Source organism: Haloferax larsenii (assembly GCF_024730625.1).
Taxonomy (GTDB): Archaea; Halobacteriota; Halobacteria; order Halobacteriales; family Haloferacaceae; genus Haloferax; species Haloferax larsenii.
On sequence record NZ_CP078065.1, the window covers coordinates 57,672 to 288,357 of the forward strand.

The following is a 230,686-nucleotide window of genomic DNA, read 5'->3' on the forward strand; positions in this document are numbered from 1 at the left end:
GCGGACTCGCACTCGGTGTGCTCTCGCAGTACACCGTCGTCGGAGGGACCTAACTATGCACACATTCGACTCTGAGACAGCCGTCACCGAATCAGACGTTGCATCGCTCGCCGCACGAATCGACGAACTGGAGGCCGAAAACCAGCGTCTCAGAGCGGAGACCAGAGAACTCAGACAGGTCAGATACCGACGTGTCGCGCTCGGATTCGCCGTGGTCGGCGTCTTGTCGTTCGTGGCGGGCTGGTACCTTCCCACCTCGCAGACCGTCCTCTTCGGTCTCGGTGGGGTCGGTCTCTTCGCGTCGCTGTTGATGGTCTCGCTGGTGCCGACAGACATCGTCGCCGCACCGACAGCCAGCCACCTCCGGGCGGCCCACGCCGCCACGGTCGAAGAACTCGTCTCCGACCTCGGACTGCACCGAACGACGGTGTACGTCCCGACACCGAGCGAGCGACCGGAGATTGCCGACGTTCGGCTCTACATCCCGCAACACAGGGAGTACGAGGTTCCGTCGCCGCCGGCGCTCCACGACGTGTTCGTCGTCACCGAAGACGAGCGGAACCGCGGCGTCTCGTTGCCGCCGAGTGGCGGGGCGCTTCTCGTCGCCCTCGACAGAGACGAAGACGTTCCCCTGCTCGACGCAGACGAGATAGTCGAACGACTCCCGGATGCGCTTGTCGAAGGGTTCGAACTCGCAAACGACGTCGAAATCGACGCAGATATCGACGCTGGCAGAGTCTCGGTCTCGGTGTCGGGAAGCGCGCTCGAAGACGCTGAACTGCTCGACCACCCGGTCGGGTCGCTCGTCGCGAGCGCCCTCGCACGGGCACTCGGTACCGAGGTGACACTCACTGTAGAGACCGACACCGAAGAACCAGTGTTCGTCTGCCGGTGGGACCCGAAAACGACGCAAGACGAGCGTCGGGCCGGAACAGAGACCAGCGAGTTGGCCGCGTAGACTACCGCGAAATCGACAACTGCCGTACTTTTTCTCGTGCTTCTGCCGTCGAAATCTCCCGATGATAGAACACGGAGCCTGGCTCTTGGAGTGCGCCGCCGTCCGCGAGACTTCCCGTGTCGACCGGCCCGAAGCCGATGTCTCTGACGAGGTCGGCGACGACTGCTTTCGCTTCGGGGTCGTCGCCCGCGAGGAAGAGAGCGAACCGTTCCGACTCGGGGAGTTCGGGATGCCCTCTGTCCCGAAGCGTCTCCCAGTACATGGTGTTGAACGCCTTGACGACACGTGCACCCGGCAGTTGCTCGGCGACGAGTTCCGACGACGTGTCGTCGCCGAGGTCCATCACGTGGTAGTCTTCGGTGTACGGATTCATCGCGTCGACGACGATGCGGCCGTCGAACAGCTCAGCGTCCGGGAGCGTCTCGCGCTCTCGAAACGGAATAGCGAGGAGAACGAGCTCGCCGAACTCGACCGCACGTGCAGGTTCGACGGGCGAGATTCGCGGCAGGTTCTCCGCGAGGTCGGCCAACGAGTCCGGACCGCTTCGGTTCGCAATCGCCACCTCGTGGCCCACCTCCACGAACAGTTGCGCTGCTGTTGCACCCACCTTTCCGGCACCGAGTACACCGATTTTCATGAATAAAGATTGACGTTAAGTGCATTGAATCTTGGGTGAGAACGAGTGTCCGAGACGCAAGCGGCCTTACTCGTCGGTGCCGCCGTCGGCGACGCCGGAGGCTTCGTCCGCCGTGTCGGCCACACCGGGCGGGGAGACGGATTCGACGACCTCGTCGACGACGCCGCGTTCGTCGACGTCGCCGAAGACCGCATCGGGCCGAAGGACGATACGGTGGGCGACGGTCGGCTTGGCGAGCGCTTTCACGTCGTCCGGGGTGACGTAATCGCGTCCGTGGAGGGCGGCACGGGCCTTGGACGCAGTGAGGAGGCCAATCGAGGCACGCGGCGACGCGCCGTAGGCTACCGCTGGGTGTTCGCGCGTTTCGGTCACGAGGTCGACGATGTACTGTTTCACGTCGTCGTCGACGAACACCTCGTCGACCGCGTTGCGGGCCGATTCGAGTTCGTTCATCGTGATGACCTGCTGGATGCGGAGCGGGCTGAGGTCCGGGTCGGCGTCGAACCGGTCGAGAATCGTGTGCTCTTCGTCGTCCGACGGGAGGTCGACGATGTACTTGAGTTGGAAGCGGTCGCGTTGCGCCTTCGGCAGTTCGAAGGTCCCCTCCATCTCGATGGGGTTCTGGGTGGCGACGACGAGGAACGGGTCCGGGAGCGCCAGCGTGTCGCCCTCGATAGTGACCGTCCCCTCCTGCATCGCTTCGAGGAGCGCCGACTGCGTCTTCGGCGTCGCCCGGTTGATTTCGTCGGCGACGACGACGTTCGTGAACACTGGTCCCTTCTGAATCTCGAAGGTGCCCGTCTGTTCGCGGTACACTTTCGTCCCCGTGAGGTCGGCGGGGAGCACGTCAGGCGTGAGTTGGATACGGCGGGTGTCGAGGCCGGTCGCTCGGGCGAACGACGCAGCGATAGTCGTCTTCGCCACGCCCGGGACGCCCTCGATGAGGACGTGACCTCCGGTCAGGAGTGCGATGGTCAGTCCCTCGACCACAGCTGCGTTTCCGACGAGAACTGTTTCCATTTCTTCGGCCAGCGCGTGGTAAATTTCGGAAACGTCAGTCATGACAGTAGTAACAACGGCAAAGGCCAAAACTGTTTGTCCAATAACGAGAGAATCGAGTGGTCTCAGGAGTCATCAAAGCGGGGAGAGACAATGACTCACGAGCGGTCAGAGCCGGGACGTCGCTCCCGACGCGGTGCGGCGAGGAAGCCAATCGCGAGCGCGACTCCCACACCGAGGATGACCTGAACGCGCTGGTCAGTTCGAACGACTTGCTCGACGACCGCGAGCGCCGGCGTCCCCGTGCTTCCAGTCTGGTCGATAACGACACGGTCGTGCTGTTCGACGAGGGCCGACGCGAACGCGCGGTTCCCCGGTCGGTCGAGCATCGCGTTGATGAACAGACTCGGGTCCGAGACGGCGACGACACGGCCGTTACCCACGGGTTCGACGGTCGCTACCGGGTGTGCCGCCATCGGCTCGCGCGGGTCCGGTTCGCCGTCCCCGTTGGTATCGAGATACGAGAACGTCGAGGCGCGAACGAGCGGCGTGAGACTCTCGGGGAGTGCTGCCGTGCCATTGGCGGCGACGACGGGCGTCCCGTTCTCGTCGAGCGTCGTCGCGCTGTCCGCGTAGATGGCCGTGCCGTAGTTGAGCGTCAGCCCCTCGACACCGGTCGTGAAGTTGTGCTGCGTGACGTTCCGCGCGATTGGAAGCGCAGGGTCGCGGTAGTACAGGCGTTCGTCTCTGAGAACGCGCCCGTCGAAGCGCGCGTCCGCGCCGACTCCCTCGAGGACGGCGTTGCCGCCAGTTCCGTAGTCGTCGGCGACGACGAGCGTGCCGCCAGCGCGGACGAACGACCGAAGGGCAGCGAGTTGCTCGGGTGACGGGTCGGACGGCGCACCGACGAACGCGACCGCGCCAACTGGTTCGACCCGGTCGTACTGTGCGGGTTCCGTGACAGTGAGTGCCCGGATGTCGGAGTCGGATGCAACCCCTCGAAGCGACGAAGAGCCGTCCCACTCGGTGTTGTAGGCGTCGAACGCGATAGAGGACGTGCCGGCCGCAACGCCGAGTGACGCGGCGACGACGACGACGTAGAGGACGAACGCGAGTTTCGGAATCCGGCGACGAGACGTCATAGCACCCCTCCTTCCTGCAGTATCGTGGACACCCGAGTGACGACGACGTAGCCGAACACGAGGAAGCCCGCGAGGATTATCCAGCGCAGGTGGTCCCGCCAGCGCTGGACGTGGTTCACCGGCTCGGTGAGCTCCGTGATGAACAGAAGTCCGACGAAGACGAAGACGAACAGTAAGTCGAGCGCGACGAGTTCGAGAACCGAGAGAACCGCGACGCTGACCAGTGTCCACGTCAACAGTGCGTAGACGAATCGGAGACGTCCCGGTACCATACCACATATGTCGTCACGTAGGTACTTGTACCTTCCTCGGAATTTCACACCATCAGACGCCATACCCGTCGATTTTCCTGAACGAATCGACCACAAGGTGGATACCCTTCGGGCGACAGATACCAGTCATGTGGCCGTGGGGACACCTCGCATTTGGCTACCTCCTCTACTCACCAGCGGTGCGAGCCAAGACTGGCCGCGCGCCGGAGGGGGTAGCCGCCATCGCACTCGCTCTCGGGACGCAGTTCCCGGACCTCGTCGACAAGCCGCTGGCGTGGTATCTCGACGTGCTTCCCCACGGTCGGTCGCTCATGCACTCCGTGTTCGCGCTCGTCGTGGTGTCGCTGGTCGTGATTCGTCTCGGTCGGCGATACGAATCCCCGGCGGGTGCGGCGTTCGCCGTCGGCCACGCGTCACACCTCGCAGGCGACGCACTGAGACCACTCCTCGCTGGCGACTGGGCGAACCTCACGTTCCTCGCGTGGCCGTTGCTTCCCGTCCCGCTGGCGACAATCGAAGACACGTCACTGGTGGCACTCCTCACGAGACTCACGCTGTCGAGCGCTGCGTTCGGTGAAGTACTGTTGGGGCTCAGCGTCGTGTTGCTGTGGGTCCTCGACGGCCGACCGGGACTACAGACGATTGGCCGCCTCGTTCGCGGAAGGTTGCGGGAGAATCGTCGTCACTGAAACGTCGTCACCGAAACGCCGTCACCGAAACGCCGTCACCGAAACGTCGTCACCGAAACGCCGTCACCGAAACGCCGTCACCGAAACGCCGTCACCGAAACGTCGTCACTGAAACGTCGTCTAAAACGTGCGTAAGCGAGGCCTATTCTCGTCGCTTCCGCGACCCGCGAAGTCCCCGGCGCTTCGACTCCTGAGAATCGAGAACCATGGCGAGCACCAAGCCGAGAGCACCACCAACCGCACGTTTGACCGAGCGACCCGATGGAGTCTCGAACGACGCGAGCGAGCGAAGGACGCCGAGGAAGCCGAGAAGCGTCACTACCGCGCCGACGACGTAGGAGATAGCGACGGGATTCCCGGAGGGAACGTACTTCCGCCAGAGCCGCCAGAGGAAGTCCTTGAGCAGGAGCATCGAGAGTTTCGGGACGAACGTCCGGTAGTCGATTCCGCTCTCCTCGTCGCCGTAGCGGGCCCGCATCGGAACGTTCACGACGGGCATATCGGCGACGTTGAGTCTGACGAGGAGGTCGTTGAGAAACCCGTAGTCGTCGTAGAGTGCACCGAGGTCGACCGCACGCAGTGCCTCCGCAGAGATTGCGGTGTAGCCGTTTTGCGGGTCGAGGATGTGCCAGTAGCCGCTGGCGATGCGGGTCAAGAGCGTGAGGATGACGTTCCCGAACAGCCGGTGGCCCGGCATATCTGCCCAGGAAGCGGGACCGGTGAGTCGGTTGCCGACGGCGTAATCGGCCTCGCCGCGAGCGACGGGGTCGATGATGTCTTCGAAGATGTCGGGGTCCATCTGTCCGTCCGCGTCCATGACGGCGATGACGTCGATGCCGTCTTCGAGGGCTGCACGGTAGCCGGTCTTGACAGCCGCCCCGCGACCGAGATTCGTCTCGTGACGAATTGGGACGACGAAGTCACCGGTGAGCGCGCCACCGTCGGAGTCACCAGTGAGCGCGCCACCGTCAGAGAGTGCCTCCGCGGGCGTACGCGAGTCGTCGTCGAACTCACTCCGGAGCACGGACTCGGTTTCGGTATCGCCGACACTCGGAGTCGCCGAACGTGCCGCGTTCGCGCGGGCGGCGTGGGCGCGAATGACTTCCCACGTGTCGTCGTTAGAGCAGTCGTCGACGACATACGCTCTGTCTGCGACCGACGGCAGGGTGTCGATGACGTCGCCCACAAAATTCGCTTCGTCGTGGCCCGGAACGACGACGGCGACTGTCTTACCGAGATACACGTGAGTCACCCCCCAAATATCGGGCGTTCCGCCCCTGTCCTCCTCTCTCCGGAGGTCGTGTGTCGGCAGTCATAGATATTCTCGACAGAATCTTTCGTGAGAGCCACCTTTGTTAAGCGGCAACTCCCCCCAAACATACATCTACAATACACATTAATTCCGGCGTAATTGACCCTCTACCTTCAGAATTTCACGAATAAACTGAAAACATGTCTGTCGCATTTTTCTGAATTTCAGGTATTCAATACACTCTTGAGAGTCGGAACATACACTATTCAAAAATCAATTATTTTGAGCGTCGAGAGTCCCTTCGTAGCGGGCGACGACACGACAGTCACAATACCGGGAGGAGGAACACAGGAACCGCCACAGTGACGAGATGGATGCGTGTACCGAGATAGATACGTCTCGGGCCGTGAGTGCGAGAAGAAAGAAAGGTAGAACCTAGTCGGGCCGATTCGAGGACACGTCGACGCCGCCATCGGAGAGCGGGGCGTCTCCGTGCGTGGCGTCCTCGACGTGTTCGAGCGTTGGCTGGCGGTCCTCGACCGGAGGTCGATGACCGTCGTCCAACACGGCTTCGTACAGAGAGACGATGTCGGCGGCGACGACGTCCCAATCGAACTGGTCGCGGACGTAGGCCCGGTTTCGCTCACCGACGGTGGCTCGGAGGACATCGTCCTCGACGTACCGTCTGAGCGCCGTTGCGAGTTGCGCCCGCGAGGGTGGAATGTTGAGCACCGCCCCGTGGGTTCCGTCCTGGATGACGTCTGCGAGCGCCCCTGCAGGGGTCGTGACGACCGGAAGCCGGGCGTTCATCGCTTCGAGAACGACCGTCGGAAGCCCCTCCGAGCGGGACAACGAGACGAACACGTCGGCGGCGTGGTAGGCAGCCTGCAACTCCTCGAACGGGAGGTTCGAGAGGAAGTGGAATCGGTCGTCCGCCCGCGCCTGCAAGTCGGCGACGAAGGACTCCTCACCGTGGCCGACGACGACGACGTTCACGTCGAGGTCCGCGAGTTCGTCGACGACGGTGTCGACGAGCACGTCGGGATTCTTGAGTTCGACCAATCGCCCGACGAAGAGAATCGTCGGTCGTGACGGGTCGATGCCGTGCGTTTCGCGGAACGCTTCGACAGTCGATTCCGGGACGTCGTGTTCGTCGGGATGGATACCGTTGGGGATGACGACGACCTTCTCCTCGGGAACGCGGTACTCGCGGAGGAGTCGCCGCTTTTCGGCCGCACCGAGGACGATAATCCGGTCCATTCGGTCGAAGATGAACTGTGCGAAGGGGCGATACGCGAACTCGACTGCCTTGGCGACGAGTCCCCCCATCGGTTGGAACCCGTGAATCGTCATCACCGTCGGCGCGTCTTTCGGAAGCGCGAGCGTGGCGGCGAGCGACGAGAGGTACCACGGACTGTGGAGGTGATAGACGTCCGCGTCGTGCTGGCGAACGACGCGAAACAGTTCGAGAGAAAGCGGGTTGCGCATCACCGTCGCCGTCGTCTTACAGTACGTCACCCCGGATTCCGGGCCGAGTGGACTCCGGTCGTTGGCGAGGCTCATGTCGGTCGTGACGACGTCGACAGCGTGCCCACCTGCCCGGAGTGACTCGGCGAGGCGGTGGCTGTAGTTCTCCAACCCGCCGAGCGAGGGGCGGTGGAGGTGGTTGACTTGAACGACGTGCATTGACAGGCGTCGATTGGTCGAGTGGGGCGTTAGTAAGCCGTCGGCTACCGCCGTAAACAGCCTCCTCAGTGCCGGTAGCAGTCGCACTTGGGGACCGGTACGAATCGCGTAACTATCCCGAACGACGGGCAAGAGTAGAGCAGAAGCCGACCGGCAGCAGACAACTATGAGCACCGACACACCCCCAGAGTACGAGACAGAGCGACGACCGGCGGCGACACCGGTCGAAGCGACCAGACGAGAGCGACCCGACGACCGACTCGAAATCTGGTACTTCATCGGTGCACTGACCGTCGGGGGGGCAGAGCGCACGCTCGTGGACCTCGTCAACGGACTCGACAGAGAGCGGTACGACCCGACCATCTGGACGCTGTTCGACGAAAACAGGCTCGCCGACACGGTCGACCCGGCGGTTCCGATTCGAACGCTGGGACTCGGCGCACAGACCCGGGCCGACGACGCCGCGTTCGTCGAGGGCGGGAGCAACCCCCTCGACTACGTCCGCGCACCGCTTCGATTCGTCCGCGCCGTCCGTCGCGAACAGCCCGATATCGTCCAGTCGTTCCTCTTCTACGACAACACCATCGCCCGTCTCGTCGGCCTCGTCGCCCCGAAGACGACAATCGTCACGGGCGCACGAGGACTCCAGAACATCTCGAACCCGGTGATTCGAGCCATCGACACTGCGCTCATCCCGCTCTCCGACCGCATCATCTCGAACTCGAACGCCGGGGCGGACGCCTACGTGGCGCGCGGAGCGAATCCCGAGCGCGTCGGTGTCGTCCACAACGGCCGCGACCTCACCACGTTCACCGACGCCGAACCGGCGGGGCTCCGCGCCGAACTCGGACTCGACGCGGACGCTCGGCTCGTCGGGGTCGTCAGTCGCCTCGTCGAGCGAAAAGGCCAGCGTGACCTCATCGACGCGTGGCCCGGCATCCGGCGCGCACATCCCGACGCGCACCTCGTCCTCGTCGGTGACGGCGTCCTCCGCGACGAGTTCGCCGACCTCGCGGTCGACCGCGGCGTCTCCAACTCGGTTCACTTCCTCGGGACGCGCGACGACGTGCCGAACGTCCTCGCCGACCTCGACCTCTTTGCGTTCCCCTCGCACTGGGAGGGGCTTCCCGGCGCGCTGCTCGAAGCCATGGCTGCGGGCGTCCCAATCGTCGCGACCGACATTCCGGGAAACGACGAACTCGTCACCGACGGCGAAACCGGCGTGTTAGTCCCGGCTCACGACCCAGCCGCGCTCTGTGGGGCAATCTCTGGAGTGCTGGCACACCCCTCGCAAGCCGAGCGCTACGGGCGTGCCGCACAGGCTGACGCCGTCGACCGATTCGGATTGGATCGGATGGTCAGCGAGTTCGAAGCACTCTACGAATCGCTTCGTGACGACTGAGAAGACGCTGGCCGAACCAGTGGGCCGGGCGGATGTCTAGCAGGCCGATAGGGACGGCTTTATGCGACTGTCACGCCTGGTAACCGGACCCAAACAAAGGCAGATACCGCCCCATCTCTCCTCATGCGAATTCTCGTCACCGGCGGTGCCGGATTCATCGGCGGCCACCTCGCAGAGGCCTTCGCACGAGAGGGCCACGACGTCGTCGTCGTGGACAACTTCACGCCGTACTACGACCTCGGAATCAAACACCACAACGTCGACGTCGCCCGACAGGCAGCGAGCGAATCGGGCGGCTCGTACGAACTCGTCGTCGGCGACGTTCGAAACGCCGAGTTGATGGAGAAACTCGTCCGCGACAGCGACATCGTCTACCATCAGGCGGCGCAGGCGGGCGTCAGGTCGAGCGTCGACGAACCCCTCCGGGTGAACGAAATCAACGTCCGAGGGACGCTGAACGTGCTCGAAGCGGCCAGAGACGCCGACCTCGAACGCGTCGTCTTCGCGAGTTCGTCGTCGGTCTACGGCACGCCCGAGTACCTCCCGTACGACGAGTCGCATCCGACCTATCCAGTCAGTCCGTACGGAGCCTCCAAGCTCGCTGCCGAATCGTACGTCAGCACGTACAACGAGGTGTACGACCTGCCGACCGTCTCGCTCCGGTACTTCACCGTCTACGGGCCGCGGATGCGCCCGAACATGGCCATCTCGAACTTCGTCTCGCGGTGTGCGAACGGCGAGCCGCCAGTCATCTACGGCGACGGACGGCAGACGCGTGATTTCACCTACGTCGACGACATCATCACCGCGAATCTGAGGCTGCTCGACACCGACGCGGCCGACGGGGAAGTGATGAACATCGGCAGCACCGACAACATCTCCGTGCTCGACCTCGCAGAAGCGGTCCGGGACCGGGTCGCACCGTCGATGCAAATCGAGTACGACGAGCGTGCGCCGGGAGACGCCGAGCACACCCACGCAGCCGTCTCGAAAGCCGCCGACCTCATCGACTACGAACCCCGAACGAGCATTCGAGAGGGAGTCAGCGCGTTCGTCGATTGGTACGACGCGAACCGCGACTGGTACGAACCGCTCGTGCGGTCGTCGATGGGCGCAGCCGACGCTGCGAGCGCCCAGTCGAACGACTGAACCTGACTGTCTCGTTTTATTAGGTTTCCAACTGCCCCGTTCCGACGACAGCGGTCCGATTAATCCGAACTTTTCTGTCGAGCGTTCAGGAAAAACAGCAGCTTATTCGTGAATGTTCGCGGTCGCGGTTCGGGGAAACTCGACAGGCCAGATTCACCCCACTACACATGCTACCAAACGACATATCCATATTCACTAATTCCTGACCGTCAGTCGTTAATAGCGTGTTAATACGCCTCAAACACCAGAATTCAGCCGTTTCGAGCACCCAATAGAATTCGTCGAATCCGTCGGAATTCGTGAAATTCGGCAATGTCTGAATATTTTACGAACAATAGATTTATGTAATTAATCCCCTGTTAACCGAGTGAATGGCATCCGAACGACAGCCCCAGACAGACTCTGACGACGGAGACGGGGACCGGCTCAGCTTCAGTCGGCGGTCGTATCTGCTCATGGCAGGTTCGGCCGTCGCGTCGGCTGCAGCAGCCGGCTGTCTCGGCTCCGACGACAGTGCATCCCTCCCACAGGAGATGCGGCCCGTTCAGGCCGTGTTTGGTTACGGTGGCGAAACGATGACGATGACCGAGTCGAGTTCCCTCTCGGGAACCCAACCGAACTCGTTGTCAGTCGCCTCCGAGTCCGAATCGAACGACACCCGTGCGACCGCAGACCCCGTCTCCGTGGGGACAGCGGTCACTGGGACGCTCGACTCCGCAGAAGTCGACTGGTTCGCGTTCGACGTCACCGCCGGTCAGACGGTGACCGTGACGCTCGACCGCGTTCCAACCAGCGGTATCACGTCCCTCATCCTGTACGGGCCGGGCGGCGAATACGTCGATCTCGTGTACGTCGGCACCGATACGCCGGCGACCGTCGATATCGACGACGCTGCTGTCTCCGGCACCTACTATGCACAGGTCGTGGACGTCCAGCAGGGCTCGGGCGACTACGAGCTCACAATCGCCGACGGCGCGAGTTCTGGCGACACGACCACCACGGACACCACCACCACGTCCACGGACACGACGACGACGTCCACGGACACCACCACAACGACGACCAGCACGACGACTACCACCACGGCCACGCCGACGACTACCACCACGACAACCTCCAGCGAGAGCGAATACGGCTCTCAGGCGTACGGTGAATACGGCTACGGTGGCATCACGCAGTAATCAACCCTCCAACACAGAACAATGAGCGAACGCTACAACACCCCCGACGCAGGAACCCTGAACTGGCACGTCCCGCTGAACGAGAACTTCAAGAACCTCGGCACCGACGTCGAGATTCGCGACGACGACGCGAACAAGTCGAACTACGACCCCGCGGTCGGCGCGAAGTTCTTTGCGAACGACACGAACAAAGTCTACCTCGGCGACGGTTCCCAGTGGAACTACATCGGCGACATCGCCAAACTCCCCGGTGACGTCGTCGTGAGCGACACGGAACCGTCGAGCGCGAGTGTCGGCGACATCTGGATCGAGACGAGCTCCACCAACTAAGCCAATGACGACCTACTACGTTGACCCGGCAAACGGGAACAACAGTAACTCGGGGACGTCACTCAACGACGCCTTCGAGGACCTCATGCCTGTCGAGGTCGACGGCAAAGTCGACCTCCAGGCGGGCGACGTCGTGAAGGTACGCGACACGGCAGTCATGTACCCACCGTCGAAGCCCACATGGTGGCAGACCTCGGGGACCGCCGACAACCCCATCGTCATCGAGGCGTACGAGAACGAATCGCCCATCATCGACTGCTCGAAGTACGACGGAACCCACGGTCTCGACCTCCTCGGGACCCAGCACATGGTCTTCCGCGGCCTCGAAATCCGCAACGCCGGGAAGAACGCCATCCGCTGTAACGGGACCGACGGACAGGACGCCCGCGAGTGCCTGTTCGAGGACCTGCACATCCACCACTACGGCCAGAACAGCCAGTGGGCCGGCAACGGCATCATCTTCTACGGCAAGTCGTTCGACCACGTCGTTCGGAACGTCGTCGCCCACCACGGCAGCACCGGCGGCGGCTCCGACGGCTTCTACGTCGGCGGCTCCTCGGGCGCTGGTCGCGGTGGCGGGCACCGCTACGAGAACTGTGAAGCCTACCTGAACGCAGACGACGGCTTCGACTTCTACGACGCGGACCCGAAGCACCCGAACGTGATGGTCAACTGTGTCGCTCACCACAACGGGCACGACGGCATGGGGACCTCCGGCGACGGGAACGGCTTCAAGGTCGGCGGCCCGGACTTCGAGACCGGGAACAACGTCCTGAAGCGGTGTGTCGCCTACAAGAACGACGAGCGCGGGTTCAACACCAACGGCGCACGCGTCCCCAACGAGTTCTACAACTGTACCTCGTGGGACAACGGCAGCTACGGCTTCCACTTCAGCGGAAGCGCCGACAACGTCGTCCGAAACTGCGCGTCGTTCGCCAACGACAAGACCGACGTGGAGTCCCTCTGGAACGCCGACTCGGCGTACAACTCCTGGGACCTCGACATCTCGAACCCCGAGTTCGAGACCACCGACCCGAGTTCGGACAACTTCCTCCGGCCAAAGGATTCCAGCCCGCTCGTCGACGCTGGGACCGACGTCGGACTGGATTACGCGGGCGACGCACCGGACCTCGGTGCGATTCGCTCGGAAGACTCCATCAACACCTCCGAACCCGAACCAACCAGCCCGACCGCGGCCCTGAAGTTCAACGACGGCACGCAGCACGTGTCGCCTGTCGGCGTCCGGTACTACGACGGCAGCCAGTGGGTCGCCACGAGTCTCAAGGTCATGATGGACGGCGGGTTCGTCGAGGCGTTCGGGAAGGTACCCTACGATGGCGGCTCGACTGGTGGCGACACCAGCGACGGGTCCGACTCCGACGGTTCGACGGGCGACGGCTCGACGTCGACGACCATCCTCGAAGACTTCACCAACGGTCTCGGGAACTACGTCGGCGACGTCAGTTCGTTCTCCATCGTCTCGTCTCCCTCGGTCCGCAGCAACGCGGGACTGCTGTACGACCAGACCGGGAGCGACAAACTCATCCTGCGCGACTCGCCCTCCACGACGGTCGTTCAGGACACCACCTACCGCGCCAACATCTACGCGCACACGGGTGGGAACTACGGCAAGGTGTACTTCTTCGCAAGCGGCTCCAGCTGGAGCGACGTGAGCGGGTACGCCATCGAGTACGACACCAACAAGGGTGTCTCGCCGCAGTTCAAGCTCCTCCGTCTCGACAACGGGAGCCTCACGGTTCTCGACGAGGTGGCAATCACGCCGAAACTCGAAGAGTGGATGGACGTCGAGTTCACTCCGAAATCGGACGGCAGCATCGTCGCGCGCCTGTACGACGCCAGCGGCACCGAAGTCGCCAGCGTCTCGGCGAACGACACGACCTACACCTCGGGGACGTACGGGTTCGGGTGTAACAACCCGAAGGTCAGCTTCGACTACCTCCGGGAAGTCTAAGCGACACGCTCCGGGCATCGGGCACAGCCCTCCACGCATCGACCACCAACCACCCTCCACCACACCGGGCAGACACCGGACACCCACCACGACCGGGCATCCATCGGGTGACTACCACAACCGGGCATCCCCGCTCACACGCTGTCAGAGGCACCCACTGAAAAACAGCCCTCCAACACCAGCCCTCCAACACACCAGCCCTCCAACACACCAGCCCTCCAACACACCAGCCCTTGCACGACGGGGCACGCCGGTCGCCCTCCACCGACGACCGACTCGAATTGCACGCTACCCACTGTCCATCACGCTCATCCGGCCGCATCCGCGGCCGAAAACTGACGTCCGGGTCGACGACTGTCGCCCGGGGGTCACGTCCCTGCTGACGCTTCGTTCGTACTTATTCCACCGACTCCACTCCCCGAGAGCCCCGCTGCAACTCAGCCAGCAGGGAACGTCTCGGTGGCGGCGTTCGGTTTGTCCTCGCCCCACCGGATGTACCATCCCTGGAACCCGCCGTTCGAATAGACGCGATTGACCGTGTGGTCGGCGTCCATCTCGGCGATGTCGGACTGGTCGTAGAGGAACAACTGCTCCCGCTGGTTGTCGGTGAAGTACGCCGCGTCGAGGAACCGACGGTCGTACTCGTGTGTCGCGGCGTACGAGTGCGTGTACGAAATCGACGCCCGTTCGTACTCGTCGTAGCCGAGCCCGGGCGTCAACGCGTATCGTTCGCTCTCCTCCGAGAACGTCCGACGCGGGAGCGTGATGTCCTCCCCGCCGCTGAGGTACCGTTCTGTCTTCACGGTCAGACTGAACGACCGAACGGGCAGGTCGGGGTTGTGATACTGGAGCATGAAGTCCGCGCCTTCGTACTCCGAGTAGGTCATGTGCTTGTTGGGGCCGTAGACCGTGAACGTCCCGAGGAGTGCCGCGGCGACGACGACGACGACGAGGACTGCCGTCCCGACGACGCGGAGACGGAAGTTCCCGCGGGCGACCAGAAGCTTCAGGAAGCTGAGGCCGACGAGGAGCGTCGCAAACACGAGCGCATAGCGAGCGATGCGTATCGGTCCGGTGGCGATGAGATAGGTCCCGAGGAAGACGACGCCGACAGCAGCACCGATTCCGAACTGGGTCACGAGGAAGCCGTCGTGGTACTTCACGTCGGTCTTGAGGAGACGGCGGACGAGCCAAAGCGAGAACACCCCAGCCACGGCGAAGTACAGGAAGACAGCCCCGTACAGTTGCACGAACCGCTGGACGAGTTCGAGAGCCGTCAGCCCGGCGTTGCTCGCGAGTTCCGCCCGTTGGCTGGCCGGGTTCGTCTCGCCCGCGAGCGCGAAGATTTGGATGAGGCTCAACTGCGCTCGGCGAAAGCCGATGTACCACATGAACGCCGCCGGGATGATTGCGAGGGCAATCATCGGCCGAATCGAGCGAACGGGATTCCCCGTCACGCGACGGTAGACGTTGCTGTAGCCGACGGTTCCGACGACGATGATGACGAAGAACAGCGCCGACACCGGGTGGAAGAAGACGAGCGCGAGACTCGACACGGCGACGAGGCCGATGTATCGCCGGTCGTTCGTCCGGCGGGCGCGTTCGACGAACGTGAGGAACACGGGAAACAGCATGAACGACAGCACCGCGGGTTGCAGTTGCGTGTAGAATTTCGCGAAGTACAGCGGCGTCGCGGCGGCGATACCGAGGGGAAGCGCCCGGTCGTCACCAGTCAAGGCCCGGAGGTACACACCGACGCCGAGGACGTAGATGACGGTGAAGACGAACGGTGTGAGTTGGATGAGCGTCGCGACGGGAACTCCGAAGAAGACGAGTTCGGCGAAGAGCATGTGCTCGAACGGGTAGAAGACGTCGCCCGGAAGCGACCCGAAGGCGACGAGGTCGCGGACCGCGCCGAGGTGGTACAGCGAGTCGGACGTGCCGCGCCCGTAGAGACGATAGCCGCGGACGCCCGGAATAGCGAAGAACAGCGCGTACTGCGCGAGCAGGAGCGTGACCGCGCGCGTCCAATTTCTGTTTCGGGTTACTGCGCTTCCGACCGAGACGAGGACCGCGGTCGCGATACCGAGCCCGAACGTGACCCAGTAGGTGACTGGAAACGCGGTCACTGGCGACGGTTCGTACCCGGCAGGCGGCGGGACGAGTATGAGAAGCGCGCTCTGTGCGAGCACTGCGAGGGCGGCGACGACGAGAAGCGCCCGTTGAACGGGCGGTGCGAGAAGCGTCGGGAGCGAGAGCTCCGGGACGGTTCTCGTTCGACGGTCTGTGGAGACCGCCATCTTAGCACCTCCGCCTCAATCCACCGAGACTCACGGAAGACTCACGGGAGGATACGTCACCGAACATGAATACTGTTCCGTGCCAAACACAGATGGTAATGGATTGATTAACTCGTACGAAACCAAAGTATACCAGACATTCTTGAAATTACAACATTCATAATTTACTAATTGTATCACGATGAATAGTTCATGCACAACAGACGCAGATTCCTCGGTGGAATTGGAGTTGGCATGATAGCGATTTCGGGATGTCTCGGAACGGGGCTCCTCGAAGGACCAGACGATGCAGACGACGGCGAAGCGAGCCAGAGCGGCGGCAGTTCTGGCGGGTCCAGTACCAAACAGACGGCGACTCCAGACGAGTCAACGCCCGAGCAGACGCCCGAATCGACGCCGGAAGCGACTTCAGACGAGTCGATGCCCGAACAGACGCCCGAAGAGGTCGAATCACTCGAAGACCGTATCACGTTCACGCGCGATGACGATGACCCAGCAGTCGTCGGGACGCTCCTGATGAAGGGACCGATTCCGGGCGTTATCGTCTCGACCGACTACCAGAGCGCGGACGCGTGGCAGAACTACGCCACACTCGACGAAGAAAACGGAACGTACAAAGTCGGCCTTTCGGTCACTGCGACCGCGACTATCGGTCGTCTGAGCGTCGCCGGAACGATGTACGACGCCGATGGCGACGTCGTGAGCAGACATACCGACGTGAGCAACAACATCCCAACTGACGAAAAGGCCCTCATCCACCTCAGGTTCGACGGTGACGTGAGCAAGATGCACTACTTCGAGATATCGCTGGACAACCCCGCGTAAGCGTGGTTAGGCACCGCCAGCATACGCCTCGAACTCTTCTCCGCGAATAGCGAAGTACGCGACACCGACGAGTCCGACGACCGATGCGACGCCGAACGCGAGTGTCGGGTCTGTCGCATAGAGCCATCCACCGAGCGCCGCGCTCGGGATGACGACCGTGTTTCGAACGAGGTAGTAGGTGCCCGTCACGCGACCGCCCGAATCCCGCTCTGCGGGGCCGACGATGAGCGCCTTGTGTGCCGGAAGCCCGGCGAACCGGAGTCCTGAAAACGCGAAGAGGGCGACGAGGACCCACTGGTTCGACGGCGCGAGGATGAGGAGAATCGGAAAGGCGGCGTAGACCGTAAAGCCGAGTCCGACGACGGGCTTGAGCCCGGTTCGCTCGGCGAGTTTCGAGACGGGGAGTTTCGTGAGAATGGCGACGACCATCTCGACGCCGAGGAGGATACCGAAGAACGCGTCCGGCCTGAGCGACACACCGAATCCAGTGAATCCGACCGCGAGGAAGTCGGTAACGACGATGACGAAGAAGACGTACACCATCCCGTTCGCGAATCGGATGAGCGTGTCGGCGACGAGAAGCGGCCGAAGCGTCGACGGGAGCGACCGAAGGTCTGCACGGATTTGGGTGAGTCCCTCGAAGGACTTCCCGATAGAGTCCTCGTCCGCGTCGTAGAGGAAGTGTTGGGCGACGGTGGCGACGATGCCGAACGCCGCGGCGACGACAAGCACGTACTGGAAGCCGACGACGAACGAGGCTGTCGCCGCGAGCAGGGCCGCAGCGATGAGCGGGCCGAGTAAGAACCCGATTCGACGGAAGATTTCGGTGCTGGCGAAGCCCATCGCGAGACGGTCCGGCGAGACGCTCTGTTTGACGATTGCGAACGTCGCGCCGAGTCCGAACGACTTCCACGCCTGCGTGAGAAAGAGACCGACGAAAATCCATATCCACGGTTCGAGGGAGACGCCTGCGAGCGTCACGGGGGGGACCGAGGGCGCGACGAACCAGAACAGAAAGCCAGCAGAAGAGATGGTACCGAACAGCGTCAGCGAGAGTCGCGAGCCGAGTCGGTCCGAGAGCGCCCCACCGGGATAGGGATAGAGCGCGCCGATGAGGTTGCCGACGCTCCCGTACAGGCCGACGACGGTGGCTCCCGCGCCGAGAACACGCAGATATTCGGGGATGTACCGACCGGTCATCTGAAACGAGAGGCTGAACGCGAGCATCGCCAGAGAGAGGACGAACACGTCGCGTTCGAGCCCGATAAACTGCCTGAAGGAATCGAAGACATCGACCGAGTCTCGGCGTGTTGCCATCGGTGTTGCACACGGCCTGTCGCAGAATGAAGGTAGGGGAATCGGAAGGTGGAGAGAGAATCAGAAGCGAGAGTCGTCAATTGGCGGCGTCTATGTGAAGACGCCAGCAGTGTCTGTTCGGAGACCCAGCAGTTCTATTCGGAGACGCCAGTCGGTGGCGACACCCAAACGACGAGGCCCTCATCGCGTCTGACGATGCCCTTCGTGTGGTCGCCGCCGAACGGCGCGTCGTCGACGTCTTCGGGGTCGATGTCGGCCACGCGCTCGACTTCGTCGACGAGCCAACCGTACACTTTCGAGTCCTCGTCGCCGTCGTCGAAGACGATGACGCGCGGTGCGTCCGGGTTCGAACCGACGTCGAGCAGACTGGCGGTGTCGACCACGGTCGTCGTCACACCCCGGTAGTCCATCGCGCCGACGACGTGCGGCGGCGTGTCGGGGAGCGCACGAACGGACTGTCGGTCGATGATTTCTGCGACGGCATCGAGTTCGACGCAGTACCGTTCGTCTCCGATGTCGAATTCGAGCACCTGCGTCGGTTCGTCGAGGTTCGTATCGGGCGCGTCGCTGGCGGCCATTAGGCACCACCTCCGTGGTCGGCCGCAGGTCTTCGCGTGCCCTCTACTTCGTCTTCGATGTGGTCCGTGAGCAGCGCGATTTCAGAGACCTTCGACGTCTGTTCTTCCGTCGCAGCGGCGACCTCCGTAATCTCGTTGGCGACGCGCTTCGCACCGCGAGCGGTCTCGTCGACGATGCTCGCGACTTCTTCGGTGCTCGCCGCCTGCTGGTCTGTCGCTCGCGCGACTTCTTCGGCACCGGCGGCGGCCTCTTCGACCGCGTTGTCGATGCTACGGAGCGCCGTCACGGCGTCGGCGACTTCAGACATCCCCTCGTTGACCTCGTCGTTCGCATCGGCGATGTTGGTGACAGTCGTCGAAGTCGAGTCCTGGATGTCCTCGACCATCTCCTCGATTTCGGAGACGCTGTCGCGGGACTGCTCGGCGAGGTTCTTCACTTCGTCTGCGACGACCGCGAAACCGGACCCCGCGTCGCCAGCGCGTGCGGCCTCGATAGACGCGTTGAGCGCGAGCAGGTTGGTCTGGTCGGCGATTTCGTTGATGACCTCGACGACCGCGTCGATTTGGTCGACCTTCTGGCGGAGGTCGACGATTTCCTCGTAGACTTCGGACGTGGCGTCGTCGACCGACTCCATCGCGTCGGCGGCGTTGTCGGCCGACGTGCGCCCCTCGGAGGCGAGTTCGCGCGCCTGGTCGCTCATCGACTTCGTCTGCTCGGCGCTGGAGGCAATCTCCTCGACGCTCGCACTCAGGTTCGAAATCTCGCCTGCAACCTCGTCCATGTTGTCGGCTTGGTCGTTCGCGAGGTCGCTAATCTCCTGTGCGCTGACGGCGATGTCATCCGAGGCCTCGCCGAGTTCGGCGATTGCCGCGTCAATCTCCTCCGTCGCGTCGTCAGCGTCGTCTACGTCGCCCAGAACGTCGTCAGCGTCTGCTGCGCCACCGCCGAGAACGCCTTCTGCGGCGACTCCGCCGTCGGACTTGGGGAGACTCTCGTCGCGTCTGCTGAATTCCCGCTCACTCGTCATACACGTCGATATACTACATCAGATGTTAAGCATTCGGCCAGATTATCAGAGAAGATATCCCCATGAATCCAATTATACCAGTACTAACGGCCAAATTTTCCCATACATTCCTATTTTCCCGCACACTCGTTCGAATTGTTGTCAATCAAGTGATGTCAGTGGCTCCAATCGACGGGGTGGGACCACTGTTTAATACCACCCAATCATAACTCTTTTCTCAATTCTCACGGAGTGCCAGACATGGCATTTACCGACGAGCTTCACGACGAGGCCGACGAGTTCTGGTCGGCCATCGTGGACCACCCGATGGTGCAGGCCCTCGGTGCTGGGACACTCGACGAGGAGCCGTTCAGATACTGGGTTCGGCAGGATTACGTCTATCTCGTCGAGTACAGTCGGCTGTTCGCACTCGGGGCCGCGAAGGCCCCGAACCTCGCGTCGATGGGGACGTTCGCCGAACTACTCGACGCGACGGTAAACGAGGAGATGGACCTCCACCGGTCGTACGCGGCCGAGTTCGGAATCGGCGAAGGCGAACTCGAAGCCACCACCCCGTCGCCGACGACGCAGGCGTACACGGACTTCCTCGTCCGAACCGCCTCACACGGTACGTTCGGCGACATCGTCGCCGCACTCCTGCCGTGCATGTGGGGCTTCAACGAGACCGGGAACCGACTGGCCGCGGCTGGGAAGCCGGACCACGAGCAGTACGCCGCGTGGGTCGAGATGTACTCGGGCGAGGAGTTCACCGAACTCACCGAGTGGTGTAAACTGCTCATGGACGACGTCGCCGAAGACGCCAGCGACGCGACCAAAGAGCGCTACCGCGACCTGTTCCGCACCTCGGCCCGCTACGAGTACCTGTTCTGGGACGCCGCGTGGAACCAACAGGAGTGGCCGCTGTGAGCGAGGAAGCGACTGGGACTGAGACTGAGACTGAGACTGAGACTGTGCAGGCCATTGCAGCAATCGAGGGGTTCCACTGATGGTCGGCACCGACCTCGCGCTCGGCCTCACCGTCGTGACCCTCGTCGTGTTCGCCGGACTCGGCATCTGGTACTCGCGAGGGCGAGTGACCTCGGTCGAAGACCTCGTCTCCGCCCGCGACTCGGCGGGCGAGCGACGGACGACAGCGACGCTCGTCGCCTCCGTGATGGGCGTCTGGATTCTCTTCTCCGCGCCGGAGGCCGGGGCCGGATTCGGTATCGCCGCGGTCATCGGCTACGCAATCGGCGAAGCGGTCCCGATGGCCGTCTACGCGAAGCTCGGCCCGCGGATTCGGGAGTTGATGCCCGACGGCCACTCGCTGACCGAATACGCCCACGCCCGCTACGGTGACGCGATGTACGCGTTCGTCCTCGTCATCAGCGCGCTCTACATGTTCATCTTCGTGGCGGCCGAGTTGACCGGTATCGCCGGTGCGCTCGCGTTCGTCGCGGGCGTCCCCCACTGGCAGACCGCGATTCTCGTCGGCGGGGCCGTGCTCGCGTACACGACCTACGGCGGCCTCGAAGCGAGCATGTTCACCGACACGGTGCAGGCGCTCGTCGTCTTCCCGCTTCTCATCGTCGCGCTCGTGGGCGTTCTCGTCTCGCTCGGCGGGGTCGGTCCCGTCTACGAGGGCGTCGCCGCCACGAACCCTGCACTCCTCGATCCCGGATTCGTACCGGGGCTCCAGTTCGGTATCGCGCTCGCCTTCGCCATCCTCGGCGCGGAGTTAGTGAACCAGACGTGGTGGCAGCGCATCTACGCCGGAAAGTCGAGCGAAACGGTCTCTCGGGGGTTCCGAAACGCGACCGTCGTCAACGGTGCAGTCGTCTTCCTCGCCGCGCTGGTCGGTGTCGTCGCCGTCGGGCACGCCGACATCGTCGCCGACGTGACGAGTGCGGGCTACAACGCCGACGTCGCCTTCTTCGTGCTCCTCGAATCGGCGGTCCCGTCGTGGGTCGTCCTCGCCGTCGTACTCGTGGCGCTGTTGCTCGTGATGAGTTCGGTCGATACGCTGTTCAACGCGCTTTCGTGTCTCGTGACGGTCGACCTCGCGCGGATGCTCCCGGACTCCAGCGACAAGCAACTCACGCTCGGCGCACGGGCCTTTACCGTCCTCGTCGCGCTCGCTGCCGTCTACGTCAGCTTGCGAGCACAGAGCGTGCTCCGACTGTTCTTCCTCGCCGACCTGCTCGGCGCGGCTGTCGCGTTCCCGCTCGTCTACGGGCTCTACTCGACACGACTCACCGGAGCCGGCGCGCTCGTGAGCAGTCTCACTGGCCTCGGCGTCGGCATCGCGTACTTCCCGGACTTCCGTTCGGTGACGACCGGAATGCCGGTGATCGGCGACCTCCTCCCGGCTGCAGACCCACTGTATCTCACGTCGTTCGCTGGCGCGTTCATCGTCTCGGCGGTCGTTGCCGTCGTCGCAGCGCGAGTTTCGACCACCGAGTTCGACCTCGGTGGCCTCACACAGAAGGTTCGCCGACTGGACGACTCGGCAGCCGACCGAGCCTCGGTCCAGTCAGACTGAGGAAAGACAGCAACGTCGGCGACCGACTTCCCAGGACCGACTACGAATCGGCACCCGGTGCAGGGTCGGGCCGTGAAGCCGGTTCTTCGGGCGTACTGATTCGCTGGCTGAACAGCCACTCGCGGAGCGTCAGCTTTGGCCGCGACGCGTCGCCCTCGGGGAAGCGATTTTCGGTCTGGCCGTAGTTGATGAGCGTCACCAGGAACACGCCACCGATGGTGTTTCCGAGCAACACCGGGACGGCGAACTCCCAGAGGCCGGTCGCGAGCGCAATGTTGCCCGTGAAGACGAGGTAGAAGACGTCTGCGGAGCTGACGACGATGTGGTAGAGTCCGGTCGCCGGGATAGTGTAGATGACGAGATAGATGAGGACGACCCGCGAGATGGAGTCGCGAACGGCGTGTTCGAGCCAGACGAGACCAGCGACGAGCCAGCCCGCGAAGATGGCTTTGAACACGAGGCTCCACCACGGTGTCTCGATTCCCTTCGCCCCGATTTCGACGGCCGCTGCGGCTGCCTCGGGCGAGAAGACACCCGCGTTCGCGAGGACGAACGTACCAATGAGCGCACCCGTGAGGTTCCCGGCGAGGACGCTCAGCCAGACGCGGAATAGCGAGGGGACACTCGCGACTCGGGTCAGCACCAACGTCACCGGCGTCAGCGTGTTTTCGGTGTACAGTTGGTACCGACCCATGATGATGTAGACGAACCCGATGGGGTACAGAAGCGGCGCGAGAAGCCCCGTCACATCGTTCGGGAACGCGGCTTTTCCGGTGGCGTAGACGAAGAACGTGAGTGTGATAGCAAGCCCCGCGGCGATGCCGCTGAGGTAGAGTTTCTGTATCCCCGAAGAGACCTCTTCGTCGGCGGTCGCCACGACGCGCTGGAATATCTCGTCGGTCGAAAAACGGTCGCCGACGGCCTCTCCCGCGGCGGGAGCGCCACTCCGCGCTCTATCGAACGAGGAACCGTGTTCGACACCGTCGTCGACCGGAAGTCTGGACGCGCCCATCAGTGGCTCTGGACCTCCCGGTCCGACGAGTCGACTGTCTGGCTGGCGTCGTCGGCGTGTCCGGATTCCTGTTCAGAGTCCGATAGCTCACGTGACGCGGCGAACCGAGCTAACCGATAGAGGACGTAGCTGAACGTGGTGAACATGACGAGTTCGACGAGGTACAGCTCGACGAGTTCGAGTGGCGTCAACTGGTCGACGATAGCACTCTGGGTGACGGTCAACACCGCAAAGGCGAAGATGAGCGTAATCGCCGGCATCGTCACGAGCGTGAGCGCGAGGATAAGCGTCCACAGGCGGTCGGACCGCAGGCGGTCAGGCAACAAGCCGTCCGAGGGTGGCCCGTCCGCTGCGGACATCTCACCCACCTCCGGTCAGAACGGTCGAGACGTCGGTCGCACAGGCGCGTGTATTGCTACTGGTTGGGTCCATGCCGGAGTATACCCCCACGAATACATAAATTAGCGGGTTGATTTGACCAGTATGGTCATATAGATACAGTTCGTTACCAATATGTGAATATTATGTATTCTGAATCCCAAATCAGGAATTTTCACTCACATGCAACGACCCCCGACCACCGCCGAGAGGAGCGGAGATGACACTCGACGGACTCGACGACCTAGACCGAGCGATTCTCTACGAGTTGCAGCGCGACTCGCGACACATCTCCTCGCGGGACATCGCCGAACACGTCGACGCCTCGCCGAGCACGGTTCGAAAGCGCATCCAGCGCCTCGAATCTGAAGGTATCATCGTGGGCTATCACGCCGACGTCGACTACGAGCGTGCGGGCTACCAACTTCACGTCCAGATGGAGTGTACCGCCGAAATCCCGAATCGGTCCGAACTCGGCGAGCGTGCGTTAGAGATTCCCGGCGTCGTCGGCGTCCGCGAACTCGCGACCGGAGAACACAACGTCCTCGTGAGTACCGTTGGAGAAGACGGGGAAGACCTCGCCCGTATCGCAAGGGAACTCAGCGACATCGGCCTCCACGTTGCCGACGAGCATCTGGTCCGCGGAGAGACGCGACGCCCGTTTGCCGGCTTCAAGTAGGTAGACGGAGAAGAGCTATCGAGGAACGCCCCCCACACGGATGACAGGCACTAAGACTGCTGTACCGCGTTCTTGTCCCCTGACTGCTGTGCTACGTTCTCGACTCGACTTGCTAACTCGTCGTCGAGGACCGCCGAGAGTTCGGGATGGATACAACTCGCGAGCACTTCGAGCGAATCGACGAGCCGTGGGCCAGGCCGGTTGAACAGCGCGTTTCCGTCGACTGCGTAGACGTGACCCTCTTCGACCGCAGTGAGGTCGTTCCACTCGTCGCGCTCGGCAAGCGTCGAGACGGTGTCGACCGCACGCTCTCGCGGGAATCCACAGGGCGCAACGACGAGTCGCTCGGGGTCGTACTCGACGAGCGCGTCCCACCGAATCTGTTCTGACCGACCGTCCGGTTGGAACGAACTGTCGCCGCCGGCGAGTTCGACGAGGTCGCGGACCCAGTGCCCACTCCGGTACAGCGGGTCGGTCCAGTCGAGTACGGCCGTCCGGGGACTGTCGAGACCGGCGACGCGTGATTCGACCGCATTAATTCGCTCGTGAATCTCGAAGCGGAGTGTGGCCGCGTCCATCGTCTTTCCGACCGCCTCACCGACTCGCAGGAGTGCGGTCAGCACGTCGTCGAGCGAGTGCGGGTCGAGAGCGAGAACCTCCGCGTCGAGATTACGGTCGCGAACGGCCTCGAACACGTCCGACGAATCCACCGCACAGATGTCGCACGTCGATTGCGTAACGACAAGGTCCGGGTCCAAGTCGTCGAGTCGGTGCGCGTCGAGGTCGTACGCTGCACCGTCTATCGACGAGACTTGGTCGTCAATCTCACGGCTCGACCGTCCTTCGTGGTCGATGGTAGTGCTCGTGAGCGTCGGTTGGGTCGTAACTCGCGGCGGGTAGTCACAACTATGAGAGATTCCGATAGGGTCTGTCCCGATGGCGGTCAGCAACTCCGTGGCAGAGGGGACGAGCGAAACGACGCGCATACAGGTGTGTATTTCTCATTGGATAAATATCTAATATTTCAGGCGAATAGATATGTGTGAATTTCTAGAATGGCTTCGTCCGGCGACTCACGGGGTGTACCCCCCGAATCAATACGCCCGAGAGCGGCGGAATTCGAACCGGGCACCGCCCTCGTCGCTTTCGGTCAGCGACGCCTCCCAGCCGTGGGCCTCGGCGATTTCTCTCACTATCGAGAGTCCGAGTCCGGTGCCGTACGTCGCCGTCGTGTAGCCGGTGTCGAACACGGCGGCGCGCTCGTCGGCGGGAATCCCGGTGCCGTCGTCTTCGACGAAAAAGCCGTCTTCGAGCGGCCCGACCGTGACCATCGTCGCGTTGCCGTGCGTGATAGCGTTTCGGAAGAGATTCTCGAAGAGGTGCTTACACCGCGTCTCGTCGGCCTCGACGAGGAACTCGTCGTTCGACTCGATGGCGAGTGCGGCACCCGGCGTGCTCACGTGTGACCAGCAGTCCGAGGCGAGCGTCGACATATCGACTATCTCCGTCTCTTCGACGCGCTGGCCTTGTCGTGCGAGTGTGAGGACGCCTTCGATGACCTCCTCCATACGCTGGTGTGCGCGCGTCATGCGGTCGAGTTGCTCCGTGAACTCGCGCATCTGTTCGAGGGTCCCTTCGGCGACGTTCAGCGGGTTCCGAAGGTCGTGCGAGACAGTCTTGGCGAACTGTTCGAGGCGTTCGTTCTCCCGCGCCAACTCCTGTTCGTGTTCGAGGCTCCGAAACACCGTCTCGGCGTTGGTCGCCAGAATTTCGACGAGTTTCACGTCGGTCTCTGTGAACGAGTCTGGTTGCGTCTGTCCGACGCTGATGACACCGTAGGAGCCAATGGGAACGTACAGCCACGAGTGAACCGGCCCGCGGTCGTAGTCGTCGTCGAGTTTCTCGACGTCCTCGTAGATGCGCGGTTCGCCCGCTCTGAACACCTCGCCGACCGGACTCTCGTCGAAGTGGTACGCCGGGCGGTCACCAATCAAATCGAGGGTCTCATCGTCGACGTGGACCGGCTCTAATCGGTCGCCGTTGCGGAGTCTGACCACGTTTATCGGGAAGTCGAGAATCGCGTCGGTAGCGATGCCGACGCCCGAAGCGACGTCGTCGAAGTTCTCGGAGTCCAGCAGTTCGCGCGTCGCCTCGTGGAGCGCCTCGATTTTTCGCTCCCGCTCCCACATGTCCGTGATTTCGTTGTTGACGGCGACGTAGCCGACTGTCCGCCCTTCGTGTCGAATCGGCGAAATCGTCTGTTCGATGACGTAGGGTTCGCCGTTCTTCCGAACGTTGTGAAGCACTCCTTCCCACACCTCGCCGTCGGTGATAGTTCCCCAGAGGTCACTGTAGAAGTCGGCACCGTGGACGCCCGACTTGAGGATACTCGGCGTTTCGCCGATAACCTCGCTTGCGTCGTAGCCGGTCGTCTCCTCGAACGCCGGGTTGACGTACTCGATAGTCCCGTCCAGCCGGGTGAAGACGATTCCGTGCCCTGCGTTGTCGACCGCCTCCTTGAACATCCGCGAAGGGAGTGTTCGCTCGTGGTCAGGGGGGATGCCGGAACCGTCGCATCGAAGCCACTCACCGGAGCCAGCCTCCCCGGAGAGTGAGGGCGAACGGCGCTTCATATCGTACCCGACGAAAATCTCATAATTGAACCTACCGGCGATGTTACGACAGTGGGAATGAGGCGAAGGCGGCCTCACCGCGCGGCCTCGACCGAGGCGAAAAAGCCGTAATGGGCGACGACGCCCGCAGCGAGACAGAGGTAAAACGCCCACTGAGGGCCGTCGACGACGTCGAACAGAAGCGACACCACCGTCACCCACGCGAGGGCGAACAGGAGGTCTGTCACCATCTCCGAGCGGTGGCTCGCCACGTGGTCACGAATCGTCTGGACGAGACTCATTGGTCAGCGCTACACCTCCGCATTCTGCTCGCCGTGCATATCGACGACGAGAACGGGCAGTCGCGTCCGGCGGAGCACCTTCTCGGTAACGCTCCCGAGAACGACCCGCGAGAGACCGGAGCGACCGTGCGAGCCCATCACCACGAGGTCGATGTCGTTGTCCTCGACGAACTTTCGAATGGCTCGTGCGGGTTCGCCGGCGGTGACGTGCTCTTCGACGACGAGGCCGTGGGCGGCGGCGACGTCGGCGACGTATCCCGTCGCTTCGTCGGCGTCAGCCTGCACTTCGGGCATCTCGTCGAGGTGTCCCTGTCGCAGTCGGTCGACCTGTTCGGTGCCCAGCGAATAGCTGGTAGCGTCCACGTCGATGACGTACAGGGCGTGAAGCGTCGCGTCGTACTTCGACGCGAGGTCGACTGCCTGGTCGACGGCCGATTCCGCTGCCGTACTCCCGTCGGTGGGAACGAGGATGTGGTCGTACATTGGTCAGTCGTCCGCGGGGGTCTGGCCCCCGTCGGTTGCCACCACGTCTTCGGCGGATTGCTGCTGTCCCATCGGTTCGGGGCTGTGACACTGCCGAACCATCTTCTTGATTCGCTCGGGTGGTTCGGACGTCGCCATCGAGACGGCGATGGTGACGACGAACACCAGCGGCGTGCCGACGAGTGCGGCCCCGATTGCGGGGACGAACTCGGCGAAGGAGTCGCTGAAGTGGAAGATGAGGTCGTTGACGACGGCTGCGACCCAGAGCGCGAGGCCGACAGACATCCCCGCGAGCGCGCCCTGTCGGTTGGTGTTCTCCCACCAGAGACCGAGGAAGAACATCGGGAACAGGACGATAGCCGCGAGCGAGAACGCCAGTGCGACAAGTTCGCCGACGAGCGCGGGCGGGTCGAACGCCGTAACCGTCACGATTGCACCGAGCACCACGATGGTCGCGCGGCCGACGAGCACCTGCTGCCGTTGCGTCGCGTCGGGGTTGACGATGTTCGTGTAGATGTCGTGTGAGACCGCAGACGAGGCGGTGATGAACAGTCCGGCGGTCGTCGCGATTGCGGCCGCGATACCGCCCGCGGCGACGAGGCCGACGAACCACGTCGGCAGGTTCGAGAGTTGGGCCGCGAGGACGACGATGAGGTCGCCTTCGCCGCCACTCATGCCGCCGTTCGCCGCGAAGGTCGGACCGTACTGCGAGGCGTCGTAGAGGTCGACGCCGAAGGCCGCCAGCGCAGGCGCACTCCAGTAGAGGAGGAGGATGAAGAACAGCCCCCAGACCGTGGACTGGCGCGCCGTCTTCTCGTTTTCGACGGTGTAGAACCGAACCAGCACGTGCGGGAGACCGCAGGTGCCGAAGATGAGCGAGAACGCGGTGGCAATCCAGAGGTAGAAGCCCGCGTTGGCGAAGGGTTCGGAGAACTCCGCCGACAGTTCACCGACGAGCTTTCCGTACTCGATTTGCGGGAGGACCGTCGAGTAGCCGCCGACGTAGCCGACGGTGTAGATGGCCGCGAGGAACGCGACGATGAGGATGACGTACTGCACGGCCATGTTCTTGGTCGCGCCGAGCATCCCCGAGACGGTCAGGTAGCCGACCGTGATAGCCATCATGACGACGACCATCGTTACGTAGTCGGTGCCGAACACGTAGAGACCGACAAGGCCCATCCCGCGGGCCTGTCCGACCGAGTAGACGAAGCCGATGAGGATAGTCGTCAGCGCGCCGATGGCGCGGGCGGTGTCCGAGTTGAATCGGTCGCCAACGAAGTCCGGGGCGGTGTACTTCCCGAATCGGCGCATCTGCGCCGCGAGGAAGATGAGCAGGACGAAGTAGCCCGTGGTCCAGCCGATGATGAACGCGAGGCCGTAGAAGCCCGCGAGCGCGACGAGTCCCGCTAACCCGAGGTACGACGCCGCGGACATCCAGTTGGCACCGATTGCCATGCCGTTCTCGATGTTGCCGATGGACCGCCCAGCGACCCACATGCCCTCGGTGTCGGCGACTTTGAACACGTAGCCGATTGCGAGAAAGAGGCTCAACATCCCGACGACCATGAGCGCCGGAATCGGTTTGAACGAGATGTTGAGTGCCTCGGGAAGCAGGTCGCCCGACTGGAGGAGAAGCGAGTTCATTCGGCAATCCCCCCGTCGGCCGCCGCTGCTTCGCCACCGTGGGCATCCTCTGCGTCATTCGCCGCCGTCCCGTGGTCGATGCCGTATCGGTGGTCGAGTTGGTCTCGCTTGCGCGAGTAGAGGAACGCGAGGACGAGCGAACTCGTCGGTGAGATGACCGCCACGGCGAAGTAGTGCGCCGGGAAGCCGATACCCGGCAACTGCGTCGTCATGAGGCCGGGTGCGAGATACGTCGCAACCGGCGGCCCGAAGGTGAGAATCGCCCACGCGATGAAGCCAGCCCAGATGACCTTCAGGTGGTCGCGCATAAACGGCGTACTCGGCTTCAGGAGGTTCACCTCCCGGTCGAGGTACTCTATCTGCTCGTGCTGTGCTGCTTTCGTCTGCGGTTCGTGTGAGTCTGCTGACCCACCCATGTCAGATGTCATCGTTGTGTATCGAATGTCGTCCGAATCCCGTGTCTCCCCGCTGGACGGCCCAGCCAGGAACCCGTCCGGCGGGGAGTGTGCCTGCTAGCCAGTCGCGCTGCCGTGTTCGTCGGCCAGTCAGGTCCGCTGCTGCTGTTGGACCTTCTGCTGGATGTCCTCGACGACGTCGGGGTTCCGAAGCGTCGAGGTGTTCCCGAGTTCGTCGCCGTTCGCGACGTCTTCCAGAAGGCGACGCATGATTTTGCCCGAGCGCGTCTTCGGCAGCTCGGGCGTGAATACGACCTCCTCGGGGCGAGCAATCGGGCCGATTGCGTCCTCGACGCCCTCGATGATACGGCCCCGAAGGTCGTCGTCGCCATCGTGACCGTCCTCGGTGATGACGTAGGCGTAGACCGCCTCGCCTTTCAGGTCGTGATTCGCGCCGACGACAGCGGCCTCGGCGACGCCTTCGACGCCGACGATTGCCGACTCGATTTCCATCGTTCCGAGGCGGTGTCCGGAGACGTTGATGACGTCGTCGACGCGGCCCAGAACGGTGATGTAGCCGTCGTCGTCGACCTTCGCACCGTCTTCGGGGAAGTACACCCAGTCGTCGGAGTCGTCGCTGTCGGTGTCTGAGTACTCCTGCCAGTACTCCTGGACGAATCGCTCGTCGTTCTTGTACAGCGTTCGGAGCATCCCCGGCCACGGCTTGTTGACCGTGAGGTAGCCAGCGCGTCCGGCCTCGACTTCTTTTCCGCCCGTATCGACGATTTGGGCGTCGATGCCCGGCAACGGCGGTCCGGCAGAACCGGGTTTCATCTTCCCAACGCCGGGGAGCGTCGTAACCATCATGCCGCCGGTCTCGGTCTGCCACCACGTGTCCACGATTGGGCAGTCCTCGTTGCCGATGTGTTTGTAGTACCACTTCCACGCGCGCGGGTTGATTGGCTCGCCGACCGTGCCGAGGAGGCGAAGGCTCGATAGGTCGTGCTGTTCGGGGAAACGGCTGCCCCACTTCATGAACGCCCGAATCGCCGTCGGCGCGGTGTAGAAGATATCGACCGAATACTTCTCGATAATCTCCCAGAGTCGGTCGCGGTTCGGGAAGTCCGGCGTGCCCTCGTACATCACCGTAGTCGTCCCGAGTGCAAGCGGTCCGTAGACGATGTAGGAGTGGCCGGTAATCCAGCCGATGTCGGCCGAACACCAGTAGGTGTCTTCTTTCTCGATGTCCAGTACCGCGTGCGAGGTCCACGCCGCATACGAGAGGTAGCCGCCGGTGGTGTGTTTGACACCCTTCGGCTGCCCCGTGGTTCCCGAGGTGTACATCAAGAAGAGCATATCCTCGGCGTCGCGCTGGACTGGGTCTACTCGGTCGCCCGTGTGGTCGGCCAACAGGTCGTCCCAACCGTGCTGATTACCCCGCAGGTCGTGGCCGAAGCCGTCGTCGCCGAGACGGTCCACGACCACAGTCGCTTCGACACCGTGGTCGACACCGTCGAGTCCCTCGTTCGCTTTGTCGAGGTGGTCGAGTGGGTCGCCGCGGCGGTAGTAACCGTCACACGTGACGAGGAACTCCGAGTTCGCCGAGTTCATCCGCGTCGCGAGCGCCTCGGCCGAGAATCCCGCGAAGACCACCGAATGAGGTGCGCCGATGCGGGCACACGCCAACATTGCGATGGGTAACTCGGGAATCATCGGCATGTAGAGCGTCACCACGTCGTCTTCCTCGACACCGAGCTCGCGGAGGGCAGCCGCGAATTCGTTGACCTCGCGGTAGAGGTCCTGATACGTGTACGTGCGCGTCGTTCCGTGCTCGCCTTCCCACTTGATGGCGACTCGGTTCTTGTCGCCGTTTTCGACGTGTCGGTCGAGGCAGTTGTACGAGGCGTTCAGTTTGCCACCCGTGAACCACTCGTAAAACGGCGGGTTCGAATCGTCCAGCACCGTATCGTAGTCGTCGTCCCAGTCGATGAGGTCGGCTGCTCGCTCCCAACACTCCGGCCAGTTCTCCTCGAACTCGTCGTATATCTCCGGGTCCGATACGTTCGCCTGCTCGACGAACTCCGCCGACGGTTCGAACTCCTCTTGTTCTGCGAGTCGTGCTTCGAGTTCTACCTGGGCTTCTTCCGACATGCTCTGTGATAGCGAGGAACAGACAAGGGTATAAGTCAGCCATCTAACTATCACGAACGATAAGATATTTTCTCGGAATGCTCTGCGATAGCCCCTCTGAATCGACTACAGCCCTCCTCCTAACTGTCGAGAATATTTAGTAATTCCTCATACAGAATCGGGAGGAACCCAAACCACGTTTCCGAACCTAACGATTTAGTGGTCCATCGAGGTGTCGAGGTCGTCGAAAAACGAGTGGAGCAACTTCTGTTGGGCGGTCCGAAGGTGTTGATGGAGCGTCGGCGACGACACGTCGAGGGAGTCTGCGAGGTCCTCGGCAGTGCTCTCACGGGGCCACTCGAAGTAACCGGCTAAGAACGCAGCGCGGAGTGCAGAGTGCTGCTTGTCGGTCAGTCGCCCCTCGACAGACTCGCGGAAATCGGTCGCGTGCTGTGGGTCGCGTTCGACCTCTCGTTTCGACCGGAGTTCGGTGTCCGGATAGGTGTCGGTCAACTCCGTGATGACCGTTCGGAGCGGGATTTCGTTCGAAAGCTCTACGACGAAACTGGCGGTGCCGTCCTCGGCGACGAACTCCGAGACGGTGCCGTCGCGTGCCGTGACGGCCGAGAGAAGCGACTCACCGGAGAGCACGATTTCGAGCACCGACTCCTCGCCGCGGTCGCGAACGAGACGGACGTTCGAGACTTCGGGGGCAGCGTCCAGTTCGTCGAACGCCCGGTCGGTCTTGACACCGCTCACGGCGAGGAAACAGAGCAAGGACCGGTCTGCGATAGGGGCGACGCCACGGAGTGCAACCGTACACCCGAGCGCATCGGAGACTCGGACGAGGACCGAACCGTCGTCGGTACACTGGAATCGGAGTCGAGTAACTGTATCCGCGAGTAGGAGTTTCTTCCGTTCGACCGCTGCGAGCGAAGCACCGGCCTGCTGTCCGAGCGTCGCCAACACGCTCTGTTCGCCCGTCGAGACAGTCCCCAGCGGTGTGCCGAGGTGTAACCGCCCGAACGTCGTCTCGCCGTGCACGAGCGACACAGTGGTGATATCAACCACGCCACTATCGGTCGAAACAGTCGCATTCGACGTTCGAACGAGGGCTTCGTCGCCATCTGAATCGGCCGATTCAGCACTGTCGGGAACGACGCGACGGACGTCCGACAACCCCGCTTCGTCGATGCCGACAGCAGTCTGTGAGCCACTAGATGCAGTATTGGCCGCGGAAATCCACGCGAAGCGATACGCGTTCGACCGACCGAGTCGTTCACAGAGCGTCTGTTCCAGTTCGTCACGGGTCGTCGCGTCCGAGAGTGCAGCGCTGGTTTCGCGGACGAGTTCGACGACAGACGACAGTCGAGACGAGGTGGACGTGCCGACACCAGTCGTGGAGTGGGCGACGTTCGGGCGACGGCCAGAACCGGTGTGAGCGACGCTACCGCCCGAATCGTAGCTGTCGGTATCGGACGAAAGCGCCTCGATAACTGCCGTCTCTGAGGGGTCGTCGACGAACGGGGAGAGACTCTCCAGTCGGTTCCAACCCCCGACTCGGAGTACTACACTCGGATGGACGCCGTCGGCGAGCAGTTGCTTCGCGTAGTAGTTCCGCAGGTCGCGCGAGGAGACGTCAGCCAACTCGTCCTGTTCGAATCGCTCGGCAGCGCGTTCGCCAACCGTCGAAACGAGCATCTGGAGTCGCCGCGCCGTGACCGGAAAGACACGGTCAGAGTCACTCACGTCGTTCGCGGCGACGAACTTCCGCAGGTCGTGTTCGACGTCGGCCGGGAGATACGCGGTTCGGTCGTCTTCGGGGACCGAAAGTGCGGTGAGGTCGGTGCCACGAGGTCGCCCACTTGCGACGTGTGCGGGCGTGAGGAGACTCATCTCGGTCGGTTGTAACCCCACTTCCGCGCCCAGTCTGACGACGAGGTCCTCGCGGTACGTCTCGGTAGCCCGACGCAGTCGGTCGTACGCGAGCGCCCACTCTCGGGCCCTTCCGGACGTATCTCTCGGCCAACTCATCTTTCGTAATAGTCGGAGAATTCGAACTAAATTGTTCCGATGGCAACTGGCTTTCTGCAGCAAAACTCGCGTAACTCCAGGATAACGCCCGAGAAGCCAAAGGGCACTATTTCGGTTTCGCTATTCTTCCGAAACATCGGTCCGATTTCGGACGATAGACTCCAGTTCGCCGACGACTTCGGGGTTGCGGAGCGTCGAGGTGTCGCCGAAGTCCTCACCGTTGGTGATGTTTTCGAGGAAGCGGCGCATTATCTTTCCAGACCGGGTCTTCGGCAGGTCCGGAGTGAAGACGATTTCTTCCGGTATCGCGATGGGACCGATACGCTCGCGGACGCGGTCCTCGATTCGTTTTCGGGTCGCGTCGTCGCCGGTGACGTCCGCCTCCACGGTGACGTAGGCGTAGATTCCCTCGGCTTGCGGGTCGTCGATGCTCACGACTGCCGCCTCGACGACGTGGTCGACGTCGACGATTGCCGACTCGACTTCCATCGTTCCGAGACGGTGCCCCGAGACGTTGATGACGTCGTCCACACGTCCGAGGACCGTGATGTAGCCGTCGTCGTCTCTTCGTGCGCCATCGCCCGTGAAGTAGAACCACCCGTCGATATCGGCGGGCACAGACTGGCCATCTGCCCACCGGGTCCCATCGAGGAGCGCGTGCGGCATCCCCGGCCACGGCCGACGGACGACGAGATATCCGGGTTCGTTCGGGCCACACTCCGACCCGCTCGCATCCACGACCTGTGCGTCGATGCCCGGAAGCGGCCGCCCGACGGAACCGGGTTTCATTTCGTCGACTCCCGGAAGCGTCGTGACCATCATGCCGCCGGTCTCGGTCTGCCACCACGTGTCCACGATGGGACAGCGGCCGCCGCCGACGTGTTCGTGATACCACTCCCACGCGCGGGGATTGATTGGCTCGCCGACCGTGCCGAGGAGGCGGAGGCTCGACAAGTCGTGTGCGGCCGGGTACTCGGAGCCCCACTTCATGAACGAGCGAATCACCGTCGGCGCGGTGTAGAACACGTCTACCGCGTTCGACTCGACGAGGTTCCAGAGACGGTCTTTCTCGGGGTAGTCTGGCGCGCCCTCGTACATCACGACGGTCGAGCCCACTGCGAGCGGGCCGTAAACGACGTACGAGTGGCCGCTAATCCACCCGATGTTCGCTGTACTCAGGTAGGTGTCAGCGGGACCGAGGTCGAGTACTGTCTCGGTCGTCCACGCGACGTGTGCGAGGTAGCCGCCGGTCGTGTGTTTGACCTTCTTCGGTTCGCCGGTCGTCCCCGAAGTGTGGATGAGAAACAGGCAGTCGTTTGCTGCGCGCTCGACTGGGTCGACCGCAGCGCCGGCATGTCGCTCGACGAGTTCGTGGTAGTCGTGTTGGGTCTCCCCGAGGTGGGTGTCGCCGTCGAGGCGGTCGACGACCACTGTCTCCCGGATGTCGTGGTCGACGCTCAGTCGCGCGTCGTCGGCCTTTCGCTTGAGGAGAACTGGGTTGCCCCGGCGGTAGTAGCCGTCGCACGTGACCAGATAGTTGGATTCGGCGCTTTCGAGCCGGGTCGCGAGCGCGTCGGCAGAGAGACCGGCGAACACGACGTTGTGTGGTGCGCCGATGCGGGCACACGCCAGCATTGCAATAGGTAACTCGGGGATGTTCGGCATGTAGAGCGTCACCACGTCGTCTTCCTCGACGCCGAGTTCTCGGAGTCCGGCCGCGAACTCGTTGACCTCGCGGGAGAGGTCCTGGTACGTGTAGACGCGCGTGTCGCCGGTTCGACTCTCCCACTTGATGGCGACGCGGTTCTTCCCACCCGCTTCGAGGTGGCGGTCGAGGCAGTTGTACGACGCGTTGAGCGTCCCGCCCGCGAACCACTCGAATGGCGGCCCATCGCCGGACAGGACAGTGTCGTAGGACTCGTCCCACGCGAGTCGCGCTGCTGCCGCCTCCCAGCAGTCGGGCCACGTCGTTTCGAACGTCTCGTAGATGGACTCGTCGGCCGCGTTCGCCTGCTCGACAAACGAGGTCGGCGGTCGGCGACCGCTCGATTCGGCCGCCTGCTCTGGCGTGTCCGACTCCCGACCGTTCGACATGGACCAACACAGCCGACCTCAGACCATAAAAGATTCGTACAACACACTCCCGATTCGACGGCGGCGAGTGGGTGCGTCGAGAGACCCCCACTTTAAACACGTCGCGGTGCAATCTTGTTCACGAAATGTCAGGGACGGACGTCGTCGAGTCGATAGAGATACAGAATGTCGTCGCCTCGACCGGCATCGAGCAAGAACTCGACCTCAAGAGCCTGTCACTCGATATGGCGGGCACGGAGTACAACCCGGACAACTTCCCGGGTTTGGTGTATCGAACGAGCGACCCGAAGTCTGCCTGTCTGGTCTTCCGGTCTGGAAAAATCGTCTGTACCGGCGCTGACAGCGTCGAGGGCGTCCACGCGGCGCTCGACATCCTCTTCGAGGAACTCAGCGACCTCGGCATCCCGCTTCCGGACGAACCCGAGATTACGGTCCAAAACATCGTGTCGAGCGCGGACCTGCGGAGTAACCTCAACCTGAACGCGCTGGCAATCGGTCTCGGCCTCGAAGACGTCGAGTACGAACCCGAGCAGTTCCCCGGCCTCGTCTACCGCCTCGAAGAACCGAGTGTGGTCGTGCTGATGTTCGGCAGCGGAAAGGTCGTCATCACCGGCGCGAAGGAAGTCGCCCAAGCGGAGCAAGCCATCGAAGTGGTCAGAGACGAAGTACAGAAGCTCGGACTGCTGGGCTGAAGACGACGCACTCTCCATATTCGGGTGCGACGACACGAGGCGTGGCGATAGCCAGCCAAGCAGACAGTCGCGTGTGGCGGATGCGCCGTCCGTCACCGACACAGTTCGCCCACCGCTCGGTGACGCGAAAACCGATTTTAGTGTGAATACGATTTCGAGACAGGAGTCACGCCGTTCCCGTCTCGAACTGCGAGAGGAAGACGCCCAGCGCCACGAGTAGCGCGAACGCCTTGACGACATCTCGCACGAGGTTCAACAGGTCGTCCCATACGACAACAAATACGTATCCAAGAACGTCCTCGGCGAGACCAGTGAACAAATCCAGAACGAAAAACACGATATCTGCACCGAGAAACCCCAGTGCAACCAGCGTGAGTGAATAGCACGCATATCGTCCGATTCGACGGAGTGGGACGAATTCGTTCGGGAGGAGCTTCGCAAGCGAGGGAGTAGGGGACATAGCTCAACAGAGACGACAAATGTCTAAAACCCTACTGGTCCGTCGAGAGGGATGGTGACTCCACGACTCGCTCGCCGGCTCCGTGCGTCGAAAAATCCGAAGGAACGAAATTGAATTATCTAACAGTCGGCTCGCTGACCGGCTCTGCGAACGCGACCGTCTTTTTTACGTCGGTAACCTTCACGTCGACTTCGTCGCCCGGCTGGGTGCCGGGGATGATGATGATAAAACCGCGTTCGACCTTGGCGATGCCGTCGCCTTGGTCACCGAGCGTGTCGATAGTGACAGAGCGAACTTCGCCTTCCTCGACCGGTGGGGTGCGCGACCGACGGGTGTACTGGTCCGACGACTGGTACTGTTCGGTCGACGATTTCGAGCGAGTCGTCTCTTCGGACGTCTGCTGTGTCGATTCAGTCGACGCCTCGGTCGACGACTCACTCTGGTCCGGCGTCAGCTCGGCATCCGGCGCGGAAAGCAGTGCGATACGGTAGAGTTCGTCGGTCGAGAGGGACCCACCCTCGACGAGTTCTTTCGGAATCGGGACGACGTAGCGGCCATTCTGACGCTCGATAGATGTCTCGAACAGGAGTCGGAGAGAATCTGAAATATCTGGCATTGGGTGGTTTATGTGGTAGAGGATGTTAAAATATGGTGAATCGTCATCGCTTGGCTCGACTCGGTGGACAGGTCGCAGCGAAACGACGAATTGGTCGACACCTACCGAGAAATGATTCGGGAGTTGGTAGGTTTGCTAGTGAGAGACCCGCAAACCGACGGCAACGGCGACAAACCCACCGATAGCGACGAGAACGATAGAGCCGCCTGCGGCCAGTCCGAACAGGTAGGCGAGCGTGACACCTGCAAATCCGGCGAACTCCCCGGCGACGATTCCGTACCAAATCGACTGTTTGAAACTGTGCCCGAGTCGGGACGCGGTGACGACGGGCACGACCAGCAGGGCCGCGACGAGGATGACGCCCATGATTCGCATCGCGCTGACGACGACGAAGGCGGTGAGAATCGACAGCAGCGTGTTCACCACGCGGACGTGGACGCGCGACGCGCGAGCAGCCGTCTCGTCGAACGTCACGAACACGAGCGGGCGGTACGCGACCGCGACCGCGACCGCGACGACGAGCGCCATCGAGACGAGCAGTCCGATATCGGCGCGCGAGACGGTTGCCAGCGACCCGAAGAGGTACTGATTGATACCCACCGAGATGCCGCCACCGGTGAGCGAGATGAGGACACTCCCGAGGGCGAACCCACCGGTCAACACCATCGCGAGGGCGGCGTCGCTCCGGGCGTCGGTGTACTCGACGAGTGCCTGCACGAGCAACGCCGCGATGACGGCGACGACGAGCGCACCGAGAAGTGGCGGGACGGCAATCGAAAGCGTGGCGTCGAGGAAGAGCGCGACTGCGACACCCGCGAACGCCGTATGAGCGAGCGTGTCGCCGACCATCGAGAGGTCGCGGTAGACGAGGAACGAGCCGACGAGCGGACCGACGACCCCGATACAGAGGACCGCCAGATACGCTCGCTGCATGTACGGATAGCCGAGGAACTGGAGCCCAGTCGCCTCCGCGACCCACGAGAATCCGCCGTCGACGGCGACGAGGAACCAATCGAGAAGGCCGGTGAGTACGTTGACGACTAGAAGCGGCGGGAGGAACTCGATGGCGGCCGTCACGACTTCGCCTCCGAATCCGGACTCGCGTGCGTTTCGGCATCGTGGTGGTCGTGAGAGTGGTCCAACACCCGTTGGTTGGCCCCGTAAGCTGCGGCGAGGGCGTCGCTCTCGGCGAAGTCTTCCGAATCGCCGTGGAAGTAGAGTTCTCTGTTCAGACACGCGATACGGGAGGCTCGTGCCGTGACGACCCCGATGTCGTGTTCGACCAAGACGATAGTCAGCCCGCGGTCGTTGAGGTCTGCGAGCAGGTCGTAGAACGAATCGCGGGACTCTGCATCGAGTGCGACAGTCGGTTCGTCGAGCGCGAGCAGGTCGGATTCTGCGGCGAGCGCGCGGGCGACGAAGACGCGTTGGCGCTGCCCGCCGGAGAGTGCACCGACGCGCCGGTCTGCGAGGTCGGCGATGTCGACTCTGTCGAGTGCGCCGTCGACTGCGGCGCGGTCGGCGTCCGAAAACCGGCCGAACAGGTTGCGCGGGTACCGTCCCATCCTGACGACCTCGCGGACGGTAATCGGCATGTCGCGGGCCGCATCGGTGACGTCCTGTGCGACGTAGGCGATGCGTTCTCCGTCTCCGAATTCGTGTGCTGGCTCACCGAAGAGGTGGGCCTCGCCGCGGTCCGGTCGTTCGAGGCCGAGAAGCAACCGGAGGAGCGTGCTCTTTCCCGACCCATTTGGGCCGACGAGTCCGAGGAACTCGCCGGCTTCGATATCGAGCGAGATGCCGTCGATGACTGGAACGTCGCCGTAGGAGAACGCGACGTCGCTGAGTGAGACGACCGTCATTCCGCTCCGAGTGCCGTCCGGAGCGACGGCAGGTTCACCTCGCGCATGATATCGACGTAGCCCCAGTCCTGTTCGGTCCACTCGGTGGTCAGCCCCGGAATCGACGTGAACGGAAGGATGTCCGTCGCGTCCGTTTCCGCGAGGAGTTGGGTCGCGGCACGGTCCGATTCGAGCGGGTCAGCGAGAATGTGCTGAATGTCGTGTTCGTCGATTGCGGCCTGCGCGCGTTCGATGTCGCGCGGCGTCGGGTCGTCGTCGGGGGACAGGCCCGAGAGCGTGACCACGGTGAGGTCGTATCGGTCTTCCAAGTAGCCGTAGGCGTTGTGTCCGGCGACGAGGACGACGTCTCGCGTTCGGGATTCGAGGCCGGATTCGAACGCCGAATCGAGGTCCGAGAGCGTCTCCTCGTAGGCCGCGGCGTTCGCCGCGTACGCGTCTGCGTTGGTATCGTCGATAGATTGGAACGCGTCACGGAGCGTTTGCGTCGCGGTTTGGACGCGTTTCGGGTCTAACCAGAAGTGCGGGTCGACGTTGCCGTGGTCGTGGTCGTGCTCGTCTTCGGTGTCGTGGTTGTGCTCGTCCTCGGTGTCGTGGTCGTGGGCGTCGGACTCGTCGTGGCCGTGTTCCGCTGTGGTATCGTGGTGGTCCTCCTCCGACGTGTTGTGCTCCTCGTGTCCGTCGTGAGATTCCTCGTGTGCGTGCGTTTCGGTGTGGTCGTCAGAGTGACCGTCGTCGTGCTCGTCAGTGTGAGTCTCGTCGTGTTCGTCGGCGTGGTCTTCCTCGTGGTCTCCGTGGGCGTGACCACCGTCTGGGCCGAGTTCGTGCAGGTCGATGTCGGCTGTGATATCGACACTCATCACGTCTGCACCGTCTGCGTCGAGCGACGTTCGGATGTCGTCGGCCCACGGTTGGAACCCGGACATGGCGTGGACGAACAGGTCCGACTGCAGGACGCGACCCTGAACGTCCGGTCCGGGCTCCCAGCCGTGTCCGTGCTGTCCCGTCGGGACGAGCGTCTCGGCGGTCGCCACATCGCCTGCCACGTGCCGGGCGATGTCGCCGAAAACGAAGAACGAAGCCGCTGCGCGTGTGCCGTCTGCCGGGTCGTCTCCACCAGTCGCGGAACCGAGACACCCTGCGAGGCTAGCGGCGACAGTTCCAGCGCACGTCGCAACGAAACCGCGGCGAGTCTGCTGTCTCATGTTAATAGAACTCTGTCTGAAGATAATAAGTGCTATTATTCAAATGTTGTGTGTTGTTATTGACTAGAGACTGCCGTGGTCGGCGAGAGACACTGGACCAAACAAGAGCGAGAAACAGGGAGCGAGAAGCAGGGAGCGAGAAGCAGGGAGCGAGAAGCAGGGAGCGAGAAGCAGGGAGCGAGAAGCAGGGAGCGAGAAACAGTGAGCGAGGCGTAACGGGAGAACCACGTGCCCGAACAGCAGCAACAGCGCGGCAGTTAGTCCGCCGTCGGCGACGCCCTCGAACGAGTCTGCCGCTTGTACTTCCTGATTGTGAAGTAGATGAGTGGCGTCCCGAGGACCGTCGGCCACAGCCACGCCGCGACGACCGGGAAGAAGTCGAAGTTGACCGCCGAGAATGCGGTTACGGTCGCGATGTAGGCAGTCCCCATCCGAGAGATGTGTTCGTAGAACCACTCCCGCGGCGTCGACTCCTCGCTCCGGAACTTCCGAATATCCTGGACACCGGCCCCGACTGCGAGCGCACCGAAGACCAGCATTATCGTCCCGAATTCACTGCCGTTAGTCAGGAAGTACCACCCCAGCCCGAGGAGTCCGACACCCGAGAGCGTGAGCAGGCCGACCGCAATCCAGTCGAGCGTTTCGGGACTATCGGCGGGTCGTTTCCGCGAGAGCACGCGGTCGCCCGAGAAGACGAAGTAGTAACTGAAAACAGCCAAGAGCGCGAGGAACGTCCGACCCAGGTCAGGTTCGATGACGAAGAGCACGAGTGACGTGACTGCGACGACAGCCATCCCGAGGACGTAGATTCGGCCCGCCCGACGGTGCCGGCGACCACCTTTCTTCGTGACGATAGCACCGAGTCCAGCGAAGAGCGCCGTGAACCCAGCGAGGATATGGATTCCGAGCGTCACGTCTTCGATAAGACTCATCGTTGACCACCACCGCGACGAGTGACTGATGCTGAAGCAATCGTCCGCCAGCGGGGGATGGACAGTAGTCGGGTGTGGTTCGTGGTGGTCAACATAACACCAAGTGCTACGAGCAGCGGCATAAATCTACTGAGTAAGTACTTACTTTGTGTTTGGACGATTCGTCTCGACCGGCTTGTCGTTCGCCGGAACAGTGGCTCGTGTACTCGTCAGCCCCTCAGAAAGCGATGTCGTCGAGAACAGGTTAGAGAGCGCAGCGAACTATTCCACCAGAAGCGAGTCGATGTACGCCGAGATAGCGTCTCTGAGGCCGTCACCGACGCCCTCCATCCCGAGTGCGAGTGCGAATCCGGTGTAGCCGTCGGTGGCCGAAAGGAGGAACGCGGCAGTTCCCTCGGGGTCGACGTCGCGGAAGACGCCCTCCTCGATGCCGTCCTGAAGGATATCCACAATCACGTCGAGCGTGTGACGTTCCATCTCCAACAGGGGTTCGCGAAGCGTCTCGTTGTGCGGCGCGTGCGACAGGAGTTCCATCACGGCGATGTTGACGCCGCGGGCGGCCTCGTCGTCTTCGTCGACCAGGAGTAAATCGCAGACTGCTCGGAGGCGTTCTTCGTGTCCGTCGGCGGCAATCTCGTCCAGTTCGCGGGCGAGATAGTCCACCGAGGTTTCGAGGAACGCGACAATCATCTCGTCTTTCGAGTCGTAGTAGTAGTACAACCCGGCCTCGCTCTTGTCACTCTCGGCGGCGACTTTCTTCGTCGTCAACCGTGCATAGCCGTGTTTGGCGAGTGCCTGACGGACCGCGTGAGCAATCTGTGCTTTCTGTTCTGGAGGGACGGCGTCGGCGGGCATCTGACTAAGTGAGTATTCGCTCGGCTAGGTACTTGTGTACGTTGCTTCGGCGAGTGACTGGGGCGTCGAGAAAGGCGCGTCAGCCCCCGAACCGAGCCACCCAAGTCGGGCCGACGAACCGGGCCGACGAACCGAGACTACGAACTCGACTGGTGACGGACGGAGACGACCAATTCGGAGAGCGCCCGGCGCTTAATGAGCGCGAAACCGACGAAGATAGAGACGAACCCGACCGCCGTCAGTGGGTCGATGAGGTGGCCGAGGAACGCCCAACTCAGGAGCGTCGCCGAGACGGGTTCGAGATAGCCGATGAGGTTTATCTGAGTCGGGCCGAACCGCGAGAGGAGTTCGAAGTAGATGAGGAACGCCGCGGCCCCGCTGATGGTTGCGAGATACGCGAGCGACCCGATGGCGGTCGGCGTCCACTCGATAGCCGCGACCGATTCGTTGGTGGCGACCCCACCGACGTGGAGGAGCACCGCGCCGAAGAGCATCGCCCACGCTTGCAGGGTTCGCGCGGGAATGTCGGACGAATACGGACGGGTCAAGACAGCGCCGAGTGCGAAACAGACGGCAGCGACGAAGACGATTCCCACGCCGACGACGTCGCTGGAGAGGAGCGCGTTCGGGTCGGGTTGGGCGACGAGTCCGACACCGAGGAAGCCGAAGGCGAACCCGGCGGCCCCGAGTGGGGAGAGTCGGTCGCCGAGGATACCGGTCGCAAAGAGGGCAGTCAGCACCGGCCCGAGACTGATGACGATTGCGGCGACGGCACCCGGAACGTACTGCTGGTCGATGTAGAGAAACGCGTGATGCCCGCCAATCATCAACCCGCCCGCGATGGCGACGAGCAGCAGGTCGGTCCGGTCCCGGGGTCGCCAGTAGTCGGTCGAGACGAGGGCGTACCCGAGGACGATGAGGCCCGCGAGGTAGTACCGAAACGCCGCGAAGTGAAGCGGCGGGAAGAATTCGAGGCCGATTTCGATAGCGACGAACGAACTCCCCCAGAGACCACCGAGGAGGGAAAACAGCCCGACCGCGACGCGCCTGTTCACCAGAACCGCCCCGTTACCGAGTCGAACGGCAGTTCGTGGTCGGTTCTAAATCGAGACGTCCGTGTGTGAGTTGGAGTTTCATCTAGCACGTGAGCGATTCATTACCATACAATCGATATTAGTCGTTTTGTTCGGACTGTGCTGAACTGTTCGGCGAAGCGTTCGTCGGTCTGTAATCGCGGGACCTAAACGCGCCGACGCTGTCTGTTCAGCCGACAGATGCGTGAAGACGAGTTGGCGACTCGTATCGTCGAGCACTTCCGAGCGGCCTTCGACGACGTGGAAATCCACCTCGAAGAGCCGTACGACCACTACGGGAACCGCGGCGTCGCCGACGTGTACGTCCGCGTTCGGACGCCAGAGCCGGTCGATTACCTCATCGAGCTCAAGGCCGACGCCGCCGTCCGTCACGCGACTGGGGCAAACGAGGTGCTTCGCCAATACCGCCGTATGGAGCGCTATTTCTACAAAGACGACGAGCACCAGGTTCGCCCGCGACTCGCCCGTGAGGGACCGGGTGTCAACGTCCTCCTGCTGTTCGCGCCGACGAGCCGGTGCGTTCGCCACGTCCACGAACATCGTGCACTCTACGAATCGGTAGACCCCGATGCAGTCGTCGAGGGCGTCACGGCCACGCGAAAAGTGGCGTTTCTCACGAAGCTCGACGAGGCCGACGACGGCACCCTCGGCTTTCTCTCGATAAATGGCGACGTGGGGTTCGGGTCCGAGGAGTTCGCCGCCGCCGTCCCGGAGGGGTCGCAACTGGCGAGTGCGCTCTCTGACTTCGAGGCGACCGCCGAGTGATTCGAGGTGGCTGACGCCCCCGATTTTGTGCCCGACTAGCGGACACTCTCATACATCCCCCCCTCATACGAGGGTGTATGGGAACGATTCGGAAGTCGGTTCGAATTCCGATGGGTGACCTCCGCCAGCAGGTCGCAGACTCGGTCGGCGTGGCGGCGTCGCTGGTGGACATCCACGACATTCGAATCGAGGACGGTGCGCTCGCGGTCGACGCGAGTTACCCAGACGGCGAGGACATCCCCGCAGTCGAGTTGTTCGTCACCGACCCCGACGGGAACACGGAATCGTACGCGATGGAGTTAGACGGCGCGAAGAACCTGCTCATCGCGGGCGAAGACGTGCTGATAGAACTCGTCGACCACGACCCCGAGCGCAACGAGGTGTTCGTCTCCGTGAAACACCGTCAGGACGACGAGATGGTGACGGTCCTCGGCTGTGGCGAACAGTGGGTAATTCCCGTCGAGCGCGACGGCGAAGAACAGGCAGTGAACTGCCGCATCCAGAGTGCGGTGTCGAGAGACGACTGATGGAGCCGACCGCTCGGGTCGGGACGTATAGCCACTGCTAGCGCTCGACTACGCCTCGTACTCGACGTACGAGACACAGTAGGCCTCGGGCGCAATCGTTCCTTCGACAATCGAACACGCACCGAGCCCATCGCCGTTCTTGTCTTCGATGTAAAACCGGCAGTTCGAACACTGCTGGCCCTCGTTCGGTTCTTCTTGATACGAGACGGCCTCTTTCGAGGAGAGGCGCTCCGGGTTTCGCTCGTTGCCCCCGATGGACGTTGCCGTGACATACTCCTCCGGAAGGCCGTCGCCGGAGTCGGTCGCCGTGGGTGCCTGCGTCTCGGTGTCACCAGTATCTCCACCGCCGTTTGCGCCCCCATCGTCACCACCGTTTCCGCTACAGCCCGCGAGTCCGGCCATCGCTGCCGTGCCGGTGAGCCACACGAATCGACGTCGCGTGCGAGGGTCGTCAACCATACGCTAAATTCGGAGCGGGGTCACTATGTGGAAGTGGCCGTTTCTCGCGGCCCAAGAATTGCACCCCGTTTGATACAATTTCGGACCGTAGATACACGATTCACCGATAACACGAGTCGCGACACTAGCCGCCACGCTTCACCGCTTCGACGGAGGTCTGACTCCCGCGTTCGGGGATACGTCCGCAGAGAGCTGTCGTAACCACTCGACGTAGCCGAGCGACTGGTCTTCCCCGAGTTCTACCGGGAACGACTCGCCGAACAATGCGTCTCCGAGAGCGTCGACGACGTCTTCGAGGTCGGCTGGCTCTCCAGCGGCCTCCACACAGCAGGTCCATCCCGTGGTCGAACGCGCCGTCACCTCCGTCACCTCGACGTGTGCCGTCGCGCCAGTCTCGGAGAGCCGAGGGTCGAGCGACCGAAGGACCGATTGCTCGAAGGGATGCAGAAGCCGCGTCTTTTCGACCGGGAGCCACAACCCGGTCCGGTCTGTCGACCAGAGGTCCGGGGCGTAATCCAGCGGAAAGCTCCACTTGTACCACTGCTCGACGGTTCCCGTCACGTCGGGGCCGAAAGTGTGTCGCGTTCCCGACCCGAGTCGATACTTGACTTCGACGGCATCGGCGTCGCCACCGCGCAGTTTGAGGTTGAACGTCGGGTCGAACGGCGGGAAGTACAGGTCGGTACGCCGTGCGGCATCGTTCGACTCGGTGTCTGCCGGGCCGAGTTCTGAAAGCCACGTACTGAGGGCTGTCGGCGGCGGTCCGGTTCCGAACCATCGCACCTCCAGCGAGTTCGTTTCGACTGTCTCTCCCATGCCAGAATGTCGCATGGGTCGCGCATGTATTTTTGGCCGCGAACTGACTCCTTCGAAAACTGTCAATAAGAGACGCCGGGGTTACAGCGGCGAGTCGTCGGTCTCGTCGGGCCGAATCCGGGCGAGGCGCATCGCGTTTCCAGTCACGCCGAGCGTCATTCCCGCATCGCCCGCGAGGACGGCCAGCGCGACGCTGACGTACCCGAACGGGACGCCAACAGCGAGGATAGCCTTGATAGCCAGCGACGCCCAGATGTTCTGCTTGATGACAGAATTCGCCTGATTGGAGAGTTCGTAGAGGTACGGAAGTTTGGAGATGTCGTCGGCCATGAGCGCGATATCGGCGGTCTCCAGCGCCGTGTCGGTTCCGGCGGCACCCATCGCGACACCGACTGTCGCCGTCGCGAGCGCGGGCGCGTCGTTGATGCCGTCGCCGACCATCGCGACCGACCCGTACTCGTCGAGCAGTCCCTCGACAGATTCGACTTTGTCCTCGGGGAGCAGTCCGGCGCGGAAGTCGTCGACGCCGACTTCGTCGGCGATAGCGCGAGCGGTCCCCTCGTTGTCGCCGGTGAGCATGACGACCGAAAGCCCGAACGACTGGAGTTTTTCGACCGTCTCGCGGGCGTCCGGGCGGACCTCGTCGGCGACCGCGACCATCCCTTCCAGTTCGTCTTCGGTGCCGACGAGGACGACCGTCTTCCCCTCGGATTGGAGGCGCGGGATGGTGTCTTCGACGAGGTTGAGACAGCCCTGCCTGTCGCACAGCTGGCGGACCTCGTCGGTGAGTTCACCGTCGCCGTGGGCGACGTGGGCGTGTCTGAGGTCGAATCCGAGTTCTTCGAAGAATCCGGGCTTCCCGGCGAAGTGTGTAATGCCGTCGAGGTCGGCACGAACACCCTTGCCAGTAATACTCGTGAAGTCGGTGACGTTGCGGTCGGCGACGTTCGCGCCGTCTGCGTGCGAGACGATGGCCTCGCCGATTGGGTGTTCGCTGCGGCGTTCCAGCCCGCGAGCACACCGGAGCACGTCGTCTTCGGAGTTCCCGTTGAGCGGGACGACGTCGGTCACGGCGAGTTCGCCCTTCGTCAGGGTGCCTGTCTTGTCCACGGCAATCGCTTCGACCGCACCCATCGCTTCGAGGTGCGTGCCGCCTTTGATGAGGACGCCATTTCGGGCCGCCGAGGTGATTCCCGAGACGACCGAGACGGGCGTCGAGATGACGAACGCACACGGGCACGCGAGGACGAGCATCGTGATGCCGTAGACGAACCACGTCACCCAGTCGAGACCGAACGCGATGGGCGGGACAGCGGCGACAGTGACGGCGATGACGACCATAAGCGGCGTGTAGTAGGACGAGAACCGCTCGACGAACTGCTCGCGGTCGGTCTTGTTCGCCTGCGCGTCCTCGACCATCGAGATGATGCGCGAGAGCGTGTCGTCGCCCGCGACGGACTCGACGCGAACGTCCAGCGACCCGGCCTCGTTGACCGTCCCGGCGTACACCTCGTCGCCGGGCGTCTTGTCGACCGGTACCGACTCACCCGTGATGGGTGCTTGGTTGACCGCGCTCTTGCCCGTGACGACGGTGCCATCGACCGGAATCTTCTCGCCGGGGGCGACGACGACGACGTCGTCGAGTTGGAGGTCCTCGACCGGCACGACCGTCTCGACGCCGTCGCGTCTGACAGTCGCCTCGTCAGGCGAGAGGTCCATTAGTTCGCGGAGCGAGTCACGGGTGCGACCCATGGAGAATCGTTCGAGGAGTTCGGAGACGCTAAAGAGGAACGCGAGCGTCGCGGCCTCGAAATAGAGGCTCGTCGGGCCGGAGATGAGACTCGCGGTGACGGCGCTGAGAATCGCCGCCGACATGAGGAAGTCGATGTCGAGACTGCGGTTTCGAGCCGAGTAGTAGCCGTTTCGGAGGATTGCCTGCCCACCGATGCCAGCGCCGACGATGTAGAGCACTTCGGCGAGCGTGAACGAGACGCCAACGAGTGACGCGACGACGAGTTCCAAGCCGAGGAAGAACTCCGCGGTGATACCGGCCGCGAGGAAGCCGCCGCTGACCCACGTCTTGAGTGCGCGAGTGCTTCGCCAGATACTCTCGGCGGAGCTGTCGGTGCCGTCGTCAGTGGCCGAGCCGTCGATGTCCTCGGCGTCGGTGCCGGTGACTTCGTAGCCCGCACGCTCGACGGCCGCGACGACCGAAGCGGGGTCAGCGTCGGCGGTGAGGGTGACGATGGCTTTCCCCGCGGTGGGTCGGGTGTCGTAATCGACGACGCCCGAAGCGTCGTCCAGCGCGTTTCCGACTTTTCCGGCACACGAGGGACAGTCCATCTCGGGAACCGAGAGCGTGAGCGTCCGCGTCGTCGGTTCGTCGGTGACCTCGTAGCCGGCGCTCTCGATACTGGTCCGAATGTCGTCGACGCTGGTCCGTTTGGGGTCGTACTCGACGGTGAGTCGCCCCGAAGTGATTCGAGGGTCGATGTCGCCGACGCCATCGAGACCGCGAACGCTCGATTCGACCTTTCCGGCGCACGAGGGGCAGTCCATCTCCGGGACGCCGAATTCGGCGCGTTGGGACGCGGTAGTCCCACCTGTGTCCGCGTCGTCTGCCGGTGCGTCTTCCGGTGTATCTTCTGGCGTGTCTTCCGGCGAGTTTTCCAGGACATCTGCCGTCGTGTCTTCCGGCGAGTCTGTCGCCGTCTCGGCAGTGACGTCACAGGACTCGTCACACCCGCAATCGTCTGGAGGGACGTCGGACGTGTCCGCCTCGTTTTCCGGGACACGACCGCGTTTTTCGCTCATAGCCGGCAGTAGTCACTGATTAGTTAATAATTCACCTGTTAGTACACGGCATTCTACTGCGAGAGATTAACAAATTAAGTCGGTTTGATTATTACACACTCACAAGAACGGTGGCGACGCAGTCGGAAGCGCGACGAGCCAGAGACTGACGATGGTGTAGAATATCATCACCACGACGAACGGCAGTTGACTCCGAATGGCCTGCATCCGACTCGGGAAGGTGTCGTACGCCTGCGAGTGGGCCACCCAGACCGCGAGAAGGTGTCCGAGGAGGACGAACACGACGTTCAGCGCGCCGAACCACGCCGGAAGCGTGAGGACGACCGGGTTCGCGGGTGGTGACAGCGGCGACGAGAGCGCCCCAGCGAGCATCGGCGACAGCGAGACGAAGAACCCGAAGTAGTGGGCGAGGTGGTAGCCGACGGCGATTGCGAGAAGCGAGGGAGCGAAGCGGACCGCGAGCGCCCGGGGCGTCTCGAAGGTCTCGATTCGCCGGACGGTGAGACGACTCGCGAGCACGTAGAGACCGAGGAATGCGGCGAATCCACCGAGGTAGAGGACGCCGTAGACGACGAGCACAGGGAGACCCGCCTCGACGACGGCCGTGATAGCGGCCGCACCCTGTTCGGTCGTCACGAAGCCGCTGAAGGTGAGTTCCCAGACGAGGACGACCGCGACCGCGACGTCTGCGAGGTCGGTCACTTCGTCGTCGGTGACGAGTCGCATCCCCGGCAGCCGAACCGAGAGCCCGTCTTCGTCGTTCCAGCGAATCGGAGCCACACGCCCGTAGAATCGAAGGAACACCGAAACGGGGTCGGCGCAGTCGAACCAGTCCTCTGGCCCGACGAGGAGTGCGCCGAGGAGCGTCAGGACCGAGTAGCCAGCGACGGCCACCGCGAGAAGGTTCGGTTGGCGCGTGACGCCGGCAGCGGTCTCGACCCACACGAGTGCGAGAATACCCGCGACAGCCGGCCATCGACCGAGTTTGTGCGGATACTCGACGAAGCCGTTCGGAAGGACCGTCGCCACCGTCCGCCACGGGTTGACCGCTCGCCAGGTGTCGCCGACGAGGTACGTGAACATCGTGTAGCCGGCGCGGAGTCCGGCGAAGGTGACGATGATAGCGAAGTTGAGCGTCGGTGTCTGCGGCCCGGTGACTCCGAGATACACGATGAATCCGAGCAGTGCGAGGCCGAGGATGCTGCCGACGATACCGAGGCCTCGGCGGACCACGTCGTCGAGGGCGACGCTCGCCCGCCACGAGTGGACCTGTTCGATGAACCGTCTATCGGTCACGAAACTCGCAAGCAGGGCCGACGCGCCGACTGTCGCCCCACCCGTCGCGAGATAGAGCCACTGCGGGACGGCGAGGTTGTCCTGTGACGCCCCGGTGAGGCCGACAGCGCCGTTACTGGCGGCGACCGGGGCCGCGAGGAGAGACACGAGACTCGCGAAGAGAAGCGAGACACCGAATCGTCGGAGTGTCGTCGTGCGGTTCATGAGGCAAAGAGGATGAACAGGATGAGGAATCCGAAGTACAGGAGGACGAGGACGCCCAGCGCCCGGATTCGGAACGATTTCAGTTCGCGCTCTTCGTCGTAGTACACCTCGCGGTACGCCTCGACCTCGTCGGCGGTGAGGTCGTCGGGGTGTCTCGCACCGCGGTGGAGCGTAAGCAATCGCGCCGAGGGATAGGCGTCGCCGCACCGCTCACAGACGTGGCGGTCGAGACCGTCGCCGTCGTTCCTGGTGTCGCTCATTCCGTGTTACGTCGAAGTATCGGTCGGGTGGTTCTGAACGTTTCTGTTGTTACTCGGGCGTCAGACCTCGAACGACAGGCGCTCAAAGTTCATGAACGCCGTCTCGTAGCCGTCGTGGCGGGCGACCTGCGGCGGGAAATCGACGACGAGTCGGACCACGTCGCCCGATTCGACCGCATCAACCGGAAGACCGTAGTGGTAGCCAACGTCGGGGTCGAGCGTCGGACTGGGTCGGTCTTCGGCGACTGTCTCTCCGTCGCGTTCGAGCGTCGCGGTGAGACCCATCATCGGGAGGATGAACTCGTTGTAAGGGGTGCGAGCGGAGACGTAGACGTACGCTCCATCGGCATCGAACCGCGCCCCGTCGTCGACGACGAAGGCGTCGAAAATCGCGTCGCCGCTCGTCTCTCGTCCGAGGTGCGTCCCCGGAAGTGACTCGACAGCGGGAGCCTTCCCCGTCGGGACGCCCATCATCTCCATCGCGGGGACTGTGGTGCGAGTGCCCGCCTCGTCGCCGTGGCGGGTGAGTTCGACGTCGTGGAGTTCGTCGGTCGCGAAGGTAAATTGGAACGTCGCCGTCTCTGCCGTCTCGAACCGACCGGCGAACGAGCCGGTTCGGTGGAGCGAGGTGCCGCCGATTTGAACGCGGGCTTCGTAGTCGCCCTCGCCGTCGAGTCTGTAGTTCGAGCCGTAGTGCATCCCCATCCGCTGGGAGAGCATCGGATAGGCGACTTCCTCGGTCACGAACGACCCGTCTTGGAGTACTTCGATGGTGACGCCAGCGTCGAGCGGGAGGACGGTCCCCGTCTCTCGGTCCCAGACGGAGGCCATAAGGTGAAGCGAATGGTCGGCCTCGACGACCGTCTTTTCGAGGTCGGTGCCAGCGACCGTCCAGAACCGGTGAGGGTACGAATACGTCAGTGCCACGTCGTACGGGCCCGCAGACGTTCGTCCGTACATCTTCATCCCCTCCGTGATTGCAGGGAGATACACCGCGTCCGGACGGTCCTCGACGAGCGGTGGGTCGCGCCACGCGGACTGTTGCTCGAAGCCGCCGAGACAGCCGGCTGTTGCTGTGAGCGCACCGATTCCGAGGGTTTTGAGGGCGTCTCGTCGTCTCATAGCGAATGTGATGCCCCGGTAGTGCCCGTCGAGGCAACTCGCCTACGCTATTGGCCGCGCAAAGATGTGCATTGTGTTTCGGAATCCGGTTTCGAGCGCCGCACAGAAGTTCTCACGGCGTAAGACTACCCACCACCTATTAATACACGACACACTCGCAAACTGCACAATGGACGATTCGCCGCTCGGTACACTCGATGCGCGAGCCATCGCGCTCGCGTATCTAGCGTTCGGGTCGGTCGGTATTCTCGGTGGTGAACTCGCACTGGCTGGCATCTTTGGAACACCGCTCGTATCGGCGTCAGCGCTGGCGAAAGGGCTGTTCTTCGTCGTCGTTTCGAGTGTGTTCGTCGGGATACTCGTCGCCCGGAAGAACCGACGAATCGAGCGCTACCAGACGTCAGTCGAAGCGTCGCTCGACCGCCTCCAGAGCGTCGTCTCCGCATCGCCGGTGCCGATTATCGCCATCGACGTCAGCGGCAGAGTGACCATCTGGAACGACGCGGCGACCGAGACGTTCGGATGGGAACGAGAGGAAGTCCTCGGGAGGCCGATTCCAACCGTCGCGGAGGACCAGGAATCTGAGTTCCAGCGCGCCGTCGAACGCTCCATCGAAGAGGACGGCCTCTCGAACGTCGCGGTCAAACGACAACAGCGAGACGGGACGATGCGCGAGTTCTCGCTGTCGACCGCGCCGATTTACGAGCCGGACGGCAGTGTTCGCGAGATTATCGGCATCTTCGTCGATACGACAGAGCAGAAAGCCCGCGAGCGTCGGCTTCGGGAGTTCGAGATGGCCGTCGAGCAGGCGGGCCACGCCATCTACCTGACCGACCGCGACGGTGAGATAACCTACGTCAACCCGGCGTTCGAGCAGACGACCGGCTACGAGAGAGACGAAATCGTCGGGCGAACGCCGAACCTACTCAACTCCGGGGAGATGAGCGACCGGTATTACGCGAGACTGTGGCGGTCCATCGAAGCGGGCCAGACGTGGCAAGAGCGAATCGTCGACAAGCGGAAGAACGGCGAGTTCTACACGGCCGCACAGACCATCGCACCCATCGAACAGGAGGAAGACTGTATCGGATACGTCGCTATCCAGTCGGACATCACCGAGACCGAACTGACCCGACAGCGCCTCGGCGTGCTCAATCGGATGCTCAGACACAACCTCCGAAACCGGATGAACGTCATCGCGGGATACGTCGAGATGATTCAGACCGAAACGGACGACCCACAAATCGACGACCACGCATCGGTTATCCTCGATGCGGCAGCGAACCTCACGTCACTCGCCGAGAAGGCCCGGACCGTCACCGAACTCCTCGAATCCGACGGCCATCCGACAGAAGTCGGAACGCTCGTCGAGAATGTGGTCTCGACGTCGCGTTCGGAGTTCCCTGACTCGACGGTGCGAGTCGCCGTCGACCCCGACTTGTCCGAACACGTCGACAACCGCGTCGGTGTCGCCGTCGAGGAACTCGTCGCCAACGCGCTCCAGCACGGTGGCGAGACGGTCCACATCGACGCGTACCGAAGTCCGACCGACGAGTCGCGGTTCGTCATCCGCATCGAAGACGACGGACCTGGAATCCCAGAAAGCGAGTGGGAAGTCATTCAACGCGGAGAGGAAACGCCGCTGGAACACGGGACTGGACTCGGACTGTGGCTCGTCCACTGGGTCGTCACGAAAACCGGCGGCAGCGTGCGACTCGATACGACGCCACTCGGCGGGTCCGCGGTGACGCTGGAACTGCCACGGGACACCCCCAGAGACTAGGTTATCTTCGCCGCGATGTCGCGGACCAGCGAGCGCATTCCGTAGTCGAACGTGACTTCGACAGCAACCATACACGCCGTGTAGACGACGACGCCAGTCACGACGAGCACCGCGAACCCGAGCGCGGTCCCCGACGCGGGGAGCATCGATTCGGTCGCTACCACCGCCGCACCCATGACCAGACTCGCCGTCAGCGGCGTGCCGACGGTGACGAAGAACTGGATGAACGACCCCTTTATCTCCCGAATCACGATGTAGTTGATGAGCGGTTCGGAGGTGAGTGCGCCTGCGAGCACGACCGCAGCGGCGGTGCCGACCAGTCCGTAGGCGTCGGTGAGGGGGTAGATGAGGACTGCGAGCGCGACCGTCTTGAGGACGTTCACCTTCGTGATGTAGTCCGGGCGACCGATGGCTTTCAGGAGCGGTCCCGAGGTTGCACCGATAGAGAGCATCAGTCCCCAGAGCGCGAGAATCTGGAGCGCGGGAATCGCTGGAATCCACTCGTCCCCGAGGAAGGCGTGCACGAACGGCCCGGCGACGACGATAATCCCGACCGCCATCGGCATCGAGACGACTGCTGTGAGTTTCAGCACCGTGAAGTACGTCTGTCTGAGTGCGCGGAGGTTCCCCTGTAACTTCGAGTACGCCGGAAACATCACAGACGAGATGACTTTCGTCACTTCGGACGAGGGCGTTCTCGCCAGTTGGTAGGCGAGTTGGTAGAACCCGAGCGCCGTCGCGCCGAGGAACCACCCGAGGAAGGCGTCGTCGCCGTTGGCGAAGAAGAACATGAAGATTCCCGACCCCGTAATCCAGCGGCCGTAGCGAATCATCTCGATGGCGCGAGCACGCTCGATGACCAGTCGCGGCAGGCGTCTGTCGATGAGATACGACACGAAGGTGCGAACGACGTTTCCGGTCAGCGTCCCGAAGACGAGCGCCCAGACCGTTCCAAAGATGAACCCGAGCGCGAGCGCGACTCCCACGTGGAACAGCGTTCCCGACACGTCGTAGACGAACTGCTTGTGGAATTCGAGGTTCTTCTGGAGATAGACGATACGGGGGTTTCGGAGGCCGACGAGAAGCGGCGAGAGGGCGATGACGCGGAAGACATCGGTCGCCCGCGGTTCGTTGAAGAAGGCTGCCAGATACGGGGCGGCGACGTACGCGAGCGCGAAGAGCACGATTCCGCGAATCAACTTGATGGTCCAGACGGTGTCGAGGTAGGCGTCGACATCCTCCTCTTCGCGCTGGATGAGCGAGGCGTCGAGGCCGAGTTCGGTAAACTGGTTCATCGCCGTCACCGTCAGGAGCGCAAGCCCCATCAGACCGAACTCTGTCGGGCCGAGGAGACCCGCGAGGACGACCACCATGAGCATCAAGAGAATGCGGTTCGAGACGTTGATGCCGGTCATCCAGAGGCCGCTTTTGACGGTTCGCTCGCCGACGGCACCTGACGGGATGAACCGACGAAGCAGAGAGCGCATGGCTCAGAAAGCGGTGGTCCGCCCCTCCATCATCGAGCGGTTAGTGTGAACACGATACAGTTCGAGAGGTTCGATACGAAGGAAGGGCGACTGCTCGTCTGCGAGAACGTCGGCAGAATCGGCACTGAGCACCGACCGACCGAGCGGGATGAAACACATAGAGTTACCTCGAAAGAGGGCTGCGTACGGGCATAACTATACCTCGTCTAACGGGTTTTGAACCCACTAACGAGCGCGAAATCGGGGCGACAAAATCGACTTCCCGCGAGGCGAGACACCAACTGTCTCAGAGGGAGTCGAGAAAATTCTTAGAGAGAGCCGAGAAGACCCTTAGAGATAACCGAGACTCTCCAGACGCGACAGCGTCTCCGGGTCGTACTCGGCAGTTGCATCCACATCTTCGACGGCCGGTGAGGAACCCACCCGCTCGTCGAGAATCTCGCCCAGCGTCTCGACCACGTCCGGGTACGACCTCGCGAGGTCGGTCTCCTCGTCGGGGAGTCGGTACAGATGGTGCTCGTCACCGTTTCGGAGGAGCTTCCACGTGTCGGTTCTGAGCATCGCGAGCGCGTCGGTCATGTACTCCCCCTCGTACAACGAGTTCTTCGTGCGAATCGCTTCGAGGTTCGACGGTCTGGGACCGCGTTCGGCGATTGCGAATCCGGGCGACTGCTTCAGAAGGTTGACCCCTTCGAACCCGGAGGCGTCGGCCCCCACTGATTCGAGAACCGTCTGCATCACGTCGATGTGCTGGACGATATCGTCGCCACGCGAGTCGAGTCCGGGGAGTCCGGAGACCACGAGCGGGACGTGAACGATGCCGTCCGAGAGCAGTAAGTTGTGTCCGACGACGCCCTGTTCGCCGAACAGTTCGCCGTGGTCGGCCGTGATGACGACGATAACCGGCGTGTCGAGCGACATCGCGTACTGGTAGAGTTCGGCGACGAGCGTGTCGTGGTACGCGATTTCGGCCTCGTAGACGGCCACGAGCGCGGTCTTCTCGCGCTCGGTGAGCGGTCGCTCTTCCGCCATGAATCCCCAGATGTCGTCGGTGATAGCGCGCGCCGTCCGTATCGCTTCTTTCGCGGTGAGGTCTGTGCCGGCGAGGTACCGCCGAAGCACCGTCACGGGCGGGTTGTACGGGTGGTGTGTGCTGTTGATGTGGTTGTAGATGAAGAACGGCCCGTCGCGGGAGAGCTTCCGCATCCAGCCTTTGACGACTTCGGTCTGATAGCGCGGGTGGATAGGGTCGAAGTGGTCGCGCAGCGACAGCGAGAACCCACCGCCAAGTTTCCTGACGTTGAGGAGGTATTTCAGGGCTGTCCGTATCCCGGCACCGGAGAGCATGTCGAGATGCGACGTGGACCAGTGGCCGACGTCGAATCCGCGGTCTAACCCAGTCACGGGGCCGAGGTACGGATTGGTGCTGAAGCAGGCCGTGTTGTACCCCGCTCTCGAAAACCGTTCTCCGACGGTCGTGAGATTGTCTGGTAACTGGGCGACCTGTGTCGTGTCGGCGAATCCGATGCCATGTGACGAGACCCGACGTCCGGTGAGAATCGACGCCGAAGACGACGGCGTCCAGTGGGCGTGGGCAAAGCACGAATCGAACGAGACCGCGTCGTCTCTGGCGGCGATTGCCTGGAGATTCGGCGTCGTCTCTCGGTCTGGCGTGCCGAGCGACGTGTAATCGTGCCGAACGCTGTCGAGTGTAATCCACAGCACGCTCGGGAGCTCTCCGTGAGTCGTCATCACCGAACGTACGCCAGCAGAGGTGTTGAGTATCGACTACGTAACGAGAAGCAGAACGACCTAATGGCGTACTAATTGGCCGTCAGTGGGTGGATACGGTCGCAGTCGGGCAATCACGCTGTCGAATCGGCTGCGACGACGACGTACGAAGCCATCGCCGCGCGTCCAGTTCGGGTCAAGAGAGTAGTCGCAAGTTGGGCACCCCAGACGAACGGATACTGAATCGGGACTGGCAGTCGATTCACGGCGGAGTGGAGACGGCGCGGATATTGAAAGACGAAGTCGAGCGCGACGACCGTCCACCCATCGGAGACGAGCGCGGTGGTCTCGTCCGGCGTGAGAAACCGGTTCTTGCCGTTGGCGAAGTACGGCGAGCGTGGGGTCGGAACAGAAAAGACGAACCGACCGCCCGAAACGACGACGCGTCGAATCTCGGCGGTGAGGGCGTCGATGTCGAGGAACGGCCAATCGTACGGCCCGATACAGACGACGGCGTCGAACGAGTCGTCGTCGAAGGGGAGTTGCGGGTCGTCGTAGGATGCGAGGGCGTAGTCGGAGACGGTGTCACCGAGGACAGCCTCTGCGGTGTCGCTGGCAGCCGAGGCGAAGTCGACACGAGTGACTTCGTTTGCGTCGATGCCGGCGGTGACTCCCGACTCCGAGGCGACATCGAGGACGCGGTCACAGCGGCCGAGGTGGTCGAGCGCCCGAACGCGTTCTTCGTCGCGGAGATACTGGACGTTCGGTGTCGCGGGAGGCTGGTCGACGAACCTGACGAGTCGGGCTTCGATTTCCGAGGACGTGGGCGAATTGCTGTCCGCCTGTGTGCGACCAGTCACATCTCGCTGGCTGTTGGTATCCTGCTGGCTGCCGGTATCCTGCTGGCTGCCGGTATCACGCGAGCTGCTGGCGTCGGCTCGGGAGTTCGTTCGAGTCACGGCGACGACGCAACCTCCTGGGCGCTCGGTGCCGTCTCGCGTTCGAGGTCACGGTACATATCGAGGAGGTGCTCGGACTCGACAGCCCAGTTGTACTTGGTTTCGACGGCTTCGCGGCCGTTCTCACCCAGTCGGTCGCAGAGTTCCGGGTCGTCTGAGAGCCGCTGGATTGCATCGGCCATCGCAACAACGTCACCGGCGGGGACGACCAGTCCCGACTCCGTCTCGTCGACCACGCGTCCGAGTGGCGCGACGTTGGTCACGATGACGGGCTTTCGAACCGCCATGTACTGGAAGAGTTTGTGCGGTATCGTGGTCGCCGTGTGCCCGTTGTCGCGGTGCGGGACGAGACAGACGTCAGTCGCGGCGACGTACTTCGGCACGTCGTCGAAGGGAACCCGGCCGGTGAACTCGACGACGTTCTCCAATCCGAGGTCGGAAGTGAGACGCTCCAGTTCGCGTTTGTAGTCGGAGCCGTCGCCGACGATGACGATTCGAAGCGACGGGACGTCGTCGACGACGTGGGGGACCGCTTTGATAACCGTATCCAGCCCGCGGTGGCCACCGCCGAGGGTGCCGACGTAGGACACGGCGAACTGGTCTTCGTAGCCGGGAACCGGGTCCGCCTCGCCATCGAACGTGTCCAAATCGACGACGTTGGACACGACGAACACGTCCGAAGCGTCGGCACCACAGTCGTAGATGTAGTGGTCGCGGCCTTCGGGAACGACGGCGATGACGCGGTCGGCCCGGCGAACCGCTTGGCGTTCGATGCGTTTGAGGCGGACAATCGGCGTCGTGAGCCGAGACGCGACGTATCGCGGGTTCAGGAAGTTCTGCGGACTGTGACCGGCGCGATACTGCCGCACCGCTTCGGGCCAGTTCTCGTGGAGGTCCAGCACGACGGGAATGTCGTACTCGTCGCCGATGGCGAGGCCGGTGTTCGCGAGCGGGAGGTCGTGGACGTGAATCACGTCGATGCCCTCCAGTTCGACGAGTGACCCGGCCTCGTCGACCCACACGCGCCGAACGTCGGTGACGAGGTCGACGAGGCCGCGGACCACACCACCGATTCCGCGGTTTACCTCGCTGTTAGCGAGTTGCCGACGGACGACGACCGACCCGTCGACCTCCTCGCGCTGTGGGCGGTCGTCGACGGCGCGCGAGAGAATAAACACCGTGTGCCCGTCGTCGACGAGCGCGCGGGCCTCCTTTGCGACGCGAATGTCGGTCGGGTACGCCGCGTCCAAGAGCATGCAGATGCGCATTAGTCTTCACGGAAAATGGGGCCGCGACGATGTAAGGTATAGACACCTTGTTCCAGACTTCACGGCGTTATACAGCGCCTACCAGTCGGATGTGGCCGTTTAGAAGGTGGCGTCTCCGCTTCCGGTCCAAACAGTCGCCAGTCGTCTCAACGTCGGTGTATTGGTTCTCCGAGAGAGCGCACCGACGCGCGAAACCGGTGATTTCGAGGCGTCGAGCGGGCGTATGCCGATTCATAATTATGCCTCTTTGCGGGCTTCATACAGGTCGAACACGCAGCCTTGCAAATCATGCGCCACCATCTTCTCTCACAACGTGCGACCGCGACCCCGACCGCCCGCGAGCAACTGCTCGCGCGGTGGGTGAAACAACCGCCAGCGAGCCCGATTATACAATATCTCCGGGATGAGGAGCGAACGACCGCACTGAAACGCCTCGGGCGGCGCGACCGCGTCCTCGACGTCGCCTCCGAAGCGACCGTCACCGCCGGTATCGACGCCCGCGAGGTCGTCCGCGTCGACTTCTCGCACGACGCTTCCGCTCGCGCCCGCGAGATACTCGGCGAGTCGGTCACGGAGTACGTCGTGGTCTCCCCGGAACGACCGACGATACCCTTCGCCGCCGGCGACTTCGACGGCGCGATATCAATCGGCCCGTACGATTGGCGCTTCCTCGACGTCGCGTCGCTGACTGACGAACTGCACCGGGTCGTCGCAGAAGACGGCCGCGTCGTCTTCTCGGTTCCCACACCGCGGTCGCCGTACGCGAAGACGCACCGAAACGTCCTCCAGTATTTCGACCCCGACGACGCGATGGACCTGCTCGCGCCGGGATACCACCCCACCGGCCGTGACCTGCTCTTCCAGTATCCGTACCCGCTTCACCTCGCTATCTCGAAGCTTCCCGACGCGGCCCAAGAGCGGTTCGTCGTCCTCGCTCACCGACTCACTGACGTTCTCACTGACGCCGACGCCGACGACTTCGCGTCGTATCTCGTCCTCGCGGGAGAACCGATACCCTACGCTCGCTATCTCGACGAGTCGCTGACCTGCCTCTTCCGTCCGATGAACGAAGCGGGGTTCTGGAACCACGAGCGCGCCCGAATCCTGCGCGCGCAGAAGTATCGCTTCGAAAACGGCCTGCTCACGTGGCGACCAGACACCCGCATCCACTGGCGCTACGCACCCTTTGCCATCATGGGTGCGATGCGCTGGCGTGCGTCCGCCCTCGCCGACGACCGCTACGACGAGCAACTTCGCGCCGAATTAGACGGGTTCGCCCGCGACACGAGCGACGACGACACACTGGTCGAGATGCCGAGTTACGGCCTCGGTCCTCTGATGGTGGCATTCAGCGTCGCCGCACGGGTGTTCGAAGACGACCACGACCGATACCTCGACGTCGCACGGAGACTCTTCCAGCACACAGTCGAACGCGTCTCGTTCGACCACTCAGAAGACACACTCGTCCTGATGGGGTGGGCACACCTCTACGAAGCGGCCCCGACGCCCGACGTGCGCGACGCAGTCGCCGACGGGCTTCACGCCGTCGTCGAGCGACAGGCACCCGAGGGACTGTTCCACTTCGAGAACCATACGACTCGACGCCATCAGAACCAGATGTACACGCTCTGGGGAATCGGGGCGGCCATCCGCGCGACGGGGTTGACCGGGTATCTGGAGGTGATGGAGCGCGTCCTCGACTACACCATCGAAGAGCGGATGTTAGACGACGGGGCGTTCATCTGGGAGGACCTTCCGGTCTGGAAGCGCTTGCGCCACGACGCGACGAAGCACCTGCTCGACCGGCGACCGCCGCACTGGGATTTCCTCTACGAGTGTCACCAGACGTTCTTCGTCAACGCCGTGATGTCGTACTACGCCGCCGGGGGAGAGAAGAACTACGACGGAGAGGTCGGCGACGCGTTCGCGTGGATATACGGTCGCAACTCACTCAGTCTCGACCTCCACGACTACTCGGGTATCGGCGTCCCGATGCGCTTCCTGACGCTCGGCGAACGCATGGACGTGGGTGACCAGATGTACAAAGGCTCCTACGAAATTGGCTCGTACATCATGGCGCTCTCGAACGTCCTCGACGGGGCGTTCGAGTACCGCGTCGGGTAGGAGAGGAGAGGAGAGAACGCAGGTCCCGTTCTTACGTACCCACCGCCGACAGCCGCGCCCGAACGTCGGCAAGTGCCTCGACCGGTTCTCGCGAGAGCGAGTAGGTGTCTTCGGACCCGTCGGTCAGTGCGACCGTGAGTTCGCCGGCGTCGTATCCAATCTCGGAGACAGTGTCGTACTCGTAGCGGTGAGCGTCGGCACCGACCTCGAAGAACCGGTGGGCGAGGCTGACCGATGCGTCGTCGTGGACGACGAACGCGTCGTCGCCGACGAGGAGTGTCGTCACCGCGTACGCCTTCGCGGGGCCGACGAACGCGAGACGCTGGTCGGCGGTGAGCACGGTGTAGACCGTCGCGTCCGCGTGTGCGTCGTCAACAGCGTCGAGGACCGCAGATTCGACGCGGTCGATTCCGGCGTCGAGCAACGGCTCGAACCGTCGGTCGACGTACCGGATGCCGACGGCGGCGATAGCTCCGCCACCGAGAATCACCGCCGCCCCCTGGAGCAGTTCGCCGAACTCGACGACGAAGTAGCCACCGAGAAACACCGCCCCGACGACGAGCCACTGCCACTGCCAGCCCGCCGCCCACAGCGGTTGGAAGACGTCGCCGTCGAGCGTATTCCTACGAGCCACGACGTCGCCTCCGTCTCCGGGTCGTCCTCGCTGTTCGGATTCGGGCCGGCGCGACGTTGCCGTTCATGCGTCGAGCAGTTCGACGAGGTTCCCTTCCGGGTCGCGGACGAACGCGATTCGCGTCCCGCTTTCTGTGGTCTGTGGCTCGCTGAGCGTTTCGACGTGTGCCGGGAACTGGTCGACGACGGCGTCGACGTCGTCCACGGAGAGGCCGAGGTGTGCAGCGCCCGGGCGGTTGAGAGATGCGTCCGGCAGCGACTCGCCTTCGGGGTCGTATTCGACGAGTTCGACTCGGACGTCGCCGCCATCGAGGTGGGCGAAGCGGCCGGTCGCGTTCGGAACGTCGACGGCAGTCGAGAACGCCTCACCCGACACGGAGAACGTGTCGAGGACCGAGAGACCGAGCACGTCGCGATAGAATTCGAGTGTGCGGTCGAGGTCCTGAACCGTGATACCGACGTGATGCGCACGAAGGCTGGTCATAGCTAGTCTGCGTGCGACACCCGCAAAATCGCTTCGCTCGGGAGACGCACACGAGGAAGCAGTCGGCCAAAACGTGACCCGCGTTCGGGGACGGACACCGATTCGAAGTGGCCGAAGCAGGTCGGATACCCCCGAGATAGAACGGTCTCGATGTCTGACTGTCAACATATGTATCGAATTAATGTATCACATTTTCTGAGCGGAATAGGAGTGCAGTCGTTCGATTTCGTCGGACGACCCGGGTTCTATCTCTCTAACTATACGAGACGAGCGTCATTGTCGTTGTATTTACACCATGCGTCATCTCGGCAGTCATGTCCGACCGACACGAATTGTCCTCGCGGTTTTCATGGTCCTCGTCGTCGTCTCGGGTGACGCAGCGCTCTTCGTCCAACCGGCGTCGGCGGCGTCCGGGTGGGCGATGGAAGACGACGATTTCCGCGAAGAGACGGTGCTCTCGGGACTCTCCCAACCGATGATGGTCGAGTTCCTCCCCGACGGTCGGATGCTCGTCCTCGAAAAGGCCGGGAAGATGTACATCGCCGACCCGGAGACGGGCGAAAAGCAGGTCTATATGGACCTCACATCGCAGACCGAGTCCGGTGGTGAACGCGGCCTCCTCGACATCGCGTTGGACCCGAACTTCGAGTCGAACGGCTACTTCTACGTCTTCTATAGCCCCACCGAAGGCGAGACGAAAGACCGCATCGCTCGGTTTACGCACCGCGAGAACGCCGGTGGGCTCTCCAGTCGCGGCGACAAATCGACCGAGAAGCTCATCTGGCAACACAACCGCAAGTGGGGCTGGAACGCCTACCACCACGGTGGCGGCCTGGACGTCGGCCCCGACGGCAAACTCTACCTGACGACCGGCGAGCTGTTCAACGGCGACTTCTCGCAGGACCTCGACGAGGCGGCGGGGAAGATTATCCGCGTCAACCGCGACGGGTCGGTTCCCAGCGACAACCCGTATGCCGACGCGAGCAACCCCACAACTCGATACATCTGGGCGCGGGGGCTTCGGAACCCCTATCGCTCGTTCTGGGACGACGGAACCCACTACATCGGCGAGGTCGGTGGCAACGACCGCGACGTTGCGCAAGAAGACCTCCACATCGGCCGGAAAGGCGCGAACTACGGGTGGCCGAACTGCGAAGGCAACTGCGAAGACCCCGCCTACGACGACCCGCTCTACACGTACCCACACGACCCCGAGGTCGGCGGGTCGATTACGGCCGGCTTCGTCTACCACGGAGACCAGTTCCCTGCGACGTACGACGACGACATCTTCATCGGCGACTACGCGCAGGGCTGGATTAAGGCACTAAACGTCGGGTCGAACGGCGAGGTGACCGACGTGACCAACTTCCACCGAAACGCCGGTGCTGTGGTCGCGCTCCAAGAAGGCCCGGACGGGTCGCTCTACTACGTCCAAATCGTCTCTCCGCCGACCTACGAGACGGGGTCCGTCAAGCGCATCACCTACGAAGGCTCGACCGGGAACAGCGCCCCGAATATCACGAGCGCGACGGCTAACACGTCGTCTGGGGAAACCCCGCTGACAGTCTCCTTCGACGGCAGTGCAACAGACGCCGACGGGGACGACCTCACCTACACGTGGCGATTCGGTGATGGAACTTCGGCGACGGGCGCGTCGGTCAGTCACACCTACGAGACGAGTGGGCAGTTCGACGCGGTCCTCGAAGTGTCCGACGACACGACGACAGCGACGTCGAACCCGATTCGAATTTCGGCCGGGAACGCGCCCACGGCGACCATCGAGACACCGGACGACGGCACCGTCTTCCGCGCCGGAGAGCACATCAACTTCAGCGGCAGTGCAACAGACGCCGAAGACGGCACGCTCGACCCGTCGATGCTCGAATGGACGGTCGTCTTCCTCCACGACGACCACACCCACCCGGTTCTCGGGCCTGTAAACGGCTCCGGCGGCGAGGTTCACGTCGAGGAGAGCGGCCACGACTACAGCGGCGACACCGGCTACCGAATCACGCTGAAAGCGACCGACTCGGATGGGATACCCGACACCGACGTGGTGACGCTCCAGCCCGACAAGGTCGACGTGACACTGGAAACGTCCCCCACCGGTTTGACGGTCGACCTCGACCAAATTCCGCGCGAGACGACCTACGTCGCGGATACACTCGTCGGGTTCAAGCACACCGTCGAAGCGCCCGAAGCACAGTGTGTCGCCGGAACGCGATACGAATTCGACTCGTGGTCCGACGGGGGCGAGCGCCAGCACACCCTGACCGTCCCGGACAGCGACCACACCCTGATTGCGACGTACACCGCAAACGGGTCCTGTGAGTCGCTTCCGAGCGGCGGTCTCGTCGCTCACTTCGAAACCGAAAACGGGGTCGTGACCAACGGTGACGCCGTCACGGCGTGGACAGACCAGTCTGGAAGCGGCAACGACCTCACTGCTGTCGGGTCCCCCACACTCGTCTCGGATATCGCCAACGGCCGCGACGTGGTCCGGTTCGACGGCACCGGCGACGCCCTCGAACGCGTGGGGGGACTGACGCTTCCGACCGGCGAATCGGACAGGACGGTCTTCTTCGTCGCCGACTACCGCGAGGGCGGCTTCGGTGGTGTCTCGTGGGGCGCACCGCAGCGCAACCGTGCCTTCGGCCTCGTCGCCGACGCGAACGGAAACCTCGCAGTGCAAGGCTGGGGCAGTGGCAACGATTTCAGTTCCGGCGTCGACGCGGTCGGCTCCGAGATGGTCGTCCAGTCTGCGACGGTCCAATCGGGCGAACTGACCCACTACAAAGACGGTGTCGCCATCGACTCGGCGACACACACCTTCGACACGGCCGATGACCGGTTGGTCGTCGGTGCCGAGATGACACCGCCACCGTATCTCGACATGGACGTCGCGGCACTCGTCGTCTACGACCGCGCGCTCTCGGCGACCGAACGCCAGCAGGTCGAAGCCTATCTCGAAGACCGCTACCTCGGGGACGAACCCGAACCGGGGCCGAGTGTCGATATCACGAGTCCCGACGACGGCGCGACGGTTACGGGGTCAAACGTAACCGTCTCGTGGAACGCGACAAGCCGGGTCGAAGGCGACCACGTCCACCTCACGCTCGACGATGCGAGCACCCACACGACGGTGCTGGAACTCGATGGCTCGCACACGTTTACCGACCTCTCACCCGGGGCGCACACCGTCCGAGTCGCGGTCGCCTCGGCGGGCCACGAGGCCTACCAGAACCCCGAAGCGAACGAGACGGTTTCGTTCGACGTGGTCGAGGGGGACTCGTCTGGTGACGGGACTGGCGACTCACCCGGAGACGGCACTGACACCGGTACTGACAACTCGACCGATAGCGGGGCTGACGGTGGAACAGCGGATGAGCCGACGACCGACGAGTCGCCAGCGACCGACGGCACAGGGGGGGAGGAAGATAGCACGTCAGACGAGGGAGATAGTGGAAACTCCGCCGGTGAAAGTAGCAGTAGCAGCAGTGGAGGAAGCAGCGGTGGCTCCGCGAACAGTGGAGGGAGCAGTAGTTCATCCAGCGGTGGGAGCAGTAGTAGCTCCTCCAGCAGCGGTGGCAGTGGAAGTAGCGATAGCTCGTCGTCAGCGTCTGAAACGGCCGAATACCAGTCAGAACCGAGCCCAACCATCGACGCGAACACGAGCGTCGGCGAAGTCGCGCTCGGCGAGAACATCTCCGTCGTCGCCACGGTCCGAAACACCGGCGACGCGCCCACCGAAGTCAGTCTCGACCTCCAGTTGAACGGCACGGTCGTCACGACCGAGACGATACAGGTCGCTGGCGGCGAGGAGACGACGGTCGAACTGTCCTACGCACCCGACGAACCCGGAGAATACGCCGTCTCGGTCGGTGACTCCTTCGCCGGGATAGTCGTCGTGAGTAGCCACAACCCGGCGATTCCCGAAGGCGGAGTCAACGCCATCGGTGGCGGCAACGACGCCCAAGGTGCCGCTGGGGGCAACAGCGGAGGGGTAGACGATGTCGCCGATGCAGAAGGCGAGGGCGAGGCAGAGGTTGAGGGTGAGGGCGAGAACGAGGGTGAAAGCGAGAGTGCGAGTGGGCGCGGAGAATCCGGTGTGAGCAACGACGCCGAAGGCACCGACGCGAGTGAGGAGCGCACCGAGACTCAGACGCCCGGATTCGGAATCGTGGCAGCGGCGCTTGCACTGCTTGCAATCGTCCTCGGCGTCGCAGTAAAGGTCCGAAAGCGACACTGAACCACCGCAACGATACTGAACCGCCGCAACGACACTGAAACCGCTGCAGTCTCGCCCGCCGAACTTCGTACAGTCTTTACCTCCCGAGCACCCGTCTCCGGGTACGATGGACGCTCCGCACGCACGAACCGAGGAGGGACGACGATGAGCGACGCAATCGTCGAGTCGCTCCCGCCGACGGCGGTCCCGGCGTCGTTCGTAGACGAACTCGAAGCGAACGAGGCAATCCAGCAGGCCGTCGCCGTACGCGGCTACAACCTCGAACGCGACGGTGAGACGGTGAAGCACGCCTACCAACTGGTGGTGAACGTCCGCGGGAAGTACATCCTCGGGCTCCACCTCTCGAACGGCGAGTGGCGAATCGTCTTCGACACGCGCGACCACCCGGAACTGGCACAAGAAGGGCCGGAAGCCGCCTACAAAGAGGTTCACGACGCCCTCTACGAGCACGCTCCTTCGGACGCCGAAATCGACTTCGAATCGACGCCGCGATTCTGGCACGCGCCGCAGTAGCTTTTTTCGACCGATACCGTCGATGCGTCTTCGAGGAGCGAGGAGGGCGCCACCTGCCACCGTCCGGCAGTAAGGTGGTGGTTTACGTCGAACGGGCGTCGTTAGGCGCTCTATGCTTAATCCACTCTCTCACGTTCGTCTAGCCGATTGAATGGTGTCCTTCATGTCTCCCCCAAAAGTACTCATCGTCGGCATCGACGCCGCGTGCTTCGAGCAACTCGACCCGCTCGTCGAGTCGGGGGCGGTCCCGACTATCGCCGACCTCCTCGACACCGGTGTCGTCGACGAACTCGAAACGACGCACCCACCGTGGACGCCCTCCGCGTGGCCCTCCGTCGTGACCGGGGCGACGCCGTGGCAACACGGAGTCTACGACTTCTACGGCTACGACCGCGACTCTGGTGGTGAACTCGTCTCCGCCCGAGACGTGCAGGTCCCTTATCTGTGGGAGATACTCTCCGCACACGGACTCTCGTCGGTCGTCGTGAACGTCCCAGTCACACACCCGGTCCACGAGTTCGACGGGAGTCTCGTACCGGGCTATCTCGCCACCGAGGGCGTCGATATCCTCGTCGATGGTGAGAAGCGACAACTCGACGAGGTGCTTCCGGACTACCAAGTCTACGCGGGCCAGACTGCGACCAAAGAAGACCGACTCGCCGAGTACGAGCGATTGGTGGACGCTCGTGTCGAAGCTGCCGAGACGCTCGCCGACGCGACCGAGTGGGACCTCATGATGGTCCAGTTCCAGAGCACAGACGGCGTCTTCCACACCGACGGCGACGACCCGGAGGCTGTCGAGCGCGTCTACCGCCGGGTCGATGCGGGTATCGAGCGACTAGTCGAACTCGCCGGGCCAGACGCTCACGTCGTCCTCGTGTCCGACCACGGAATCCACCAGTACGACCGAGTCTTCTACCTCAACTCGTGGCTGAAGGAGCGCGGCGACCTCGTCACGACGGCCGAATCCGTCCGCCACGCGTGGAACGAGCAGACCAAACACACCGCGACGAGCGAGGGCGACGACGCCGCCCGACAACCACTCGCGACGCGGACGCTCCGGAGCGGACTCGGCCTCCTCGGGCACGTCGGTGTCACCCCGACGCGAGTCGAGCGCGTGCTCGCCAACCTCGGCCTCGACCGGACCGTCGCGCGGGTGCTTCCCGACTCGGTGCTTCAGGAAGTCGTCGACGCGAGCGAATACGTGGATTTCGAGCGCTCTGCGGCCTTCACTCGGTCGCTCTCTTCCCTCGGGATTCGCTGCAACGTCGAGGGACGCGACCCCGGCGGCGTGATTCCCGCCGACGAGTTCGACGCCTACCGGACCCGACTCGTCGCCGACCTCCGCGAGGTCACGGCACCCGACGGGACACGGGTCTTCGACGCCGTCGAGGATAGACACACGCTCGTCGGGAGCGACGTGGCTGGTGAGCAGAGCGCGCCGGACATCCTGCTCTTTCCGGCACGAATGACGTGGAAGATTTCGGATATCGTCCGTGAGGAGCAATTCGGTGAGACCGACGAGTTCAGCCACACGTGGACCGGGCTGTTCGCCCTGAGCGGACCGGCAGCGTCGGCAGGAACGCTCACCGTGTCGGATGCGACAGTTATCGACGTGGTGCCGACGGTCCTCTCGCTTTTCGGCATCGACCCCCCGGACCACGTCGAAGGGGCGTCGCTGCTCGACGACTGGGACCCGGCTCTCGTCGGCCGCGACGCCGAGGAACCAACCGACATCGACGCGACCCACACCACCATGTCCGCAGAAAGACGGTTCTTCGACGACGAGAGAGACGAATCCAGCGACGGCGAATCGGCGGCCGAGGAGGAGTCGGAGTACGTCGCCGACAGACTCCGCGAATTGGGGTATCTGGAATGAGCGACTCGAATCCGCTCGTCAGCGTCGTCCTCCCGACGTACAACCGCCCCGACGGGCTTCGCCAGGCGGTCGCGAGCGTGGCCGCACAGACGTACGACCCGATAGAACTCGTCGTCGTCGACGACCACTCCGAAATCCCGGCGCGTGAGGTTCTCGACGAACCGACCGTCGGTGTCGACACCATCCAGCAGGTTCGCATCATTCGCCATCCGACGAATCGCGGTGGGAACGCCGCCCGAAACACCGGCATTCGCGCTGCAACCGGGCGATTCGTCGCGTTTCACGACGACGACGACGAGTGGTATCCCGAAAAACTCGCTCGCCAAGTGGACGTGTTCGGCGACGTATCCGAAACAGTCGGGCTGGTCTACACCGGAACCGAGTACCGCGAAGCCGGCAAGACCGTGCAGAAACAGACCGGCGGCGTCCGAGGGGACGTGACGCGTGACCTCCTCCTCGGCGGGTCGCTGTCGGAGTTTTCCGGCGTGATGGTCCGTCGGTCGGTCGTCGACGATGCCGGACTCCCGGACGAGCGGTTCCCGAGTTGGCAAGACCGCGAGTGGTTCGTCCGACTCTCACAGCACTGCCGCTTCGCGTCGGTCGACGAGGCACTGACGATTCGATACGTCGAGGGGGGCGACCGCGTCACGAAACGCTTCGAGACGAAGCGCGACGAGAGTTTCCCGCTTTTCGTCGAGCAGTTCCGCCCGTTGGCGAGACAACTCGGTATCGAGCGACAGTTCGTCGCGGCACACCGCGCGAAACTCGGGAAAGAAGCTCTCCGGACAGGCTACTATAGTGATGCGCGCCGTCTGCTGGCGCTCGCGTTGCTCGGTGGCCACGTCGATTCCGACACGCTCGTCCACCTGTCTGTCGCACTGGGCGGTCGCGTGACCTACCAGTCGGCGAAGCGACTTGCTCGCGCCGTCAGGGCGCGGGGGGTTCCGACGTGAGTCTCGACATGCCGACGGCGGAAGGCGTTGCGAACGACGATACGTCGAGAGGCAAGGTACCGGACGCGAACGCAAGATACCACGTCGCCTTCTACATCCCGTCGATGGGCGTCGGCGGCGCACAGAAAGTGACCGCGACGATTGCGAACGGCCTCGTCGAGGCGGGCCACCGAGTAGACATCGTCGTCTCCTACGGCGGCGGTGAGTTCACCGACGCACTCGACGACGCGGTTCGCGTGGTCGAACTCGGGACACCGCGACTCCCAGTTATTGGCGTGTTGGCCAGTGTCCCCGCGCTCCGCCGCTACCTCAACGAAGAACAGCCAGACGTTCTCGTCGGGGCGATGATGCACGCGAACGTCGTCTCGGTCCTCGCGGACGCGGTCTCCGGGGCCGAGACGACCGTCGCGCTCACCGAACACAACACCGTCGGCGTCAGACACGGTCGAAAAGAGGCGCTGACTGCGAGAATCGCCGCGCGGCTCTACGGAAGCGCCGACAGCGTCATCGCGGTCTCGGAGGGCGTCGCCGACAGCATCGCCACCGAGTTGGGAACGGACCCCGAGTCGATTGCGGTCCTGTACAACCCAATCGAGGTGGACGACATCGCCGCGGCCGCGACACACCCCATCGCCGAGCAGACGCCAGCACGAGCGTGGCTATCGGACTCGTCGGTGCGGGTGCTGTTCACTGTGGGGCGATTGGAGGCGGCGAAAGACCTCCCAACGCTGCTTCGGGCGTTCGCGCGCGTTCACGACGAGCGACCGGAGACGCGGCTAGTCGTCGCCGGGTCGGGGTCGAAGCGCGACGAACTGGAGTCGCTAGCCAGTTCACTCGGTATCCGCGAGCGCGTGTGTTTCCCGGGATACGTCGAGAACGCCTACGCGTACATGGGTCGCGCCGACGCGTTCGTCCTCTCCTCGCGGCACGAGGGCCTGCCGACGGTCCTCCTCGAAGCACTCGCGTGTGGACTCCCAATCGCGTCGACCGACTGTCCGAGCGGGCCCCACGAAATTCTCGACGGCGGCGAGTTGGGGCCGCTCGTTCCCGTCGGCGACGACGAGGCGCTCGCGGAAGCGATAGCGCGCGTCTTGGACGGCCCCGTCGAAGACGCACGCCTCCGTTCTCGGGCTGAAGACTTCTCGGTGCAGGCTGTCACGGCGGCCTACGAGTCGTTCGTCGCATCGCTGGTGGACGACCGATAAAGCCCAGGTCAACTCGAATCCACTGTTTTTCTGTCGTACGTCTCTGTTCCCCGTAGACGACAAGTGCAGACTGCGGGAGCCACGACTTCGAAGGCTGAGTGCGACGACTGATGACTTCCTTGTGTGGTATCCAATTGGAACATTCACATTAATTGGCCAAATCAGCCGTTAGGAACCACCTAACCACCCGAATTCGACAAGTAAGCCATTGCGAAATTAAGTACATCCGGAACATACGCATTGTTAACAGGAACCGGTGCGAGAACCGCTCGAAGCCCCACGGACGGGCGCGATGTGGAAACGATACCGGTCCTGGTGAAAAACGATGGATATCAAAGAATTCCTCAGCGAATCACGCGCAGTCTCGCCAGTCATCGGCGTCATCCTCATGGTCGCCATTACAGTCATCCTCGCGGCCGTCATCGGGACGTTCGTCCTCGGACTCGGAGACCAAGTGGGAGACACCGCACCGCAGGCGAGCTTCAGCTTCGACTACAACAGCACGGCGACGAACGTGACCGTCACGCACGAAAGTGGTGATGCGATTGCCACGGGCAACCTGAACGTCTCCGTCTCGTCCAACGCGAGCGCGACCGTGACGACCTACGACGGCGGTGACGGACAGATGAACGCGGGCGACTCCTTCGAAGTCGACTCGGGTGCACTCAGCTCCGGTGACACGGTCCGTGTCATCTGGACCTCCGAATCCGGTGCCAACTCTGCAACCCTGCAGAAGTACACCTACAACAACTGAGCGGCTTTCGAGCGACACTCGCCCGATCCACACCTTTTCCGTTTTTCAGCCATCGAGCGGCAGCACCGCTCGTGCAGCGACTGGCTGTCCGCTATGAGAAATGATACACAAGGTCATACCAGCGACGACGTTCCTGGTAACATGAACTTAAATATCTTCGAATCGTTCAATTCACCTGTAGGTTTCCCCGGCAAGTGTGTTGCCACCGACTCGATTTTTCTGTGAGTCACACACTCGTTGTCCGGCCACCATGGAGAATACAATGAACATCAAACAGCTATTCACAGACTCTCGTGCCGTTTCGCCGGTTATCGGCGTCATCCTCATGGTCGCTATCACAGTCATCCTCGCGGCCGTCATCGGGACGTTCGTCCTCGGACTCGGCGACCAGGTGAGCACCACGGCACCGCAAGCGAGTTTCGCGTTCGACTACAACGGAAGCAACCTGACGATTACCCACGAAAGCGGAGAAGCCCTCGTCGCATCCCAAATCAACGTGACGGGAGATAGCATCTCCGACGAGCAGTGGTCCACCAACGGAACGACCACCGGCGACAAAATCACGGCCGGAAACTACTACGACGTGGGAGCGACGTTCACGTCTGGTGACGTCGTCCGCGTCGTCTGGACCGCAGAATCTGGCACCAGTTCGTCGACGCTCCAGAAGTGGACGTACAACGGCTAGCGGAACTGTCCCACGCCAAACGGCTTCCTCCCCACCAAGTACACGTCTTTTCTGGACCGTTTTGACAGAACTAGCGAAAAAAACACCGTCGAGCCCCGCCCCCGGCGAACGTTCATACTGCAAGCCGCAGAATCCGTTTGCATGCACCCGACCGCCAAGCGGTTCGCCGACGAGGTTCGGGCAGAACACGGCATCGAAATCGACGTTCGCGAGTTCCCAGAGGGAACGAAGACGGCGGCCGACGCCGCCGACGCAATCGACTGCGACGTCTCCCAAATCGTCAAGAGCATCGTGATGCGCGTCGGCGACGAGACAGTCGTCGTCCTCACGAGTGGCGCGAACCGCGTCGACGAGGCGGCGCTCGCGTCCGAGTTCGACGTCGACCCTGCCGAGGTTCGGAGTGCGAACGCCGCCGAAGTAAAAGAGGCGACTGGGTGGAGTATCGGTGGCGTTCCGCCGACGTGCCATGCCAACGGCTGTCCGATACGTGCCGACCCAGTGTTCGACGAGTTCGACGAAATCTGGGCCGCCGCCGGGACGCCCGAAGCGGTGTTTCGACTGACGCCCAGTCAGCTACGCGAACTGTCGAACCCGCGGTTCGTCGACGTGTTCGAGTGAGTCGCGGTTGCTGTGGTCGAGTGGGTCGCAGATGTGACTTCGAGTGAGTCACCGCCGCTCCAGTAGCAGTTGGTGGGAGCGAACCGAATCAGACCGCCGACTCCCAGAACTGAATCAGACCGCCGACTCCCAGAGGCGAATCGTCTGGAGAACGATGACGATAGCTAACGCGGCGTAGGACAACGCGAGGGGCGTGAGTTGCTGGATTGGGATGAGAAGCCCGCCTGCGACTGCGAGCGCCGCGAACGTCACGACGAGCGCGCCCATGGTGCGAACGACGGGGGGGAACACCGACTTCACCCACCTATCGAACGGTGAGACGTCGAGGAGCATGGTCAACCCGACGAGTTCGAGCAGCGCACCGAGCCCGACGAGGAGACCGATGTACTGCGGTCGAGAGAACAACAGCGATTGCAACCCCACGCCGGCAAGGAGCGCAGTGAATGCGGCGGCCCGCTTGGCCGAGCGACCGAAGACAGACGTATCGAGCCACGACCGCCCGACGGGAGTCGTCTCGACATCGCCGTCGGGCGCGACCGGCGGCGAGTCTAGACCCGGCGACGAGTTTGCAAACAGCAGCGAGTTTGCAACCACCGGTGAGTACCCACCACCGCGGGCACCGTCCTCGACACGGCCGCGAACGGCGGCCATTCGAATCTCAGAGAGGACCGTGGCGACGAAGAAGAACCCGAGGAACAGCGCGGCGATTTCTTTCGAGTCGGTGGCGTCGAACGCGTCGAGCGCACCGTGACCCCAAAAGAGGTCCGCCGCGGCAGAGTCGTGGAGGAGCCGAACGAACGACCCGCCGACGGGTGAGACGTGGTAGAAGTCGGGTATCATCGCCCACAGACCCCCAAAGACGACCACGGTCCGGTGGAACCGGAATCTCGGGACGAAGAGCGCGGCCGTGAGTGCGGTCAGCGCCGCTCCGAACGCGAAGTGACCGATTGCGATAGACATGTCGTACCGAACAGATGTACACGTCCGAAGATTACTAGGCGGCTCCTAACGGCTGAGAGCCACGCTACGCCGAGTATTCGCACGTTTCGAGAGTACGCTTCGAGAGTGAAATTCCGGTCACGCCAACACCACCATGTCCGCTGTTCTTCGACGGGGAGTCGGTGGATTACACCCCGGACTATCCACCGAGAAATCGACCGAGAGCCGCGTCGATATCGTCGATACCGACTGTACCGAGAGGGTCGTGACTTCCTTCGGCTGGCGACTCCTTGAGACCAGTTCCGGTCGCGATGACTGCAACGTCGTCGCCGGGGGCGACGAATCCCCGTTCGACCAAGTGTTTGGTTCCCGCGAGCGCCGTCGCGGAAGCAGTTTCTACGGAGAGACCCGCCTGTGTCGCGAGGACACGCTGGGCGTCTCGAATCTCGTCGTCAGTGACCGAAACGACCGCACCACCGGTTTCGCGGGCGGCACGGAGCGCTCGCGTCCCGCTCGGTGGGTCGGCGTTGGCGATAGAGTACGCGATGGTGTCCCCGCCCTCGACGCGAGAGACAGCCGAATCGCCTCGTTCGAACGCATCGGCGATGGGAGAACAGGCCGCAGCCTGCGTCAAGTAGAGTTCCGGAACGCGGTCAATCGCCCCGGCCTCGCGGAGTTCCCGCACGGCTTTCCACACACCGCTCGCGTGCCCACCGCTGCTGACGGGGAGGACGATTGCGTCGGGCACGTCGGGAGCGAAGGCCTCGCAGAGTTCCACTGCGGTTGTCTTCTGGCCTTCGACCCTCAGCGGGACGTCGGAGTTGAGAAAGACGACGTCGTTGTCGGGACCGAGTTCGAGCGTTCGGTCGTAGAGACGGCTGTACTCGCCCCTCACGGTCAGTATCGTCGGGTCGAACTGGCCGATGACGTCGAGGCGTGCTTGCGGGACGTCGTCGGGGACGAACACCACACAGGGCACGTCCGCGGCCGTCGCGAACGCGGCGGTACCCATCGCCATGTTTCCGTGCGAGACGGTGCCGACAGCGGCGGCGTCGCCGACGAGACCGGACTCGATAGCAGCCAGCCCCACGGCACTCCCGCGGTCTTTGAAGCTCCCCGTCGGGTGACTCCCCTCTACTTTGACGTGGATGGTCGTACCAGCGTACTCGTCGAGTGCATCGTCGCGGAGCAGTGGCGTTCCACCCGCTGCCGCGGCGAGTCCGCCCGGAAACTCGACCGGGAGCAGTTCCTCGTATCGCCACATCCCCGGGGAGTCGGAGACGTCGTCCCACGAAAACGACCCCGGGTCGGTGGCGAGCCAGAGCGGCTCGCCGCAGTCACACCTCGCGACCGGTTCGGTCGTTCGTGCACCACAGTCGTCACAGACGCGTTCGAGCGTCATTGGAAATCGGCCACCATGCTCACTCGGACCCGACGGCGACCATCCCCTTTACGACGTCTGGTTCTTGCGCGCGTTCGAAGGCCGCCGTCAGGTCGGCCATCGACATCTCGAAGTCGATGACATCTTCCACGTCGATGACACCGCGTTCGAGGAGCGAAATCGCGTCCGGGTACGTGTTTCTGAAGCGGAACGACCCTCGGAAGTCGAGTTCCTTGTCGACCAGTTCGTTGGTCGCGATGGGTATCTCGTTGTCGCCGGAGAGACCGATACAGACGACAGTCCCGCCGCGACGGACGACAGTTGTCGTTGCGGCGATTGCCGGAGTCGCACCGGATGCCTCGACGACGACGTCGACACCGTCGCCCCTGGTGAAGTCGTCGATGGCGGCTTCGAGAGAGCGCTCGGAGACGTTCACCGTCTCTGTCGCCCCCATCTCGCGCGCCCGTTCGAGTTTCGACGGAACCACGTCGGAGACGACGATGTCTCCCGCGCCAGCTGCACGCGCGGCCTTCAGGACCATCGCACCGATTGGTCCGGCGCCCGTTACGAGGACGGTCTCACCGAGGTCGATTGCGGCACGGCGTGTCGCGTGCAGTGCGACGCTGAGTGGTTCACAGAGAGCACCCGCACGAGTCGAAACGCCGTCCGGAAGTCGGTAGGCGAAGTCGGTATCCCACGCGACGTACTCCGCGAACGCGCCATCGTCCGGGGGTGTCGCCATGAACTCGACGTCGGGACAGAGATTGTACGTCCCCGCTCGGCACTGGGCGCACTCACCGCAGGGAACACCGGGTTCGAGGGCGACCCGGTCGCCCGGTTCGAGGTGGCTACCGTCGCTTCCGACCTCGGCGACGACGCCGGCGCTCTCGTGGCCCAAGACGAGCGGGTCGGAGACGACGTAGTCGCCGATGCGGCCGTGTTCGTAGTAGTGAACGTCGGACCCGCAGATGCCGACGTGTCGTATCTCGACGAGCACCTCGTTCGGTCCGGGGGCCGGACGCTGGCGCTCTCTGTGCTCGAAGGTTCCGGGTTCTGTGAGTTCGACGACGTGCATGGGCAGTATCGAGACGACGCTCGGTGTTCGAAACACAGGTCGCCCGACAGTAAGTAAGCCTCGGCGGGCAGCGGTTTTCGGGTCGAATGGGCGTCTCAGTCGTCGTACAGTGGGAGTCGCATCGTAACGACCGTCCCTCTCGGGTCGTTGTCGTCGATGCGAACCTCGCCACCGAGTTCGGTGAGTATCCAATTGACGAGCCAGAGACCGAGACCACTTCCGTGAAGGAGCGGTGTCTCTTCGCCCTCTCTGAGGACACGACGTTCGTGAACCGGGATTCCCGGCCCGTCGTCGCGAACGGAGACGACGGCCTGTGTGACCGTCGCGTCCGCGTTCTCGACCGACGCCTCGCAGACGACGGTCGGGGCCGCGCTGTCGTTGTGTCTGACCGCGTTCGTGAGTATCTCGTTGAGTGCCGTCCCGAACTCGGCATCCACGGCAGCGCCGCACTCTGGGACCGACCACTCGACTGTCGCCTCCGAGAACCGAGTCCGAACCAAGTCACAGTGGGCACGGACGACCGACGAAAACGACTGCTTCGACGGCGACTCGGACGCGTCGTCCGACCTGACGAACGTCTGTTCGATGCGTCTGGCCTGTCGACTCGTCCGAAGGAGTTCCTCGGTCGACGACCGAATCTTGGACATCGCACTCTCGGCGGTCCCCTCAGGCGTCTCCTCGTCGACGATGTCGAGATAGCCCCGAATGACGTTCAATTCGTTTCGGATGTTGTGTCGCAGGACCCGATGGAGGGTTTGTAACTGCTGTTGTCGGCGTCGCTCGTCGGTGATGTCCATGCGGACCGCGACGATGTAGTTCTCCTCGTCACCGATGGTCGATATCGGTGCGACCGTCTGGTCGATGTGTTGCCGCCGCCCGTCTTTTCGCCGTCCGGTCGTCTCGTCTTGCCACGTGTCGCCCGTCGAGACCGATTCCCACAACTCCGTGTGGAACGACGGATTGTCTTCACCAGTTCGAAGGACCGAGTGGTGACAGCCGACGACTTCTTCGCGAGTGTATCCGGTGCTCTCCTCGAACGCGGAGTTGACGTACTCGATGGTGCCGTCTCCGCTGGCGATGTAAATCGCGTGGCCCGCGTGTTCGACCGCCTCTTCGAACCGTTTCGCGTCTCTGTGCGCCTGGAGTGCATTGATGGCGTGGCCGACGGTTACGCCGAGATCTGCGAGCACGTTGCGCTCTTTCTCGCCGAACGCGTTGGGTTCGTTCGCGTAGATTGTCAAGACCCCATACGTCTCGTCGTCGTGCCGAATCGGGACGCCGGCGACGGCGCCGACTCCGTATCGCGTTGCGAGGTGTCGCCACGGTTCGTACGCGGGGTCGGTCTGGGTCTCCTGGACGATACTCACGACGCCTTTGCGCAGGGCCGTCCCCGCCGGTCCACGGCCGGTCGGTGTGTCGTCGGCGCGGATTGTGACCGAATCCAGATACTCCGGAGCGTCGCCTGCGACAGTCTGTGGGACGATTTCTCCTGATTCCTCGTCTGCAGTTCCAATCCAGGCAAACTCGTAGCGGTCAGAGTTCGCCAACTGTTGGCACACCTTCTGTTCGAGTTCGCTTCGGGACGACGCTCTCGCCACCGCTTGTGTCGTCTTTCTGAGTGTTCGATTGATTCTGTGGAGTTCGTCGAGTTCGTCACGCCGTCTCTCGAGTTCGAGTTTCTGTGAGTGGCGTTCGGTGACGTTTCGGATACTCGCTACGAGTCGCGGCGAGTCGTCGAACTCGATGACGCTCACGGACACCTCAGTCACGATTTCGGTTCCGTCCCGTCTGGTAACGACGAGGTCGTCTGTCCACCCTCGACCGGTGTCGAGAGTGGCTTCGACGAACGCACGGTATCTGTCCGTGTCGGTGGAAAACAAAGACGCCGGTGAGAGCTGTCTAAGCTGTGTCCGAGAGTAGCCGAGCAGTTCAGTCGCACGCCTGTTCGACTCCTGGATAACGTCACGGACTGGGTCGAAGACGACGATTGCGTCGTTACTCGCTTCGAAGAGCGCCCGGTACTGATGTTCGGCCGTGCGAAACTCACGTGCGTGGGCGACTGAGAGACGCCGTCGCTCCAAGAGGTTGTTCAGCCGTCGCTCGAACACCGGGAGCCGTATCGGTGCTGCAATCGCCTCGTCGACGAGCGACCAGAGCCACTGTTTCAGCTGTCGTTCGTCGCCTGAGTGGACGAGTAACACCGGATAGAACTCGCGGTTCGCCGCCCGCTTCTGAGCCAACACCCACTCCCGATGTCGTGCGACCATCCGTTGGTCGATGATACAGATGTCGCCCCGTGGGCAGTCCGCGTCACCGTCCGAATCGAATGGGCTGGTGTCGCTGTCGTCCGAATCAACCCGATTGGTGCCGCTATCGGTCGAGCCAAACGAGACATCGCCCCCGTCTTCCGCGACCGGAAAAGACGCTTCCTCGTCGGGGACGAGCGGTACGTGAGGCGTCTCCTCTCGAATCCACTCCGCGAGCAACTCTCTATTTTCACGGTGGGCGAGAAGCAGCGTCACTCGATGGCTCCGAACGTCTTGGGTGTCCGGCCAGTCGAAATCCACGATTTAGAACTCACCACCGACCGTCGCAGACCCGTCGTCGAGGAACTGGACTCCCGTCACTTCGAACCGTGCGCCGCCTTCCGGACTCTCGGTCTGTGCGACGTCCCACGAGTGCGAGTCGGCGATTCGTTTCACGATTGCAAGCCCGAATCCGGTTCCGTCGACGTTCGTCGAGTATCCCGTCTCGAAGATGTCCCGGGTCGTCTCGGTGATTCCGTCGCCGTCGTCTTCGACGAAGAACCCCGTCCGAAGCGGGCCGACGGTGATAGTGACGTCTTCGTCGTTGTGTTCGCACGCGTTTCGAAACAGGTTCGAGAACAGCTCCTGCAATCGACTCGCGTCCGCGAGGACGGTGGTCGCTTCGGAAAGGTCCATCTTCAGGTCCGACGACTGAGTCTCGACTTGATTCCAAGAGCGGGACGCGACATCGGAAAGAGAGGTCGGGCCGATGTTGGGCTGTGAATACTCCTGTTTCGCGAACGAGAGGAGGTCTTCGACGAGTGTGTTCACTCGGTTCAACGCCTCTGATGCTTTTTCGAGGTGTTCGTCAGAGTCGCCTTCCCGCCCGAGTTCGAGGTTCCCGCGCGCGACGCTCAGCGGGTTCCGAAGGTCGTGTGAGATGATTGCGGCCATCTGCTCGACCTGGTCTCGTTGACTCAGTTCCTGTGAAAGCCGGCGGTTCCGAAGCAGCGATTCGATTCGCGGGCCGAGTTCGTCGAGAATCAGCGGAATCGTGATGACCTCGTCGACGATATCGAACAGCGACGGGTCAAGTTGGTCCCACTCGGGGCTCACGACGAGAAGAACTGGAAGAAAGACGGGCTCTTCGGATTGTTTCACGGAGACGAGTTGGGTTCGGAGTCGTTCCACGGAGTGTGCATCTAAGATACACAGGTCGAACTCACCGGCTTCGAGCGTCGATTCGTCGGTCGAGATGTCGTACTCCGGTCGCAACTTCTCGGAGAGCACTCGGCCGTTTTGCCCGTTCGAGAGCAACAACAACAACCGCATGTCGTCGGTCGAAGCCCGGCCTTCGTCGCCCTCCCACGACTCCTTCCGGGATTGGTTCGGTGTCATCGAATAATCAACTCTAATAGGTCGGAGTGTTACCGCTCGTTCGAATCTCGGCTCGAATCAGTGTACTCGGGTGTGCCCGACAGGATGCCTTGCGCACCCGTCATCGGGCCACCGACTTTCAGTCCGTGCTCCGTGATTTCGAACTGTCGGAGTGTGTGTTCGAACTGCGTCGTTCGTTTCTTCAACACGCCGATGACTTTCTGTAACCTGCCAGTCATCTCGACGTGTTGGAGGAAGACGATGTTATCGGCGAGATAACTGACACCCGAGTTCGTCGCGGTGAAGTCACCCGTGACGTTCTTGTGCTCGTCGACGAAGATGACTATCACCCCCATATTCTTGAGGTAGCGCCCCAACGCGTGGAGTTTTCGGATGAGCATGTCTTTCCCACCCTGGACGGCCAGTTGGTATCCGTTGATGCCGTCTATCATCACGATTTTCGTGTCGTGTGCTTCCACCTCGGCCCGGACGTGCTGGGCGAACTCCTGCGGCGAGAGATTCAGTGGTTCCATCTCTCGTACGTGGAGCGAGCCCTGTTCTTCCATCTGGGAGACGGGGATGCCAATCGATTCGTTGCGCTCGCGGAACGTCGAGTAGCTCTCCTCGAAGAGGTACAACACAGACCGCTCACCGCGACCCGCCGCCTCTTTGATGAACTGCGTTCCGAGCGTCGTCTTTCCGACACCAGTCGGTCCGCTGATGATGCTGACAGTCCCTCGTTCGAGACCACCGTGCAGTAGTTCGTCGATTTCCGGGACACCCGACGGAATCGACTCGTTCGGAAACTCCCGAGAGTGTGTCAGAGGCTTTAGCTCTGGGAAGACGACGAGACCGGAGTCAGTGATACGAATCGAGTGGGTTCCACCGACAGTGTCTGACCCCCGGAACTTCGGAACGTCGATGATAGCACCCATCTCTTGGGTATCCAGTTCGATTGAGCCATCGCTCATGAACTGCAGGTCATCGTCCGGGTTGTCGGGGGTGTCCTGCGACGTGAACATGACAGTCGCACCGTTGGCAGTGAGATATTCCATAAACCCGATTGCCTGCTTTCTGAAGTGGTGCGTGTCGGGCGTCAAATATCGCAGTTGTGTGATTGGGTCGACGAAAACGCGGTCAGGTTCGTACTGCGAGACGGCATCGGTTATCGACTCGATGAACGGTTCTTTCTCCACGTCGCTCGCAGCGAGGATGTCGTACGATTGGTCCTCGACGAAGACGCTCGCGTTCGGACTCATGTCGAGGAACTCGACACCCGAGAGGTCGATACCGAGCGAGGCGGCGTTGCTTCGGACGTCCGACTCGGACTCTTCGAGGTTGACGAACAGCGCGGACTCACCGTTGTCGATTCCTTCCTTCAGGAAGTGCATGCCGAGAATCGTCTTTCCCGTTCCCGGTGCGCCGCGGACGAGGTAACTTCGTCCGGTAATGAGACCGCCGTTGAGAATCGAATCGAGTCCGTCGACACCAGTCGAAATTCGGGGCGGGTCCGCTGAGGGAGTCATCTAGCCGAACCCATACCCCGGACGGACACAGACACCAGCGTGGACGAAGACATATGTCGCCGAGAATTACTAATTAGGTGCGCAGCAGGTGCGGCGCAATCGCGAAAAGCAGTCGAAACGGCAATTCCAGTCATTCTTTTCTAAGAGACACTCAACATAGACCATAAACATACCGCCGAGAGAGTATATAAATTACAAAACGAAAACGAGGCGTTTGGATAGGTATATGTCTATTTTTTGACATAGTGGAGACGGAGCTTTGTCAATTTTTCAGGACCCTCTCAGCGGAGCAGTCGCTGACTGACGGAAGTTATAGCAGACTGACTGGAGCCACGGCTAACAGTCGAGAAGAGACTCAGAACGTTCAGTAGAACCCTCTCGGGAGTAGTCTATTGGATGTGACCTTCGCGACGGAGCTGGTCGGCGTCGTCGTCGGTGTAGCGCCACTCGATGTTCGCCTTGCTGTCTTGCCAGTCCCACGGTTCGACGAGAACGACGTCGCCCTCGTTGATCCACGTTCGGTACTTCATCCGGCCGGGAATCCGGCCCATCCGATTCTCGCCGTCCTCGCAGCGGACTCGCACGTGGTTCCCACCGTTGTGCTCGGTTACGACTGCAAACAGCTCACTGCCATTGGGCATTCGAAGGTTTCGACGCCCTGTTTCTTCACTCACACACTTACTGAGAGTCCCAGACGGATAACTTATCGGATGTACGTGGTAACACAACACAGACATCTGGTGGAACTGCCGTGCGCGAACACCAGGATGTCCGCTGTTATTCGCGATTAATCACACCGTGATAAACCACATGACGCGATAAAATTCCAAATTATCTCTACGAGTACGACGAGAAACGACGGAGACACCGCTGCTACACACGAATCCGAACACTACCACTACTACACCGCAAATCCACTTACACACCGACCGTGGCCTGAACACCGGGCCGGCGAAGGTTACGGTACGTGCCAGGCCATCAATCAGAACCGACGTCGTCGAGCGACAGATTCGAGACAGAAGACACACTGCAAGAGGAAGAAGCCCCGCGACAGATACTGGAATAAACGGTTGGGCGAGTGCTCGAAGTGAGCGACGAGACAGGCTCACCTCAGTCGGGTTTCGAGACGACCAAGACCGGAACCTCTGAACGCCGAACCACGCGTTCGGTGACACTCCCCAGGAAGTAGCGGTCCAGACCGGTTCGGCCGTGAGTGCCCATCACCACGAGGCCGACGTCGTTCTCCTCGGCGTATTTGACGATGGCTCGATACGGCGACCCACTCATCACGGAGGCTTCGACCGCGGGCACGTCTGCCTCAGTGGCGAGGTCGATAACGTCGTTCAGCGCCCGCTCGCCTGCCTTCTCCAGTGCATCGAGGACGGAAGTAGGGTCGGCGCTGCCTGGTAACGCCCCGATGTCGACGACGTGAAGGATGTCGAGTCCAGCGCCGGTCGCGGTCGCTAGGTCGACCGCGTGGTCTGCAGCGGCGAGTGCGTGGGCGCTCCCGTCGGTCGGGACCAGTATCGACTCGAACTCGGGGTCGAACGTGATATCCTCGTGGACGGTGACGACCGGCACCGACGACGCCCGAACCGTCTGTTCCGCGACGCTTCCGAGGACGTACCGACCGAGTCCCGTCCGGCCGGTCGTCCCCATGACGATGCAGTCAACGTCGTGGGTGGCGGCGTATGCGAGGATGGTCTCCGGTATCGAGTCGTCGTGTTCGAGGACGTCACCCGTAGCTTCGAGACCCGCGCCAGTCGCCCTCTCGACGACCTCGTCCACGACTTCGTTTCCCCACTGGGTGGTATCTTCAGGACTCTCGGTGCCGTCAGGCAGGTGTTCATTGGGGTCGAGGACGTGAACGACAGACAACTCGGCGTCGAACCGGCGAGCGAGGGCGAGTGCTGCCTCGGCACCCGCCGCTGCCGCATCACTGCCGTCTATTGGAACGAGAATTCGGTCGTACATCGGCTCTCACACGTCAGTAAACTCTCTCCAGACGTGTCAAACGGGGCGTCTATTCCCGGTTCGTGGGAACGATTCACAGACAGGAACAGATGTCAGATAGCAGTCCGGGAACCGACCCCAGTTCGTCGGCAACACTGCCTACTGGACCTCGTGTTGTCTGTCGCCGCGATGGCGATTGGTGACACTATCCGGCACGGTAGTTGTGATTTAGCAGGGAAAAAAGGGGAGAGACGGGAGCGGGTCACTCGACGATGAACTGACCAGCGATTTCCAGAATTTCGTCCATCGACTTCGCCTCGTCGAAGGCAGCGGGGAACGGGTCGTCGCCGTTGAGGAGGTTGAGGTACGAGGCGTGGCGGGCTTCGACGGTGGCGACAGTTGCACCAGCCGTCTGCAGGTCGGGACTCTCGATGAGGTCGAGTGCGCCGGTGTAGGCCATCACGCCGGTGTTTTCGAGTGCCTGTGCGGTGGCGAAGAACTTCGTCGGGTCGTCTTGGACCATCGTTCCGAAGTCGTACTCTGCGGGGGAGACAGGCTCGCCACCTAACGTCGTGATGACGGTTTCGAGCACGTCAACGTGCGTTGCTTCGTGCTCGCCGACGTGCGTGAGGTGGTCGTAAGCGGTGGTCCGCACTTCGTCGCCGAACCCCGACAGCACGTCGCTGTTTTCGATGGTCTCTCGGCTGAAGAATCCGCCGAGAGATTCGAGGCTCTGTTTGTAGAACTGGTCTTCGAGGTGTTCGAGTGTGAGCGCGTAGTTCAAGACGTCGACGTCCGTACCGGGGACGTCCTGGTCACCGCTCGTCTTGTTCATTCCGTTGCCGTTTCCATTGGGTCCGTTGCCGTTGCCGTTTCCTTCGTGTTCGTCTGCCGCAGCCAGGCCCGAGAGTCCGACTGCTCCGAGGCCAGCTGCTGCAGTGCTGACGAGGAACGCCCGACGAGGGGTGGCTTGTTCACGGAGGGAGTCGAGTGTCCGGCCGAGCTCAGGGGCTGAGTCTGTTTTTTCGTCTTCCATAGGGTTCATGCGCCGAAGCGCGTCTAAACGTGGACGCGACACCGGGATTATGATTTTCCGAACTCTCTCCCAAATTCAACCAAAGTCAATCATTGTGAAATTATTGATGAAGTGAGCGTCGTTCGAGTAACAACGTAGAGTACAGTGTCGAAAGCACCTGAGCAGAACATATAAGAGACCCAACCATCTTGATGACAGTATGGTATCCACTTCCCGCGCCACGTGCTGGCGTTGGCGTTCAACTTGGGAAGTGGACAGTATCGCGGTCTAGAATCAGACGGGCTTCACCCGCCAGATTCGGCCGCGGTGCTCACTCCGTTTCTCGATTGTGCCGCTCTCAGAGTGACCACCAATCAGACATAGATGCCAGCAACAGACGACTTCACCGTAACCCCGTACGCCGTCGAAGGAGACATCGACTACGACCGACTGCTCGATGAGTTCGGAGCCGACCCCCTCACGGCCGACCAGAAAGCACAGTTTCCCAACCCCGTACACCAACTCGTCCGCCGCGGCGTCTTCTATGCGGAACGGGACGTCGACGACTTCCTCGATGCCGCAAACGAAGGTAAAACGCACTCTATCGTGACGGGTCGCGGCCCGTCGGGACCGATGCACATCGGCCACATCGTTCCGTTTTATTTCGCCAAGTATCTGCAAGCCCAGACGGGATGTCTCGTGTACATCCCGCTGTCCGACGACGAAAAGTACCTATTAAAGGACAAACCGCTCGGCGAGATTCACGAGTACACGCGAGAGAATCTATTGGATATTCTCGCGGTCGGGTTCGACCCCGAACGAACTCGAATCGTCGTCGACACGGCCGACGCCGACGTGGTGTATCCACTGGCGGCCGCCTTTGCGAAGGAAGTGACGCAATCGACCGTAAACGCGACGTACGGAGACCCCGAGAACATCGGACTCTCGTTCTATCCGGCTGTTCAGGCTGCCCACCTCCTCTTGCCGCAACTCGTCGAGGGACGACACCCAACACTCGTTCCGATTGCTGTAGACCAAGACCCTCACGTGCGAGTCTGTCGCGACATCGCAGCCAAACAACGATACGATGTCTCCAAACCCGGTGCCTTGCTCTCGAAGTTCCTTCCGGCCCTGGAAGGACCAGGGAAGATGAGTTCGTCGGGAGGTTCAGCGAGCATTCGCCTGTCTGACGACCGGGAGACGGTCTTCGAAAAGATTCGGACGCACGCGTATTCCGGTGGGCGACGCAGTGTGGAATCCCACCGAAAACACGGCGGAGACCCCGAGGTCGACGTCCCGTACCAGTTTCTGTATTACTTTTTCGAGGAGAGTGACGAACGCGTAGAGCGGTTGGCGCGAGAATATCGCGATGGGTCACTCCTGAGCGGAGAACTCAAAGAAATTGCCGCGACGAGTATTGCGGATTTCCTCGAAGCACATCAAAGCCGGCGCGAAGAACTCGGGCCGATAGCTGACGAACTCAAACAGTATCGCCTGAGCGAATCCGAACGGCAGACTGCACGACAGCAGGTCGGATACGCCAATACACGTCTGTTCGGAGAGAAAACCACACACGACTACTGAAGTCTATCTGTAACCCCCGGTGTAGGACACCACTCCGGCGTGGAACACCATCATACCGACGCAGAACAACACTATTCCGACGTGGAACACCACCGTGTCCGGAGCTCTTTGCCGAACCGGTGCCAGAACACTACCAACCCACACCACTGTGTCCGCTGTTCGAGTGACGAATCCTACGACTTACTGCGGACACGGTGGTGTCGCTCACCGGTTACTCCTCGCGAGCGACATAGAACAAGAAGAATCTGAGTTGACAGGGTGACTCTGACTTTCCAACTTCCGAGCAGGGAGTTCGAACACCACGTTGTCCGCAGTAATCGGGCGAATCTAGTCCTCAGTTGCAGTTTGCAGTTACAGTTTCTACTATCAGGTGTTACTCGAAGAGGAGTCCAACGAGACTTAGTTCCCGACGAAATCGTCGAGCGTGCTGGACGAGTTCTCGTTGAGGAATGGCTCGACCGTCTCGTGGACGCCGACGAGGTCGATGGTGTCGCGCATCGCCGAGACGATGAGCTCCACGTCCATATCCAGTGCGTACTCTCGGTACGTTCCACCGCGACGGCCTTCGTTGCGCTCGGTAACGGAAACGATACCGAGCATCGCGAGTTCGCTCAGGTGGTCGCGCATTCTGCGTGGGACGAGCGGGTCCCGGTTAGCGAGTTCGGCAAAGCGCGTATATCTCGGTCGAACATCGCGAGAGCGAATCGGGGTTTCACCCTCGAGGTCGAGTGTGAGAAGCGAGTACAGAACGAGATGACCGTGCTCGGTCAAGCCGTTGATTCCTTCTTTGATACGACCACGTTCGAGGTCTCTCCGACCGCGTTTGACGTGCTCTTCCGTGACAGAATCTGTCTCTTCGTCTCGGGCAAGGTCGCCTGCTTTCATCAACAGGTCGATAGACTGGCGAGCGTCACCAGCGTCTTTCGCCCCGTAGGCTGCACACAGTGGGATGACCTCGTCTGCGAGGACACCCTCTCGAAATGCGACAGTCGCCCGTTGTTCGAGGATGGCTCGGAGATTCTTCGCGTTGTACGCGGGGAAGTGAATCTCCTGTTCACACAGCGAACTCTTTACTTTCGGTGATAGGTCGTCTCTAAACGAGAAGTCGTTCGAGATACCGATGAGGCCGACCTTGGCGTTGTCCAAGTTTCCATTCGCGCGTGCGCGTGGGAGTTGGTAGAGGATACTATCGTCGTTGACGTGGTCGATTTCGTCGAGGACGACGGTGATTGTCCCGCCACACTCGTCGAGTTCCTGCCAGAGCATCTCGTACACCGAGCCGAGTGGGTACCCGGTCGTACTGATTTGGTTGGACTCCGAGCGGAACTCGTTGACGAGGCGGGTCGCGATTTGATAGGAACTCGTCAGCCCATCACAGTTCAAAAAGACGACTGTGAGGTCGATATCGTCGTACCGACTCGCATCTTCCCGAAGGTGAGCGAGGAGGTACTTCGTCGCTGCTGTCTTTCCGACGCCAGTCTTTCCGTACAAGAAAATGTTGTTCGGCTGCTCACCGTTGATGACTGGTTGCAGTGCTGCCTGGTAGGTTCGAAGTTCCTCGTCGCGCCCCACGAGTTCATCGGGCTGGTAGTCCTCGCGGAGGGCATCCCGGTCCCGATAGATTTCGGTGTCTCGTTCAAACAGGGGCATGAGAACACGGTTCGTCCACATCATTGATAAAACCACCGCGTCCGCAGTGTCCGCTGTTCTGAGAGTATATAAACAAACCGCGAACACACCCCCTCCACTTTGTCCGCTGTTCTCGTCTTCGAAGGGAGGAGGCCGCAAAAACATCGCTATTTGGTGGAGAAATCTTTATAATAGAGTAAGTTAAACCATACCTGTATGCCAATAATAACAACAATATTGATTGGTTGTTACTAGTAGACTGCGTGAAGTTGCTAGATTGTTTTGCCGATTTCGAGTGTGGTTGTGTTTAGATTGTTGTCAATTCTCCCCCAACTCGACTTGTTACCTGCAACAACTTCCGGCAGTTTGGACCGCCCCCTCACCTTCACACCGAGAACAGCGGACATAGTGGTGTGAGTGTTACATCGTCTCGGGGCGATACTCCTCGTGTCCAGGACTTCAGCTGACTTCCTCACAGTCAGAACAGCGGACACAGTGGTGTGAGTGTGGGGGTTCGCATTCACCGAGTTCCGAGTTGCACTCTCTCGAATTTTCGTTCACTGTTCGGTCGTCTCGTCTTTCTACGCTATCGATGACTCCGTGTAATCTATACCTCCAACGGCATACCGACCACAATTACAGCGGACTTGGTGGTGTTGCGAGTAGCCGAGACATACCCGGCAGTGTTCACTCACTACAGTCTGCTCGAAAATACATCGTTCTACAGACTTGAAACGGATTACTCCGGACATCGTGGTGTTCCTGCTTTCCGATTTGGCAGTTGGACGTCGATACCAACACCACTGTGTCCGCTGTTCTATCTACGCTGCTCTATCTCTTGCTTTATCTCTGCTGCTCTAGCTACGCTGCTCTATTCCTACTGTGCTATTCCTACTGTGCCATCCATCTCGTATCTCTCTCTCTGTGGTCGACAAAGAGAAACTCACACCAAACACACCGCGAACGACTTTTTTGATCTCCTGTTCAGTTGTCTCGGGTATCGAGAATGACGTCGACGATCTCCTCGGGATACTCGGCTGCCACACGAATGAGCGCGTCGTGGAACTCGCGTCCCGTCAGGTCGCGGACGTCGTGTTCCCGACGAAGAAGCGACTCGACTTCGAACTCGGCGTCGTCCATCACGTCTAGTGTCTCCTGACGGACGTAGACGCTCTTTGCGGTCGTCGCTTCGAATTCGAACGCTGGACCGTCGGGGTCGTCATCGTCACGTTGACTCGACTCAGTGGGCGGTTCGGTGTCTGAATCTGCGGATTGGTCTGCTCCGTCGTTGCTCTGATTCTCCTCGACGGCGTCTGTTTCAGGCGTCTCTGGCGAAGATTCTCCTTCCGGGCCCTCCGGCGTTTCTGTGGAGTCGTCTACCGTCTCGTCGACTGACTCTGCGTCTTGACTGGCAGTCTGGTCTGCTTTCTGTTCACCGTCGGTGTTGGCTTCGGCGTCAGCGTCAGCTTCGTCTTCTTCTCCGTCGATTGCTTCGCCGAGGCCGGCGAAACGGTTCTCTTTAGGCATCGGTCACTCCTCCACGCTCGACGATACCGGCCAGTTCGTCGAGTCTGCTCAGCATGTCGTTCGTCGGGTCGTACTCTCGAAGCGTCTTCCCGTCACGCCACGCCCGACTGAATGCGATTCGATGTCGAATTCCCGGCCCTTTCGACTCGGCGTCGTCGAATAGGCTCGACCGAGCGAACTGCGGGATGTACTTATCGAACGGCGAGTCTTCCAGGTTCTGGATGATTCGACGCTCTTCGTTGTTTCCGGTGAGGTCGTTCGGGACGATTGCGAGGATATCGAGGTCGACCTCTCGGCGAATCGGGCCGATTTGTTGTTCGAACATTCGCTCGAACCCACTCACGCTGGGTTCGCTCATGAGAAGCGGAACCACGACGTTCCCGGAACCGATGAGGGCAGCGTCGGAGAGCGGACCGAGACTCGGTGGTGAGTCGATGACGATGTAGTCGTATTCGTCGTCCAGCAGTGGGTCGATGATTCGCCGCCGGACCCACAGCACACCGAACGTCGAGTTCCGAACCCGGTCTTCGATATCGTCGAGGTCGACGTGTGCTGGAAGGACGTCGAACACCTCCCGGTCGCGGATAACCTCCTGAACGTCCACCGGGTCGTCGTCGGTCAGCACGTCTCCGATGTTTGGGCTTGCCGACTCGTAGGCATCTTTCATGCCCACTCCCTCGGTCGCGTTCCCTTGCTGGTCGAGGTCGACCAGAAGGACGTCGTTGTCTCGCGCTGCGAGCGCGTCGGCTAGGTTGATCGCAATCGTCGTCTTGCCGACGCCACCTTTCTGCAGGGAGACACTCACTGCACGCGACATCTACTGTCCTCCCGTCTGTCGAGACTGTTTACAATTCATACGCACTGTACCATTTGCACCATTTGCACAAATTGTACAATTTGTAGAATGCGTGGACCTACTAGCTGATCCAAATTGGCCTTGGTTGGTGGATTGGATGCGCATGACGTCGTTCAAAATCTGGTTCTTCGCACTGGTACATAATCCTATCCACAACTTTTGAACTGTCGTAACAGTTGGCCATTCTCAAACATTTTAGAATTTCTAAAAATTGTATGATTTTCGAATTATCGGGCTGGATTGTCTCATACTTTGTTCTGACCGAGTGTTTTCGCGTGTCCGCTCCCAGATATCGAGTACTTGTGTTTGGAAATAACCTATTCAGACGCAATGTCAGCGCTTCTGTCCTATGCTCTCCGCACCGACCCAACTGTGTGTAGTTGAGGTGATTAAAAATTGTACAAATTCTACACGCTGTTGATTCTCTGCAATTGGTGCGCTGTGAATACGGTGTGGAAACTCTGGAAAGCGTACGACGTGTGAAATCCGTTCGATACTGGTGCAATACGCTGGATTACTGCGGACATTGTGGTGTTGGTTGCGGGCACTGAGTACGACCTTCTCTGCTCAGCAATCCGTAACCACTGTCCGCCACGCCGTCTTGACTGTGTACAAATTCTAAAATTTGTGCACTTCGTAGAAATTCGAAGCTATCTACACTGCTCGGGACTCTCTCGCTGTCTCGAATCTGCTGACTGTCTGTACTGTGCACACTGCTCTAGATGTCTACGATGTTCGAGCATTTGACTGCCCTCCCCGCCAGGATGTGAGCACATCTTACAGTGTGCCCAGTGTCCAAAAATTTCACACATTCCAGACTGTGTTCACCGCGTCGATGGTGCAGCCCTGGCAACCGAGAGTTCCGCGAGGACGAGATGTCGCCGACGACTAGTCGTCAGTTAGCGAGTTTATCGGCGAACTTCTCGCGGACTTTCTTCACCTTAGGGGCGACGTTCACCGCACAGTACGGTTGGTTCGGGTTCTTCTCGAAGTAATCTTGGTGATACGCTTCTGCCTCGTAGAACGTATCGAGCGGTTCGATTTCGGTCACGATTGGGTCGTCGAATGCTTCTGCCGATTCGAGTTCGTCGACGAACTGCTCGGCCAGACGCTGCTGTTCGTCTGATTCGGTGTAGATAGCCGACCGGTACTGACTCCCCACGTCTGGTCCCTGCCTATCGACCGTCGTCGGGTCGTGGACGGTAAAGAACACTTCGAGGAGGTCCTCGTAGTCGAGGACAGCCGTCTCGAAGGTGACTCGAACGACTTCTGCGTGGCCGGTGGTCCCGTTACAGACCTCTTCGTAACTCGGGTTCGGAACGTCGCCGCCCGCGTACCCGGAGGTCACGTCTGTGATACCGTCGAGTTCTTTGAACGCCGCCTCGATGCACCAAAAGCACCCGCCGCCGAACGTCGCTGTCTCCGTGGTGGTCATACTCTTCCTTACGTCGCTGGTGAATTAAGCCCCGCGGCGGGGTGCGGCGAAAACGAGAAACGAGTGAGTGTCTCCGAAAGTCAGCGCCTTCGAACACGACCAATCGGATCCGCATCAACGACCAAACTGACGCCAAATCAACGACCAAACCGGACTCGGTCGGCACGATACCCGTCGTTTTCTCTGGGACACTAACATTTAACTCCTGGCTCTGTTAGCAATTATCATGGAAGATATATTCGTAGCTCGTCTCATGTCGTCGTCTCTTCACACGGTGACGACCGATACTCTCGTCGAAGATGCAGCACAGTTGATACTCGACAACAACATCAGTTCGGTTCTCGTCGTCGACGAGGACAACCAACTCGACGGAATCTTGACCACTACTGACTTCGTGCGCATCGTCGCGAAGAGTCAGCCAAAGGCACAGACGACCGTCCAGAAGTACATGACGACCGACGTCATCACTGCGAACGCACAGGACAGTATCATCGACGTCGCCGAGCAGATGACTGAACACGGATTCCACCACATGCCGGTCGTCGACGAGGACGAGGGTGTCATCGGAATCATCGCCACCTCCGACCTCACGGCGTACCTCTCGCGTGCAGACCAGCCGACGGTCGCGTAACGCGTCTACTACCCACCGGTAGCGTGACGCGACCATACCGGTCCAACGGTCGCGGAACGCCATCACCAATTGCGCTCATTCTTCGCTTCATCTCACTTCACGCGGAGTGCTTCGACCGGCCGCTGATTCGCCGCTCGCCACGCAGGATAGAGGCCGCTCGCCAAACTGACGGTGACGCCGAACGCGACGGCGAAGACGAGATACCCGGCAGTACGGAGGTTTGCGACGACAGGGAGCGTGACTTCCGGGACGACCACGTACAGTCCGAGCGCGACGAGGCCGCTGATTGCCGCGCCGCCGACACCACCGACGACCCCGAGGAGGCCTGCCTCGACGAGAATCGTTCGCAGGACGTCGATTCGCTGGACGCCAACTGCGCGGAGGACGCCGATTTCGCCGCGTCGTTCTGAGACGCTCATCAGCATCACGTTCAGAATGCTGACGCCCGCGACGACCAACGAGACGGCCCCGATTGCGACGAGAAACGCGTTCAAGAGGCCGAAGAACTGGTCGATTCTATCGACGATTTGAGAGAGTTCGAGAATCGTCACGCGCTCGCCGCGAGTGTTGAGCGCGTCTCGAATCGAATCCGCTGCCGCAGCGGCTTCGCTCCCCGAGTCGGCCCGGACGATGACCTGCGTGAACGATTCGTCTGCGAAGGCGCTCCGCGGAATCAACACCGCCCCGTCCGGTTGCAAGAGATTCACCCCGTCAGACTCCGCCAGTACAGCGACCACGCGGTACTCTCGGCCTTCGATAGTCACAGTCCGTCCGACGTCGACACCGAGGCTCGATGCGACGTCGCTACCGACGATTGCGCCCCGGCGGTGACGCTCGGGCAACTCACCACTGTATGCGGAAAACAGATCTCCCGGTCGCTCGACGGCATACAGCGCCGCAAACGTCTGCGACTCACCACGTTGGACCAGCGCCCCGCCGGTGACGATTGGAATGACGGTCGCGTCGTCGACTGCCCGAGAGATTAACGCGACGTCTCTATCCGTCAGTCGGTCCACGCCGGCGTCGGCGTTCGGCGAGACGATAACTTGGTCGCCCAATCCACCGAGAGCGTCGGTCGCAGTAAGCTGCACGACGCTTCCGAGGATACCGAGCGTCGCAATGGCGAAGACGCCGATGACGATGCCGAGTGTTGCGAGCGTAGACCGAAGCGGGTTGCGGGCGAGGCTCGTTCGGGCGAGATACACCGACGCCACGAACTGCGCTGTTATATCCGACGCAGCCTCCGACTGCTTCGCTGACTTCGGTTCCCGGTCGTTCATCGCGTCTCCCGACGGATTCGGAGGGCGGTCGCCACTGGGAGGGCGAGCAACACCACGAAGACGACGAGACCGACACCGTTCGTCGCTGGGCCGAGACGAGAGACAGCAGCGTGCTGTTCAGACCTGGAGACTGTCCCGAGGTCCCCAGCATTCCCAAGGTCCCCAGCATTCCCAAGGTCCCCAGCATTCCCAAGATTGCCGACAGTAAACCCTCCATCTTGTTCGGCTTCAGGAAGCTCGACGACGTGGTCGCGGACGACTTCCACGCCGTCGACAGTGTAATGGGTTCTGACCGTTACGTCGGTCGCACCCTCAGACACCAGCCCGGTGAGTTCGAACGGTGCGAAGTCGCTTGGTGCGACCCGCCCGACGAAGTAGTCTCGTTGCGGGTACTGCGGGGCGACAGACTCCTCTTCGACGAGTTCGACGACGACGCCAGACGCTTCTCCGAGACCGCGGTTGACGACGTTCCCAACGATTCTGAGTTCGCCGTCTTCGGCAGTCACATCCAAATCGGTGACGGCGACGTCGGCGACTGCGGGCCGGTAGTCGAGGGTCGTCGTTGCGGTTCCGGACGCCACGCCAACGCGGTACGAAGCGGTCATCGAGAGCGGTCCAGCCGTCCGAATCCCGGAGAGGTCGACGGTGGCGGCAGCGGACGCTCCCGGTTCGATGGGGCCGGGAATCGAGAGCCGTGGCAGCGTCCCGTTCGACCACTCCGTCTCGACGACGACGTCCGAGACCGGCGCGCTGCCGAAGTTCGTGACGACGACTTCGAATCCGGCCACGTCCTCGGTGGTGCTTTCGTCTGCCCCGTCGGTCACGCCGCCACCGCCGCCGAACGCGACACCCGCTGCACCCCCGCCCAGAAGCGACGCGAGTGTCGAGGCGTCTGTGGTCGCACCGTCGTCTTCTCGAATCGGTCTGAGCGAAAGCTGCACGTCGTCAGCGAACTCGACGACCTGCACTTGCGTCTCGGTGACGAGTGACTTCTCAGTCCCGGACGCGGTCGTGTAGTTCACACGCAGCGCGAGCGGTAGGTCTCCCGGGGCTGCTGGAACGACAGTCAGATTCCGGACTTCGGTCGCCCCTTCCGGGAGCGTCGCAACAGACGCCGTTCCGACCAGCGCCTCGCCATCGAACGAATCGACGGAGACGACGATATTTCGGATGTCGGCGGTCGTCGGGTTCGAGAGCGACACCTGAATTCGGGTTTCGCTCTCGACGACAGCGTCACTCACGGCGACGTCGACCAGCGGGGGCGCGTCTTCGACGGCGATGGGAACCGGGCGCTCGACGCGAACTCTGTCTCCATCTTCGTCAGTCCCCAAGACGGTGAGCGAGAGCGTTCGCGCCCCCGCGGTCTCGAACGTCAGTGCCATCGGGACAGTCACCGAGTCGCCCGGCGAGAGGCTCCCGAGAGTCCGTGCACGAACGTCGAGGTCGTCGACGGGGTCGGAGAGTCGAACCTCGTCGATTCGTGCGGCGTCGGGACTGGCGACAGAGTTCGCGATAGAGACGCTGACGACCACTTGTTCGCCGACGACGGGCGTCTCCGGCGACACTGCGGCGTCGCTAACCGTGAGTCGGGCGTCTGGAACGGCCACCACCGTCCCGACGCTCGACGTGAGAAGTAGTACGACAGCGACGAGGGCGAGGACGTGGCCGCGGGGACTCATCGTAAGATGTTAGCGGTGCAAGACGATAGCCGTGCCGCCACCCCCTCACTCGACCGTCTCAGAGAGACTCTCGACGACGCTCGCGAGTTTTGGGTCTTCGGTGTGTCCGTGGTGAACTGCGAGCGGTGAGACGCTCACCTCACCGTCGACCATCGCCCGGCGGTCGGTCCCGACGGGGTAGCGCTCTCGGTGTTCGTCGCGCGGCGGGAACGGGTTCTCGTAGCCGACGGTGTCCGGCCACGACACGTCTCGCAGGCGAACCAGAACCTCGTCGTTTCCGAGTTCAGATTCGTCACCACCGTCAGAGTGGGCGCTGGCGTCGTCGTGGTGGTCGACTCGCTGGTCGTAGTCCGCCAGCGGCTCGGTCACGCGCATTCGGGGGTTCGGAACGTCGATGGGCGCGTTGACGTTCAGCAGGTCGACTTCGTCGAAGATTCCGGCACCGCTGACGCGTTCGGTGACCGCGCGAGCGATACGTGCCGGGCGGGAGAAGTCGTACTCCTCGGGCGGGTGGCAGAAGAAATCGCGGGCGTGATAGCTAGAGACGGCAATCGCGGGTGTTCCGAGGAACGCCGCTTCGATTCCCGCACCGACTGTACCGGAGCGTCCGACCACGTAGTTTCCCGCGTTCGGGCCGTCGTTGATACCGGAGACGACGATGTCGAACTCCGTATCGAGGCCGCGGAGTGCGTACGCGACGCAGTCGGCGGGCGTCCCTTCGAGCGCGTATCCCCACGGATGGTCGCGGCGGACGGCGTGCTCGTTTCGGGCGCGTCCGACGCCGCTTTGGTTTTCCGCGGGTGCGACGACAGTCACCTCACCGATGGCGGTGAGTTCTTCGCGCATCGCGGCGAGGCCGGGCGCGTCGATACCGTCGTCGTTGGTGAGCAAAATACGAAACGGGGAGGACGAATCGCTCATCTACTGGGGGGTTCGCGTCACACGTGGTAGGTATTGCGGATTGCCGCTCTGGGCTCACACCCAACCATCCACAACCCACATTCGATTACGGACCGTACTCGGCTTCGACGTCTGTGAGGCGGTCGTTTACGGCCTCGCTTCGTTCGTGCATCTCGGCGACACGGACTCGAACGAGGTCGAAGTCGTGCGACTCGGTCAGTTCGTTCCACGCTCGTGACGCACCGACTGCGAGTGTCTGTGACTGCGGGCAGAACGGTGTCGTGGGTGTGAACTCCGCCCAGAGGACTGAGGGGTCGTCGGCGTCGACGGCGTACCGGAAGCCAGCGTCGGGATGCCGCGTGTCGAGGTTCAGCCGGGCGAGGTTGTAACCGAACGTCACGTCGTAGACGCCCCGTTCTTCGAAGAGGTCGTGGGCGGTCTGATGCACCGAGAGATGGTCGCTCCCAGCGAGGACGTGGTGGTCGGCGAGGAACGCCCCGGGAGTCGGAATCGTGGCCGAGTCGAACGAGTCCTCGTCCTCGAAGACGTCGTCGGGGGTCGGTGAGCCGAGTCCAAACATACTCGAACCTTTCGCGCACCGCGGGGTAGCTGTGGTCCCGAACACGTTCGTGGTTCTCTGACCCGACCGTTTTCGGCCCGAAAATCAGTCTAACTCGGCGAACTCGTAGGACAGTTCGTCGATGGTTGCGCGCCAGTACGGGACGGTCTCATCCGGCAGGTTCCACTCGACTACACCCGACTGCGGCACGAGTAGTCCGTCTACGTCGTGGTACTCCTCGAAGTATCCCGTCCACGGGTGTTTCTCGTACCCGCCGTCGTCTGTCTCGTACCAGCGGTCGGCGGTGACGCGCGTAATCTCGTCGTTCTCGTCGACGTGGAACACGGCGGAGACGCTCGTCCCCTCGAATTCGATGGTCGCCCGTGCTGCGCGCTCGTCGACGGGGTCCCACTCGACGTGCTGGCCGGGGAGGAAGGCCGTCGGGAACCACACCATCTCTGCGAGGTACCGATGAAGTTCGCCTTCGTCGAGTTCGGGACTCGGTTCGGCGTTCGCGACGGTGACGACCGAGAAGAGTTTCGCTCGCAACGTCCCGCAACCGCGGACGAACGCGTCGACCACGTGAACCGGCACGAACGGGAAGAGTTCGATTCGGGCGTCCCAGACGAATCCCGGAGGTTCGACGGAGTAGCGCTGTGTCGCTTCGAGCGGTTTCCACGGGGAGTCCGCATCGCCGAGTCTGAACTCGCCGGTTTGATGGAGCCGGGCCGACTGCACGTACGGTTGGCCGTCGTCGAGGACGTGTTTTAGGTATCGCTGAATCGGGTCCGGAAGGTCAGCAACGTCGTCGGGACTGAACTGCGGCCGAGTGACTGGCGTCTGTGCCGCTTCGAACTCGGCAAAGAGGGTCGCCTTGGTGTCGTCTTTCCACACGCGACTGGCGACGAGGGAGGCGATGCTTCCGACCCCGAGAACCCCGAGAAGTATCGCTCGCCGGGAGACGTTCATAGTTCGACTCTGTTCGCTAGCACGAAGAGCCCCGCTTACGCTCTCAAAAATTGGGAGTCGTGAGCTCCTCTCTTCTCTCCTCCCCGGACCCCTCCTCTCTTCTCTCCTCCCCGGACCCCTCCTCTCTTCTCTCCTCCCCGGACCCCTCCTCTCTTCTTTCCTCGACAACCCATCTTCCCCCGCCTGCTCAGGCGGCCCGAAGCCGAAACACTCCTTCAGGAACGTGGTTTCGAACCGTCTGGGCGAGGTTCACGACGAACGCGACAGCACCCATCGCTACGAGACCGCCCCCGACGACAGTCATCACGCCAGTTGCTGGTTCACCGAGTCCGACTGCCCCGAGAAGTACGACAGTCCCGCCAACGAGAAGGCCGAAATCGGTCAGTGCAACGTCGGCTCTGTAGAGGTCGTCGAGCATCGGGACCGGTCGTCGCCCGAGGTCGTCGCTGTAGCGGTCGACCCAGACGATGAACGGCACGACGTGATAGAGGGTTCCGAAGACGACGAATCCGACGACACCGAGACCGAAGAGTAGGGTTGCGCCCGGCGGTCCAAAGAGGGTCGTTCGACTGAGTGGAGATGCGACCCACGTCGCACCGGCGGTGAGCGCCCAGACGACCATCGCGACGACAGCGACGGCATACCGCCGGAGAACTGGCGACCACGGGACTCGCATCCGGCGGAGTAGCCCGGCGGTTGCTCCGGCGAATGCCAACGTCGCGGCGACGATTGCGAGGCCGCCGACGAGTGCCACCCATTCGACACCGAGGAGTCGACCACCTGCAAATACGACCGTTCCGGTCGGGTGAAGCAGCTCTTCGACCTGTCTGAGCCGACGCCCCCACGCCGAGTGCGTCGTCTGCGTGAACATCTCCGATAGCTGCCCGAACGCCCCGAAGATTGTCGTCAGGACGATACCGAAGACGGCCACCGTCGCATGCGAGAGGACGACGTTCGAGCGATTCAGACCCGCGTCACGGAGCACTGGGGTGGTGAAGTCGACCGCGAGCAAGAAGCCGAGAAGCGTCGCGAGCACGAGAAAGCCGAGTGCGTACGCGAAGTGTCGCTCCACGCTGTCGAACGGTCGTGCGCTGGCGAGCGTCCGGGCGATGTTGTACGCGAACACCCAGAAGCCGACGAGAGCAACCGCCCCCGATAGTGCGAGCGAGTCGAACGCGCCGGTGGAAAAGCCCGCGACGAGACCGGCAACACCGGCGCTCACGAGTCCGAGTGCGACGTACGCTAATCGTCGAGAGTGCAGGTTCACGCTCGACCAGACGGGGACGAACTGTGTCATCGCACCCATGATGCTGAGACAGACCCAGCCGACGAGGAGGGCGTGAACCTGGGCGACGTGGGCGAACACCAACCTTCCACCGACGATGGGGAGCTGCCCACCGAACACCGAGATACCTCCGAGTCCGATACCAGCGAGAAGGAAGACGGTGGCCACCGCGAAGTGGTGAAACGGGATTGCTATCGGTGGCCCCCCGTCGGTGTCGACTTCGGCGAGAATCGCGCTCATACCCTGAGTTGGGTCGCGTTCGACGTTGCTCTAATTCCGAACGTGTTCGGGGCTGGGCACGAGTCGACGAACGCGGAAAAACGGAAGAAAAGCGCGACGACCGAGCTTAGAGTTCGTAGCCCGCGTACTCCATCAGCTTCTTGAAGATGTCGGTGTCCATCGCCTCTTTGTAGACGACGCCACCGAGCATGCCACCGGGGTAGAAGTTCCCGTTCATGACGTGGTTGACCTTGTGGCAGTGCATGAGGTAGATTCCGGGTTCAGCGTCGGCCGTGAAGTCGATGGTGTGGCGCTCTGCGGGTGCGATGTTGGTCACGTCCATCTCGTAGCGGGCCGCTTCGGGAATCACGCCGCCGTCCTTCTCGGTGAGTTGGAAGCGGTGGTTGTGGATGTGCATGGGGTGGCTCATGTACCCCGCGTTGACGAAGTGGAGACGCACGTGGTCTCCCTGCTCGACGATGACCGGCGAGCCGTCTTCGGGGTGGAGCGTTCGCGGGGCGCTCTTTCCGTTGACGGTGAACACGTCGGACTTGCGGTTCCGCGGGTTGTACTGTACGTTCTCTCCGGCCATCATCCGGGGAAGGCGTGAATCCCAGTCTCTGAGCGTGAAGAAGTGTTCCTTGTCGGCAGGCTCGTAGCCCTTCGGGTCGACACGGAAGATACCGTACATCCCCATCTCGATGTGTCGGTGGGTCTGGTAGTGACAGTGATAGAGGTGCGTCCCGGGGACGTTCGCCGGGATGGTGTAGGTGTGTTTCTCACCGGGGTCGACGCGGATGCCCGTCGTCGTCGGCACACCGTCGTCCTTCCACGCCTTGCGTGCGCCGTGGAAGTGGAGCGTGTGTGCACGCATCCCGTCGGTGTTGTCGAGCGTGACCTCCATGTCCTCACCTTCGGTGGTTCGGAGAATCGGGCCGGGAACACTCGGATTGCCGTCGTCGGCTTGGAACGCCCACACCTGCGGGAGTTCGACGGGACCACCCATCGACTCACCCGGGTGGACAGCGTGCCGCGCGGGTGTCGAAGAGATAGTCACCTTTCCGCCCTGCTCGTCCACGTTCACGACTTCCGGCGGACTCGTGTACGGAAGCTCGGATGCGCTCGTCGACGCGGTGGTCTGTTGCTCCGTTTCGATGGCGGCGTTCGACCCGCCGTTGGTGGGTGCAGTGCACCCTGCGAGACCGACAGCACCGGCGCTACCGGTCGCCGCGAGAAATTCTCTGCGAGACATCGTCGAACCAGGGGCGCCTACGTATTTTCTCATTACAATTTGGCGTAGGGAGGAGGGGTCGGTATATGAGGGGGGCTGTTCTCACGGCGTCAGAAAGATTCGAACATGTTCGGGACTGCCGATACTACCCTGACTCTCTTACCCTCCGTTGGGGTGGCTGTGACACGACAGGGGTTGGTTCGTACCGAAGATACCCCACACATTTCAGACTCGACGACGACGAACTAACTATCCACGTTCGTTCATTCGAATCGGGCACGAACGGAACGAAGGGACCGAAACTCACACGATGCCAACAAATCCGCTGTCAGACGCTCTCGAACCGGACTTCCAGACGGTGTTCGACGCGCTGACGAACGAACAGTGCCGTACGGTACTGAGTGGGCTCGACCATCCGATGACCGCCAGCGAAATCGCCGAGGAGTGCGACCTCCCGCGGTCGACCGTGTACCGAAAGGTGGAGCTGATGGTCGAAGCCGGATTGCTTCAAAAACAGGAACGCGGTCGCGAGGCGGCGCGGTACTCGTTGGGATTCGACGAAGTGCTCGTCACACGCGAGCCTGGAGACCTCGAACTCTCCATTTCGCGTCCGTCACAATCTGCGTCCGAACAGCTGTCGGAACTCTGGTCTGAGGTTCGCAACGAGGCAGACCCGAACCGGTGACTGGGGACGTATGTCTCCTCCGGTAAGAAACGACTCGCAGACGCTCGGCTACTCTAGGCCGACATCGTCGTCCGCGAGGAACTCTTTCATGACTTTGCCCTCGGCCCGATGTAACTTTTCGCTCGTCGTCGACTTCGCGAGGCCGACCGAGTCAGCGAGTTCTGTGAGTGTACAGGTTCGTGGTGTGTCGTAGTAGCCGCGATTGGCCGCGGTTTCGAGCAGTTGTCGCTGGTCTTCTGTCAGGAGTGACTCGGTGTCGATAGACTGTCGAATCGACACGAGGTCGAACGGGATGCCGAACAGTTCGAGCTTCTCACCGAGGTCGGAAAGTTTCTCTCGGGGTGCCGTAATCTCGACTGTCACCTCGCCGTCGGAGATTGTAATCGGCAGTTCGAGTGGGATGCCCACCTCGCTCAGAGAGAGGATGAGAAGCGGTTCTGTCGTCTCGAACTGGACGAGTGCGCGGTTCGGCTGAGCTTCCAGAATGTTCACCGAGAGGACGGAGTCGTACCCGTCCATCGCCGTCACGACGTGTTCGATTTCGTCGGACTGTATCTCGACCAACCCGACACCGGTTTCGTCCGCTGGCATCGCCGCGAGGACCGTGAACTCGGCATCGGAATACTGGCGCGAGAGGTCGGAAACCCAGACTTCTGAAGGCAGCGTGATAGAGAGATTGGCGCGTGGCATAGGTAGGTAGTAGTTATTTGGTCTCCGGGAGGAAGTTAGTGGCGAACATGTTCGGCCTGTGAGAAACGGAATTCGATTCGAGACGCTGAAAGACACTCCACGAACCGAGACGTTCACGTGTCCGAACATATTCGCCCCGTGTCCGAAGATTGGTAGTCGGCGTCTGCTCTTTTTCACCCAGTTTTCGAACGCCCACTTGTATGAAAGTCTCTCGACAAACTCTCTGGAGGCTCTTGGCGGCGGTCTTCGTCGTGAACCTCGTCGTCATGGGTCTCGGAGCATGGTACTCAGCACAGCAAGTACCGCCCATACCGGACGAAGTCGTGGGCCCGGACGGCGAGTCGCTGGCGACGGGTGCCGACGTCCGTCAGGGGAAAGTCGTCTTCCAACAGAACGGCTTGATGAATCACGGGTCGATACTGGGTAACGGCGCGTACTTCGGGTCCGACCTCACCGCGGAAGCCCTCGACATGAAAGTCGAGTACATGCGCGACTACTACGCCCGAGAGAAGTACGGGACATCCTTCTCGGACCTCGATGCAGACGCGAAGGCGGCGGTTAGCGACCAAGTCCGCCGCGAACTCGACTCGGCAGTCGGCCGCGCAGGGACGATTGAATACTCCGCCGCCGAGATGTACGCTCACGAACAGGTCCGCGAGCGATACGTGGAACTGTATCACGAGGGCGAACTCGAACGTGGGATTCCCTCGGGGACCGTGAGCGACGAAGCAGAAGCACGACGCCTCGCCGACTTCGCGATGTGGACCGCGTGGTTCTCGCACGCTGACCGGCCGGGAAGTGACCACTCGTACACCAACGAGTGGCCGTACCAACCTGCTGCAGGTAACGAGCCCGCCGGAGCCACGATGACGTGGAGCGTCATCGCCATGGTATTGCTCGTCGCTGGCGCTGGCATCGGCGTCTGGCTCTACAAGTCCGTCGAGCTTCCGGAACCAAAGACCGGCGCTGTCGACGTGCCACACCCGCGGGATGTCGCACTCACGCCGAGTCAGCGGGCAGCGAGTCGATACGTGCCAATCGCGGCGTTGTTGTTCGTCGTACAGGTCATGCTTGGGGGGCTTCTCGCCCACTACTACATCGAGCGTGACGGGTTCTTCGGGCTCGGAGAACTGCTCGGCATCGACTTCCTCTCGATTCTTCCGTTTTCGATGGCGAAGACGCTGCACCTCGACCTCGGCATCCTCTGGATTGCGACCCTCTGGCTCGGTGCGGGGTTGTTCCTCCCGCCACTCTTGACGGGGTACGAACCGAAGAATCAAGACCGCTACGTCAACGGGCTGCTCGTCGCGCTCGTCGTGGTCGTCGTCGGTGGGATGTCTGGTATTTGGTTGGGCGCGAACGGCTACATCGACGGCCAGCTCTGGTGGATTCTCGGCAACGAGGGCTTGGAGTACCTCGAAGTCGGTCGCTTCTGGCAGTTCGGGCTCCTCGCCGGGTTCCTCATCTGGGCAGGCCTCGCCGCACGCGGGTTCAAGCCGCTTCTGGACAAGGAAGCGCCCTACGGCCTCGCGCACATGATACTCTACGCCGGTGGGTCGATTGCGCTCCTCTTCACCGCTGGACTCCTCTACACGCCGCAGACGAACATCGTGACGACCGAGTTCTGGCGCTGGTGGGTCGTCCACATGTGGGTCGAAGGCGCGTTCGAGTTCTTTATCATCGCCGTCGTGTCGCTCACGCTGGTCAGCATGAATCTGCTGTCCCGGCGGTCGGCCGAAAAGGCAGTCGCGTTCGAGGCGCTGTTCGTGATGGGAACGGGAGTCATCGGCGTTTCGCACCACTACTGGTGGGTCGGCCAGCCCGACGTGTGGCTCCCGCTCGGGAGTATCTTCTCGACGCTGGAGCTCATCCCGCTCGTGCTCATCCTCTTCGAAGCGATGAACGAGTACCGGACGCTCGCCACGAGCGGTGAGTCGTTCCCCTACACGCTCCCGTTCATGTTCATCATCGCAAGCGGGGTCTGGAACTTCGTGGGCGCTGGCGTCCTCGGGTTCTTCATCAACCTCCCGCTCGTGAACTACTACGAACACGGGACGTACCTGACGGTCGCACACGCTCACGCCGCGATGTTCGGGGCCTTCGGGTTCCTCGCGCTCGGCATGGCGACGTACATCCTCCGGCTGACCGTCTCCCCCGGGCAGTGGGTCGAGCGTCGCCTCCGGTGGGCCTTCTGGCTCTGGAACGCCGGCCTCGCGCTCATGGTTCTGGTGTCGCTTCTGCCGGTTGGCTTCCTCCAGTTGGAAGTCGCGTTCACTCAGAGTTACGCCGCGGCGCGGAGCCTCGAATTCTACAACGGTGGTCTCGTACAGGCGCTGTTCTGGGCACGACTGCCCGGTGACACGCTTCTCATCGCCGGGACCATCGTGTTCGCGTACGACGTGGTGAAAAAGCGGTTCGTCCTCAGGGAGACGAGCGACGTTCCGGCGCGGACGCCCGTCTCAGACCAGGTCATGTCTGACGACGACTGAGGTCGGCACGCGTTTCCGGTTCGGCCTCTCCTTTTCCTCTCCCCTTCCCGCACCCATCCCCACTCCTTTTCCTCTCCGCTTATCCGCATCGCCCCTCGGTTGGGCGTTCGAACACTCAAGAAGCCATGTTGGCTACCGCCAAAGACGGTTCCAATACCAGTCACCCAGCTAGACCACCGAGTCCCTCCCAATTCGCACAGAGTGCACCGAGACCGACACTCGGGTGTTCGACACCTCCCAGACTGTAGGCGCAGTCCTGCATTCTACAGATTTTCGAACATCCTAAAGACTGTACAAATTCTAAAATTCCCACAATTTGTAAAAATTGTATAATTTGTCTCTGTTGAAACCTCAATCAGTGATAGGTTTTCGCGGTCGTGGTGAATACAGAGCGCACGTCGGCCAGACGCTGTGTAGTGAAATGGGCGACTCTACGGCTCTCTTAGAATACGTGGGAGTACCCGGTTACTATGAGTCCAACACCGAGTATTCGATAGAGCCACACCTTCTCGCTTGATGGAGGCGAAGTATCACGTCCGAACTCGTGTGCTCTTCTGGGTCTCATCACGTATACTATCCCAAATAGAATCGTTCCCAGAGCCGCGATTTGTATGAGTATTCCCATCTCGACTATCAGTTGATGTGTAGTATATCTAAAAAATGGTCTAGTCTTTTCTGAACTCACGCGCTGCCTGTGTCACGGTATCCCCGCCAAGTTCTGAGGGATTCAGCGGAGCCTCTAGTTTGTAAAAATAGGAGAAGCCGTACGATGCGGGACCCGTCCAGTTGCTCGATATCGGGTGCTATTCGACGACCACTGCCCCCTTCATCCCGAGTGTCTCGTGGGGGACACAGGAGTACTTGTAGACGCCCGCGCTCTCGAAGGTGTATTCGAACGTGTGACCTTCGTCGCCGACGAGCTCGGATTCGAACTCACCGTCGGTGTGGACGACGTTGTGGGTGCCGCCCTTTCCGTTCCACGTCCACGTGACTGTGGTCCCCTTCGAAACGCGGACCGCCGCGGGACCGAAGCCGAACGCGCCGCCGTTGGCCTCGACGCCGACATCGACTTCGACGGCGTCCGAACCAGTCTCGTCGACGACACCGTCGAAATTCTCGACGTCGTCGAACCAGCCGTCGAAGTTCTGCGTTCCACCTGCTGCACCACTATCACTGCCCGAGGAGTCGCTCGTCTCCGTGTTCTCGGCTGGAGCCTCAGCCGTCTCCGGGTCCGAGGCAGCATCGCCGCTGGAACCTGTACAGCCAGCGAGTGCGGCCGAGATGGAAGTCGTCGCGACGAGTGCAGTAAACCGCCGTCTGCTGAGTCCAGTAGATGTCATCGTCAGTTGTTCGTCGTCGCCGAGACAAGCAGACGATCACCCCGAATATGTTCGGGGCGTATCTCGTCAGTCGTCGCTCGCCCGACCGGCTGGCATCGGACCGTCGTAGTCAGTCGGGACGTAGTCGCACAGCGGGTCGCTCGCCAGTGGGTCGCCGGTGTGAGCGTATGCTCGGGACCGGCTGCCGCCGCAGACGTGCCGAAACTCGCACGCGCCGCACTTTCCGCTGAATTGGTCCGGGTCGCGGAGCGACTGAAACAGGTCGCTCTCGCGGTAGCGTTCTACGAGACTCGATTCGCGGACCGACCCTGCCGACTTCGGGAGGAACCCCGACGGATAGATGTCTCCCGTGTGGCTCACGAAGGCGAAACCGTTGCCGGCGATGATGCCCAGTCGGCGGCCGATACCGTCTGTGTCAGGCGCGTCGGTCGAGTCGCGGCGGCGTTGAATCGCCACGCGGCGGTAGTGGGGCGCTTCGGTCGTCTTCACGCCGAACGGTGCTTCCTCACTCACCTCCGTGAGCCACGAGAGGATTCGTTCGGCACGCTCGGGAGTCACCGGGTCGAGGATGCGACCGCGACCAACCGGGACGAGGAAGAACACCGACCAGAGCACCGCGTCGAGGTCGGCCACGAGGTCACGAATCGCCGGGAGTTCGTCGGCTGTCTGCGCGCAGACGGTCGTGTTTATCTGGAGTGGCACGCCGGCCGCCCGCGCTGCACGGGCCGCTTGCACTGTCTGCTCGAAACTCCCGTCTTCGCCACGGAAGGAGTCGTGGGCCGCCGGACTCCCGCCGTCGATACTCAAAGCGAGTCGCTGAATCCCGGCGTCACCGAGGTCACGAACCGTCTCGGGCGTGAGCGACGAGGTTCCGCTGGGCGTCAGCGTCATCCTGAGTCCCTGTTCAGTCCCGTACTCGACGAGTTCCGTGAGGTCTGACCGTGCCAGTGGGTCGCCCCCGGAGAGAACCACGAGTTGCCCGGGACCGAACTCGCTGGCTTCGTCGAGCAATCGCTTGCCCTCTTCGGTGGTCAGTTCGTCGGGGTGTCGCGTCGGGGTCGCGTCCGCCCGACAGTGGTCGCACGCCAGGTCACAGGCCTGTGTGACTTCCCACACGAGGACGAACGGACGGCGACTCGTGTCGATAGCGGTGGGGTCCGGTCCGCGAGATGGACGAGACATAATCACTCGACTGTTTCGACCGACACCCAGTGAACCACGTGGCGAACATGTTCGCCTATCGCGGTGTTCGACGCAGCAGCCCCCACGTCGAACATCTTCGGGGAGAACTATCTACGATTTCCCGCCGATTTTCGACCATGGATGTGGAACCGCTTCTGCAGGAGGCCGATGCACCGACCGGGAAGGCTATCGAATTCCTCGACGCGCGCGACCTCCCGCCCCCGGAACCGCTGACGAAGACGATGAACAGCCTCGCGGAACTCGACTCGGAGACGGTCTTCGTCCAACTGAACGACCGCGCGCCGAAGTTCCTCTTCCCCAAACTCGACGACCGGGGGTTCGACTATCGGACCGTCGAGACCGACGACGGGACCGTGACGGCGATTTGGCGGCCGTAGGCTCCTGCGCCTACACGTACTCCTACACCTACGCTGGGTGACTGCTGTCGTCGTCGGATGGTTCCCACTCGACGAGTGTCGGCGACTCGGGGTCGATGTCGGCGACGAACCGCATCGTCGCGATGTTCAGTGCAAGCCCAAGGACGCCCCCACCGACGATACCGACGAGCAGTCCGACGACCGGGATGTTGACCACCATCGCGGATGCGACCAGCGAGACGCACGCGGTGAACGCGACGTATCCGAGGAAGTAGCTCACGTACGGGCCGCCACGAACAGCCAGCGAGTACGATTCTTGCAGCGCTGCCACGAGGCCCAGTTCTCGAAGGACGAGCAGATACGGCGTGGCGTAAAAGAGGTACGACACACCGAGAAACACGACTATCGCAGCGACGAATAACGCGGCTATTCCGCCTCCGAAACCCCCACTGCGGAATCCGACACCGGCCGCGAGTGGAAGCAAGACGAGTAACGGAAGAACGCCCAGTAGGAGAAACGGGACGAAGTAGGCGCGAACGTGGGTGAGAAAGTCGTAGGCTCCTCGCTCTAGATACGACGCGACACTTCCGAAGTATCCCGCCGCGAGGGCAGCTTTCACGACGGCTGTTGCGCCCACGAGAAGCAGGACAGCCGGTGTCACTCTGTCAGCGACGCCGAACCTGACTGTGTACCCAGTCGTCGGTACACTCACGAACGACCACATCGTCCCGACCGCGTGAGGGAATCCGAATTGGAGTCCGAAGTACACTCCATCGTGTGTGAGAACCGACTGTATCTTATCTATCTCCAGACACGCGAACAGGACGGGAATCAGGGTAAGTGGGGTGATATCGAGCGCACGTTCCCAACCGTCGGCGATGCGTTGTGTAAACCGCGGCATTAGTTCGACCCCCTTTTCGGGTGCTGGTGTGGTCGTCTTGTTCTGAAACTGGTTCGTTTGGAGGGCATCGTTTTCCACTCAATGATTAGAAGTAATACACTTTTTGTTGCGGTTGAGAGCGTTTGGACTTGTGCTGAGCCTCCGTTATAATGCCCCGCGGCGAGAGCCGCGATAGCTCTCAGTCCAGCGAGACGAACGGGAGAGTCGCCGGACTACCATCGCTGTAGTCGAGGACGGACGACTGCGACTCCTCGTCGGGGACGATGACGTCGGCAACGAGCGGCGCATCGTCGACTGCACCCGATTTCGCACCGCCGAAGACGTACGCACCGCGTTCCTCGCTGACCGGGCGAAGCGACCCGCGGTCTTCGGACTGCACCGCGGCGACGACCTCCAATTCCTTCGCGTCGACACCGTCGAAGGCCGCCCGGTTGAGCGTCAGTTTGACGGTGCTGTCCTCGGTATCGACTTCCTCCGTGAGCGCGATGGTGCTGCCCGATTCGTCGGTGAGCGGTGCCCCGGTCGCATCGACGGCGCTCTTGGTGAAGCCGCTCACTTCGAGGCGGTAGTGCCACGATTCTTCGAACGAGACGTTCGCCCCGAGGTCGTCGAGACTCTCGTCGGCACCGCCGGAGTTACTCGGGTCACGAACCCACAGGAGGAACAGTTGCGGCGAGAACCCACGGCCGCTCCCGAAGGCGTTGTACAGGTTCTCGACTTCGAAGGTCACCAGATACTCGTCCGGCGTCTGTTCGACCGTGACCGACTGGAGGTCGAACGCCCCGTCTTTGAAGGCACCATTGGTCGGATACGTGTAGGACCCCGGCCCGTCGTCGTCACCCGCCGGGTCCGACAGCGTCGCGACGGTCTCCGGCGGTTTGACCGTCACCGTCTCGGTGGCGAGCGTTTGCCCGTCTGTGGTTCGGACGGCCACGTCGTAGGTTCCGGGCGTGTCGATGGTGTACGACAGCGTGTCTTCTTGGTCAGTCGCCCTCGGCGAGAACCGGACGTTCGAGGTCGCTTCGACCTCGCCATCGACGACGATTTCGACCGTCGTCCCACCGATGTAGTCGCCGGTGTTCGACCCCGTCGCGGTCACGAACGTCGCCCGAACGAACGGGTCGTCTCGAATCGAGACATCGACATCCTGCTCGGGTCGCTGGTACGTCGGAAGCCGCTCTAAATCCTCGTTGGTAGCCGGTCTGAAGCGAATCGCCGTTCCACCGGTCTCTATCATCGACGCGAGAATCGTCGTCTCGGCCGTGACGATGGCTTCGTCGGTTCGGACCGCGTCGAGGTTCGCATCGTACGCTGCCTCGATGCCGTCCGAGTACAGTTCGGCGACGTACTTCCCTTTCGTGTGACCGAGACCGTTCGATTTGCTGTGGCCTTTCCCATTCGACTTGCGGTGGCCCTTACCGTTTGATTTGTCGTGCCCTTTCCCATTCGAACGCCCTGGATTCGACGAGTGGCCTTCGCGCACCCCGGGCGCGCTGTCGAGGAAGTCGAGCGGAATCTCCAGTGCACGGCCGTTTTCGTCGGTCATGGCCCCGACGAACCATTCTTCTCCCTGCTTTCGCGCGACGACCGAGTACGACCCGATTTCGGCGTCGAGGACGCGAGTGTCGTCCCACGGTCCGGCCGGAACCGACTCGATGAAGTCGAACGCCTCGACGGTCGGCCCGCGGGTCGGGTCGGTCTCGGGGTCTGGCATCGGTGCGTCGGGTTCCGTCACTGCTACCGAGTCGAGGTTGAAACCGCCCGTATCGTCGTCTCCGAGCGTGACGGTGACTTCGTTCGAACCGGCCGACAGCGAAACGCGAACGGAGACGGTGCTCCACTCGTCCCAGTACGTCGTCGATGGGAACGTCACCTGCTGTGCAGTGCCGCCGACGCGTACGGTCGCCGTCTGGGGCGTTCCCTCGGGCACCGCGTTCTTCGTCGCGTCGCTCGCATACCGGAGGTGAAGGTCGTACTCACCAGCGGTTGCGACGTCTTCGACCGTCCACGACAGGGAGGCACCGCTGTCGACGGTGTTCGGGTCGACAGGAACGTACGTTCCGCCGGAGGCACCGGCCCACTTCGCGGCCGTCGTGAAACCGTCTCGGTCTGCGTCTTCTGCCTGCGATACGCCCCCGACTTCGACCGTCTCTTCGCGGTCTGCGAGGTACGAACTCGGGAGGTCGGCGACCATCTGGAGGCCGCTGAAGTACGTCGGGTACATGGCGAGTTGCTTCGCGCGAGTCGTCTCGATGCCGCCGGACCCCGAGTCCGTGTCGAAGATTCCCGGTGTGTACTCGACGGGGCCGCCGAGCATCCGGGTGAAGGGGAACGTGACGTGGTGTGACGGGCTGACCCGGCCAAAGGAGTCGTATTCCTGTCCGAGGACGCCCTCTCGGGTCATCACGTTCGGGAAGGTCCGGCGCTCTCCGGTCGGCTTGAGCGGTTCGTGAACCTCCAGCATCTGTCGGTGTTTGGCCGCCTCCCGGTAGACGAGTCGGTGGTGGTTGACGAGGAGTTGGCAGTGGTGGTTGTACGTCTCGCCGTCGATGGTGACGCCGCTGTCGGCGACGTACCCCGTCTTTATCGAGTGGATGCCGAGCGAGTCGTAGAACGCGAACGGACTCGAATCTGACTCCAGTTGCGACTCGTAGTTCGAAATGTTCCCTGCGGTCTCGTTGTGTGCGGTCATCCTGACCGGCGGGTTCAGACTGTCTCCGTAGTCCGTCACCGCCTCGATGTCGAAGTCCGGATACGTCTCGTCGAAGTCCATCGCACTGCCGTCGCCGGGGTAGGTGCTCCACCCTTCGTTCCACCCTTCCACGAGGACGCTCGGGATACCGTGTTCGCTGGCGAAGTCCATGTAGCGCTTCATGCGCTTCGTCTGCGCGCCGTGGTTCCCGGTTTCGGGGCCGCGGTACTCCCAGTCGGCACGACCGGTAATCATGAGCCACCACACGCCGAGGAACTTCTGCGGCTCTATCCAGTCGGTTCCGTGAGGAAAGTTCGCGGAGTCGTGCGGTTCGTTGAGGTTGACGACGAGGTTCGATTCGACGAGGTCGCCCGGACTCGACCCGACTTGAATCGTCCGCCACGGGGTTGTATGCGGTGCGGTCGCTGTCACCTTCGTCCCGTCGGGAAGCGGTGCGAGCGTCGATTCGAACGTCGTCGACCCGGTGGACGCGGGTTCGACAGCCATCGCCGCGTAATCGACGAGACTCGCCTCGTGGACGCTGAGATACGTCTCGTCGTCGGCTTTCATCGTTATCGGAGTGTGCGCGCCACCGAAGGGGCTTCGGTCGCCGATTTCGCTCAGCGGAGTCTCCTTGTAGGCGTACTCGTAGCTGTTGAAGTCGTTTTCGACCCACCACGACGTGTAATCTCCGGCGAAGGCGAACTCGGTCCGCTCGGCAGTGACGACGAACTCGCCGAACCCACTGTCTTCGGGGAACACGTATCGGAGACCCACTCCGTCGTCGAACGCACGGATTTCGACCGTGAGGCTCCGCTCGGTGCCGGTTGTCTCGGCGAGGCCAACCCTGAGTTCGGTGTAATGTTCGTCGATTTCGTCGTACTGGTCCCAGACCGGGGTCCATCGCGTGTCTACTGTCTGGCGCTCGGTCCCGGTGACGGTCAGGTCGCCCCCGAATTTGGGTTGTCCGTCGAATTCGAACCCGAGCGAGGACGGCTCGACGACCTGCGTTCCGTCGTACGAGACTGCGTAGGTCGGCGTCCCCGACGCCACGTCGAACTCCACGGTGACCGCTCCGTCTGGCGACGAGACGGTTTGAACGAGGGAGTCGTCGGCGTTCGACACTGTCGACGCGACTGTGTCGGGGACGTCTAGCGTGTACGACGATGCCGCGGCGACTGAGGTGAGGCCGCCGAGAAATTGTCGTCTGCTGAATTCTGGCTCGTTGCCATTTGAGTGGCGTTGTCTATCAGACATCTGACGCTCTGTTATCCGTCATGATTGAAAGTTCTAATGGCGAAGAAATATGTGTTCACTATTTCACGACTCGTCGAACGAGACGAGTGAGTCGCGGTGAGGCGGCACTAACGAAGCAGTACAGGGTGAAACGAGGCTCCACAGCAGCCGAAAAAAGTGACCGGGTAGTGTACCGACAGCGACCTCAGAGATACGCCGAGTCCCAGCGTGACGGACGTCGCTTGTTACCACACTGGTTGCAGACGATCTTCCCCATCGAGTCCATCGTTACTTCGAAGCTCTCGCAGTTTCCACAGAAGAAGCCGTACCGCTCCGTGCAGTTTTCGTCGACGTAGCTGGCGTAGAGCGGCGCTTGTGAGCCGCGGTCGCTCTCGTCGAACGCGACGTAGACGGTCTTCCCGTCGACCGTGTGGGGGTCCAGCGGGGACACGACGTCACCGTCAGCTCCGGGGAACCGGGCGAAGACTCGTTCGTCGTACTGCTCCTCACCGAGTTCGATGCGGCGGCCTTCGACCTCCTCGTAGCCGTGGTGGTCGTAGAATTCGGCTCCCGGTTCGTTGAGTTCGAGGACTTTCCCCGTCAGTCGGGTTGCCCCCTCGTCGACGAGCGCCTCTTCGGTCCGGGTGAGGAGTCGAGCCCCGATGCCGTGGCCGCGGTGGTCTGGGTGGACGTGTATCCAACTGATTTGGCCAGTAACGACGCCGTCACCGCCGAGGTAGCTCTGCGAGAAAGCCACGACGTCACCGTCCTCTTCACAGACGAGAAAGAGCGCGTCATCGTCGTCGAGCTCATCTGTGAGCCCACCGCCGTACCACTCGTCGACCGAGGTTTCGATGACGTCCTCGTCGAGTGCGTGGCCGTACGACGCAACGAGTGAGTCGTGTGCAACGCTTCGGATGCCATCGATGTCTGCTGTCGTGGCCTCACGGATGTCCATAGTCCGTATGTGGTTTGATAACATAAAAAAGTAGTCGAGAACTGCTATTATCAGCGTGAATGTTTGATGTTCACTCAGTATCGGGGGAAATCAGTTGACGGTTAGCCGTGTTTCGGTAGCTCGACGACGAACACCGCGCCCTCGGGGTCGTTGTCTTCAATCCAGACCGTGCCATCGAACCTGTCGACAATCGTCTTGACGAGGTACAGTCCCAATCCTGTTCCACCGCTTTCCAGTCCTTTGTTTCCTTTTCCGAACACCGCTTCACGTCGCTCTGGCGGCACTCCCGGACCGTTGTCCGCAACGCGCAATTGGACCGTCTCGTCTGCCGGTCGAACGTCGACTGTCACCTCGGCAGTGTCTTTGTCGTTGTGCTGGACTGCGTTGCCGACGAGATTTCGGACGACCGGGCGTAGCATCTCGTTCGCCCACACAGTCACGTCTGGAAGTGGTTCGGAAACCTCGATTCTCGCGTCGGCGAACGTCGAACACAGGTGGTCGAGTTCGTCGCGAAGGAGGGACACGAGGCTGGTCGGCCCGTACTCCTGGTCGTCACCGAGGAAGATTCCAGCCATCATCTGTGCGTTCTCTGTGACCTCGACAGAGTGTCGGGCTGCCGAACTGATGCGGTCGAGATGCTCGTTGTCGTCGTCTAACTCTTCGTCGAGCAGGTCGGCATACGCGAGTACCAGTTGGAGGTCGTTTCGGATGTCGTGGCGAATCACCTGATTGAGAACCTCCAGACTATCTCGTTGGTCTTCGACCCGCTGTTCGCGGTGGACTCGTTCGGTGATGTCTTGGAACGTTCCCCGGGCACCCACCGTCTCCCCGTCGACGACCCACGGTTCACCGCGGGCGCGGACCCAGCGAACCGCATCGTCGGTCGTCACGATTCGAAGTTCGAGGTCGTAGGGCGTGTTGTCGGAGCGGAGTCGCTCGAAGGCGTCTCGTATCGCCTCACGGTCGTCAGGGTGGTAGAACTCGATAGCGTCGGAGAGGTCGATGTCCGCGTCGGCCGGCAGGCGGTGAATCTCGTACGTCTTTTCTGTCCACGTGAGTTCGTCCGTCCTGAAATCGACTTCCCACCCGCCGATTTCAGCCACCTCTTGGAGCTGTCTGAGGAGGTTCTGATGGCGATCTCGCTCCTTCTCGCGGCGCTTCTGTGCGGTGATATCCCGATATATCCAGAGGTTCGCATCGCCGTTCGGGAGTTCGTAGGGGACGTAATCACGGACGATGGTCCGGCCATCCGCGAGTTCGAGTTCCTGGCCTCGAACGAGCTCTCGCTGTTCGATGAACTCGTCGTTGCTGTCGATGAATCGTTCGGGGTCGGCGAACAGCCCCTTCATCTCTTCGGCGGCCTGTGCGCAGTCGCGTCCAATCATGCTCTCTGGGTCTAACGGGACCCCGAGTGCTTCTCCCAATGCCTCGTTTACCATCAACACATCGCGATTCTCGTCTTCGACGAGGGTGCCAAGCGTGAGGTTTTCGAGAATCGTCTTCAGCACGACCTTCGACTGGCCTGTCGTCGCGCCTTCTTGCGACGTTGTGTCTGCCTCCCGAGCCAGTAACAGCCGCAGGTCGCTGTCTCGCTGCGGGAGCTTCGAGACCGAGACGTCGGCTCGGTAGCTGGTCTCGTCCCCTCGGCGCAACGAGACCGTAACGCGGTCACTGCTTCCGTTTTTCAATAGTCTGCGAACGGTCGAGCTGTCGCCGTCGGGGACCAGCACTTCGACATCTTGTTCGACCAGCTTCTCGGCGGGATACTTGAGACGGTCGCAAGCGACCGAGTTGACATCGTGAACGGTCTCGCTCTGACTGTCGACGACGATTGCGGCTTCGTTGAGGTGCCGCCAGAACGCCTCCTCTGTGTGCTCCCCCGTGTGCGACATTGATACGACCTACTTGTGGGGATTTTGTCGTATAAGCATTCGGTGAATTTCGACGAACTGAAACTGCCGGGCGGAGCGTCGTGTATGCGAGGCACGCGGTCGCTTAAGAATTGGGTCTGTTACCGACTACTCTCGGCTCACACGGGTCTGTTACCGACTACTCTCGGTCCACACTGATTCTGACGAGAGGTGCCTTCTCGGCATCGACGACGACGTAGAGGTCACCCGAATCGGGGACGGCTAGTACGTCCCGGATACGCCATCCGCGGTCGGCCAACAGCGGTTCGGCCTCGGTTACGGTTTGTCCGTCGACGGTGAAGTGCGCGAGATACTGCGAGGCGAGACCAGCGACGAAGAGGTCGCCCTGCCACTCCGGAATCGCATCACCCGTGTAGAATGCCATCCCACTCGGTGGGAACCCGCCGCTGCCGCACGGCCACGAGAAGACCGGTTCGACGACGTCGTCTCGCTCGGCGTGCGAGACGCCAATCGGCTCACCGCTGCCGTAGGTACAGCCCTCGTCGGCGACGGGCCACCCGTAGTTCGCCCCGGCTTCGAGGACGTTTATTTCGTCGCCGTCTTGCTCACCGAACTCCGTCTCCCAGATATCGCCCGTCTCTGGGTGGGTGGCTAACCCCTGCGGATTCCGGTGGCCGTAACTGAAGATGGTGTCTCTGGCGTCTGGGTCGTCGACGAACGGATTGTCAGCGGGGACCGAGCCGTCGGCCTCGAACCGCAGTATCGCCCCCAGTTCGTTGGTCGGGTCCTGTGCGACGTGGTCCGGTCCGAAGTTTTTGAACTGGCGGTCGCCGACGCTCACGTACAGTCGCTCGTCGCTGTCGAAGGTGATTCGCGACCCGAAGTGGCCGGTCGAGTCGACGAACGGGGCGGCGGCGTGGAGTCGTTCGAACCCCGTAATACGCGCCGCATCTACGTCGAGGCGTCCGCGTCCGAGGTGAGTGCTCGACGTCCCGTCGTCTCGCGCAGCCGAATACGTGAGATACACCCACGGTTCGTCTGGGTACTGTGGGTGGAGCGCGACATCGAGTAGCCCGCCCTGCCCGCGTGCGTACACGTCGGGCGTCCCCTCGACGTGCGTCGTCGCGCCCGACTCGCGGTCGACGAGCAACAACTGGCCACCCTGTTCAGTCACGAGGAGACGCGAATCGTCGGGCAGCGATTCGAGCGCCCACGGGTACGTCAGTCCCGTCGCAACGCGTTCGGCTGTGAGGTCCGTTGATACAGTGTCTGTGCGCTCCGCATTCTCGGACTCTGATTGGCCAGTCGCTGTAGACTCTGTTTCGGTGTCCGAACCAGTACCGACGCCACCGACGCAGCCAGCGAGTGCGGTCCCCATGGCCAGTCCACCGAGTCTGAGGTACGTTCGTCGGTCCATCTCGATGTCGTACCGAAGGCCTCAGTGGGTTTCAATGGTGCGACAGTAGTTCACTGCGCTCGAAGACGCGCGCTCCGTAAGCCGCACGCTCCGTAAGCCGCACGCTCCCCATCGCTCGGGTCTCTGGGTCGTGGTTGGCCGGGGTCGTGCCACGCGAGTAGTCTCACCTATCTCGGCCCGTCGTTCACCCTGTTGGTGGTACTTCACCAACCGTCGGGTGTTGAAAGAACAGCAGGAGGACGAGCCTCATCAATGAACTACATTGACGACTGCTGCCATCGCACGAACTGACAGACCGAAGCAGGAACCGGAGTGAGACCAACGTGGGAATTCACCGCTCATGAATCTCTCTGTTCAGTCACAAATTCGAAACGCGCCCCGCCCTCGTCGCTGTCCGTGACCCCGATTCTCCACCCGTGTGCTGTCGCAATCTCCGCGACGATTGCTAAGCCCAAGCCTGTTCCGTCCTGCCCCGTCGAGTATCCGCTTTCGAAGATTCGTTCCTTGGCTTCGAGTGGGATTCCGCTGCCGTCGTCGGCGATGTAGAATCCGCGGTCGTCTTCGAGGGTACCGATTGTAATCGCCACGTTCTCTCCGCCGTGGTCGATTGCGTTCCGCAGCACGTTCTCCACTAGCTCTTGGAGACGGGTTGGGTCGGCGTGCACTGTCACGTCGGTATCGACAGTCAGCGTCGCGCTCGCTGTCTCGACGGTCTGCCAACAAGTGTGGGCGAGTTCGGCGATGTTGACCGGTTCGGTCTCGCTTATCGCGTTTCCAGACCGGGCGAGCGTCAAGAGATTCTCGATGAGGAGTTCCATCCGCTCGTGTGCCTGCGTGACTTTGGCCAGACTCTCACTGTCGTTGTCGTCTCGTGCCAGTGTGACCCACCCTTGGGCGACGTTCAACGGATTTCGGAGGTCGTGGCTCACGACCGACGCGAACTGTTCCAGTCGGTCGTTCTTGCGCTCGATTGCCTGCTCTCGCTGTTTTTGAAGCGTCACGTCCCGGAATACAAAGAGAAAGCCGAGCGACGAATCGAGAGCGCCCTCGGCTGTCGCGGTGTGAGCACTTCGGGGGACGATTGGTGAGACAGCCAGTTCGTACTGGTACTGAAGTCCATCGACCTCGGCCGTAATCTCGATTGGCTCTGTCGAGGTCCCGACCGGCGCTGTGGAGAGTTGGGGGTACTCTTCGAAGACTGCTGTCGTCGGCATTCCGATTGCGTCGCCGTCGACGTCGAACAGCGACTTCGCCCGGCCGTTGAGGTCGACCACGCGCCCGTCGGTATCGACCGCGACGACCGGGTCGGTCATGTTCTCGAACAGTGTCTCTCGGGCAACTGGAACGAATTCGAGAAAGTCGGCGTAGAACAGCGCCCACAGCACGATTCCCGAACTGAGGACGATGCCGATGACACTGAAATCTAACCCCGGAATCCGAACGAAGTCCATCAATTCGAGAAACCCGGTCGACACAGGTAGTACGCCGGTGAAAACAAGCGATGCTGTCTGAATTTTGCTCACGCCCCGGGCGCTCGCGTAGCGTTCCAAGAGGATGCTGAGACCAATCAGCATGAGCGTCACCCGCAACAGCGTATAGCCGTAGAGAATCACACCCGGTGTCGGGTCAATCAGTCCTGACTGTGGGAGGTTACTCGTCCCTGTCGCGTACAGGTGATGCAGCGGGTTTGTGAGGATACCTACCCATTCGAGACCGATGAACCCGAGGAGTCCTCCGACGACTGGCTTCTGTTTCCACCACTCGTGTCCACTGTACTCGACGACGACGTAGAACCACGCGACCGCGGTTGGGCCAATGACGATGAACACGACGGTCTGTGCTGCTCTCGTTACGTCTGGTGCGACGATGAGCGACGCCACCCCTGCCGCAACCGACCAGACGGCAGCCGAGAATGCCATCACGACGAGGGGAAAGCCGCCTGGTCGCGCGCGGTACTGCCAGGACAACGCTGTAATCACGAAGCAAACGCCCCCGATACCGAGTTCGAGGAACGAGACGACGAGTGTACTGGTGGTCATGTATCAGCCGAGTCGACAGTGGTGTCTGTCACCTACTCTCGTCGTACTCATCTCTCCATTATAATATGACTGCTCGCAGGGGTGAGAAGTATCCGATATTGGGGCTGTAGACGATACCCGAAGGCGTCGCAGCTTATGATTCGTAGTGACGAAAGAAGTCTTGAAAGCATCCCGCTGGTGGATGGCACTGACGACATATTGGGCAAAAGATACATTCTCCAGGAAACACTTTCACTATTAAATGTCGAAACGGCGCCACGTTCTGGGGTCCCGCGTGAAGCAGCTTCCACAGCTCATCATGGGGTTCGGGGGGTTGCTTTTGTTCTCTGTCCTCGGAGAGTGGGCGGTTCTCGGTGAGCTGCGGGTGGACTGGTTGCTGTCGACGGATTTTCTGGGGTATATCGTCACCACCAGCCCGTTCGTGCTCGGTCTTCTCTACGGAGGCTATTGGCTCGAACAGAGCGCCTTAGAGCCAGCCCGATACGCGCGAGTCGGTTGGTGGCTTCTCGCTGGGCTGGTCATCTATGTGGGAATCAACCTCTTTATCATCAGCGTGTTTCCCGCCGAAATCGACCTCTCGTTTTTCTTTGGCTGGGTGAGATTCGCGATTGCGATGGGTTCCGCTGGGGGACTCGTAATCGGTATCATCGAAGCGCGTGCTATCCAACGCGAGCGTGCAGCAGAACGCGCTATCGTCTCTGCGGAAGAACTCCGGTACCGTAGCGACCAACTCGAGTTTTTCAACAGCATCCTCCGACACGACGTGCTCAACGGCATGACAATCATTCGGGGTCACGCGGAGCTTCTCACCGAGGACCTCGAAACCGAAGAGGAACGCCGGTCCGCCGAGACGATTCTCCGCTGGTCTGACGAAGTCGTAGACGTCATCCAGCGCGTGCGGGCTATCATCCAGCGGCTGACCGGACAGTCGAAGCTTCCACTGACGAGCGTCGACCTCTCGACTATCGTCGCCGAGGAAGTCGAACGCGTGCAACAGACCTACCCTCGTGTCACCTTCGAGACGCGCGTGCCCGACGAAGTACACGTGAAAGGAGACGAACTGCTGAGTGAAGTCTTCGGCAACGTCCTCACGAACGCTGTCATTCACAACGACTGCGACGGATTAACCGTCACCGTGACGGTCGAAGTGGACGACGAGGCGGGGACGGTTAGAACGCACGTCGCGGATACCGGTCAGGGTGTTCCCGACGACGAAAAAGACGCTATCTTCCGCCGAGGAGAGTCGAACAGAGAGAGTGGTGGCTTCGGTCTGTTCTTCGTCGACACGATGGTGTCTGTCTACGGCGGTGACGTATGGGTCGAAGACAACGACCCACAGGGTGCCGTCTTCGTCATCGAACTCCCACTCGAAACGGAGACGCGTAATCTCGAAGCTCCACCCTACCTCGTCCGCCAATAACGACACCCCATCCCTTCGGTTTTGGTTATCTTTGCGGAGCCTCACATCGAACGAATGGCCGGTGAGACTCCTTGGATTCGGGCCGTGAGGGCAACTCTCATGTCGACCTACCCCCGTCGCGTCGGAAAGTTGAGTGGCAGAGATGTTCTCATATCACTCACACAAGTCTATTTTAGTTATCTAAACCAAAGTTGTTTTTACTGAGGCACATCGCGTGTCTGGTATGTCTGCTGAACACCCTCCGTCTGTCTCTCCGAGCGAGGACGTTCGGGTACAAATCTGTGGCTTTCCGGTAGCGCCAGCTGAGAAATTTGTCACACGGGGGGCTGTCGATGCGTAGGCGCTCTTCGAGACGGCGGTTTCTCGCCGGGCTCTCGGCTGGTGTGTCTGGACTGATTGCAGGCTGTACTGGCTCGCAACTCAGTCTCGGCTCCGACTCTGGCACGGGGGCCAACACCGACTCGCAATCCAGTTCTACCGAGTCGTTTAGTGTCGCACTCGCCCGCGACCCGACACGAGAGAAGTGGGACATCTACGGCGGTATCACGCCGTACTACACGCACGTCTTCGAACCGCTCGTGGACACGACAGCGGAGATGAAGACTGCACCGTTGTTGGCGACCGAGTGGGAGGCCGTCGACGAGACGACGTGGGAGTTTTCGCTTCGCGAGGGTGTCACCTTCCACAACGGTGATTCACTGACCGCCGACGCGGTCGTCAGCTCGTTCGACCGCGTCTTCGAGCAGTGGTCGTGGGTTCCGGGGTGGATTGGTGTCGAACCCGACGGCGTCACGGCAGTCGACGACACCACGGTCCGATTTCAGACGACGGAGCACTTCCCCGCGTTCCCGGGGACGATTTCGCACAACTACTTCGGTATTCAGCATCCCGACCCGGACGAGACACCAGTCGGAACGGGGCCCTTCCAGGTCGAACACGTCGAAGAAGAGCAGTCGATAACGCTCACGCCGTACGAGGACTACCGTGGAGACTCTGTGGACCCGACAGAACTCACGTTCGAGTGGGTCAAAGACCCGAATACGCGGGTGTTGTCGCTTCAGAAGGGTTCGGTCGATATTGCGGAGCAAATCCCGAAGAGCCGAGCAGCGGCGCTTGCCGACGCGGACGACACGGCTATCGAGACGCAACTCACTCCCGAGGCGGGACTCGTCGCGGTCAACCTCTACACCGCGCCGACCGACGACGAACAGCTTCGAAAGGCACTCAATTGGGCGGTCGACCAACGACAGATTGTCGAGCGCGTCCTGAACGGAACGGGAAAACCGGCCCGAGGGCCGATATCGTCGGTTATTCCCTGGGCTGTTCACGACGACCTCCCGACGTACGGCCCCGACAGAGAGCGGGCGCGGGAGTTGGTCGAGGACTCTTCTTACAGCGGCGAATCGCTCACGATTCTGATTAACAGCGAGAACACCGACGACAAGATGGTCGCACAGACGCTCTCGGGGTGGTTCGACGACATCGGCGTCGCGAGCGAGATTCGACAGGTCGACCCGGCGTCGTTCTACGACACCTTCACCGCCGGCGAGGCACACCTGACGCTCGTCAGTTTCGGCTCGAACAGCGCCGCCTGTGATTACCTCGTTCGGGCGATGTTCCACTCGGAGGGCAGCGACAACCGGAACCGCCACGAGCAAGATGGAACTGGAATCTACAACCCCGGACCCGAGGTCGACCGCCTCATCGAGCGCGGCTATCGAGCTGAGACGGTGGCCGAAAAGCGCGAGCACTACGGTGCAGTACAGAAACGAGTCGTCCAGACGGGTGCCGTTATCCCGCTGTACTACGACGAATCCGTCTTGGCCCGGCGAGCGACCGTCTCAGGAATCGACGGCCACCCAGTCAGCAAGATGACCGATTGGTCTGGGCTCTCTCGGAGCGACTAGCATGCGCCGAACCAACCAGACGGGGGAGTGGTCCGCCGCCGACTCGACAAGTGCATCAATCCGAAACCGAATGACAGCGATAGAGACGAAGCACATCAATGGTTGATATTACGAGACGACAGACGTTGTTCGGACTCGCAACCGGCGTGTCCGGTCTTGGTGGCTACTGGGCGCTCGGTGGCGACTGGGTATCTGGTGACGACGGGGCACCCAGTGGCGACGATGCGGAAGCCGACACGATTACCGTGGGGTCGCCGTGGACGCCGGATTCGTTAGACCCGGTCGTAAACGGGTGGCTCTGGCGTCGCATCAGCGTCCTCGAACCGCTGTTGACTGTCGATTACGACGCGACAGTGGCTCCCGGTCTCGCTACCGACTGGCGTCGAGTCGACGACGTGACGTGGGAATTCGACCTCCGTGAGGGGGTGACGTTCCACGATGGGACCGACCTCACGGCGACCACCGCACTCCCCTCGCTTCGGCGGGCGTTCGAGTCGAGTTCGATGGCTTCCGTGCCTGTCGAATCAGTCGAGGCGGCCGACGACCAGACAGTCGTGATTCGGACGGACGCGCCGTTTTCGCCACTCCCGGCACACTGTACCCGGGGCACGACGTGTCTCGTCTCACCGGCCGCCATCGCCGACGATGGGTCGGTCAGCGAGCCAATCGGAACCGGCCCCTTCCAGTTCGAACGCTGGCGACAAGGGTCCAGTATCACGGCGACGGCCACCCCCGACTACCACGGCGTGCCCCCTCGGGTCGAGACGCTCATCTACGAGGGAATCACCGACGACCAGACACGGCGGTTGAAACTCGAGAACGACGAGCTAGACATGGCTCGAATCCTCCCGAACGAAACGGCCGACACCCTCGAATCACGCGCCAACCTCACCGCCCACACGTACGAGATTCCGCGGGCACGGTTCCTCGTCTTCGACGTGGACTCGTCTCCGTTTTCGGACAGGCGCGTTCGCAGCGCGGTCATGCACGCGGTCGACCGCGACGCAATCGTCGAGAATATCCTGAGTGGCCTCGGCTCGGCGGCAGTCGGCCCGTTCCCGTCGAACATCACGGATTGGGCGGTCGACGACCTCGAACCGTACGAGTACAACCCGGAGCGTGCGCGAAGTCTGCTCTCGGAGGCAGGCTGGGAACAGGACGGTGAGACCCGAACTCGCGACGGAGAATCGCTCTCTGTGTCCATCTGGACCTACAACTCTCGTCCGAAGCTCCCCACAATCGCACAGGTGATACAGCGACAGCTTCAGGAAGTCGGGTTCGACGTCGAGGTCACGCTCATGGAGTCGGCGACGATAAAAGAGCAGGCGAAAAGCGGCTCCTTCGACGCCGTACTCTGGTCGAGTTCGGTACTGTGGTATCCCGACCCGGACCGACTGTCAGACTTCGTCCACTCGGAGGCGACGACGATGTTCAGCGGCTTCGAAAACGAGACGGTCGATAGACTCCTCGAAGAGGCGCGGCGCACGAGTGACCGTGACGAACGGTTCGAACGATACGCCGAGGTCCAACGCATCGTTCACCGTGAGGTCCCGATTGGCTGGCTCACGTACTATACGAACGTCGTCGGAACACGTGCCGATATCGACGGCTATCGCCCGCACCCGACCGAGTCCTGCTACCATCTGGAGAACGTCACACGGCAACGATGAACGGCTGGAAACTGGCCAGACGATTGGTAACGATGCTCGTCGTGCTCTTCGGCGTCTCGGTGCTCACCTACGGGCTCATCTTCGTCACGCCCGGTGACCCGGCGCGAACGATTCTGACTCAGCAGATGGGCGGCCAGACCCCGTCACAGGAGGCGGTCGAGCAGTTCCGTGCTGCCAAGGGTCTCGACGACCCGTTTCCTGTCCAGTACGCTCGCTGGGTGGGCAACGCGGTTCGCGGCGACCTCGGACAGTCGTACTACAGCGACCAAGCGGTCACCGCGATGATAGCCACGAGGCTCCCGAACACTATCGCACTCGGGGTCGCGTCGATGCTCGTCGCGGTCGCGATTGCCGTCCCAGCCGGAATCGCGAGCGCGGTCGAGCCGGGGAGCCAGACCGACTACGCCGCGCAATTTGGCGCGCTCGTCGGCGTCTCGATGCCGAACTTCTGGCTCGGCTATCTGCTCATCATCGTCTGTTCGCTCTGGCTCGACCTGTTTCCCGTCGCCGGTGCGGGTGGGCTCGAATATCTGGTCTTGCCGGCGTTGACGCTTGGTTCCGGTATGGCCGCCGTCATCGCCCGATTAGTTCGAACGGCGATGCTCGACGTGCTCGACGACGCGTACATCCGAACCGCCCGGTCGAAGGGGTTGCGCGAGCGAATCGTCGTCTACAAACACGCACTCAGGAACGCGCTCGTCCCCGTCGTGACGATTATCGGGCTCCAGTTGAGTTACGTCCTCAACGGGGCCGTCGTCGTCGAGGTGGTGTTCCAACGACCGGGACTTGGGACGCTCTTGGTGGACGCGATTTTCGCACGCGACTACCCGGTCGTACAGGGGGTGACGCTGCTCATCGGCGTCATCTTCGTGGTGACGAACTTCGCTGTCGACCTGACGTACAGCCGACTCGACCCGCGAATCGACTTCGGAGGTGAGCCGACGTGAGCGCCGCTCAATCTGACCCCCAGCAACGCACAGCCGACAGCCGAAGTCGGTTGACTGATACGATTCGGTCGAACCGCCTCGCACAGGTCGGTGTCGTCGTCGTCCTCTCGCTGGTCGTGGCCGCCGTGTTCGGCCCGCTCGTGTCGCCGTACGACCCAGTCGAGCAGAACCTCGCTCACCAGTTGGAACCGCCGTCGCCGACCCACCCACTCGGGACCGACCAACTCGGCCGCGACGTACTCACGCGACTGTTGTACGGGGCCAGACTGTCGCTCGGAATCGCCGTGGCCGTGACGGGCGTCCGACTCGTCGTCGGCACCGCAGTCGGCCTCGTCGCGGGCTATGCAGGCGGCTGGGTCGACGAAGCGTTGATGCGACTCGTCGACACGCTGTTGGCGTTCCCCGGAATCGTGCTCGCGCTGGTCATCGCCGGCGTTCTCGGGCCGAGTCTCGTGAACGTGATGCTCGCGCTGGCCGTCGTCGGCTGGGCGTCGTACGCCAGACTGGTCCGAAGCAACGTCCTCGCGCTTCGAAACCGGGAGTTCGTCACCACCGCCAGATTGCTCGGCCGGTCCCGGACACACGTCGTCGTTCGGCACCTGATTCCGAACGTCGTCGCTCCGGTCGTCGTGCTCGCGACGCTCGATATCGGCGGCGTCATTCTCGGGACCGCAGGGCTGTCGTTCATCGGGCTGGGCGCACAGCCCCCGACGCCCGAGTGGGGGACGATGCTCGCCTCTGGGCGCACGTATCTCCAGCAGGCGTGGTGGCTCGTCAACGCCCCGGGCGTCTGTATCATGATTACCGTCCTCGGGTTCAACCTCCTCGGTGACAGCCTCAGAGACGTGCTTTCGCCGACGCAGTCGGCGCAGATGGAGCAACTCTGAACAGATGAGCGACCCACTCCTCCGCGTCGAAGACCTGCATACTCAGTTCAACACCACCCGCGGGACTGTCCACGCCGTCGATGGCGCATCGTTCGCCGTCGACCGCGGCGAAATCGTCGGTATCCTCGGCGAGAGCGGGAGCGGCAAGTCCGTCACGGCGCGGTCGATCTGTCGCCTCGAAGACCCGGGACAAATCGTCGACGGGACGGTCACGTTCGACGGGACCGACCTGACGACCGCCGACGAGTCGGCGCTTCGCCGGATTCGCGGGTCCGATATCTCGATGGTGTTTCAGGACCCGACCGAGACGCTGAATCCGGTGTTTTCGGTCGGCGAACAGATTGCCGAAGCGGTTCGGATTCACGACACAGAAAAGCGACAGCGACTCCTCGATTTCCTCGGCGTGCCGCTGTTCCGAAACCGGTCGGCGTGGTCGGACGCACACGAACGCGCCATCGAGTTGATGGACCAGATGGACATTCCGAACCCCGAATCCCGGTCGTCGGCGTATCCACACGAGTTCTCTGGCGGGCTGCGTCAGCGTGCGGTCCTCGCTATCGCGCTGGCGAGCGAGCCGTCGCTCCTGATTGCCGACGAGCCGACGACGGCGCTCGACACGACGACGCAGGCCGACATCCTCCGACGGTTTCGCACGCTCCGAGACGAGCGTGACCTCGGTATCCTCCTCATCTCTCACGACATCGGCGTCATCGCACAGACCTGCGACCGCGTCGTCGTGCTGTACGGCGGGCAGGTGATGGAATCCGGCCCGGTCGAGACGGTGCTGACCGAACCGGCGCACCCCTACACTCGAACTCTGCTTTCGTGTTCGGTTCGAAACAGTGAGCCGGGTGAACGGGTTCGGTCGGCCGAGGGGAGCCCACCAGACCCTCTCGGTGGCCACGAGGCCTGCCCGTTTGCCGACCGCTGTCAGCACGCGACGCCGACCTGTCGCGAGGGTCGTATCCCGACGACCGAACTCGACGACGGGCATCGCGTGGCCTGCGTGGAAGCACCGCTCGATGCGTCCGCTGAATCGCCTCATCGACAGGCGCCACCGATGCCAGATGGAGGTGCAGAACGTGACTCTCTCTGACGGCGTGAAACAGCGTGTAGAGGGCGAGAGCAAACCGGAGTCGGAGCTTCCGGTAATCGAGTTGCAGAACGTCTCCAAGTCGTTTTCGGGCGAGCGGTCGCTCTTGGACCGCTTGCGTGGTCGCACCTCGACTGCGAAAGCGGTCTGTGACGCGTCGCTGGCTGTTCACAGCGGCGAGACCGTCGGTGTCGTCGGCGAGAGTGGCTGCGGAAAATCGACGCTCGCCAAACTCCTCACTGGCCAACTCACGCCCGACTGCGGACAGGTGCTCCTCGACGGGACTCCCGTTGGCGGGCTCGCGGAGCGGTCGCCAACCCAGCGCCGCCGAATCGGCGTCGTGCTCCAGCACGTTCGCGGGAGTTTCGACCCTCGGTGGCCGGTCCGTCGGTCGCTCTCGGAGGCGCTCGACGGCCCAAGTTCTGTCTCTCGCTCCACTTCTCCCTCTTACTCCAACTCTGCCACTCACTCGAACTCTGCCACTCACTCCACTTCTCCCTCTTACTCCAACTCTGCCACTCACTCCACTTCCCCCTCTCACTCCACCTTCGATTCTGCCCTCGACGACGTCGCTGGGTTGTTGCGCAGCGTCGACCTCTCACCACAACTTGCCGACCGCTATCCCCGAGAACTATCTGGTGGGCAACTCCAGCGCGTTGCGCTCGCTCGCACCCTTGCACACGACCCCGACGTAATCGTCCTCGACGAACCCGTCTCTGGACTCGACGTCGCGACCCAAGCGACGATTCTGAACCTGCTCGCCGACGTTCAAACCCGGTTCGGCGTCGGATACGTGTTCATCTCGCACGACCTCGACGTCGTCCGGTATCTTGCCGACAGGGTCGCTGTCATGTATGCCGGTGAGATTGTCGAGTCGGGACCAGCAACGCAGCTCTTCGACCAGCCGAATCACCCCTACACCGACGCGCTCCTCGGTGCGATTCCGAGTGACGACCCCAGAGACGACCCACCGAACCCACTCCACGGCGACCCTCCAGACCCAACGAATCGACCGACTGGGTGTTCGTTCCATCCACGCTGTCCCGCGGCGACGGCGGCGTGCACCGAGCGCCGCCCCGAGTTCGAGGCGATTGGCGGCACCCGCGTTCGGTGCCTTCATGCACCGGATGCCACGAGCGACCGCGACAGTGACGACCACGGCGGTGACGACCACCGCAGTGACGCACCCTCTGAAAGAGCGACTGGCCAACCGGACATGACCAACGCAAACCGACCATGACTGACAGCCCCAACACTGAGACGCCCGACAGCGACGACATCGCCATCGTCGGCGGCGGACCGGCCGGTTCGGCAGCCGGCGTCTTTCTGGCTCGCGCCGACTTCGACGTCCTCTGTTTCGACCACGGCCGCTCCGCGCTTCGGAAGTGCGCGTTCCTCGAAAACTATCTCGGCTTTCCGGCCGGTATCTCGCCAGCCGCATTCCGCGACCTGATGCACGAGCACACCGACGCGGTCGGGTGTGAACGAGTCGAAACGGCGGTCGAACGTATCTCGAAGCACCCCTCCGGTGACGGATTCCGCGTTCACAGCCGAGATGCGGCGTTCGACGTTCGCTACGTTCTCGCGACCTCGTGGGCCGAGACCGACTACCTCTCTCCGCTTGGTGTCGAGACTGTACAAGAGGAACACCCGGGCGATGTCGAGGTGGTCGTAACCGACGACGACGGCGAGACCACCGTCGACGGGGTCTATGCCGCAGGTCGAATCACCGAAACATATCACCAGGCGCTCGTGAACGCCGGTGACGGAGCACGCGTCGCACGGTCGATTATCGAGCGCGAGCGACCGAACTACTACAACGATTGGGTCGTTCCAGCGGGCTACTACGACCAGTTCGACAGGGCTGTTCCCGAGGGTGTCGAAGAAATCACGCACGACGAACGCCGCGACCGCGAGCAGCGTGCGACACGAGAGCTGGCTGCGTTCTTTTCTGACCGGGTGTAGCGGGTTCAGCTGTCTCTATCGAAGGAACTCGTGTTGGTCGGTGCGTGAGTGTTGCTTTAATCCCAATCGGTTCGTCTGTAACAACCGCTCAGGTCCGACCCGTCGTCAGAGATGCTGCTTCAACCCAACTAGGGTTCGTCTGTAACCATGGCCAATCCGGCCACTATAGCCCTCCTACACCCCGTTCCCACTCAAGTGTTTCCGTCGACCCCCAATCATCCCCAAACCCCCGGGGGTCGAAGCTACAGAAACCGCGCATCGTCAGTCGGGTCGTCGCCGATAACCGTCCGGTCGACGTATTGAGCAGCCCCAACGCGATAGATAATCACCGACTCCTCGGGGTTCAGCAGCGATTCAGTATGATTTCGAATCGTTTGGCTCTGTTGAAATCCTCAGATGCTGACAGTTTGGAGAGGCTATGCTGAATACACAGCGCGAGTCGGTCAGCGCCATCAGCACCGTTTCACGACCACACTATACTCGTCTTAGCGGCGGGTACACAAACCCAGCAATATTTGAACGTCGCCGGAGACAACACGCTTGATGCCCTCCATTATCGATGAGACCGTGTTCGGCGAGCCCTCTAGAGGGGTTGGACTGGTTTTTCTCTGTGGCGCACTTCTGATAGCCGGGCAGCAAGCGTACTACGTCATTCTAAAAGGGGCGACGCTCTACTATGCCACACTATTTATTGCTGCTGGGATGGTCCTCTCCGGCATTGCCGAGTCCTTGCCAAAATCTCGACGACGGGCTTCTGGTGCCCTGCGACTCACAGCGATCGCTGTACTGGCGGGATTTCTTGTGATCGGCTTCGTCAGGCCCGAGCTCCTCTTAGTGTGATTGAGCCGGTTGGGTTGAGTTCACCGCTCTTGTAAGGAGTTCATTCGCACGGAGGACTCATTGGGAGTGACCGAAAAGACAAGGGGTGAAGTTGCTACACGCACCCTCTGTATCTCGCACACCAATCCTATCAGCTCCTTAGGATTTCAACAAAGCCAATCGTTTCTAAATCACCTTCGGTAACCTCGCCCCCGAAGACCGAGTTTTGCACATGAGTGAGATACTTTCGGAGAAAATTCAGCATCAATCGTGTTCGGTCTGCTCGTATGTCGTACACAACGATGAGATACACCACAGTCACTACCACCGCTTGAATGGGACATACTCCTCTCCAGTGAGGAGATGCTTTTTCAGTTTGTAGGCCTCGATTCGAAGGAGATACTGGTAGCTCACCTTCCGGTTCAATTGCGGGTGGTTAACCGTCTGCTCTAGCGTCTCCTCGAACGCTTTTCCGCCACTCTCAGTCAACAAGCAGGAATTGAGCTCTGTTTCAAAATCTGGTCGCGTTCTATTGTGCTCGACACGCCTTCCTACTACCGGATAACATGGTGCGGTAGTAAATACTAAGTGACAGGAGAATGCATAGTCATGTCATGACAATATAGAACTCTGCCCAGAAGTAGACCACGCCAATGGTCTTGGAACCTGGGCACGAACGAGGCACAGACTTTCAAATAGCCTTCCAAGTGCCAGTTAGAAGCAAGATGCAATCAGCAATAGGAGTTTCGGGAGACACCGTTACAGATGCGCGAAAGTGCGATTGAAGTCTACTCCCGGAAACGTGTGCGGTTGTATCGTTTCAGCCGAACTCCCGTGAGATTTTCACAGACTCACTAATGACATTACATCGACAACCGTGGTGACAATTATGGACGTACAGCGTACAACACTGGTGGCTCCATGCGGTTATTAGCCCGCCTGTCGGCGCGTGCCGATACCGCCTACGACAATAGCTACCATCACAAGCTCCGTGGACGAATCTGGCGAGCCCTGAAAAACACCGAATATGAACAGTATCACGACGATAACCGGCCAGTCGGGTTCGCGTATAGCAATCCGTTCCCCTATGGCGACCTGTCCGAGGGAGACGAGCGGACGCTTCTGGTTTCAGCTCCCCAAGAGCAACTCCTCGCGGCTGTTGCAGAGGATTTCATTGCTGACCGAGAGCTGAATATCGGCGAGATGCCGTTCCATATCGATGAGCTCACCAGCCTCAATCCAGACGTTGGGGAGCCCGGAACGACCGGGACACTTGAAACGGGGACCGGCGTGCTCGTCCGAATCCCGCAGTGGAGGGCTGACGATTATGGAATCGAGCCTGCTGGTGACCAGGCTATCATGTGGCGACCAGAGCACTCGATGGAGCCATTCATCACACAGATTGAGGATAACCTCGACAAGAAGCACGACCTCTTCTGCGATGACTACCTTCCCGGACCCAGCGACACGGACTACGACCTGTTCGACAGTTACGAATTAATCAAGACCTTCGCCATTCCGCTGACGGTCACGCAGGGGACGGAAATCACGTGCGTCCTCAGTAAGTGGCGCTTTGAGTATCAGGTCCGCGACAACGACCACCGACGGCACCTGAACCTCGCATTAGACACCGGTATCGGCGAGCGCAATGGCCTCGGGCTCGGGTTCCTCAATATCAACCATGGGGGGTGAAGAGACCACAGCGACCGCCATCAGTCGGTTGCAAGACCGGATTCCGGCGTCGCTGTACGAAGTCGCGTGGCAGTACTCGCTGTTCGACTGGCTTGATGCAGCCCAGTCATCTGCCCTCGACTGGGACCTTGCACCCGAGCATTTGGCGTTTCTGACGCCACGTGCCAAGAGTGGCTTGTTCGGTGAGGGTGATAGCCTCATTACTGTCTACGCCGACCTCTCGGACCCAGCGAACCCGGCGCTCGGAAGTTCAGATGATGGGCGTCCAGTCACACTGTCGACGTACACCGAAGCTGACCGCTTCCGCGTCGGTCACTCCTATCCTGAAGGAAAAACGAGTAGCATGACTGACTACTCTATTACCACCCACAAGAGTGCTGATGCACACCATATTGCCGGGCTTCGTGATGACGCGTGGGGGACCAACAACATCCAAGACCGCTTCACAGACTGGGCACAGAGTGAGTATGCCGAGACAGTCCGCGAGGAGGCGTCTGATGCGGATGCCGCCATTCTCGACACCTTGGCGGCGCTCGGCGACGACTCCGAGGCGATGGACGCACTCGCCAGTGCGTTCCTCGAACTAGTCGGCGATGAAGATGAAGAACTTGATGCGCTGATTACCGTCGCTGTCCGCCTCCCAGGCGAAGACAACTACAAGCTTCCTGGTGAAGTGTCCGTTCTCAACGAAGTGATGCGAGCCAAGAAAGCCGCCCGCTTAGAGAACATCTCAGTCGATGATGCAAGCGGCGACGGTACAGGGTACGTAACCGACGAACCCGGTCGCGTAACCGGCGGCTCACCTGGGCTCTTCGGGATGTTCGGGAAAAAACAGCGCGAGCACTTCCCGGACCTCGATACCGATGGCAGTTCGGCGTGGCGGACCCGTCCGCTTTCGTTCGATGTTGCGGCCGCCGTTGCGATGGCTGGCTCACTGTTCGACGACTTCTACCGCGGACTCGGGAGTAGCCGCCGTCTGTACGTCCTTCCGTACCTTGCCGCCCGGCGAGACGAGGTCGATACAGAGACGTTCGAATGGTTCCACGAAGAGGTCTATGGCGCGATCCAATCCGCAGAAGGTGGGAGCGACGGCAACTTCGACAACGTTCTCGAGAACGTCATTCGAAAAGCACGGCTCAACAATGACCCGGACGCGCCCAGTGCAGACGATATCGACATGTCCTTCGGAGACACTAACCGGGCGAATTGGGACCTCGTCCGGATTGCGGTTGTCCATCAGGTGACGGGGAACCCTGATCGAGTCTACTTCGACACCCTAGATGGACTTTCTCCAGCGGCAGCACTCGAAGACACCCACAACGAGGTGACGGAGTCTGCACCCTTCAGGAACGACGGGATATTCGCCGCCAACCCGTCCCCTGACTCAAGCCCACTGTTAGGGCGTGCACTCCCACTTACTCGGTACATCCTCTACGGAGGCTACTTCCAACGAACGACCGAACCGACGCGGAGCAGCCGCGAAGCCTCAGAGACGCCCGGGGCCGGTGACGCCGACGACAGTCGAATGCAGCGCGTTCGGAGGCTGTTGACCGAGACGCGCTTGGATGCCAGGGGACTCCTCGAGGAGTACCTCCACCAGTTGGTCCAAGAACAGCGTGAACGCTTCGCCGAAGAGAGCGAGTACATCGCGTTTCCGACACGAGAAGTCGTCGAACAATACGTCCAGCTCCGTGCACTCACGCGGGCGGACGCGATCGACACCACAGACACACTCCAATTTAGCACGACAGAGATGCCCGACGAATTCAAAGACCGAGACGACCGACTTGAACAGTTCCTCAAGAACCATGACGCCCTCTCGGGCGATCCCGAGAAGGCGGTGTTCCTCCTGGGTGGACTCATTGGCCGTATCTCTGCGTATCAGAGTAGAGAAGGGATCTCATCGACCCTCATCCGCCGCTACCCCGTCGATTACCTGACCAAGCAGACGGCTGTTGAAGTCACCAAGGAAGTGTTGCAGATGAACAACTCCTACGGGGAGGCAGACGAGCGCCGGTCGTACTGGACGAACAGTCGATACACCGACAAACTACCTGACCTGATGCTCTCGGCGAAGCCGAATACGTGGTCACTCTCAGAAGCTGAACTACAGTGGCTGTACAGCCTCGGAATCGCATACGGGCTGAATGACACGAGCCTCTCCGAAGAGGATGAGAGTGCGGACGAGAACAGTGCTGAAATCGAAACTGAAGCCTAAACCAATGTCTGACGAAACTACCGCCGTAGACCCAACTGACCGAACTGACGCAGTCGAAAACCGCTCCGAGATCGTCTTCGCGTACGATGCTGAAGACACGAATCCAAACGGGAATCCGCTCTCTGCAAACGACAAGCCGCGAATCGACGAGACCACAGGGTCAGCCGTCGTCACGGACGTTCGACTGAAGCGCTACCTGCGTGACCAACTCGACGACGACGGACATGGAATCTACGTCAAGAATCCAACTAAGGCGGACACAGAAGATGTCCCGGGTCGTGACGAGTTGTTCACCCGGGTTACTGGACTGGATACAGACGACCTCGAAGAGATGGGTGGAAACGAGGCTGCAGTGAGTTTCCTGCAATACGCTGCCGACGTGCGGTATTTCGGTGCGACCTGCTCGTTCAGCAGCGATTTCCAAAAGCAACTCGGCGACGACTTCCCCGGGCAGTTTATCGGCCCCGTCCAGTTCAGCCACAGTCGCAGCCTCAATACGGTCGTTCAGAAGAGCGAGTCGAAGCAGCTCTCGACCGTCGTTTCGAGTAGTAAGGGGAACGAGCAGGGGACGTTTGCGACCGACAACCGCCTTCAGTACGCATTCTTACCCTTCCACGGAATAGTCAACGAAGTGGGGGCGGATGATACGCTTCTCAGTGCAACCGACGTCGAACGACTCGACAGTTTGCTTTGGCGTGCGGTCAAAAACCAGACACTCACTCGGTCGAAGATGGGGCACCAGCCTCGACTGTACCTCCGAGTAGAGTACGACACGGACGCGTTCCACATCGGGACGCTCGACGATGGGCTCGAGTTGACCCAAGAGATGCCCGACACTGAGCTCCGGAATATCACTGATGTCACGCTCGGCGTCGATGGTCTGCTTGAGGACCTCGAAACCTATAGCGACCACATCGACTCTGTGTACGTCACCGTGGACCGACATCTGACTGTCGAGGTTGACGGCGAAACTGGCGGTCCCGAAACACTCCTCGATGGCCTTGCGGACGCCGTTGGTTCAGACGCTGTGATTGAAGTAGACCCATACGCCTGACGATGACGACCGAGTTAGACGTCGCCGGTCGAGAGTGCCTCTCGTTTACCGTCGAGGGACCGTGGGCACACTTCCGGCGGATCGACGCGACCACCGAGAAGCTCACATACCGCGTCATCCCCCGGACAACCGTTGCCGGACTTCTCGCGGCAATCTTGGGTGAACCACGGGATTCGTACTACGACACGTTCGCTCCCGATGCCTCGGCGATGGCGATTTCCCCTGTGTGTAGCCTCGAGACACAGTCGGTACCGATGCTGACGCTTCCAACGAAAAGCGGCGACATCAAGTCTGCCGAGGGTGTGTCCGGCAAGACCGTCATCGACCCGGAGGTTATCGCAACCGAACGGAAGCGTCGGACATTCGAATATGTCGTTGACGCGGCGTACCGTATCGACCTCGTCCTCGAGGACCGAGAGACGTTCGACCGGCTGCACGACTTCCTTGCATCTGGTCGGTCAACCTACACTCCCACGCTTGGAAAGTCCGAGTGTCTGGCGAATATCACGGACGTTACTCGTTCGACGATTGAGGCCGACGGCAACACGGAAGCCGTTACTTCGACCGTTCCTGAGGAGTATGTCGTCCCAACGCCAGGCACGCCACTCCGCCTGGAGCGTACTCCAGCGTTCATGACCGCCGACGAGGGTGGTCGCCGGACGACTGGCTTTTCGTCCTACGCGTTCGCCCCCGGTGATGAGACACTCACAGCACCTGGCGCACCCGTGATGCAGGTTAGCGACCGGGCGGTTTGCTTCCGGTGAGAGTGAATTGAAATGACTGGACCTCCGCTCGACGCCTTCGATGCACGCCCCACCCAGACGCTCCCGCGACACCTGTCCGGTGTCGTCGCCGGTGTCGATGCACTCACACCGGCAGGAACGGAGACTCCCTACGAGGACCCGTGGCCAGTGGTCATGGAGACAATCGCGTGGACGCACGACATCGGGAAGCTGACGACGTACTTCCAGGCGTATCTGGAAACAGGAGACCGAAGTGTTGCTGACCCACCAGAGTTAACCTCCCATGGTGAGGTGAGTGCGCTCGTCACACTCCAAGCGTTGGAGAAACGTGGCTTCAGTGCGGAAACAGTAGCTGCGGGTTTCTTTGCTGTTGCAAAGCATCACTCTGTCCTCGGCAATCTCCAATCGTCGCTCCATGAGTATACGCAGAACAGTAAACGGGCACAACAGACGTTCGACCTCGCTGGAGAACAACTGAGCAACATCGACGATAACGCCGCAAGGGCCGCCAACACTGTTCTCAACCGTGCGACCGCTGGTGCCTTGAGTTGGGACGATGTCTGGGTTGACAACCCCCAAAACTACGCGAAAGCGCTATCCATGCTCGTCGGGGGTGTAGACGGCGAGGAGTTCTACGGCTGTGTACTCAAAGCGTGGTCGACGTTAGTTGCCGCGGATAAATCCGATGCGAGCAATCTCACTTCGCCAGACAACCTCACTGAGTTCACGGCTCCAAAACGGCCGTCTGTCACGGACTTGACCAAGGAAGTGCGGACAAAGTCAGACACGGTGCTGCCGAGTGGCGACACCGCAGCGGCGTATCTCTCTGACCCGTTTCGTGAACTCCCGGGTCAAGAGGCAACGACGGCACAACGACTCGCTGCCCTTCGGACTGCCGCGAACGCTCGCGCGACAGCGACGATTACGTCGAGCGAGCACGCTGACACGCAGGTGTTCGAGGTGACGCTTCCAACTGGGTTCGGAAAGACGTATACAGGGCTCCGAGCGGCGTTATCTCGCGCGAATGAGCGGGATAGTCGGGTTATATACGCACTTCCGTACACATCGATTATTGATCAGGTAGACACCAAAATAAACGACGTATTCGGCCTAGAGTCGGGGGCACTTGAGTACATCAAACACCACCATCTCACAGACACTCGTACGAGTCCAAGCACCCTTCGAAGCGACCACTACAGTACGGGCCAAGATACGGTTCATGCAGAGGCGTGGCGTTCGGGCCTTGTTCTGACGACGTTCACACAGTTGTTTGAGAGCGTTGCGGGACCGAAGAACGTCCAGTCGATGAAACTACCCGCACTCCAAGACAGCGTCATCGTCATCGATGAACCGCAGGCAATCTCTTTGGAGTGGTGGGCGCTTGTCGGTCGGTTGATCCGGTATCTCACGACAAAATACAACGCAACGGTCATTCTCATGACCGCGACACAACCCCGGATTCTTGATAATCTCGACGATGTCCCGACTCCCACGTCGTTGTGCAACCTGCAGGAAGAGTGCACAGACTTACTCGCTGCGACCCCCCGAATAACATTCAATTTACACCAGAGTCTTCGTGAGTTCTTGCACGGCTACTCGGCACCACCGCTTAGCCTCGAGGCTGCTGCCACAGAACTTGCGGAGTCAGCGACGAAACACCAGAATACGCTCGCGATCGTCAACACTGTTGAGTCGGCGGTCGAGCTCACCGACCACTTACAATCGGCCGAAACAGTCGCACTTGGCGAGCATCTCACCTCGTTCCAGCAATCGACCTCCGATTCGTCGTTCGACGCGGTGGCGTATCTCGAGGCGTTAGCCGAGCAGGTTGACACTGTCTCTCGCCTCACAGCTGTGTTGACGACGCGGCTTCGACCACTCGACCGGCGTGCACTACTTGAGGCACTTGAGGCACTTCTCGACCCTGACACGGATACTCCATTCGATAACATTCCGATTGTGACCATTTCGACGCAACTCATCGAGGCCGGTGTGGATCTGAGTTTCGACCGGCTGTATCGAGATCTCGCGCCGCTGCCTGCTATCGTTCAAGCAGCTGGCCGGTGTAATCGGTCCTTTGGTGAGACCACGAGTACCGTCACGATGTGGCGGCTCGATAGTCCAGCCGGTCGGGACTACATCCCCAGTGAGTTGATTTACGGTGAGCGGTCGTTGTTACGGCCGACGCGGGCAGTTCTCCAGTCGCTCTGGAAAGACGTTGGGGTACCACAATTGCCCGAGGCAGCTGTCGTCTCTGACGGTGTTGAACAATACTACGCATTGCTTCACGACCAACTCCGGACAGGCGAGACCGCTGACCGTCTCGTCAATGCATTCAATACTGCTCTTGGGAAGGTACTCCGCGAGGCGACGTTCATCAACCAAGAGTACCCAACTCAGGATTTCTTGGTCTTGGTAACTGACGATGAACATCAGACATATCGGCAGTATTGTGAGGAACGAGAGAATGAGAATTGGACTGCTGCGAAGCAGTTGTTTCAGCAGCTCAAACCGACGTTGGTCTCTGTGCCGGTTCGTGAGGCCGACGAAAGTCCGGAGTTGACGGTCGTTGACCGAGAGTTGATCTGTGAATACGAAATCACGACGGGCCGGGGTGTCACACTCGATCCTGTTGTAACTAACACGGAAGTATAAGATGCCCCCCTCTCTGGGGTTCGTTTGTAACCAGACGTGTGCACACCCGGACGTTCGACCCTCCTCCGACCACAAACCTCATCGCCGAAGCGCGCGAGCCGCTGTGTTTCTTCGTTGTCCGCTCTGCACCGGTCGTGACCTGCAAGAACAGGCCGAGTCCCTCAGGTGTGTAACCCTGACGTAGTGTACCAACTCAACAGAGGTAGAAGAACAGCCAAGCGGGAAGATAGATAACCCGTCCGTCCTCGCCAAAGATATTGCTGTTGTTGACGACCAGCCCCATCGGAAGCTCTTGCTGCTCGATGAACCGCCTGAGGGCAGTGAGGTTTGCATCTCGCGGGTCGCCGTGTTTGACTTCCACGGGGAGGGTGTAATCGTGGCCTTGCAGAACAAAATCAATCTCACCGGTGATTTCACTGTACTGCACCGCCGAATTCTTGAATTCTGAGAGGTTGAACTGGAGGCGCCGCAGATGATCACACACTGCCGTCTCAAGGACCGGTCCTCGTGTTGGTGCGTTCTGCAACTGCTGAGCAGTGGTGCCAGTGAGTGCGTTCAGGTGGCCGACGTCGTTCAGATAGGCCATCTGTTGCTTTGTCGACCCGGCTGCTTTTTCGGAATAGTGCGGGCAACGGTAGACGAGGTAGAAATCCTCGAGATACGTGATGTATCGGTCAACTGTCCCCCGTCCTAACCCGATTTCCTTGCTAAGGTTGTTGATACTCAGCTTACTGCCAGTACCATCCGCAAAATACTGCAAGATTTTCATCAACTTGTCTTCTTTCTCGATGTCATAGACGGACGGCAGGTCCCCCGTGACCACCCTGTATAAGTCTTCGTCGAGCTCTCGAAGGGCTTCTGTATCTTCCATCTCGAAGTAGCCTGGGTAGCCTCCACGGAGCAGATAGGTGTCAAGCGCATCCCGGAGTTCAGGTCGCTTTGAGTCTAACCGAGTCCATGCTTGGCTCAGTGCCAACACAACCGCTGGCTTGTCGCCCGATTTCAGACCGGTTTTCAGACTCTGTCGAAGGTCGCGACTCTTTTTATCGACTTCAGACGCATCGAGAATCTGTTCATAGCGCACATAATCGATAAATTTCATCGGCACCATGACCTGCTCTTTTGCCCGCCCAACCAGCGTTTCGCTCGTCTGTTTCGAGATTAACGTACTCACCGACCCTGTCAGAACGAACGTCAGTGAGTCGTACCGGTCAGAATAGAGCTTGACTGTGTCTGCCCAATTGTGGGCTTTTTGAATCTCATCAAATGCAATATAAATCTCTGAGTCGACTTCACTGAACGCCTTCCCGAGGATTCGCTCTTCGTACACTTCGAGTGCATCCCTGACGATCGTCTCGTAATCGGAGGAGACGGTGCCGGCTTCAGTCGTGAGGAACATCACGTGTTTCGGTGGCACGTCTTGTTCCGTAATCAGATGGTCAATCAATTGACCAACCATCGTCGACTTTCCGACCTGCCGCGGGCCGACGAGCGTAACGATATTTCGCTTTGCAACTCGGTCGACGAGGCGCTGAAAATCACGACGGTGATGCTCATCCGAATACAAACTCGGTTGTACCGGGTCGCCCTGCCACCACGGATTAAACCGCGACAGAATCCCCTGTAACCGTGTGTCGTCCATATGCGTACTCTCTCACCAAGCAGTATAACTTGTAGGATTGACCCCACAACTTTCAACCAAAGTTGTATGGTTGGGTCTACAACTATTGATTGCTGTTGTAGGATCAACCCTACAACGTTCAGTCAAAGTTGTAAAACCGACCCTGCAAGTCACTCCATCTGAATCAAGGAGAAAGTCCCACCGTTAGAGGGGTTGAATCCGACATTCTACGACATCCACCACGCTCGACGCTTACACCGGGGGACCCACTCTAAGTTTCGTCTCGTCTTCGAGGGGTCCTCCCTCCCACGGAAGTCTACAGTGCTTCTTCAGTTCTTTGAGTCGCCTGTACTGTTCGTCGTCGCCAAACTCGATGACTGGGCTCGTTGCACTCGACTGGACACCGCCAACGGAGTCGTCGTCTCCGTCTAACCCAGTGGCACAACACGCGAATATTCTACTTGTGCGTTCATGGTACTGCTTCAACCCAACTAGGGTTCGTCTGTAACACGATATCGACGCCCAAGAGCGCCGAGATCGTAGCCGCTTCAACCCAACTAGGGTTCGTCTGTAACGTCGCGAAGGCACGCCGAGACGTTCCAGCGGTCGCGGACGCTTCAACCCAACTAGGGTTCGTCTGTAACAGGCTACCGCCCGTCTGTGGGCGGCTCCGCCTCATGCTTCAACCCAACTAGGGTTCGTCTGTAACTCGAATCTGAGAGACGGCCTCTACGACGTCGACGAGCTTCAACCCAACTAGGGTTCGTCTGTAACCATATCCACGTCTAGGGCCGAGAGCTCGCTCCGTCGCTTCAACCCAACTAGGGTTCGTCTGTAACAACCGAAATTGCGTCGGGACTCGACACGTCTGTCGAGCTTCAACCCAACTAGGGTTCGTCTGTAACATGTCTTCCGTCCCGCTCAGCGGTCCTTTTTCGGTGCTTCAACCCAACTAGGGTTCGTCTGTAACAGTCATTCGTCATCGAGCAACACGGAACCTACGATGGGCTTCAACCCAACTAGGGTTCGTCTGTAACTGTGGGATGACCGGAACGTCTCGAAAGTCTCGGCAGCTTCAACCCAACTAGGGTTCGTCTGTAACAGCGGTCCTCGACCGCACCGTCGACGTCCTCGACTCGCTTCAACCCAACTAGGGTTCGTCTGTAACGCTGAGACAACGTTTGATGTCGTGCTGGTATCCTCGCTTCAACCCAACTAGGGTTCGTCTGTAACCATGGCCAATTCGGCCACCACAGCCCCCCTACACCCCGTTCCCACTCAAGTGTTTCCGTCGACCCCCAATCACCCCCAAACCCCCGGGGGGTCGACAGAGAGCGCAGACGTTTTTCACGGGTGTCGGTCCCTGCTAACCCCACCAGCAGGCTCGCAGCCAGCCCCACACGACAAAAATCCGTCAACCTAACTGCCCTGAGCCAGAAGCCAACCCAACCTCCAATGCAGTTCACCGACGGCGAGAAACGACGGGGCCGCCTCATCGCGTTGGCGGCGCTCAATGCGGTTCCACTAGTTGGTGTCGTCGCGCTCGACTGGTCGCTCGTCGCGCTCCTGACGGTCTACTGGATCGAACTCGGGGTTCGGCTTGCGTTTGCTGGACTCGAAGCCCTGTTCGCGGAGCGAAAACCCGACTACGACGCAAACGGGTTTTCGTGGCTGCTGACCGGTGCGCTCTCCGAGAAGCGTGGGAGCATCCCCATTCCGGTTCTCCCGCTGTCGATTCAGATTGCGAACATTCCGGGAACTGTGATCACACTCCTCATCACCGGCGTGATGTGGCTCTTCGCTGGTGGTGTCGGCGTCGGTGGGGTCGGTGAGGCCACGGGTGCGACTCTGGAGGGCGCTGCGGCGACCTCTGCTGGACTGGGCATCGTTGGCGTGACGATTGGCCGGGGCGTCGAGGCGGGTAGCTACTTCGTCACCGCGGAATACGAAGATGTCTCGGCCCACGAGCCACTCCGGGCGGCACTCATGTCCGTGGTGGGGCTTGGTTCAGCACTGTTCGTCGGTGGTGGATTCGTCATCGCGGGCGCACCGGCCACGTTCGTCTTGGCTGCTGTGTTCGCCGTGAAGTTGCTCGCAGATATCGTCGACGTCTACAGGGACCGACTGGAAGCATACGACGAGCAGTCGGCGGTCGAACTCGGATTCGACAGAGAGTGTCCGCGTTGGGAGCCAATCGACACTGAACTCGATTCGGTTCCGACGACAGTGCGCCCGAACCGGGCGGCGTTGTTCGTCGACGGAATCGTCCGGGGGGTTCGGTCACCGGCAGCACTGGTGCCAATCGGACTTCTCGTCGTCGTCGGGCTGCTTAGCGCTATGACCTCCGATGGCTGGCCACCTGGCCTATTCGGGATTCTCGCAGCGGTGGTGAGCGGAATATTCGCGACGCTCGGCATCGTCGACCGACTGTGCCGGTATCTGTGTATGGAGTACCGAGTCGCCGATGCCGTCGTCGGTTCCGACCGTCTGTTCGGGCCGCAGTGGCGACTGTCACCCGAGCAACTCGCCGACGCAGACCGGACTCGAACCGTGGCTGACCGAGTATTCGGAACCGAAACAATCCGTCTCGACGTCGACGACCGCCCGATTAGGCTGCCACACCTCCCTCGGGATACTGCTGGGCGTCTGGAACAGGATGTAACGCAGACGCACGACGATGCCCGAAGTACCCAGGCCGAAGAAGGAAGTACACAGGGCGAAGCACGAAGTACCTAGGGCGAAGAAGAAGCACCCAGGACGAAGCCCGAAGCACGAAAGTAAACAACTGACGACTGCCATCTCACACGGTAGCGACCGTTTCGGTAGGTATCGACCGTATCAACCGGTGGGTATATACTCTTTTAATTCAATCTCAGATTATGAGTATATTTTATCAGTTTTGGATACGGCACACTCAATATGGATGGCTGCGCCGCTTTGCGACGCCCCGGACGAAGGCAGCAGCGGAACGTCTCCTGCGACGTGTCTCAGAGACGACACCGCGCCTACACACCGCCGATACGCGGGGTGGCCTGATTGACTAGCGCGACTGGTGTGTGGACGCGACGAGCACTGAGCGTCCTCTTGGTCGTGACACTGGTCACGTCGCTCGTCGCCCCGGTAGCGGTCGCTGAAACCACGGCCGACACCACGTTCGTCGAGTCGGATATCACGGAGGATACGACGTGGTCGCCGGACGATGGTCCCTATCGGATTATTCAAGATATCCACGTCGAACCCGGTGCCACGCTGACGATACGCCCCGGGACGAACGTGCAACTCGCCGAGCAGATTACGCTCTCTGTGGATGGCTCGCTCTCTGTGAATGGCACCGAGGACAGTCCGGTGACGATTTCACGGTCGGATGGGGCCGACGCCGAGCGTCGGTGGGCGAGTATTCGATACAACGGCACGGACTTGTCTCGCCTCGAAATACGAAATGCGACGGTAGAGGGGGGAACGAGCGGTATTACTGTGGACAGTTCGGATGGGTCGATTACAATCGTTGATTCGACGCTTCGGGACTTTGCAGCAGCGGGGCTCTCGGTCGACGATACCGCTGTGACACCTTCTATCACGGTCAAACGGTCGGTGTTCCGGGAAATCGATGGACACGCGATTCGGGCGAGTCCGTCGATGGGGGCGACCGGAGACGTGTCACTGAGAGCGTCACCGAATGGGCGTGAGGAAAGTTCGGTACACACGTTCTCGCTCGACGCCGGCGTTGGTGTCGCGTTCGATACGGTCGCGTTACAGTATCCTGACGATGGGTCGGTCGAAAACATCGACGCACAGAGCATCGAGCGTATCGGACTCGACCGCAGCCGAAATGGCAGTATCGAGCGGTCCTTCTCTCAGTTCGTCACTGGCGTCTCAGTGAAGGACAACCGACTGGAAATCTCGTTCTCCCGACCCGTTCGCATCCCGAGCGACGGGCGGTTCATCGTCGAATACGAAGACGCGGTCAACCCACCGACGCGGGGAGTCTATCCAGTCGCGGTCGACCTGCGAAAAGGAACCACCTCACAGCTCTCTGACGGCGTGCAGGCCTCGCTCGCCGTCGGCGATTTCGCGTCACCGGTCGACAGACGCACAGCGTCGGGAACGCGTGTACAGCACCTCACCGTTCGCGGGTCGACGTTCAGCCAAATCGACGGGAACGGTATCTTCGCCGCTGCCGATTCGGTTCGTCAGTTCTGGTTGGTAGATAACCAGATAGACCGGACCAGCGGGAGTGGCGTTGCAATCCGCGCTGCGCGAAGCGAGACGAATCTCTGGTACAACGAGATTTCGGCTCGTGACGCTGGCATTCAGCTCGATGCCAAGTCTCACCTGTCGTCGACGGCGGTGAAAAACCGGATTCACGACGCCCGGACCGGCATTCGGGTTCACCAATCGGGCGCACACCCCTCCGGGGAGGCATCGCTTTCGGTCCGCGAGAACACGGTGACGAACAACACCGGCCACGGAGTCGGAATCACCGCACGCAGCACGAAACTCGAATTCGGGTTCGTCAACAACACGATACGCGACAACGGACGCGACGGCGTCCACGCCACAGCGTGGGTGACGAGAGGAAGCCATCTCCGTGGCAATCTGCTCGAAGCGAACGGCGACGATGGGTTCGACCTCGACGGGACTGGCGTGACGAAGCTCACGCTAGCGAACAACCATGTCGCGGGGAATGCCGACGCAGGGCTGACGGTCCAGACGGGGGCGGCAGCGCGCGAAATCACCATTCGCAACAACACGGTGAAGGATGGTGCCGGTCACGGTGTCGTCGTTCGGTCTGACCTGCTCGTCCATCAGGCCGACGTCAGCGAGAATCGGCTGGCGAACAACGCCGGGTCTGGACTGCTCGTTGCCAGTCCGATAACACACCGTGGCAACCTCACGGTTGCGAACAACACTATCGCCGCCAACTCCTATGGTGTCGTCGTCCGCGGGGTAATCGAGACCGCCGTTCGAGAGAACGACATCGTCTTCAACACGAATGCGTTCGCCGACCCTGTTCCGGTCGAAGACGTCAATCCGGGCACGGGAGTGTACGTTGCCGAAGGGTCGGCAGGTGCAATCGTCAACCAGGCAGAGACGTCGATTCCGCTCGAAGAACTCGTGGCCAACCCCGAGTTGACCGAGGACCTCGTGGTGGCTCGGCTCTGGCAAGACACGGTCGTCGTTCTGCGGACAGACGGACAGAGTCACATCCGGCCTGCGGACGCGAGTGCGCTCTCGATTCGCCAAGTGACCGGGACGCTCCCGAGCGAAATCGGGATTCAAAAGACTGCTGAGGGAAGACAGAGCCACCTCATCGCCAACAACAGCATCTACGGCCACAGACGCGGGCTGACCGTGGATATCGAGCCTCTCATCAGCGCGAACACGACGGCTCGAATCGTCGTCGACCAGCTTCGGACCGTCGAGGCCGAATCCAACTACTGGGGTGCCGAGAGCGGTCCATATCACTCCTCGATTCTGCCGGCTGGCGATGGCAACCCCGTCGTCACCGAGCGCGGCTGGGTCGACTTCACGCCATTCCGAACCGCTGCACCGGGGCCGACCTACGAACGCCCGATTTCACGCATCGAGGCACCGGCGACAGCGCCCGCGACGAGCCGACTCGGCGTCTCGGGTGCTTCCTCGACGAGCTCCCAACCACCAATCTCCCAGTATCACTTCGTCGTGAATGGCACCCCACACTCGGCACAATCCTCACCGGGTCTCGTCCTCACGATGCCCAATCAGTCGCTCGAAGTCGAGTTGGGGGTCGAAGACCGACTCGGCATCGACAGCGAGACCGTTGCGACGGCGACCGTCGACGCGGTGGAGGCGACAGCGACGACCGCACCGACGACGACATCGACTGGGGTGGCGACGACACAGCAGGCGCAATCACCGACACCATCTGATAGTGGGCTCTTCGCCGGGGGTGGACGCGGGGGCGGTGGCCTCTCCGCCATCTTAGGCTCGGTCTGGGGTCTGCTCGGAGGCGCACTCTATCTGGGTGCGTTGTTGCTCGGTGGGCACGGGATGGCGCTGACCTTACAAAATCGCTCCCCACCGGTCAGTGGCCTCCGAATACAGGGTCTCGCGGCGGCTGGTGTCCTCGTCTGGCTCGTCGGTGGACTCCTCAGCGTTGGCTCGTTGGTCGGTATCGGGCTCGTCGCGGCAGCCTCGTGGGGCGGTCTCACCGGGGTCGCATACGTGCTCGCCACGCGAGGGTGACACTGGGGAAGGACTATCGTCTTTTCTGTGCTATGTTCACGTATGACTATCCGACCTGCGACCGAAGCCGATACCGGTGTCATTCTCCGGGTAGCAGAGCAGTCGTGGAAACACGACTACCCGGAAATTTTGACGCGCGAGACAGCCGAGACGGCCGCCTCTGACTGGTATACCGCCGAGCAGGTTACGGCAGAACTCCACAAGAGTCAAGCGCAGATTCTCGTTGCGGAACGCGGAGAGACGGTCGTCGGGTTTGCACACACGACTTGGAATTACACCGAACGAGAGGGGTACATCCTCCGAATTTACGTCGACCCCGGCCACCGTCGCGAGGGTATCGGACGAGCGTTGCTCCAAGCGGCTCTCTCCGACCTCGACGAGAAGGGAATCGACCAAATCAACGCGATGGTCCTCGTCGCAAACGAGCCTGGAAACGACTTTTACGAACAGTTCGGGTTCGAACACGCCGACGAGCGTGAGACCACTATCGGCGACAAGCTATATCCCGAAAACAGGTACGTGCTCGAACGCCCGTTCGAACTCGATGCTGACTGACCGGGCCTGTTTACCAACGGTCCCGAAAGAGGTTGTTCAGCGATTCGATGTCTCGGCGGCCGTACGGCGTCAGTTTCGCGCCGACTTTCCGTCGCCACTCGGGCGTGACCTGTGAGTCTGAAAGCAGTTCACGCAACCGGGCGTTCAACTTTCGTCCTGCCGGGTCGAAGTCGGTGAGAATGACAACCTCTTCGTCGATTCGAGTCGCAAACGGGACCAGCCCTCCGGCCTCCGAGCAGGTGTAGATTCGTTTCTCGAAACCTGCGGCTCGAAGCCCGCGTCGGTCGTTTTCCCCCTCGACGATGGCGGCGTCGACAGCCCTACTCATCTCTTGAATCAATTCGAGAAGCTCCTGCCGCCAGGCTGCGTGCTCTCGGTACGTCACGACACGCAGTCTAGGTGGCGAGCACGCGAGTACTTCACGGTGGAACCGAGGCTCCGTCACTCGCCCCAAAGGTGTAGTCGAACTGAAACGCTGAAGTGGAGTGTCTGACTACCTTATGGCATGCAGTGGGAACCCGACCGAGCCCTCCAAGCCCGCATGGCACTCGCCATTCTCCTGTTGGCGGTTCTGCCGCTCGCGTTCGTGTACACGCTCAGTTGGGCATTTACTCACGTTATCGTCCCGCTCGCTGCGGTCCTTTTCGAGGCCCAAATCGACTGGCAACTGACGGTGAGTCTCCCGGTTATCTTCGCCCTGACGCTCGGTGGTTTGGGCGTGCAGTATCTGTTCGCCGACCGATTCGCGTTACGCTCGGTCGGGGCGTCACACGTCACTGCTGCGGACTATCCAGACCTCCACTCGCGACTCCAGCGTCTCTCCCAACAGGTCGGCCTCACGACACCGAAACTCGCCGTCTCACCCTCTTCGGTCCCGAATGCGTTCGCGACGGGACGGTCACAGTCGGCAGCGACCGTGGTCGTCACCGAAGGACTCCTCGAAACGCTCGACGGCGACGAACTTGACGCCGTGCTCGCACACGAGATTGCCCACGTGAAGAACCGCGATGCGGTCGTTATGTCCGTCGCATACCTGCTTCCCTCGTTTACCTACGCCGTCGCCGTCACGGCTTACACGCTCCTCGGTGGACTGTGGAACGTCGTCGGTCACTTCCACCACAGCGATAGCGACGATATCAGACCACTGCTCGCAGTAATCGTCCTGTTTGTCGTCTCTGCGTTGCTCACGATTCTCATCTCCGCCCTGTTCTGGATTGGCAGCTTTCTGTTGTTCCGGTTGCTCTCGCAGTATCGTGAACGCGCGGCCGACCGTGGCGCTGCCCAAATCACCGGGAACCCACTCGCACTCGCGAATGCGCTGGCCGAAATCGACGAGACGATGCCCACGATACCCGACCGCGACCTCCGTGAAATCGACGGCGGCGTCGAGGCGCTCTACATCGCCCCGTTAGATACGCCGATGTTCACCGACGGTGACGACGCGCTCATCAGCCGCGACATCTTTCCCGAGAGCCACCCACAGACCCGTGACCGCATCGCGTATCTGAAAGGACTTGCAGCGGAGTCCGAAGCGGTCGCATAACTTGTAGGGGAGTCCGAGGCGGTCGCATAGGTGGATTCATGTGTCAGACTATCGCACACCCGATATGACACAGTCGTCGCCATTTCCACACTCGGTCGGAAGCGAGCGCGTCACAGGGATGCGTGAGTCGGTCATTCGGGAGATGACGCGCGAGGCGCACAAACACGACGCGATAAATCTGTCACAGGGTATCCCCGACGAAGACGAGACGCCACCGCGGGTGAAACAGGCAGCGAAAGACGCCATCGACACGTCGAGCCAGTACACGATTACCTGGGGGCTGCCGGAACTCCGTGACGCTGTCGCCGAACGCTACGCCGAGTGGAAAGGCGTCTCCTACGACCCGGAGACGGAAATCACGATTACGACTGGAACGAGCGAGGGTATCGTCTCCACGCTGCTCGCGCTGTGTGACCCCGGCGACGGCGTCATCTACTTCGAACCGACCTACGAGAGTTACATTCCCGCCGTTCAGTTCGCTGGCGGTCGGCCGATGCCGCTCGATATCACAGATGGGCTCGAAATCGACGCCGACGAGCTTCGAGACGCCGCCGAAGACGCTTCGATTCTCATTCTCAACCACCCGCACAACCCGACGGGAACCGTCTTTTCACCCAGCGAACTCGACGCCATCGCGGACGTCGCTGCCGCGGAAGACCTCATCGTCGTCACCGACGAAATCTACGAACACATCGTCTATACGGACGACTACGTCAGCCCGGTCGAAATCGACGGTCTCGCCGAACGGACCGTCGTCTGTACGGGGATGTCGAAGACGTACTCCGTGACTGGCTGGCGCGTCGGGTTCGTGCTCGCTCCCGAACCGCTCTCTGCCGAACTTCGGAAGGTCCACGACTACACGAGCATCTGCGCGCCGACACCGTTCCAGCAGGCCGGGGTGGAGGCGCTGTCGCTCCCCGACGACTACTACACTGACTTGGCTGCATCGTACGAACACCGCCGGGAGACGCTCTACGACGGACTTCGAAGCGTTGGCTTAGACCCAGTCAAGCCGGACGGGGCGTACTACATGCTCACCAGATATCCGACCGACGTTGACGACACCGAGTTTGCACTCCGTCTCATTCGCGAGGCTGGCGTCGCGGCCGTACCCGGAAGTAGCTTCTACACCGAGGGAACTGCGGACTGGGTTCGGTTCACCTTCTCCCGCAACGAGGCCACCATCGAGGAAGCGATAGCCCGCCTCGACGAGAATCGGTTCTGGTAACTACAACCTCTGACGTCGCAGTTCACTGACTTTTGGGCCTTCTCCGGGACGGCATAAGTCGCAGACGCGACCGTCACGGTGGCACATTGTCCACAATCGTTAATGTAATAAACTCCTACTCGTATGGACGTGGTATGAGTACTGACCTCACACAAGACGGGTACTCTGAGTGGTGCCCCGACTGTGGCGCGGAGATGCTATTTAGTGGAACCCAGCCCGCTGGGTTAGCACAGTTCTTCTGTGAAAACTGCCGGTACCGCCGCGACCGGTTCGTGGGCACAGACTAACTTCCGTCGTCGGTCTTCGTTTCGAACGGTTGTGAGCGTCGTGTCGGTCCATTGTGAGCGTCGCGTCGGAGTTCACTCAAACGTACACGCGCGTTACAAACCCGCCGCAACCACACTGGTCGACGAACGCCACGTCGACATCGTCGAACTCGCGCTCGATGACTGGATAGAGGTATTCCTCGGGATGCCCGTGGTTCGCGTGCGTGACGAGGTTGACGTGGCATCCTGACTCGGTTCGTTCGATTGCGTCGAGCGCGTCGGTCACGACGCGGTCTTTACTTTCTGCGTGCTCGGGGGCTTCGAGATTCGCCGACCACGACGTGTCGTGTGTCCCTCTCGTCTCGTCTGTCCCTCTCGTTCCGTCTGTCGTCTCAGTCATCACAGGTGTCATTTCGTCCGGCCGTCTGATGTTCGAACCCCCGAACATGTTCTCTCACTCCGGTATCGACATCACCCTCAGAATGACGGGCGAACGTTGTCCCATACTTTACGAATATGTTCGGTACCCGTCTCTGTCCGGTGAAACCGTCTTCTGGGTATACCCAGTTCGGTGGCCTGTATCCAAATGGAAGGTGACACCAGATGGCGTATACAACTCGACGGCGGACGTTACAGGCACTCGGACTCGGTGGTGTGGCATCGATTGCGGGATGTTCGGCGAAACCACCGACGGCGGCACAGGCACTCGATGAGACACCAGAACCCAAACAGCAATCTGAACCGGTAACGTCGGACCAGGTCGCAGCAGACCCGACAGACATCCCCGAACCAATCGACCGCGACGAACCTGCAGAAGTCGACGTGACGCTCCGCCCGGAGGAGGTCACTGCCGAGGTGGAAAAAGGTGTCACGTTCACCTACATGACCTACAACGGAACGGTTCCGGGGCCGATGATTCGCGTCCGTCAGGGTGATACGGTGAACCTGACGTTCGAGAACCCCGAATCGAACAACATGCCGCACAACGTGGACTTCCACGCCGTGGCAGGACCGGGTGGCGGCGCCGAAGCGACGATGACCGCGCCCGGAGAGTCGACGAAACTCCGGTTCAAAGCGACCTACCCCGGCGCGTACATCTACCACTGTGCGGTGCCGAACCTCGACATGCACATCAGCGCGGGCATGTTCGGTATCATCCTCGTCGAACCGCCGGAGGGACTCCCCGAGGTCGACGAAGAAATCTACATCGGCCAACACGAGTTGTACACGGACAAGAAGGCAGGGAAGAAGGGACACCACAAGTTCGACTTCGAGGCGATGCGAAACGAAGAACCGACGTACGTCCTCTTGAACGGCGAGAAATTCGCCTGGACGGACGCCGGTCGCGGCCCAGCGACGACAGTCAAGACCGGCGAGACCGTACGCGTGTTCTTCGTCGACGGTGGCCCGAACCTCTCCAGTAGCTTCCACCCCATCGGAAGCGTCTGGGAGACGCTCTACCCGGATGGGTCGCTGTCGATGGACCCACAGACGCACATCCAGACGCGCCTCGTCCCGCCGGGAAGCACCACGATTGCGACGATGAACTCGCCGGTTCCGGGCGACTTCAAACTCGTGGACCACTCGCTGACGCGTGTGGCCCGCAAAGGTTGTATGGCCGTCGTCCAGGCAGAAGGGCCGGAGAATCCCGAAATATTCGACCCGAACCCGGAATAACGTCGGGGGTTCGGCCGTAGACCGGCGCACACTGGTGTAGACCCCCGTCGAACTTCGGCGGGGCCGAACATGTTCGTTTTAGAGTCAACTCACGGGAATCACGCTCTCCCGTTTTTTACACCGGGTCCATTGTCCTGACTGCCGATTGATTTACGGACGAAAATATTAAATATACAACACGTGTCCCCATGACAACCGATACGACCAACCCAACGATAGGACGGCGAAACGTACTCCGACTACTCGGCTGTGCAGCACTGTCTGGCGCGGCCGTCACAGGTTCGGCGTCGACTGCGAACGCACAGTCAGACGGCTCCGACCTCGACGCGTGGTTCGAAAACACGTCGAACTACGACGGCATCGTCGACAAGACCGGCACATCCGAAGTGACTGTCACCGTCGGGAGCCAGGCGAACGGCGGTGCGTTCGGCTTCGGCCCCGCTGCAATCCGCGTCGACCCAGGAACGAAAGTCGTCTGGGAATGGACCGGCGAGGGTGGCGACCACGACGTGAATGCCGAAGACGGGTCGTTCAGTAGCGACCTCGTCCGCGAAGAAGGCCACACCTTCACACATACGTTCGATTCGGAAGGCGTGTACAAATACAGCTGCACGCCGCACACCGGCATCGGAATGCGAGGTGCAGTCGTCGTCGGAGATGCGGCTTCTGGCGCGTCACAAGCGGAGTCTGACACGACCAGCGATGAGGATGGTTCAGATGACGACTCGGAAGGTTCCACCGACCTCGACGCGTGGATGGAAAACGTATCGAACTACGACGGCGTCGTCGACAAGACTGGGCTCTCTCGTGTCGAGGTGACTGTCGGGAGCGAAGCCAACGGCGGCGCGTTCGGTTTCAGTCCTGCGGCGATTCGCGTCACAGAGGGAACGACGGTCGTCTGGCGGTGGAGCGGCTCCGGTGGCTCACACAACGTCGTCGACGCCGACGATGCCTTCGAGTCGAAACTCGTCAGCGACGAGGGCCACACGTTCGAACACACGTTCGACGAGACTGGCACCTTCTTGTACGAGTGCTCGCCCCACAAGACACTGGGTATGAAAGGCGCTGTCGTCGTCGCCTCCGAAGAAGAGTCGGGAAGTAACGCGAAAATCGCCGAACCGTTCGACGACCCCGGCATGGCCGACCTCGGTGGTATCGCACTCGCGGGCATCTTCGGCACTGCGATGGCGACACCTGCACTCTACGGCGTCGTCTCGTGGCTCAAAGAGCAGTCGAGCGCAGACGAGTGAGTCTGAGCGACACAGCTACCACCCTCGAGTTGCTCATTTTTTAGCGTGTTCACACGCTGTTCAGTCGGTTGCCAGTGAGTCGTTGGTTAGGCGAGTCGCCGTTCAGTCGGTCGCCAGTGAGTACTCGGGTGTCGCTGTTGCTCGGTGGGGTAAAATCGAGACGAAGATGAGAGCGCGCTCCGAGTTACAGGACGTCGTCGTCCAGACCACCGGGGTCTCCAGCAGTGTCGAAGAGGTTGTTCTGTGCGCTCTCGACGAAGTCGGACTGGACGGCCGATTCGTCGTCGACGGGGGCACCGTACGCGTCCATTCCCATCGACAGGAGCTCTTCGACGGCCTGTTCTTCGCTCAGGAACTCTTCGTCGACTAGCTGTTCGAACTCGACCAACAACTCGTCCGGCAGGTTGACTTCTACGACGGGCATACAGGGGTGGTTCGTGTTCAACGTACTTGAGCGACCGGGTGTCGAATGTTTCTGCAACATCCCGAAGTCGCACCTGCGTATCCCCTCGTATTATACCCGCCCGGACGGACGGATTGGATACGACTCGGTGCCCGAGTTACTGCCGTCGCGGTGGGCACGCCGGAGGCGCACGCGTGACAGATGACAATACCGACACGGACGCTGGCCCTGCGGTGAGCGAGTTGGGGTGGCTCCCGGAGCGAGTCGCCCTCCCGAGTGACGAGTGGGTCATCTACCCACCGGGTGAACCCCGTCCGGCGAACTTCGCGCTTCGCTTCGAGAAGGCGGTCCCCGCGTCACTCGTCGGTACCGAATCCGGCGACGACCCTGGTGTGCACGTCCTTCCGCACCCCGGCGGTGTCTCTGTGTCCGCTCGTTTCGGTGGCATCGTCGACGACTCAGTCCGTGAGTTCGACCCGCCGAACTCTGCTGCCGACCGCACCGCTGTTGCCTCTTGGGTTCAGACGCTGGTCCAGCGCGTCGACGAACGAGTGGAACGAGAGCGGATTCGGTCTGCCTGCCGCCCCGTTCCGAACGCAGGCCAGCGGGTTGCGAGCGCGCTCTACGAGTACTTCGGGACTGCTGACGAGGTCGCTGCTGTCGTGTTGAACCGCGATACCGCCGCCCTCAGAAACGTCCCGGGTATCGCCGAACAGATGGCGACCGACCTCGTGGTCCACTACGGTTCTGACACCGAGTGGGACTACTACCGCAGTCGACGCCGAACCGACGATGCACCGTGACTCGAAGCGCCGTCTACACGACTTTCTTGGTGTGACTGAAACAGTCTTTTGACTCTCACGTACGGTTATTTTACTTCCTATCAAACGGTGATGTATGCCCCCGACCCGAAGACAACTCCTCCAAAGCGCTGGCGTCATCAGTCTCGGCTTCGCAACTGGCTGTCTCGGCGACGCCGGTGGAGGCAGCGGTAGCGACCCGAAGGAGACGACTGACGGCTCCGAGGACACGACCGAGGACACGCCAAACGAGACCACGACTGAGCAACCAGAAGACACCACAGACATGCCCGACGACACTGACACGCCGACTGACGAACCGACCGATACAGACGCGCCCGACGCATCGACGATGTCGCTCGCGAACGTCGACTCAGCGCCTGACATACCGCTCGAACCCGCAGTCGAGGTCACTAAGGCTGACGCGACTCAGGACCACCCACCGCAGGTCGAAATCACGCTCTCCAACACGAGCGACGAGATGGTCAGTGCGGGTGAGGGACGAGCAATCTTCTTCGAGCACGTGACTGACGAGTCCGGTGAACTCACGTTCCTCCCGGCTGAGAAGGACTACCCCGCCGAGCCCGGATGTTGGCGACTCTCTGAACCCCTGATGGTGACCACGGAGTACCGAATGGAGAGTTTCGATGCCGACGAATCGCGGTCCAAGCGTGTCGACCTGTATGGCACGTCACAGGGGAAGGGAGAAAGCGGATGTCTCCCCGCCGGAGAGTACCGCTTCGAGACGACGATTGCGGTCGGGAACGCCTCCGGGTCCGACGAGGACCGCACGGAGGCTACGTGGGGATTCTCGGTCACTCTCGACTAAGCCGGACGTATTGAAAATACATTGACAACTTTTCTGCGTACGCTTCTTTCATTCTGTAACAACCACCGATATACTCATCAACGGTGGTTCGAAATACCCGATTATGGTGGAACGTCACGGCCGCGGACTTGTAAGAAAACTGGGTGGTAGCCTCACGACGTTCGAAGAGGCTGTCGAGTCTGCGACCGTTGCGATATACTTCACCGGACCCGACGGAACGATATCGTACGTGAACCCGGCGTTCGAGGTTTTCACGGGCTACTGTGCCGACGAAGCAATCGGGGAGACACCCGCCATTCTCGATTCGGGCGAACACGACGAGGAGTTTTTCGAAGACCTCTGGGAGACGATTCTCGATGGTCGTGTCTGGGAGGGCGAGATACACAACCGCCGAAAAGACGGGTCGACGTACGTCGCGGACCAAACTATCGCACCCATCGTCAGAGACGGCGAGATATCGGGATTCGCCGCGATTCAAGTCGACATCACCGACCGGAAACAGGACAACCTCGAACTTCGGACGTTCGAGCAGGCGGTCGAATACGCCGGCCACTCTCTCATCGTCACCGATACGCAGGGACGAATCGAGTACGTGAACCCGGCGTTCGAGGAGATTACCGGCTACTCCCGCGAGGAAGCGATTGGTTCCACACCGGCAATTCTGAACTCGGGCGAACACGACGACGAGTTCTATCGCCGACTCTGGGAGACGATTCTCTCGGGAGAGGTCTGGCACGCCGAACTCGTCAACGAGCGCCGCGACGGCGAGCGATTCATCGTCGACCAGACTATCGCACCGATTCTCGACGACGAGGGCGACATCGAGCGGTTCGTCGCGGTCAACCGCGACATCACCGACCGAAAGGAGATAGAGCGGAAGTTGCTGAACCAGCGTGACGACCTCGAAATTCTCAACCAGGTCGTTCGTCACGACATCCGCAACGACCTGCAACTCGTCGTCGCCTACGCCGAGATGCTGGAGGACCACGTCGACGACGCCGGACAGCCCTTCCTCGACAAGGTCCGAACGAGTGCGGACAACGCGGTGGAGCTCACGAAGACCGCGCGCGTCTTGTCGGACGTGATGCTCCAGACCGACGCGGAGCGAACCGCCGTCTCGCTTCCCGGTGCTCTCGAATCCAAGGTCCGAGAAGTCGGCTCGGCACACGACCACGCGACCGTGTCGGTCACTGGTTCGGTGCCCGACGTGGACGTGTGGGCCGACGAGTTGCTGGAGTCGGTCTTCAGAAACCTCCTTCGGAACGCCGTCCAGCACAACGACAAGGACGAACCTGTCGTTACAGTCTCGGTGACGACTCACGACGACAGCGTCAGCATCCGCGTTCGGGACAACGGCCCCGGAATCCCGGACAGTCGCAAGGACGAAATCTTCGGAAAAGGTGAGAAGGGAATCGACAGCCCCGGAACGGGACTCGGATTGTACCTCGTCGGGACGCTCGTCGACCGGTATGGCGGTTCCGTGGACGTCTTCGACGCCGACCCGGAGGGAAGTATCTTCCAAGTCGAACTCGAACGCGTGTGACACCTGTTCGGCAGTATCTCCCGTCGACTCAGACCACCGCGGTGGTTTTTATCTCGACGGCCCCAACTTCGACGTGAGAACGACAGATGAGCGTCCAAGGACTCTGTCACCACTGCGAGTCGGCACTGGCCGAATACCGGTGCCAACGCTGCGGTGCGCAGGTTTGTTCGACACATTTCGAGCGACGCGCAGGCCTCTGTACCACGTGCGAAGGCGAGGGTGGGGGTTCGAGCGTTCGTAAGTGACGCGGGCGCTCGTAAGTGACGCGGGCGTTCGTAAGTGACGCGGGCGTTCGTAGTCCCACACCGACTCCGCGGAGCCTTTAGACCCTGCCCTCGTTCTCCCCCGTATGGACCCCGAAGAAAACCATCGCGGCTGGGCGACTCGCTCTGGTCAGTTTTCGCCCGCCTACTACGCCCAAATCGGGGCGAACGAGGTGAGCGAGACGCTCGCTTCCGTCTTCGACCACTACGTCGGCAGCAACGCGTCGGTTCTCGAACTCGGCTGTAGCTCTGGCCGTCACCTCGCGCACCTTCGGTCACACGGCTACGAGAACCTGACCGGCATCGACCTCAACGACGAGTCCTTCGAGGTCATGGCCGAGTACTTCCCGGAACTCGCCGAGACGGGCACGTTCCACACCAGTTCGCTCGAAGACTTCGTCGTCGACGTTCCGGACGACCACTTCGACGTTATCTACACCGTCGAGACCCTCCAACACGTCCATCCCGACGACGAGTGGGTCTTCGAGGAACTGACGCGAATCACGTCTGACTTACTCATCACCGCAGAGAACGAAGGGAACGGCCCCAAGCGTGGTCGCGAAGGCGCGGAAGTGAGCTACGTCAACGACGACTTCCCGCTGTATCACCGAAACTGGAAGCAGGTCTTTTCGAACCTCGGCCTCGCACAACTCCTTGAGGAACGCGGAAAACGTGATACTGTGCGTGTGTTCCGAGTGGTGTGAGAGTCCCCTCCGGTCACAAACTGTAGGACAAATACGATTTTATCTCGTCGCACTCCAAGCCGTTGTATGCGATATCTCACAGCTCTCGTCGAACCAAACGGACGGAGTGCATTCCATCCGCTTGGTGCGCAACTGTCTGCTGACCCTTCTATCGAGCGGCGGGCCATCCACCACGTCGAGCTTCTTGCCGACGACACTGTGTTGCTGTTTGCCGAGGCGAGCGGGAGTCAAGAACGATATGCGGAAATCATGGAGGACTCCCCGCACGTTCGTGATTTCATCGTCTCCGGTGACGACCACTGGATGGCCGTGAGTCTGTTTGACCCGTCACCGATGACTCGACAGACGCTCGAACTCCAGCGAGAGTCACACCTGGTCATCGACACGCCGATTCACTTCACGTCCGATGGTGCGATTAAAATCACGTGTTTAGGCACCGACGAAATATTCAAACGGCTGTCTGAGCACATGGTCGCGTCCGAGTCAATCACCTTTGAACTGCTCGAAATGGGCGATTACGAGCCTGACGAATCGTCGTTCAGCAGAATGTTCACGTCTCGACAGGAGGAAGTGTTAGAGACTGCAGTCGAACTCGGGTATTATAGCGTCCCTCGGCAAGCGACGCTCGAAGACATCGGCGAGGTCTTCGGAATCGCTCCGACCACGGCGGGCGAGCACCTCCGAAAAATCGAAGCACGTGTGTTCAGCGAAATCGTTCGCTGAGCTCTCTTCGAGCACTTGTTCAACTCAACTCAATCCAATCCAACCCGACCCAACGTGGCCAGACCGAATTCCGGGCTTAAAAGTGACCGTCTGACTGCGGCAGTAGCCGTATCCTCCCGTGCCGGGAAGTCTCTTCCAACCAGCTTTCCACTCATGTGTGTGGCACACCGACTGACTCTAGGTGTCGTTTCGAGCGTCCACTGATGACAGAGACAACAGCGTATCCGGCTACTGATGCATCGTTGCTCGCCGATGACCGCGTCGAGTCGACCTATCGCACGGTAAACGGGGTCCGGTTACACGTCGTGACCGCCGGCGACCCCGATGCTCCGCTGGTCGTCCTCCTGCACGGCCATCCCGATTTCTGGTACGGCTGGCGCGACCAACTCATCTCGTTCGTCGAAGCCGGTTTCCGTGTTCTCGTCCCGGACCAGCGAGGGTGTAACCTCAGTGAAGCACCCGACGGCATCGACGCCTATCGACTCTCGGAGTTGTCTACTGACGTTTGCGAATTGATACACAGCGAGGGTCGCGAGTCCGCACACGTTGTCGGCCACGACTTCGGCGCGTTCGTCGCGTGGAACGTCGCCCTTCGCCAGCCGTCTATCGTCGACCGACTCGGAATCTTGAACGTCCCCCACCCGACCGTGTTCGCGGAGACTATCCGGTCCAGTCCGCGCCAGCTTGCTCGAAGCTGGTACGTCTGGTTCTACCAGCTCCCGAAGCTCCCCGAATGGATACTTAGCCGCAACGACGCGGCCAACATGGTGAGCGCGCTCGAAAAAACGTCAAACCCCGGGACGTTTGACGACGAAACGATTCGTCGCTACCGGGCAGCGTGGCAGCACACTGGCATCAAGCCACGAATAAATTGGTATCGAGGGTTTCGTCGCTCGGAGAGGCCATCGCGGGACACCGTCGTCCAGCCAACACTGATTTGCTGGGGAGAAGATGATATCGCGCTCCGTCCGTCGATGGCCAAAGAGAGCCTCGACTACTGCGAAGACGGCACGCTTCGCCTGTTCCCTGATGCGTCACACTGGGTGCATCTCGAACGGGAGGCCGTAACTGAGGCGCTGCTCTCGCATCTCTCGTAGTACAGACTTGCCACATCGTCGAGTACTGATTTCGTTTTAGGCTGACAGTGGTCTCCGCTATCCTCGCCAGACGAGCGACGAAACGCGTCTATCACTGTTTCCCCACCGAGTGCTACCCTCGGTACCCTCTAACATTTGTATCGCCACATGAGGTTCATCGACTCTCGCATCCGAGTTCGTCCGCTACACCCGCCGAGTCAGGTGGTCGCGGACGGCACGCTGCCGCTCGGCGTACTGCTGGTCCAGTCGTGCTATCGTCGAGAGCACCGGGTAGTTTGCCGCACCGTCGCTATACAGATACTCCACGAGGTTGCTGTACGACACTCGAGCGTTCGAACAGCAAGCCGCAGTTCCGTGGATAGTTCGCTGGCGGTTGCGGCTCACTCGCTCACATCGCTCTCGCGCCACAGTCAAGCGGTCGTGAGCGGACTGTAACTCCTCGAAAGACCAGTAGAGAAGAGGCGGGTCTCGGGTTGGGTCCTCGAATTCGACGACCGCTTCGATATCGTCGAGTGCCGTCCGCAGTGACTCACGCTCGGCACGAAGCGCCTTCTCCATCGTCTGCAATTCGTCTAACCGGGTCGTCGCCGCCGTGAGAACGGCCGCCTGCAACGCGGGAGAATCGGTCGTCCCACTCGACGGCGAGAGCGCGACGGCAATCTCCTCACCAAGTTCCGCTTGGATGGTGGTGAGAAGTGATTCCTCCGAGTCGACGTCGGCGACGCTGTGCGGTCGAATCGTCTCCGCGAAGGTACGACAGACTTGCTGACACAGGTCTGGCCCCGTCCCCGACTGGGCCACTCGATGAACCATCGTGCCCGTCGCGGCCGTCGTGGCGTGTTCGGAACCACCTGCTTCGGAGGCGTGTGCGGCACCGACTGTCTGGCCGGACTGCGGTGAGAGCGCGCGGACACGCACGCAGAACTCGTCGACTGCCGCGGACTTGTTCGTCACGTGCGTCTCTTCGTCCGCAACGCGGTCGAGTGCCTCGTAGATAGTCTGTGAACAGTTCATCTGCGTCTCCTTGGGAGGCATCTCGCTACGAGCGGTCGAGATAGTCGGCGAGCCACTCGCTCGTCGCGTCTGTGGGGTCTCGCTGACCCACGGCTAGAGGCTCCGTCGTCGAATCAGTCTGGTTGCGATTCCGATGGGTACGACGACCCACGCCAGCGCGCCCGCGAGGAGCACCGGTGTCGAGAGGTTCGTCTCGGTGACGACAGCCGCCAGGCCGCTGCCGACCGAGTCGATGCCGGAGAGCACGAACACGCGGAAGATGTCCAGCGGGTTCGCGAGGACGAGTCCCGACAGGGCCACGTTGGGGAGGTCGAACGCGGCGACCATCCCGAGCGCGGCGAGGTCGTAGCCGAAGACCAGCCAGACCCACACGAGGAGCGCGATGCCGAGCGCGTGGGTCTTCTCCGCGGCGACTGTCGACACGAGGACGCCGAGTGCGAGGAACGCGAGTCCGAGACAGACCGCGCCGACGAGCACTGTCGCGTACAACTGCCACGGAACGGCATCGGTCCGGAAGAACAACGCGACGCCCCCGAATCCGAATCCGACGCTCGTCGCGGCCGCGAGCGTGGCTGCGCGCCCTGCGAACGTCCCGAGGACGACGCGGGACCGCGAGACGGGAAGCGCGAACACCATGTCCAGCCAGCCGCGGTCTTCCGCACCGACGATTGCGTCGTAGCCGTAGACTAGGGCCGCGAGCGGCACCAGATACGTCGACAGCGACGCGAGGCTGACGACGACTGCCTCGACGCGGACTGGTCCCGGGCCCGCCCCGCCGAACACGACGACGAGGAGCGAGAGCAGGCCGAACAGCGCGGTCAGTGCGACCGTCCAGCGATTCCGCAGCGAGAGTCGATACTCTAACTGGGCGAGTGCGAGCACCTGTCCACTGGGTGTGCTCGGAGTTTGCCGAGATTCCGACGTGGTTGCGTTCGACGTCGCTGTCGTCGCTTCCGACGCTGTCGTTGCCTGCGACGCGTTTGCCGACGCCTCGCGGCCTGTGACGACACCGCCGTCGGCTTCAGCCTCGTCGGGTGGGGTTGTCGTGGACTCAGTTTCTTCAGTCATGCACTCTCACCGGCCGTGAGCGACCCTGGTTGCTCGGCACCGACACGCCGCTCGCTTGGCTGTGTGTCGTCCTCGGACTCCGGCAGCGTCTCCTCGAATATTCGTTCGAGACCGGGTTCGCGGACGTCGTAGCCGTCGATTTGAACGGCCTCGGTGAGTTCAGTCAAGAGCTGTGGCACGTCGTCCGGGTGGCAATCGAAGACGACGCTGTGCCCGTCGGTCGAATTCTCTGACTGTGCCGAACCGGCAGCCGAGACGACCGAATTGACGTCATCTACCGAGGCATCCTCGCCCAGTCGGACACGAACGCGAACGTCGTCTGTCACCCGCCGCCGCAACTCGTCGATAGCGCCACTCGCGCGGAGTTGTCCCTCGTGAAGGATAGCAACCTTCTCGCAGAGTGTCTCTATCTCCGAGAGAACGTGCGAGGTGATGACGACCGTGAGGTCGGATTTGGCGTCGAGGCGCTCGACGACGCGATGGAACGCGGCGACCCCCCGCGGGTCGAGACCGGCGGTTGGCTCGTCGAGCAGGAGAATCCGCGGCCGCGAGAGGAGCGCAGCAGCTAACGCGAGGCGTCTGGTCATCCCGTTCGAGTAGCCACCGACGCGGCGGTCGGCGGCGTCCGAGAGGCCGACGACACCGAGGACGGCGTCGATTCGGGTCTCGGCGTTTGAGAGGTCGTGCATCCGCGCGTGGAACGACAGGACCTCTCTCCCGGTCAGTGCTGGCGGGAAGCCAGCGTGCTCGGGGAGGTAGCCGACGATACTGCGCAGTTCTGGCCCCGACGACGACACGTCGGTTCCGGCGACGGACACAGTCCCGCCGTCCGGCCGAATGTGGCCGACGAGAAGCTTGAACAGCGTCGACTTCCCGGCACCGTTCGTCCCGAGGAGACCGAACGTCGCCCCCGACTCGATTGCGAGCGAGAGGCCGTCCAGTGCTGTCACGTCTCCATACTCCTTCGTCACGCCGCTGACCTCAATCGCGTTCATAATATCGTCTCCAGCGTTCGTGTGGTGGCTCTGTGAGCGGATGGTGGTCGACGATGCCGGGCACGTCGATAACCGGGAACGAACTCTCGGCGAGTCTGAGCGCGTCGAACGCCGGGCTCGACGCGAAGACGGCCGCTTGCGGATGGTCGTAGACCAGTCTTTCCACGAGTCCCGCAGGCCGGTGTCTGATGTCGTTGACGCCGTCGGAGTCAACGTCGGACTCGCGTGCGTCGGACCAGTAGTTCCCGAGTTCGCTCCCGTTCCACGCCATGCGCTCGCCGACGAGGGCACGAACTGGCTCGTCGTTGTTGATGAAGCTGTTCTCCGAGACGTTCGGGCTCGTACTCCCGGCGGTGAAGTAGGCCCCGACCCGGTTTTCGAGGACGAGGTTCCCGGTCAGCGTGTTGTTGACCGAGTTGAAGACGTACAGGCCGTTTCCGTTGGCGACGACTTCGTTGCCCTCGACCACCGAGTGGTCGATTCGCTTCAAGAGGATGCCGTGCCCGCTCGTACCGCTGTTGTTGACCGCGGTGTTGTCCACCACTCGAATCCGTTCTGAGAGCATCACGGCGTAACCGGCGTCGTTGTCGAACGCGACGTTGTCGACCAGCGTGCAGTCGTCGGAGTACATGTAGTGGACGCCGTAGCGAAGGTCCCACATCGTGTTGTTGCGGGCGGTGACGCCTGACGCCCACGAGTAGTAAATACCGTCGCGCGCGTCCGTAATGCGGTTGTCGACGAGCGTTACGTCGTCGGCTTTCCAGACCTGAATCCCGTTGCCACGGTACGACCGCGGTTCGACGGACTCGCGGCCGACGATGGTCGTGTTCTCGATAGTCGCGCCCGCGACGCCGTTGAGCCAGATGCCGAACGTCGACGCGGTCACGCGACTGTCGATAATCGTCGTATTCGTTCCGTTGACCCAGATTCCGGCGTCGTTCTCGGACGTGTCGAAGCCGGAGTTGTGAACCCACACGCGCCGGAGCGTGATGTCCGCCGCGTCGAGCGTGAGTACGTCCCCGCTGCCGTTCCCGTCGATTCGAGCGACTGCTCCGGGTTCGCTGGCGAGCGTGACGTTCGGTGTGTCCACGACGACGTGTTCGTCGAATTCCCCGCGGAGTCGAATTCGGTCTCCTGGTGCTGCCGCATCGACGGCGGCCTGAAGCGACGGGTACGTGTCGCCGCCGACCGTGGCACGACCCGACTGGGTCGGCGCGTCGAACGCGTACTCGTTCGGGACCGGGGCGTCGAAGGCGATGTCTCGCTGCTGTTGTGCGCCCGGTGCGGCGGTGCCGACAGCGACACCGACGACCGAGGCGACGAGCACGACGCTCGCGACGGCCGCGAACAATCGACTCACGGTTGGGTTCATAGCCTTGCGTCCTCTATTTCGATGTCGCGTGTTGGTCGCTGTCCGGTACTGTGCTGTCGTCCTGTGACGGTCCGCGAGACGTCCCGAAGCGCTCTCGAAGCCCGGACACGAGCGTCGCGGGCGTGGCGGCGGTGTCGCGGTAGTAGTACGCGACGACGAGGAGGCCGATGGCGACCATCGCGAGATACGCCCCGGCTCCGAATCGGGAGTAGCTGGTGATATTTGCGACCTCGTATTTTCCCCACAGCGGCGGCGTGAAGGGGTCGACGCCGATGACTGGCGCGTCCGGGTCGAGACTGTGACCGGTCTGGTAGAGCCGGTACTGGATGTCGGCTACCATCACAGTGAACACCGCAATCGACCCGACGAGTTGGTACGTCAGTCCTCGCTTGAGTTTCTCGACGGTCGGCGCGATTGCGACGAATGCCCCCGAACCGGCCACCGCGATGAACGCGAGCGGTCCGAGAGACCACTCGGGGACGTCGACTGCGGCCGCCTTCGGTTCGTAATTCGGCTGCCAGTACACGGGGTCCGGGTAGTAGAACCCGATGTACTTGTTGAGACGGGCCATCTCGACGTAGTCGCCGCTGATGTGCGGGTACGCATAGAGGTCGAGGTGGAGTATCTCGTTGGGGTACTGTGCGGCGTGGACCTCGATAGACCACATCGGCAGCAGCAGGGCACCGACCAATAAGAGCGCCGCTAGCGCCGGTAACCCCCGGCGCAGTTGGGTGAACTCGTCGAGACTCGGTGGGCGGTTGGTCATTGGCTACTCTCTGGGTTCGACAATCATCCGCGAGCGCATTTCGAGGTGCAGTGCGCTGCAGAAGTACGTACAGTAGACCCAGTACACACCCGGTTTGTCGGCCGTGAACGTGGCCTGCCGGGTGTCCTGCGGCGCGAGCGCGAGGTGGACGTTGTGCTCGGGGATGGCGATACCGTGGACGATGTCCTGACTGCCTTCGACGTTCGTGGCAGTGAGCGTGACCTCGTCGCCCTGTTTGACCGTGAAGTCGCGGAGGCCGTACTCGCTGCGCTTGACCGAGGTGTACACCTCGACGGTCTCGTCGTCGATGCGCTCGACGCGTGAATTGCTTTCTTTGACGTACTCTTTTTCACCTTCGTAGTCCGCGGCGTCCCACGTCTTCGCCGGACTAATCTTGTCCTTCGAGGCGAAGATGGCGTCGTGCGGTTCGGGGTACACCGGGTGGTCGGAGACGAGTTCCATCCCGCCCGTCTCGTTGTCTTTGTCGTTGCCGATGTAGAGGAGTTGGTCGTTGTCCGGGTAGATTGGACCGACCGGCAGGAACCGGTCTTTCGAGAGTTTGTTGAGGACGACCAGCCAGTCGCCGGTCGGTTCGGTCGACATCGCCTGTATGGCCTGAATGTGACCGGGGTTGTAGTGGACGTCTATCTTGCCGAGGATGGCGTCTTCGGACTTCTTCGGCGAGTTGACGGCCGTCTCGATGTCCCACTTGACGACCTGCGAGTCGATGAAAAGCGAGGTGTACGCGTGACCCCGCCCGTCGTAGGTCGTGTGGAGCGGTCCGAGACCCAGCTTCGGCTGGCCGACGATGGTGTCTTTGGGGTCCGAAGCCGAGCCGAGCTTTTCGATGTCGATGATGGACACCGTCGGCGAGAGCTTTCCGGCGACCATCGCGTACTTCCCGTTCGGTTCGACCTCGACACAGTGCGGTGACTTGGGCGTCGGGATGTAGCGGACGATGGGGTTGTCGCCCTTGTTGAGCGAACTCGACTTCGTCCCGTCGACGACGGGAACTCCGTTTACTTCCTTGTAGTTGCCCGCGTCGACCGCCTTCTGAATCGCCGGCACGTCGAACGCCTTGACGAAGTCGCGGTCGTTCTTCGTCATCTCCTCGATTTCGACGCCCTCTTCGTCGTTGTAGGCGCTGGCGATGGCCCACCGACCGTCTTTGTCGGTGTCGAGAATGTCGAGGTTACCGTCGACTTCGACCTGCCAGAGCACCTCCATCGACTCGGGGTCGAGCGCGGTGAACAGCGAGACGTACTTGTCCGGGTTGTTGATGTCGCGTCCGTCGTTCGGCAGCGGCGTCCGGAACTCGCTGTTGGCGAAGACGTACTCGGTGTCGGGACTCTGGATACAGCACCCGTGGACGGACTGGACGTTCGGGACGTTGGTGATGGCGTCCGTCTCGAAGTACGTCAGATTGACGCGGGCGACGCGGCCGTGGGCCTTGTCGTTGACGTACAGGTACTCGCCGTCGTACTTTCCGTCGGTCTCGGAGAGGCTCGGGTGGTGGGAGTCGCCCCACGTGTAGTCGCCCGCCTCTTCGAGCATGTCGCTCGTCTTCTTGTCGAACCCGTAGCCTTTCGCCTGCTCGGGATTGAAGACCGGAATCCGGGTAAGTTCGCGCATCGACGGGAGGCCGTAGATGCGGATGTCGCCGGAGTGACCGCCGGACCAGAACCCGTAGTATTCGTCGTGTTCTCCCGGCGGGACGATGTGACTCGGCACGTCGCCGGAACTGGAGTGCGGCGTGTTCTCGCTGCCGCTGTTGGTACTTCCTGCCAGGCTGGTACACCCGGCGAGCGAACCCATCACCCCGGCTGCTGCGCCCGCTTTCATGAAGTCACGTCGGTTGAGTCCCAGCGTCGGGAGTTCGAGCGACACGTCGGATTCGTCGGCCGGCGTCTCGTCGATATCTTCGAGGACCGCGTTCAGTTGCGCCTCGTACTCCGAAATCGTGTCAGTGTGCGTCTCGTCGGTTGCGCCGTCCGTGTCTGCAGAATCGTGTGTCATTTAGACCACCTTGACCGTCCCGACCATCCCGTTCATCTCGTGGGGGATGCAGTAGTACTCGTAGGTGCCCTTCGTCTCGAAGGTGTGTTCGTAGGTCTCTCCGGCTTCGAGGTTGCCCTCCTCGGGATAGGCGTCTATCGCGGCCTGTTCGGAGTCGAACCCGCCGGTCGCGAAGTACGTCGCCCCGTCCGGTATCTTGTCCTCGTAGGCTGTCACCGAGTGCCCGATAGAACTCGTGTTGTCGAAGGTGACCGTCGTGCCGACGGGGACTTCGATGACCTTGGGGTCGAATCCGAGGTTCTCGGTCATGCCGACGGTGTCGGTCTGGGCAGCACCACTGCTTTCGCCGCCGCCACCGCTCGATTCTTCTGTCGTTTCAGTTCCGCCTGAGCCGCTTTCTGTGCTGGACTCTCCATCACTCGATGCCTGCGACGAGCAGCCTGCAAGCGCGAGTGTGGTCGCTGCGAAACCTGTCGCCCCGATACGCTGCAACACGGTCCGCCGAGTATGCTTTTGAGCCATCGTACAGATGGGCCTTTGCCGATGTGAGGTATGTATTAGAAACCCGCTTCCTAACCCTCTGGAGCGGCTTGAACATGTTCGGATTGCACGGCCGTGTCTGTATTTTGAGTGATGTATCGGTGGGTGTACTTTGGTAACTCCAGACTACTGTGGTCGTGACTTGGTCGCTACTCCACCAAGCTGGACTACAAATAAATGATAGAGAAAACAGGCCTTAGCGTCCTTTTCCTGGGACTGTCGGTATCGAACTTTTCAGCCCGCCACTGAATCAGAGATTACCATTGATTATCTCCACGACCCGCTGTCGGTCGAATAGCTGCTCCTCCTCAGGAACGTCGTAGATCGAACCCGGCCACTCACCGTACTCCTCGGGATACAGTTGCTTTGCGAGTGCCTCCGTCGAGAACAGGTCGATAATCGGCCCCATGTACTGTCCACCAGTTCTGACGAAGTTTCCGTTCTGTACGGCACTCAGTTTACTCAGCGTCTCGTGGTTCTGGGCTGCCTTGATTGTCTTCTGGAACTGCGCGTCGTCGATGTACGAGAGGTACCCAATCGTCCCAATGTAGTCGGGGTCGACTTCGAGGAGCTTCTCGTAGCCGATTGGCTTGAACGGGACGTACTCTTCGCCCTCGAAGGCGTTACCGACGCCGAGCATTCGGAAACTCCGCGTGTCGTTCCGGGCCGCATCGATGTTCGCAGCGAAGAACTTCCCGGACTCTGGCTTGAAGCCGAAGTTGAACGCGGCGACGGTCGGCGCGTCGTCCCCCGAGACGGGAACGCGAGATTTGATATCGGCGTAGAACGACTCCTTGAGGTCGACCCATGCCTCGTACTGGGCTTGGCGCTGGAAGATTTGTGCAGTTTTTTCGAATGCTTCGTAGAGTGTGTAGTGGGGTTCGCGTCCGCCGAACGGGAACCGGATTAGCGACCCGAGGATTGGACCGATTCTCGATTCGATTTCTTCGAGGTCCTTGTCTTCCCATCCCGAGTACTTCTTCAACATACGCGGGTCCATGAGGTGCACGTCGGCATCCACGTCGTAGAACACCTCCTTGTCGTACTTTGATTCGGCTGATTCACCGAGTGATCGGACGGCGTCGGCGTCGAACTCGACACCTGGGAGCGCATCGTAGTATTTCAGCGGAAGGCGGTCGAAGGCGGCAACGGCTGTCGGCTGGATGCCGAACCCCATTGCGATGTCCATCCACGCTCCGGGGATGCTCGCGTACGTTTCGGGAACGTCCTCGAATGTGTGGTTTCCAGCAGGTTTGACCGTCACATCGTACGGCGTCTGTTCGTCGGTCGTCTGTGGAGTCGTCGTGTCGTTCGCCTCTGTTGAAGCCGCATCGGGACTCTCACTGATACACCCGGCGAGTAGACCTCCCCCGAGGATAGCACTGCCGCCCTTGAGTGTCTCTCTCCGGGTCGGAATTTCGTGAACGTTGGTCTTGGCATCCATATTTTTAGGCCAGCCTAAAACAGTATAAATGTTTCCCTCTCACCGTAGAATGGTCATGAGACGACCACCGAGAGGCTAATCCACTCGGGATATCTGCGTATTACTGGCGACTACTCCGAGACACTATCTCAGGTGCTGCCTCGGCGTTTGCCGCGGACGCTACTCACTGTCTTTCCTCCTTTGCTCTACGTGTTCGTCCACGTACTCTAGCAATCGGTTGTCGTCGATGACTTCGAGGAGGAACTTCTCATCGAGCTGGGCCGCGAGCCGTCGGTGAGCACGTTCTCGTCTGCGCTCGATTTCCGATGCTTCGAGGTGAGCGGACTTCACGAACTCGATTTCCTGCTCCCGGACGTGTTCGAGCCGCTCCTGTTTGATATCGTGGTCGTTAGGGAGTCTGTGGTCGGCGAATCGCTGTTGCCAAACCTCCTCGTCGTCCCAGTCGTAGTTGAGACTTGCGCGACGCCGCATCCAGTCGTAGTGAGGTGCGGCCTCCTCCCAGTAGCCTTCGTCACGGCGGATGTTCGCGACCAGCTCACGTCCGACGGCCATTCCATGTCCTGCAGCGATGAGTACCTGCTCACCGTACCCAGCCAGCGCACCAGCAACGTACAGCCCCTCGATAGGTGTCCGGCCATCGGCGTCAGCGTATTCGCGGTCGAACTCTTCGTGTACTTCGCCGTGGTGCTCGTGGGTGTCGAACATCTTCTCGTCACTGTCGAGTCCGCGGAGGTACTCACCATCGTAGGTTGTCGCCGCCACAACTCGCGGAGCCTGCACGGACTGTCCATCTTGGGTTCGGACGCGGAAGCTACCGTCATCCGTTCGGGTAACGGACTCGACCATATCAGAAACCATCTCACACCCCACGTCGGCGACGTGGGCATGCATGAGTTCGTAGAACGTCTGGATGTCGATACCCGCAGGGAACCCTAAGTAATTCTCCAAGAAAGCACACCTGCGCAGCGACGAGTTACCCCGGTCGAAGATTACGACGTTGAGCCCGTACCGTGCTGTACATATCCCCACAGCACAGCCAGCAGGGCCACCACCAACGACGACGACGTCATAGTTGGATTTCGACATTTAGATACTGCCGTTTGACCGGGAAAATACACTGTCTCTCGCAAACGCTGTGCACGCAGTGTCGTGGTTGGACATTGCCTTTAGGCTAGCCTAAAACAGCATTAATGATTCGGTTCATGCCAACTCGACGCTAGTCTAGTGGGAGAGGCGTGAAAAAATAGGATTCACCGGAGTCAATGACGAAGAGTGAGAGAGACAGTCGAGAACCTAGCAGTTCGATACTGGCTTCGCAAAGACCCCGATTGACTCGTCTGTTCGGATTGCGAATGTGAGTAGCATACAACTGAGGTCCGTTTTGTCTTGATACGATTCCAACTCGCCTACTGAGGTTTCCACAGTTTCAATCTGGCTTACTGCAAGCTTGATTTCGTAGTCTCTCGGCTCGTTCATCCACGGTGCTTCGATAGTCGTGATTCCACCATTGCTCCCGTCCGACTGTGGGACTGTCCCTTCGTCTTCGAACACTTGCTCCCCAGCAGCGACAACCGAAATTTCGTACTCGTATGCTTCCGCTTTGAAATTCACAATGTCTATCGACTGTAGCGTTGGAACGCCCGGGGATAACAGATTTCTATCGGTGGTACAGCCACAAACCGGTGCAAGTGCGGAGACTGAAAACCACCGTAAGAGTTCTCGTCGGTTGACCATCACTATTGTGTTGGTGATATTACAGTATGTTTGGCTCTGTTGAAAATCTCTGGGTTGACTGGATTGGCGTGACACAGACAGAGGGTGAGTTCAGCAGGAACTCATTCGGGATTGCCCCAAAGAATTTACACATTCACGATTGGTGGATATTATGGCTCGCCGCTTCAGTAGCGCCCTCTTATTGACCGTATTCGGAGCTGCAGGTGGACTCATTTCAGTGGTTGCCGCGACTCAAATTGGGGACAGCCCACCTGAACGACTCGCAATCGGTCTTGCACTTATCCTCAGCGGTGTGTTACTACTGCTGGGTCTCGTGCGGGTGTACGGACACGAGATGGGTGCCAAACGGACGGCGACTTTACCTGCAAAAATCCTTCTCGTCATTGGTCTCTGTACTGCCATCGGTGGCATCGTTGTGTTCGAGCCATGGCGCGCTGACGTTTCTCAGGGGTTTCGAATGATTATCACTGTCATGTGGGTTTCCGTCGGAAGTGGCCTCGCTGTCGCCGGAAGACGCTGGGAACACCGACGAGAATCGCGATATCCACTTGCTGTTCTACTGACCGGCCAACTACTGAGTCTGTTCTACGTGGGGTTTGAATCGGTAGATAGTGTCCTCCCACCAATTCCCACCCCTGCCTTGCTTCTGCTCGGAGCGATTGCTGGCATCCCGGTTATCTGGGTGCTGTACCACCAACGAGCAACTGACACCTGGTGAATGGGTCTCAGTAATAGACGGCCACACTGTCTCGAAGGAATTGGGCCAACTGACTTTGGACGACGATTCCAATCGACTTGCACCCTCTGTTCAGTCCGTTCGCGATAAGCTATCTAATATCGGTCAGAGAGGCTCAATTCCCCTCTCGTTGCTGTTGCAGTGTTGCTTTTGCGCGTGCGACGTAGGAATTTGCAGACCAACTCCGGGCATCGCTCATCTCCCCGAGTAACTTCTCCGCAGAATCGGGAGAGAGCACGCCGTTCCGCACGAGGGCAGTGAGTAGGATCGGCGTCGTGACGAGGCGAGTGTCAACGAGTGATGCATGGATCACTGCGAGCCGGTTGAACTCGTCGCAGAGGAGTTGAACCGCGTTTACTTCGTTCGCCAACGTGACTGCTGCATTCTCGCCATCGTCCAGTGGAAATGTTTCGTCCAATTCGACAGGACGGACATCGAACGCGTTCTTACGGTCAAGCACAACTTGTGCTGCCTCTCCAGAAGCATCGTCGTAAGATGCTATTTCAGCCAATTCTTCGAGAACTTGCTTGGGGAGCAGGAGTTTGTGTGACTCAAGAAGTATGTCGAGTGGGTTTGTCGTGGCGTCCGCAGCGGTTCCCAAACTAACGAGAGCGGACGTATCAGCGACGATGCGCACCATCTATGTATCGGTCAACTCTTCCGCCACGTCGTCAACGAATGCCTCGTTCAACTGCTGTTTCAGGAGCCGGAAATTTGCGGCCTCCTCGTGACCGACGAGAGACTTTAATTCTTCAAAGGTAATGGCGTCGTCGTAGTACGCTTCTGCGACCTCCTGCTTCACTTCGTCGGAGTGTGCTGCGTCCCGAAGATACTCGCGGAGGGCTGAGATGAGAATGTCCGTCCGGTCTGTCTCGAACACCGCTGCGAGGGTGTCAGCCCGATCCACCAGCCCCCTCGGTGCTCGGAACTGCACTCGCTTCTTCTCCGATTCGGAACTCATGTGTGTACATTGTGAGTGCGGTGGTAAAATACTTGTCTCGCACAGTCGTCTGACCGTGTTTAATTCACCAAACCGCTTTGACCGACTTGCGCCCTCTATGCAGCACGGCCACAGAAACCTCACCAAATGCTGTCAGAACCGGCGTGACACAGACAGAGGGTGAGTCTGTCAAAAAAGAATATGAACTGACGATTTCAATTGAAGGACATGAGTGACAGTTCTCAATTGAACAACATGAGTGATAGTGTGTTTGACTTCGGTCTTCTCCTCGTTGTATTCGGGGGGTTTCTAATGCTTGGTCGAGACCTATTCGCGGCGGATTCAAACGCATTTGGTCAAATTGGGCTCCTTATTATGATTCTCGGAGTAATCGTCGGTTTACTTGGGCTCGCTGGTGATCTGCCTTCATAAACGAGGAGGTGTGAAGTATAGAGAACTCTGCAAGATACGCGCCCTCTATTCAGCACGGCCTCAACAACCTATCAGCGATTGGAATTTTCAACAGAGCCGAATACCTCTATTCACCTCATAGTTTCTCTTCGGGGGCTTGCAACACCTCACCCGTCGCTCACCGGCTGTTTTCCCGCCGAGAGAACTGTTCCGAACATCTTCGGGAGAGTGCATAGTGCTTCGTCGGAACTCAACGAAGACGAGAGACGTGACGCCCGCAACCGCCGGTGGAACGTCGGGAAAGCGGACCAGAACCATGACACCAGCTCTACAACCGAAACAGGGCGGTACAGGTGAACAGCAACCGAGAATCAGCGTCGGCGTGGCGGTTCCCGGCCCGGACCCCAACCTCGACCCGGCCCCCGTCCTCGCCCCCGCCCCCGACACCGCGAGACCGAGACAGACACGCGACCGCCGCATGACCTCGAACGGACGATGAACGGACTCACCGCTCTCGTCGTCGGGATGAAGACGGCGACGCTCCTGTTCGGTGGTCTCGTGACGCTCGTGACCTTCCGTGCTTACAGACACCGACAGACGCACGCGCTTCGGTCGTTGTGTGTCGGCTTCGCGCTCATCACCCTCGGTTCGTTGGTCGCGGGCATCGTCCACCAACTCACGCCGCTTTCGTACGACTATGCCCTCGTCGCCGAGAGTTCGCTCACCGTCGGCGGATTCGCGGTCATCGCGCACTCGTTGTACACCGACAACACCTGACCCCGCGAAAACCACTCCGAACATCATCGGGACAACGGACAGTTATCTTGCTTGCGATGTGTGTACTATGAGTAAGATGGACCCGGACCACACCGGAGAAACCCTCGACGCCCGAGAAATCGACGGGGAGCCGTTCAGCGACATCATGAGTGCACTCGACGGGTTGGGAGGTGAGGAGTCTGTCCTGCTCGTCAATAGTTTCGAACCCGTGCCGCTCTACGACGTGCTCGACGCCCGCGGGTTCGACTACGAGACGTTGCAGGTCGCCGCCGACGAGTGGCACGTCACAATCACGCCGCAGTGACTCGCACGCGAATCACCGCTTTCTGAACATATTCGGGGCAATACCCTCACGGTCTGGGCCGAAACGAACGAGCGCATGACAGAGACGAAACTCGACGTTCGCGAGATTCCGCCCGCGAAACGACACCCGAAGATTCACGAGGCGTTCGACGACCTCGAAAGCGGGGACATGCTCGTCATCGTCAACGACCACGAGCCGAAACCGCTGTTCTACGAGATGCAAGCCGAAGTACCGGCGTTCGACGCCGACAACTACGCGACCGAGCGGCGCGGCCCGACCGAGTTCGTCGCGAAGTTCCCGAAGAAGTAGTCGTCGGCAGCGGGTCGTCTGTCCAGTAGCAGTCAGGCAGTAGCAGCCACTCCCTGTCGTCTCCATTCGACACCTCCCTTCCTTCGGGTCACGTTGCGCCGCGTCTCACCCGGCACGGCGCGACCCGATTTCCACTAACAGACGCGAGAGCACGTAGCCGTAGCCGCCCGCACCGACGAGTGTGAAGACGTTTCCGAGCGTCACGATAGTCTGTTCGTTCAGCACCTGTCCGACCACGGCGACCCCGACGCCGACCGCAAGTGCTCCGATTACGGCACGAGTTGCTCGTTCGCTCGCACCGCGAAACCGCCCCGCAGACGGCGGAAAGAACTGCACGGCGAACCCGACGATGACGAGTCCGAGGAAGCCGAGCAGATTGAGGTCCCGGTGCGTCTGAATCGACCCGAGCGGGAACAGCGCGACGTCGAACAGCGACCCGACTGCCATCGTGAGTCCGATGGTGACGCCCGCGACGCCGCACATCGACCCGACGAGAATCGCTTCGGACCCAACCCGTCGTTTGTCTGCACGGAGATAGATACTGAGGTAGACCGCGGCAAATCCGACGAATGCGACCGACTCGGCGACCGCTCCGGCGACGAATGCCGGGCCACCGCCCAATCCGAACGCGACGAGGCCGGGGCCGACCGCACCGGCGACCAGCACGACGACGGTCGGGACTCTGGGTGCAGGCACACCCAGAAACCGCGGTGCGAGTCGGACACCGAGCGAGAAGACGAGGAGGACGACGAACCCCGCCGCGAGCAGGTGCGTGATTCGCGGGAGATACCCGTCGGTGAGTCCCGGAAGCGCCGACACTCGGGCGAGGAGTTCGTACGACCCGACTGCGAGGTACGCGAACGAAATCGGAATGAAGCGGTTGGCACGGCGGTCGACCCACTTGTGTGTTTTCCTGTGCGAACTCGTCCCCGTCTCGTCTCCGAACAGTGGCTCTCGAATCGACCACAGCAGCGCGGCGAGAAATGCGACGACGCCCGCAACCCAGAAGACTGCGCCAGCGACGCCGACAAACCGGGGCAGGTCGAAGAGCGTCCGTCCTGCGAGCAGTACCGTCCCGCCGAACGAGAACGCGAGGTGGACTGCCGGGACGCGGTCAGTCGCGAGGACGGTCCCGAAGTACGACGGCACGAGTAGGTAGGCCATCCCGAAGACGACGTGGAAGACGAAGCCGAACAGGGCCAATGTGACTTCGGCGCGGCGGGGTATGCCGACCACTGCGCCGAGTCGCCAGGCGACGAGAAACGCGGCGCTGAGGACGATAAATCGGCGTGACCAGCGACTTCGGCCTGCTCCCGTCATAGATATGTCTCGGCCGTGTTGGTCTCGTGAAAAGAGACGGCGGGCGTCGGTGTCGCGAGATTGGACATCGATGGCCGTCGATTGTGACCGACCCCAGCCGATTGGTCATCTGGAAGACGGATATCTTCACCGCCGAACATATTCACCGGTTGCGAGTCGCTGGCGGGCCGCTGCGAGTTCAGCACGCGTGTTTACGTTTACAGCCGACCGCAACACTCCGACGCCGTCAGGTGTTGATTCGGGGGGGACTGTTTCGACCGACAGCTCGGCGACGAGCGACCGCAGGCTGTGGCTGTCGGGGCGGCGCTCACAGTACGCTTCGAGCGCTGCCGTCTCGTAGACTGCGTGTAGCAACTGCGGGTGGCCGTCTTCGTCGAGCGGAACTGTCACGTCGGCGTCTGTGTCGGCGTGGCGGTCGCACAGCCACGAGACGGCGCGTGCAGACAGAAGCGGCATGTCGCACCCGCAGAGGAAGAGTGTGGGTGTCGTAACCGCTGGAACTGCTCCGCAGACGCCAGCCAGCGGTCCAGCACACCACTCGGCGTCCTCGACGTACCGGACTGAGTCTGAGAGCACGCCTTCGACGACCGGCCGCTTTTGGTCTCCTCCGGCAGCGACAACCGGCTTGCGTCCGGTGGCGTCTCGAACCGCCTCAGCGACGCGCTCGACGAGTGCTGACTCGCCGAGTGTCGCCGTCGCCTTCAGGCCGTCGCCGAATCGACTGCTCTGTCCGCCAGCGAGGACGACAGCCGTCGTCTCTCTACGCTGGGTCATCCGTACGATGCGTCGTCGAGCGACATGGATTCGAGGTCGCTCGGGTCCGCGTTCGGTTCCAGCGCGAGCGGTTCGATTTCGGCCACTCCCTTGACCGTCCGTGCCCCGTCGATTTTGCCACCGAGGAACCGCGTCGCGTAGGGTTTGTGCTCCGCGAGTGGCTCACCGTTCCGGGCGACTGCGACGATAGCATCGAGCGCGGCGACGATATCGACGCACACGGCGTACCCGTCGGTGCTCGTCACTCGCACGTGGGTCGTCTCGGGCGGCGTCTCGACGCGGTCGAGGAGGTCGGCGAGCAGGACGCCGGTCCACGTTCCCGTCGTGCGCGTCCCGGACGCACACTCGATGGTGCACTCGCGGTCGGTCGTCGGAAACGTCTCGAAGTCTTGGGGGCCGAGTGTGACCTGGTCGTCGTAGCCGACGATTTCGATGGCGAGTGCGTCTGCGTCCGCAGCGTCGGCCGAGGTCGAATCCGCGTCGGATGTCGTGTTGTGGGTCATTGCTCCTCTTACGGCCTCGTTGCTGTTAACACCCAGTCGTTCGGCGTCTGGCGCTCGACTTCGAATCCGGCTATCTCCTCGGGTCGACGGTCGGTGAGGCCGCCGAGGAAATCCCTGACTGGCGTCGGGTCGCGGTCGCTGACGAGGGTGAACGTCTCGCCGCTCTCCAGCGAGGTGAACCGCTCGGCGACGCGCTCGCGGCGCTTCTCCGGGGCTTCACCTCGAATATCGAGTGCGTCGTTCGGCACGTCGAGGTCCCACGCGGTGGCTGCGGCGTCGGCGACAGCGTCGGCGAGGTCCTCCATCTCGGGTGCGACGTCGCCGGGTGCTGGTGTCGCCTGGAACCGCGGCGAAAACGGTAGTTCGGCGAGGACGGGTGCGTCGAGGTGTTCTTCGTGCGAACTCCCCGGGAACATGTCGTGCGTGTCGCCACAGGAGGGGCAGGCGAACTGACCCATGTTGACGACCGCGCCGAGGACCGGAACGCCGTTGTCTCGGAACAGTTCGATGCTCCGAGCGGTGTCGTCGAGACTCGACTCGAAGGGCGTCGTCACGACTACGACACCGTCCACAGACACCTCTTGGAGCGTGGTCAAGACCACGTCCCCGGTCCCCGGTGGCAAGTCGACGACGAGCGTGTCGTCGGCCCGCCACGCGGTGGTTGTAAACAGCTCTGTCAGGGCGTCGTGCGCCATCGCACCGCGCCACGCGAGCGGTGCGCCGTCTTCCATCAGGCCGACGCTCATCACGTCGAGTGACGTCCCCGACTCGGTCGTCTTGACGGGAAGCGGGCTTCCCTCGTCGTCTGAGTGGATGGGTCCCGAAACGTCCAAGAGCGACGGAACATTTGGCCCGTGGATGTCGGCGTCGAACAGACCAGTCGGCCGGTCGGCCGCCAGCGCGCAGGCGAGCGCGGTCGAGACGGTCGATTTCCCGACGCCACCCTTCGCGCTGGCGACGGCGATGATGGTGTCGAACTCTGCGACCCCTTCGACTGCTCCGTCTGTGGAGGGTGAGACGGGTTCGACGTGGGCGCTCTCGACGGCCGGAACGTCCCGAACCGCCTGCACCATCGCGCGCATGATTCCGGTCGCGTTCTTGTGGTCGAACTCGGAGACCGCGGCTTCGACGGTGACGCTCGCGTCGTCTACGTCTATGGACTCGACTAATCCCGCCTCGAAGACGTTGACGCCGGCGTCCGGGTCGCGGACGGTTCTCAGTGCGGACTCGACGCGGTCTTCGAGTGGCGGGTCGTCAGAATCTGGGTTCGGGTGTCGATTGTTGGTCATGGGATGGTTGCTGTGGATTTGGTGTGGCTAGTATCGCGTGTCTGTCGTCACAGGTCCGGCGTCCGGTTGAGGTCGTCTTCGCCGGGGAGCGTCCGGTCGGATTCGTCAAGCACGCCGGCAAACTGCCGCCGGAAGCTTCCGGAATCGACCTCGCGGGCGCGAACGGCAGTCTCCCTGACGATGCTTTGCTCGTCGTCGGCTAACTCCGCCAGCGCCTCGTCTGCTCTCTCGTCTTCGATGCCGCCGAGGAGGTGGGCCGCCCACTCTCGAACGCGCTCGCTCGGGTCGTCTGCCGCATCGACGAGCACGGACAGCGCACCCTCGCCGCGACATTTGAACAGCGAGACGAGGGCGTTTCGGCGGGCGGCGTGGTGGTCGTCGTCGAGCGCGCGCTCGATTTCGTCTTCGTGTGCCTCTCTATCGAGTCGGTCGAGCGCGACGACGGCCTCCGCTCGGACCCACGGGTCGGGGTCGTCGGTCAATGCGCGTGCTGTCTCTGCCGCCAGTGAACCGCCGTGTTTGGCCAGCGCCTCGACGGCGAACTGCCGAACGTCGGCGTCTTCGTCGGTCGTCGCCGCGGCACTCAGGGCGCGCACGATTGTCTCGTCGCTGTCGCGCTCCGCGAGGGCCAGTGCCGCTCTGCGGCGCTCGACGACGTCGTCGCCGGCGAGCGTCTCGATGAGGTCTGCCACCTCGTCGTCTTCGACCGGCTCGGTGTCGCTGGCGCCGAGTTCGGCCAGCGACGCCTCGCCGATGGTTATGTCGCGGTCGACCTCGATGTCTTCGAGGCCGGCGGGATTCTCTCCGAATCCCGGACTGTGTTCTGGGTGCAGTTGCGGGTCTGGCGGTCCGTCTGTCGCTTCTTCTTCGTCTCTCATGCAATCTCACCTCGTGATTCGGTTGCGAGCAGTGCGACGGCGACGAGGACGCCCGCCGCGCTGAGGAGTGTTGCAGGGACACCCGCCACGAGGAGCAGCGCCGCGCCGAGAGCGCGGTCCACTCGTTCATCTCGGAGGCTGAACACGACGCCCGTGACGCCGCCACCGACTGCGAAGGCGACGAGTCCGAGCGGCGCGCCGACGACACCGCCGCCGACGAGCAGCACCGCGCCCGCAACGTACGGGAGACTCGTCGCCAACGCGAGCGTGACGAGTCCTGCCCCAACGCCAGCGCCGAGACTCGTCAGGTCCCAACCGGTCACGACGGGCGCGAGGCCGAGCGCGAGCAGCGTGAGGATGGTCCCCAGCGGGCGGAGCGTCGTGGGTGCAACGCCAACAGTCGCCGCCAGCGAGACGCCCACGCCGACAATCAGCAGGACCGTCGGTGTGACTCGTCTGATTTCGTCCCAGTCTTCTTCGGTCTTCAGTCGGGCCAGCCGACTCCAGACGACGACGCCCCCGCCGACAGCGATTCCGACGGCCGCCGGAATCCACGCGGTCGCAGACGCGAGCGAAATCAGGCCGAACCCACCGAGGAACGTCAGCCCGACTCGCTCACTGGCCGTCTCGGCGGTCGTCGCGAGCAGGAACCCCGCAAGTGCTGGGCCGAGGATGGCAAACGGGTACCAGAGCGCGACGAACTCGGGGACTCCTGCGGGAAGCCCTGCAGGCGTGTTGTGCGCGACTCGATACAGCGTCGTCGCGGCCACTGGGAGGAGTCCGAGCACGCCAGCGACCGCCCGCGTCGATTTTGGCGTGGCTCGTTCGACACGGTTCGCTGTCGCCGCGACGAGACCCGTCGGCTTCGCGGCGTCTTCGACTCGGCTGCCGCTCACGGGTCGCCACCTCCTTCGAATCGGTCGGCGAGGTCCTGTTGGTCGGCGGTGACGAACCGGTCGAGGAACGCGGCCAGTTCGCTGTAGAGACCGTCGACCGACAGTTCGGCCATCCGGTCTGCGAGACCCCCAGCGACGACGTGGAGATGTCGGTCGTGGAGGTCGAGTCGCGCGCGAGCGACATCCTCGGAACCCGAGGATTCGAGCCGCGCGAGGTAGCCCGCGAACTCCAGTTGATACGGGAGGTAGTCGTGGTTATCCCGCGCCGACTGGTCGATTTCGAGCCCGAAGTACTCGTACGCCCGGGCCAAATCGAGGTTTACGTCGTTCCACGCCGCCTCGGGTCGGTAAGACGTCTCGTACAGCGAGATTTGCGGGCCTTCGCTATTCAGCGAGCCGTCGGTTCGGTCGGTGTACTCCGCGTAGCCGACGGTGAACAGGTCGTTGAACCGCGCACAGAGTGTGTCGTGGTCCGCTTCGACCGTCAGGTCCGGCGGTGCGATGTCTAGGCCGGTCGCATCCAGCAGGTCGCGAACGGTCGCATCTACGTCGCCGGATTCGAGCTGAGCGTAGACCGACTCGTCGGGTTCGTCGAGGAGCGTCGCCAAGACTGTGTACACCCCGGCCCGCGCGACGGTCTGCTGGTCGATTCCTTGGGGGTCGAACTGCTCGTTAGCCACGGGCTGTGCGTCGGTTCCGGCCGCGTCGTCGTGTGAATCTGGTGTTGTCGTCATCGGTCTCTCCTCAGTTTTTCTGGACCGCTTTGACCGTCACCAGCGCGACGCCGACGATGGCGAGTCCGGCGATAGTCCACAGAATCGACTCGTACGGCGGTCCCTGCGGTCCGGGGCCGAACGGGAAGTGATACCACTCGCTGACGGACTTCCGCCCCGACCGCTCCATCTCCGAGCCGTTCCACACCGCGAACGCGACGTCCACGTTGTTTTCGACGGCGAACGGGGTTCGGTTCTCGGCGCTCGATTCGAGTTCGCGCGACATGACGACCGTCCAGCGGCCGTCGTCGTAGGTCGTCTCCGTCTCGACGGCCGACTCTTCGAACTTGGTCGTCGTTCCGGGGCCGCCAGCGAGGAGTTCCTCGGTCTTGCCGTCGGCGCTCCAGTACCAGACGTTCACGAGGTTGCGGTCGCTCCCCATCGAAATCGGGGGGCGCGCGCTGGTGTTGACCGGAACTTGCACGGCGAGCGCGTCGGCGAATCGCCGCGGTCCAGAGACGTTGCGGTCGGCGGTTCCGTCAGCCCACGAGAGCCGGAGGTACAGTCGCTTCTCGGTCCGGGCGGACTGGACGCGAATCGATTCGACGGAGGTCTCGCTGGCGTTCGGGACGCTACTGGGTGCACTGGCCATCGGGACGCCGACTGCCGGGACTGTGTCCCACGCCTCGCTGGTCGGGTCCTGTGGCTGTGCGTCGGCCGAAACCGACTCGACCGGAATCTGGTTGGCTGGCCGGGCCGACACCATCGCCGGACCGACCGATGCCGCGAGCAGCACGAAGCAGACGATGATAGTGGCTGCGGTCGCGGCTGTCCGCGTTCCACCTCGCTTACTCATCGTCAAACACCTCCAGAGCAAGCTCTGGCGAGCTTGACGATGCTTCGCTTTGCTCGCGGGCACAGCCCGCTCGCATTTTTGAGCCGCGAAGCGGCTCACCTTGCTCAGGCATCGTCAAACACCGCTGAGACAGGAGTCTCAGCGAGCTCGATGATTCGACGCTCCACTTACTCATCGTCAAACACCTCCAAACGGTACTTCCGGGCCGGATTCGTGTCGGTCAGCATATCGAGCAGTTCGCTTTCCCCACCGCGGTTGACTTTGTCGCGTTCCTTCTCGATGGTGTCGAGCGCGTCGTGAACTCGCTCGCCGAACAGCTCTTCGAGGTAGTTTCGCGGGATGCGCTCGACGTCTACCGACTCGCCGTCTTCAGAGTGCTGCGGCGGCGCGAACGGCGGGATGTAGTAGACGTTCGGCTGCGTCTGGTACTCCGGGTGCAGCGGCAGCGCAACCTCGTACTCGTTTACGAGCTTGTGAATCGGGCCTTCCTCGTCGTCGAGGAACCCGACGAGACGGAGTTGGGGCGGGCAGTCCTCCGCACAGGCCGGGGCGAACGTCTCGCCGTCCGGACCTTCTCCCTCGATGCGGGGGTAACAGAAGATGCACTTCTCGGAGGTCTTCTGCGTCGCGTTGTAGTACACCTTCTTGTAGGGACAGCCCTCGACGCAGTAGCGGTAGCCGCGGCAACGCTCCTGGTCGATGAGGACGATGCCGTCCTCTTCGCGCTTGTACATCGCCTTTCGCGGGCAGGCCTCCACACACGAGGGGTGCGTGCAGTGGTTGCAGATGCGCGGGAGGTAGAAGTAATACGAGTTGGGGTACTCGCCAGCGCCGCGGTCTTCGTCCCAGTTCGGCCCCCATTCGGGGTCGCTGTCGGGACGGAGCGGTTCGTCGCTGCCGTTGTACAGTATCTCCTCGTGGTTGAACTCCCACGCGTCGCCGTAGTCCTCTTGACTGGGTATCTCGCCGGGCTTGCGCTCGTTGTGCTCGCTGGACTTCCAGCCACCGCCCGAGTCTTCCCAATCGCGAGGGTAGCCCTTTCCGGGCTTGGTCTCGACGTTGTTCCAGTACATGTAGTCGCGACCGCCGCCTTCGGTCCACAGCGACTTGCACGCGACCGTACACGTCTGACAGCCGATACACTTGTTCAGGTCCATCACCATGGCGACCTGATGGTCGATTCCCTCCGCGAGGTCGACCTGTTCGGTCGTGGCGTCGTTGTCGGTGCTCATTAGTCGTCACCTCCGGCTTTCCGCACGTCGACTCGGACGTCGCTGTTGACGCCCGTCGGTCCCCAGTAGTTGGGGAAGAAGTGCAGGTGCTCGCCCGAATCTTCGGGGTACTGCACCAACTGCGTCGGTTTCATGTACATCGGCACGAGCGAGTTGAAGTTCGTGTCGTCCTCGAACTGGAACCGCTCCCACGCGAAGTACATTCGAGCCGTGCCGCGCTGGCTGCTCGGGTAGATTTTCGCCTGTAGCGTGACTTCCGCGAGGTCGTTGAACACCTCGACGGTGTCGCCGTCTTCGATACCGCGTTCTGCTGCGTCCTCGGGGTGGAGATACAACACTGGCTCACCGCGCTGGAGGCGGAGCAGTTTCTCGTTGTCCCGCCACGTGGAGTGAATCGACCACCGGCCGTGAGGCGTGTTGTACTCCATGGGGTAGTCGCCACCCGTGTTCTCCGGCCCCTCCTTGTGAGTCGGCAACTGCTCGCCGAGTTCGAGGAACCAGTCGTGGTCGATGTAGTACTGCTGTCTGCCCGTCGCGGTCGGCCACGGGTTCTTGTCTTGGACGAAGTCCTTCCACGGCGCGTAGGCCTCGCCGTCTTCGATATCTGAGGTCCAGTGGTCGCCCGCTTCGAGGAGTCGCTGGGGCTGTTCGACGGTGTCTGCGAACGTAATCTGGTCGTCGCTGTCGGCCGGGTTCGTCTCCTCGGAGTGTTCGAGGATGTACTCGCAGGCGGCGCGGTCCTCGGCGAGTGCGCCTTCCTCGTCGGTTTCCCAGTCGCGGACGAAGTCGTCGTAGATGGATTGCAGGTCGATTTCGCGGTCGAACTTCCTGTCCTGGATGGGTTCGACGCCGCGGTCGGTGGCGACTTCCTGAATCTTCGCGGCGAGTTCGCGGAAGATTTGCCAGTCGGTCTTCGACTCGCCCAGCGGTTCGACCGCGGGCGTGAAGGGATGCACGTAGGTGTGCATGTCCGTCATCGACAGGTCGTGTTTCTCGTAGTGGCTCGCCGTCGGCAACACGATGTCCGAGTACAGCGCCGTCGAGTCCATCCGGAAGTTGATGTCGACGACGAGGTCGAGTTTCGGCCAGAGTTGCTCTTCGACGGCGACGTTGCCCTTGGCCTGATTGAAGTAGTTGCCACGCCAGACGAACATCGTCGTCGGGTCGGGGCGAGAACCGTCGTCTCGCTCTTCTGGGTAGACAGGCATCCAGCCCTTGTCGATGGATTCCCGAATCTTGGCGGCGGTGTCGGGGTCGGTGTTGTCGAGGATGCCTGCGTGGTAGTAGGTCCACAGCGTCGTCGGCACGCCCCGGACCTTACCGGTCGGGAACGAGAGCGTCTTCCAGCCGTGGAACGTCCAAATCTTCTCTTGGCCGACGTAGTGGTCGAGGCCGGTTCCCTGCTCGCCGAGGTTGCCGGTGAGGGTGACGAGCAACTGGAGCGCGCGGTTCCCGAGGTCGTTGTGGTACCAGTCGTTGACGCCCTTCCCGTGGATAATCTTCGCCTTGTCTGCCTCGGCGAACTCGCGGGCGATTCGTTGGTAGGTCTCTTTGCCGACTTCGGTCACGTCGTGGACCGTCTCGGGGTCCCACGTCGCCAGTTCGTCTTTCAGTTCGGCCCAGACGGTCCGTACTTCGACGTTCCCGTCTTCGGTTCGAACCGTCGTCTCGGCGTCGAGTTGCGGGTCGAAGTCGAGTTCGATACTCTTCGAGTAGTCTTTCTGCCCGTCGCGCTCGCCGAGTGACCCCGGCGCTTCCCGCAGGCGTCCGTCCGAATCGAGCATGAGCATCATCCACTCGGGACGGTCCGCGCTGGAGTTGACGGACGGAACCTCGCTGGCCCGGAGGAACTTTCCGGTGTCCTGCCGGACTAAGAGGGGCATGTCGGTCTGCTCTTTGAGGTGTGCCTCGTCGTACAATTCCTCGTCGACGATGGTCTGTGCCATCCCGAGCGCGAGCGCCGTGTCGCTCCCGGAGTCGGGACTGAGCCACTCGTCTGTGTGGATGGCCGTCTGGGAGTAGTCGGTGAAGATGCCGACGCGCTTGGTCCCGTTGTACCCCGATTCGAGGAAGTACTTCGCGTCCGGGATGCGCGTGACGTTGATGTTCGACCCCCACGCGATAATGTAATCCGAGTTGTACCAGTCGGCGCTCTCGGCGTTGTCGGTCTGGGTGCCCCACGTGATTGGCTGTCCCGGCGGCAGGTCGGAGTACCAGTCGTAGAACGAGTGGCTGACGCCGCCGAGCAGGTTGACGAGACGAGAGCCGCTGGCGAACGACACCGGACTCATCGCCGGAATCGGCGTGAAGCCGCTGATGGCGTCGTATCGACCGGCCTGCACCTCGTCGACCACGTGTTCGGCAATCTCGGTGAGGGCTTCGTCCCACGAGATGCGCTTCCACTTGCCTTCGCCGCGCTCGCCGACGCGCTTGAGCGGGTGTTTGATGCGCTCGTCGGCGTTGACGTAGTCGGTGTAACACGCGCCTTTCTGACAGCCGCGGGGGTTCGGGTCCGGGAGGCTCTCGTCGAAGCGCGGGTAGTCGCCGGACTGCTCTTCGCGCCAGACTTGGCCGTTTTTGACGTAGACGTTCCACGAGCAACTGCCGGTGCAGTTGACGCTGTGGGTCGACCGAGAGACCGAGTCCCAGTCCCACTCGTCGCGGTAGAGGTCTTCCCACTCGCGGTACGGGTAGTTACCGATGGTGTCGTCGACCGGTTTCAGCCCGCCCATTTGGAACAGGCTGTCGTCGGACGCGGCCGAACTCCCGATACCGAGCAGCGACGCGATGCCGATGCCTTCGAGGAAGTTCCGCCGGGAGACGAGCCCATCGCTGGACGCCGGGTCGCCGGGTGGGTCGCCGACCTCGGGAGCGTCGTTCGCCTCTCTGTCTGCTGTCGATTCGCCTGCCGTCTCGCCGTCGTGGGATGCGTCGTTTCGACTCATTTCTCTATCTGAAGGAAGACTGTCGTCAGTGCCAGTGCCGCGCCGAGGAGCCCAACGGCTACTCCGAGGAGCGTGTCGCCGCCCATGTCGAGTCCGAGGGCGACGAGTCCCACGCCGAGGAGCTTGCTCACACGGTCGAGGTGTCGGTACGTCCGCGCCGAGAGCTCGATGCTGCGCGTCGCGGTCACGCCTGTCTCGGCGTCAGTCATCGTCGACCTCCTCGGGGTGTGGCTTCGCGTGCGTCTGTTCGTCGCGCTCGCCCAGCACTCGGTACACCACCAGCCCGGAGACGATGGGAACGAGGAACAACGCGACCGTCAGAATCGGGTTGATGACGCCCGTTCCGACGCCGAGGGCGCGTCCGAGCAGGTTGTTCATCCCCGCGATGGAGGCAATCATGATGAACTGGACGGCCGCGACGCCGACTGCCGTCTGCCACGGTCTGTCCAGTGGGTCTGCCGTGAAGTGGACCGACTCGTCGTGGTAGTCGACGAAGGGCCACACCGCGATGGCTCCGAACACCAGCGTCGGCAGCAGCACGCCGCCGACGAACTCGGTGGAGATGTGGATGTGAACGAACGGAATCGTGAAGCTCATCCACGATGGCAGGAGCTTCAGGAGACCGTAGACCCACATCAGGAACCAGTCCGGCATGATGAGTTCCGGCGTCCCTGCGGGGTTGTTCGGGCCGTACTCAGCGATGTTGTGAACCGGGAGGAACCCGGCCAGCGCCGAGAGCGTCGCCAGTGTCAGGAAGAAGACGACCGCGCTCACGGCCGTCTGGTTGGGGAACGCCGGAAGACCGACGACGACGCTGTCGTCGTCTTTCGGGAGGACGGATTCAGTACCACCGTCGGTCGTCGAGACGGCGGATTCGGTACCGCCGTCGCTCGCGGTGGCTCCCGCTTGCTGCCCTTCGGGGCTCGGTGTGAGGCCTCGAACGTCTTCGTCACGGGGTGCTTCGGTGTGCTTCTGGCGGATGAGTATCGCCATGTGTATCGCTAGCAACACCCCGATTGCGATGGGGATGACGAGGACGTGGATGAAGTACAACCTCGGAATGGTCGCACTCGACGGGAACTCCCCGCCGAAGAACGCCTTCCCGACGAGTCCACCGACGAGTGGTATCGAGGTTGCGAGGTTGTACCCGATTCCCGTCGCTGTCGCGGCGAACTCGTCGAACGGGAGGGCGTAGCCAGTGTAGGCTGCGCCCATCGAGAGTCCGGCGAGCGCGGTTCCGACGACCCAGTTCGGCTCGCGTGGGTTGCGATACGCCCCGGTGAAGAACACCCTGAGCATGTGCAACCCGATAGAGGCGACGAACAGGTGTGCCGCCCAGTGGTGCATCCGCCGGATGAACATCCCGAACGGGATGTCGTAGGTGATGTGCAGGACGCTGGCGAAGGCTTCCGGCACTTCTTCGCCCTGGAACTTCTCGACGCTTCCTTCGTACTTCACGTCGCTCGTGGATGGTTCGAAGAACATCCCGAGGAACATCCCCGTGAGAACGAGCAGTAGGAAGCAAAACAGCGCAACCTCGCCGAGGAGGAACGAGTCCTCCGCCGGGAACGCTTTGCCGAGGAACTGGCGGCCGGTGTCGAGGTCGAACCGGGTGTCCATCCAGTCGTAGGCGCGGCTCCCGGCGTCGGCGGTCTGGTCGGCGAGGCGGTCGATTCGGGACATCACTCACCCCCCGGGCCGACAGGCCCGTTGAAGTCACCGGTTGCGATGAGATACCCCTCGCTGGAGACGGTAATCGGGAGTTGCGGAAGCGCCCGCGACGGCGGCCCGCCGACGACCGCTGCACCGTCTGTCGAGTCGAACTTCCCGAAGTGACACGGACAGACGAGCGTCCCGTCTTCTTCGTCCGAAACCATGCACCCTGCGTGCGTACAGACCTTCGAGTAGGCCGTGTAGCCCGCGACCATGAACTCCTTTTTCACGGCGTCGCTGTAGGACCCCTCGGAGTGTCGTACGAGGAGCGTCGGCGCTTTCTCGATTCCCGGCCGTGGCTCGGGAAACACCGTCATCTTCTCGCCTTCCGCGAGGGCCGTCTCTTTGATTCGCTCCCCCTCGCCGTCGACGAGGTAGATGCCGTCTGAGTACACCGGCCCGGTGTACTCGCGTTCGAACACGCGCGTCAGCCCGGCTAACGGTGCTGTGAGGCTTGCGACCGCAGTCAGGCCGCCGACGCTGGCGAGAATTTTCGCGTAGTCGCGCCGAGCCAGCGACGCGCGGGTGTCGGTGAAGATACTCGGTCGATACTCGTCGTGCCCGTCGTCCGTACAGTCGGTACAACAGCTGTCACAGTCGCCGGATTCGGCTTCCAAATCTGTCGATTTCATCAGTGTCCCCTCCGTTCTGCGACTTCGACGTGGGGGAGGAACCACGCGTAGTACGAGACGGTAAGCAACGCCAGCGAGACGAACATCCCCATCGCGTAGACGCCGAAGTACTGCGTCCGCGCGAGGGTGAGATACTCGCCGGTGAACAACGCGGCGAAGACGATAGCGAGAATCGTCAGCCCGCCCATCGCTAGAATCCCCTCCATCGCGTCGGTGGCGTCGCGGTACTCGACGACCCAGCGGTCGTCGGTCCAGAACCACGGCAGGCCGACCTGTCCGCCGTCGGCGACTGCCGCGTCGTCGCGGTGGGTACGTCTCACTGCGGAGTCCATGAACCGATGGACCGCAGTCAGGACGGCGACGAGGCCGAACAGCGCGACCCAGACGATGACGCCGACCTGACTCGGTGCGAGTTTCTCCGGCGTATCGACGATTTCCTGGAGCGGCCGCATCTCGGTGACGCTCTGGTCGATTTCGATTTGCTCACTCGGCGGTTCGCCGTGCAACGCGACGTACCACATCGGCAGGAGCACGGCGACGACGAGGAGCAACACGACGATGGTCTCTCGTCTCACGGGTACTCACCCCGTCTCCTCCGCCGTCGGAAGTCGCTCCCGTCGGGTGTTTCCCCTCGGACACCACGTTCGATTGTCACCGGGCTGGAGTATGACATACTTCGACTCGTTCGAAGGTGACACGCGAGTCCGGTAACACCTCGACCATAAGGTGCGGGGTCTTTATATGGCTGATAGGTTCTTGCGACCCACCCGTTTCGGAGTGGGTGATCGACAGACAGCGGACTCGAATTCTCACCCGGAAAGAATGGGCAAAGCACTTTTTCGAACTGACAGCGAATCGCTCGGACATGGACGCTGGGGTACACGGCGAGGTCGAAATCACCGACTCGTCGGCTTGCCACGTTACCGAGGCGTCGGGGGAGACCGACATCGAGTCTGTCTCGCGCTCTGGGGTGACCAGCGGTGACACCGTCGCGGTCGATTTCACCGCGGACGCGGGGGCAGACATTACCGACGTGAACGAGGTGTTTCACCACGAGGACCAGACGGTGTACCGACTCATCTACGAGACCGAGGATTCTCCGGGGTGCGCATGCGAATGCATCGAGACGTCCGGGTGTCCTGTCCGCCACATCGAGGCTGAAAACGGTGCTATTATCCTCTCCTTTGTCGCGTCCGACCTTCAGCAACTGCGCGAAATCATCGTCGACCTCAAGTCGGCGTTCGACGGCGTCTCACTGCGACGACTCACTCAGTCGGAGTGCCCCGATTCGGGGGGGTCACTCGTGTTTATCGACCGCGATGCGCTCACCGCTCGCCAGCAGGAAGTGTTAGAGACTGCGCATCAGATGGGCTACTTCGAACACCCACGAGAATCGAACGCGACCGAGGTGGCCGAGGCACTCGGTATCAACCGTTCGACGTTCGCCGAGCATCTCTCGGCGGCCCAATCGAAGCTTCTCGGGACCATTCTCGACTGCTAAGTACATAATCATCTCTGCCGCGTCTTCGGCGAACCATTTTATTCCCCACCCTATGATGGGGTGGACTAGTTGTACGAAGTCGTCAGTTCTGATGATGGGGCAATCGTGTCAGACGAATATGTATTCGACTGCCCGGAGTGCAGCGTCGAGGTGGGTGTCGACGCCGGCATCAAGTCGAGAATCCTCGATGGGGGGTGTGTGCTGTGCCAAGCGGTAGTCGGACCCGGCGCGTTCAGCCGTCCGTCCAGTGGTGACGCGTGATTTGCAACACCGATTCACGGCACCCGCCTCCAAATGAGGCCTCAGGCTATATCCTTCCGACTGTCTAAGTAGCGGTCGTGAGCGCGCATGTCTAACGAGCAAGACGGTGTCGCGGGGGGGTTGACCGAGTCGGACACGTCGACGAAACCTTCGCTCGACCCCGAAGTCGACGTTGGCGAGGCAGGGGACGAGGCCACCGTTCTAGAGAGTGGGACGGAACTCGAACGAACAATCGACTTGCGCGGCGGGCTTGCCATCGGCGTCGGGACGATGGTCGGTGCGGGTATCTTTGTCTTTCCGGGGCTCGCAGCGGGGAACGCAGGCCCCGCAGCCTCGGTCTCGTTTGCTATCGGCGCGGTTATCGCGCTGTTGGTCGCCCTCCCGACATCGGAGTTGGCGACGGCGATGCCGAAAAGCGGTGGCGGCTACTACTTCATCTCCCGTGGGATGGGTGCGTCGTTCGGGGCCGTCGTCGGAATCGGACTTTGGCTCGGACTCGTCTTCGCGTCGGCGTTCTACCTCGTCGGCTTCGCACAGTACGCGATGGCTGTTTTCGCCGAAGTCGGTATTCCGGTGGCGTCGCTCGGGTCAGTCCCGCTTATCCCGATTTTGGGCGTCGGATTCGGTATCCTTCTGACTGGATTGAGCGTCTTCGGGACAGAGAACACGACGAAACTCCAAAACGGTATCGTCAGTCTGTTGCTCGGTATTTTGGTCGTGTTCCTTCTCTACGGCAGCCTCGACACGCTCGGACTGTTCGGCCGCGAGACGGTTCCAGAGCAGTTCATGCCGTACGGCACGCTCAACATCTTCACCACGGCCGCACTGGTGTTCACGTCGTATCTCGGGTTCGCGCAAGTCGCGACCGTCGCGGGCGAGATACAGAAACCCAGTCGCAACCTCCCGCTCGCCATGGTCGGGTCGGTACTGGTCGTCGGCGTTCTGTACGTGATTACCATCGTCGTCTCGACCGGCGCGTTCGGAAGCGCGCGACTCGCCACGTTCGGTGAGACGGCAATCGTCGAAGTCGCACGGTCGTACCTCGGCTTCCCGGGGGCTGTCGCGATTCTCATCGCAGGACTCCTCGCGACGGTATCCAGCGCCAACGCGTCGATTCTCAGTTCGTCGCGGGCGCTGTACGCACTCAGCCGGGACGCAATCGTCCCACCGCGTCTCGGGCGAGTCAACCTCAAATACGGAACGCCCCACATCGCGCTCGGCCTCGTCGGTGGGCCGACGGTCGTGTTGGTCGCGGTGGGCCGAACCGAAGTCTTGGCCGAGGTCGCGTCGTTCCTTCACCTCGTGACGTACGGGCTCATGTGCGTTGCGCTCATCGTCCTTCGCCGCTCGAACCCGGCGTGGTACAACCCGACGTTCACGGTTCCCGGATACCCCATCGTCCCGATTCTCGGCGCACTGGCGAGTTTCGGACTCGTCGTCTTCATGCAGCCCTTATCGCAGGCAATCGGCGTTGCCGTCGCGGTGGCCGCCATCGTGTGGTATCTCGGCTATGCACGCGACGTGCGCCTCAAGGGGGTGAAGACAGATGCCTGAGGACGTTCGCGTGTTGGTTCCAGTCGCGATTCTCTCGGGACAGGTGATTCCCGAGCCACTGATTCGGTTCCTCTCTCGGGGAACTATCGTTGTCCTCGCGTACCACGAGATTCCAGAACAGACCGCACCGGAGCAGGCTCGTGAACAGTTCGAACCGAAAGCTCGCGAGGAGCTTACAGACCTGGTCGAAACGATTGAGTCACTCGGTGGCACAGCCGAGACGCGATTGGTGTTTACCCACGAGTCCGAACAGACGATAGAGCGCGTCGCTACCGAGGCAGACTGCGACGTGGTGCTGCTCTCGAACCCCGCCCAGTCCGTCGAGCGTCTCATCGTCCCGGTCAAAGAACACATCTCTGTCGACCGTATCGCGACAGTCGTCTCGGGGTTGAGTCAGGACCCATCAATCGACATCACGCTGTTTCACGTCGCCACAGACGAGTCGGGTGTGGCAGACGGTGAGGACCTTCTCGGCGACGTCTCCGACGAACTCGTGGTCAGGGGCGTCCAGCGAGACAACCTCTCTCGAATGGTCACGGTGTCTTCGACTCCACTCCAGGCCATCGTCGACGCTGCAGACGACCACGACGTCATCGTCATGGGCGAAGAAGAACCAACGATTCGGGGGCGACTCTTCGGTGAGACGTCCGAACGAGTCGCTGAGCGTACCATCAGTCCGGTGTTAGTTGTCCGGAACCCGACAGAACCGGACGAAGGGCAGTAGGCTCTCTCGCCACCCCTCGGGTGGCTCTCATCGTCGACGACAGCTCACGTGAGGAACCATCACAATTCTACAGGAAGTGGTGAGTTATCGAAGCAAATTGAGATGTGTGAAAATTTTAAAATTTGTGAAATTTTTACTGTTACTATCTGATATATTCTATGCTACCTGACAAAATTAGGTCGGAATTCGGTAACTAGAACTAGTGTCGTCGTCGTGTGCACACTGCTATAACTCGAACCGTTTCTCATATTGTGGTATCTTGACAATCACAACCGGGGAGTGTGGAATTCCGTTCACCCCAAGACCGACGTTACTCGTCGGTCGAGCAGTCGCACCCACCGCGCTCGACGAGGTCGTCGAAACCGTACTGTCTCCCACAGTCGGTACAGAGCACCTGCACGTCGACGAGGACGTCCGGTGAGCCGACTTCGAGGTCGCCGTTGTTCCCGGCGGATTCGATGGCACTCTCAGAGACCGCAGCCAATCGGCCACGGAGACGCTGAACGCGTTCTGTCGGGTCGCTTCTGCGTCGTTCTTTCGAGGCACCGCGGAAGGTTGTCAGATACGTGTGAACCGCTTGGTGAGAGACGAAGTCCGAGAGTAACTGGTCGACGTCGACGCCAGCGCGTTCGAGTCGCCCGCGTGCCCTCGTTCGCTCACCGCCCGTCACGTCGTCGTCCGTCAGTGCGTCGTACAGCGACTCGACTTCACCGCTCAGGAGGTCGAGACCGGCGTCCATCGCCGCCGCCTGAAGGAGTTCGTGGTTGAACGATTCTGCGAGCGCTCGGAGACTTTCGGCTTCTTCGTCGTCAGTCCAGCGTTGTTCTAACTCCGCGCCCAACCCGTCCAAATCGTACGATTGGATGAGGCGACCGACCTTCGAATTGGTTGGGTCTGGCCGTTTGTCTGTCATACATTAGGTTGTGGGTGACGAGCCAAATAAGTGTGGCCATTACACTTGTACCGATGTAATCTTTTACAAACATTTATCTGTCGTGAGTTGATGGATAAACGCATGACTGTTACGAACCGTGTCGCCGACATCACGGTCACTGCACGGAATATCGGCGGCATCGAGGAAACTCAGGTGTCGTTCGAACCCGGTATCACGATACTCGTGGGTCGAAACGCGACGAACCGAACGTCGTTCCTTCAGGCGGTCATGGCCGCGCTCGGAAGCGACAGAGCCTCGTTGAAAGCCGACGCAGACGAAGGTGACGTGTCGCTGACCATCGGCGACGAGACGTACACGCGATATCTCAAGCGGGAAGGGTCGAGTGTCGTCACACGCGGCGACCCGTACCTCTCTGACCCGGAACTTGCGGACCTCTTTGCGTTCCTCTTGGAGTCTAACGAGGCACGTCAGGCCGTCGAACGCGGCGACGACCTTCGGGAACTCATCATGCGGCCCGTCGATACGACCGCCATCGAAGCGCAGATTACGCAGTTGGAAGCCGAGCGACGCCAAGTCGACGAGCAACTCGGCGAGAAGGACGCGGTAGAGCGGACTATCGGCGAGTTGGAGCAGCGTGAGGCGGAACTTGAGACGAAAATCGACGACAGCCAGGAACGACTCGAAGCGCTGGAAGACGAAATCGAGTCGACAGAGCGTACCACCGAGTCCGAAGACGACGAACTACTCGACGAACTCAACGAACTGCGGTCGACGCTCGAAAACGTTCGGTTCCGACTCGAAACCGAACGCCAGAGTCTCGAAGCCCTACGAGACGACGAAGAAGACATTCGCGAGGCGCTCGACGAACTGCCCGAAGAGACCGCAGACTCACCGGAGCAACTCGAATCGAAACTCGCAGACAAGCGCGAACGAGTCCGGAACCTCGAATCGAAGATGAACGAGATTCAGAACATCGTTCGCGTGAACGAGTCGATGCTCGCGGAGACGGACGACGATATCGGCGATGCACTCCGCGGCGACGACGATGGAGGGGCAGTGACAGATAAGCTCCTCGCCGACGACCAGGTCGTCTGTTGGACCTGCGGGTCCGAGGTCTCTCCTGACACCATCGAATCGACTATCGAGCACTTGCAGTCGTACCGGGCGAGTTTGGCTTCCGACCGCCGAGACGCGCGCGATGCGATAGACGAACTCTCGTCGCGCCTCGACACGATAGAAGAGCGGCGAGAACGCCGGCGTGAACTCGACGCGCGACTCGAACAGACGCTCGCCGAACGAGACGAAACCGAGGCACGCATCGAAGAACTCGAAGCCCGGCAGTCGACGCTTCGCGACGAAATCGAGGACATCGAATCCGACGTCGAAGAGACCGACGACGAGGGCGACGAGTTAGTCGAGCTTCACTCGCAGGCAAACCGCGTCGAACTCGAACTCGAACGTCTCGAAGACGAGCGCGAGCGGGTCCGCGAACGTCTCGACGAGGCCAGAGCCCGGCACGAAGAACTCGAATCCCTCACGGGACGGCGCGAGGAAATCGACGAAGAGATTCGCGAACTCCGTGGCCGCATCGACCGAATCGAAGAGGAGGCAGTCGAGGCGTTCAACGACCACATGGAGCGCGTCCTCGACACGCTCCAGTACGAGAACATCGAACGCATCTGGATCGAACGCATCCATCAGGAGACGAGCGGGCGTGGGAAATCGGGCGAAAAACGGGCGTTCAAGCTCCACATCGTCAGACAGACCGAAACGGGGTCGGTCTACGAAGACACTGTCCAGCACCTCAGCGAGAGCGAACGCGAAGTTATCGGCCTCGTCTTCGGACTCGCGGGGTATCTCGTCCACGACGTCGCCGAGCAACTCCCCTTTATCCTCCTCGACTCGCTAGAGGCTATCGACTCCGAACGTATCGCAGCACTGGTCGAGTACATCCACGAACACGCCGAATACGTCGTCGTCGCCCTCCTCCCCGAGGACGCGTCGGCACTCGACGACGACCACGAGCGGGTCCTCGAAATCTAACGGGCATCCCGTTCGCATCTGATTCGCTTCAACTGATTCGGTTCACCCGGTGATTCACCCGGTTCGACTTACCCGGCGGTTCACCCGGCGATTCACCGACTCGAAGCCGGCATCTCACTCGTCTCGTTTTCTCGGAGGTCAGTTGGCTACCGAGTGTCTCCCAGTCGAGGTGCTGTCACCAGATTCCGATAGAATTGCTGTGACACTCGCCCCGGTTCGGCTGGCCCGTCGGGAATCGTCTCGGCGATGGCGTCTCCTGACGGTGTTGACGCGTCGGCCTGGGCAGCGAGTTCACGGGCTAATCGCGGTGTGACCTCGGGATGGAACTGAATCCCGACGACGGGCGCATCTTGGAGCGCGAAGGATTGAACCGTCTCTCCTCTCCGTGCCAACACGGTTGCGCCGTCTGGAACGTTGGTGACGTGGTCGAGGTGCCAGAGGAACGTCTCGAATTGGTCTGGGACATCGTCGAAGAGCGGGTGTTCGCGTCCGTCTTCCGTGAGTTCGACTTGTCTGTACCCTGCCGCACCGTCGGGAAGGCTATCGACGCTCCCGCCGAGTGCGCTGGCGACGAGTTGGTGTCCGAAGCACACTCCGACTGTCGGCCGGCGTGCCGCGACTCGCTTCCGGATGTAACGCTGGAGTGTCTCGATCCAGTCGCTGTCGTCACCGATGCGCGCGTACGACCCGGTCACGATGACGACGTCGAATCGGTCTGGGTCTGGAAGCTGATTACAAGGGTCGAATCGCCCCGTTTCGACGGCGTCTTCCGGACTATCCGCCACTACAGCCTCGATACCACCGGCATAGTCAACACGGCTTGGAGGCGTAACCAGCGCGACGCTGCGTTCATCTGGTGGCTGAGTGATGGACATATGTCCAATACTAAGCGCAATATTTGGTAAATAACTTTGGATTATAAAACTACATTCATTGACAGCTGCTCAACCCTGTTAGAAATGTCAGATAGATGGCTATCGAGCGGATATCGTTTGCAGAGCCACGAGTAGCAGGGCAGGGTCACTTCACTCTCGTCTCCGTGCTTTCGAGATGGACGGTGACTGTTCGCAGAGAAATCTTTAGATTTCTACAAAATTTAAAATTTCTACAAATTTTGAAATTTGCGTAGAGGAGGGACAACACGGATTTGTCCTCCCCAACCCTCGCTGATTCAACTGTCTACAGAAGCGAATTTATTGCAGGTGAGTGGAGACTTACAGCAAGACGACCGATACGAGTCTGCCTGCCGAACGAGTTTACAGTCGCGGTATCGGTGCGCGACCGTTTCGCCGCAGCCGTCACACGAGAGGACGTATTTCGGCGTACTGAACCGTCGGACCCGTACCGGTGCGTCTACCGCTTCGGCCCGGCGTTTGAACGCTGGTCCATGGTCGGTCGTTCCGTACGCCTGGAATTGCTCGACGTGAACGAGTTCGTGCCGGAGCGTGGCGGTCCACTCGCTTCTGTCGAACGATTCGAACGCCCGCCACGAAAGTGAAACCGTACAACTCGGTGGGTCTCCCGAAGACAGAGCGGTTTGCGAGTGGGACGCCCAGTCTATCGGCTCGCCAACGGTGGCGTCGTCGATTTGTGGTGTCTTGACCGCCGCCGCCCGCCGCTTCGCCCGAGTCGAAACTTCCCAGTCCAGAGAACCGAGAGAGACGTCGAACTCGTACGTCTCGATAGCGCGCGAACAGTACTCCTGTGACCACTGAGTCAGGGATTCGTGTGTCTCTATCGCGCCGTAGGCGTCAACGAGTTCGTAGCCGTCGCGACTCACGATATGCACCGCTGTTTTGCGTCAGGGGCTATGGGTGTTTGGGTGAGGCGAATGAAAGTATGCCGAGAGTTCTGCGAGCGACTTCTCTCGTCTCACCTTCAATTCGGTGTTTATCGACGGATTACTGCGGACATGGTGGTGTCGGTCTGTGGAACTGCACCGGCGAACATCGCCCACGCCAGAATGGTTGATTGACTATTACAACAGAAGTCTACGACATATGCGAACTGCAGACACTACGTTTATGTGTTCTACTCAATTCTACGTGGATGTTCAGATTCTGATGACTGCGGTTCTCAAAGGCACGATATGATATAACATGACTTGGCAACAGACGATATTCGCGTACCCGACCCTCCTTGCGACGCTGATTTCGGTCATCCTCGGTGTCTACGGTCTTCGGTACATCCTTCAGCACGGGCGAACCCCGGTGCTGTCCGCGTTCTTTGCGGTGAACGTCGGTCTCGCGCTGTGGGCAGGATTCGCCGCACTCAAACTGTTGAGTACAGTGCCGAGTGTGAAGCTATTGGCGTACAAGCTTCTCTATATCGGGGTCGCACCACTCGGCGTCTTCGCGCTGCTGTTTGCACTCGCGTACACCGGCCGTGAACAGTGGTTCCGACCTCGCGTAATCGCTGGACTCCTCGCTGTTCCAGCTCTTTATCTCGGGCTTCTGTTTACGAACCCGTCGGGCGTCGCGTTCGAGTCGACGAGGCTCTTCCAGACCGCCGGTGTCGTCGTGATGCGTGTCGACGTCGGGATTGGGCACCTCGTACTGCACACGTTCTACAACGCGCTCTTGTCGATGCTCGCGATTGCAATCGTCGTGTACGAGGCGGTACGCCTCGGGCGGTCGTACATGCCACAGGCGGTTCTGATTAGCGCGGGCATCGCCGCTCCGTTCGTCTTCGTCATGTTCTCTTCGCTCGGCGTGCCGCCGTTCGGCAGCGACGGGGTGAACCTCATCCCCACCTCTGCGGCAGTCACCTCGACGCTCCTCGGGTTTGCCATCTTCAGATACCGGTTTTTGGACCTGCCACCGATTGCCTACACGACTGCGATGGAGGAGTCGCCCGACGGGGTGCTCGTTCTCGACTCCAACGAGCGAATCGTCCACGCGAACGACCGCGGGATGGAGTTGCTCACGGACTTCGGTGCGGAAGTCGGCGATTCGGTCGACGAGATATCTTCCGGAATCGACCTGACGTCCTCCAGAAACGATAGCGTTCAGGTCGACTCGAAGGACGACGAGTCGGTATTCCTCAGCGTGCGCGCACAGGAACTCGTCAGTCAAACCCGTGCCATCGGATGGGTAATCGTTCTCAGAGACGTCACCCAACTCCACCGACAAAAGCAGATTATCGAGGCGAAAAACGAGAAACTCGCCTTACTCAATCAAATCGTCAGCCACGACATCCACAACGACATGGGAATCGTCATGGGGAACGCTCGGCTCGTCGAAGAGATGGTCGACGACACGGCCGTCGAAACGCGTCTACGGACGATAATCCGGAACAGCGAGCACGCTTCCGAACTCACCGACACGGTCAGGAGTCTGATGAAGACGATGCTCGATGGCGACGACGAGCCAGCGAAACGCGTCTCTGTCGGGAGTGTTCTCTGGAGTGAAATCGAATCAGTCCGAGTTGGCAACGAATCCGCCGAGGTTACTCTCTCGAACGACGTCCACGGTGTTCGAGTCCTAGCCGACGATATGCTCGGTACTGTCTTCCGCAACCTCCTGACGAATGCAGTCCGTCACAACGATACGGACGCTCCCGAGATATCTGTCACTGTCGACGAGGAGCCCGACCACGTTCTCGTTCGAATCGCCGATAACGGCCCTGGAATCTCCGACGAGAAGAAAGACGCAGTATTCGGTCGCGGAAACAAGGGGCTCGAAAGCCCGGGTACCGGCATCGGTCTCTATCTCGTCGATACGATTGTTTCGGGATACGGCGGTGAGGTCTGGGTCGAAGACAACGGCGAGTGTGGTGCTGTCTTCGTCGTCAAACTTCGGAAGGCCTGAATCGACGGTTCGACGACCTACTGGTGTGTTGGTTGATTCTCTCTTGTGGTCTTGTTGAGTAACTGGAGGCGGTGCGGTGTGTGGTGTCTTCGTGGAGTAGTTGTCTGTGGTCGCTTTGGGAGTGAATCAGCCGGTCTCTTGCACCAGACAACACGCTCGCTCTGTGCTGGTTCGTTGCTGTGAGTTGGATATTCCGCTTGTTGAGATATTGTGTTGGTTCGTTGTCTGGTTTTATGATTCGGTTGTCTCCACCAGACAACTGAATTTAGCATGTTGACGCGTCTCTTCGTTTTGAGATGGATAAATTGTATAGTGCTATACCAAATTTGAGCGCTGATTCCAACGAAGTAGCTGATTATCGCTATGGTTGTCGAGCGCCGTAAGGACATCACTCGTCTCTACGACCTCCCGCTCGGATTTCTCCGCGCTCTTGATGGCTGATATTATTGGGTTGACGAATACGGAGTGTCGGCCTTGTTTAGATACCGAACGATAACATCCATATCGGCTCTGTTGAAATCCTCAGTCACTGATAGTTTGTTGAGGCCGTGCTGAATACAGCGCGCAAGTCGGTGTGAGTTACTTCGACCGTAGTTGGTAGAATATGGTGACGAGTAGGACCACACCAGATAAGAAGAAAACCGCTGTAGACAGACCATTCGTTAATTGAATGAGACCCTGCTCTTCTGAGTAGTAGAGAAACAACAGCCCTGACGCGAGCGCGACTCCAACGAGACTCTTTCGTGACCGATTAGTCGAACTCTCGTTATTCATTTCAGGTTAGCGTACTCTAGTTAGGGATAATTCACTTTCGTTATCACGCACTATCAGAAATTATTGGGGGCGGTTTGCTGCATACGCCCCCTGTCTGTGTCACGCGAATTCTGTCAAAATCTGAGGATTTCAATAGAGCCTCTATCTCTTAACCAAAAATACGACCTGTCACGTTCTCAGTTGGTGTGCGGTATGGCAACCGAGAAAATTATTAACTATTTGTGCTGTTTACGATCATCTATGATTGCCCTCCCCTCAATCCGTCTCACCGTCACGGCTTTTGTGTACTCTACGGCGATCTCTCTCGGTGCTGGTATCTTAGTGGTGAACCCTGCTCGGTACCTCCTTATCGTACCACTTCTCACCAGCATAGTTCTTCTCGGTCACGCTATAAAAACTGCCAACCTCGACGAACTTGGATACGCAACTATGTGGTTATGGGCTGGTGTACTCGCCCTCGTCATCGTTGGAGCGGTAACTGAGACCGTTCTTCAAGCAGATGTTTCTCCATTGGCCGAAATCCCAGTTGCTCGTGTTCTTGGTACGTTTAGCCTCATCACTATTCTCATCGCAGCATACATACGTGGCATACAGAGAGCACCAACAGAAGGGCGTCAAAATTCAACTATAACCTGAATACGGACAGCTGCACTGAACCATTAAATAGCGACTTCAACATTTCTGACAGCCGTTTTCAAAACGAGTTCTCGGAACTGCCCGAACCACGTACGAGCCCGAAGTGTTTCGCTGTACCGCTGCTTAAGTGCGAAAAAGACAGACTCACCCACTGATCGCTGGTGATCGGTGTCTGCGTCGTGACGAGCGTTGTGCGCTACATCTAACGAAGAAAACCAGAAATAGCTTGACGAAACCGTTCAACGCCGAGATAACGAAGAATTTCTTTTGTCTCTGAGTGGGGACGGGCTCCCGTGAGCGTACCCACACGCGACTTCGGTTTTCCTGCCTTATTTGTCCTCCTGATGAGACTGATTTCTTGGTTTAAACGTGGTGAAGTGCTCTTAATTGACAGTTTTAGGCATACCTAAAGTCCGGAATGCTTTTAACTGTTTAGGCGGGCCTAAATCGTATGGCAGACGATTCCAGCGGACACGAGGCACCGACACGGCGTGATTACATGAAGTACGGCGGGGCAGTCATCGGTGGTGGATTGCTCGCGGGTTGTGCCGGGCAGTCTGAGTCCAGTGCGACGCCGAATCAGACGAGCACTGAGACTGCAACGGCGACGGCAACGGACACCGAAACGGAGACCTCGCCTGAGGAGGGGCCGTACACGGTCGAGATGTTCCCCGTCGGCGAAGTCGAGTTCGAGTCCGTCCCGGAGTCGGTCACGACTTACTCCATGGCGTGGGCAGACATGGTAATCTCGCTCGGGCAGGCAGACAAACTTCAGACAGACAGGCTGAGCGGCCCTACGCTGTTCTATGACCGGTTCGATATTGACTACGACAGAAACTGGCCGCCGCTGTGGCAGGACGGTGGGATGCCGAAGGAGGTCTTCTACGAACACGACCCTGACGCGTTCCTCATCGACCCGAACCTGATTCAGGCGTGGGACAACAACTGGGACGACTCGGATATCGAGGAAATCGAGTCGAACGTCGCGCCCTTCTTTGGGTGTATGAACCGTCGCTTCCGTAACGGGTGGCAAAAGGAGATGGGTTACTCCGAGAAGGCCCCGTCGATGCTGGAGGCGTTCGACAAGGTCGGGACGGTGCTCGACGAACGAGACAGGGTCGATGCGTGGTTCGACCTGCACGAGAGCCTCCAGACCGAAGTGCAGTCCCGGCTCCCTGACGACGGCGATACGCCATCGATTGGGCTAATAAACAGCGGCTCCTCACCGGAGAAAGGCGAGTTCTACGTCCTCTATCTTGAGGACGACGGCTACGAGATGAAGCCCTACCGCGACCTCGGACTCGTAGACGACGACGCCTTCGCTGGTTTCGAAACCGGGCAGTACGGGAAGACCGACTACGAGACGCTGCTGGAGGCCGACCCTGACGTCATTGTCGTCCACTGGGGTATCACCACGGGCACTGTGACTTGGGGTGGCGACGGCGCGTTCGACGCCCAGAAGTTCCGTGAGAAATTCGTCACGCCGATGGAGGAGCATGAGGTCGGTAGTCAACTCACCGCCGTCCAGAACGGACGCGTGATTCCTGGCCCGACCGCGGAACAGGGGCCGCTCATCAACGCGTTCCAGACAGAACTGACTGCCCGCCTGTTTTACCCCGAGGAGTTCGGTGAAATCGACTTCGAGTCACCGCTCGATGTTCCTGAGGAAGACCAGTTGTTCGACCGCCAGCGCGTCCGCGATATCATCAACGGCAACATCTGAAGAGCACATCACCAAAACCGAATCGACACACAGCTCCCCGACGTGGTCGTCGTCGGCGGTGAACCGGCAGGCTACCTGACGGGATGACGCCCATCGACTCAGAACCCGGCTGATTCTGGTGGGTTCGGGAGACGGATGATGGTGGCTCACTCTCGTGTACGTCCTCCTGAAGAGATTGACGAGCGTGCTGCTGAAAGCCAAGACCCGCCCACATGTTTATTCTGTACGCCTCGTATTCTCCTTTGTGAAAAGAACAGCCCTCCGACAGTGGCCTTTCAACAGTACAGCGTGGGCAGGACAGCGAACACAGCCAATTCGCTCCAGTTCTGACGAAAAAGCAACACACAGTTAATCTAGCGTGGCAATGCTAGCTCAACTGTGACCGACTACGACTATCATACCCACTCCATCTACTCTGACGGCCGGTTTCTCCGTCAGATGCTGAAGGCGGCCAGCGAGGCCGGACTCTCGGGAATCGGTATCTCGGACCACTGCAACGTCTCCGAGCGCGACGCGATGGTCGAGACCCGCAGCAATCTCGGATTCAATCTCGACATAACCTACGACCGACGCCGGTCGGCAATCGAACGATTCCGCGAGCAGTTCGATATCGAAATCTACGACGCCGTCGAGATGGATTACGACCCCCGAGACGAGGACGCAATCGGCGAGTTTCTCGACGAGGCGGGCTTCCAGTACGCCATCGGGAGCGTCCACCACCTCGAAGATGTCCACGTCCACTACGAACCGTACTTCGCCGACAAATCCGAACCCGAGCGAGCCGCGTTGGTCGATACGTACTTCGAGAAACTCGTCGCACTAATCGACTCCGAACTGTTCGACATCGTGGCTCACATCGACTTGTTCGAACGTAACTCCGCCCTTCGAGGATTCGCAACAGAGACTCACTACCGACAGGTCGCCGAGGCGCTCGAACGCTCGAAGACGAGTGCCGAACTGAATGCTGGCCGCGTCTTCGACGACTTTGGGCACTACCACCCGACGCCACCGTTCTTGCAGGTGCTCCGTGAGTACAACGTCTCGTTCACCGTCGGGACTGACTCGCACGCGCCCGGTGAACTGACCAAGCGCGTTCCCCACGTCGCTGATTTCTTCGGCGAACTCGGGATTGAACCCGCCAGACTCTCGGTATGACGATTCCTCTCTGAGTGGCCGGGAAAGCGTCTATAACTACGAGATGGTTGTTCCCCGGCCGCCGAACCGGTATCACTGCTCGAATCCGAACCTTTAGGCGTGCCTAAATTTCGACGGGCTTTTATATGTTTAGGCAGGCCAAAAACATATGGACCTGAACCGAAGGCACTTCCTTGGTATCGGCGCGAGCGCACTGACAGCCGGACTCGCTGGCTGCAGTGCCTCCTCGTCGGAGGAGACGGCGACGACGACCAGTTCGACCACGGAGTCGTCCCAGACGGAGACGGCGACGAGCACGCCCGAAGACACAAGTTACTCGGTGTCGATGGAGCCGGTCGGCGAAGTGACGCTCGACGAGCCGCCGGAGACGGTCGCGCACTACTTCCCCGACTACGGTGACATGGCAGTCGCGCTCGGCCACGGCGACACCGTAACCAGTATGGGGCTTCCCTCGCGCTTCCACGTGAACCACTACGACGAACTCGACGGTGTCAGCTTCGACACGGACTCGCTGACCAAGCTCGTCGGCGACTCGGGCATCTCGAAGGAGGTCTTCTACAATCTGGATAGCGACCTCCACATGATCGACCCGCAGTGGCTCATCAACAACAAGGGCTTCAAGCTCGAACCTGCCGACATCGAAGAGATTACGAACAACGTCGGCCCGTTCTTCGGCAACACCATCTTCCGGCGCACGGACACGTGGCACAATTATCGCTACTACTCGCTGTACGAGGCGTTCCGGAAGGTTGCAGAAGTCCACCAAGAGGTGGAGAAGTACGAACAGATCAAGGCCTTCCACGAGGAGTACATCACGGACATCCAGACGAAGCTCCCCGGCCCGGACAGTCGTCCGAATGCGCTCCTCTGTTGGCAAGGCAGTAACGAGCCAGAGTCGTTCTACCCGGCCCGACTGAGTGGGAAGGGGGCGAACAAGAAGGCGACTGACGACATCGGTCTCACCGACGCACTCTCCGACACGGGTATTCAGGGACTCTCCGAGAGTAACCGTGGTACCATCGACTACGAGACGCTCCTGCAAGTCGACCCGGACTCGATTCTCCTGCGCGGACACGAAGACAAGACGCGCGAAGAGTTCAGAAACACGGTCCTCGAGTTCATGAAGAACCACGAGGTTGCGTCCGAGCTGAGCGCCGTCAAGAACGAGAAGGTGTTCCGCGGCGGCCCCATCTACGCTGGCCCGCTGCACCACTTCTTCCTCGTCGAGCGGTACGCCACCGGCTACTTCCCCGACACGTTCTCGGGCGAACTGTTCGACCGCGACGAACTCGCGTCCATCATCACGGCGTAAGCCGACAGCGGAGTCACTTCCGCTCGCTTCGTTTCAGTTGTGGCGGACAGCCCCCGCCAGTGTGAGTCGCTACGCTCTGTTGCTCATCTCGACACCCAGCCCGACCGTTCGGTGACGGCGTCCGCGACGAACTCGAACTCGTCGCCGAGGTGCAGGAGTCGGTATCCTCGCTCGGCCGCATTGCGGGCACCGTCCGGTCCGACGAAGTTGCTGTTGTGGAAACCCAGCAGGGGGACGCCGTGTTCGACACATGTCTCGCGGACGCGCTCGATGAGTGCTTGCACCTCCGAATCGTCGTATTCGAGGGTGCGTCCCATCGAGACACCGAGGTCGCCGGGTCCGGGGAAGACGAACCCGAGTTCGGGCACGGTCACGATTTCGTCGATGTTCTCGACGGCAGTCCGGTTTTCGACGAGGACACCCACCTGTACGTTTTCGTCTTCGACCTCGTGATACGGACGCTCGCCGCCGAACGTCGTTCCGTATCCACTCACTCGACCCTGTGCGAGACCGCGGTCTCCCGGTTCGCCGTCGAACTCGAAGCGACCGGCTCGCACGGCGCGTTCGACGTCGCTGGCAGTCTCGACTCGCGGGACGACGACGTTGCGGACGCCCGTATCGAGGGCTTTTCTGACTGTCGATGGGTCGCCGTTCGGAAGTCTGACGACGAGTTCGGTCCCCCCGCACTGTGCGGCGCGAACCAGCCGTTCCAGTCGTGGTCCGTCGAGTGGCGTGCCGTTTTTGTGTTCGAGGTCAAGCCAGACCCAGTCGAGTCCGAGCGTTCCGTACAACTCCACGAGCTGCTCCGAGGCGGTTTCGACTCCCGCCCCGAGGTACACGTCGTCAGTGTCTCTGATATTTGCGAGGCGGTTCTGCTGCTGTGGTCCGCTCATGCTCGAACCACCCCGACTGTTCGCCCTTGTCCTGCGCTTCGAGGTAGTTGGTTGAATTGACTCATATTTTTAGGCTAGCTAACTATGCGAAGGAGTTTCGGCCCCCTCGCTGCTATCGATTCTGCTTCTGCTTCTGCTTCTCTTTCCCTTCTCCTTCGGGCAGGGAAGTCACTCTTCTCTCAGTGTGACCGAGTCTCCGACTCGAATCGTTCCGTCCGTCGTCGACTCTTCGAGACGCGTAATGGTCGTCAGCGCGAACCAGTGGTCGAAGGCGTCCTCGTTTACCCACTCGGGGACTGTCTCCCGGCGCTTCTCGATGAACCGCTTTCGGAACTTCGGTAGCGGTTCTCCGGTGTCTGGGTCTCGCCCGGGGACGACGCACCGGCCGCAGGGGATCGCCCCTTCGAACCGGAGCCCACCGACCTCGAACGCAGGCGCGTCGTCGCCGACGAATTGGTCTTCCCAGAACGCTGGCACGCCTGAGACCTCCACGTTCGTTCGAAGCCGTCGGCGCGTCCCTTCGACGGTCAGTTCGTCGAACCACGAGGCCACCGTTCGAATCGTCGCGGTACTCACGACCGACAGGCCGAGTTTCGGGCGGTCTGGCATCCCTCGGTCGGTGTCTCTCCGTATCGTCACCGGCTCGTCGAAAACGTCCATGAACCACGTTTCCGCCGCCTCGGTGTCGTGTACGAGGTCGAACTGTGCGGGCGTCGCCGACGGTGTATCGACGGTGAGCACACCTGCGTCCGGGTCGTAGTCGGCCGTAATCGCGTGCAACCGCTCGTCACGCTTCGCATTGAGGACGTTTCCGTTGGCGTCGAACAGTGCGAATTCCCTGTCGTGTGCGAGTGTTCCGTTCGCCCGGACGTCGGCGACGTCCACCTCGACGCCGTCGAGCGACTTGACCGGATACACTCGCAACTTCTCGATTTGTGGCTCGGTCGGCATAGGTTGATGTCGTGCGGCAGTGGCTTTTCTCTTTTGCAATTGACAAATCGAACTCCTCAGAAGCGCTCGCGGTACGTCCCACGCATCCACGTATCGGCGTGCGCGGTGAACGCCTCCCACTGGCTTCGTTTAATCTCGACGTAGGATTCGGTGAGCGTGTCACCGAGTGCGGCGGTGAGTACCTCGTCGTTTCCGAGTTCGCGAACCGCTTCCCCGAGCGACCGCGGCAGTCGCTCGATGCCACGCTTTCGGCGGGTGTCGTCGCTGAGGTTCTCCGGGTCTTGGTCGACCGACGGACCGGGGTCGAGTTCGCGGTCGATTCCGTCTCGACCGGCCGCCAGCAAGCCGACGACCGCAAGGTACGGATTCGACGTGTTGTCTGCGGGTCTGAACTCGATTCTGGTGCCGCTGGTCCGGTTCGACGGTCGTACCTCTGGAACTCGAACTGCTGCTTCGCGATTCCCGATACCCCAGCAGTTGTACGCACAGACGCTCTTGGCTGGTTGGAGTCGCGCATAGGAGTTCACCGTCGGCGACGTCAACGCGAGGAGACCGGGCATGTGTTCGAGGATGCCACCGACGAAGTACCGACCGCGTTGGCTCAGGGCTGCGTCGTCGTCTGCCGGTGCGAAGACGTTCTCCTCACCATCCCACAGCGAGAGGTGGAGATGACACCCGTTCGTGGCCCCGTCGAACGGATAGGGTGAAAACGTCGCGCTAGCACCCGCTCGTTCAGCAACGCCTGACACCGTCTCGCGGCAGAACACGGCGTTGTCGAGCGGTTCGAGACCCGTTCCGTGCCCGACGACAATCTCGTTTTTGCCGGCGGTGTACTCCGGGTGGTGCTTTCGGACGTCGATGCCTTGGGCCTTCAGCGCGTCGACGATATCGAGTATCACCGACCGACTCGCGCGCATACTCGCCGACGAGTACTCTCCTCGCGGGTCGAGAGGTTCGATTTCACCATCTGACTGCTCCGAATAGAGGTGAAACTCCTGTTCGACGGCGATGGTCGGCGCGAGACCCTCCTCTTCACACGCTGTGAGCATGCGCTTCGCAGCGGCCCGCGGGTCGGCATCCCACGCAACGTCCCTGTCGTGTTCGACTAAGTCGCACAACACTGCGGCAGTTCGGTCTTCGTAGGGGAGCACGCGGAACGTCGAGGGGTCGGGCAGCAGTCGGACTTCACCGACTGCGTCGAACCGCCCGTCTTTCACCCGGTAGCCGATTGCGTTGAACGACTGGGTCATCTTCGGGAGCGGGATGCCCGACGAGAGCGCCGATTCGAGGTGGTCGACGTTCACCGCTTGTCCACGTATCATCCCGTCGTTCGTCACACAGAGGAGTCGGACGAACTCGACGTTCGCTTCGCTGCATCGCTCACGGATAGACGCGGCCATCACCCGAACCCATACTCGGGGGGAAGAAATATCCATGGGTCGCGTCAGACGATTGAACGCAGGCAGCCGACGAGAACCCTCTCATGCGTCTGCCGAACCTCACGCAAGCAGTGCTGGCGAGTCGTCGAGCAGCGCCGCTTCGAAATCGTCGTACTCGCACATCAGCAACAGCGCGTCTTTGTCGGCTTCTTCGAAGTAGAACTCCTTGTGTGGCTCGAAGCCGCATTGTTTCAGGATGTTGATGACGACGTCGTTCTCGACGTCGGGTTCGCCGACGACCCGGTCCGTCTCGGGGTGCGAAAATAGCATGAGACCCATGGCCCGGAAGAGTGCTTTCGCGTAGCCGTTACCCACGTACTCCGGCGGACCGACAAGCAGGTGTGCCGCGCGGTCGCCGGGGTCTGCGTCGTAGTAGTCGTCGAGTTCGTACTCGCTGGGCCAGTAGACTTCCCAGTAGCTCACCGGTACGTGGTCGATATAGCCGATAAACGGCGTCAGGTGGTCTTCCGCGAGCTTTTCGGCGAAGTGGTCGCGGAACGCTGGCAACGGGAGGTCGAGTTCCCAGAACTCAGTCACGTGGTCGTATCCGAGCCACTTGTGGAGTCGGCCCAGGTCGCGTTCCATCGTCGCCGGCCGAAACGAGATAGTTCGGTCTATCGTCTGGTCGTACCGCTGGAACACGTAGTTCGACCTGATGGTTGCATCTGGCCCAAGCGTGGGCGTCACGTCGTCGCTATCGGCTGTTCGGTCGGAGCTACCGTTTGTCTGGTCGTGGTTATCGGTCGTCTGTCCGTCGTCGTCACCTGTCGGTGCCATCACCGTTTAGGCCTGCCTAAAAAGTGATAAGCCCGTCGATATTTAGGCACTATACGGCTAGATTTGTTGATTTATTATCGTGTTTTGGCCGCCTCAGACAATGACACTCGTCATCGTCTCCCGTGAACGATAAACCTACAACAGCGGGACATCGACGCAGTGACGATGAACGTAGCGTCAGCGTCTGCGACAGAAATCGCAGCGAAGGTTCGACGAGGAGCGCTTTCGCCTTGTACGGTCGTCGAGAGGGTGCTCGAACGAATCGACCGCCGAAACGACGAGTTGAACGCGTATATCGAAGTCGCAGACGACTACGCTCGAACGCGGGCAGTCGAAATCGAACGGGCGATAGAACGCGGGGAATCGGTTGGTCCACTCGCCGGTGTCCCCGTGGCGTTGAAAGAGTCTGCCGCCTCGAAGGAGGGTCTCCGCCGAACGATGGGCTCGGTCGCCTTCCGCGAGTCCGTTTCCGAATCGGACTCGACGCTCGTCACGCGGTTAGAGGACGCGGGTGCAATCGTCGTCGGGACGACGAACACTCCCGAGCTAGACCACAAGGGGACGACTGACAACCCACTCCGCGGACCGACTCGGAATCCGTTCGACCCATCGCGAAACGCCGGTGGCTCGTCCGGCGGCAGTGCTGCTGCTGTCGCCGCCGGGCTCACGCCTGTCGCACACGGGAAAGACGCAGGCGGGTCGCTTCGCATCCCCGCAGCGTGGTCTGGCGTCTACGCGTTCAAGCCGACGTTCCGACGGGTACCAGACCTCACTCGTCCGGACGGGTTTGCCGACGACCTCGGTATTCGGTCGAGCCACGGGCCGATAACGCGTACCGTCCGTGACGCGGCGCTCGTCTTGGACATCATGGAGGGACACCACCCCCGAGACCCGTCGAGTCTCCCGGACCACGGCGGACGATTCCGTGATGCAATCGGGCGTTCTCTCGACGGCATCGATATCGCATACACGCCGGATTTCGGGACGTTCCCGGTCGAGCACACAGTGCGAACGACAGTCGGCGAAGCGGTCGAGACCTTCAGCAACGCGGGGGCGACAGTCGAGCACGTGGACGTCGAACTCGGCTATTCGCACACGGAGTTGACGGATGCGTGGTTGGACCTCGTGGGTGCCAATCTGGCGGCGATGAACGACTGGCTCGCCGAACACGAGGGGGTCGATCTGCTTCGAGACCATCGCGAGGAGCTGACAGACAGCCTCGCCGACTTGCTCGAATCCGGAGCTGGAACGTCCGCGACGGAGTACCTCCACCAGCACGTCATTCGAACGTCGGTCCACGACGCGCTCGAAGACGTGTTCGAGGACTACGACCTGCTGGTCTCGCCGACTGTCACTCATCCACCCGTGAAGAACGCCACAGAAGGGTCGACACTCGGACCTGACGAAGTCGACGGCGAACCGGTCGACCCGCGAATCGGCTGGTGTCCGACGTTCCTCCTCAACTTCACGGGGCACCCTGCCGCGTCTGTTCCGGCGGGGACCGTCGCCGACGGGCTTCCGGTCGGAATGCAGATTGCCGCCCCGCGCTTCGAAGACGAGTTGGTTATCACGTCGAGCGACACGTTCGAACGGCTTCAGCCGTGGAATGAGTGGTACTCTCGGACGTAGTAGATAGGATTGGTACCTCCGGTCGTAGCTGGTGGGTAGCGTGGGGGTGGCAAGCCCCGCCACTCGGCTCCCCATACATCGAGTCAACCACCAAATATATACTTTTAGGCCAACCTAAATCCCCTGGGTTTTATTGCGCTTTAGGCTAGCCTAAAAAGCTGTATGCAAACGCAGAGTACACGAGTGCACTCCGCAGCGACGTGGTGTCAGTGCGCCACGTCTACTGAGCGGGTGAGACAGCCGTGTCGGTCGAATCGGGGGTGGCCGCATGAGCGCTGACGCCGAACTTCGTGACGGAGACCACGACAGTCACGAGGTTGACCCCGCCACCCGGGCTGACGATGCGACTATCCACGCGTTCTTCAACTGTTATCTCCGCGACGCGGCGGACTACGAGGTCACGACGGACGCAGTCGCTGGCGTCGACCCCGGGAGCGACGGGCTCCTTCGAACGACGCTCCCCGCACAGGGTATCGATATTTTGGCACCACTGGTCCACCGCTCGCCGACAGAGGGCCATCGATTCGAGACGCCTCTCAGCTATCGGCTACCGGATGGGACAGTCTATCCAGCGGACGCGGCCACGCTCTCGTCGCTTATCGTGAAGGACCTCACACTTTCGCGGGGCGGGAGCGCGGTACCGGACGCGCTTCTCGAACGCGTCCTGCGAAGCAAGGCGAACATCGAGCAGTTCGTCGATGCGCGGATGGGTGACACGGAGACGCTCTACACCGACCGTCTCTCGTTCCGCGACGCAGAACAGGCGCTCGTCTTCGGTCACCAGCGTCACCCGACGCCGAAGAGTCGGCAGGGAATCGCGGCCCACAACCGGTCGACATACGCTCCCGAACTCCGGGGGTCGTTCCCGCTGCACTACTTCCGTGCAACTCCCGAACTGGTGTCTCAGGAGTCGGCGCTGGAGCATTCCGCGGGCGAGTGGGTCAAAGACGAGTTGCGGGACGACCCGACCGTCGGCGAGTCGTTCGTCGCCGACCACGTCGAAAGCGACGACGTGCTCCTGCCCGTCCACCCGTGGCAGGCCGACTACCTGCTCGCACAGGACCACGTGCAGTCACATCTCGGCGATGGACTCGACTATCTCGGGGCAGCCGGTCGAGAGTATTTCCCGACGACGTCCGTTCGGACGCTCTACAGCCCCGACTCGCCGTTCATGGTCAAGTCGTCGCTGAACGTCACCATCACGAACTCCGTCCGGACGAACAAGCGCCCGGAACTCGAACGCGGCGTCGCTGTCGCGGAATTACTCGACACCGAATTCGGCGACGAACTCGCGGCGGAGTTCCCGTCGTTCGACATCGTCCGCGACCCGGCGTATCTCGCACTCGACGTTGGAGACAAGCCAGAGTCCGGCTTAGAGACCGTTCTTCGAGCTAACCCCTTCCGTGGCGAGGACGCGGTCGGTGCCACGCCATTGGTTTCGCTCTGTCAGGACGCCATCGACGGCCAGTCGCGCCTCGGTCGCATCGTCTCGTCTATCGCCGAGCGCGAGGGCCGGGAGACGGCCGCGGTCAGCGAGGACTGGTTCCGCCAGTATCTCGCACTCAGCATCCGGCCGGTACTGTGGCTCTACCTCGTCGGTGGCGTCGGCGTCGAGGCTCACCAACAGAACTCGGTCCTCACGCTCGACGACGAGGGCTACCCGAGTGCGTTCGCCTACCGAGACAATCAGGGGTTCTACTTCCCCGAGTCGCAGTACGACCGCGTTGACGACTACCTTCCGGGCGTGGGAGAACGAGCCGGGACCGTCTGTGCGGACGAAATCGCCGACGAACGGCTCCGGTACTACGTCGTGCTCAACAACGCGCTTGACGTCATCAACGCCTTCGGATGCGCCGACCTCGTCGATGAGCGCAGACTGCTTTCCATCCTCCGCGACGAGTTGACTCACATCCACGAGCAGTACGACCGTCCGTCGTCGACGCTGCTGGAGACGCTTCTGACCGAAGAGACCGTGCCGTGCAAGAGTAATCTGCTCACGCGCTTCCGCGGGCTGGACGAGCTCGAAAACGACCTCGAAAACCAGTCTGTCTACACGGAGATTGCGAACCCAATCGTCACCGAGGTGGAACGATGACGGGACCGGACGCGACCATCGCACGCGACTACGAGTACCAGACGTACGCCCGTGATATCGACAGAACGATTTCGCTCCGACAGGCGTCGGTCGAACGCGACCTCGGGCGACTCCACCAGTGGCTCGGTAGCGACCACGTCAAGCCCTACTGGCAACTCGACGAGCCACTGCCGACGTTCTCCGAGACGCTCCGCGAGAAACTCGCCGACGACCACTTGACGCCCTACGTCGGGTGTCTCGACCACGTGCCGATGAGCTACTGGGAGTGTTACTGGGCGGCAGACGACGCTGTTTCGAACTACTACGACGCCGACCCGGCCGACCAGGGCGTCCATCTGCTCATCGGCCCCGAAGAGTACCTCGGCCACGGCTATGCACTCCCGTTGATGCGGGCGGTCGTCGCGATGCAGTTCCGCCATCCCGAGACCGACCGGGTGATTGCGGAACCGGACGCTCGGAACGAGCGCGTCATCCACGTCTTCGAACAGTGTGGCTTCGAACCCAGAGAGACGTTCTACTTCGACGAAGAGGACAAAGAGGCGCTGTTGATGGTCTGCGACCGCGACCGATTCGAATCTGACGTCCTCGCGGACACCTCCGCAGCGCCAGCACAGGAGGTGCGCGCAGATGACTGACGACCACGTCTACGACGTCGTCGGTATCGGTCTCGGCCCGTTCAATCTCGGTCTCGCGGCCATGCTCGACAGCGTCGACGAGGACGTCGATGCCGCGTTCCTCGAACGCGACGCCGAGTTCCAGTGGCACGAGGGGATGCTCCTCGACGGCACGACGCTCGAAGTCCCGTTCCTCGCGGACCTCGTGACACTCGCCGACCCGACCAGCGAGTATAGCTACCTCAACTACGTGCGGGAGACCGGCCGAATCTACGAGTTCTACTTCTACGAGACCTTCCAGGTTCCCCGTCGGGAGTACAACGACTATCTCCGGTGGGTCGTCGACCGACTCGACACGTGTCGGTTCAATCGCGACGTGACCGAGGTGCGCTGGGACAGCGAAGCGTCGTGTTACGTGATTACCGCACATCATCCCGAAGCCGACGAGCGCTTCGAGTACCGCGCGGAGAACATCGCTTTCGGAATCGGCTCCCAACCGTCTATTCCCGAAAATCTCCGCGGACACCCGGAAGACGACGTGTTCCACACGGCACGGTATCGACACAACCGCGAGCGTGTTCTCGATGCGGACTCGGTCACCGTCGTCGGGTCCGGACAGAGCGCTGCCGAGGTGTTCCAAGACCTGCTCCAGCGCCAACCCGGTCACGGCTACCGACTCGACTGGCTGACGCGCTCGGACGGCTTCTTCCCGATGGAGTACTCGAAGCTCGGTCTCCAGCACTTCACACCCGAGTACGAGCAGTACGTCTACGACCTTCCGCAGGAAGTCAAAGACGACCTCGTTCCGAACCAAGACCTGCTCTACAAGGGCATCGACCCAGAGACGAGCGGTGAGATTTACGACCTGCTCTATCGCCGCTCCATCGGCGACCGCGACCCCGATGTCGGCCTGTTCGCGATGACCGAGGTCGAACATCTTGCAGACGTCGGTGGGGCCTACGCCCTCGACTGTCACCAGTGGCAGACCGAGGAGTCGTTCGTCCACGAGAGCGAGGTCGTGATTCTCGGAACCGGCTACGAGCGCCCGATTCCGGACTTCCTCGACCCGCTTGAAGCGGCGATTAGTTGGGACGAACGGGGCCGATTCGAGGTGACTGCCGACCATCGTCTGGAAATCGACGTCGCTGGCGACGTCTTCCTCCAGAACGCCGAAGTCCACACCCACGGCGTCGGCGTTCCCGACCTCGGACTCGGGTGCTATCGGAACACGAAGTTCGTCAACCGCTTGGTCGGTCGCGAGGCCTATCCCGAAGACGTCGATACGGTCTTTCAGGACTTCTCGGTCGAGCAGTTCGCCGAGCATGCACCGAACACCTCTCGCAAGAGCGAGCGTGAACTGACCCAGACACCCACGCAGGACGACTAACGATGAATCCGAACGACACGACACTACAGGACGCACTGGACGACGAGATTTGGGAGACGGTCGAACGCCGCCTCCTGACGAAGATGCTCGAAGAGTTCACTTACGAGGACATCATCTCGCCGCGGAAAGTCGACGCCGGCGACGACCGCAGCGTCTTCCGGTTCGACCTCGGTGAGACGAGCTATCGGTTCGAAGCGACCGAACGGCTGATGGACAGCATCCACGTCTACAGCGACACCATCGAGCGACAGGCGGGCGACACGTGGGAACAGCATCACGACCCGCTTCGGCTGCTGCGCGATTTGGGTGACGCGACTTCGCTGAACGGACTCACAGAGGGGAACCTCGTACGCGAGTACAAGCGAACGTTGCTCGCGGACGCCCACATCGAGGCGCGAAAGCGGGGCCGTGAGGACTTCGACCCCACGAACCTCGATTACGCCCTCCTCGAAGGCGAGATGGAGGGTCACCCGTGGATTACCTACAACAAGGGCCGGCTCGGATGGGGATACGACGATTACAAGCAGTACGCACCCGAGCGCAAACAGCCCGTAACGCTCTCGTGGGCGGCCGTGAGCAAGGAGCAGGCAACGTTCGTCGGAACCGAAACTGTCGACCACGATTCGCTCGTCCGGCGCGAACTCGGCGACTACTACGACCAGTTCAGAGACCGACTCGTCTCCAAAGGTCTCGACCCGGACGACTACTACTTCATGCCCGTCCACGACTGGCAGTGGGAGAACAGTGTCGTCCCGCTGTTCCCCGACCACATCGCGGCCGACGACATCGTCCCGCTGGGTGAGGGCCCGGACGAATACCTCCCGCAGCAGTCGGTTCGAACGTTCGTCAACGTCGACGACGAGGAGAAACACCACGTGAAGGTCCCGATGCGAATCCTCAACACGCTCGTCTGGCGTGGTCTGCCCGGTGAGCGCACTGAACTCGCTCCGACAGTCACGGAGTACATCAAAGGAATCTACGAGGGCGACGACTTCCTGCAAGACCAAGACCTGATTCTCCCCGGCGAGATTGCGGGCATCAACTACGACCACGGTGACTTCACCGACATCGACGACTCGCCCTACCAGTACCACGAGCTACTCGGCGTCGTCTGGCGGGAGTCCATCTACACCTACCTCGAAGACGACGAGCGGGCGATTACGCTCTCGTCGTTGATGCACGTCGATGGCGACGGCGAACCGTTCATCTCACGGCTGGTCGACCGCTCTGGACTGACGCTCGACGAGTGGCTTTCGGAGTTCTTCGATACCGTCCTTCCGCCACTGCTTCACTTCCTGTATCGCTACGGTACCGTCTTCTCCCCGCACGGCCAGAATACGATTCTCGTCGTCGAAGACGGTGTTCCGACGCGACTCGCCGTCAAGGACTTCGTGGACGACGTGAACGTCAGCGACCAGCCACTCCCCGAACTGGAGGCGCTGCCGGACGAGATGCACGAGGTACTCCGAAAAGAGCCACCCGAGGGACTCTGTCAGTTCATCTTCTGTGGCCTGTTCGTGTGCGTCCTGCGGTACGTCGCAGACATCCTCGAAGAGCACCACGACTACGCCGAAGAGCAGTTCTGGACGCACGCCCGGGAGGCAATCCTCGACTATCAGGCGCAGTTCCCGGAACTCGAAGACCGGTTCGAGCTGTTCGACATGTTCCAACCCGAGTTCACGAGGCTCAGTCTCAACCGGAATCGAATCTTCGACTACGGCTACGACGACGCTCCTGGCCGACCGCACGCCTCGGAGCACGGAACCGTCACGAACGCCCTCTACGAAGTCGCCGACGAGCAGGTAGGCGACCTGACACAACCGAGTCCGGCTGACGACTAGTCACGCCGACGTGGCGGCGACTTCGCGTGACTGACTCGCCATTACACTCGTACCGGTGTGATGGCACGGAGTGGAATCACTGACTGGCATGCGTTTATTCTATTTTTGTAGGTATCGAAGGGGTAGTTTCTCCCGACGAAGTTGGTGTCGACAGCACAAATGGAATTTTGAGATATATACAATACTATCTGGTGGAGAATGAATACTGCCATGATGGAGGAGACTACAAAATCCATTCTGTGCTGGCTTCAAACTCAATTTATTACTGTTCTCGCCGCGAATAACAAAGTAGAAATTTTTACAATTTGTGGAATTTCTACCGCCTTGTCCCTGTATTATTGTGTGGTAAATAAACAATTCTATTTCTCGAACAACCAACTCCAATATTCAGAAGACACTCAGAACACCAATAGATATCATATTTTGAATCAAAATCACTCCCCTCGACAACCCGCGTCGGCTCCCACGACTCCCGAACCAGTTCGGGACAACGCTGAATCGTGTCTCCCGAGTTGCATCGAAGAGATGCACACAGTCGCAACTGCGTTCTCAGCCGACCGACCGAATCGTACGTACCGAGGTCACTATCGCCGGTTCACACAGAGACACGGAGGCGAATGCTGATGCCACGCATCGACTTCGATGCGGAACGTGTGTACGACGACGACCGATTTTCCGCACAAGCAGGGTTTCGAAGTGAGCGTGTGAAAGTCATCTGTGGCTTCTTCGAACCCGGTCAGTTCATCCCGGTTCACGCGCCGTCGAGCGACCTCGTGGTCGACGTTCGCTCGGGGACTGGTATCGTTCGAGAGGGTGAGACCGACCATCGTGTCGAATCGGGTGACGTCATCACCGTGCCGGCAGACACGAAACGCGGCATCAAAGCGGACGACGACTCCCGACTGGAAGCCCTGTTGGTGACTGCGCCGCCGCCGACAGACGAGGAACACGACCCGGTTCGGCGTGGGCTCGCTACCGGCGAGTTCGAACCCATGGCGGTCGACGACTAGTTCGAACCCACCGCAGCCGACGACTAACTGCTGCTGTGGCGTCCGCTGTTCGTCGTTTTCACCACGTCTAAGCAGTCGCCGGGGCCGAACGTGTTCGGCCAAATTGCTACGTCCGCGTCGAAACGAGTCTTTCGTACGTTCGACACATCATGATGACAGATACAATCGACCCAAGCCGGCAGGTGAGTTCGTTCGTGGAAGAGTCACTGGCGTTCGCCCCCGTCTTCGAGGAGTTCGGCATCGACTACTGCTGCGGCGGCGACGTGTCGCTCGCGGCGGCCTGCGACGCTGCTGACGCCGATATCGACGACGTTCGGTCAGAGCTTCGAACCGTACAAGAGACTGAGACCGACGAGTCGTTCGACTGGGAGTCGCTGTCCGAACTCACGGACCACATCGTTTCGACACACCACGACCGACTGCGTGAGGAACTTCCCGCGCTGGAGGCGCTCGTTCACAAGGTCGCGAACGTCCACGGTGAGGACCACCCCGAACTCGAAGCTGTCGAACGGGAGTTCGTCGCCCTCGCCGAAGAGATGCAGACCCACATCCAAGAGGAGGAAGACGACCTCTTTCCGATTGCTCGAAAAATCGACGCCGGTGAATCGCTGACCGGCGACGAGATTCGTACAATCGAACGCGAAGTCGAAGGCTTCGAAGACGACCACGAAGCGACCGCCGAGCGTCTCGAACGACTTTCCGAGTTGACCGACGACTATGCAGTTCCTGAGAGTGCGTGTGCGAGCTACCGGAGCATGCTCGACCGGCTCGCGGAGCTAGAGCGGGACACGCACCTGCACGTGCACAAAGAGAACAACGTGTTGTTCCCCGCCGTCGCGTCCACTTTCGGTGCCGACACGTGAGTTGTCAGCGACCAGTTTCCCACAACACAGTGGTGTGACGCAAGTCGCAGGAGAACCCCTAATATTTGACAATGAAACTGTAATTAATTTTGGGATATTCTCCAAAAGACAACTTTTTGCCACGTGGTTCTCAACCTCCAAACAGGTTCCCGAGTAAACATGAGTCAGGAAGACCAATCCGTCGACGAGGAAATCCGAACTGACGGGACGGGGGTGGTCGCGCCGGACAACGAAACACCGGCGTGGCACGAGCGAAAAGAGCGCTCGACCGGCCTCTCACGGCTGACCTACGAGTACTTCGAACGGTCCCGAAGAGAAGACCAGGACCTCCGCATGGAATCCGATTACGTCGAGCGCGACGTCCTCGGATTCCCGACGTGGCCACACGAACTCGTCCGCAACTTGTCGATTGCATCGTTCTTCGTTGGCATGGTGCTGTTTCTCGCGGCGACGATGCCGCCGCACATCGGCGCACCGGCAAATCCGAGTCAGACGCCGTCGATTATCCTGCCCGACTGGTACCTCTACTGGTCGTTCGGGCTGTTGAAACTCGGTCCGCTGAACCCCGAGATTGCCGTGCTCGGCGGCCAAAAGCTGCTAGGTGACCGAGCGTACGGCGTCCTCGCGAACGGTGTCGTCGTCGGTGCAATCGCCATCGTCCCCTTCCTCAACAAAGGAAGCGCGCGCCGACCGGTCGAAGAACCGTTCTGGGCGTCTATCGGCGTCGGCGGTGTCATCTTCGCTCTCACCATCAGTATCTACTCCGCGAAGAACCTCATCCCGATGAACGTCGACTTGCTTTTCGACCTGACGTTCCTCCTCCCGCTCGTGGCCGGCGTCGTCACGTATGCGGTGCTGAAGACGATGCAGGAGGGGTACATGTACGACCTCAACCGCCGGTACTACCGGCTTCGACCACCGAAGTAGGTCGATACCGAGGCGCAACTCAGCTTTTCTATCGCCGATACTCACGAGGACGTTATCGCTCGGAGTGCCCCAATTACCATCCGGTCGAGGACGTGAGTCACCACCCCGAACGAGACGAAAAAGACAATCATAACGGCGAAGTCGACGACCGGAACCGCTGCGATATCGAGGGTGGCGACGACCCGAATCATCGAGATTCCGGCGTCGATAGCGCTGTCGAACGTCCACATCGAAACGAGGCCACCGACGAGGAGTGCGACGAGATACAGCACCACTCGTTCTGTGGACGGAACCCCCCGACTTCGCCTGCTTTCTCGGATGTCCGCTTTCGACCCCACGCCGAGCGCTGCAAGTTGACGCCGAACTTGGTCGAACGTCGTCATCAAGAAGACGAACCAGAGAAACGCTGCGAGCCCGAACTGAACCACTGACGCAGACACGTCCGGCAGCACCGTCGTCAGCACGTCCACAATCGTCGGCGTTGCCCGCGTGAGAAAGATGTAAAAGACGACGAAGCCCAAAATAGCGTCGATAGGTCCGTACGCTGGAAAGGTGCGCTCCGCCCGAGCGTTCGCGGAAATCACGGACGACCTCATGTGTACTGAGACGAATCGCAGGCGTATCAAGAGGAGACGTGATTGTCACCGATTGGGAGTGGCGCGTGGGAGCGGACACCGCTTCGAATTCGTCGAGAACGTGATATTGGGATAACACTCTCCGTACGGGTAGTATTTTATATATCAATAACCGACTGTGAGTATGTACCAAGCCACGCTCAGAATCGACAGCGATACGCCGTACGAGCGGGCGACGGCAGGGTCTGACGCTCGCATCGAACTCTGGTGTAACAGCCACTGTGACTTGCTTTCTATCGACGGCGACGTCGACGACGACGTCTTCGACTACATCGAACGAACCGTCGGTGTGTACAACGAGTTACGGGGCGAACACGGTCGCGTCATCATCACCGGCGCGTGTTTGAAGGCGCACAGTGACCACAACGTCGAACCGTATCTGGAGGCTAACAACTGCCTGCTCGTCCCGCCGATTCGGTACGAAGGCGGGACCAAACGCGTCCGCGTCCTCGCATCGCGGTCGGAAGACCTGACGAGCTTTTACACCGACATCACCGAGTCGTACGACGTCCACGTCGACTCGAAGCGGGCGATAACTGAGGTGTTCGCGGACCAACCGCTCTTGTCGCTCGAATCGCTCCTCCCGTCGCTCTCGCCGCGGCAACGAGAGACGTTCACCCTCGCGTACGAGGAGGGGTACTACGAGATTCCGCGCCAGACAACGACGACTGAACTTGCCGAGGTCGTCGGCATCGAGCGCCGAACGCTCGAACACCACCTCCGTCGGGCGGAACAGAAACTGGCCGAGGCGTTCGTCGGGCTACTCTGACAGCGACTCGGTGAAAACCGGTGGGAGTGTGGCGTCAGCCGAGAAGGCCGAGTGCGGGGTCTGCTGAGTCGGTATCAGCCGAGAAGGCCGAGTGCGGCCGCGGCGTGTGTCATGCCGGCGATGAGCGGAATCAGGATAATCGTCCGCATGACGAACATCGCGACGAGGTCGCGGAAGCGGATGGGGACGTCGCTGAACATGTCCATCGTCATCGGGCCGACGCTGGAGAAGAAGATGAGTTGCGAGACGGCCAAGACGGCGATGAAGAACTTGGCCTTCAGCGCGGTCTCGGTGACGAGGAGGACCGGGACGTACATCTCGGTGATGCCGACGATGGTCGCGGGCGCGACGGTCTCGGCGTTCGGAATCCCGAGTGCGGCGATGACGGGCGTCAGCGGCTTTCCGAGGATGTCGAATATGGGCGTGTTCGCCGACAGCAGCGTCGCCGCGAGACCGACAGTCAGAATCGTCCCGAGGATGAGCATCGTGAGCTTCAGTCCATCGACGAACCCGCGCTTCGCGGCTTCGAGGAACGACTCGCCTTCGTCTGCTTTCTGAACGGCTTCAGAGAGAGCCAGGCGGATGTATTCGCTCAGCGACCCCGAAAATGCCGTCTCCGGGTCTGGCTCGGTGATGTACTCTTGCGGCGTCGTCGAGATGGGAGGGACTCGAACCAGAATCGCGGCGGTGATGATAACACAGAGGAAGTACGCACCGAAGACGACCGGGAACAACTGCAAGATGTCGAGCGTCGCGGCGACGACGCCGACGAACCCGATGCTCACCGTCGAGAAACAGGTCGCGATGGTGAACACGTCGCGTTTGTTGTAGCCGCCTTGCTCGAACACGTTGCGGGTGACGTACAGGCCGACGCTGTACGACCCGACCCACGAGGCGAGGCTGTCGAGGGCGGCCCGGCCGGGGATTTTGAAAAGCGGGCGCATTATCGGGCGAGCGAGCGTCCCGACGAATTCGAGGCCGCCCAACTCGACGAAGATGGTGATGAACACCGCGCCGATGGGGATGATAACGCCCACGCTGTACACGAGCGTTCCCCACATCAACCCACCAGTTCCGGGAGTGTGGAGCCACCCCGGGCCGAGTTTGAAGAACATGAGTGGTGCGACGACGATACCGGCCACTCTGAGGAGCCAGAACGCGGTCGACGTTTCGAAGTACGAGAGGTCGTACCCTGCGAACTCCCCGTCACCGAGTGTTGCCAACGTGGTCAACACGCCCCCGGCGACGATGATGCCAAGCGCGTAGACGCCGACGGCGTTGGGAAACGTCCCCGTAATCGTACTGACCACGATGTCGAACGGAACGGTGAGTTCCCCGTTGTACGGGACTGGAACGAGGAAGAACACGGCCCCGATGAGGAACGCGGTGACGAACTTCACCACGGGTTGCCCACGAATCTCGTGGAGGTCGATGTCGTCGATGCTCTTGTCGCGTGGTTCGGTGTCTACGGTCCACGTCCGGTCTTGTTCTGTTGCCATCGACTCTGTGTTTGTGAATATATTGCATAGGCGTGGAGTCTCCCCGTGGACAGTCCTTTATCTATCCTCCATAGCTATTGGTGATGATTATGCTGTCCCGGTGGTCCCTCTTCGAGGAGCTAAAAGACTGGTCTCGCCCCGTTAGCGTCGGATTTTCTGAAGCGTCCTCCTGAGTGACCAACTCAGTTTGAACCTCGACGTGGAAGAAACTGTGTCGTTTACGAATCGTCTCTAGGGTCCGACCTCGGACGGCGTCCCCGGCTTTTCACAGACTCGCGTACGGGCCGCCCTTCGCCTCGGTCAGCCGTGCGACCTGTTCGGTAGAGAGGTCGATAGACGCAGCAGCCAGGTTCTCAGAGAGTTGCTTCGTCGTTCTCGCGCCTACGATTGGCGCAGTCACGCCGTCGCGGTGCATGAGCCACGCGAGCGCGGTCTGGGCGGGCGTCGCCCCGACTTCTTCGGCGACCGCGTCGAGTTCGTCGTGGACGTCGAAGTTCTCCTCGGTCAGGTAGGTGCTCTCGAAGTGGCTCGATTCGACGGCGCGTGACTCCCCCGTGAGCCCTTCGTCGCGCGTGTACTTCCCGGTAAGAAAGCCCTGCCCCAGCGGGCTCCATGGGCAGACTGCCATCCCGTAGGAGCGAGTCATCTCAAGATAGTCGCCTTCGACTTCGCGGTCGACGAGGTTGTAGCGCGGTTGCGTGACGGTAAACGGTTCCCAGCCCATCGCGTGAGCGATTTCGTTCGCCTTCGCGACCTTCCACGCGTTCGGTCGAAGCGTCGACGCGCCGAGGTAGTGGGCCTTCCCGTCTTCGACGAGGCCGTTGAGCGTCTTCATCATCTCGCGTGTCGGCGTGTCGTCGTCCCACCGGTGGATGTACAGGACGTCCACGTAGTCGGTGCCGAGTCGGTCGAGCAGGGCGTCGATGCGGTCGCGGACGTTCTTGCGGTTCGTCCCGCGACTGTTCGGGTCGCCGGTGCGAATCTGCCAGTAAATCTTCGACGCGATGGTGTAGCGTTCTCGGTCGCGCTCGGAGAGCCAATCGCCAATCCAGCGCTCGCTTTCGCCGCCGCCGTACACGTCCGCGGTGTCGATGAAGCGTCCTCCGGCTTTCTCGTACGTGTCGAGAAGTTCGTGAGCGCGCTTCTGGTCGATTTCGACGTTTCCTTCCTCGGTCTCTTTGCCGAATCGCCACGTGCCGAACTGGAGTTCGCTCGTCTGCAACCCGGTCTCTCCAAGTGGGACGAAGTCGAGTTCGACGTCTTCGGGAACGCTCATTGTCGTCTTCTCGTACGGCGAATCAGACGAAAAGCCTTGGGTGGAGTTGGTCTCGTGTTCTCGGTCGAAATACCGGGGTCGATTCCGAAATTCTAATTATCAAAATTAATATTTAATAACACAACCTAAGAGTGGCTTAGAGGGCCTATACTAATCAGAAGTGGTGCTTTTGGGTCCAAATGTCGGGATTTGAATCATCGAAGCCTAGGACTCATTTTGTATAATTAGGGTGTCCACCCTTCCGCGAACACACCTTGCGTCTAATCGATGAGTCGAAAGATATTGTGCGTCGACACCGACGACCGGGTCGGCGCAGTTGCGGACGCGCTCGATTCCGAGGAGACGATGACCACGGTTCAAGCGACGACCGTGGAGGAGGCGCGGACCGCCCTCGACGAGCAGGCAATCGTCTGTGTCGTCACCGAATACGAACTTGCTGACGGGAGTGGCCTCGACGTCGTGCGAGCGATTCGAGAGACCGCCCCGCAAACCCCCTGTATTCTCTTTACCGACGTTCCCCCGAACGAAGTCGAGACCGACTCGTTCGAGGAGGTAATCATCGAGTACGTCAACCGAGACCTGCCGGATGCGCACGACCGGCTTGCCTTCATCGCCGACGACGTCATCAACCACAGCGCGCAAGTCGGGTTCCTGAAACCGGACGACGAGCAGGAACGTCTCGACGCGCTTTCGCGGTACGACGTGGACGAACTCCCGGTTCAGGAGAGTTTCGAGCGACTGACGGACCTCATCGCCAGCCACTTCGACGCCGCAATCTCGTTTATCGGACTGCTCGAAGAAGACGAAGAGAACTTCCTCGCGTGCCACGGCGGCGACTGGGATAGTCTCACCCGCGAAAACACGATTTGCACCCACAGTATGCTCCAAGAAGACGTGATGGTCGTCGAAGATATCCGTGAAGACAAGCGCTTTAGCCAGAACCAGCAACTGGAGAACCTCGGTATCGTCTCCTACGCGGGTGCGAACATGACCACGCCGGACGGTCACGTCATCGGACAGGTGTGTCTAATCGACCACGAGGTTCGGTCCTACTCGGACGCGCAACGACACGAACTCGAACAGTTCGCCGAGACGGCGATGGAGATTCTTCAACTCCGGCAGTCACTACTTGAGTCGCGTTCCCTGGAGGTGGCACAATGAGCATCTCGTCCGAGGAAACGTTCGCCACCGGGTCACTGCCACTCGACCCGATACAAAAGGGGACGAGCATTCTGCTCACGGGTGAGGATGCCGACGCCCTCGAATCGGTCTTCTACAAACTCTCTGCACCGCAAGCGGACGAGCGGGGTGTCATCGTCTCGACCGACGAAAGCGGCCGCTCGACCTTGCGGTCGCTCGACCGGGTGTCCCGCGGTTCGAAGTCTCGGTCGTCCGTACTGGCCGCCGCGGGGTCCGGCCGAGACGACAGCGTCGAAACCATCTCTGACCTGAGCGACCTGACCATGCTCGGGATGACGCTCTCGTCGGTGCTGGCCGAGTCCCAACAACTGGAACCGCGGTTCCGGTGTGGTATCTACCTCTGTTCGACTATCTGTAGCGAAGTCGAGGACGTTCGGTCGGTCTACCGTCTCTTGAACTCGAATTTCCTGTCCGAACTCCGTCGCGGTGACGGACTCGGTGTCTGCGCAATCGACACGAGTGCAGACATCGGCGCGAATATGCAGAGTATCGTCGCCGGGATGAAGACCTCGTTCAAAGTCCACATCGACGTCGAAAAGACGGGAAGTCGCGAAGCGACGCTGTCGATTTCGGGGTTGGCTGACTCCGACGACTCCGTGACTGTCGCGCTCTAACTCGACTGGTGTCGTTCCGTCACGTGGACGCTCCGTCCCAGTAGCATTTTTTCCTCCCCCGGGGTTACGTTTCACACGATGGTGCCCGCTAACCGACACCGAAACGCTCGCTTCTGGACGGTGTCGCCGTGAGCGACCCCGACGACCCAATCGAGTCACTTCGACGCGCTGCGGAGCGCCGCCGCGAGAAACGCGAACAGGTCGCGGATATCGGCCTCGAAACGCTTCGAACGGTCGCCGACGCCTACCGCGACGTCGAATCACTCCTCGACCGGTACGAAGAGCGAATCACGGACCGAGACGACCTGCAAGGGTACATCGAGTTCCGGGAGCAACTCACCGAGGTCCTCGAAGCACTCGACGCCGACATTCGTCACAGCGAGGCCTTCGTGGACGCCAACGACGCACTGACGACCGGCGTCACCTCGACGCTCTCGACGTCCGACGTCGACCGTGCGCGTGCGGCACTCGAACCAGTCCGAAACGACGCGGCGTTACTGGACGCGTGGCAGTCCGCGCGCGACGACTACCGGTCTGCGCGCCACGAGGCAAAGCGCCACGAGGCGGAGCTACGAGACCGAGTCGAAGCACTCGAACGCGTGCGAGAACTCGGTGCGGCAGACCTCGACGCACCGACGCAGGACATCCGCGAGCCTATCGAGTCGTACAACGACGCCGTCACCGACGCGTTCAGCCAGTTTCTCAGCGACGCGTCGGCGCGTGAGGTTCTCGAATTTCTGGAGACGGCGACGGCGTATCCCCTCGTCGAGTTGCCTGCCCCACCGACGCCGCTCCGAGACTATCTGCACGCGGCGAGCGTCGGGACGGAACCGCTCTCGGTTCTCGTCGAGTACGCCGAATACTCGCGGTCGAAACTCGACCACTACGTGGCCGACCCGCAGTCGTTCCAGTCGGCGGTCGGCCCCAACACTCGGCTCTTAGCGACTCTCTCTGCCGACCCGCTTACTGTCGAGTGGCCGCCGAAACCGGCGTCGGAACTCCGCTGGCGGATGCGCGAACTCGTCGCCGTCGTCGGTCGATTCGCGGACGAGGAGACAGTCGCACGAGCGCGGACCGTTCGCGACCTCACCGAACGAGACGACTACGACCGTCTTCGCGACGCGGCGGTCGCCAAAGAGGCGCTCACCGACGAGCAGCGAGCGCGACTCCAACGCGGCGCTGTGGAAGAAGAACTCGAAACGAAGCGCGCAGCGGCCGAAGACGTTGCGGCGTGTCTGGACGAACACCCGCCGCTGGACGAGTGAGTCTGTTCACGCAGAAAGTGATGCGGGCGTGTCGTCACCGAGTATGACGCAACCGGGTGACGTAATCGAACGTGGCACAGTCGGACGTGACACAGCCGAGTGACGCAACCGAACGTGACGACAGCCGTCTCTGTCAGCGGTGACGGCGTTAGTTGACGTCGATAATCTCGACTTCGAATTCGAGCGTCTTGCCTGCGAGCTCGTGGTTGAAGTCGATGCGGACGACGTCGTCGTCGGCGTGGACGATTTCGCCAAGTCCGCCCTGCTGGGTCTGGACGTACATGCCGGCTTCGGGGTCGTCGCCGAGGACCTGACGCAGTTCTTCGGTGTCGTGTTCCTGAATCATGTCCTCGGACGGCTGTCCGTAGGCCTTCTCCGGCGGAATCTCGATGGTCTCCTCGTCGCCGACTTCCATGCCGACGAGCGCCTCGTCGAGACCCTCGATGACCGCTCCAGAGCCGACTTCGACTGTCAGCGGTTCGTACTCTCGGTCGGGCTGTTGTTCCGCGAGACCGGACTCTTCGGCAACGTCTGGGCGAGAAGTGTCGAACAGCGTTCCGTCAGTCAGTCGGCCAACGTATTCGAGCGAAACTGAGTCGCCAGTAGCAATCGTCATACTGCCATTCGTTTCTGGGGACGGATAAACGGTGGCATCGAAAGACAGGGTACCGTCGCGTATTCGTCACCGGTTTGTCGCGTGCTCGCCACTGCTCTGTCGCGCCTCTCTCACGCGGATCATTCGGCTGCGGACGCGAGGTTGTCGAGGAAGCGGTCACCGAACACGAGGACCAAAAGCGCACCCACGAGGTTGAACACGAGGTCCCACGCGGTGTCTTCGTGACCGTACGAGACGAGTACCGGGTCGATATCGAGCCGTTCCGCCCCGGTGTGGATGGCGAGTTCGACGAGTTCCCACAGGAGTCCCAGACAGACGACGACCGCGAGCACCCGCGTGTTGGGGTCGCGTCCGCGACGACGCGCGACGACGTGGACGAATCCGGCGAGAATCGACGCCGAATGCGTGTGCGTCAGGTGGTCCCACCACCAGACGTCGTCGTACGGGCCGAGCATCCCCACCGAGTGGGTGAACATCGCCGACTCGATGTACACGCGTTGCCACGGGCGGAACTCGACGCCGCACAGGCGCTCGACCACTGATGGGACGTACGTCCCAAGGAGCGAGATGACGGCGTTGACGACTGCGGCTAACTTACGCCGCCGGAGTCCGACGAGGAAGACCGCGACGATAGCGTATCTGATACCGCGTTCGACCTTTTCGACGCCCGTTTGGTGAGTGGGTTTTGTCACGGCTATCGTTCGTGAGAAGAAACGAATCCGACCGAGAAATAGTTTCACACTCGCCGGACGCCCACCCCTCGATGTCCAATAGAAATTTACCTACTGAAAATGGATTTGCTCTTTACGGTGGCGGTCGGTTTGCACCCCCGCGACCGCAATACGCATGACCAACATCGACGACACAGACACCGAGTCGACGAGAGCGAACACGCCCGGCAGAGGGGTTCGCCCCGAGGCCGAAGCAATCGACCCCGCAGCACCGGACGAGTTCGGACTCGTTCAGGTCTGGTGGGGCGACGGGAAGGGGAAGACGACCGCCGCGATGGGGATGGGATTCCGCGCCGCCGGACACGGCTACCGCGTCCACATGCTCCAGTTCATGAAGGGCGGTGCGGACTCGGTTGAGGCGGTGCGCGGCGAGTACAACGCCATCGCGGCGATGCCGGGGTTTTCGTACGAGAACCTCGGCCACTACGGCTGGGCGGGAATGCGCGACGGGAGCGACGACGCCGACCATCAAAAGCAGGCTGACGCGGGACTCGACAGGGCACGCGAACTGCTCGACGGGGCCGATGCCGCCGACCTCGAATCACCACTGCCGCTGGATGGGCCGCCCGAAGACGGTGTCCACTTGCTTATCATCGACGAGGTTCTGTACGCCGTCGCCATGGGGCTACTCTCGGAGTCGGACGTCTTGGACCTCGTCGAGCGCAAACCAGACGGCCTCGAACTCGTGTTGACGGGGAGTCACGACGAACCTGACTACATTCTCGACGCGGCCGACCTCGTGACGAACGTCCGCAAGATGAAACACCCAATCGACGACGGACAGCGGGCGCGTAAGGGAACTGAATACTGAAATTCGGTCGTTCCAGCTTCTGTGCTACTCGTTCGCTGTGTGGCACTCCAGTACCGAACTGACTATCAGCGGCGATACCATCAGGGTAACTGATTTGTTCGTTCCCGAGTTACGATGAGTAATTGAAATCGAATCGATGACACTGGACGCCTTCTTACACGAAATCGACGCGCCGCCACGGTCGCTGACCGTCGTCAATCGCTCGGCACCGAAACCGATACAGCGGATGCTCGAAACGACGTTCGACGGTCAACCGGTCTCTATCGACGAGGAGGACGCTCCGCAGAGTGACACCGACATGCTCGTCCTCAGCGAAGAGACCGAAGACGGCGTCGAGGTCATCGCGACGTCCCCGCTCGAAGAGTTCATGAACTCGATTCTGATGGTCAACTCCGACCTCTACATCACGGGCCAGACAGACCTCGAAAACTTCGAGCTACCGTCGGTGTTGACGCAACTGGACGACGTCCCGTTCTCGCTTCGGGGCTACCCGGAGTCGGACAAGGAGAAACTCCTCTTGATAGCTATCTCACGCTATATCGAGCGCCACGCGTGGCGTTCGGGTGCAGGCCGTCTGCGGTCGTCGTTCCAGCGACTCTCTCGAATCAACGACGAGCGCGGAACACGGACAGTGTACGAGAGCATCGCCGAGGCTGGCGTGCAGACGCACGTCTATGGGATTCCAGATTGGCAACCGCCGCTCGAATTCGGACTCGTGAGCCACGGTGGGTACACCGAAGACTTCCGCGATTCGTGGTTCGTCGTCTACACGCCGCCCGACGGTGACAGTGACGGTAACGCTGACAACGTCAGTTCGACACCCGACGACGAACCTGCGCCTACTGATGCTGCTCGCTCCGACGACCACGAGGTTGGCGCACCTGTCGCGCTACTCGCGTTGGAGACCGAGCCGAGGCGGTGGGAGGGATACTGGACCTTCAGGCCTGACCTCGTCGAAAAAATCGACGGGTACATCACGCGAAATATGTGAGCGCCCGGCTACGGTTGCGGGAGAGAGCCCGGCTACGGTTGCCGGTTGGAGACGGTGATGACCGGCACTGGCGCGGTTCTGACGGTTTCTTCGGCAACGCTTCCCAGCAGAATGCGGTCGACACCGCTCTTCCCGGTCGTCCCGAGGACCACCGCGTGGACGTCGTTCTCTTCGACGAACTCCTGAATCGCGGCGGACGGTTTTCCGTGTACGACGTGTGTTCCGACGTCTGTCACCCCTCGCTCGTCCGCTTCTGAGACGACTGCTTCGATTGCTTCGTTCGCGCCGCGTTCGGCCTCGCTGCTCGTCACCATCGACCGAATATCGGGGCCGAGCGACGAGTCGTCGACGACCGAGAGGATGTCGGCTTTCGCATCCAGCGCCGCCGCGAGGTCGAGTCCGTACGCGGCCGCCTGCTTCGACGCCTCACTCCCGTCGGTCGGGAGAAGGATGCGCTCGTACGGGAATTTCAGCGTCTCGTCCGGGTTCATCCGAGCGGCCAAAACGGGACGGTCGGACAGCCGAACCACCTTCTCGGTGACGCTCCCGTAGACGCTTCGAGCCAGTCCTTGTCGGCCGTGTGTCGGCATCACGATGAGGTCGAAGTCGTACTCGTCTGCGTACTCGACGATTGTGGGTGCTGGGTTCCCCTGGACGACGTCCGTCTCGCACTCGACACCGAGTGTGTCGAACGTTTTCGTCGCCTCCTCGACGATGTCTGCGCCTTTCTCTTCGAGGGCGTCGACGACACCGCGATTGACGACAGTGACGCTATCGCGGGTCGTGTCCGCGACGTACAGCAGTCGGACGGTTGCGTCAGCCCAGTGGGAGATTTCACTCACGTGGTGGAGGACGTGACTCTTCTCCGTGCTGTCGTCGATTGGGAGGAGGATTTTGTCGAACATAGATAGCTGTTGTACCGGTGGCACGTAAGGACTTTCGTCGGACGGGTGTCGGGTTCCGCCGCTCGACCAGACCGTATTTCAGGATGGAGTGTTATCTGTTTGATATATGTTCGGTTGGATGAGTTCGTCAGTGATGAACACGATTCAGGCAGTTGATTCCGGGACCGCGTTGTTCGGCGCGGGATTCCTCGTCGTGGGTGGATTCGTCGTGCTCGTCAGTGGCCGGTACGTCTGGAGAACGCTCTCTGTCGCTCGGGCCGACGAAGTGTCGGCGGTTGGAACACAACACGCCGGCGACGTGGTCAAAGTGACTGGCACTGCGTCCCGTGCCGAAGACGGAGCCCTCGTCTCGCCGTTTAGTGAGCGGCCGTCGCTTGCGGTCCGATACGAGATTGCAGAACGGCGCATCTCTCCGATAGTGGTCCCGTGGTTCGTGACCATCTTCACCAATTCGGCGTCTGTCCCGTTTACCCTGGACACGGGGTCACAGCGCGTTACGGTCGAGTCCCCTCCACGGACCGTAACCACTTCCACGGACGTGGTCGCGACAGTCGGGCCGGACGAGGCCCTCCCAGACCATATCGCGTCGTTCGAACGTGAGACGGACGCTGTGGCCGCTTCGACGTGGTGGCGGACTCCACCTCGTGTCGTTCGCCGTCTGTGGTCGGTCATCGGGCTTGGTGCACGCAGGTACACCGAAGAACGCGTCGTGCCAGGGGACAGCGTAACCGTGGTCGGCCGTGTTTCCGGCGACTCTGCGACTCTCTCTCCGGTCGTCGTGTCGTCCTTCTCGCCGATGCGAAGTGTCTACCGGATGGCGTCGACATCTGTCGTGGGGCTTTCTATCGGCCTCGTCTGTCTCGTCCTCGGAACTGTGCTCGTCACGCTGTCGTAGTCGGGTCTCTCACCGCGCGAAGTCTTTTGGTACGTTGTCACGAACTTCGAGTGATGGAGCACTCGAACACCGACGGCCCCGTCCTCGTCGCAGTCGAAGACCCGGCCCACGTCCAGCAACTGGTTCGGACGGCGGGCGACCTCGCGCGGGCGCGGTCGGGAGCCGTACGACTCGTCACGGTTCTCGTCAAGCCGTACGACTCTCCGTTCGGCGTGTTCGACGACGAGACCATTCTCCGTAATTTCTCAGGTGACTCGCGGGAACTCCTCGCGAAGGCGAAACCGCCTGAGGGGGTCGTCGTCGAACGCGACGTCGTCGTCGCTCGGTCGGTCGCGGGTGGAGTGTTGAAGGCCGTCGGAGAGACAGCGCCGTCGGCCCTCGTGGTCGGATGGCTTGGCCTCTCGCGGCGGTCGGACGCCGTCTTCGGGACGACCGTGGACAAACTCATCGAGAAAGCTCCCTGTGACGTCTACGTCGAACGAATCGGACAGGAAGCAAACGGCGTCGATTCGATACTCGTGCCAGTCGCTGGCGGCCCGCACGTGGAGGCCGCAGCGGCAGTCGCCAGCGCCATCGCCGACCGCAACGACGCCCGAATTCTCGTCTACTCGGTCGCGACACCGTCGTTCGGCACGGAAGGTGCCAGAGAATTCGTCGAGGCGGGGAGCGATACGGTGAAGATGACACCGCCCTTCGGCGGTCCTATCGAGACGAAAATCGAGACGGCAGACGATGCGACGACGGCTATCATCGAGGAGTCGGCCGCCCACGACATCGTCGTCTTGGGGGCGACTCGAAAGGGGCCACTCCGGCGGCGACTCGTCGGGTCGGTCGCCAAGCAGGTCGTCGCACGAACCGACACGACGGTCATTCTCGCACGAGATGCCGACGTCGTCAGAACGCCGCTCCAACGACTTGGTGAGTTGCTCCGACGGTGATGGACGCTGGCTTCTGGATTCTGGTTGCGATGGCGACTGCGACAGGCGTCGCTACCGCGTGGACGCTCGGGGCAAACAGCAACTCACCCCCGTTCGCCCCGGCTATCGGTGCCAACGCGATTTCGACGATGCGCGCCGCGTTCATGATTGGCATCCTCGCCATGCTGGGCGCGCTCACGCAGGGTGGGAGTATCTCTGAGACGGTCGGTGTCGGCCTGATAGACGGCGTCGCTATCACGTCGCTCGCGGCGACAGCGGGCTTGCTGACCGCTGCGA

The 230,686-nt window shown here is 61.2% G+C and carries 202 protein-coding genes, 3 pseudogenes and 1 CRISPR repeat array (2 of these 206 only partly in view); of the genes and pseudogenes, 89 read left to right on the forward strand and 116 right to left on the reverse strand.

Annotated features, from left to right (window positions below):
* Both KU306_RS17755 and KU306_RS17760 read left to right on the forward strand, forming a co-directional pair.
* Positions 1-53, forward strand: partial view of a DUF8163 family membrane protein gene (locus KU306_RS17755; protein WP_258303794.1) — the final stretch only. Its footprint begins 367 nt before the window's first position; the window shows 53 of its 420 coding nt (coding positions 368-420); its start codon lies off the left edge, out of view; it ends in the stop codon at positions 51-53.
* Between the two features lie 2 nt (positions 54-55).
* On the forward strand, positions 56-958 hold the full coding sequence (locus KU306_RS17760) for a bZIP transcription factor (protein ID WP_007541158.1): 903 nt from the start codon (positions 56-58) through the stop codon (positions 956-958).
* 1 nt (position 959) lies between these two features.
* Here KU306_RS17760 and KU306_RS17765 read toward each other — a convergent pair whose 3' ends face one another.
* From KU306_RS17765 to KU306_RS17780, 4 genes are all read right to left on the reverse strand, one after another.
* On the reverse strand, positions 960-1,595 hold the full coding sequence (locus KU306_RS17765) for an NADPH-dependent F420 reductase (protein WP_007541160.1): 636 nt from the start codon (positions 1,593-1,595) through the stop codon (positions 960-962).
* 66 nt (positions 1,596-1,661) lie between these two features.
* Positions 1,662-2,657, reverse strand: coding sequence for an AAA family ATPase (locus KU306_RS17770; protein ID WP_007541162.1), 996 nt, complete (start codon positions 2,655-2,657; stop codon positions 1,662-1,664).
* 95 nt (positions 2,658-2,752) lie between these two features.
* Complete coding sequence (locus KU306_RS17775; protein ID WP_258303795.1) at positions 2,753-3,736, reverse strand: DUF4350 domain-containing protein; 984 nt, start codon at positions 3,734-3,736, stop codon at positions 2,753-2,755.
* The gene (locus tag KU306_RS17780) at positions 3,733-4,008 is read right to left on the reverse strand and encodes a DUF8044 family membrane protein (RefSeq protein WP_007541165.1); all 276 of its coding nucleotides are present in this window, start codon (positions 4,006-4,008) and stop codon (positions 3,733-3,735) included. The genes KU306_RS17775 and KU306_RS17780 overlap by 4 nt, the downstream gene beginning before the upstream one ends.
* A gap of 128 nt (positions 4,009-4,136) precedes the next feature.
* On the opposite strand from KU306_RS17780, the gene KU306_RS17785 reads away from it, so the two are divergent.
* The gene (locus tag KU306_RS17785; protein ID WP_258303796.1) at positions 4,137-4,697 is read left to right on the forward strand and encodes a metal-dependent hydrolase; all 561 of its coding nucleotides are present in this window, start codon (positions 4,137-4,139) and stop codon (positions 4,695-4,697) included.
* 142 nt (positions 4,698-4,839) lie between these two features.
* Here KU306_RS17785 and KU306_RS17790 read toward each other — a convergent pair whose 3' ends face one another.
* Entirely contained in the window at positions 4,840-5,940 is a 1,101-nt protein-coding gene (locus KU306_RS17790; protein ID WP_258303797.1) for a glycosyltransferase family 2 protein, read from the reverse strand.
* Between the two features lie 444 nt (positions 5,941-6,384).
* Positions 6,385-7,635: a glycosyltransferase family 4 protein gene (locus tag KU306_RS17795; RefSeq protein WP_258303798.1), complete on the reverse strand. Its 1,251-nt coding sequence runs from the start codon at positions 7,633-7,635 to the stop codon at positions 6,385-6,387.
* A 166-nt stretch (positions 7,636-7,801) separates the two neighbouring features.
* Here KU306_RS17795 and KU306_RS17800 point away from each other — a divergent pair, with 166 nt between their 5' ends.
* The 5 genes from KU306_RS17800 to KU306_RS17820 all read left to right on the forward strand — a co-directional run bounded on the left by KU306_RS17800 (position 7,802) and on the right by KU306_RS17820 (position 13,669).
* A complete protein-coding gene (locus KU306_RS17800; RefSeq protein WP_258303799.1) occupies positions 7,802-9,037 on the forward strand; it encodes a glycosyltransferase in 1,236 nt (411 codons plus the stop codon).
* A 123-nt stretch (positions 9,038-9,160) separates the two neighbouring features.
* Positions 9,161-10,186, forward strand: a complete 1,026-nt coding sequence (locus tag KU306_RS17805; RefSeq protein ID WP_007541175.1) for an NAD-dependent epimerase/dehydratase family protein — start codon at positions 9,161-9,163, stop codon at positions 10,184-10,186.
* A 371-nt stretch (positions 10,187-10,557) separates the two neighbouring features.
* Positions 10,558-11,367: a PPC domain-containing protein gene (locus tag KU306_RS17810; RefSeq protein ID WP_007541176.1), complete on the forward strand. Its 810-nt coding sequence runs from the start codon at positions 10,558-10,560 to the stop codon at positions 11,365-11,367.
* 21 nt (positions 11,368-11,388) lie between these two features.
* Positions 11,389-11,697, forward strand: coding sequence for a hypothetical protein (locus KU306_RS17815; protein WP_258303800.1), 309 nt, complete (start codon positions 11,389-11,391; stop codon positions 11,695-11,697).
* Positions 11,698-11,701: 4 nt separating this feature from the next.
* A complete protein-coding gene (locus KU306_RS17820; protein ID WP_258303801.1) occupies positions 11,702-13,669 on the forward strand; it encodes a right-handed parallel beta-helix repeat-containing protein in 1,968 nt (655 codons plus the stop codon).
* A 437-nt stretch (positions 13,670-14,106) separates the two neighbouring features.
* Here the strand turns inward: KU306_RS17820 and KU306_RS17825 are convergent, their stop codons facing one another.
* Entirely contained in the window at positions 14,107-15,969 is a 1,863-nt protein-coding gene (locus KU306_RS17825) for a hypothetical protein (RefSeq protein ID WP_258303802.1), read from the reverse strand.
* 234 nt (positions 15,970-16,203) lie between these two features.
* Here KU306_RS17825 and KU306_RS17830 point away from each other — a divergent pair, with 234 nt between their 5' ends.
* Positions 16,204-16,794, forward strand: a complete 591-nt coding sequence (locus KU306_RS17830) for a hypothetical protein (protein ID WP_258303803.1) — start codon at positions 16,204-16,206, stop codon at positions 16,792-16,794.
* Between the two features lie 6 nt (positions 16,795-16,800).
* Here the strand turns inward: KU306_RS17830 and KU306_RS17835 are convergent, their stop codons facing one another.
* From KU306_RS17835 to KU306_RS17845, 3 genes are all read right to left on the reverse strand, one after another.
* Positions 16,801-18,111 carry an MFS transporter gene (locus KU306_RS17835; protein WP_007541185.1) on the reverse strand — a complete coding sequence of 437 codons (1,311 nt, stop codon included), beginning with the start codon at positions 18,109-18,111 and terminating at the stop codon, positions 16,801-16,803.
* Between the two features lie 134 nt (positions 18,112-18,245).
* Positions 18,246-18,689 carry a chemotaxis protein CheW gene (locus tag KU306_RS17840; protein ID WP_007541186.1) on the reverse strand — a complete coding sequence of 148 codons (444 nt, stop codon included), beginning with the start codon at positions 18,687-18,689 and terminating at the stop codon, positions 18,246-18,248.
* A complete protein-coding gene (locus KU306_RS17845) occupies positions 18,689-19,717 on the reverse strand; it encodes a methyl-accepting chemotaxis protein (protein WP_258303804.1) in 1,029 nt (342 codons plus the stop codon). Before KU306_RS17845 ends, KU306_RS17840 begins: the two co-directional genes overlap by 1 nt.
* 240 nt (positions 19,718-19,957) lie before the next feature.
* On the opposite strand from KU306_RS17845, the gene tenA reads away from it, so the two are divergent.
* Positions 19,958-20,623, forward strand: a complete 666-nt coding sequence (gene tenA, locus KU306_RS17850) for a thiaminase II (RefSeq protein ID WP_258303805.1) — start codon at positions 19,958-19,960, stop codon at positions 20,621-20,623.
* 79 nt (positions 20,624-20,702) lie between these two features.
* Positions 20,703-22,238: a sodium:solute symporter family transporter gene (locus KU306_RS17855; protein WP_258303806.1), complete on the forward strand. Its 1,536-nt coding sequence runs from the start codon at positions 20,703-20,705 to the stop codon at positions 22,236-22,238.
* A 40-nt stretch (positions 22,239-22,278) separates the two neighbouring features.
* Here KU306_RS17855 and KU306_RS17860 read toward each other — a convergent pair whose 3' ends face one another.
* A complete protein-coding gene (locus tag KU306_RS17860) occupies positions 22,279-23,250 on the reverse strand; it encodes a formate/nitrite transporter family protein (RefSeq protein WP_258303807.1) in 972 nt (323 codons plus the stop codon).
* Positions 23,250-23,609: a hypothetical protein gene (locus KU306_RS17865; protein ID WP_049918640.1), complete on the reverse strand. Its 360-nt coding sequence runs from the start codon at positions 23,607-23,609 to the stop codon at positions 23,250-23,252. The genes KU306_RS17860 and KU306_RS17865 overlap by 1 nt, the downstream gene beginning before the upstream one ends.
* Positions 23,610-23,848: 239 nt before the next feature.
* Between KU306_RS17865 and KU306_RS17870 the strand changes: the two genes are divergently transcribed.
* Positions 23,849-24,307 carry an Lrp/AsnC family transcriptional regulator gene (locus tag KU306_RS17870; protein ID WP_258303808.1) on the forward strand — a complete coding sequence of 153 codons (459 nt, stop codon included), beginning with the start codon at positions 23,849-23,851 and terminating at the stop codon, positions 24,305-24,307.
* Positions 24,308-24,357: 50 nt separating this feature from the next.
* Here KU306_RS17870 and KU306_RS17875 read toward each other — a convergent pair whose 3' ends face one another.
* The 9 genes from KU306_RS17875 to acs (KU306_RS17915) all read right to left on the reverse strand — a co-directional run bounded on the left by KU306_RS17875 (position 24,358) and on the right by acs (KU306_RS17915) (position 36,004).
* Entirely contained in the window at positions 24,358-25,293 is a 936-nt protein-coding gene (locus KU306_RS17875; RefSeq protein WP_258303809.1) for an ABC transporter substrate-binding protein, read from the reverse strand.
* 108 nt (positions 25,294-25,401) lie between these two features.
* Positions 25,402-26,940 carry a PAS domain-containing sensor histidine kinase gene (locus KU306_RS17880; protein ID WP_258303810.1) on the reverse strand — a complete coding sequence of 513 codons (1,539 nt, stop codon included), beginning with the start codon at positions 26,938-26,940 and terminating at the stop codon, positions 25,402-25,404.
* 74 nt (positions 26,941-27,014) lie between these two features.
* Complete coding sequence (locus KU306_RS17885) at positions 27,015-27,221, reverse strand: DUF8119 family protein (protein ID WP_258303811.1); 207 nt, start codon at positions 27,219-27,221, stop codon at positions 27,015-27,017.
* Positions 27,222-27,230: 9 nt separating this feature from the next.
* Positions 27,231-27,704, reverse strand: coding sequence for a universal stress protein (locus KU306_RS17890; RefSeq protein ID WP_007541210.1), 474 nt, complete (start codon positions 27,702-27,704; stop codon positions 27,231-27,233).
* A gap of 3 nt (positions 27,705-27,707) precedes the next feature.
* Complete coding sequence (locus KU306_RS17895) at positions 27,708-29,351, reverse strand: VC_2705 family sodium/solute symporter (RefSeq protein ID WP_258303812.1); 1,644 nt, start codon at positions 29,349-29,351, stop codon at positions 27,708-27,710.
* Positions 29,348-29,779: a DUF4212 domain-containing protein gene (locus KU306_RS17900; protein WP_049918641.1), complete on the reverse strand. Its 432-nt coding sequence runs from the start codon at positions 29,777-29,779 to the stop codon at positions 29,348-29,350. The genes KU306_RS17895 and KU306_RS17900 overlap by 4 nt, the downstream gene beginning before the upstream one ends.
* A gap of 117 nt (positions 29,780-29,896) precedes the next feature.
* Positions 29,897-31,897: an acetate--CoA ligase gene (acs, locus tag KU306_RS17905; RefSeq protein WP_258303813.1), complete on the reverse strand. Its 2,001-nt coding sequence runs from the start codon at positions 31,895-31,897 to the stop codon at positions 29,897-29,899.
* Between the two features lie 195 nt (positions 31,898-32,092).
* Entirely contained in the window at positions 32,093-33,910 is a 1,818-nt protein-coding gene (locus KU306_RS17910; RefSeq protein ID WP_258303814.1) for a bacterio-opsin activator domain-containing protein, read from the reverse strand.
* A 120-nt stretch (positions 33,911-34,030) separates the two neighbouring features.
* Positions 34,031-36,004 carry an acetate--CoA ligase gene (acs, locus tag KU306_RS17915; RefSeq protein ID WP_258303815.1) on the reverse strand — a complete coding sequence of 658 codons (1,974 nt, stop codon included), beginning with the start codon at positions 36,002-36,004 and terminating at the stop codon, positions 34,031-34,033.
* Positions 36,005-36,129: 125 nt separating this feature from the next.
* On the opposite strand from acs (KU306_RS17915), the gene KU306_RS17920 reads away from it, so the two are divergent.
* Positions 36,130-36,696: a TATA-box-binding protein gene (locus KU306_RS17920; protein WP_007541224.1), complete on the forward strand. Its 567-nt coding sequence runs from the start codon at positions 36,130-36,132 to the stop codon at positions 36,694-36,696.
* Positions 36,697-36,862: 166 nt separating this feature from the next.
* Here KU306_RS17920 and KU306_RS17925 read toward each other — a convergent pair whose 3' ends face one another.
* The 8 genes from KU306_RS17925 to KU306_RS17960 form a co-directional block, all read right to left on the reverse strand.
* The gene (locus KU306_RS17925) at positions 36,863-37,156 is read right to left on the reverse strand and encodes a hypothetical protein (RefSeq protein WP_007541226.1); all 294 of its coding nucleotides are present in this window, start codon (positions 37,154-37,156) and stop codon (positions 36,863-36,865) included.
* Positions 37,157-37,271: 115 nt separating this feature from the next.
* The gene (locus KU306_RS17930) at positions 37,272-37,772 is read right to left on the reverse strand and encodes a TRAM domain-containing protein (RefSeq protein WP_007541228.1); all 501 of its coding nucleotides are present in this window, start codon (positions 37,770-37,772) and stop codon (positions 37,272-37,274) included.
* A 135-nt stretch (positions 37,773-37,907) separates the two neighbouring features.
* A complete protein-coding gene (locus tag KU306_RS17935) occupies positions 37,908-38,849 on the reverse strand; it encodes a metal ABC transporter permease (protein ID WP_258303816.1) in 942 nt (313 codons plus the stop codon).
* A complete protein-coding gene (locus KU306_RS17940) occupies positions 38,846-39,634 on the reverse strand; it encodes a metal ABC transporter ATP-binding protein (RefSeq protein ID WP_258303817.1) in 789 nt (262 codons plus the stop codon). The genes KU306_RS17935 and KU306_RS17940 overlap by 4 nt, the downstream gene beginning before the upstream one ends.
* A complete protein-coding gene (locus KU306_RS17945; protein WP_258303818.1) occupies positions 39,631-40,836 on the reverse strand; it encodes a metal ABC transporter substrate-binding protein in 1,206 nt (401 codons plus the stop codon). The genes KU306_RS17940 and KU306_RS17945 overlap by 4 nt, the downstream gene beginning before the upstream one ends.
* Before the next feature lie 257 nt (positions 40,837-41,093).
* Positions 41,094-41,768, reverse strand: coding sequence for a DUF2306 domain-containing protein (locus KU306_RS17950; protein WP_258303819.1), 675 nt, complete (start codon positions 41,766-41,768; stop codon positions 41,094-41,096).
* Positions 41,769-42,029: 261 nt separating this feature from the next.
* A complete protein-coding gene (locus KU306_RS17955; RefSeq protein WP_007541238.1) occupies positions 42,030-42,623 on the reverse strand; it encodes a TetR/AcrR family transcriptional regulator in 594 nt (197 codons plus the stop codon).
* Between the two features lie 137 nt (positions 42,624-42,760).
* Positions 42,761-43,678: a DMT family transporter gene (locus KU306_RS17960; protein ID WP_258303820.1), complete on the reverse strand. Its 918-nt coding sequence runs from the start codon at positions 43,676-43,678 to the stop codon at positions 42,761-42,763.
* 219 nt (positions 43,679-43,897) lie between these two features.
* Here KU306_RS17960 and KU306_RS17965 point away from each other — a divergent pair, with 219 nt between their 5' ends.
* On the forward strand, positions 43,898-44,482 hold the full coding sequence (locus tag KU306_RS17965; RefSeq protein WP_258303821.1) for a hypothetical protein: 585 nt from the start codon (positions 43,898-43,900) through the stop codon (positions 44,480-44,482).
* A gap of 77 nt (positions 44,483-44,559) precedes the next feature.
* Positions 44,560-45,009: a hypothetical protein gene (locus KU306_RS17970; protein ID WP_007541244.1), complete on the forward strand. Its 450-nt coding sequence runs from the start codon at positions 44,560-44,562 to the stop codon at positions 45,007-45,009.
* 48 nt (positions 45,010-45,057) lie between these two features.
* Here the strand turns inward: KU306_RS17970 and KU306_RS17975 are convergent, their stop codons facing one another.
* From KU306_RS17975 to KU306_RS18000, 6 genes are all read right to left on the reverse strand, one after another.
* The gene (locus KU306_RS17975; protein WP_258303823.1) at positions 45,058-45,468 is read right to left on the reverse strand and encodes a high-potential iron-sulfur protein; all 411 of its coding nucleotides are present in this window, start codon (positions 45,466-45,468) and stop codon (positions 45,058-45,060) included.
* Between the two features lie 138 nt (positions 45,469-45,606).
* On the reverse strand, positions 45,607-46,284 hold the full coding sequence (locus KU306_RS17980; protein ID WP_258303824.1) for a hypothetical protein: 678 nt from the start codon (positions 46,282-46,284) through the stop codon (positions 45,607-45,609).
* A gap of 81 nt (positions 46,285-46,365) precedes the next feature.
* Positions 46,366-49,098: a heavy metal translocating P-type ATPase gene (locus KU306_RS17985; RefSeq protein ID WP_258303825.1), complete on the reverse strand. Its 2,733-nt coding sequence runs from the start codon at positions 49,096-49,098 to the stop codon at positions 46,366-46,368.
* 99 nt (positions 49,099-49,197) lie between these two features.
* Positions 49,198-50,598 carry a hypothetical protein gene (locus tag KU306_RS17990; RefSeq protein WP_258303826.1) on the reverse strand — a complete coding sequence of 467 codons (1,401 nt, stop codon included), beginning with the start codon at positions 50,596-50,598 and terminating at the stop codon, positions 49,198-49,200.
* A complete protein-coding gene (locus KU306_RS17995) occupies positions 50,595-50,858 on the reverse strand; it encodes a DNA-binding protein (protein ID WP_258303827.1) in 264 nt (87 codons plus the stop codon). The genes KU306_RS17990 and KU306_RS17995 overlap by 4 nt, the downstream gene beginning before the upstream one ends.
* Before the next feature lie 60 nt (positions 50,859-50,918).
* Positions 50,919-51,980: a DUF7350 domain-containing protein gene (locus tag KU306_RS18000; RefSeq protein WP_258303828.1), complete on the reverse strand. Its 1,062-nt coding sequence runs from the start codon at positions 51,978-51,980 to the stop codon at positions 50,919-50,921.
* A gap of 169 nt (positions 51,981-52,149) precedes the next feature.
* Between KU306_RS18000 and KU306_RS18005 the strand changes: the two genes are divergently transcribed.
* Complete coding sequence (locus KU306_RS18005) at positions 52,150-53,763, forward strand: PAS domain-containing sensor histidine kinase (RefSeq protein WP_258303829.1); 1,614 nt, start codon at positions 52,150-52,152, stop codon at positions 53,761-53,763.
* Here KU306_RS18005 and KU306_RS18010 read toward each other — a convergent pair.
* The 5 genes from KU306_RS18010 to KU306_RS18030 form a co-directional block, all read right to left on the reverse strand.
* On the reverse strand, positions 53,760-55,250 hold the full coding sequence (locus KU306_RS18010) for a lipopolysaccharide biosynthesis protein (protein ID WP_007541258.1): 1,491 nt from the start codon (positions 55,248-55,250) through the stop codon (positions 53,760-53,762). The two genes, KU306_RS18005 and KU306_RS18010, sit on opposite strands and share 4 nt — an antisense overlap.
* A gap of 3 nt (positions 55,251-55,253) precedes the next feature.
* A complete protein-coding gene (locus tag KU306_RS18015) occupies positions 55,254-55,409 on the reverse strand; it encodes a hypothetical protein (RefSeq protein ID WP_258303830.1) in 156 nt (51 codons plus the stop codon).
* A 171-nt stretch (positions 55,410-55,580) separates the two neighbouring features.
* Positions 55,581-57,002 (reverse strand): sulfatase, encoded by a 1,422-nt coding sequence (locus KU306_RS18020; protein ID WP_007541260.1) that lies wholly within the window; start codon positions 57,000-57,002, stop codon positions 55,581-55,583.
* Between the two features lie 113 nt (positions 57,003-57,115).
* Positions 57,116-57,940 (reverse strand): class I SAM-dependent methyltransferase, encoded by an 825-nt coding sequence (locus KU306_RS18025; protein WP_258303831.1) that lies wholly within the window; start codon positions 57,938-57,940, stop codon positions 57,116-57,118.
* Complete coding sequence (locus tag KU306_RS18030; protein ID WP_258303832.1) at positions 57,937-59,208, reverse strand: glycosyltransferase family 4 protein; 1,272 nt, start codon at positions 59,206-59,208, stop codon at positions 57,937-57,939. Before KU306_RS18030 ends, KU306_RS18025 begins: the two co-directional genes overlap by 4 nt.
* A gap of 288 nt (positions 59,209-59,496) precedes the next feature.
* On the opposite strand from KU306_RS18030, the gene KU306_RS18035 reads away from it, so the two are divergent.
* Positions 59,497-61,332, forward strand: a complete 1,836-nt coding sequence (locus tag KU306_RS18035; protein WP_007541265.1) for a class I SAM-dependent methyltransferase — start codon at positions 59,497-59,499, stop codon at positions 61,330-61,332.
* A gap of 31 nt (positions 61,333-61,363) precedes the next feature.
* Here the strand turns inward: KU306_RS18035 and KU306_RS18040 are convergent, their stop codons facing one another.
* A complete protein-coding gene (locus KU306_RS18040; RefSeq protein ID WP_258303833.1) occupies positions 61,364-61,966 on the reverse strand; it encodes a hypothetical protein in 603 nt (200 codons plus the stop codon).
* Positions 61,967-62,029: 63 nt separating this feature from the next.
* Positions 62,030-62,449 (reverse strand): VOC family protein, encoded by a 420-nt coding sequence (locus tag KU306_RS18045; protein WP_258303834.1) that lies wholly within the window; start codon positions 62,447-62,449, stop codon positions 62,030-62,032.
* 349 nt (positions 62,450-62,798) lie between these two features.
* On the opposite strand from KU306_RS18045, the gene KU306_RS18050 reads away from it, so the two are divergent.
* The 8 genes from KU306_RS18050 to KU306_RS18085 all read left to right on the forward strand — a co-directional run bounded on the left by KU306_RS18050 (position 62,799) and on the right by KU306_RS18085 (position 73,305).
* Positions 62,799-66,698, forward strand: coding sequence for a PQQ-dependent sugar dehydrogenase (locus KU306_RS18050; protein WP_258303835.1), 3,900 nt, complete (start codon positions 62,799-62,801; stop codon positions 66,696-66,698).
* Positions 66,699-66,842: 144 nt separating this feature from the next.
* A complete protein-coding gene (locus KU306_RS18055) occupies positions 66,843-67,211 on the forward strand; it encodes a DUF7964 domain-containing protein (RefSeq protein ID WP_258303836.1) in 369 nt (122 codons plus the stop codon).
* Positions 67,212-67,374: 163 nt separating this feature from the next.
* Positions 67,375-69,090 (forward strand): alkaline phosphatase family protein, encoded by a 1,716-nt coding sequence (locus tag KU306_RS18060; RefSeq protein ID WP_258303837.1) that lies wholly within the window; start codon positions 67,375-67,377, stop codon positions 69,088-69,090.
* On the forward strand, positions 69,087-70,043 hold the full coding sequence (locus tag KU306_RS18065; RefSeq protein ID WP_258303838.1) for a glycosyltransferase family 2 protein: 957 nt from the start codon (positions 69,087-69,089) through the stop codon (positions 70,041-70,043). Before KU306_RS18060 ends, KU306_RS18065 begins: the two co-directional genes overlap by 4 nt.
* Positions 70,040-71,248, forward strand: a complete 1,209-nt coding sequence (locus KU306_RS18070; protein WP_258303839.1) for a glycosyltransferase — start codon at positions 70,040-70,042, stop codon at positions 71,246-71,248. Before KU306_RS18065 ends, KU306_RS18070 begins: the two co-directional genes overlap by 4 nt.
* Positions 71,249-71,573: 325 nt before the next feature.
* Positions 71,574-72,002 carry a type IV pilin domain-containing protein gene (locus tag KU306_RS18075; RefSeq protein ID WP_007541279.1) on the forward strand — a complete coding sequence of 143 codons (429 nt, stop codon included), beginning with the start codon at positions 71,574-71,576 and terminating at the stop codon, positions 72,000-72,002.
* A gap of 262 nt (positions 72,003-72,264) precedes the next feature.
* Complete coding sequence (locus tag KU306_RS18080; protein ID WP_049918655.1) at positions 72,265-72,687, forward strand: type IV pilin domain-containing protein; 423 nt, start codon at positions 72,265-72,267, stop codon at positions 72,685-72,687.
* A gap of 141 nt (positions 72,688-72,828) precedes the next feature.
* Complete coding sequence (locus KU306_RS18085; RefSeq protein WP_007541283.1) at positions 72,829-73,305, forward strand: YbaK/EbsC family protein; 477 nt, start codon at positions 72,829-72,831, stop codon at positions 73,303-73,305.
* Positions 73,306-73,419: 114 nt separating this feature from the next.
* Here the strand turns inward: KU306_RS18085 and KU306_RS18090 are convergent, their stop codons facing one another.
* The 9 genes from KU306_RS18090 to KU306_RS18130 all read right to left on the reverse strand — a co-directional run bounded on the left by KU306_RS18090 (position 73,420) and on the right by KU306_RS18130 (position 84,838).
* A complete protein-coding gene (locus KU306_RS18090) occupies positions 73,420-74,265 on the reverse strand; it encodes a hypothetical protein (RefSeq protein ID WP_007541285.1) in 846 nt (281 codons plus the stop codon).
* A gap of 178 nt (positions 74,266-74,443) precedes the next feature.
* Positions 74,444-75,646 (reverse strand): threonine synthase, encoded by a 1,203-nt coding sequence (locus KU306_RS18095; protein WP_258303840.1) that lies wholly within the window; start codon positions 75,644-75,646, stop codon positions 74,444-74,446.
* A 19-nt stretch (positions 75,647-75,665) separates the two neighbouring features.
* Complete coding sequence (locus KU306_RS18100) at positions 75,666-76,700, reverse strand: NAD(P)-dependent alcohol dehydrogenase (RefSeq protein WP_258303861.1); 1,035 nt, start codon at positions 76,698-76,700, stop codon at positions 75,666-75,668.
* A gap of 95 nt (positions 76,701-76,795) precedes the next feature.
* On the reverse strand, positions 76,796-79,267 hold the full coding sequence (locus tag KU306_RS18105) for a PAS domain S-box protein (protein ID WP_258303841.1): 2,472 nt from the start codon (positions 79,265-79,267) through the stop codon (positions 76,796-76,798).
* Between the two features lie 3 nt (positions 79,268-79,270).
* Complete coding sequence (locus KU306_RS18110; protein WP_258303842.1) at positions 79,271-80,344, reverse strand: sensor histidine kinase; 1,074 nt, start codon at positions 80,342-80,344, stop codon at positions 79,271-79,273.
* A 29-nt stretch (positions 80,345-80,373) separates the two neighbouring features.
* Positions 80,374-81,849, reverse strand: coding sequence for an ATPase domain-containing protein (locus KU306_RS18115; protein ID WP_258303843.1), 1,476 nt, complete (start codon positions 81,847-81,849; stop codon positions 80,374-80,376).
* A gap of 389 nt (positions 81,850-82,238) precedes the next feature.
* Positions 82,239-82,523, reverse strand: a complete 285-nt coding sequence (eif1A, locus tag KU306_RS18120; protein WP_049907669.1) for a translation initiation factor eIF-1A — start codon at positions 82,521-82,523, stop codon at positions 82,239-82,241.
* A gap of 436 nt (positions 82,524-82,959) precedes the next feature.
* On the reverse strand, positions 82,960-83,823 hold the full coding sequence (locus KU306_RS18125) for a universal stress protein (RefSeq protein WP_258303844.1): 864 nt from the start codon (positions 83,821-83,823) through the stop codon (positions 82,960-82,962).
* A 241-nt stretch (positions 83,824-84,064) separates the two neighbouring features.
* On the reverse strand, positions 84,065-84,838 hold the full coding sequence (locus KU306_RS18130) for a ferritin-like domain-containing protein (RefSeq protein WP_258303845.1): 774 nt from the start codon (positions 84,836-84,838) through the stop codon (positions 84,065-84,067).
* A gap of 363 nt (positions 84,839-85,201) precedes the next feature.
* On the opposite strand from KU306_RS18130, the gene KU306_RS18135 reads away from it, so the two are divergent.
* The gene (locus KU306_RS18135; RefSeq protein WP_258303846.1) at positions 85,202-86,401 is read left to right on the forward strand and encodes a tryptophan--tRNA ligase; all 1,200 of its coding nucleotides are present in this window, start codon (positions 85,202-85,204) and stop codon (positions 86,399-86,401) included.
* A 399-nt stretch (positions 86,402-86,800) separates the two neighbouring features.
* Here the strand turns inward: KU306_RS18135 and KU306_RS18140 are convergent, their stop codons facing one another.
* The 4 genes from KU306_RS18140 to msrA all read right to left on the reverse strand — a co-directional run bounded on the left by KU306_RS18140 (position 86,801) and on the right by msrA (position 91,848).
* On the reverse strand, positions 86,801-88,051 hold the full coding sequence (locus KU306_RS18140; RefSeq protein WP_258303862.1) for an orc1/cdc6 family replication initiation protein: 1,251 nt from the start codon (positions 88,049-88,051) through the stop codon (positions 86,801-86,803).
* Between the two features lie 963 nt (positions 88,052-89,014).
* Entirely contained in the window at positions 89,015-89,557 is a 543-nt protein-coding gene (locus KU306_RS18145) for a DUF7970 domain-containing protein (protein WP_258303847.1), read from the reverse strand.
* Positions 89,550-90,374, reverse strand: coding sequence for a ParA family protein (locus KU306_RS18150; RefSeq protein WP_258303848.1), 825 nt, complete (start codon positions 90,372-90,374; stop codon positions 89,550-89,552). Before KU306_RS18150 ends, KU306_RS18145 begins: the two co-directional genes overlap by 8 nt.
* 934 nt (positions 90,375-91,308) lie before the next feature.
* A complete protein-coding gene (gene msrA / locus KU306_RS18155; protein WP_258303849.1) occupies positions 91,309-91,848 on the reverse strand; it encodes a peptide-methionine (S)-S-oxide reductase MsrA in 540 nt (179 codons plus the stop codon).
* A 226-nt stretch (positions 91,849-92,074) separates the two neighbouring features.
* Between msrA and KU306_RS18160 the strand changes: the two genes are divergently transcribed.
* Positions 92,075-92,479, forward strand: a complete 405-nt coding sequence (locus tag KU306_RS18160) for a CBS domain-containing protein (protein ID WP_049907670.1) — start codon at positions 92,075-92,077, stop codon at positions 92,477-92,479.
* Between the two features lie 92 nt (positions 92,480-92,571).
* Here KU306_RS18160 and KU306_RS18165 read toward each other — a convergent pair whose 3' ends face one another.
* From KU306_RS18165 to KU306_RS18195, 7 genes are all read right to left on the reverse strand, one after another.
* Entirely contained in the window at positions 92,572-93,759 is a 1,188-nt protein-coding gene (locus tag KU306_RS18165; protein WP_258303850.1) for an ABC transporter permease, read from the reverse strand.
* Positions 93,756-95,438, reverse strand: a complete 1,683-nt coding sequence (locus tag KU306_RS18170) for a COG1361 family protein (RefSeq protein WP_258303851.1) — start codon at positions 95,436-95,438, stop codon at positions 93,756-93,758. The genes KU306_RS18165 and KU306_RS18170 overlap by 4 nt, the downstream gene beginning before the upstream one ends.
* Positions 95,439-95,483: 45 nt before the next feature.
* Positions 95,484-96,359, reverse strand: coding sequence for a 5'/3'-nucleotidase SurE (gene surE, locus KU306_RS18175; RefSeq protein WP_258303852.1), 876 nt, complete (start codon positions 96,357-96,359; stop codon positions 95,484-95,486).
* Positions 96,360-96,444: 85 nt separating this feature from the next.
* On the reverse strand, positions 96,445-96,918 hold the full coding sequence (locus KU306_RS18180; RefSeq protein WP_007541318.1) for a DUF7998 family protein: 474 nt from the start codon (positions 96,916-96,918) through the stop codon (positions 96,445-96,447).
* Positions 96,919-97,002: 84 nt separating this feature from the next.
* Complete coding sequence (locus KU306_RS18185; protein ID WP_258303854.1) at positions 97,003-97,866, reverse strand: DUF6544 family protein; 864 nt, start codon at positions 97,864-97,866, stop codon at positions 97,003-97,005.
* A 187-nt stretch (positions 97,867-98,053) separates the two neighbouring features.
* Entirely contained in the window at positions 98,054-99,391 is a 1,338-nt protein-coding gene (locus tag KU306_RS18190; RefSeq protein ID WP_258303855.1) for a heme-copper oxidase family protein, read from the reverse strand.
* A gap of 106 nt (positions 99,392-99,497) precedes the next feature.
* Positions 99,498-100,655: a multicopper oxidase domain-containing protein gene (locus tag KU306_RS18195; protein ID WP_258303856.1), complete on the reverse strand. Its 1,158-nt coding sequence runs from the start codon at positions 100,653-100,655 to the stop codon at positions 99,498-99,500.
* Positions 100,656-100,911: 256 nt separating this feature from the next.
* Between KU306_RS18195 and KU306_RS18200 the strand changes: the two genes are divergently transcribed.
* Positions 100,912-101,286 (forward strand): helix-turn-helix domain-containing protein, encoded by a 375-nt coding sequence (locus KU306_RS18200; RefSeq protein WP_007541327.1) that lies wholly within the window; start codon positions 100,912-100,914, stop codon positions 101,284-101,286.
* A 48-nt stretch (positions 101,287-101,334) separates the two neighbouring features.
* Here KU306_RS18200 and KU306_RS18205 read toward each other — a convergent pair whose 3' ends face one another.
* Positions 101,335-101,976, reverse strand: coding sequence for a helix-turn-helix domain-containing protein (locus KU306_RS18205; RefSeq protein WP_007541329.1), 642 nt, complete (start codon positions 101,974-101,976; stop codon positions 101,335-101,337).
* Positions 101,977-102,176: 200 nt separating this feature from the next.
* Between KU306_RS18205 and KU306_RS18210 the strand changes: the two genes are divergently transcribed.
* Complete coding sequence (locus tag KU306_RS18210; RefSeq protein ID WP_258303857.1) at positions 102,177-104,465, forward strand: nitric-oxide reductase large subunit; 2,289 nt, start codon at positions 102,177-102,179, stop codon at positions 104,463-104,465.
* Positions 104,466-105,268: 803 nt separating this feature from the next.
* On the opposite strand, the gene KU306_RS18215 is transcribed toward KU306_RS18210, so the two are convergent.
* Both KU306_RS18215 and KU306_RS18220 read right to left on the reverse strand, forming a co-directional pair.
* On the reverse strand, positions 105,269-105,805 hold the full coding sequence (locus KU306_RS18215; protein ID WP_007541332.1) for a halocyanin domain-containing protein: 537 nt from the start codon (positions 105,803-105,805) through the stop codon (positions 105,269-105,271).
* A gap of 66 nt (positions 105,806-105,871) precedes the next feature.
* Positions 105,872-106,987 carry a radical SAM protein gene (locus KU306_RS18220; RefSeq protein ID WP_258303858.1) on the reverse strand — a complete coding sequence of 372 codons (1,116 nt, stop codon included), beginning with the start codon at positions 106,985-106,987 and terminating at the stop codon, positions 105,872-105,874.
* Positions 106,988-107,124: 137 nt separating this feature from the next.
* On the opposite strand from KU306_RS18220, the gene KU306_RS18225 reads away from it, so the two are divergent.
* Positions 107,125-107,385 (forward strand): DUF2249 domain-containing protein, encoded by a 261-nt coding sequence (locus tag KU306_RS18225; RefSeq protein ID WP_049918643.1) that lies wholly within the window; start codon positions 107,125-107,127, stop codon positions 107,383-107,385.
* A gap of 28 nt (positions 107,386-107,413) precedes the next feature.
* Here KU306_RS18225 and KU306_RS18230 read toward each other — a convergent pair whose 3' ends face one another.
* The 6 genes from KU306_RS18230 to KU306_RS18255 all read right to left on the reverse strand — a co-directional run bounded on the left by KU306_RS18230 (position 107,414) and on the right by KU306_RS18255 (position 118,478).
* Positions 107,414-108,265: a hypothetical protein gene (locus tag KU306_RS18230; RefSeq protein ID WP_258303674.1), complete on the reverse strand. Its 852-nt coding sequence runs from the start codon at positions 108,263-108,265 to the stop codon at positions 107,414-107,416.
* 178 nt (positions 108,266-108,443) lie between these two features.
* Positions 108,444-112,214, reverse strand: a complete 3,771-nt coding sequence (locus tag KU306_RS18235; protein ID WP_258303675.1) for a glycoside hydrolase family 97 N-terminal domain-containing protein — start codon at positions 112,212-112,214, stop codon at positions 108,444-108,446.
* 184 nt (positions 112,215-112,398) lie between these two features.
* Entirely contained in the window at positions 112,399-113,151 is a 753-nt protein-coding gene (locus KU306_RS18240) for a GNAT family N-acetyltransferase (protein ID WP_258303676.1), read from the reverse strand.
* A 101-nt stretch (positions 113,152-113,252) separates the two neighbouring features.
* On the reverse strand, positions 113,253-115,043 hold the full coding sequence (locus KU306_RS18245; RefSeq protein WP_258303677.1) for a sensor histidine kinase: 1,791 nt from the start codon (positions 115,041-115,043) through the stop codon (positions 113,253-113,255).
* A gap of 157 nt (positions 115,044-115,200) precedes the next feature.
* Positions 115,201-116,439 carry a PQQ-dependent sugar dehydrogenase gene (locus KU306_RS18250; RefSeq protein WP_258303678.1) on the reverse strand — a complete coding sequence of 413 codons (1,239 nt, stop codon included), beginning with the start codon at positions 116,437-116,439 and terminating at the stop codon, positions 115,201-115,203.
* A 338-nt stretch (positions 116,440-116,777) separates the two neighbouring features.
* On the reverse strand, positions 116,778-118,478 hold the full coding sequence (locus KU306_RS18255; RefSeq protein WP_258303679.1) for a histidine kinase N-terminal 7TM domain-containing protein: 1,701 nt from the start codon (positions 118,476-118,478) through the stop codon (positions 116,778-116,780).
* A 241-nt stretch (positions 118,479-118,719) separates the two neighbouring features.
* Between KU306_RS18255 and KU306_RS18260 the strand changes: the two genes are divergently transcribed.
* From KU306_RS18260 to KU306_RS18300, 9 genes are all read left to right on the forward strand, one after another.
* Positions 118,720-119,898: a sensor histidine kinase gene (locus tag KU306_RS18260; protein ID WP_258303680.1), complete on the forward strand. Its 1,179-nt coding sequence runs from the start codon at positions 118,720-118,722 to the stop codon at positions 119,896-119,898.
* Positions 119,899-120,230: 332 nt separating this feature from the next.
* Complete coding sequence (locus tag KU306_RS18265; RefSeq protein ID WP_241429823.1) at positions 120,231-121,805, forward strand: ABC transporter substrate-binding protein; 1,575 nt, start codon at positions 120,231-120,233, stop codon at positions 121,803-121,805.
* 98 nt (positions 121,806-121,903) lie between these two features.
* Entirely contained in the window at positions 121,904-123,475 is a 1,572-nt protein-coding gene (locus KU306_RS18270; RefSeq protein WP_007541355.1) for an ABC transporter substrate-binding protein, read from the forward strand.
* Positions 123,472-124,422 carry a nickel ABC transporter permease gene (gene nikB / locus KU306_RS18275; RefSeq protein WP_258303681.1) on the forward strand — a complete coding sequence of 317 codons (951 nt, stop codon included), beginning with the start codon at positions 123,472-123,474 and terminating at the stop codon, positions 124,420-124,422. The genes KU306_RS18270 and nikB overlap by 4 nt, the downstream gene beginning before the upstream one ends.
* Complete coding sequence (gene nikC, locus KU306_RS18280) at positions 124,419-125,309, forward strand: nickel transporter permease (RefSeq protein ID WP_049918645.1); 891 nt, start codon at positions 124,419-124,421, stop codon at positions 125,307-125,309. The genes nikB and nikC overlap by 4 nt, the downstream gene beginning before the upstream one ends.
* 4 nt (positions 125,310-125,313) lie before the next feature.
* Positions 125,314-126,405 (forward strand): ABC transporter ATP-binding protein, encoded by a 1,092-nt coding sequence (locus tag KU306_RS18285; RefSeq protein WP_258303682.1) that lies wholly within the window; start codon positions 125,314-125,316, stop codon positions 126,403-126,405.
* Positions 126,406-126,409: 4 nt separating this feature from the next.
* Positions 126,410-127,642: an oligopeptide/dipeptide ABC transporter ATP-binding protein gene (locus KU306_RS18290; RefSeq protein WP_309138760.1), complete on the forward strand. Its 1,233-nt coding sequence runs from the start codon at positions 126,410-126,412 to the stop codon at positions 127,640-127,642.
* Positions 127,639-128,367: an NAD(P)-binding protein gene (locus KU306_RS18295; RefSeq protein ID WP_258303683.1), complete on the forward strand. Its 729-nt coding sequence runs from the start codon at positions 127,639-127,641 to the stop codon at positions 128,365-128,367. The genes KU306_RS18290 and KU306_RS18295 overlap by 4 nt, the downstream gene beginning before the upstream one ends.
* 543 nt (positions 128,368-128,910) lie before the next feature.
* On the forward strand, positions 128,911-129,207 hold the full coding sequence (locus tag KU306_RS18300; RefSeq protein WP_258303684.1) for a DUF8011 family protein: 297 nt from the start codon (positions 128,911-128,913) through the stop codon (positions 129,205-129,207).
* Positions 129,208-129,364: 157 nt separating this feature from the next.
* Here the strand turns inward: KU306_RS18300 and cas2 are convergent.
* Positions 129,365-129,502 (reverse strand): annotated as a pseudogene (cas2, locus tag KU306_RS18305) (CRISPR-associated endonuclease Cas2); the annotation flags it as partial.
* Between the two features lie 5 nt (positions 129,503-129,507).
* Positions 129,508-129,714: pseudogene (locus KU306_RS18310) on the reverse strand (type I-B CRISPR-associated endonuclease Cas1b); the annotation flags it as partial.
* A gap of 393 nt (positions 129,715-130,107) precedes the next feature.
* Between KU306_RS18310 and cas6 the strand changes: the two are divergent.
* The 5 genes from cas6 to KU306_RS18335 are packed head-to-tail and all read left to right on the forward strand — an operon-like array spanning position 130,108 to position 137,548.
* The gene (gene cas6 / locus KU306_RS18315; RefSeq protein ID WP_258303685.1) at positions 130,108-130,878 is read left to right on the forward strand and encodes a CRISPR-associated endoribonuclease Cas6; all 771 of its coding nucleotides are present in this window, start codon (positions 130,108-130,110) and stop codon (positions 130,876-130,878) included.
* Positions 130,868-133,096 (forward strand): TM1802 family CRISPR-associated protein, encoded by a 2,229-nt coding sequence (locus KU306_RS18320; protein ID WP_258303686.1) that lies wholly within the window; start codon positions 130,868-130,870, stop codon positions 133,094-133,096. Before cas6 ends, KU306_RS18320 begins: the two co-directional genes overlap by 11 nt.
* A gap of 4 nt (positions 133,097-133,100) precedes the next feature.
* Positions 133,101-134,150 (forward strand): type I-B CRISPR-associated protein Cas7/Csh2, encoded by a 1,050-nt coding sequence (cas7b, locus tag KU306_RS18325; RefSeq protein ID WP_258303687.1) that lies wholly within the window; start codon positions 133,101-133,103, stop codon positions 134,148-134,150.
* Between the two features lie 2 nt (positions 134,151-134,152).
* The gene (gene cas5b / locus KU306_RS18330; RefSeq protein WP_258303688.1) at positions 134,153-134,914 is read left to right on the forward strand and encodes a type I-B CRISPR-associated protein Cas5b; all 762 of its coding nucleotides are present in this window, start codon (positions 134,153-134,155) and stop codon (positions 134,912-134,914) included.
* Positions 134,915-134,926: 12 nt separating this feature from the next.
* The gene (locus KU306_RS18335; protein WP_258303689.1) at positions 134,927-137,548 is read left to right on the forward strand and encodes a CRISPR-associated endonuclease Cas3''; all 2,622 of its coding nucleotides are present in this window, start codon (positions 134,927-134,929) and stop codon (positions 137,546-137,548) included.
* 193 nt (positions 137,549-137,741) lie between these two features.
* Here the strand turns inward: KU306_RS18335 and KU306_RS18340 are convergent, their stop codons facing one another.
* The gene (locus KU306_RS18340) at positions 137,742-139,190 is read right to left on the reverse strand and encodes an ATP-binding protein (protein WP_258303690.1); all 1,449 of its coding nucleotides are present in this window, start codon (positions 139,188-139,190) and stop codon (positions 137,742-137,744) included.
* 458 nt (positions 139,191-139,648) lie between these two features.
* Positions 139,649-140,402: a CRISPR direct-repeat array (repeat unit 30 nt; unit sequence GCTTCAACCCAACTAGGGTTCGTCTGTAAC).
* A gap of 222 nt (positions 140,403-140,624) precedes the next feature.
* On the opposite strand from KU306_RS18340, the gene KU306_RS18345 reads away from it, so the two are divergent.
* From KU306_RS18345 to KU306_RS18355, 3 genes are all read left to right on the forward strand, one after another.
* Positions 140,625-141,905: a DUF6498-containing protein gene (locus KU306_RS18345; RefSeq protein WP_258303691.1), complete on the forward strand. Its 1,281-nt coding sequence runs from the start codon at positions 140,625-140,627 to the stop codon at positions 141,903-141,905.
* Between the two features lie 318 nt (positions 141,906-142,223).
* Positions 142,224-145,394 (forward strand): right-handed parallel beta-helix repeat-containing protein, encoded by a 3,171-nt coding sequence (locus KU306_RS18350; RefSeq protein ID WP_258303692.1) that lies wholly within the window; start codon positions 142,224-142,226, stop codon positions 145,392-145,394.
* A 42-nt stretch (positions 145,395-145,436) separates the two neighbouring features.
* Positions 145,437-145,949, forward strand: a complete 513-nt coding sequence (locus KU306_RS18355; protein ID WP_258303693.1) for a GNAT family N-acetyltransferase — start codon at positions 145,437-145,439, stop codon at positions 145,947-145,949.
* A gap of 10 nt (positions 145,950-145,959) precedes the next feature.
* On the opposite strand, the gene KU306_RS18360 is transcribed toward KU306_RS18355, so the two are convergent.
* Complete coding sequence (locus KU306_RS18360) at positions 145,960-146,277, reverse strand: toprim domain-containing protein (RefSeq protein WP_007541392.1); 318 nt, start codon at positions 146,275-146,277, stop codon at positions 145,960-145,962.
* A 177-nt stretch (positions 146,278-146,454) separates the two neighbouring features.
* Here KU306_RS18360 and KU306_RS18365 point away from each other — a divergent pair, with 177 nt between their 5' ends.
* The 3 genes from KU306_RS18365 (at position 146,455) to KU306_RS18375 (ending at position 149,007) form a co-directional block, all read left to right on the forward strand.
* Positions 146,455-147,492, forward strand: a complete 1,038-nt coding sequence (locus KU306_RS18365; RefSeq protein WP_258303694.1) for a M48 family metalloprotease — start codon at positions 146,455-146,457, stop codon at positions 147,490-147,492.
* Positions 147,493-147,556: 64 nt separating this feature from the next.
* Positions 147,557-148,720 (forward strand): pyridoxal phosphate-dependent aminotransferase, encoded by a 1,164-nt coding sequence (locus tag KU306_RS18370; protein ID WP_258303695.1) that lies wholly within the window; start codon positions 147,557-147,559, stop codon positions 148,718-148,720.
* Between the two features lie 134 nt (positions 148,721-148,854).
* Complete coding sequence (locus KU306_RS18375) at positions 148,855-149,007, forward strand: HVO_2142 family zinc finger protein (RefSeq protein ID WP_007541395.1); 153 nt, start codon at positions 148,855-148,857, stop codon at positions 149,005-149,007.
* Between the two features lie 76 nt (positions 149,008-149,083).
* Here the strand turns inward: KU306_RS18375 and KU306_RS18380 are convergent, their stop codons facing one another.
* Entirely contained in the window at positions 149,084-149,386 is a 303-nt protein-coding gene (locus tag KU306_RS18380; RefSeq protein WP_049918666.1) for a CGCGG family putative rSAM-modified RiPP protein, read from the reverse strand.
* Positions 149,387-149,589: 203 nt separating this feature from the next.
* On the opposite strand from KU306_RS18380, the gene nirK reads away from it, so the two are divergent.
* On the forward strand, positions 149,590-150,663 hold the full coding sequence (gene nirK / locus KU306_RS18385; protein ID WP_258303696.1) for a copper-containing nitrite reductase: 1,074 nt from the start codon (positions 149,590-149,592) through the stop codon (positions 150,661-150,663).
* A gap of 188 nt (positions 150,664-150,851) precedes the next feature.
* Positions 150,852-151,913 carry a halocyanin domain-containing protein gene (locus KU306_RS18390; protein WP_258303697.1) on the forward strand — a complete coding sequence of 354 codons (1,062 nt, stop codon included), beginning with the start codon at positions 150,852-150,854 and terminating at the stop codon, positions 151,911-151,913.
* A 184-nt stretch (positions 151,914-152,097) separates the two neighbouring features.
* Here KU306_RS18390 and KU306_RS18395 read toward each other — a convergent pair whose 3' ends face one another.
* Complete coding sequence (locus KU306_RS18395; protein ID WP_007541399.1) at positions 152,098-152,337, reverse strand: DUF7120 family protein; 240 nt, start codon at positions 152,335-152,337, stop codon at positions 152,098-152,100.
* Between the two features lie 173 nt (positions 152,338-152,510).
* Between KU306_RS18395 and KU306_RS18400 the strand changes: the two genes are divergently transcribed.
* The 6 genes from KU306_RS18400 to KU306_RS18425 all read left to right on the forward strand — a co-directional run bounded on the left by KU306_RS18400 (position 152,511) and on the right by KU306_RS18425 (position 158,275).
* The gene (locus tag KU306_RS18400; RefSeq protein ID WP_258303698.1) at positions 152,511-153,119 is read left to right on the forward strand and encodes a hypothetical protein; all 609 of its coding nucleotides are present in this window, start codon (positions 152,511-152,513) and stop codon (positions 153,117-153,119) included.
* Positions 153,120-153,213: 94 nt separating this feature from the next.
* Positions 153,214-153,945 (forward strand): hypothetical protein, encoded by a 732-nt coding sequence (locus tag KU306_RS18405; RefSeq protein ID WP_007541401.1) that lies wholly within the window; start codon positions 153,214-153,216, stop codon positions 153,943-153,945.
* Positions 153,946-154,048: 103 nt separating this feature from the next.
* Positions 154,049-155,488, forward strand: coding sequence for a PAS domain-containing sensor histidine kinase (locus KU306_RS18410; RefSeq protein ID WP_258303699.1), 1,440 nt, complete (start codon positions 154,049-154,051; stop codon positions 155,486-155,488).
* 349 nt (positions 155,489-155,837) lie between these two features.
* The gene (locus tag KU306_RS18415; protein ID WP_007541403.1) at positions 155,838-156,455 is read left to right on the forward strand and encodes a class I SAM-dependent methyltransferase; all 618 of its coding nucleotides are present in this window, start codon (positions 155,838-155,840) and stop codon (positions 156,453-156,455) included.
* 66 nt (positions 156,456-156,521) lie between these two features.
* The gene (locus tag KU306_RS18420) at positions 156,522-157,178 is read left to right on the forward strand and encodes a helix-turn-helix domain-containing protein (RefSeq protein ID WP_258303700.1); all 657 of its coding nucleotides are present in this window, start codon (positions 156,522-156,524) and stop codon (positions 157,176-157,178) included.
* 203 nt (positions 157,179-157,381) lie between these two features.
* Positions 157,382-158,275: an alpha/beta fold hydrolase gene (locus KU306_RS18425; RefSeq protein WP_007541405.1), complete on the forward strand. Its 894-nt coding sequence runs from the start codon at positions 157,382-157,384 to the stop codon at positions 158,273-158,275.
* A gap of 183 nt (positions 158,276-158,458) precedes the next feature.
* On the opposite strand, the gene KU306_RS18430 is transcribed toward KU306_RS18425, so the two are convergent.
* From KU306_RS18430 to KU306_RS18480, 11 genes are all read right to left on the reverse strand, one after another.
* Complete coding sequence (locus tag KU306_RS18430; RefSeq protein ID WP_258303701.1) at positions 158,459-159,310, reverse strand: DUF7260 family protein; 852 nt, start codon at positions 159,308-159,310, stop codon at positions 158,459-158,461.
* A 72-nt stretch (positions 159,311-159,382) separates the two neighbouring features.
* A complete protein-coding gene (locus KU306_RS18435) occupies positions 159,383-160,357 on the reverse strand; it encodes an ABC transporter permease (protein ID WP_258303702.1) in 975 nt (324 codons plus the stop codon).
* Positions 160,354-161,352 carry an ABC transporter ATP-binding protein gene (locus KU306_RS18440; protein ID WP_007541408.1) on the reverse strand — a complete coding sequence of 333 codons (999 nt, stop codon included), beginning with the start codon at positions 161,350-161,352 and terminating at the stop codon, positions 160,354-160,356. Before KU306_RS18440 ends, KU306_RS18435 begins: the two co-directional genes overlap by 4 nt.
* On the reverse strand, positions 161,339-162,724 hold the full coding sequence (gene nosD, locus KU306_RS18445; RefSeq protein ID WP_258303703.1) for a nitrous oxide reductase family maturation protein NosD: 1,386 nt from the start codon (positions 162,722-162,724) through the stop codon (positions 161,339-161,341). Before nosD ends, KU306_RS18440 begins: the two co-directional genes overlap by 14 nt.
* A 13-nt stretch (positions 162,725-162,737) precedes the next feature.
* Complete coding sequence (locus KU306_RS18450; RefSeq protein WP_258303704.1) at positions 162,738-163,490, reverse strand: hypothetical protein; 753 nt, start codon at positions 163,488-163,490, stop codon at positions 162,738-162,740.
* Positions 163,491-163,493: 3 nt separating this feature from the next.
* The gene (nosZ, locus tag KU306_RS18455; protein WP_258303705.1) at positions 163,494-165,506 is read right to left on the reverse strand and encodes a TAT-dependent nitrous-oxide reductase; all 2,013 of its coding nucleotides are present in this window, start codon (positions 165,504-165,506) and stop codon (positions 163,494-163,496) included.
* Entirely contained in the window at positions 165,507-166,028 is a 522-nt protein-coding gene (locus tag KU306_RS18460; protein WP_049918661.1) for a plastocyanin/azurin family copper-binding protein, read from the reverse strand.
* 268 nt (positions 166,029-166,296) lie between these two features.
* On the reverse strand, positions 166,297-167,490 hold the full coding sequence (locus KU306_RS18465; RefSeq protein WP_258303706.1) for an ABC transporter substrate-binding protein: 1,194 nt from the start codon (positions 167,488-167,490) through the stop codon (positions 166,297-166,299).
* Positions 167,491-167,649: 159 nt separating this feature from the next.
* A complete protein-coding gene (locus KU306_RS18470) occupies positions 167,650-168,576 on the reverse strand; it encodes an FAD-dependent oxidoreductase (protein WP_258303707.1) in 927 nt (308 codons plus the stop codon).
* A 1,499-nt stretch (positions 168,577-170,075) separates the two neighbouring features.
* The gene (locus KU306_RS18475) at positions 170,076-170,600 is read right to left on the reverse strand and encodes a PIN domain-containing protein (protein WP_258303708.1); all 525 of its coding nucleotides are present in this window, start codon (positions 170,598-170,600) and stop codon (positions 170,076-170,078) included.
* The gene (locus KU306_RS18480; RefSeq protein WP_258303709.1) at positions 170,601-170,921 is read right to left on the reverse strand and encodes a hypothetical protein; all 321 of its coding nucleotides are present in this window, start codon (positions 170,919-170,921) and stop codon (positions 170,601-170,603) included.
* Between the two features lie 706 nt (positions 170,922-171,627).
* Between KU306_RS18480 and KU306_RS18485 the strand changes: the two genes are divergently transcribed.
* The 4 genes from KU306_RS18485 (at position 171,628) to KU306_RS18500 (ending at position 172,701) form a co-directional block, all read left to right on the forward strand.
* Positions 171,628-171,810 (forward strand): hypothetical protein, encoded by a 183-nt coding sequence (locus KU306_RS18485; RefSeq protein WP_258303710.1) that lies wholly within the window; start codon positions 171,628-171,630, stop codon positions 171,808-171,810.
* A complete protein-coding gene (locus KU306_RS18490) occupies positions 171,807-172,088 on the forward strand; it encodes a DUF7521 family protein (protein WP_007541420.1) in 282 nt (93 codons plus the stop codon). The genes KU306_RS18485 and KU306_RS18490 overlap by 4 nt, the downstream gene beginning before the upstream one ends.
* Positions 172,089-172,164: 76 nt before the next feature.
* Positions 172,165-172,392 (forward strand): DUF2249 domain-containing protein, encoded by a 228-nt coding sequence (locus tag KU306_RS18495; protein WP_258303711.1) that lies wholly within the window; start codon positions 172,165-172,167, stop codon positions 172,390-172,392.
* Between the two features lie 75 nt (positions 172,393-172,467).
* Complete coding sequence (locus KU306_RS18500) at positions 172,468-172,701, forward strand: DUF2249 domain-containing protein (RefSeq protein ID WP_258303712.1); 234 nt, start codon at positions 172,468-172,470, stop codon at positions 172,699-172,701.
* A gap of 105 nt (positions 172,702-172,806) precedes the next feature.
* Here the strand turns inward: KU306_RS18500 and KU306_RS18505 are convergent, their stop codons facing one another.
* The 14 genes from KU306_RS18505 to KU306_RS18570 form a co-directional block, all read right to left on the reverse strand.
* The gene (locus KU306_RS18505; RefSeq protein WP_258303713.1) at positions 172,807-174,021 is read right to left on the reverse strand and encodes a hypothetical protein; all 1,215 of its coding nucleotides are present in this window, start codon (positions 174,019-174,021) and stop codon (positions 172,807-172,809) included.
* 126 nt (positions 174,022-174,147) lie between these two features.
* Entirely contained in the window at positions 174,148-174,795 is a 648-nt protein-coding gene (gene mobA / locus KU306_RS18510) for a molybdenum cofactor guanylyltransferase (RefSeq protein ID WP_258303714.1), read from the reverse strand.
* Positions 174,792-175,298, reverse strand: coding sequence for a molybdopterin-dependent oxidoreductase (locus tag KU306_RS18515; protein WP_007541425.1), 507 nt, complete (start codon positions 175,296-175,298; stop codon positions 174,792-174,794). The genes mobA and KU306_RS18515 overlap by 4 nt, the downstream gene beginning before the upstream one ends.
* Positions 175,299-175,306: 8 nt before the next feature.
* On the reverse strand, positions 175,307-176,587 hold the full coding sequence (locus tag KU306_RS18520; RefSeq protein WP_007541426.1) for a P-loop NTPase: 1,281 nt from the start codon (positions 176,585-176,587) through the stop codon (positions 175,307-175,309).
* A gap of 47 nt (positions 176,588-176,634) precedes the next feature.
* Positions 176,635-177,465 carry a HEAT repeat domain-containing protein gene (locus KU306_RS18525; RefSeq protein WP_007541427.1) on the reverse strand — a complete coding sequence of 277 codons (831 nt, stop codon included), beginning with the start codon at positions 177,463-177,465 and terminating at the stop codon, positions 176,635-176,637.
* On the reverse strand, positions 177,462-178,361 hold the full coding sequence (locus tag KU306_RS18530; RefSeq protein WP_007541430.1) for a DUF8068 family protein: 900 nt from the start codon (positions 178,359-178,361) through the stop codon (positions 177,462-177,464). The genes KU306_RS18525 and KU306_RS18530 overlap by 4 nt, the downstream gene beginning before the upstream one ends.
* Positions 178,358-179,095 carry a molecular chaperone TorD family protein gene (locus tag KU306_RS18535; protein WP_258303715.1) on the reverse strand — a complete coding sequence of 246 codons (738 nt, stop codon included), beginning with the start codon at positions 179,093-179,095 and terminating at the stop codon, positions 178,358-178,360. Before KU306_RS18535 ends, KU306_RS18530 begins: the two co-directional genes overlap by 4 nt.
* A gap of 10 nt (positions 179,096-179,105) precedes the next feature.
* Complete coding sequence (locus KU306_RS18540) at positions 179,106-179,930, reverse strand: ethylbenzene dehydrogenase-related protein (protein ID WP_258303716.1); 825 nt, start codon at positions 179,928-179,930, stop codon at positions 179,106-179,108.
* A gap of 167 nt (positions 179,931-180,097) precedes the next feature.
* A complete protein-coding gene (gene narH, locus KU306_RS18545; protein WP_007541436.1) occupies positions 180,098-181,162 on the reverse strand; it encodes a nitrate reductase subunit beta in 1,065 nt (354 codons plus the stop codon).
* Complete coding sequence (narG, locus tag KU306_RS18550; RefSeq protein WP_258303717.1) at positions 181,162-184,107, reverse strand: nitrate reductase subunit alpha; 2,946 nt, start codon at positions 184,105-184,107, stop codon at positions 181,162-181,164. Before narG ends, narH begins: the two co-directional genes overlap by 1 nt.
* Positions 184,104-184,316 (reverse strand): DUF8120 family protein, encoded by a 213-nt coding sequence (locus KU306_RS18555; protein WP_007541439.1) that lies wholly within the window; start codon positions 184,314-184,316, stop codon positions 184,104-184,106. The genes narG and KU306_RS18555 overlap by 4 nt, the downstream gene beginning before the upstream one ends.
* Positions 184,309-185,790, reverse strand: a complete 1,482-nt coding sequence (locus KU306_RS18560) for a cytochrome b (protein WP_258303718.1) — start codon at positions 185,788-185,790, stop codon at positions 184,309-184,311. The genes KU306_RS18555 and KU306_RS18560 overlap by 8 nt, the downstream gene beginning before the upstream one ends.
* The gene (locus KU306_RS18565; RefSeq protein ID WP_258303719.1) at positions 185,790-186,452 is read right to left on the reverse strand and encodes a QcrA and Rieske domain-containing protein; all 663 of its coding nucleotides are present in this window, start codon (positions 186,450-186,452) and stop codon (positions 185,790-185,792) included. The genes KU306_RS18560 and KU306_RS18565 overlap by 1 nt, the downstream gene beginning before the upstream one ends.
* Entirely contained in the window at positions 186,452-187,027 is a 576-nt protein-coding gene (locus KU306_RS18570; protein WP_007541445.1) for a hypothetical protein, read from the reverse strand. The genes KU306_RS18565 and KU306_RS18570 overlap by 1 nt, the downstream gene beginning before the upstream one ends.
* A 290-nt stretch (positions 187,028-187,317) precedes the next feature.
* On the opposite strand from KU306_RS18570, the gene KU306_RS18575 reads away from it, so the two are divergent.
* The 4 genes from KU306_RS18575 (at position 187,318) to KU306_RS18585 (ending at position 190,492) form a co-directional block, all read left to right on the forward strand.
* Positions 187,318-187,953, forward strand: a complete 636-nt coding sequence (locus KU306_RS18575; protein WP_258303720.1) for a helix-turn-helix domain-containing protein — start codon at positions 187,318-187,320, stop codon at positions 187,951-187,953.
* Between the two features lie 150 nt (positions 187,954-188,103).
* The gene (locus KU306_RS19100) at positions 188,104-188,214 is read left to right on the forward strand and encodes a DUF7560 family zinc ribbon protein (protein WP_425499554.1); all 111 of its coding nucleotides are present in this window, start codon (positions 188,104-188,106) and stop codon (positions 188,212-188,214) included.
* An 87-nt stretch (positions 188,215-188,301) separates the two neighbouring features.
* The gene (locus KU306_RS18580; RefSeq protein WP_258303721.1) at positions 188,302-189,768 is read left to right on the forward strand and encodes an APC family permease; all 1,467 of its coding nucleotides are present in this window, start codon (positions 188,302-188,304) and stop codon (positions 189,766-189,768) included.
* Positions 189,761-190,492, forward strand: a complete 732-nt coding sequence (locus KU306_RS18585; protein WP_007541450.1) for a universal stress protein — start codon at positions 189,761-189,763, stop codon at positions 190,490-190,492. The genes KU306_RS18580 and KU306_RS18585 overlap by 8 nt, the downstream gene beginning before the upstream one ends.
* 310 nt (positions 190,493-190,802) lie before the next feature.
* Here the strand turns inward: KU306_RS18585 and rdfA are convergent, their stop codons facing one another.
* Complete coding sequence (gene rdfA, locus KU306_RS18590) at positions 190,803-191,405, reverse strand: rod-determining factor RdfA (RefSeq protein ID WP_007541452.1); 603 nt, start codon at positions 191,403-191,405, stop codon at positions 190,803-190,805.
* Positions 191,406-191,507: 102 nt separating this feature from the next.
* On the opposite strand from rdfA, the gene KU306_RS18595 reads away from it, so the two are divergent.
* A complete protein-coding gene (locus KU306_RS18595) occupies positions 191,508-193,430 on the forward strand; it encodes an archaea-specific SMC-related protein (protein WP_258303722.1) in 1,923 nt (640 codons plus the stop codon).
* A gap of 146 nt (positions 193,431-193,576) precedes the next feature.
* Here KU306_RS18595 and KU306_RS18600 read toward each other — a convergent pair whose 3' ends face one another.
* Together KU306_RS18600 and KU306_RS18605 are read right to left on the reverse strand one after the other, a co-directional pair.
* On the reverse strand, positions 193,577-194,215 hold the full coding sequence (locus tag KU306_RS18600; protein WP_258303723.1) for a type 1 glutamine amidotransferase: 639 nt from the start codon (positions 194,213-194,215) through the stop codon (positions 193,577-193,579).
* Between the two features lie 386 nt (positions 194,216-194,601).
* Positions 194,602-195,210, reverse strand: coding sequence for a SprT-like domain-containing protein (locus KU306_RS18605; protein ID WP_049918670.1), 609 nt, complete (start codon positions 195,208-195,210; stop codon positions 194,602-194,604).
* A 319-nt stretch (positions 195,211-195,529) separates the two neighbouring features.
* Here KU306_RS18605 and KU306_RS18610 point away from each other — a divergent pair, with 319 nt between their 5' ends.
* Positions 195,530-197,239, forward strand: a complete 1,710-nt coding sequence (locus KU306_RS18610; RefSeq protein WP_258303724.1) for a sensor histidine kinase — start codon at positions 195,530-195,532, stop codon at positions 197,237-197,239.
* A gap of 1,014 nt (positions 197,240-198,253) precedes the next feature.
* Positions 198,254-198,649, forward strand: coding sequence for a hypothetical protein (locus KU306_RS18615; protein ID WP_082229594.1), 396 nt, complete (start codon positions 198,254-198,256; stop codon positions 198,647-198,649).
* Positions 198,650-198,672: 23 nt separating this feature from the next.
* Here KU306_RS18615 and KU306_RS18620 read toward each other — a convergent pair.
* Positions 198,673-198,864: pseudogene (locus tag KU306_RS18620) on the reverse strand (IS5/IS1182 family transposase); the annotation flags it as partial.
* 236 nt (positions 198,865-199,100) lie between these two features.
* Between KU306_RS18620 and KU306_RS18625 the strand changes: the two are divergent.
* From KU306_RS18625 to KU306_RS18635, 3 genes are all read left to right on the forward strand, one after another.
* Positions 199,101-200,372, forward strand: a complete 1,272-nt coding sequence (locus KU306_RS18625) for an ABC transporter substrate-binding protein (protein ID WP_049918630.1) — start codon at positions 199,101-199,103, stop codon at positions 200,370-200,372.
* A 438-nt stretch (positions 200,373-200,810) separates the two neighbouring features.
* Positions 200,811-201,527 (forward strand): PHP domain-containing protein, encoded by a 717-nt coding sequence (locus tag KU306_RS18630; protein ID WP_007540936.1) that lies wholly within the window; start codon positions 200,811-200,813, stop codon positions 201,525-201,527.
* Positions 201,528-201,675: 148 nt separating this feature from the next.
* A complete protein-coding gene (locus KU306_RS18635) occupies positions 201,676-202,839 on the forward strand; it encodes an ABC transporter substrate-binding protein (RefSeq protein ID WP_007540938.1) in 1,164 nt (387 codons plus the stop codon).
* An 83-nt stretch (positions 202,840-202,922) separates the two neighbouring features.
* On the opposite strand, the gene KU306_RS18640 is transcribed toward KU306_RS18635, so the two are convergent.
* The 4 genes from KU306_RS18640 to KU306_RS18655 all read right to left on the reverse strand — a co-directional run bounded on the left by KU306_RS18640 (position 202,923) and on the right by KU306_RS18655 (position 206,899).
* Positions 202,923-203,732 (reverse strand): HpcH/HpaI aldolase family protein, encoded by an 810-nt coding sequence (locus KU306_RS18640; RefSeq protein ID WP_258303725.1) that lies wholly within the window; start codon positions 203,730-203,732, stop codon positions 202,923-202,925.
* Positions 203,733-203,900: 168 nt separating this feature from the next.
* Positions 203,901-204,683 carry an MOSC domain-containing protein gene (locus tag KU306_RS18645; RefSeq protein ID WP_258303726.1) on the reverse strand — a complete coding sequence of 261 codons (783 nt, stop codon included), beginning with the start codon at positions 204,681-204,683 and terminating at the stop codon, positions 203,901-203,903.
* Between the two features lie 56 nt (positions 204,684-204,739).
* Positions 204,740-206,083, reverse strand: a complete 1,344-nt coding sequence (gene glnA2, locus KU306_RS18650) for a gamma-glutamylputrescine synthetase (protein ID WP_258303727.1) — start codon at positions 206,081-206,083, stop codon at positions 204,740-204,742.
* A gap of 99 nt (positions 206,084-206,182) precedes the next feature.
* A complete protein-coding gene (locus KU306_RS18655; protein WP_258303728.1) occupies positions 206,183-206,899 on the reverse strand; it encodes a GNAT family N-acetyltransferase in 717 nt (238 codons plus the stop codon).
* Positions 206,900-207,064: 165 nt separating this feature from the next.
* On the opposite strand from KU306_RS18655, the gene KU306_RS18660 reads away from it, so the two are divergent.
* The 8 genes from KU306_RS18660 (at position 207,065) to KU306_RS18695 (ending at position 217,265) form a co-directional block, all read left to right on the forward strand.
* Positions 207,065-208,528: an amidase gene (locus tag KU306_RS18660; protein ID WP_258303729.1), complete on the forward strand. Its 1,464-nt coding sequence runs from the start codon at positions 207,065-207,067 to the stop codon at positions 208,526-208,528.
* 268 nt (positions 208,529-208,796) lie between these two features.
* Positions 208,797-210,623, forward strand: a complete 1,827-nt coding sequence (locus KU306_RS18665; RefSeq protein ID WP_258303730.1) for an IucA/IucC family protein — start codon at positions 208,797-208,799, stop codon at positions 210,621-210,623.
* Positions 210,620-211,258 carry a GNAT family N-acetyltransferase gene (locus KU306_RS18670; RefSeq protein ID WP_258303731.1) on the forward strand — a complete coding sequence of 213 codons (639 nt, stop codon included), beginning with the start codon at positions 210,620-210,622 and terminating at the stop codon, positions 211,256-211,258. Before KU306_RS18665 ends, KU306_RS18670 begins: the two co-directional genes overlap by 4 nt.
* Positions 211,251-212,624 carry a lysine N(6)-hydroxylase/L-ornithine N(5)-oxygenase family protein gene (locus KU306_RS18675; protein WP_258303732.1) on the forward strand — a complete coding sequence of 458 codons (1,374 nt, stop codon included), beginning with the start codon at positions 211,251-211,253 and terminating at the stop codon, positions 212,622-212,624. Before KU306_RS18670 ends, KU306_RS18675 begins: the two co-directional genes overlap by 8 nt.
* Before the next feature lie 2 nt (positions 212,625-212,626).
* Positions 212,627-214,465, forward strand: coding sequence for an IucA/IucC family protein (locus KU306_RS18680; RefSeq protein WP_258303733.1), 1,839 nt, complete (start codon positions 212,627-212,629; stop codon positions 214,463-214,465).
* Between the two features lie 623 nt (positions 214,466-215,088).
* Positions 215,089-215,475, forward strand: coding sequence for a cupin domain-containing protein (locus KU306_RS18685; RefSeq protein ID WP_049918649.1), 387 nt, complete (start codon positions 215,089-215,091; stop codon positions 215,473-215,475).
* Between the two features lie 149 nt (positions 215,476-215,624).
* Positions 215,625-216,338, forward strand: coding sequence for an iron-sulfur cluster repair di-iron protein (gene ric / locus KU306_RS18690; protein WP_258303734.1), 714 nt, complete (start codon positions 215,625-215,627; stop codon positions 216,336-216,338).
* 159 nt (positions 216,339-216,497) lie between these two features.
* Positions 216,498-217,265, forward strand: coding sequence for a cytochrome b family protein (locus tag KU306_RS18695; RefSeq protein ID WP_008324659.1), 768 nt, complete (start codon positions 216,498-216,500; stop codon positions 217,263-217,265).
* A gap of 41 nt (positions 217,266-217,306) precedes the next feature.
* Here the strand turns inward: KU306_RS18695 and KU306_RS18700 are convergent, their stop codons facing one another.
* On the reverse strand, positions 217,307-217,849 hold the full coding sequence (locus tag KU306_RS18700) for a hypothetical protein (RefSeq protein ID WP_258303735.1): 543 nt from the start codon (positions 217,847-217,849) through the stop codon (positions 217,307-217,309).
* A 175-nt stretch (positions 217,850-218,024) separates the two neighbouring features.
* On the opposite strand from KU306_RS18700, the gene KU306_RS18705 reads away from it, so the two are divergent.
* Positions 218,025-218,669: a helix-turn-helix domain-containing protein gene (locus tag KU306_RS18705; RefSeq protein ID WP_007540959.1), complete on the forward strand. Its 645-nt coding sequence runs from the start codon at positions 218,025-218,027 to the stop codon at positions 218,667-218,669.
* 74 nt (positions 218,670-218,743) lie between these two features.
* Here the strand turns inward: KU306_RS18705 and KU306_RS18710 are convergent, their stop codons facing one another.
* Positions 218,744-220,168: a YjiH family protein gene (locus KU306_RS18710; RefSeq protein WP_007540960.1), complete on the reverse strand. Its 1,425-nt coding sequence runs from the start codon at positions 220,166-220,168 to the stop codon at positions 218,744-218,746.
* A 265-nt stretch (positions 220,169-220,433) separates the two neighbouring features.
* A complete protein-coding gene (locus KU306_RS18715; protein ID WP_258303736.1) occupies positions 220,434-221,444 on the reverse strand; it encodes an aldo/keto reductase in 1,011 nt (336 codons plus the stop codon).
* A 267-nt stretch (positions 221,445-221,711) separates the two neighbouring features.
* Here KU306_RS18715 and KU306_RS18720 point away from each other — a divergent pair, with 267 nt between their 5' ends.
* From KU306_RS18720 to KU306_RS18730, 3 genes are all read left to right on the forward strand, one after another.
* Complete coding sequence (locus tag KU306_RS18720; RefSeq protein WP_007540962.1) at positions 221,712-222,605, forward strand: GAF domain-containing protein; 894 nt, start codon at positions 221,712-221,714, stop codon at positions 222,603-222,605.
* The gene (locus KU306_RS18725; protein WP_258303737.1) at positions 222,602-223,258 is read left to right on the forward strand and encodes a DUF7504 family protein; all 657 of its coding nucleotides are present in this window, start codon (positions 222,602-222,604) and stop codon (positions 223,256-223,258) included. The genes KU306_RS18720 and KU306_RS18725 overlap by 4 nt, the downstream gene beginning before the upstream one ends.
* 128 nt (positions 223,259-223,386) lie before the next feature.
* Positions 223,387-224,523, forward strand: a complete 1,137-nt coding sequence (locus tag KU306_RS18730; RefSeq protein WP_007540964.1) for a DUF7118 family protein — start codon at positions 223,387-223,389, stop codon at positions 224,521-224,523.
* A gap of 148 nt (positions 224,524-224,671) precedes the next feature.
* On the opposite strand, the gene KU306_RS18735 is transcribed toward KU306_RS18730, so the two are convergent.
* Together KU306_RS18735 and KU306_RS18740 are read right to left on the reverse strand one after the other, a co-directional pair.
* Positions 224,672-225,139 carry an FKBP-type peptidyl-prolyl cis-trans isomerase gene (locus KU306_RS18735; RefSeq protein WP_007540966.1) on the reverse strand — a complete coding sequence of 156 codons (468 nt, stop codon included), beginning with the start codon at positions 225,137-225,139 and terminating at the stop codon, positions 224,672-224,674.
* A gap of 119 nt (positions 225,140-225,258) precedes the next feature.
* Positions 225,259-225,831: a DUF2238 domain-containing protein gene (locus tag KU306_RS18740; protein ID WP_007540968.1), complete on the reverse strand. Its 573-nt coding sequence runs from the start codon at positions 225,829-225,831 to the stop codon at positions 225,259-225,261.
* Between the two features lie 154 nt (positions 225,832-225,985).
* Between KU306_RS18740 and KU306_RS18745 the strand changes: the two genes are divergently transcribed.
* On the forward strand, positions 225,986-226,681 hold the full coding sequence (locus KU306_RS18745; RefSeq protein ID WP_258303738.1) for a cob(I)yrinic acid a,c-diamide adenosyltransferase: 696 nt from the start codon (positions 225,986-225,988) through the stop codon (positions 226,679-226,681).
* Positions 226,682-226,817: 136 nt separating this feature from the next.
* On the forward strand, positions 226,818-227,672 hold the full coding sequence (locus tag KU306_RS18750; protein WP_258303739.1) for a DICT sensory domain-containing protein: 855 nt from the start codon (positions 226,818-226,820) through the stop codon (positions 227,670-227,672).
* A gap of 32 nt (positions 227,673-227,704) precedes the next feature.
* On the opposite strand, the gene KU306_RS18755 is transcribed toward KU306_RS18750, so the two are convergent.
* Positions 227,705-228,577, reverse strand: a complete 873-nt coding sequence (locus KU306_RS18755; protein ID WP_258303740.1) for a universal stress protein — start codon at positions 228,575-228,577, stop codon at positions 227,705-227,707.
* Between the two features lie 118 nt (positions 228,578-228,695).
* On the opposite strand from KU306_RS18755, the gene KU306_RS18760 reads away from it, so the two are divergent.
* The 3 genes in view from KU306_RS18760 to KU306_RS18770 are tightly spaced (at most 53 nt apart) and all read left to right on the forward strand, a layout consistent with a single transcriptional unit that may run on beyond the window.
* A complete protein-coding gene (locus tag KU306_RS18760; protein WP_258303741.1) occupies positions 228,696-229,472 on the forward strand; it encodes a hypothetical protein in 777 nt (258 codons plus the stop codon).
* A 53-nt stretch (positions 229,473-229,525) separates the two neighbouring features.
* Positions 229,526-230,410 carry a universal stress protein gene (locus tag KU306_RS18765; RefSeq protein ID WP_258303742.1) on the forward strand — a complete coding sequence of 295 codons (885 nt, stop codon included), beginning with the start codon at positions 229,526-229,528 and terminating at the stop codon, positions 230,408-230,410.
* On the forward strand, positions 230,410-230,686 hold the start of the coding sequence (locus tag KU306_RS18770; protein ID WP_007540980.1) for an inorganic phosphate transporter. It continues 938 nt past the right edge of the window; only the first 277 of its 1,215 coding nucleotides appear in the window; it begins with the start codon at positions 230,410-230,412; its stop codon lies off the right edge, out of view. Before KU306_RS18765 ends, KU306_RS18770 begins: the two co-directional genes overlap by 1 nt.

Bases quoted from the DNA above. Each gene is read 5' to 3' on its own strand.
- KU306_RS17760 (WP_007541158.1), top strand. From the start codon at position 56: ATGCACACATTCGACTCTGAGACAGCCGTCACCGAATCAGACGTTGCA.
- KU306_RS17765 (WP_007541160.1), bottom strand. From the start codon at position 1,595: ATGAAAATCGGTGTACTCGGTGCCGGAAAGGTGGGTGCAACAGCAGCG.
- KU306_RS17770 (WP_007541162.1), bottom strand. From the start codon at position 2,657: ATGACTGACGTTTCCGAAATTTACCACGCGCTGGCCGAAGAAATGGAA.
- KU306_RS17775 (WP_258303795.1), bottom strand. From the start codon at position 3,736: ATGACGTCTCGTCGCCGGATTCCGAAACTCGCGTTCGTCCTCTACGTC.
- KU306_RS17780 (WP_007541165.1), bottom strand. From the start codon at position 4,008: ATGGTACCGGGACGTCTCCGATTCGTCTACGCACTGTTGACGTGGACA.
- KU306_RS17785 (WP_258303796.1), top strand. From the start codon at position 4,137: ATGTGGCCGTGGGGACACCTCGCATTTGGCTACCTCCTCTACTCACCA.
- KU306_RS17795 (WP_258303798.1), bottom strand. From the start codon at position 7,635: ATGCACGTCGTTCAAGTCAACCACCTCCACCGCCCCTCGCTCGGCGGG.
- KU306_RS17800 (WP_258303799.1), top strand. From the start codon at position 7,802: ATGAGCACCGACACACCCCCAGAGTACGAGACAGAGCGACGACCGGCG.
- KU306_RS17805 (WP_007541175.1), top strand. From the start codon at position 9,161: ATGCGAATTCTCGTCACCGGCGGTGCCGGATTCATCGGCGGCCACCTC.
- KU306_RS17810 (WP_007541176.1), top strand. From the start codon at position 10,558: ATGGCATCCGAACGACAGCCCCAGACAGACTCTGACGACGGAGACGGG.
- KU306_RS17815 (WP_258303800.1), top strand. From the start codon at position 11,389: ATGAGCGAACGCTACAACACCCCCGACGCAGGAACCCTGAACTGGCAC.
- KU306_RS17820 (WP_258303801.1), top strand. From the start codon at position 11,702: ATGACGACCTACTACGTTGACCCGGCAAACGGGAACAACAGTAACTCG.
- KU306_RS17825 (WP_258303802.1), bottom strand. From the start codon at position 15,969: ATGGCGGTCTCCACAGACCGTCGAACGAGAACCGTCCCGGAGCTCTCG.
- KU306_RS17830 (WP_258303803.1), top strand. From the start codon at position 16,204: ATGATAGCGATTTCGGGATGTCTCGGAACGGGGCTCCTCGAAGGACCA.
- KU306_RS17835 (WP_007541185.1), bottom strand. From the start codon at position 18,111: ATGGCAACACGCCGAGACTCGGTCGATGTCTTCGATTCCTTCAGGCAG.
- KU306_RS17840 (WP_007541186.1), bottom strand. From the start codon at position 18,689: ATGGCCGCCAGCGACGCGCCCGATACGAACCTCGACGAACCGACGCAG.
- KU306_RS17845 (WP_258303804.1), bottom strand. From the start codon at position 19,717: ATGACGAGTGAGCGGGAATTCAGCAGACGCGACGAGAGTCTCCCCAAG.
- tenA (WP_258303805.1), top strand. From the start codon at position 19,958: ATGGCATTTACCGACGAGCTTCACGACGAGGCCGACGAGTTCTGGTCG.
- KU306_RS17855 (WP_258303806.1), top strand. From the start codon at position 20,703: ATGGTCGGCACCGACCTCGCGCTCGGCCTCACCGTCGTGACCCTCGTC.
- KU306_RS17860 (WP_258303807.1), bottom strand. From the start codon at position 23,250: ATGGGCGCGTCCAGACTTCCGGTCGACGACGGTGTCGAACACGGTTCC.
- KU306_RS17865 (WP_049918640.1), bottom strand. From the start codon at position 23,609: ATGTCCGCAGCGGACGGGCCACCCTCGGACGGCTTGTTGCCTGACCGC.
- KU306_RS17870 (WP_258303808.1), top strand. From the start codon at position 23,849: ATGACACTCGACGGACTCGACGACCTAGACCGAGCGATTCTCTACGAG.
- KU306_RS17875 (WP_258303809.1), bottom strand. From the start codon at position 25,293: ATGCGCGTCGTTTCGCTCGTCCCCTCTGCCACGGAGTTGCTGACCGCC.
- KU306_RS17880 (WP_258303810.1), bottom strand. From the start codon at position 26,940: ATGAAGCGCCGTTCGCCCTCACTCTCCGGGGAGGCTGGCTCCGGTGAG.
- KU306_RS17885 (WP_258303811.1), bottom strand. From the start codon at position 27,221: ATGAGTCTCGTCCAGACGATTCGTGACCACGTGGCGAGCCACCGCTCG.
- KU306_RS17890 (WP_007541210.1), bottom strand. From the start codon at position 27,704: ATGTACGACCACATCCTCGTTCCCACCGACGGGAGTACGGCAGCGGAA.
- KU306_RS17895 (WP_258303812.1), bottom strand. From the start codon at position 29,351: ATGAACTCGCTTCTCCTCCAGTCGGGCGACCTGCTTCCCGAGGCACTC.
- KU306_RS17900 (WP_049918641.1), bottom strand. From the start codon at position 29,779: ATGACATCTGACATGGGTGGGTCAGCAGACTCACACGAACCGCAGACG.
- acs (WP_258303813.1), bottom strand. From the start codon at position 31,897: ATGTCGGAAGAAGCCCAGGTAGAACTCGAAGCACGACTCGCAGAACAA.
- KU306_RS17910 (WP_258303814.1), bottom strand. From the start codon at position 33,910: ATGAGTTGGCCGAGAGATACGTCCGGAAGGGCCCGAGAGTGGGCGCTC.
- acs (WP_258303815.1), bottom strand. From the start codon at position 36,004: ATGTCGAACGGTCGGGAGTCGGACACGCCAGAGCAGGCGGCCGAATCG.
- KU306_RS17920 (WP_007541224.1), top strand. From the start codon at position 36,130: ATGTCAGGGACGGACGTCGTCGAGTCGATAGAGATACAGAATGTCGTC.
- KU306_RS17925 (WP_007541226.1), bottom strand. From the start codon at position 37,156: ATGTCCCCTACTCCCTCGCTTGCGAAGCTCCTCCCGAACGAATTCGTC.
- KU306_RS17930 (WP_007541228.1), bottom strand. From the start codon at position 37,772: ATGCCAGATATTTCAGATTCTCTCCGACTCCTGTTCGAGACATCTATC.
- KU306_RS17940 (WP_258303817.1), bottom strand. From the start codon at position 39,634: ATGACGGTCGTCTCACTCAGCGACGTCGCGTTCTCCTACGGCGACGTT.
- KU306_RS17945 (WP_258303818.1), bottom strand. From the start codon at position 40,836: ATGAGACAGCAGACTCGCCGCGGTTTCGTTGCGACGTGCGCTGGAACT.
- KU306_RS17950 (WP_258303819.1), bottom strand. From the start codon at position 41,768: ATGAGTCTTATCGAAGACGTGACGCTCGGAATCCATATCCTCGCTGGG.
- KU306_RS17955 (WP_007541238.1), bottom strand. From the start codon at position 42,623: ATGCCCGCCGACGCCGTCCCTCCAGAACAGAAAGCACAGATTGCTCAC.
- KU306_RS17965 (WP_258303821.1), top strand. From the start codon at position 43,898: ATGCGTGAAGACGAGTTGGCGACTCGTATCGTCGAGCACTTCCGAGCG.
- KU306_RS17970 (WP_007541244.1), top strand. From the start codon at position 44,560: ATGGGAACGATTCGGAAGTCGGTTCGAATTCCGATGGGTGACCTCCGC.
- KU306_RS17975 (WP_258303823.1), bottom strand. From the start codon at position 45,468: ATGGTTGACGACCCTCGCACGCGACGTCGATTCGTGTGGCTCACCGGC.
- KU306_RS17980 (WP_258303824.1), bottom strand. From the start codon at position 46,284: ATGGGAGAGACAGTCGAAACGAACTCGCTGGAGGTGCGATGGTTCGGA.
- KU306_RS17985 (WP_258303825.1), bottom strand. From the start codon at position 49,098: ATGAGCGAAAAACGCGGTCGTGTCCCGGAAAACGAGGCGGACACGTCC.
- KU306_RS17990 (WP_258303826.1), bottom strand. From the start codon at position 50,598: ATGAACCGCACGACGACACTCCGACGATTCGGTGTCTCGCTTCTCTTC.
- KU306_RS17995 (WP_258303827.1), bottom strand. From the start codon at position 50,858: ATGAGCGACACCAGGAACGACGGCGACGGTCTCGACCGCCACGTCTGT.
- KU306_RS18000 (WP_258303828.1), bottom strand. From the start codon at position 51,980: ATGAGACGACGAGACGCCCTCAAAACCCTCGGAATCGGTGCGCTCACA.
- KU306_RS18005 (WP_258303829.1), top strand. From the start codon at position 52,150: ATGGACGATTCGCCGCTCGGTACACTCGATGCGCGAGCCATCGCGCTC.
- KU306_RS18010 (WP_007541258.1), bottom strand. From the start codon at position 55,250: ATGCGCTCTCTGCTTCGTCGGTTCATCCCGTCAGGTGCCGTCGGCGAG.
- KU306_RS18015 (WP_258303830.1), bottom strand. From the start codon at position 55,409: ATGTGTTTCATCCCGCTCGGTCGGTCGGTGCTCAGTGCCGATTCTGCC.
- KU306_RS18020 (WP_007541260.1), bottom strand. From the start codon at position 57,002: ATGACGACTCACGGAGAGCTCCCGAGCGTGCTGTGGATTACACTCGAC.
- KU306_RS18030 (WP_258303832.1), bottom strand. From the start codon at position 59,208: ATGCGCATCTGCATGCTCTTGGACGCGGCGTACCCGACCGACATTCGC.
- KU306_RS18035 (WP_007541265.1), top strand. From the start codon at position 59,497: ATGCGCCACCATCTTCTCTCACAACGTGCGACCGCGACCCCGACCGCC.
- KU306_RS18045 (WP_258303834.1), bottom strand. From the start codon at position 62,449: ATGACCAGCCTTCGTGCGCATCACGTCGGTATCACGGTTCAGGACCTC.
- KU306_RS18050 (WP_258303835.1), top strand. From the start codon at position 62,799: ATGGTCCTCGTCGTCGTCTCGGGTGACGCAGCGCTCTTCGTCCAACCG.
- KU306_RS18055 (WP_258303836.1), top strand. From the start codon at position 66,843: ATGAGCGACGCAATCGTCGAGTCGCTCCCGCCGACGGCGGTCCCGGCG.
- KU306_RS18060 (WP_258303837.1), top strand. From the start codon at position 67,375: ATGTCTCCCCCAAAAGTACTCATCGTCGGCATCGACGCCGCGTGCTTC.
- KU306_RS18065 (WP_258303838.1), top strand. From the start codon at position 69,087: ATGAGCGACTCGAATCCGCTCGTCAGCGTCGTCCTCCCGACGTACAAC.
- KU306_RS18075 (WP_007541279.1), top strand. From the start codon at position 71,574: ATGGATATCAAAGAATTCCTCAGCGAATCACGCGCAGTCTCGCCAGTC.
- KU306_RS18080 (WP_049918655.1), top strand. From the start codon at position 72,265: ATGAACATCAAACAGCTATTCACAGACTCTCGTGCCGTTTCGCCGGTT.
- KU306_RS18085 (WP_007541283.1), top strand. From the start codon at position 72,829: ATGCACCCGACCGCCAAGCGGTTCGCCGACGAGGTTCGGGCAGAACAC.
- KU306_RS18090 (WP_007541285.1), bottom strand. From the start codon at position 74,265: ATGTCTATCGCAATCGGTCACTTCGCGTTCGGAGCGGCGCTGACCGCA.
- KU306_RS18095 (WP_258303840.1), bottom strand. From the start codon at position 75,646: ATGACGCTCGAACGCGTCTGTGACGACTGTGGTGCACGAACGACCGAA.
- KU306_RS18100 (WP_258303861.1), bottom strand. From the start codon at position 76,700: ATGCACGTCGTCGAACTCACAGAACCCGGAACCTTCGAGCACAGAGAG.
- KU306_RS18110 (WP_258303842.1), bottom strand. From the start codon at position 80,344: ATGACACCGAACCAATCCCGGAAGGAGTCGTGGGAGGGCGACGAAGGC.
- KU306_RS18115 (WP_258303843.1), bottom strand. From the start codon at position 81,849: ATGACTCCCTCAGCGGACCCGCCCCGAATTTCGACTGGTGTCGACGGA.
- KU306_RS18125 (WP_258303844.1), bottom strand. From the start codon at position 83,823: ATGTACGACCGAATTCTCGTTCCAATAGACGGCAGTGATGCGGCAGCG.
- KU306_RS18130 (WP_258303845.1), bottom strand. From the start codon at position 84,838: ATGGAAGACGAAAAAACAGACTCAGCCCCTGAGCTCGGCCGGACACTC.
- KU306_RS18135 (WP_258303846.1), top strand. From the start codon at position 85,202: ATGCCAGCAACAGACGACTTCACCGTAACCCCGTACGCCGTCGAAGGA.
- KU306_RS18140 (WP_258303862.1), bottom strand. From the start codon at position 88,051: ATGCCCCTGTTTGAACGAGACACCGAAATCTATCGGGACCGGGATGCC.
- KU306_RS18145 (WP_258303847.1), bottom strand. From the start codon at position 89,557: ATGCCTAAAGAGAACCGTTTCGCCGGCCTCGGCGAAGCAATCGACGGA.
- KU306_RS18150 (WP_258303848.1), bottom strand. From the start codon at position 90,374: ATGTCGCGTGCAGTGAGTGTCTCCCTGCAGAAAGGTGGCGTCGGCAAG.
- msrA (WP_258303849.1), bottom strand. From the start codon at position 91,848: ATGACCACCACGGAGACAGCGACGTTCGGCGGCGGGTGCTTTTGGTGC.
- KU306_RS18160 (WP_049907670.1), top strand. From the start codon at position 92,075: ATGGAAGATATATTCGTAGCTCGTCTCATGTCGTCGTCTCTTCACACG.
- KU306_RS18165 (WP_258303850.1), bottom strand. From the start codon at position 93,759: ATGAACGACCGGGAACCGAAGTCAGCGAAGCAGTCGGAGGCTGCGTCG.
- KU306_RS18170 (WP_258303851.1), bottom strand. From the start codon at position 95,438: ATGAGTCCCCGCGGCCACGTCCTCGCCCTCGTCGCTGTCGTACTACTT.
- surE (WP_258303852.1), bottom strand. From the start codon at position 96,359: ATGAGCGATTCGTCCTCCCCGTTTCGTATTTTGCTCACCAACGACGAC.
- KU306_RS18180 (WP_007541318.1), bottom strand. From the start codon at position 96,918: ATGTTTGGACTCGGCTCACCGACCCCCGACGACGTCTTCGAGGACGAG.
- KU306_RS18185 (WP_258303854.1), bottom strand. From the start codon at position 97,866: ATGAACGTCTCCCGGCGAGCGATACTTCTCGGGGTTCTCGGGGTCGGA.
- KU306_RS18190 (WP_258303855.1), bottom strand. From the start codon at position 99,391: ATGAGCGCGATTCTCGCCGAAGTCGACACCGACGGGGGGCCACCGATA.
- KU306_RS18195 (WP_258303856.1), bottom strand. From the start codon at position 100,655: ATGAGAAAATACGTAGGCGCCCCTGGTTCGACGATGTCTCGCAGAGAA.
- KU306_RS18200 (WP_007541327.1), top strand. From the start codon at position 100,912: ATGCCAACAAATCCGCTGTCAGACGCTCTCGAACCGGACTTCCAGACG.
- KU306_RS18205 (WP_007541329.1), bottom strand. From the start codon at position 101,976: ATGCCACGCGCCAATCTCTCTATCACGCTGCCTTCAGAAGTCTGGGTT.
- KU306_RS18210 (WP_258303857.1), top strand. From the start codon at position 102,177: ATGAAAGTCTCTCGACAAACTCTCTGGAGGCTCTTGGCGGCGGTCTTC.
- KU306_RS18215 (WP_007541332.1), bottom strand. From the start codon at position 105,805: ATGACATCTACTGGACTCAGCAGACGGCGGTTTACTGCACTCGTCGCG.
- KU306_RS18220 (WP_258303858.1), bottom strand. From the start codon at position 106,987: ATGTCTCGTCCATCTCGCGGACCGGACCCCACCGCTATCGACACGAGT.
- KU306_RS18225 (WP_049918643.1), top strand. From the start codon at position 107,125: ATGGATGTGGAACCGCTTCTGCAGGAGGCCGATGCACCGACCGGGAAG.
- KU306_RS18230 (WP_258303674.1), bottom strand. From the start codon at position 108,265: ATGCCGCGGTTTACACAACGCATCGCCGACGGTTGGGAACGTGCGCTC.
- KU306_RS18235 (WP_258303675.1), bottom strand. From the start codon at position 112,214: ATGTCTGATAGACAACGCCACTCAAATGGCAACGAGCCAGAATTCAGC.
- KU306_RS18240 (WP_258303676.1), bottom strand. From the start codon at position 113,151: ATGGACATCCGTGAGGCCACGACAGCAGACATCGATGGCATCCGAAGC.
- KU306_RS18245 (WP_258303677.1), bottom strand. From the start codon at position 115,043: ATGTCGCACACGGGGGAGCACACAGAGGAGGCGTTCTGGCGGCACCTC.
- KU306_RS18250 (WP_258303678.1), bottom strand. From the start codon at position 116,439: ATGGACCGACGAACGTACCTCAGACTCGGTGGACTGGCCATGGGGACC.
- KU306_RS18255 (WP_258303679.1), bottom strand. From the start codon at position 118,478: ATGACCACCAGTACACTCGTCGTCTCGTTCCTCGAACTCGGTATCGGG.
- KU306_RS18260 (WP_258303680.1), top strand. From the start codon at position 118,720: ATGTCGAAACGGCGCCACGTTCTGGGGTCCCGCGTGAAGCAGCTTCCA.
- KU306_RS18265 (WP_241429823.1), top strand. From the start codon at position 120,231: ATGCGTAGGCGCTCTTCGAGACGGCGGTTTCTCGCCGGGCTCTCGGCT.
- KU306_RS18270 (WP_007541355.1), top strand. From the start codon at position 121,904: ATGGTTGATATTACGAGACGACAGACGTTGTTCGGACTCGCAACCGGC.
- nikB (WP_258303681.1), top strand. From the start codon at position 123,472: ATGAACGGCTGGAAACTGGCCAGACGATTGGTAACGATGCTCGTCGTG.
- KU306_RS18285 (WP_258303682.1), top strand. From the start codon at position 125,314: ATGAGCGACCCACTCCTCCGCGTCGAAGACCTGCATACTCAGTTCAAC.
- KU306_RS18295 (WP_258303683.1), top strand. From the start codon at position 127,639: ATGACTGACAGCCCCAACACTGAGACGCCCGACAGCGACGACATCGCC.
- KU306_RS18300 (WP_258303684.1), top strand. From the start codon at position 128,911: ATGCCCTCCATTATCGATGAGACCGTGTTCGGCGAGCCCTCTAGAGGG.
- cas6 (WP_258303685.1), top strand. From the start codon at position 130,108: ATGCGGTTATTAGCCCGCCTGTCGGCGCGTGCCGATACCGCCTACGAC.
- KU306_RS18320 (WP_258303686.1), top strand. From the start codon at position 130,868: ATGGGGGGTGAAGAGACCACAGCGACCGCCATCAGTCGGTTGCAAGAC.
- cas7b (WP_258303687.1), top strand. From the start codon at position 133,101: ATGTCTGACGAAACTACCGCCGTAGACCCAACTGACCGAACTGACGCA.
- cas5b (WP_258303688.1), top strand. From the start codon at position 134,153: ATGACGACCGAGTTAGACGTCGCCGGTCGAGAGTGCCTCTCGTTTACC.
- KU306_RS18335 (WP_258303689.1), top strand. From the start codon at position 134,927: ATGACTGGACCTCCGCTCGACGCCTTCGATGCACGCCCCACCCAGACG.
- KU306_RS18340 (WP_258303690.1), bottom strand. From the start codon at position 139,190: ATGGACGACACACGGTTACAGGGGATTCTGTCGCGGTTTAATCCGTGG.
- KU306_RS18345 (WP_258303691.1), top strand. From the start codon at position 140,625: ATGCAGTTCACCGACGGCGAGAAACGACGGGGCCGCCTCATCGCGTTG.
- KU306_RS18355 (WP_258303693.1), top strand. From the start codon at position 145,437: ATGACTATCCGACCTGCGACCGAAGCCGATACCGGTGTCATTCTCCGG.
- KU306_RS18360 (WP_007541392.1), bottom strand. From the start codon at position 146,277: ATGAGTAGGGCTGTCGACGCCGCCATCGTCGAGGGGGAAAACGACCGA.
- KU306_RS18365 (WP_258303694.1), top strand. From the start codon at position 146,455: ATGCAGTGGGAACCCGACCGAGCCCTCCAAGCCCGCATGGCACTCGCC.
- KU306_RS18370 (WP_258303695.1), top strand. From the start codon at position 147,557: ATGACACAGTCGTCGCCATTTCCACACTCGGTCGGAAGCGAGCGCGTC.
- KU306_RS18375 (WP_007541395.1), top strand. From the start codon at position 148,855: ATGAGTACTGACCTCACACAAGACGGGTACTCTGAGTGGTGCCCCGAC.
- KU306_RS18380 (WP_049918666.1), bottom strand. From the start codon at position 149,386: ATGACTGAGACGACAGACGGAACGAGAGGGACAGACGAGACGAGAGGG.
- nirK (WP_258303696.1), top strand. From the start codon at position 149,590: ATGGCGTATACAACTCGACGGCGGACGTTACAGGCACTCGGACTCGGT.
- KU306_RS18390 (WP_258303697.1), top strand. From the start codon at position 150,852: ATGACAACCGATACGACCAACCCAACGATAGGACGGCGAAACGTACTC.
- KU306_RS18395 (WP_007541399.1), bottom strand. From the start codon at position 152,337: ATGCCCGTCGTAGAAGTCAACCTGCCGGACGAGTTGTTGGTCGAGTTC.
- KU306_RS18405 (WP_007541401.1), top strand. From the start codon at position 153,214: ATGCCCCCGACCCGAAGACAACTCCTCCAAAGCGCTGGCGTCATCAGT.
- KU306_RS18410 (WP_258303699.1), top strand. From the start codon at position 154,049: ATGGTGGAACGTCACGGCCGCGGACTTGTAAGAAAACTGGGTGGTAGC.
- KU306_RS18415 (WP_007541403.1), top strand. From the start codon at position 155,838: ATGGACCCCGAAGAAAACCATCGCGGCTGGGCGACTCGCTCTGGTCAG.
- KU306_RS18420 (WP_258303700.1), top strand. From the start codon at position 156,522: ATGCGATATCTCACAGCTCTCGTCGAACCAAACGGACGGAGTGCATTC.
- KU306_RS18425 (WP_007541405.1), top strand. From the start codon at position 157,382: ATGACAGAGACAACAGCGTATCCGGCTACTGATGCATCGTTGCTCGCC.
- KU306_RS18430 (WP_258303701.1), bottom strand. From the start codon at position 159,310: ATGCCTCCCAAGGAGACGCAGATGAACTGTTCACAGACTATCTACGAG.
- KU306_RS18435 (WP_258303702.1), bottom strand. From the start codon at position 160,357: ATGACTGAAGAAACTGAGTCCACGACAACCCCACCCGACGAGGCTGAA.
- KU306_RS18440 (WP_007541408.1), bottom strand. From the start codon at position 161,352: ATGAACGCGATTGAGGTCAGCGGCGTGACGAAGGAGTATGGAGACGTG.
- nosD (WP_258303703.1), bottom strand. From the start codon at position 162,724: ATGAACCCAACCGTGAGTCGATTGTTCGCGGCCGTCGCGAGCGTCGTG.
- KU306_RS18450 (WP_258303704.1), bottom strand. From the start codon at position 163,490: ATGACCAACCGCCCACCGAGTCTCGACGAGTTCACCCAACTGCGCCGG.
- nosZ (WP_258303705.1), bottom strand. From the start codon at position 165,506: ATGACACACGATTCTGCAGACACGGACGGCGCAACCGACGAGACGCAC.
- KU306_RS18460 (WP_049918661.1), bottom strand. From the start codon at position 166,028: ATGGCTCAAAAGCATACTCGGCGGACCGTGTTGCAGCGTATCGGGGCG.
- KU306_RS18465 (WP_258303706.1), bottom strand. From the start codon at position 167,490: ATGGATGCCAAGACCAACGTTCACGAAATTCCGACCCGGAGAGAGACA.
- KU306_RS18470 (WP_258303707.1), bottom strand. From the start codon at position 168,576: ATGTCGAAATCCAACTATGACGTCGTCGTCGTTGGTGGTGGCCCTGCT.
- KU306_RS18475 (WP_258303708.1), bottom strand. From the start codon at position 170,600: ATGGTGCGCATCGTCGCTGATACGTCCGCTCTCGTTAGTTTGGGAACC.
- KU306_RS18480 (WP_258303709.1), bottom strand. From the start codon at position 170,921: ATGAGTTCCGAATCGGAGAAGAAGCGAGTGCAGTTCCGAGCACCGAGG.
- KU306_RS18485 (WP_258303710.1), top strand. From the start codon at position 171,628: ATGACACCAGCTCTACAACCGAAACAGGGCGGTACAGGTGAACAGCAA.
- KU306_RS18490 (WP_007541420.1), top strand. From the start codon at position 171,807: ATGAACGGACTCACCGCTCTCGTCGTCGGGATGAAGACGGCGACGCTC.
- KU306_RS18495 (WP_258303711.1), top strand. From the start codon at position 172,165: ATGGACCCGGACCACACCGGAGAAACCCTCGACGCCCGAGAAATCGAC.
- KU306_RS18500 (WP_258303712.1), top strand. From the start codon at position 172,468: ATGACAGAGACGAAACTCGACGTTCGCGAGATTCCGCCCGCGAAACGA.
- KU306_RS18505 (WP_258303713.1), bottom strand. From the start codon at position 174,021: ATGACGGGAGCAGGCCGAAGTCGCTGGTCACGCCGATTTATCGTCCTC.
- mobA (WP_258303714.1), bottom strand. From the start codon at position 174,795: ATGACCCAGCGTAGAGAGACGACGGCTGTCGTCCTCGCTGGCGGACAG.
- KU306_RS18515 (WP_007541425.1), bottom strand. From the start codon at position 175,298: ATGACCCACAACACGACATCCGACGCGGATTCGACCTCGGCCGACGCT.
- KU306_RS18520 (WP_007541426.1), bottom strand. From the start codon at position 176,587: ATGACCAACAATCGACACCCGAACCCAGATTCTGACGACCCGCCACTC.
- KU306_RS18525 (WP_007541427.1), bottom strand. From the start codon at position 177,465: ATGAGAGACGAAGAAGAAGCGACAGACGGACCGCCAGACCCGCAACTG.
- KU306_RS18535 (WP_258303715.1), bottom strand. From the start codon at position 179,095: ATGACGACAACACCAGATTCACACGACGACGCGGCCGGAACCGACGCA.
- KU306_RS18540 (WP_258303716.1), bottom strand. From the start codon at position 179,930: ATGAGTAAGCGAGGTGGAACGCGGACAGCCGCGACCGCAGCCACTATC.
- narH (WP_007541436.1), bottom strand. From the start codon at position 181,162: ATGAGCACCGACAACGACGCCACGACCGAACAGGTCGACCTCGCGGAG.
- narG (WP_258303717.1), bottom strand. From the start codon at position 184,107: ATGAGTCGAAACGACGCATCCCACGACGGCGAGACGGCAGGCGAATCG.
- KU306_RS18555 (WP_007541439.1), bottom strand. From the start codon at position 184,316: ATGACTGACGCCGAGACAGGCGTGACCGCGACGCGCAGCATCGAGCTC.
- KU306_RS18560 (WP_258303718.1), bottom strand. From the start codon at position 185,790: ATGTCCCGAATCGACCGCCTCGCCGACCAGACCGCCGACGCCGGGAGC.
- KU306_RS18565 (WP_258303719.1), bottom strand. From the start codon at position 186,452: ATGAAATCGACAGATTTGGAAGCCGAATCCGGCGACTGTGACAGCTGT.
- KU306_RS18575 (WP_258303720.1), top strand. From the start codon at position 187,318: ATGGACGCTGGGGTACACGGCGAGGTCGAAATCACCGACTCGTCGGCT.
- KU306_RS18580 (WP_258303721.1), top strand. From the start codon at position 188,302: ATGTCTAACGAGCAAGACGGTGTCGCGGGGGGGTTGACCGAGTCGGAC.
- KU306_RS18585 (WP_007541450.1), top strand. From the start codon at position 189,761: ATGCCTGAGGACGTTCGCGTGTTGGTTCCAGTCGCGATTCTCTCGGGA.
- rdfA (WP_007541452.1), bottom strand. From the start codon at position 191,405: ATGACAGACAAACGGCCAGACCCAACCAATTCGAAGGTCGGTCGCCTC.
- KU306_RS18595 (WP_258303722.1), top strand. From the start codon at position 191,508: ATGACTGTTACGAACCGTGTCGCCGACATCACGGTCACTGCACGGAAT.
- KU306_RS18610 (WP_258303724.1), top strand. From the start codon at position 195,530: ATGACTTGGCAACAGACGATATTCGCGTACCCGACCCTCCTTGCGACG.
- KU306_RS18615 (WP_082229594.1), top strand. From the start codon at position 198,254: ATGATTGCCCTCCCCTCAATCCGTCTCACCGTCACGGCTTTTGTGTAC.
- KU306_RS18625 (WP_049918630.1), top strand. From the start codon at position 199,101: ATGGCAGACGATTCCAGCGGACACGAGGCACCGACACGGCGTGATTAC.
- KU306_RS18630 (WP_007540936.1), top strand. From the start codon at position 200,811: ATGCTGAAGGCGGCCAGCGAGGCCGGACTCTCGGGAATCGGTATCTCG.
- KU306_RS18635 (WP_007540938.1), top strand. From the start codon at position 201,676: ATGGACCTGAACCGAAGGCACTTCCTTGGTATCGGCGCGAGCGCACTG.
- KU306_RS18640 (WP_258303725.1), bottom strand. From the start codon at position 203,732: ATGAGCGGACCACAGCAGCAGAACCGCCTCGCAAATATCAGAGACACT.
- KU306_RS18645 (WP_258303726.1), bottom strand. From the start codon at position 204,683: ATGCCGACCGAGCCACAAATCGAGAAGTTGCGAGTGTATCCGGTCAAG.
- glnA2 (WP_258303727.1), bottom strand. From the start codon at position 206,083: ATGGCCGCGTCTATCCGTGAGCGATGCAGCGAAGCGAACGTCGAGTTC.
- KU306_RS18655 (WP_258303728.1), bottom strand. From the start codon at position 206,899: ATGGCACCGACAGGTGACGACGACGGACAGACGACCGATAACCACGAC.
- KU306_RS18660 (WP_258303729.1), top strand. From the start codon at position 207,065: ATGAACGTAGCGTCAGCGTCTGCGACAGAAATCGCAGCGAAGGTTCGA.
- KU306_RS18665 (WP_258303730.1), top strand. From the start codon at position 208,797: ATGAGCGCTGACGCCGAACTTCGTGACGGAGACCACGACAGTCACGAG.
- KU306_RS18670 (WP_258303731.1), top strand. From the start codon at position 210,620: ATGACGGGACCGGACGCGACCATCGCACGCGACTACGAGTACCAGACG.
- KU306_RS18675 (WP_258303732.1), top strand. From the start codon at position 211,251: ATGACTGACGACCACGTCTACGACGTCGTCGGTATCGGTCTCGGCCCG.
- KU306_RS18680 (WP_258303733.1), top strand. From the start codon at position 212,627: ATGAATCCGAACGACACGACACTACAGGACGCACTGGACGACGAGATT.
- KU306_RS18685 (WP_049918649.1), top strand. From the start codon at position 215,089: ATGCCACGCATCGACTTCGATGCGGAACGTGTGTACGACGACGACCGA.
- ric (WP_258303734.1), top strand. From the start codon at position 215,625: ATGATGACAGATACAATCGACCCAAGCCGGCAGGTGAGTTCGTTCGTG.
- KU306_RS18695 (WP_008324659.1), top strand. From the start codon at position 216,498: ATGAGTCAGGAAGACCAATCCGTCGACGAGGAAATCCGAACTGACGGG.
- KU306_RS18705 (WP_007540959.1), top strand. From the start codon at position 218,025: ATGTACCAAGCCACGCTCAGAATCGACAGCGATACGCCGTACGAGCGG.
- KU306_RS18710 (WP_007540960.1), bottom strand. From the start codon at position 220,168: ATGGCAACAGAACAAGACCGGACGTGGACCGTAGACACCGAACCACGC.
- KU306_RS18715 (WP_258303736.1), bottom strand. From the start codon at position 221,444: ATGAGCGTTCCCGAAGACGTCGAACTCGACTTCGTCCCACTTGGAGAG.
- KU306_RS18720 (WP_007540962.1), top strand. From the start codon at position 221,712: ATGAGTCGAAAGATATTGTGCGTCGACACCGACGACCGGGTCGGCGCA.
- KU306_RS18725 (WP_258303737.1), top strand. From the start codon at position 222,602: ATGAGCATCTCGTCCGAGGAAACGTTCGCCACCGGGTCACTGCCACTC.
- KU306_RS18735 (WP_007540966.1), bottom strand. From the start codon at position 225,139: ATGACGATTGCTACTGGCGACTCAGTTTCGCTCGAATACGTTGGCCGA.
- KU306_RS18745 (WP_258303738.1), top strand. From the start codon at position 225,986: ATGACCAACATCGACGACACAGACACCGAGTCGACGAGAGCGAACACG.
- KU306_RS18750 (WP_258303739.1), top strand. From the start codon at position 226,818: ATGACACTGGACGCCTTCTTACACGAAATCGACGCGCCGCCACGGTCG.
- KU306_RS18755 (WP_258303740.1), bottom strand. From the start codon at position 228,577: ATGTTCGACAAAATCCTCCTCCCAATCGACGACAGCACGGAGAAGAGT.
- KU306_RS18760 (WP_258303741.1), top strand. From the start codon at position 228,696: ATGAGTTCGTCAGTGATGAACACGATTCAGGCAGTTGATTCCGGGACC.
- KU306_RS18765 (WP_258303742.1), top strand. From the start codon at position 229,526: ATGGAGCACTCGAACACCGACGGCCCCGTCCTCGTCGCAGTCGAAGAC.